211 protein-coding genes, 7 tRNA genes, 4 pseudogenes and 1 riboswitch (2 of these 223 only partly in view) are annotated in these 226,823 nt (G+C 71.6%); of the genes and pseudogenes, 65 read left to right on the top strand and 157 right to left on the bottom strand.

All coding sequences use genetic code 11. From position 1 onward, the window contains the following. Positions 1–1,530: the 3' portion of a hypothetical protein gene (locus P3T34_RS33140; RefSeq protein ID WP_280669734.1), read on the top strand. Its footprint begins 1,749 nt before the window's first position; 1,530 of the gene's 3,279 nt are visible here — the last part of the coding sequence; its start codon lies off the left edge, out of view; its stop codon occupies positions 1,528–1,530. 418 nt (positions 1,531–1,948) lie between these two features. Here P3T34_RS33140 and P3T34_RS33135 read toward each other — a convergent pair. Next, a pseudogene (locus tag P3T34_RS33135) lies at positions 1,949–2,179 on the bottom strand (transposase); the annotation flags it as partial. Positions 2,180–2,632: 453 nt separating this feature from the next. Continuing rightward, positions 2,633–2,797, bottom strand: a pseudogene (locus P3T34_RS33130) (pirin family protein); the annotation flags it as partial. A gap of 95 nt (positions 2,798–2,892) precedes the next feature. Here P3T34_RS33130 and P3T34_RS33125 point away from each other — a divergent pair. Beyond that, positions 2,893–3,285 carry a hypothetical protein gene (locus tag P3T34_RS33125; protein WP_280669732.1) on the top strand — a complete coding sequence of 131 codons (393 nt, stop codon included), beginning with the start codon at positions 2,893–2,895 and terminating at the stop codon, positions 3,283–3,285. Further along, positions 3,266–3,847: a hypothetical protein gene (locus tag P3T34_RS33120; RefSeq protein WP_280669731.1), complete on the top strand. Its 582-nt coding sequence runs from the start codon at positions 3,266–3,268 to the stop codon at positions 3,845–3,847. The genes P3T34_RS33125 and P3T34_RS33120 overlap by 20 nt, the downstream gene beginning before the upstream one ends. A gap of 376 nt (positions 3,848–4,223) precedes the next feature. On the opposite strand, the gene P3T34_RS33115 is transcribed toward P3T34_RS33120, so the two are convergent. From P3T34_RS33115 to P3T34_RS33025, 19 genes are all read right to left on the bottom strand, one after another. Then, positions 4,224–4,901: a hypothetical protein gene (locus P3T34_RS33115; protein WP_280669730.1), complete on the bottom strand. Its 678-nt coding sequence runs from the start codon at positions 4,899–4,901 to the stop codon at positions 4,224–4,226. Between the two features lies 1 nt (position 4,902). Then, positions 4,903–7,155 carry a DUF6571 family protein gene (locus P3T34_RS33110; protein ID WP_280669729.1) on the bottom strand — a complete coding sequence of 751 codons (2,253 nt, stop codon included), beginning with the start codon at positions 7,153–7,155 and terminating at the stop codon, positions 4,903–4,905. A gap of 3 nt (positions 7,156–7,158) precedes the next feature. Continuing rightward, entirely contained in the window at positions 7,159–7,620 is a 462-nt protein-coding gene (locus P3T34_RS33105) for a hypothetical protein (protein ID WP_280669728.1), read from the bottom strand. Between the two features lie 77 nt (positions 7,621–7,697). Further along, positions 7,698–7,952 (bottom strand): hypothetical protein, encoded by a 255-nt coding sequence (locus P3T34_RS33100; RefSeq protein ID WP_280669727.1) that lies wholly within the window; start codon positions 7,950–7,952, stop codon positions 7,698–7,700. A gap of 194 nt (positions 7,953–8,146) precedes the next feature. Next, complete coding sequence (locus P3T34_RS33095) at positions 8,147–8,338, bottom strand: hypothetical protein (protein ID WP_280669726.1); 192 nt, start codon at positions 8,336–8,338, stop codon at positions 8,147–8,149. Next, positions 8,335–9,255 (bottom strand): thiopeptide-type bacteriocin biosynthesis protein, encoded by a 921-nt coding sequence (locus P3T34_RS33090; protein WP_280669725.1) that lies wholly within the window; start codon positions 9,253–9,255, stop codon positions 8,335–8,337. The genes P3T34_RS33095 and P3T34_RS33090 overlap by 4 nt, the downstream gene beginning before the upstream one ends. Then, on the bottom strand, positions 9,252–11,693 hold the full coding sequence (locus P3T34_RS33085) for a hypothetical protein (RefSeq protein ID WP_280669724.1): 2,442 nt from the start codon (positions 11,691–11,693) through the stop codon (positions 9,252–9,254). The genes P3T34_RS33090 and P3T34_RS33085 overlap by 4 nt, the downstream gene beginning before the upstream one ends. Beyond that, positions 11,690–12,091, bottom strand: a complete 402-nt coding sequence (locus P3T34_RS33080) for a hypothetical protein (protein ID WP_280669723.1) — start codon at positions 12,089–12,091, stop codon at positions 11,690–11,692. Before P3T34_RS33080 ends, P3T34_RS33085 begins: the two co-directional genes overlap by 4 nt. Continuing rightward, the gene (locus P3T34_RS33075; protein WP_280669722.1) at positions 12,060–12,851 is read right to left on the bottom strand and encodes a PqqD family protein; all 792 of its coding nucleotides are present in this window, start codon (positions 12,849–12,851) and stop codon (positions 12,060–12,062) included. The genes P3T34_RS33080 and P3T34_RS33075 overlap by 32 nt, the downstream gene beginning before the upstream one ends. Before the next feature lie 153 nt (positions 12,852–13,004). Beyond that, on the bottom strand, positions 13,005–13,190 hold the full coding sequence (locus tag P3T34_RS33070; protein WP_280669721.1) for a thiocillin family RiPP: 186 nt from the start codon (positions 13,188–13,190) through the stop codon (positions 13,005–13,007). Positions 13,191–13,231: 41 nt separating this feature from the next. Next, positions 13,232–13,405, bottom strand: coding sequence for a thiocillin family RiPP (locus P3T34_RS33065; RefSeq protein WP_280669720.1), 174 nt, complete (start codon positions 13,403–13,405; stop codon positions 13,232–13,234). A 28-nt stretch (positions 13,406–13,433) separates the two neighbouring features. Next, complete coding sequence (locus P3T34_RS33060) at positions 13,434–13,613, bottom strand: thiocillin family RiPP (RefSeq protein WP_280669719.1); 180 nt, start codon at positions 13,611–13,613, stop codon at positions 13,434–13,436. A gap of 38 nt (positions 13,614–13,651) precedes the next feature. Beyond that, positions 13,652–13,822, bottom strand: a complete 171-nt coding sequence (locus P3T34_RS33055) for a thiocillin family RiPP (RefSeq protein WP_280669718.1) — start codon at positions 13,820–13,822, stop codon at positions 13,652–13,654. An 87-nt stretch (positions 13,823–13,909) separates the two neighbouring features. Further along, on the bottom strand, positions 13,910–14,695 hold the full coding sequence (locus P3T34_RS33050; protein WP_280669717.1) for a nitroreductase family protein: 786 nt from the start codon (positions 14,693–14,695) through the stop codon (positions 13,910–13,912). 2 nt (positions 14,696–14,697) lie between these two features. Further along, positions 14,698–16,395, bottom strand: coding sequence for a nitroreductase family protein (locus tag P3T34_RS33045; protein ID WP_280669716.1), 1,698 nt, complete (start codon positions 16,393–16,395; stop codon positions 14,698–14,700). Beyond that, positions 16,395–17,042 carry a TOMM precursor leader peptide-binding protein gene (locus tag P3T34_RS33040; RefSeq protein ID WP_280669715.1) on the bottom strand — a complete coding sequence of 216 codons (648 nt, stop codon included), beginning with the start codon at positions 17,040–17,042 and terminating at the stop codon, positions 16,395–16,397. The genes P3T34_RS33045 and P3T34_RS33040 overlap by 1 nt, the downstream gene beginning before the upstream one ends. A 320-nt stretch (positions 17,043–17,362) precedes the next feature. Next, positions 17,363–18,697: a YcaO-like family protein gene (locus P3T34_RS33035; protein ID WP_280669714.1), complete on the bottom strand. Its 1,335-nt coding sequence runs from the start codon at positions 18,695–18,697 to the stop codon at positions 17,363–17,365. Then, positions 18,694–19,734, bottom strand: coding sequence for an ABC transporter permease (locus tag P3T34_RS33030; RefSeq protein ID WP_280669713.1), 1,041 nt, complete (start codon positions 19,732–19,734; stop codon positions 18,694–18,696). The genes P3T34_RS33035 and P3T34_RS33030 overlap by 4 nt, the downstream gene beginning before the upstream one ends. After that, a complete protein-coding gene (locus tag P3T34_RS33025; protein WP_280669712.1) occupies positions 19,721–20,740 on the bottom strand; it encodes an ABC transporter ATP-binding protein in 1,020 nt (339 codons plus the stop codon). The genes P3T34_RS33030 and P3T34_RS33025 overlap by 14 nt, the downstream gene beginning before the upstream one ends. Positions 20,741–21,531: 791 nt before the next feature. Here P3T34_RS33025 and P3T34_RS33020 point away from each other — a divergent pair. The 4 genes from P3T34_RS33020 to P3T34_RS33005 all read left to right on the top strand — a co-directional run bounded on the left by P3T34_RS33020 (position 21,532) and on the right by P3T34_RS33005 (position 25,114). Further along, positions 21,532–21,975, top strand: a complete 444-nt coding sequence (locus P3T34_RS33020) for a helix-turn-helix domain-containing protein (protein ID WP_280669711.1) — start codon at positions 21,532–21,534, stop codon at positions 21,973–21,975. A gap of 214 nt (positions 21,976–22,189) precedes the next feature. After that, a complete protein-coding gene (locus tag P3T34_RS33015) occupies positions 22,190–22,579 on the top strand; it encodes a hypothetical protein (protein WP_280669710.1) in 390 nt (129 codons plus the stop codon). Then, positions 22,576–23,697: an MAB_1171c family putative transporter gene (locus P3T34_RS33010; RefSeq protein WP_280669709.1), complete on the top strand. Its 1,122-nt coding sequence runs from the start codon at positions 22,576–22,578 to the stop codon at positions 23,695–23,697. Before P3T34_RS33015 ends, P3T34_RS33010 begins: the two co-directional genes overlap by 4 nt. A gap of 217 nt (positions 23,698–23,914) precedes the next feature. Beyond that, a complete protein-coding gene (locus P3T34_RS33005) occupies positions 23,915–25,114 on the top strand; it encodes an amidohydrolase family protein (RefSeq protein ID WP_348534717.1) in 1,200 nt (399 codons plus the stop codon). Positions 25,115–25,375: 261 nt separating this feature from the next. Here the strand turns inward: P3T34_RS33005 and P3T34_RS33000 are convergent, their stop codons facing one another. From P3T34_RS33000 to P3T34_RS32985, 4 genes are all read right to left on the bottom strand, one after another. Beyond that, positions 25,376–28,477 carry an SUMF1/EgtB/PvdO family nonheme iron enzyme gene (locus P3T34_RS33000; protein ID WP_280669707.1) on the bottom strand — a complete coding sequence of 1,034 codons (3,102 nt, stop codon included), beginning with the start codon at positions 28,475–28,477 and terminating at the stop codon, positions 25,376–25,378. A 36-nt stretch (positions 28,478–28,513) separates the two neighbouring features. Beyond that, positions 28,514–29,263 (bottom strand): glucose 1-dehydrogenase, encoded by a 750-nt coding sequence (locus tag P3T34_RS32995; protein WP_280669706.1) that lies wholly within the window; start codon positions 29,261–29,263, stop codon positions 28,514–28,516. Between the two features lie 66 nt (positions 29,264–29,329). Next, entirely contained in the window at positions 29,330–30,202 is an 873-nt protein-coding gene (locus tag P3T34_RS32990; protein ID WP_280669705.1) for a DMT family transporter, read from the bottom strand. 20 nt (positions 30,203–30,222) lie between these two features. Further along, the gene (locus tag P3T34_RS32985; RefSeq protein WP_280669704.1) at positions 30,223–31,053 is read right to left on the bottom strand and encodes a hypothetical protein; all 831 of its coding nucleotides are present in this window, start codon (positions 31,051–31,053) and stop codon (positions 30,223–30,225) included. 76 nt (positions 31,054–31,129) lie between these two features. On the opposite strand from P3T34_RS32985, the gene P3T34_RS32980 reads away from it, so the two are divergent. Continuing rightward, the gene (locus tag P3T34_RS32980) at positions 31,130–31,330 is read left to right on the top strand and encodes a hypothetical protein (RefSeq protein ID WP_280669703.1); all 201 of its coding nucleotides are present in this window, start codon (positions 31,130–31,132) and stop codon (positions 31,328–31,330) included. Here the strand turns inward: P3T34_RS32980 and P3T34_RS32975 are convergent, their stop codons facing one another. From P3T34_RS32975 to rpe, 3 genes are all read right to left on the bottom strand, one after another. Beyond that, complete coding sequence (locus tag P3T34_RS32975) at positions 31,331–31,849, bottom strand: pyridoxamine 5'-phosphate oxidase family protein (protein WP_280669702.1); 519 nt, start codon at positions 31,847–31,849, stop codon at positions 31,331–31,333. Positions 31,850–32,640: 791 nt separating this feature from the next. Continuing rightward, complete coding sequence (locus tag P3T34_RS32970) at positions 32,641–33,600, bottom strand: pirin family protein (RefSeq protein ID WP_280669701.1); 960 nt, start codon at positions 33,598–33,600, stop codon at positions 32,641–32,643. Positions 33,601–33,665: 65 nt separating this feature from the next. Continuing rightward, positions 33,666–34,349, bottom strand: a complete 684-nt coding sequence (rpe, locus tag P3T34_RS32965; protein WP_280669700.1) for a ribulose-phosphate 3-epimerase — start codon at positions 34,347–34,349, stop codon at positions 33,666–33,668. A gap of 248 nt (positions 34,350–34,597) precedes the next feature. Here rpe and P3T34_RS32960 point away from each other — a divergent pair, with 248 nt between their 5' ends. Next, the gene (locus P3T34_RS32960) at positions 34,598–35,452 is read left to right on the top strand and encodes a hypothetical protein (protein ID WP_280669699.1); all 855 of its coding nucleotides are present in this window, start codon (positions 34,598–34,600) and stop codon (positions 35,450–35,452) included. Positions 35,453–35,594: 142 nt separating this feature from the next. Here P3T34_RS32960 and P3T34_RS32955 read toward each other — a convergent pair whose 3' ends face one another. The 5 genes from P3T34_RS32955 to P3T34_RS32935 all read right to left on the bottom strand — a co-directional run bounded on the left by P3T34_RS32955 (position 35,595) and on the right by P3T34_RS32935 (position 41,696). Then, positions 35,595–36,881: a beta-ketoacyl-[acyl-carrier-protein] synthase family protein gene (locus P3T34_RS32955; RefSeq protein ID WP_348534716.1), complete on the bottom strand. Its 1,287-nt coding sequence runs from the start codon at positions 36,879–36,881 to the stop codon at positions 35,595–35,597. A gap of 377 nt (positions 36,882–37,258) precedes the next feature. Further along, positions 37,259–38,230, bottom strand: coding sequence for an aldo/keto reductase (locus P3T34_RS32950; protein WP_280669698.1), 972 nt, complete (start codon positions 38,228–38,230; stop codon positions 37,259–37,261). Between the two features lie 44 nt (positions 38,231–38,274). After that, the gene (locus P3T34_RS32945; protein WP_280669697.1) at positions 38,275–39,849 is read right to left on the bottom strand and encodes a phospholipid carrier-dependent glycosyltransferase; all 1,575 of its coding nucleotides are present in this window, start codon (positions 39,847–39,849) and stop codon (positions 38,275–38,277) included. Positions 39,850–39,900: 51 nt separating this feature from the next. Continuing rightward, positions 39,901–40,743 (bottom strand): ABC transporter permease, encoded by an 843-nt coding sequence (locus tag P3T34_RS32940; protein WP_280669696.1) that lies wholly within the window; start codon positions 40,741–40,743, stop codon positions 39,901–39,903. After that, positions 40,743–41,696 (bottom strand): ATP-binding cassette domain-containing protein, encoded by a 954-nt coding sequence (locus P3T34_RS32935; RefSeq protein WP_280669695.1) that lies wholly within the window; start codon positions 41,694–41,696, stop codon positions 40,743–40,745. The genes P3T34_RS32940 and P3T34_RS32935 overlap by 1 nt, the downstream gene beginning before the upstream one ends. Positions 41,697–41,797: 101 nt before the next feature. On the opposite strand from P3T34_RS32935, the gene P3T34_RS32930 reads away from it, so the two are divergent. Continuing rightward, the gene (locus P3T34_RS32930; protein ID WP_280669694.1) at positions 41,798–42,547 is read left to right on the top strand and encodes a TetR/AcrR family transcriptional regulator; all 750 of its coding nucleotides are present in this window, start codon (positions 41,798–41,800) and stop codon (positions 42,545–42,547) included. A 51-nt stretch (positions 42,548–42,598) separates the two neighbouring features. Here the strand turns inward: P3T34_RS32930 and P3T34_RS32925 are convergent, their stop codons facing one another. The 3 genes from P3T34_RS32925 to def all read right to left on the bottom strand — a co-directional run bounded on the left by P3T34_RS32925 (position 42,599) and on the right by def (position 45,634). Next, positions 42,599–44,035 (bottom strand): transcription antitermination factor NusB, encoded by a 1,437-nt coding sequence (locus P3T34_RS32925; RefSeq protein ID WP_280669693.1) that lies wholly within the window; start codon positions 44,033–44,035, stop codon positions 42,599–42,601. Positions 44,036–44,106: 71 nt separating this feature from the next. Next, complete coding sequence (fmt, locus tag P3T34_RS32920; protein ID WP_280669692.1) at positions 44,107–45,042, bottom strand: methionyl-tRNA formyltransferase; 936 nt, start codon at positions 45,040–45,042, stop codon at positions 44,107–44,109. A gap of 46 nt (positions 45,043–45,088) precedes the next feature. After that, positions 45,089–45,634, bottom strand: coding sequence for a peptide deformylase (gene def / locus P3T34_RS32915; RefSeq protein ID WP_280669691.1), 546 nt, complete (start codon positions 45,632–45,634; stop codon positions 45,089–45,091). A 255-nt stretch (positions 45,635–45,889) separates the two neighbouring features. Here def and P3T34_RS32910 point away from each other — a divergent pair, with 255 nt between their 5' ends. Further along, positions 45,890–46,435 carry a hypothetical protein gene (locus P3T34_RS32910; RefSeq protein WP_280669690.1) on the top strand — a complete coding sequence of 182 codons (546 nt, stop codon included), beginning with the start codon at positions 45,890–45,892 and terminating at the stop codon, positions 46,433–46,435. Between the two features lie 93 nt (positions 46,436–46,528). On the opposite strand, the gene P3T34_RS32905 is transcribed toward P3T34_RS32910, so the two are convergent. From P3T34_RS32905 to pyrR, 16 genes are all read right to left on the bottom strand, one after another. After that, entirely contained in the window at positions 46,529–48,607 is a 2,079-nt protein-coding gene (locus tag P3T34_RS32905) for a primosomal protein N' (protein WP_280669689.1), read from the bottom strand. Between the two features lie 107 nt (positions 48,608–48,714). Next, positions 48,715–49,923, bottom strand: a complete 1,209-nt coding sequence (metK, locus tag P3T34_RS32900; RefSeq protein ID WP_280669688.1) for a methionine adenosyltransferase — start codon at positions 49,921–49,923, stop codon at positions 48,715–48,717. Between the two features lie 149 nt (positions 49,924–50,072). Next, positions 50,073–51,275 (bottom strand): bifunctional phosphopantothenoylcysteine decarboxylase/phosphopantothenate--cysteine ligase CoaBC, encoded by a 1,203-nt coding sequence (gene coaBC / locus P3T34_RS32895; RefSeq protein ID WP_280669687.1) that lies wholly within the window; start codon positions 51,273–51,275, stop codon positions 50,073–50,075. Positions 51,276–51,386: 111 nt separating this feature from the next. Further along, positions 51,387–51,653 carry a DNA-directed RNA polymerase subunit omega gene (rpoZ, locus tag P3T34_RS32890; protein WP_035795751.1) on the bottom strand — a complete coding sequence of 89 codons (267 nt, stop codon included), beginning with the start codon at positions 51,651–51,653 and terminating at the stop codon, positions 51,387–51,389. Between the two features lie 88 nt (positions 51,654–51,741). Next, the gene (gene gmk, locus P3T34_RS32885; RefSeq protein ID WP_280669686.1) at positions 51,742–52,299 is read right to left on the bottom strand and encodes a guanylate kinase; all 558 of its coding nucleotides are present in this window, start codon (positions 52,297–52,299) and stop codon (positions 51,742–51,744) included. Between the two features lie 49 nt (positions 52,300–52,348). Beyond that, positions 52,349–52,675, bottom strand: a complete 327-nt coding sequence (gene mihF / locus P3T34_RS32880) for an integration host factor, actinobacterial type (RefSeq protein WP_280669685.1) — start codon at positions 52,673–52,675, stop codon at positions 52,349–52,351. Positions 52,676–52,962: 287 nt separating this feature from the next. Beyond that, positions 52,963–53,790: an orotidine-5'-phosphate decarboxylase gene (pyrF, locus tag P3T34_RS32875; protein ID WP_280669684.1), complete on the bottom strand. Its 828-nt coding sequence runs from the start codon at positions 53,788–53,790 to the stop codon at positions 52,963–52,965. Between the two features lie 16 nt (positions 53,791–53,806). After that, positions 53,807–54,760 carry a dihydroorotate dehydrogenase gene (locus P3T34_RS32870; protein WP_280669683.1) on the bottom strand — a complete coding sequence of 318 codons (954 nt, stop codon included), beginning with the start codon at positions 54,758–54,760 and terminating at the stop codon, positions 53,807–53,809. Further along, positions 54,757–55,611: a dihydroorotate dehydrogenase electron transfer subunit gene (locus tag P3T34_RS32865; RefSeq protein WP_280669682.1), complete on the bottom strand. Its 855-nt coding sequence runs from the start codon at positions 55,609–55,611 to the stop codon at positions 54,757–54,759. Before P3T34_RS32865 ends, P3T34_RS32870 begins: the two co-directional genes overlap by 4 nt. A 92-nt stretch (positions 55,612–55,703) precedes the next feature. After that, entirely contained in the window at positions 55,704–56,798 is a 1,095-nt protein-coding gene (locus P3T34_RS32860; protein WP_280669681.1) for a quinone-dependent dihydroorotate dehydrogenase, read from the bottom strand. A 75-nt stretch (positions 56,799–56,873) separates the two neighbouring features. Further along, the gene (carB, locus tag P3T34_RS32855; protein ID WP_280669680.1) at positions 56,874–60,182 is read right to left on the bottom strand and encodes a carbamoyl-phosphate synthase large subunit; all 3,309 of its coding nucleotides are present in this window, start codon (positions 60,180–60,182) and stop codon (positions 56,874–56,876) included. Between the two features lie 3 nt (positions 60,183–60,185). After that, positions 60,186–61,367, bottom strand: coding sequence for a glutamine-hydrolyzing carbamoyl-phosphate synthase small subunit (carA, locus tag P3T34_RS32850; protein WP_280669679.1), 1,182 nt, complete (start codon positions 61,365–61,367; stop codon positions 60,186–60,188). Continuing rightward, positions 61,364–61,903, bottom strand: a complete 540-nt coding sequence (locus P3T34_RS32845) for a hypothetical protein (protein WP_280672539.1) — start codon at positions 61,901–61,903, stop codon at positions 61,364–61,366. Before P3T34_RS32845 ends, carA begins: the two co-directional genes overlap by 4 nt. Positions 61,904–61,920: 17 nt before the next feature. Further along, entirely contained in the window at positions 61,921–63,225 is a 1,305-nt protein-coding gene (locus P3T34_RS32840; protein WP_280669678.1) for a dihydroorotase, read from the bottom strand. Continuing rightward, positions 63,222–64,199 carry an aspartate carbamoyltransferase catalytic subunit gene (locus tag P3T34_RS32835; protein WP_280669677.1) on the bottom strand — a complete coding sequence of 326 codons (978 nt, stop codon included), beginning with the start codon at positions 64,197–64,199 and terminating at the stop codon, positions 63,222–63,224. The genes P3T34_RS32840 and P3T34_RS32835 overlap by 4 nt, the downstream gene beginning before the upstream one ends. Before the next feature lie 4 nt (positions 64,200–64,203). Next, the gene (gene pyrR, locus P3T34_RS32830) at positions 64,204–64,830 is read right to left on the bottom strand and encodes a bifunctional pyr operon transcriptional regulator/uracil phosphoribosyltransferase PyrR (protein WP_280669676.1); all 627 of its coding nucleotides are present in this window, start codon (positions 64,828–64,830) and stop codon (positions 64,204–64,206) included. A 328-nt stretch (positions 64,831–65,158) separates the two neighbouring features. Between pyrR and P3T34_RS32825 the strand changes: the two genes are divergently transcribed. Further along, on the top strand, positions 65,159–65,662 hold the full coding sequence (locus P3T34_RS32825) for a transcriptional regulator (protein WP_280669675.1): 504 nt from the start codon (positions 65,159–65,161) through the stop codon (positions 65,660–65,662). A gap of 142 nt (positions 65,663–65,804) precedes the next feature. Here P3T34_RS32825 and P3T34_RS32820 read toward each other — a convergent pair whose 3' ends face one another. The 4 genes from P3T34_RS32820 to P3T34_RS32805 form a co-directional block, all read right to left on the bottom strand. Next, on the bottom strand, positions 65,805–66,647 hold the full coding sequence (locus P3T34_RS32820; RefSeq protein WP_280669674.1) for a thioesterase family protein: 843 nt from the start codon (positions 66,645–66,647) through the stop codon (positions 65,805–65,807). Positions 66,648–66,765: 118 nt separating this feature from the next. Continuing rightward, positions 66,766–67,206 (bottom strand): transcription antitermination factor NusB, encoded by a 441-nt coding sequence (nusB, locus tag P3T34_RS32815; RefSeq protein WP_280669673.1) that lies wholly within the window; start codon positions 67,204–67,206, stop codon positions 66,766–66,768. Then, positions 67,207–67,773 carry an elongation factor P gene (efp, locus tag P3T34_RS32810; protein ID WP_280669672.1) on the bottom strand — a complete coding sequence of 189 codons (567 nt, stop codon included), beginning with the start codon at positions 67,771–67,773 and terminating at the stop codon, positions 67,207–67,209. Positions 67,774–67,842: 69 nt separating this feature from the next. Then, the gene (locus P3T34_RS32805; RefSeq protein WP_280669671.1) at positions 67,843–68,949 is read right to left on the bottom strand and encodes an aminopeptidase P family protein; all 1,107 of its coding nucleotides are present in this window, start codon (positions 68,947–68,949) and stop codon (positions 67,843–67,845) included. 137 nt (positions 68,950–69,086) lie between these two features. On the opposite strand from P3T34_RS32805, the gene P3T34_RS32800 reads away from it, so the two are divergent. Together P3T34_RS32800 and P3T34_RS32795 are read left to right on the top strand one after the other, a co-directional pair. Continuing rightward, positions 69,087–69,899 (top strand): SAM-dependent methyltransferase, encoded by an 813-nt coding sequence (locus P3T34_RS32800; RefSeq protein ID WP_280669670.1) that lies wholly within the window; start codon positions 69,087–69,089, stop codon positions 69,897–69,899. 24 nt (positions 69,900–69,923) lie between these two features. Next, positions 69,924–71,324, top strand: coding sequence for a lipase maturation factor family protein (locus P3T34_RS32795; protein WP_280669669.1), 1,401 nt, complete (start codon positions 69,924–69,926; stop codon positions 71,322–71,324). Position 71,325: 1 nt separating this feature from the next. Here the strand turns inward: P3T34_RS32795 and P3T34_RS32790 are convergent, their stop codons facing one another. The 6 genes from P3T34_RS32790 to aroC form a co-directional block, all read right to left on the bottom strand. Further along, entirely contained in the window at positions 71,326–72,132 is an 807-nt protein-coding gene (locus P3T34_RS32790; RefSeq protein WP_280669668.1) for a DNA-formamidopyrimidine glycosylase family protein, read from the bottom strand. Positions 72,133–72,164: 32 nt separating this feature from the next. Next, entirely contained in the window at positions 72,165–72,902 is a 738-nt protein-coding gene (locus P3T34_RS32785; protein ID WP_280669667.1) for an AAA family ATPase, read from the bottom strand. A gap of 89 nt (positions 72,903–72,991) precedes the next feature. After that, positions 72,992–73,432 carry a type II 3-dehydroquinate dehydratase gene (gene aroQ, locus P3T34_RS32780; protein ID WP_280669666.1) on the bottom strand — a complete coding sequence of 147 codons (441 nt, stop codon included), beginning with the start codon at positions 73,430–73,432 and terminating at the stop codon, positions 72,992–72,994. After that, positions 73,429–74,520, bottom strand: a complete 1,092-nt coding sequence (gene aroB, locus P3T34_RS32775) for a 3-dehydroquinate synthase (protein WP_280669665.1) — start codon at positions 74,518–74,520, stop codon at positions 73,429–73,431. Before aroB ends, aroQ begins: the two co-directional genes overlap by 4 nt. Beyond that, complete coding sequence (locus tag P3T34_RS32770) at positions 74,517–75,050, bottom strand: shikimate kinase (RefSeq protein ID WP_280669664.1); 534 nt, start codon at positions 75,048–75,050, stop codon at positions 74,517–74,519. The genes aroB and P3T34_RS32770 overlap by 4 nt, the downstream gene beginning before the upstream one ends. After that, entirely contained in the window at positions 75,047–76,231 is a 1,185-nt protein-coding gene (aroC, locus tag P3T34_RS32765; protein WP_280669663.1) for a chorismate synthase, read from the bottom strand. Before aroC ends, P3T34_RS32770 begins: the two co-directional genes overlap by 4 nt. A 141-nt stretch (positions 76,232–76,372) precedes the next feature. Further along, positions 76,373–76,437, top strand: a riboswitch (guanidine-III (ykkC-III) riboswitch). 21 nt (positions 76,438–76,458) lie between these two features. Here aroC and P3T34_RS32760 point away from each other — a divergent pair. Beyond that, positions 76,459–76,710: a hypothetical protein gene (locus P3T34_RS32760; RefSeq protein WP_280669662.1), complete on the top strand. Its 252-nt coding sequence runs from the start codon at positions 76,459–76,461 to the stop codon at positions 76,708–76,710. A gap of 16 nt (positions 76,711–76,726) precedes the next feature. Here the strand turns inward: P3T34_RS32760 and P3T34_RS32755 are convergent, their stop codons facing one another. The 9 genes from P3T34_RS32755 to P3T34_RS32715 form a co-directional block, all read right to left on the bottom strand. Further along, the gene (locus tag P3T34_RS32755) at positions 76,727–77,557 is read right to left on the bottom strand and encodes a shikimate dehydrogenase (protein ID WP_280669661.1); all 831 of its coding nucleotides are present in this window, start codon (positions 77,555–77,557) and stop codon (positions 76,727–76,729) included. 11 nt (positions 77,558–77,568) lie between these two features. Beyond that, entirely contained in the window at positions 77,569–79,404 is a 1,836-nt protein-coding gene (gene mltG / locus P3T34_RS32750) for an endolytic transglycosylase MltG (RefSeq protein WP_280669660.1), read from the bottom strand. 171 nt (positions 79,405–79,575) lie between these two features. After that, on the bottom strand, positions 79,576–80,754 hold the full coding sequence (gene mltG, locus P3T34_RS32745) for an endolytic transglycosylase MltG (RefSeq protein ID WP_280669659.1): 1,179 nt from the start codon (positions 80,752–80,754) through the stop codon (positions 79,576–79,578). A gap of 93 nt (positions 80,755–80,847) precedes the next feature. Beyond that, a complete protein-coding gene (ruvX, locus tag P3T34_RS32740) occupies positions 80,848–81,333 on the bottom strand; it encodes a Holliday junction resolvase RuvX (protein WP_280672537.1) in 486 nt (161 codons plus the stop codon). Between the two features lie 2 nt (positions 81,334–81,335). Continuing rightward, positions 81,336–84,005: an alanine--tRNA ligase gene (alaS, locus tag P3T34_RS32735; RefSeq protein WP_280669658.1), complete on the bottom strand. Its 2,670-nt coding sequence runs from the start codon at positions 84,003–84,005 to the stop codon at positions 81,336–81,338. Continuing rightward, on the bottom strand, positions 84,005–84,421 hold the full coding sequence (locus P3T34_RS32730; RefSeq protein WP_280669657.1) for a DUF6167 family protein: 417 nt from the start codon (positions 84,419–84,421) through the stop codon (positions 84,005–84,007). Before P3T34_RS32730 ends, alaS begins: the two co-directional genes overlap by 1 nt. A 6-nt stretch (positions 84,422–84,427) precedes the next feature. Beyond that, the gene (locus P3T34_RS32725) at positions 84,428–84,904 is read right to left on the bottom strand and encodes a DUF948 domain-containing protein (protein WP_280669656.1); all 477 of its coding nucleotides are present in this window, start codon (positions 84,902–84,904) and stop codon (positions 84,428–84,430) included. Between the two features lie 154 nt (positions 84,905–85,058). Then, entirely contained in the window at positions 85,059–85,673 is a 615-nt protein-coding gene (gene rpsD / locus P3T34_RS32720; RefSeq protein ID WP_280669655.1) for a 30S ribosomal protein S4, read from the bottom strand. Between the two features lie 312 nt (positions 85,674–85,985). Further along, positions 85,986–87,335, bottom strand: coding sequence for a replication-associated recombination protein A (locus P3T34_RS32715; protein WP_280669654.1), 1,350 nt, complete (start codon positions 87,333–87,335; stop codon positions 85,986–85,988). A gap of 112 nt (positions 87,336–87,447) precedes the next feature. Between P3T34_RS32715 and P3T34_RS32710 the strand changes: the two genes are divergently transcribed. Then, positions 87,448–89,313: a hypothetical protein gene (locus P3T34_RS32710; RefSeq protein ID WP_280669653.1), complete on the top strand. Its 1,866-nt coding sequence runs from the start codon at positions 87,448–87,450 to the stop codon at positions 89,311–89,313. Here P3T34_RS32710 and ppk2 read toward each other — a convergent pair. Together ppk2 and P3T34_RS32700 are read right to left on the bottom strand one after the other, a co-directional pair. Beyond that, positions 89,310–90,131: a polyphosphate kinase 2 gene (ppk2, locus tag P3T34_RS32705; protein WP_280669652.1), complete on the bottom strand. Its 822-nt coding sequence runs from the start codon at positions 90,129–90,131 to the stop codon at positions 89,310–89,312. The two genes, P3T34_RS32710 and ppk2, sit on opposite strands and share 4 nt — an antisense overlap. 173 nt (positions 90,132–90,304) lie before the next feature. Next, positions 90,305–91,054, bottom strand: coding sequence for a hypothetical protein (locus P3T34_RS32700; protein ID WP_280669651.1), 750 nt, complete (start codon positions 91,052–91,054; stop codon positions 90,305–90,307). A 32-nt stretch (positions 91,055–91,086) separates the two neighbouring features. On the opposite strand from P3T34_RS32700, the gene P3T34_RS32695 reads away from it, so the two are divergent. Continuing rightward, positions 91,087–91,626: an AAA family ATPase gene (locus P3T34_RS32695; protein WP_280669650.1), complete on the top strand. Its 540-nt coding sequence runs from the start codon at positions 91,087–91,089 to the stop codon at positions 91,624–91,626. A 52-nt stretch (positions 91,627–91,678) separates the two neighbouring features. Here the strand turns inward: P3T34_RS32695 and aspS are convergent, their stop codons facing one another. Genes aspS through P3T34_RS32680 form a run of 3 tightly spaced genes read right to left on the bottom strand, consistent with a single transcriptional unit; the run spans position 91,679 to position 95,438 of the window. Next, complete coding sequence (aspS, locus tag P3T34_RS32690) at positions 91,679–93,460, bottom strand: aspartate--tRNA ligase (protein WP_280669649.1); 1,782 nt, start codon at positions 93,458–93,460, stop codon at positions 91,679–91,681. Continuing rightward, on the bottom strand, positions 93,457–94,719 hold the full coding sequence (gene hisS, locus P3T34_RS32685) for a histidine--tRNA ligase (protein WP_280669648.1): 1,263 nt from the start codon (positions 94,717–94,719) through the stop codon (positions 93,457–93,459). Before hisS ends, aspS begins: the two co-directional genes overlap by 4 nt. Positions 94,720–94,730: 11 nt before the next feature. After that, complete coding sequence (locus P3T34_RS32680; RefSeq protein WP_280669647.1) at positions 94,731–95,438, bottom strand: MBL fold metallo-hydrolase; 708 nt, start codon at positions 95,436–95,438, stop codon at positions 94,731–94,733. Between the two features lie 281 nt (positions 95,439–95,719). Between P3T34_RS32680 and P3T34_RS32675 the strand changes: the two genes are divergently transcribed. Next, complete coding sequence (locus P3T34_RS32675) at positions 95,720–96,541, top strand: peptidylprolyl isomerase (protein WP_280669646.1); 822 nt, start codon at positions 95,720–95,722, stop codon at positions 96,539–96,541. A gap of 231 nt (positions 96,542–96,772) precedes the next feature. Beyond that, positions 96,773–98,002, top strand: coding sequence for a DUF349 domain-containing protein (locus P3T34_RS32670; protein ID WP_280669645.1), 1,230 nt, complete (start codon positions 96,773–96,775; stop codon positions 98,000–98,002). A gap of 63 nt (positions 98,003–98,065) precedes the next feature. On the opposite strand, the gene P3T34_RS32665 is transcribed toward P3T34_RS32670, so the two are convergent. The 16 genes from P3T34_RS32665 to P3T34_RS32590 all read right to left on the bottom strand — a co-directional run bounded on the left by P3T34_RS32665 (position 98,066) and on the right by P3T34_RS32590 (position 113,809). Next, a complete protein-coding gene (locus tag P3T34_RS32665; RefSeq protein ID WP_280669644.1) occupies positions 98,066–100,516 on the bottom strand; it encodes a bifunctional (p)ppGpp synthetase/guanosine-3',5'-bis(diphosphate) 3'-pyrophosphohydrolase in 2,451 nt (816 codons plus the stop codon). Between the two features lie 131 nt (positions 100,517–100,647). Then, positions 100,648–101,196, bottom strand: a complete 549-nt coding sequence (locus P3T34_RS32660; RefSeq protein WP_280672535.1) for an adenine phosphoribosyltransferase — start codon at positions 101,194–101,196, stop codon at positions 100,648–100,650. A 22-nt stretch (positions 101,197–101,218) separates the two neighbouring features. Next, complete coding sequence (gene secF / locus P3T34_RS32655; protein WP_280669643.1) at positions 101,219–102,331, bottom strand: protein translocase subunit SecF; 1,113 nt, start codon at positions 102,329–102,331, stop codon at positions 101,219–101,221. 4 nt (positions 102,332–102,335) lie between these two features. Further along, positions 102,336–104,153: a protein translocase subunit SecD gene (secD, locus tag P3T34_RS32650; protein WP_280669642.1), complete on the bottom strand. Its 1,818-nt coding sequence runs from the start codon at positions 104,151–104,153 to the stop codon at positions 102,336–102,338. A gap of 108 nt (positions 104,154–104,261) precedes the next feature. Then, positions 104,262–104,648, bottom strand: a complete 387-nt coding sequence (gene yajC / locus P3T34_RS32645; protein ID WP_280669641.1) for a preprotein translocase subunit YajC — start codon at positions 104,646–104,648, stop codon at positions 104,262–104,264. A gap of 161 nt (positions 104,649–104,809) precedes the next feature. After that, entirely contained in the window at positions 104,810–105,928 is a 1,119-nt protein-coding gene (gene ruvB / locus P3T34_RS32640; RefSeq protein ID WP_280669640.1) for a Holliday junction branch migration DNA helicase RuvB, read from the bottom strand. A 69-nt stretch (positions 105,929–105,997) separates the two neighbouring features. Then, complete coding sequence (gene ruvA / locus P3T34_RS32635) at positions 105,998–106,609, bottom strand: Holliday junction branch migration protein RuvA (RefSeq protein WP_280669639.1); 612 nt, start codon at positions 106,607–106,609, stop codon at positions 105,998–106,000. Continuing rightward, entirely contained in the window at positions 106,606–107,178 is a 573-nt protein-coding gene (gene ruvC, locus P3T34_RS32630) for a crossover junction endodeoxyribonuclease RuvC (RefSeq protein WP_280669638.1), read from the bottom strand. Before ruvC ends, ruvA begins: the two co-directional genes overlap by 4 nt. A gap of 120 nt (positions 107,179–107,298) precedes the next feature. Next, on the bottom strand, positions 107,299–108,057 hold the full coding sequence (locus P3T34_RS32625; RefSeq protein ID WP_280669637.1) for a YebC/PmpR family DNA-binding transcriptional regulator: 759 nt from the start codon (positions 108,055–108,057) through the stop codon (positions 107,299–107,301). A 78-nt stretch (positions 108,058–108,135) separates the two neighbouring features. Beyond that, positions 108,136–108,753, bottom strand: a complete 618-nt coding sequence (gene pdxT / locus P3T34_RS32620) for a pyridoxal 5'-phosphate synthase glutaminase subunit PdxT (protein ID WP_280669636.1) — start codon at positions 108,751–108,753, stop codon at positions 108,136–108,138. 97 nt (positions 108,754–108,850) lie between these two features. Further along, positions 108,851–109,765, bottom strand: coding sequence for a pyridoxal 5'-phosphate synthase lyase subunit PdxS (pdxS, locus tag P3T34_RS32615; protein ID WP_280669635.1), 915 nt, complete (start codon positions 109,763–109,765; stop codon positions 108,851–108,853). Between the two features lie 117 nt (positions 109,766–109,882). Continuing rightward, a complete protein-coding gene (locus tag P3T34_RS32610; protein ID WP_280669634.1) occupies positions 109,883–110,428 on the bottom strand; it encodes a hypothetical protein in 546 nt (181 codons plus the stop codon). Positions 110,429–110,476: 48 nt separating this feature from the next. Beyond that, positions 110,477–111,634, bottom strand: a complete 1,158-nt coding sequence (locus P3T34_RS32605; protein ID WP_280669633.1) for a glycosyltransferase family 4 protein — start codon at positions 111,632–111,634, stop codon at positions 110,477–110,479. 30 nt (positions 111,635–111,664) lie between these two features. After that, entirely contained in the window at positions 111,665–112,609 is a 945-nt protein-coding gene (locus P3T34_RS32600) for a phosphatidylinositol mannoside acyltransferase (protein ID WP_280669632.1), read from the bottom strand. A 12-nt stretch (positions 112,610–112,621) separates the two neighbouring features. Next, positions 112,622–113,272 carry a phosphatidylinositol phosphate synthase gene (gene pgsA / locus P3T34_RS32595; RefSeq protein ID WP_280669631.1) on the bottom strand — a complete coding sequence of 217 codons (651 nt, stop codon included), beginning with the start codon at positions 113,270–113,272 and terminating at the stop codon, positions 112,622–112,624. 141 nt (positions 113,273–113,413) lie between these two features. After that, entirely contained in the window at positions 113,414–113,809 is a 396-nt protein-coding gene (locus tag P3T34_RS32590; protein WP_280669630.1) for a DUF393 domain-containing protein, read from the bottom strand. Positions 113,810–113,971: 162 nt separating this feature from the next. Here P3T34_RS32590 and P3T34_RS32585 point away from each other — a divergent pair, with 162 nt between their 5' ends. Continuing rightward, positions 113,972–115,621, top strand: coding sequence for a hypothetical protein (locus P3T34_RS32585; RefSeq protein ID WP_280669629.1), 1,650 nt, complete (start codon positions 113,972–113,974; stop codon positions 115,619–115,621). Between the two features lie 62 nt (positions 115,622–115,683). On the opposite strand, the gene P3T34_RS32580 is transcribed toward P3T34_RS32585, so the two are convergent. Further along, positions 115,684–116,247 carry an HIT domain-containing protein gene (locus tag P3T34_RS32580; protein ID WP_280669628.1) on the bottom strand — a complete coding sequence of 188 codons (564 nt, stop codon included), beginning with the start codon at positions 116,245–116,247 and terminating at the stop codon, positions 115,684–115,686. A gap of 70 nt (positions 116,248–116,317) precedes the next feature. Continuing rightward, complete coding sequence (gene thrS, locus P3T34_RS32575) at positions 116,318–118,294, bottom strand: threonine--tRNA ligase (RefSeq protein ID WP_280669627.1); 1,977 nt, start codon at positions 118,292–118,294, stop codon at positions 116,318–116,320. Between the two features lie 221 nt (positions 118,295–118,515). Here thrS and P3T34_RS32570 point away from each other — a divergent pair, with 221 nt between their 5' ends. Beyond that, positions 118,516–119,289, top strand: a complete 774-nt coding sequence (locus P3T34_RS32570; protein ID WP_280669626.1) for a 3'-5' exonuclease — start codon at positions 118,516–118,518, stop codon at positions 119,287–119,289. Between the two features lie 55 nt (positions 119,290–119,344). On the opposite strand, the gene P3T34_RS32565 is transcribed toward P3T34_RS32570, so the two are convergent. Next, positions 119,345–119,416: transfer RNA gene (locus P3T34_RS32565), tRNA-Val, on the bottom strand. A gap of 192 nt (positions 119,417–119,608) precedes the next feature. Beyond that, positions 119,609–119,680 (bottom strand) — tRNA-Val (locus P3T34_RS32560). Between the two features lie 286 nt (positions 119,681–119,966). Here P3T34_RS32560 and P3T34_RS32555 point away from each other — a divergent pair. From P3T34_RS32555 to P3T34_RS32545, 3 genes are all read left to right on the top strand, one after another. Then, positions 119,967–120,380: an SsgA family sporulation/cell division regulator gene (locus P3T34_RS32555; RefSeq protein WP_030056266.1), complete on the top strand. Its 414-nt coding sequence runs from the start codon at positions 119,967–119,969 to the stop codon at positions 120,378–120,380. 296 nt (positions 120,381–120,676) lie between these two features. Beyond that, entirely contained in the window at positions 120,677–121,258 is a 582-nt protein-coding gene (locus tag P3T34_RS32550; RefSeq protein WP_280669625.1) for a CGNR zinc finger domain-containing protein, read from the top strand. A 42-nt stretch (positions 121,259–121,300) separates the two neighbouring features. Beyond that, on the top strand, positions 121,301–121,789 hold the full coding sequence (locus P3T34_RS32545) for a DsbA family protein (RefSeq protein WP_280669624.1): 489 nt from the start codon (positions 121,301–121,303) through the stop codon (positions 121,787–121,789). A gap of 31 nt (positions 121,790–121,820) precedes the next feature. Here P3T34_RS32545 and P3T34_RS32540 read toward each other — a convergent pair whose 3' ends face one another. From P3T34_RS32540 to P3T34_RS32530, 3 genes are read right to left on the bottom strand one after another with little or no spacing between them, the layout of a single operon-like run. After that, entirely contained in the window at positions 121,821–122,663 is an 843-nt protein-coding gene (locus tag P3T34_RS32540; protein ID WP_280669623.1) for a GNAT family N-acetyltransferase, read from the bottom strand. 49 nt (positions 122,664–122,712) lie between these two features. Next, complete coding sequence (locus P3T34_RS32535) at positions 122,713–123,528, bottom strand: aminodeoxychorismate lyase (protein WP_280669622.1); 816 nt, start codon at positions 123,526–123,528, stop codon at positions 122,713–122,715. 47 nt (positions 123,529–123,575) lie between these two features. Beyond that, the gene (locus P3T34_RS32530) at positions 123,576–124,604 is read right to left on the bottom strand and encodes a chorismate-binding protein (protein WP_280672525.1); all 1,029 of its coding nucleotides are present in this window, start codon (positions 124,602–124,604) and stop codon (positions 123,576–123,578) included. Between the two features lie 222 nt (positions 124,605–124,826). Between P3T34_RS32530 and P3T34_RS32525 the strand changes: the two genes are divergently transcribed. The 5 genes from P3T34_RS32525 to P3T34_RS32505 all read left to right on the top strand — a co-directional run bounded on the left by P3T34_RS32525 (position 124,827) and on the right by P3T34_RS32505 (position 125,429). Further along, positions 124,827–124,899: transfer RNA gene (locus P3T34_RS32525), tRNA-Gly, on the top strand. Between the two features lie 56 nt (positions 124,900–124,955). Then, positions 124,956–125,029: transfer RNA gene (locus tag P3T34_RS32520), tRNA-Cys, on the top strand. A gap of 32 nt (positions 125,030–125,061) precedes the next feature. Continuing rightward, a tRNA-Val gene (locus P3T34_RS32515) sits at positions 125,062–125,133 on the top strand. Between the two features lie 76 nt (positions 125,134–125,209). Further along, positions 125,210–125,281: transfer RNA gene (locus tag P3T34_RS32510), tRNA-Val, on the top strand. Positions 125,282–125,357: 76 nt separating this feature from the next. Further along, positions 125,358–125,429, top strand: a tRNA-Val gene (locus P3T34_RS32505). 228 nt (positions 125,430–125,657) lie between these two features. On the opposite strand, the gene P3T34_RS32500 is transcribed toward P3T34_RS32505, so the two are convergent. After that, on the bottom strand, positions 125,658–125,870 hold the full coding sequence (locus P3T34_RS32500) for a hypothetical protein (protein WP_280669621.1): 213 nt from the start codon (positions 125,868–125,870) through the stop codon (positions 125,658–125,660). Between the two features lie 430 nt (positions 125,871–126,300). Here P3T34_RS32500 and P3T34_RS32495 point away from each other — a divergent pair. Continuing rightward, positions 126,301–127,584: pseudogene (locus P3T34_RS32495) on the top strand (protein kinase); the annotation flags it as partial. Between the two features lie 707 nt (positions 127,585–128,291). Next, positions 128,292–129,248 (top strand): hypothetical protein, encoded by a 957-nt coding sequence (locus tag P3T34_RS32490; RefSeq protein ID WP_280669620.1) that lies wholly within the window; start codon positions 128,292–128,294, stop codon positions 129,246–129,248. A gap of 52 nt (positions 129,249–129,300) precedes the next feature. Here P3T34_RS32490 and P3T34_RS32485 read toward each other — a convergent pair whose 3' ends face one another. The 20 genes from P3T34_RS32485 to argC form a co-directional block, all read right to left on the bottom strand. Beyond that, on the bottom strand, positions 129,301–129,441 hold the full coding sequence (locus P3T34_RS32485) for a SapB/AmfS family lanthipeptide (protein WP_280669619.1): 141 nt from the start codon (positions 129,439–129,441) through the stop codon (positions 129,301–129,303). Between the two features lie 14 nt (positions 129,442–129,455). After that, positions 129,456–132,059 (bottom strand): class III lanthionine synthetase LanKC, encoded by a 2,604-nt coding sequence (gene lanKC, locus P3T34_RS32480; RefSeq protein WP_280669618.1) that lies wholly within the window; start codon positions 132,057–132,059, stop codon positions 129,456–129,458. 462 nt (positions 132,060–132,521) lie between these two features. Continuing rightward, positions 132,522–133,349, bottom strand: coding sequence for an RNA methyltransferase (locus P3T34_RS32475; protein ID WP_280669617.1), 828 nt, complete (start codon positions 133,347–133,349; stop codon positions 132,522–132,524). Next, on the bottom strand, positions 133,349–134,608 hold the full coding sequence (gene cobA / locus P3T34_RS32470) for a uroporphyrinogen-III C-methyltransferase (protein WP_280669616.1): 1,260 nt from the start codon (positions 134,606–134,608) through the stop codon (positions 133,349–133,351). The genes P3T34_RS32475 and cobA overlap by 1 nt, the downstream gene beginning before the upstream one ends. A 98-nt stretch (positions 134,609–134,706) precedes the next feature. After that, complete coding sequence (gene cobT / locus P3T34_RS32465) at positions 134,707–138,057, bottom strand: nicotinate-nucleotide--dimethylbenzimidazole phosphoribosyltransferase (RefSeq protein ID WP_280669615.1); 3,351 nt, start codon at positions 138,055–138,057, stop codon at positions 134,707–134,709. Positions 138,058–138,512: 455 nt separating this feature from the next. Further along, positions 138,513–139,733: a precorrin-6y C5,15-methyltransferase (decarboxylating) subunit CbiE gene (gene cbiE / locus P3T34_RS32460; protein ID WP_280669614.1), complete on the bottom strand. Its 1,221-nt coding sequence runs from the start codon at positions 139,731–139,733 to the stop codon at positions 138,513–138,515. Between the two features lie 206 nt (positions 139,734–139,939). Continuing rightward, on the bottom strand, positions 139,940–140,569 hold the full coding sequence (locus P3T34_RS32455; RefSeq protein WP_280669613.1) for a GNAT family N-acetyltransferase: 630 nt from the start codon (positions 140,567–140,569) through the stop codon (positions 139,940–139,942). A 144-nt stretch (positions 140,570–140,713) separates the two neighbouring features. Further along, a complete protein-coding gene (locus tag P3T34_RS32450) occupies positions 140,714–141,544 on the bottom strand; it encodes a MetQ/NlpA family ABC transporter substrate-binding protein (protein ID WP_280669612.1) in 831 nt (276 codons plus the stop codon). 55 nt (positions 141,545–141,599) lie between these two features. After that, on the bottom strand, positions 141,600–142,301 hold the full coding sequence (locus tag P3T34_RS32445) for a methionine ABC transporter permease (RefSeq protein WP_280669611.1): 702 nt from the start codon (positions 142,299–142,301) through the stop codon (positions 141,600–141,602). Continuing rightward, positions 142,298–143,332 carry an ATP-binding cassette domain-containing protein gene (locus tag P3T34_RS32440; RefSeq protein WP_280669610.1) on the bottom strand — a complete coding sequence of 345 codons (1,035 nt, stop codon included), beginning with the start codon at positions 143,330–143,332 and terminating at the stop codon, positions 142,298–142,300. The genes P3T34_RS32445 and P3T34_RS32440 overlap by 4 nt, the downstream gene beginning before the upstream one ends. A 459-nt stretch (positions 143,333–143,791) precedes the next feature. Continuing rightward, positions 143,792–144,292 (bottom strand): GNAT family N-acetyltransferase, encoded by a 501-nt coding sequence (locus tag P3T34_RS32435; protein WP_280669609.1) that lies wholly within the window; start codon positions 144,290–144,292, stop codon positions 143,792–143,794. A gap of 335 nt (positions 144,293–144,627) precedes the next feature. Further along, on the bottom strand, positions 144,628–146,052 hold the full coding sequence (gene argH / locus P3T34_RS32430; RefSeq protein WP_280669608.1) for an argininosuccinate lyase: 1,425 nt from the start codon (positions 146,050–146,052) through the stop codon (positions 144,628–144,630). An 86-nt stretch (positions 146,053–146,138) separates the two neighbouring features. Then, entirely contained in the window at positions 146,139–147,332 is a 1,194-nt protein-coding gene (locus tag P3T34_RS32425; protein ID WP_280669607.1) for an argininosuccinate synthase, read from the bottom strand. 144 nt (positions 147,333–147,476) lie between these two features. Further along, a complete protein-coding gene (locus P3T34_RS32420) occupies positions 147,477–148,673 on the bottom strand; it encodes a cytochrome P450 (protein ID WP_280669606.1) in 1,197 nt (398 codons plus the stop codon). Then, entirely contained in the window at positions 148,670–148,876 is a 207-nt protein-coding gene (locus P3T34_RS32415) for a ferredoxin (protein ID WP_280669605.1), read from the bottom strand. Before P3T34_RS32415 ends, P3T34_RS32420 begins: the two co-directional genes overlap by 4 nt. A gap of 171 nt (positions 148,877–149,047) precedes the next feature. Beyond that, positions 149,048–149,593 (bottom strand): arginine repressor, encoded by a 546-nt coding sequence (locus P3T34_RS32410; RefSeq protein WP_280669604.1) that lies wholly within the window; start codon positions 149,591–149,593, stop codon positions 149,048–149,050. Positions 149,594–149,611: 18 nt separating this feature from the next. Then, positions 149,612–150,886 (bottom strand): acetylornithine transaminase, encoded by a 1,275-nt coding sequence (locus tag P3T34_RS32405; RefSeq protein WP_280669603.1) that lies wholly within the window; start codon positions 150,884–150,886, stop codon positions 149,612–149,614. Then, positions 150,883–151,815 carry an acetylglutamate kinase gene (gene argB, locus P3T34_RS32400; RefSeq protein WP_280669602.1) on the bottom strand — a complete coding sequence of 311 codons (933 nt, stop codon included), beginning with the start codon at positions 151,813–151,815 and terminating at the stop codon, positions 150,883–150,885. Before argB ends, P3T34_RS32405 begins: the two co-directional genes overlap by 4 nt. Before the next feature lie 22 nt (positions 151,816–151,837). Then, positions 151,838–152,992, bottom strand: a complete 1,155-nt coding sequence (gene argJ / locus P3T34_RS32395) for a bifunctional glutamate N-acetyltransferase/amino-acid acetyltransferase ArgJ (RefSeq protein WP_280672524.1) — start codon at positions 152,990–152,992, stop codon at positions 151,838–151,840. Positions 152,993–153,009: 17 nt separating this feature from the next. Continuing rightward, on the bottom strand, positions 153,010–154,038 hold the full coding sequence (argC, locus tag P3T34_RS32390) for an N-acetyl-gamma-glutamyl-phosphate reductase (protein ID WP_280669601.1): 1,029 nt from the start codon (positions 154,036–154,038) through the stop codon (positions 153,010–153,012). 95 nt (positions 154,039–154,133) lie between these two features. On the opposite strand from argC, the pseudogene P3T34_RS32385 reads away from it, so the two are divergent. From P3T34_RS32385 to P3T34_RS32345, 9 genes and pseudogenes are all read left to right on the top strand, one after another. Then, a pseudogene (locus P3T34_RS32385) lies at positions 154,134–154,232 on the top strand (alpha/beta hydrolase); the annotation flags it as partial. A gap of 115 nt (positions 154,233–154,347) precedes the next feature. After that, entirely contained in the window at positions 154,348–154,908 is a 561-nt protein-coding gene (locus tag P3T34_RS32380; RefSeq protein WP_280669600.1) for an RNA polymerase sigma factor, read from the top strand. Further along, the gene (locus P3T34_RS32375; protein WP_280669599.1) at positions 154,905–155,717 is read left to right on the top strand and encodes a zf-HC2 domain-containing protein; all 813 of its coding nucleotides are present in this window, start codon (positions 154,905–154,907) and stop codon (positions 155,715–155,717) included. Before P3T34_RS32380 ends, P3T34_RS32375 begins: the two co-directional genes overlap by 4 nt. Positions 155,718–155,740: 23 nt before the next feature. Next, a complete protein-coding gene (locus P3T34_RS32370) occupies positions 155,741–156,550 on the top strand; it encodes an ABC transporter ATP-binding protein (protein ID WP_280669598.1) in 810 nt (269 codons plus the stop codon). Next, positions 156,547–157,938, top strand: coding sequence for a hypothetical protein (locus tag P3T34_RS32365; RefSeq protein WP_280669597.1), 1,392 nt, complete (start codon positions 156,547–156,549; stop codon positions 157,936–157,938). Before P3T34_RS32370 ends, P3T34_RS32365 begins: the two co-directional genes overlap by 4 nt. Then, the gene (locus tag P3T34_RS32360) at positions 157,935–158,522 is read left to right on the top strand and encodes a hypothetical protein (RefSeq protein ID WP_280669596.1); all 588 of its coding nucleotides are present in this window, start codon (positions 157,935–157,937) and stop codon (positions 158,520–158,522) included. Before P3T34_RS32365 ends, P3T34_RS32360 begins: the two co-directional genes overlap by 4 nt. Positions 158,523–158,615: 93 nt before the next feature. Beyond that, positions 158,616–159,119 carry a hypothetical protein gene (locus P3T34_RS32355; protein ID WP_280669595.1) on the top strand — a complete coding sequence of 168 codons (504 nt, stop codon included), beginning with the start codon at positions 158,616–158,618 and terminating at the stop codon, positions 159,117–159,119. Positions 159,120–159,274: 155 nt separating this feature from the next. After that, positions 159,275–160,696, top strand: coding sequence for a rifampin monooxygenase (gene rox, locus P3T34_RS32350; RefSeq protein WP_280669594.1), 1,422 nt, complete (start codon positions 159,275–159,277; stop codon positions 160,694–160,696). Positions 160,697–160,755: 59 nt separating this feature from the next. Then, positions 160,756–161,343: an NAD(P)H-dependent oxidoreductase gene (locus P3T34_RS32345; protein ID WP_280669593.1), complete on the top strand. Its 588-nt coding sequence runs from the start codon at positions 160,756–160,758 to the stop codon at positions 161,341–161,343. Positions 161,344–161,353: 10 nt separating this feature from the next. On the opposite strand, the gene P3T34_RS32340 is transcribed toward P3T34_RS32345, so the two are convergent. The 4 genes from P3T34_RS32340 to P3T34_RS32325 all read right to left on the bottom strand — a co-directional run bounded on the left by P3T34_RS32340 (position 161,354) and on the right by P3T34_RS32325 (position 164,915). Continuing rightward, positions 161,354–161,776, bottom strand: coding sequence for a tyrosine protein phosphatase (locus P3T34_RS32340; RefSeq protein ID WP_280669592.1), 423 nt, complete (start codon positions 161,774–161,776; stop codon positions 161,354–161,356). A 94-nt stretch (positions 161,777–161,870) separates the two neighbouring features. After that, a complete protein-coding gene (locus P3T34_RS32335; RefSeq protein WP_280669591.1) occupies positions 161,871–163,010 on the bottom strand; it encodes a methyltransferase in 1,140 nt (379 codons plus the stop codon). A 62-nt stretch (positions 163,011–163,072) separates the two neighbouring features. Beyond that, on the bottom strand, positions 163,073–164,158 hold the full coding sequence (locus tag P3T34_RS32330) for an S-adenosylmethionine:tRNA ribosyltransferase-isomerase (RefSeq protein ID WP_280669590.1): 1,086 nt from the start codon (positions 164,156–164,158) through the stop codon (positions 163,073–163,075). Position 164,159: 1 nt separating this feature from the next. Continuing rightward, complete coding sequence (locus tag P3T34_RS32325) at positions 164,160–164,915, bottom strand: SDR family oxidoreductase (RefSeq protein ID WP_280669589.1); 756 nt, start codon at positions 164,913–164,915, stop codon at positions 164,160–164,162. 161 nt (positions 164,916–165,076) lie between these two features. Here P3T34_RS32325 and P3T34_RS32320 point away from each other — a divergent pair, with 161 nt between their 5' ends. Together P3T34_RS32320 and P3T34_RS32315 are read left to right on the top strand one after the other, a co-directional pair. Further along, positions 165,077–166,609 carry an AMP-binding protein gene (locus P3T34_RS32320; protein ID WP_280669588.1) on the top strand — a complete coding sequence of 511 codons (1,533 nt, stop codon included), beginning with the start codon at positions 165,077–165,079 and terminating at the stop codon, positions 166,607–166,609. Between the two features lie 16 nt (positions 166,610–166,625). Next, positions 166,626–167,411, top strand: coding sequence for a TIGR03084 family metal-binding protein (locus P3T34_RS32315; protein WP_280669587.1), 786 nt, complete (start codon positions 166,626–166,628; stop codon positions 167,409–167,411). A gap of 42 nt (positions 167,412–167,453) precedes the next feature. Here P3T34_RS32315 and P3T34_RS32310 read toward each other — a convergent pair whose 3' ends face one another. The 8 genes from P3T34_RS32310 to P3T34_RS32275 all read right to left on the bottom strand — a co-directional run bounded on the left by P3T34_RS32310 (position 167,454) and on the right by P3T34_RS32275 (position 176,627). Beyond that, the gene (locus P3T34_RS32310) at positions 167,454–168,092 is read right to left on the bottom strand and encodes a TetR/AcrR family transcriptional regulator C-terminal domain-containing protein (protein WP_280669586.1); all 639 of its coding nucleotides are present in this window, start codon (positions 168,090–168,092) and stop codon (positions 167,454–167,456) included. A gap of 323 nt (positions 168,093–168,415) precedes the next feature. Further along, on the bottom strand, positions 168,416–169,162 hold the full coding sequence (locus P3T34_RS32305) for a creatininase family protein (RefSeq protein WP_280669585.1): 747 nt from the start codon (positions 169,160–169,162) through the stop codon (positions 168,416–168,418). Positions 169,163–169,235: 73 nt separating this feature from the next. Further along, positions 169,236–170,192, bottom strand: a complete 957-nt coding sequence (locus tag P3T34_RS32300) for a radical SAM protein (RefSeq protein ID WP_280669584.1) — start codon at positions 170,190–170,192, stop codon at positions 169,236–169,238. Positions 170,193–170,197: 5 nt separating this feature from the next. Further along, positions 170,198–171,415: a radical SAM/SPASM domain-containing protein gene (locus P3T34_RS32295; RefSeq protein ID WP_280669583.1), complete on the bottom strand. Its 1,218-nt coding sequence runs from the start codon at positions 171,413–171,415 to the stop codon at positions 170,198–170,200. A 28-nt stretch (positions 171,416–171,443) separates the two neighbouring features. Further along, entirely contained in the window at positions 171,444–172,676 is a 1,233-nt protein-coding gene (locus tag P3T34_RS32290) for a class I SAM-dependent methyltransferase (protein WP_280669582.1), read from the bottom strand. Further along, complete coding sequence (locus P3T34_RS32285; protein WP_280669581.1) at positions 172,673–173,584, bottom strand: glycosyltransferase family A protein; 912 nt, start codon at positions 173,582–173,584, stop codon at positions 172,673–172,675. Before P3T34_RS32285 ends, P3T34_RS32290 begins: the two co-directional genes overlap by 4 nt. Positions 173,585–173,615: 31 nt before the next feature. Then, positions 173,616–174,827, bottom strand: a complete 1,212-nt coding sequence (locus P3T34_RS32280; RefSeq protein WP_280669580.1) for an arylsulfotransferase family protein — start codon at positions 174,825–174,827, stop codon at positions 173,616–173,618. A 75-nt stretch (positions 174,828–174,902) separates the two neighbouring features. Then, positions 174,903–176,627, bottom strand: coding sequence for an ATP-binding protein (locus P3T34_RS32275; RefSeq protein ID WP_280669579.1), 1,725 nt, complete (start codon positions 176,625–176,627; stop codon positions 174,903–174,905). 235 nt (positions 176,628–176,862) lie between these two features. On the opposite strand from P3T34_RS32275, the gene P3T34_RS32270 reads away from it, so the two are divergent. The 4 genes from P3T34_RS32270 (at position 176,863) to P3T34_RS32255 (ending at position 181,968) form a co-directional block, all read left to right on the top strand. Continuing rightward, the gene (locus P3T34_RS32270; RefSeq protein WP_280669578.1) at positions 176,863–177,774 is read left to right on the top strand and encodes a helix-turn-helix transcriptional regulator; all 912 of its coding nucleotides are present in this window, start codon (positions 176,863–176,865) and stop codon (positions 177,772–177,774) included. Next, the gene (locus P3T34_RS32265) at positions 177,771–178,001 is read left to right on the top strand and encodes a DUF397 domain-containing protein (RefSeq protein ID WP_280669577.1); all 231 of its coding nucleotides are present in this window, start codon (positions 177,771–177,773) and stop codon (positions 177,999–178,001) included. Before P3T34_RS32270 ends, P3T34_RS32265 begins: the two co-directional genes overlap by 4 nt. A 1,031-nt stretch (positions 178,002–179,032) precedes the next feature. Continuing rightward, on the top strand, positions 179,033–180,553 hold the full coding sequence (locus P3T34_RS32260) for an APC family permease (RefSeq protein WP_280669576.1): 1,521 nt from the start codon (positions 179,033–179,035) through the stop codon (positions 180,551–180,553). Between the two features lie 269 nt (positions 180,554–180,822). Continuing rightward, positions 180,823–181,968: a nitric oxide synthase oxygenase gene (locus P3T34_RS32255; protein ID WP_280669575.1), complete on the top strand. Its 1,146-nt coding sequence runs from the start codon at positions 180,823–180,825 to the stop codon at positions 181,966–181,968. On the opposite strand, the gene P3T34_RS32250 is transcribed toward P3T34_RS32255, so the two are convergent. Further along, positions 181,911–182,603 (bottom strand): TetR/AcrR family transcriptional regulator, encoded by a 693-nt coding sequence (locus P3T34_RS32250; RefSeq protein ID WP_280669574.1) that lies wholly within the window; start codon positions 182,601–182,603, stop codon positions 181,911–181,913. The genes P3T34_RS32255 and P3T34_RS32250 overlap by 58 nt on opposite strands. 120 nt (positions 182,604–182,723) lie before the next feature. Here P3T34_RS32250 and P3T34_RS32245 point away from each other — a divergent pair, with 120 nt between their 5' ends. The 3 genes from P3T34_RS32245 to fabG are packed head-to-tail and all read left to right on the top strand — an operon-like array spanning position 182,724 to position 185,859. Further along, positions 182,724–183,872, top strand: a complete 1,149-nt coding sequence (locus tag P3T34_RS32245) for an acyl-CoA dehydrogenase family protein (protein WP_280669573.1) — start codon at positions 182,724–182,726, stop codon at positions 183,870–183,872. A gap of 29 nt (positions 183,873–183,901) precedes the next feature. Further along, positions 183,902–185,089 (top strand): acetyl-CoA C-acyltransferase, encoded by a 1,188-nt coding sequence (locus tag P3T34_RS32240; protein ID WP_280669572.1) that lies wholly within the window; start codon positions 183,902–183,904, stop codon positions 185,087–185,089. Positions 185,090–185,100: 11 nt separating this feature from the next. After that, a complete protein-coding gene (gene fabG, locus P3T34_RS32235) occupies positions 185,101–185,859 on the top strand; it encodes a 3-oxoacyl-ACP reductase FabG (protein ID WP_280669571.1) in 759 nt (252 codons plus the stop codon). Between the two features lie 26 nt (positions 185,860–185,885). Here the strand turns inward: fabG and P3T34_RS32230 are convergent, their stop codons facing one another. Beyond that, positions 185,886–186,917 (bottom strand): NAD-dependent epimerase/dehydratase family protein, encoded by a 1,032-nt coding sequence (locus tag P3T34_RS32230; protein ID WP_280669570.1) that lies wholly within the window; start codon positions 186,915–186,917, stop codon positions 185,886–185,888. A 190-nt stretch (positions 186,918–187,107) separates the two neighbouring features. Here P3T34_RS32230 and P3T34_RS32225 point away from each other — a divergent pair, with 190 nt between their 5' ends. Both P3T34_RS32225 and P3T34_RS32220 read left to right on the top strand, forming a co-directional pair. Beyond that, positions 187,108–187,947, top strand: coding sequence for a patatin-like phospholipase family protein (locus tag P3T34_RS32225; protein WP_280669569.1), 840 nt, complete (start codon positions 187,108–187,110; stop codon positions 187,945–187,947). 211 nt (positions 187,948–188,158) lie between these two features. Next, positions 188,159–189,547 (top strand): S53 family peptidase, encoded by a 1,389-nt coding sequence (locus P3T34_RS32220; protein WP_280669568.1) that lies wholly within the window; start codon positions 188,159–188,161, stop codon positions 189,545–189,547. Positions 189,548–189,655: 108 nt separating this feature from the next. Here P3T34_RS32220 and P3T34_RS32215 read toward each other — a convergent pair whose 3' ends face one another. After that, a complete protein-coding gene (locus P3T34_RS32215) occupies positions 189,656–191,443 on the bottom strand; it encodes a hypothetical protein (RefSeq protein WP_280669567.1) in 1,788 nt (595 codons plus the stop codon). Between the two features lie 267 nt (positions 191,444–191,710). Here P3T34_RS32215 and P3T34_RS32210 point away from each other — a divergent pair, with 267 nt between their 5' ends. Then, the gene (locus P3T34_RS32210; RefSeq protein ID WP_280669566.1) at positions 191,711–192,634 is read left to right on the top strand and encodes a S1 family peptidase; all 924 of its coding nucleotides are present in this window, start codon (positions 191,711–191,713) and stop codon (positions 192,632–192,634) included. A gap of 56 nt (positions 192,635–192,690) precedes the next feature. On the opposite strand, the gene P3T34_RS32205 is transcribed toward P3T34_RS32210, so the two are convergent. The 5 genes from P3T34_RS32205 to P3T34_RS32185 all read right to left on the bottom strand — a co-directional run bounded on the left by P3T34_RS32205 (position 192,691) and on the right by P3T34_RS32185 (position 196,423). Next, a complete protein-coding gene (locus P3T34_RS32205) occupies positions 192,691–193,605 on the bottom strand; it encodes a DUF4190 domain-containing protein (RefSeq protein WP_280669565.1) in 915 nt (304 codons plus the stop codon). Positions 193,606–193,713: 108 nt separating this feature from the next. After that, on the bottom strand, positions 193,714–194,895 hold the full coding sequence (locus P3T34_RS32200) for a DUF6596 domain-containing protein (protein ID WP_280669564.1): 1,182 nt from the start codon (positions 194,893–194,895) through the stop codon (positions 193,714–193,716). Between the two features lie 10 nt (positions 194,896–194,905). Then, on the bottom strand, positions 194,906–195,274 hold the full coding sequence (locus P3T34_RS32195) for a YciI family protein (RefSeq protein ID WP_280669563.1): 369 nt from the start codon (positions 195,272–195,274) through the stop codon (positions 194,906–194,908). Positions 195,275–195,625: 351 nt separating this feature from the next. Further along, a complete protein-coding gene (locus tag P3T34_RS32190) occupies positions 195,626–196,216 on the bottom strand; it encodes a class I SAM-dependent methyltransferase (protein ID WP_280669562.1) in 591 nt (196 codons plus the stop codon). A 36-nt stretch (positions 196,217–196,252) separates the two neighbouring features. Next, positions 196,253–196,423, bottom strand: a complete 171-nt coding sequence (locus P3T34_RS32185) for a hypothetical protein (protein WP_280669561.1) — start codon at positions 196,421–196,423, stop codon at positions 196,253–196,255. A gap of 120 nt (positions 196,424–196,543) precedes the next feature. Between P3T34_RS32185 and P3T34_RS32180 the strand changes: the two genes are divergently transcribed. Next, positions 196,544–196,927 (top strand): helix-turn-helix domain-containing protein, encoded by a 384-nt coding sequence (locus P3T34_RS32180; protein ID WP_280669560.1) that lies wholly within the window; start codon positions 196,544–196,546, stop codon positions 196,925–196,927. Between the two features lie 70 nt (positions 196,928–196,997). Here P3T34_RS32180 and P3T34_RS32175 read toward each other — a convergent pair whose 3' ends face one another. From P3T34_RS32175 to P3T34_RS32115, 13 genes are all read right to left on the bottom strand, one after another. Further along, a complete protein-coding gene (locus P3T34_RS32175) occupies positions 196,998–200,786 on the bottom strand; it encodes a LysM peptidoglycan-binding domain-containing protein (protein WP_280669559.1) in 3,789 nt (1,262 codons plus the stop codon). After that, complete coding sequence (locus tag P3T34_RS32170) at positions 200,786–201,262, bottom strand: hypothetical protein (protein ID WP_280669558.1); 477 nt, start codon at positions 201,260–201,262, stop codon at positions 200,786–200,788. Before P3T34_RS32170 ends, P3T34_RS32175 begins: the two co-directional genes overlap by 1 nt. A gap of 17 nt (positions 201,263–201,279) precedes the next feature. Beyond that, positions 201,280–201,714 (bottom strand): pilus assembly protein, encoded by a 435-nt coding sequence (locus P3T34_RS32165; protein WP_280669557.1) that lies wholly within the window; start codon positions 201,712–201,714, stop codon positions 201,280–201,282. Continuing rightward, complete coding sequence (locus P3T34_RS32160; RefSeq protein ID WP_280669556.1) at positions 201,711–202,106, bottom strand: TadE/TadG family type IV pilus assembly protein; 396 nt, start codon at positions 202,104–202,106, stop codon at positions 201,711–201,713. The genes P3T34_RS32165 and P3T34_RS32160 overlap by 4 nt, the downstream gene beginning before the upstream one ends. Further along, positions 202,103–202,369: a hypothetical protein gene (locus P3T34_RS32155; RefSeq protein WP_280669555.1), complete on the bottom strand. Its 267-nt coding sequence runs from the start codon at positions 202,367–202,369 to the stop codon at positions 202,103–202,105. The genes P3T34_RS32160 and P3T34_RS32155 overlap by 4 nt, the downstream gene beginning before the upstream one ends. A 101-nt stretch (positions 202,370–202,470) precedes the next feature. After that, positions 202,471–203,358 carry a hypothetical protein gene (locus tag P3T34_RS32150; RefSeq protein ID WP_280669554.1) on the bottom strand — a complete coding sequence of 296 codons (888 nt, stop codon included), beginning with the start codon at positions 203,356–203,358 and terminating at the stop codon, positions 202,471–202,473. Beyond that, positions 203,355–204,323, bottom strand: a complete 969-nt coding sequence (locus P3T34_RS32145) for a type II secretion system F family protein (RefSeq protein ID WP_280669553.1) — start codon at positions 204,321–204,323, stop codon at positions 203,355–203,357. Before P3T34_RS32145 ends, P3T34_RS32150 begins: the two co-directional genes overlap by 4 nt. Positions 204,324–204,363: 40 nt before the next feature. Beyond that, positions 204,364–206,025: a CpaF/VirB11 family protein gene (locus P3T34_RS32140; protein WP_280669552.1), complete on the bottom strand. Its 1,662-nt coding sequence runs from the start codon at positions 206,023–206,025 to the stop codon at positions 204,364–204,366. Positions 206,026–206,029: 4 nt separating this feature from the next. Beyond that, positions 206,030–207,238, bottom strand: coding sequence for a hypothetical protein (locus tag P3T34_RS40005; RefSeq protein WP_348534715.1), 1,209 nt, complete (start codon positions 207,236–207,238; stop codon positions 206,030–206,032). Further along, positions 207,238–208,059, bottom strand: a complete 822-nt coding sequence (locus tag P3T34_RS32130) for an SAF domain-containing protein (RefSeq protein WP_280669551.1) — start codon at positions 208,057–208,059, stop codon at positions 207,238–207,240. Before P3T34_RS32130 ends, P3T34_RS40005 begins: the two co-directional genes overlap by 1 nt. Before the next feature lie 156 nt (positions 208,060–208,215). Further along, positions 208,216–209,106 (bottom strand): hypothetical protein, encoded by an 891-nt coding sequence (locus P3T34_RS32125; RefSeq protein ID WP_280669550.1) that lies wholly within the window; start codon positions 209,104–209,106, stop codon positions 208,216–208,218. Positions 209,107–209,213: 107 nt separating this feature from the next. Further along, positions 209,214–209,612, bottom strand: coding sequence for a hypothetical protein (locus P3T34_RS32120; protein WP_280669549.1), 399 nt, complete (start codon positions 209,610–209,612; stop codon positions 209,214–209,216). 353 nt (positions 209,613–209,965) lie between these two features. After that, on the bottom strand, positions 209,966–210,811 hold the full coding sequence (locus P3T34_RS32115; protein ID WP_280669548.1) for a hypothetical protein: 846 nt from the start codon (positions 210,809–210,811) through the stop codon (positions 209,966–209,968). A 207-nt stretch (positions 210,812–211,018) separates the two neighbouring features. Between P3T34_RS32115 and P3T34_RS32110 the strand changes: the two genes are divergently transcribed. The 7 genes from P3T34_RS32110 (at position 211,019) to P3T34_RS32080 (ending at position 216,461) form a co-directional block, all read left to right on the top strand. Then, the gene (locus P3T34_RS32110) at positions 211,019–211,447 is read left to right on the top strand and encodes a pyridoxamine 5'-phosphate oxidase family protein (protein WP_280669547.1); all 429 of its coding nucleotides are present in this window, start codon (positions 211,019–211,021) and stop codon (positions 211,445–211,447) included. Between the two features lie 107 nt (positions 211,448–211,554). Beyond that, a complete protein-coding gene (locus P3T34_RS32105; RefSeq protein ID WP_280669546.1) occupies positions 211,555–212,022 on the top strand; it encodes a MaoC family dehydratase in 468 nt (155 codons plus the stop codon). Between the two features lie 283 nt (positions 212,023–212,305). Further along, positions 212,306–213,496 (top strand): MBL fold metallo-hydrolase, encoded by a 1,191-nt coding sequence (locus tag P3T34_RS32100; protein ID WP_280672522.1) that lies wholly within the window; start codon positions 212,306–212,308, stop codon positions 213,494–213,496. Between the two features lie 45 nt (positions 213,497–213,541). Further along, positions 213,542–214,486 carry an acyl-CoA thioesterase II gene (locus P3T34_RS32095; RefSeq protein ID WP_280669545.1) on the top strand — a complete coding sequence of 315 codons (945 nt, stop codon included), beginning with the start codon at positions 213,542–213,544 and terminating at the stop codon, positions 214,484–214,486. A gap of 51 nt (positions 214,487–214,537) precedes the next feature. Further along, the gene (locus tag P3T34_RS32090; RefSeq protein ID WP_280669544.1) at positions 214,538–215,173 is read left to right on the top strand and encodes a TetR family transcriptional regulator; all 636 of its coding nucleotides are present in this window, start codon (positions 214,538–214,540) and stop codon (positions 215,171–215,173) included. Between the two features lie 232 nt (positions 215,174–215,405). After that, on the top strand, positions 215,406–216,107 hold the full coding sequence (locus P3T34_RS32085; RefSeq protein WP_280669543.1) for a hypothetical protein: 702 nt from the start codon (positions 215,406–215,408) through the stop codon (positions 216,105–216,107). Between the two features lie 108 nt (positions 216,108–216,215). Then, positions 216,216–216,461, top strand: a complete 246-nt coding sequence (locus P3T34_RS32080) for a hypothetical protein (RefSeq protein WP_280669542.1) — start codon at positions 216,216–216,218, stop codon at positions 216,459–216,461. A gap of 34 nt (positions 216,462–216,495) precedes the next feature. Here the strand turns inward: P3T34_RS32080 and P3T34_RS32075 are convergent, their stop codons facing one another. Further along, on the bottom strand, positions 216,496–218,238 hold the full coding sequence (locus P3T34_RS32075) for a DUF2398 family protein (RefSeq protein WP_280669541.1): 1,743 nt from the start codon (positions 218,236–218,238) through the stop codon (positions 216,496–216,498). 429 nt (positions 218,239–218,667) lie between these two features. Between P3T34_RS32075 and P3T34_RS32070 the strand changes: the two genes are divergently transcribed. Next, positions 218,668–219,498 carry a lysoplasmalogenase gene (locus P3T34_RS32070; protein ID WP_280669540.1) on the top strand — a complete coding sequence of 277 codons (831 nt, stop codon included), beginning with the start codon at positions 218,668–218,670 and terminating at the stop codon, positions 219,496–219,498. 23 nt (positions 219,499–219,521) lie between these two features. Here the strand turns inward: P3T34_RS32070 and P3T34_RS32065 are convergent, their stop codons facing one another. Further along, complete coding sequence (locus P3T34_RS32065; protein WP_280669539.1) at positions 219,522–220,325, bottom strand: exodeoxyribonuclease III; 804 nt, start codon at positions 220,323–220,325, stop codon at positions 219,522–219,524. 118 nt (positions 220,326–220,443) lie between these two features. Further along, a complete protein-coding gene (locus P3T34_RS32060) occupies positions 220,444–221,559 on the bottom strand; it encodes an ROK family glucokinase (protein WP_280669538.1) in 1,116 nt (371 codons plus the stop codon). A 322-nt stretch (positions 221,560–221,881) separates the two neighbouring features. On the opposite strand from P3T34_RS32060, the gene P3T34_RS32055 reads away from it, so the two are divergent. Continuing rightward, complete coding sequence (locus P3T34_RS32055) at positions 221,882–223,009, top strand: alpha/beta hydrolase-fold protein (protein WP_280669537.1); 1,128 nt, start codon at positions 221,882–221,884, stop codon at positions 223,007–223,009. A gap of 52 nt (positions 223,010–223,061) precedes the next feature. Here the strand turns inward: P3T34_RS32055 and P3T34_RS32050 are convergent, their stop codons facing one another. Further along, the gene (locus P3T34_RS32050) at positions 223,062–224,654 is read right to left on the bottom strand and encodes a PucR family transcriptional regulator (protein ID WP_280669536.1); all 1,593 of its coding nucleotides are present in this window, start codon (positions 224,652–224,654) and stop codon (positions 223,062–223,064) included. Between the two features lie 451 nt (positions 224,655–225,105). Between P3T34_RS32050 and P3T34_RS32045 the strand changes: the two genes are divergently transcribed. The 3 genes in view from P3T34_RS32045 to pucD are tightly spaced (each overlapping or abutting the next) and all read left to right on the top strand, a layout consistent with a single transcriptional unit that may run on beyond the window. Then, positions 225,106–225,996 (top strand): FAD binding domain-containing protein, encoded by an 891-nt coding sequence (locus P3T34_RS32045; RefSeq protein ID WP_280669535.1) that lies wholly within the window; start codon positions 225,106–225,108, stop codon positions 225,994–225,996. After that, positions 225,993–226,478 (top strand): 2Fe-2S iron-sulfur cluster-binding protein, encoded by a 486-nt coding sequence (locus P3T34_RS32040; RefSeq protein WP_280669534.1) that lies wholly within the window; start codon positions 225,993–225,995, stop codon positions 226,476–226,478. The genes P3T34_RS32045 and P3T34_RS32040 overlap by 4 nt, the downstream gene beginning before the upstream one ends. Beyond that, positions 226,475–226,823 carry the beginning of a xanthine dehydrogenase subunit D gene (gene pucD, locus P3T34_RS32035; RefSeq protein WP_280669533.1) on the top strand. 2,012 nt of this gene lie beyond the right edge of the window, so the window shows 349 of its 2,361 coding nt (coding positions 1–349); it begins with the start codon at positions 226,475–226,477; its stop codon lies beyond the right edge, outside the window. The genes P3T34_RS32040 and pucD overlap by 4 nt, the downstream gene beginning before the upstream one ends.

Raw genomic sequence — 226,823 nt, 5'->3', positions numbered from 1 at the left:
AGCAGGCAGAACACCGGCCTCCCGGACCTGCTCGCCACCATCAACAACCAGCTGGTCCTGTTCTACTCCACCACCGCCAACGGCTACAGCAGCAACGCTCAGTTCGGGATGTGCGCCGGCGGCTGCAACGTCCTGAGCAATCTCACCAGCCCTGACGGAACCCAGGACTGGAACAGCTGGACCATCACCACGGCCCAGCTCGGCTCCGGTACCGCCATGTACCTGTGGAACCCCAGCACCGGAGCCCTCGACCTGTGGACCGGCCTCGCCCTGTCCACCGACGGCACGACCCTGACCACCACCGGCCAGTACACCATCGCTACCAATTGGAACGCCGGCAAGGCGCTCCTGCTGCGCACGGCCGACGTCACCGGCAACGGAATCCCCAGCCTCTGGGGAACCGATGCCTCGACCGGTCTCGTCACCACCTACCAGCCCGCCGCGCTCGCCAACAACCCAGCCGTCAGCACCTCGGTGACGACGCTCAGCGGCCCGCGCACTGCCGCACCCACCGCGCGACCGGTCGTCTACGACCCCGACACCGCAACGGCCGAGGTCTTCGAGATCGGAACCGATGGCGCGATGTACCACTCGTACTCGACCAACGGGGCGCCGTGGAGTACGTGGGCGACGATGGGTGGAAGCTTCTCGGCGAAGCCCGTGGCGATCTACAACCCGGACAGCAGGACCGAAGAGGTGTTCGCGGTCGGCACCGACGGATACGTCTACCACTCGTACTCGACCAACGCGGCGCCGTGGAGTTCTTGGGCCACCATCGGCTCATATAAGTTCAGCCAGTCACCCGCCGTGGTCTACGACCCGGCGACGAAGTCGATCGAGCTCTTCGGCATCGGCACCGACGGACGCATGAACCACGCGTCGTACGTCAACGGAACGTCCTGGAGTGCATGGACCACTCTGGACACGGGGTACATCTTCTCGGGCTCGCCATCAGTCGTGTATGAATCGAACGCGAGTAACATCGATCTGTTTGGCATCGGCGCGGACGGCGTGATGAACCATGCCTACAGCACCAACGGCGGCCCCTGGAGCCCCTGGGCGAGCATCGGTCTGGGCCACCATTCCACAGGCTCGCCAGCCGCGGTCTACAACCCGACGAATTCAACCGCAGAGGTGTTCGCAATCGGCACCGACGGAGTGATGAACCACGCATACAGCACCAAGGCCGGCCCGTGGAGCGCATTCTTCTCACTCGACTCGAGCTACCACTTCAGCGGTTCACCCGACGTCATATTCAACCCGACGGTCGACTCGGTCGAGCTCTTCGGCATCGGGACCAACGGCATCATGAACCACCAGTGGTTCAACAGCGGCTCATGGTCGGGCTGGTTCAGCCTGAGCGACTGGGCATTCTCCGGAACCCCCGCAACCGTGTATGAACCGAACACGAGTACCGACGAGGTCTTCGGAGTCGGCACCGACGGCAGGGTCAACCACGCCTACAGCGCCAACGGCCACTGGTGGAGCCCCTGGTTCACGATCGGCACCAACACGTTCGCGAACAACTGATCTCACGGCCGGGGCACTTCTTCGACATTCCAAGAAGGCGTGACCCGGCCCGTGACAGTCACTCCCACCTCTTTCGGACGGCCCGTCGTCATGCCGACGGGCCGTCCCCCCAGGGCGAGCGGTGGACGACCCGTCGCCGCCCTCCGCAGGCACCGACCTGCGAGGCATGGCCGCGCGAGCGGCGGGACAAGTTGAGCGGCGAGCAGCGGAGGCAGTCCGGCCGCGGCGAGGACGACCAGGCGGTCGTCGATGGGGGAGCTGTTGGCCGGCCTGCTTCAACATCAGGCGCAGCGGAAGCTCATGGGGGTTGATCTGTCTCATCGGCTGGTGCCGGATAATGTGTGGGAGCTGGCGGCGCCGTTGATCCCGTCGTTCGCGTCCCGCCGTCAAGGTGGCGGGACGGCGGGGCTGAAGGACCAGCGAAGTAGTAGTACACCGCGCCATACGGCGGGAGGTCGTGTGGCAGGTATCGCCACTGGCAACCGGTCCGGGCCTGGTACAGGATCGCGTTCACGATCTCCCGCAGGTCGTACTTGCCCTGATGGCCACTGACCGAGGGATGCCCTCCCTTCCATGCCGTCAGAACCGGCCGGATCAGCTCCCACCGCTCATCCGACAGATCACTCAGGTACGGGTCACGCTCGCCCACACCTCCACTTCAGCGCATCGCAGAGAAACGTCAACCCTCTTACGGCGAAAGGAACTTAGACAAGCAGGAACGAGTTGGGGCGCCGACGTGACCACTTCGGCCAGCATTAGCACAGGCCTGTCGCGACCATCGCCACATCAGCCTCACTCGAACAATGACTACCATCAGTCACCTCTGACCGGCCCGCCCACGGCATCCCAACTCAAGCAAGCCGATCGCATTGATCTAGACCAATTTAGCTGACGGCACATCAGAGAAGTCAGCATTGGTCAGCATTGGTCTGACTAAAGCCTGTCACAGAAGGCCAAACTCGCGACTCCCGCGCTACTGGCGGGTCGACGCCCAGAAGGCCGATAGGCCATCGCGGTGGAGGCTCCCGAGGAACCCCCAGCGCACCGAGCGGCACTCCACGAAGCGCACCACAGGCCGCAGCTCCAGGCATATAAGCCTAGGTCAACCAGCCCTTCCCCGTGGCTTCATCGGCACCGAGGGCAACGTAGGCGCCGACAGCCGCTGCCCGTCGTAGCCGTGTACCTCGCCGAACCTGGACCCTTCCATCCAGTCAGATCGTGCCTGTACGATCTCTTCCGTCGAGCGTCCGATGAAGTTCCACCACATATCACGGGAATCCCGTCTTTGTGCAGCTCAGAACCCCAGCGGATGCTCGACGGTCAGCAAAGCGTCAGCATTGGCATCCGGGGGTACGTCAGACCATGGCAACCAAGCAGCTCGCCCACGGCATGGGCGCCTTCTTCAAGGAGTGCGAGCACCACCAGTCACGGTGGTCCAAGTGCCCTCACGAGTACAAGATTCGGTATCGGAGCGTCACCGGACGACAGGTCGAGGAGTCCGGCTTCACCACCCAGGACAGGGCTGTCGCTCGACTCACCGAGGTCTATAACGAGAAGAAGACTGTTCCCCAGAGCCTGCGCAAGGCCGAGCGCATCAAGAAGTACGGGGCGATGCAGTTCGGGGAGTACTGCGCGGAATGGAAGGTCGGCCAGCGGGATCTCGCAGCGGCTTCCATGAGGCATCTCAAACTCACTCCTGGAGCACCACCTGCTCCCAACACTTGGCAGTCGGCGGATGGGTACGTTCGACGATAAGGTCGTGGACGGCTTCCTCCAGACCATGGAACGCAACGGCGTCGGGCTGGCAACGCAGTCCAACGCCTACGACAAGCTCAAGTCAATCCTGCTCGACGCCCATCGACTCGGGCTGTATGACGAGAGCCCACTGGAGGGCGTGAAGCCCCCGCAGTACGACCCGACGCGCGCCGTCATTCCCTCGTCGACTCAACTTCGGGACATACGCACGGCTGGCGACGACACGTTCCTCCTGTTCGCCGACCTCATGAGCGGCTGCGGGATACGCAACGGAGAGGCGGCGGCGGTCAACCTCAAGAACATCGTGGCCGATGACATCTACCGGATCACTGAGCAGGTGAACCAAACCACCAAGACCTACGGCCGGTTGAAGCACCGGAAGGCCGGCGAGTACCGCGACGTTCCCCTTCCCGCGCGTATCAAGGAGACCATCGACTGGTACGCGGAAAAGTACGGCACGGTCGACGGCTACCTTCTGCGGCATCCGCAGGATCTCAGCAAAGCATTTCCCCCTACCATCTCCAGAACCAGTGGCAGCGGATCAAGAAGGCCGAGGTGGTAGAGCTCCCCGAAGGCGTGGTCCGGGTCCAGCAGCCTGCCGCTCGTCGCTGGTGGGGTGGTCGCGGGGCTGGTACTGCTCGGTGGCGTTCTCTTCCTGAGCCTCCGTAACCGCAAGCCCCGGCCGCCCACTCCCGCAGGGGCACCGGGCTATCCGATGCCACCTCAGTCCCCATACGGGCAGCCGGTAAACCCCGGCTATGGCAATCCGCCTCCTCCGGCGTACGGCCCAGGACCCACCAACGGGGCCCAGGCCTACCCGGCGCCGCCTACCGACCCGTACAACCCCTCAGGCTGACCAGGCCCCTGTACTGACACCGTCGCAGCGGCTCCGTTTATTTCGCTACACACCGGACGGGTGCGCCGAGCCCCTCAGGGCGTCAGCTCTCGGTCGTGGGGGGAACGGTAGGCGCCTTGTCGGCGAGGTGGACGGAGTTGGTGCACTGGTACTGCGTCACGGCGGTGCGGGCGAGCTTCAGCGCGATGTCGGCGTAGGCCTGGCGCACCCGGGTCCGTGAGTACTGCGACTCCTTCGGATCCCCGTCGATGGTGATCAACACGTACGGCGTGGCGGGATCGCTGGCCATATCGACCCGGGCCTTGAAGTCGCACCGCAGGTAGAATTCAAGGGTGTCGTACTTGTCGTCGATCCGCCCCTGACCGTCCGGGCCGAAGTCCAGGGCCCGATAGCCCGTCGCGTAGGAACCCGACATCGTGCGGCCGTCCACACTGGGTTTGACGTCCACTTCGAGGACCGGGCCTCCCGCCCACCGCACGCCGCAGGATTCCATCTGGGCGGCGCCGAAAGCGGTCAGCGGGGCACGAACGCTGCTCCCCGACAAGGCGACGGCCGTCCCGTTCGTCCCGACCAGTGGCCTGAGGTCGTCCGGGCCGAGCGCGGACCAGCAGGCCGCCTGCGGCAGCACGACGGACTGCCACGGCTTCCACCAGAAGGCTGTGACGCCGGCTGCGACCAGCACGGCGGCGACGGCCCCGGTCCACAGTCGCCGACGCGTCCCGCGGCTTGTCGAAGGCGTGTCTACTTCGTACTCGGTCATGTCAGTTCTTTACGCCCAGGAGATACTTTGCGGCGCCGTCATCAAAACCATCCCTGGCACCGTTGAACGCGTTGCTGGCCAGGTCGTTGGCATCGGTGGTGTTCATGTTCAGCGACTGAGCTGCTGACAGGACCGCGTTCTGAGCGGCATTACCGGCCCCGGTCTCGGCAGCGCCACTGGCCTGGAGGACCTGATCGGACGCCAGCCCGTTTGTGTCGACCTTGTAGCAGGAGGCCACGCTCTGGATGATTCCAGTGGCCTTCGTGTTGATCGCGCTGCCGCCGGGCAGATCGCCGACCTTGCCGCCGCCCGTCATGTCCCAGACTTTCTGCGCCCAGCCCGAGTCGCGGTCGATCGCCTTGTTGTAGGCCGCGTCGCTCTGCTGGTGCTGCTGGTAGATCGCGTCCGACTTTCCGCCGGTGATAAGCGCTGCCACCGTACCGCCCGGGCGGGCCGCGTTCGACACCGCGTCGTCCAGGTACTTGTGGTCACTGGCGTGGAGCATGATGTCGTGCACATGAGCTGTGCTGTAGGCCTGTTGTGCCTGTGCGATCGTGCCATAGGCGTCGGGGTCGTGGCCGAGCGCCCCGAGGAGCCGAGCGGTGGCCGATGGATCCAGTTGCGGCTGTGGATTACTGGGATCCGCTGGGGTCTCATACAGCGGCAGCTTGTCCGCCGTGCCGTTGAACGCCGTCTGCACCTCACCCATGTAGGCAGCGGTCATGTGGCCGAGGCTGGTGTTCATCGAGTGGAAGACGGCACTGTTCCCAGTGATCAACGTGGGTCCGTCACTGCTGCCGAACTGGTGCACTACCTGGTTCATGACCGAGGTCATGGCAGGAGTGTGCAGCGGGTACGGCACGCCCTCGGCGTTGTAGGGCTGGCCGATGGTCGCCGCTTCGAGCGCGTGACCGAGCGCGGTTGCCTCCAGGTCGCAGGCCTTGCCGCCCTGGGTGGCGTCCTTGGTCGTGATGTCCTGGAGGACGGAGTTGTAGCCGGGATCCGTGAGCTTCGCGAGGTAGTTGTTGCTGTCGCTGGTGACTGCCTTGACCGTCCCGTCCTGGTTGTACAGCGTCGGGTGGTCGGAGAAGAACTTCGTCGCCGCGTCTGGGCTGTGCCCGAGGGCCTCCAGCATTCCCGACATCGGGTTGAGGCCGCCGTCCCCCGGGCCGAGGAACAAGGTCTGCTGCAGGGGGTTGGCCTTGATGACCGCGTCCTCCCACATGCTGGGGTCCTGCTCACTGAGCTGGGTCATGTGCTCGGCGATCGGCTGCAGGAAGTGCGCGTCGTAGTTGCCGGTCCGCAGGATGTTGGACAGGATCTGGTAGCCGTACAGATTGCCGCCCTGCAACTGGTCGGGCAGCAGCTGGTACTGCGTGGCACCCGCCTTGCGCAGACCGGCTTCCCAGGCGTCGGACAGGTGCGGCACGTTCTGGGTGTTGGTCGCGCTGGCCAGCGCCGTGCCGAGGTTGCTCTGGAGCTGGGTGAGGGCGTCCTTGCTGGGCGTGCCGTAGAAGCTGTACTCGCCCATCGCGCCGTACGACTTCAGGAAGCCTTCCGGGCCCAGCGTGTTGTAGAAGTCCGTGTTGAACTGCGGGTCGTTGGCGTGCGCCTTCAGGATCGCGTTCAGTTGGGCGACTTGGGCGTCGGTGGCCTTGCTGCCCAGGCTCAGCAGGTCGGCGGCCTGCTTGACCTCGCCGGCCTCCAGTCCGGCCACCGGCGAGCAGTTGAAGCTCTGGGTGCTGATGCCCGTATCCGCACCGACGGTGTACGCCAGGCCCTGGTCGGCCGTGGTGGCACGGTCCAGCGCCGCCTGGATCTGCTGGTGGATCCCGTCGGCTTTGCCCTGCCAGGTCGGACCGTACTGCGGGTCATTCTTGTCCGCGTCGTTGGTGGCGGGCGGCCAGTGGACGGCACCTGACGAGTCGATCGTCAGGCCCTCCTGGGTGCCCGACTGCACCGCGGTCTGCAGGGCCTTCTGCGCCCCCGCGAACTCGGTGTGCGCGTCGCGCAGGGCCTTGGCGAGGCCGCTGGCCTCCTCGAAGGCCATGTCGATCTGGTTGCGGACGTCGGTCAGCGAACCGGCACAGGCCTCGGCTGCCGGGCCGGTCCAGCCGCAGCCCTGCAACGTGCCGATGACCGTGCTCTGCAGCTGGGTGGACAGGTCCCAGTTGCGGACCAGCGCCTCGAAGTCTGAGGCGGCGCCATCGAGACTGCCGAGGTCGGTGTTCTGGAGTTCGTCGAAGGTCACCATGGGTCAGCTCGCCTGGACGCCGAAGCGGCCTCGGTTGTCGCTCTCGGCGGTGTTGTAGTTCTGAGCGGTGGTGTGCAGGTTCTGCGCGACGGCGTCGAGGCGTGCTGCCAGTGCCTGAACCTGGGACTCCCAGGTCGCCCAGGCGTTGTAGAGGGCCGTGCTGCTCTGCCAGCCCTGCAGCGCCCCGACAGCGGGACCGACGTTCGTCCACGGCTTGTCGCACTCGGTGTGCAGGGTCGTCCGAAGTGTGGTCGCGTTCTGGCCGGCGGTCTCCAGGGCGGTGGTACTCACCGTGACAGTTGTGCTGCCACCACCGTTGCCGCCGCTGCTCGAACTGATCGCTACCGGGCCGGTGTCACCCGCGAGTTCGGGGAACTGCTTCTTCGCTTGCTCGGTAAGATTGCCTGAGCTGTCGAAGAGCCACGGATTGACTTTTCGCTCGAAGTTCAGGTCGACCATTTCCATACCCCCACCATGACGCGCCGCGACCATCACAGGATCAAGCTCAAAGTATAATAACTTTACACCAATACCGTTGCGTTTTACGTCCGTTCGCGGTTCGCGAGTCCGTGTTCGAAGAACGTAACGGCGCTGTGGACGGCGTAGTTCTGGCTGGTCGCGGCGTGGTCATCGACGCGGCGGATCCGGACGCGACCGTGGCCCTGGCTGTCGGCCGGATCACCCTGGAGGGCGCCGCCGTCCTGCTGCTCGGGACCCCGGCCGGCGCCCGGCTGCGGCGGCGTTGGGACGAACTGCTGCGCGACGCGATCGGCTCTGTCGTCCTGGTCGACGTGCACCGCCCCGCGGACGGGCTCGCCGCGCTCTCGGTCGTCGAGACAACGGGATCCCGTGCGTCATCGCGGTCGATGCCTGCCGCGGGCAGCCCGCCGACGAGCGGCAGATCCGCAGCGACCTGTTCCTTGACGGCAAGCAGGACATCGCGTTCCTGGTGCTCGACACCACGCGACGGCGCCGCCTGTACAGGTTCCGCTCAGCGCGCCCTGCCCGTCCTGGCCAGGAGTCGTACGCCTGCGGCAATCAACCCGGCCGCACACACCGTCAGCAGTACCGTGGTCAGGATCTTGTGCAGCACCACTGCGAGCGCGATGGCGCAGAAGGCCAGCGCCAGGAGCGCGAAGGCCAGGAGCAGCGATCCTCCGGTACGTGTGCGCGCATCGTTCATGGGGAGCCACCTTTATAGTTCGCGGCGATGATGCCGAGGAGTGCTTCTTCTCGAGGAAGGATTCCCAATCGGTTGGCCATCATGTGGTTTTGATGGAAGATCAGGTGTCCAGGAGTGCGCGGCACGGCGGTGGTGGCCGCTTGCTCGAGGTACGCAGTCACCGCTGCGGACCAGTCCGCTACCCGGGAGAGTGTCCAGGTGTCCGCGGACAGTCGCTCCAGTCCCTGGAGAATGGCTTGTTCTTCCTTCGCCTGCTGTCGCAGCCCATCACGCAGGCGCTCCGCCTCGGTGCCGGCGTCACACGTCCACCAGTAGAGGTGGCGCTCCCAGTAGTCTGCTGAGCTCGGGCTGCCGGGTCGGATCCCGTGCATCCGCTGGACCACCGCCACGGAAGCGCGCATCAGCAGCACGGTGAGCGCAGCCCGGTCCGATGTCTTCGCCAACGTATTGGCCTTCAGTGCCAGCTCGCTGGACCGCGTGAACAGGAGCTCCGCTGCGTCCACGCCTTGCGGCCCGCCGTATTTGTCGAGTTCGGGCTCGTACAGAGCGGTGTCCAACCCCGTATGCCGGCCCTTGAACAGGCTCGCGTCCAAGGGCACCAGCGAGGCATGGGGCTCGCAAGGCTGTGCGGCGATCTCCGCGCACGACTTCGCCATGCTCGGCAGTTCCCGTTGCAGGTGGTCAAGCAGGGCCCGCTGCCCATGGACGCGCAGGCGCAGATGTGGGCCGTTCCAGTCGGTGTACCGGATGAAGAACCAGCGGTGCGCCCCGCCACCGCTGACTATGGGCAACAGTTCGGGCAGCAGCGTCTGGACGGCGAGGTCCAGGCGGTCGAGTCCTCCCGGATACAGGCGCGCGTACCACCAGCCTGGCTGGTCCGGCCAGGCCCGGAGCGTGGTGTCTTCAGTGATGGTCATGCGTTCCCCTCACCTTGGGCGGAGGCGCGGCCGGGGGTGGGCCGGCCCCAGCAGAGGAGGGAGACGTGCTCGGTAGCGCGGTGGAGCCCTTCCCTGTCCCGCACCCAGTGGCTGTCGCGGGCGGGCACGGCTTCCGAGAGGCGAATCGCCGTGGCGTTCGCCAGCCGGGGGTTGCCCGCGGCGGCGAGGACGGCGTGCGAGCTGCGGAAGGAGAGCCAGGAAGGCTTGCGGCCCGCGTAGTCGCTCATGGGACCGCCGCTTTCCAGGGTGAGGAACACTTCGTCCGGAAGCTGGTGGGCACGGCGCCAGGTATCCATCCGGGCGAAGAACTCGTGTGGCTGTTCGCCCTTTTCTGGGGTTGGCAGCAGATTCGGCGCCAGGCGCCAGGTGCGGCGGCGCAGCATCAGCCGACCGTGAGTTCGGGCCGGCTCTCCTTCGAGCTGCTCGCCGGGTGGCGGCAGGATCTCCAGCGGGCTGTGGCTGCAGTTCAGGTGGATGGCTCCGTTCACCCAGGGGTCCGCCAGACAGAGCAGCAGGCGGACCGGTCCCGACATCAGGTGCGCGGGGACGACCCCGAGATAGACCGGGGCTACGGGGTCTCCCTGGCTGTCGGTCAGCAGCAGGGTGTTCGTGTCCGGCTCGTGGCGCAGCTGCAGCTGCGCGAGTCCCGCCGGCGCTTGGACGTGTGGTGGTTCGCCCGGCCACGCGAACGGGGGCAGGATTCCGACGGTGTCCAGCTGCATGCTGTTGAGGTCTGTGCACAAGGAGATCTCGTGGGGTCGTGCGTCGGGGAAGGCACTCTCGATCCAGTCCCGCAGTCTCCCGGACAGCCCTGGGCCGTCATCAGTCGGGTCCAGTAGGCGGCGGAAGCGGGCGACCAGTCCCCCGAGTCCTGGGTTGAACTGGTTGACGACCATCCGGTAGTCGCCGTCGCTTACGCGGCCGCCGTCAGTCGCGCTCAGCTGGTACAGCACGGTGGTGGCGGGCGGGGCGCTGCTGGCCGAGACCGGCAGCCAGGCTCGCGAGGTGGCCGTGCCGAAGCAGGCTCGGTCGGCCATCAGCGCGGCCCCGAACTGTCGGCCGAAGTCGGGTGCCGACGCCAGCTCCATCAGGAAGGTGTAGGCGTCTGGGCAGTGGCCGCCCGTGCCGTGGCGGGAGACGAATTCGGCCAGCATCCAGTCGTAGAGATGGCTGCGGAAGACATGGGGTCGCGTGAGCTGTGCAAGCTCGCGCAGGTCTTTCTGGACGTGCTCGGTGGGGAAGTCGACGGCGACATCCGCCACTGCGTCCTCGTACACCGAGAGCGGCTCGGCGCCGAGGCTGAGGCCGGCCATTGCTGCCAGCCGAGTCCGTCCGTCCAGGTGGCCCAGTGCCTCAGTGCGTCGCTGAACTTCACGGGCCGTGGCCGCCGCTGCGGCAGCCGCTTCGGTGGCGACCGTGTCCAGGGCTCGGGCCAGGGCGGGCAGAGGCTCGTGGGCGCCGTAGGCCCACGGCAGGACCACTCTGATCAACTGGGTGTCCAGCAGCCGGAGGTAGCAGCCGAACGGGTCGTCGCCGCCCAGTCGGGCAAGGAACTCCTGCACCGGCAGCTGCGGCCAGGAGGCGAGGGCACTGAGAGCATCGGCGTAGAGCGCGGCATCGACCACCGTGTCAGCTCGCCAGGCCAGCGCGGTTCCGGAACGGACGGTGGGGACCAGCAGCCTCGGTCGCCCATTGACTGTGCACGCCGAGCGGTTTGGTTCGACCCGGAAGGCCGCCGCGCACTCCTCGTCCCGCGCCAGCCGGTCGACCCAGGCACGGAGGTGCTGTTGGGCCACGCTGATCCGGCTACTGCCGTCGGCGCGGGCACCGTCCAGGGCGAGGGCTGTGAAGCGGGAGAAGGGACTCGTCTTGGTCGCGGCGCGTGAGGCGTAGGCGAGCACTCCTCTGGCCGCCTTGGTTCCCGGCCGGAGGTCGGACGGCCGGAGGTGGCGCAGCAGATCAGGGCTGGCATGTGCGAGGCCCTGTGCGAAGGCGGGGTGGTCGAGCAGCTCGCGCAGCCGTTCTCCCGCAGCCGCACTCTCCTGCGTGAAGGCGACCGTGACCGCGTTTCGCAGGGACTCTGCTCGGCTGAGGCCGTCCAGCTGGCGGTTGAACAACTCTGCTTCTTCTCCGAGCCGGTGGCCCAACGCGGCGCGGTGCTCGGCGGAGAGCGCGTAGGACTTGCCGCTGTGCAGCGACCGTCGTAGTGCGAGCGCACTGCGCCGCAGCCCGGGGTGGTCGTCCAGTCGTGGGACCAGTTTGTAGAGCGCGTCGCCGAGCGGAGCGGCCGACTCGTCCAGCACGGCCTGGATCTCAGCGAGCTCTGCCAACAGTGCGCAGGTGCGAGGCAGCTCGACGTCCAGTGCCTCGACCGGCAGACCGTTCACTCGGTGGACGGTGAAGGGTGCGACCGTCATGACCCGACCACCGAGGCCAGCAGCCGCCACCAGGAGGCCAGGATGAGGACGGCCATGATCAGGCCGTAGCTGAAGCAGACCAGGCCGAAGGCGAGATAGCCGAATCGGCGACGGCGGTCCAGCGTGCGTAGGTGGCTGGGAAGTTCGCTGCGCGTCACCAGGTGCAGGAGGTAGCCGAATGACCGGCCGCGCAGGTTGACCGCGCCTAGCGCCGACTCCAGTGCGTGGTAGCCGTCGGAGGGCAGCAGGGGATTGAGGTTGACGATCATCAGCAGGACCTGCATCTGCAGCAGGGCTGCGGCTATCTCGGCTGCGGTTCCGTGCGTGGTCAGTAGCACCAGCCCGCTCGCTCCGGCCCAGAAGACGTCACTGAGCGGGCCCGCCAGGGCGATCAGCACCCGCGCGCTCCGGCTCCTGACCCGGTAGGCGTCGGTGCGGTCGACATAGGCGACCGGCATCACGTAGAGCATCAAGGTGATGCCGGCCTCGCGTACCGGCACGCCCAAAGTACTGGCAGACCAGAGCGTGTCCGGTCTCGTGGACCGCGACCTGAACCACCATGATTCCCATGGCAGCCCAGAACCAGGTCGAGTAGTGCATCCCGAAAGGGTGTCGGCTGAGTGCGAGACCTGCACACCCGGCTGCCACCGCAAGGCTGACGAACCACAGTCCGAGCAACAGGCGGATGGGGATGGCGCGGAGCCGTGCGGCCAGCGGCTCGAGCAGGTGGTGCGCCGACCGGGTCAGCGGCCAGCGTGGAGTTCGGCGGCGCAGCGAAAGGTGCCGCAGGCCCTTGCCGCGGTTCGACTGCGGTGGTTCGGCCGAAAGCACGCCTACGTCACGCAGTTCACCGAGGAACCTGGCCACCGCCTCCTCGATCCGAACGGGGTCGCCCGGAGCGACTTCGATGACCCGTTCGATGAGCTTCCGGCCGGTTGCTTCTCCGTCGAGAAGGCTCAGGATGGCGGTTCCGGCCTTGGAGATGGCCACATAGCGTCCGGTCGCAACGTCGAAGAGCATGGGACGGCCGTCAGCGCCCTCCAGCTGCTCGACGGTGTCTCGCAGGGACAGGGGCTCGGTCTCGATCCAGCTCTGATCTTCTGCGGCTGCCGGAACTGCGCCGGCAACGGGGGTCTTTCGTGCGGTTTGGAGCCGCATGCTCACCCTCCTGGAATACTTGGGCTGGTGCCCTGGGCACCGAACGGCTCGCGCCACCGGTTCGGCGATCTTGTCCATCGCCGAACCGGCGGCGCGGCACTGGTCGGTGGGCCTAGGGGGTCAGCCCGCCGACGGTTAGGTGGGCCTCGGGGTTCACGCCGACCCGATGGTGCCGGCGGTGGACGCCGACGAGACCGGGCAGCTCGCGCACGCACCGCACGCGAACGAGCCCGTGGTCCCGAGCAGGGTGGCGGTGTCGAGGCTCTCGACCGTCATGTCCTCCGCGGACAGGTCGATCGCCCAGATGTCGCCCTGTCGCGCGACCAGTTCAGCCTGCATGATCTTTCTCCTTTCGTTCAGTGACTCGGATGAGACGGTCGTCAGCCGATGCTGGAGGCCGACGACGACGAGGAGGCCGTAGAGGCCGGGCAGGACGCGGAACCCACAGTGGTGCTGGAGGTCCAGGTGCCGAGCAGCGTGGAGTCGTCCAGCTGCTCCACCGCGAGTCCCGTGGTGAGGTCCTCGGCGAACAGATCGATGCTTTCCTGGTGCATGGTGATTCCCCTCTCTTCTGTGATGCGCTTAGCCAGCGCTGGATGCGCTGCTGCTGCTCCCGGCGGTGGACGCCGGGCAGGAGGCGCTGGTGAGGCTCCCGAAGGATCCCCAGGTGCCGAGCAGGGATTCGCTCGCCAGCGGCTCGGCGGTGAGGGTCAGGACCTCGCCTTCCTCGGCGAAGAGGTCCAGGACGTCGATGGTGTCCATGCGGTTCTCCTTACGGTTGCGTTGGGCCGTCGGCTGGATCAGCCGGCCGAGCTGACCGTGCCGTTGGACGACGCGGTCGAGACGGGGCAGGTGAGGCAGTCCAGCGAGCTGACGCTGGAGAAGGAGCTGAGGGCGACCTCGCTCGGGAGGGCGTCCACGGGGAGGGCCAGGTCCTCGGCGAAGAGGTCGAGGACGTCGATGGTGTCCATGTGGTTCTCCTTACGGTTGCGGGACGGATGTCGTCCCGTGTGTCCCCGCCCCGGCTGGAGCGGGGAAGTCGAGGGTGGACAGCCAGGTCAGTCCCCGGTGCTGTCCAGCGGATGGCCGACGGCCAATGCCAGCAACTGGCTGGTGTGGTAGCCGTCGACGGGGACCAGCGGGCGCAGTGCCGCGGCGAGGAATCCGGCGAAGATGCTGCCTGCGAGACCGTGGTCCAGAGCGGTCAGCCAGCCGGCGTAGGCCGCAGCCCCCGCTCGGCTGAGCAGCAGTCGGTGGCCGTGCTCACCGTGCCGGTCCAACGAGGCCGCGAGCGGGCCGCAGACCATGAGGATCGCCGGCGCCTGGGCGAACTCGAGCTGCAGGACGAGATCGGCTGCGGCGGCACCGCCCGGCAGTTCCCCGACCGCGGTGAAACGGCCCGAACGCGGATCAGCCAGGTGGATCGCAGGGCGCAGACCGGTTACCGCTCGGGCGGCGACCAGGAACTGCAAGCCGGCCCCGGCCTCACGGTCGGGCCAAGCAGCCTCGTCGAATCCGCCTGCGGCGGCGACCAAGGCAGCGACCACGTCGGCAGCCACGGGACGGTCCGCGTAGAAACGCTCGGACAGCCGGCCGCGCTGCAACTGCTCCAGCGGCGTACGCGGCGAGGGCGCCGCCGCGATCTGCACCCGCTCTGGCGAGTCCAGGCCGGCGTCGAGCGCCTGGTAGAGCCCGGGACTGGGAGTACGGGAGCTTGCCTGGACCGCTTCTGCATCCAGCCGGCTGTGTGTCCTCAGCAGTCCCAGGGCCTGAGCGTGATCGGGAAACCGCAGGGCGTCGTCCACCAGGGCCGGATCGACCGTGTTTCGAGTGGCAGCATGCATGGCTACTCCTCCCCTTGGTTGAGGTCGGCACCGACCAGCAGCACCCCGGTGACGGGCTCGCTGTCCAGATCGAGATCGAGCAGCTCCGCCAGCTGACTGTCGTCCCACCGGTCAAGTGGCCTCGCCGAGAGCCCGAAAGCCTGTGCGGTGTAAACCAGTTGGGCCATGGCGGCACCCGCGTCCAGATGAATCACGCGCCAGCCGAAGCCGTAGTACTTCGAGGCAACCCGCGACAGCGCCGCCGTGAGGACGATCACCGCAGGTGAGACAGCGGCAGACGTGGACGGGTAGCCGATGTCGAGGCCGTCGCCGAGCCTGGCCAGCCGGTGCCCGCCGCTGACATAGCCCCACAGGCCAGGCTGCAAACCCGTCACTCGCCGGGCGACCACATGAAGCTGCACCGAGCCCAGGTTTCCGCCCGTCGGAGCCCACCGCTGGACCTTGCGCTCCGAGTCGCCTCCGGGGCGAAGGCCGGCGCCGCGCTGCAGCAGAGCTGCGAGCTGCCCCAGCGGAACGGACCCGGCCCCAGGTTCGCCACCAAGCGACCCAGGAGCGGCCAGGGGAGCCGGGACGGTGGCGGTGAAGTCCGCCAGCTCCAACTCCCTTGCGCTGGGCCAACGCTTGGACTCGTGCTGGAGGGCCAAGTTGCCCGGCTTGTAGTGAACTTGGTGCGCCCGGGGGTTGAGCAGCCGTCGCGGGGTGAAGGCCACCGAGCTCTCAAAGGCGACCGCCAGGGGTACCCCTGCGGCGGTGGTGGTGACCCGCGGGCCTGGTTGGTCGGGGATCGACGCCACGACGTGGAGGCTCTGCTCCCAGGTGCCGAGGTCCACCCGCATCAGGCCACGCAGCACGGGCGCGGAGCCGACTCGGGCGATCAGGGCAGCGGTCTGTGCGGCAACCAGGACCGCGGCGAGCTGCATCCGAAGCTGGGCGGACAAGCCCGTGGTGTCGTCAGGCACCGGGGCGGCCAGGCGTTGACGCTCCGCGTCGGTGAAGCTCGGGGTGAACTCGGGGTCGATGTAGGGGCCCAGCTCCACCGTTCCGCCGCTGAGGCGGACCGGCAGGAACGGCACACCGGCACGGGCGCAATCCTCGGCCAGTTCGGCCGGCGCAGGGGCGTCCTCCTCGATGGCGGCCACCACGAGGTCGTGTTGCTGGACCGAGGGCGGGGCCACGCCGGTGACCGGCCCGATGGCGGTCATCCCTGCGGAGCCCAGCTCGTTGAGAATCAGCTTCGCGAGCCTGCCGTCCCCGGCGACACCGATCTGGGCGGAAGCCAGCCGCGCCAGGACTTCCGAGGCCCTGCTATTGACTCGGGTGGAGTCCAGACTGCGCGACCAGAAGGCGGCCTCGGGGGTGTTCGGAGCGGCTTCGGAATCCCCCTCGCCTTCTTCCAGCAGCCCGCACGTGTAGAGCAGCGCGATGACCCGCTCCACGTGCGGCCTGGGCAGACCAGTGCGGTCGGCGATGCCCTCGGCGTCCAGCGTTCCGTCGAGCAGCGGCAGGATGGCGGGGACAAGATCGCGGGTGGCGGCGCCGCGCAGAATCTGTCGGCTCGGGGCACCTTCGACCAGGATCCCGTCGGGTAGGTGGAGCCGTACCAGTCCCCGGACCAGGGCAGGCCGCCGTGGGCAGCGGAACTGCGGATCATCCGCGACAGCTCGGCGCATGTCCTCCGCCGAGACAAGTTGACCAGCCATCATTTTCCTTCTTCCAGGACCGGAAGCAGACCCGTCAGGTCATCGGCGAGCTGACTCCAGGTCGATACCGGCTTCGTGTCGCGGCAGCGGTCGCACCCATGCACCGCCACCATCTTGGCGGCCGAGGCCTGGTGCTCCAGCAGGTGGTAGTGGCGCACGGTGCCCGCGCTGTCGGCGAGACTCCCGTTGTCGAAACGCTGCAGCTCCGCTTCGACGAGTGCAGCCGCCATGCCCACGTGGTGGGGCAGGAAGCCGGCGGGGCCGGAGGCCGGAGTCGCGTCGTAGTGGGCGTGCAGGGCGTCGGTGATGGCGCTGTCCTGCTCGTGCTGGGCGCGACGCTCGCGGAAGCAGCGGTAGCAGGGGCCGCTTCCGGGTACTACGACTGGACCGACCCGCAGCCGGGGATGCTCCAGTACCACTGGCAACCAGGGCGTGCCCCAGTCGGCGGAGCGTACGTCGATAGTCTCGGCTAGCTTCGGGGTCTCTCGCCAGGCAAGGAGGACCCTCAATCTGGCCCGCGGCCAGGCGGCCGAAGCGGAGGCGGGCCACGGGCCCTCGCCCTCGACGCTCAGTGCCATGTGTCCACGGGCCTGCATCAGGCGCTCCGCCACGGCGGCGCCGAAGTCGCCCACGGCGATCAGATGCACCGGTTCCATTGGTTCCTCATCTCCTGGACCGTCTCGTCGATCGGTCGGCTGGAAGAGCGGTAGGCAGGGCTGGTCGCCGCGGGCAGCGACCGCAACCAGGCATGACCGGTTGAGGCGCCGGCGTACGGCGCTGCCGGTCGGCCGTTGTGTGCTTACTGGGTGGGTTGCCAAGGGCCGGGGAAGCTCGGGTGCCGAGCGGGATGTCGCTCGTTCGAAGACGGCGTACCTGAGGCAATGCCCTGGCATTCGGAGCCGAGCAGCTGTTTGGTCTGGGGGTAGACACCAGCCAGCGGGGGTCGGCTTCGACGTTGAACGTGCTTCTACGCGAACGGCTGTGGCAGCGGGTTGATCTCTTCGGGCGACAGCACTGGGTAGCCCATCCGGGCCGGTGCCCGGTACAGGCGGGGGTGGGCCAAGTAGCGGGCCCGGTAAGTGAACGAGAGCGGCATCAGTTGCGGGATCAGTACCCGGACCACCCGGAAACCGACGTCCCGCGCCTCGTCGGTGGTGCATTCCACCGCCACCACCTGGCAGCCGGCCATGTGTAGCCACTGCAGCAGCACCTGCAGATCCCTGGCGGGCTCACCACTCGCCAAGTTGGGCAGGTCACTGAACTTGCGTCGGTGCTCGCCCTGCAGCAGGAAGTTGAAGTCACCGAGCCGCTCGGGGCGTCCCATATAGGCCGCACCGTGGTAGACGTTCACATAGTCATCGAAGGACTCCGGCACATCGCGTGGCACCTGCATTGCGATCCTCGACGAGGCCGACTCGCGGATGAGCTTGGCGATGGAGTCTGCGGGATCAAGTCCAGCGTTGCACATCACCAGCTGCCCCAGCACCTGGTTGTCCGGACTGAGGTCGATTGAGTAGACGACCGGAAGACCCAGGTCGGTGGTGGCGTCGAAGAACACCGTCTCCACCTGACTGCGCCGCGAGCGTTCCAGGTAGGGCGCCAACGAGTCAGGTACCTCGTCGAACTCGATTCGTGGCAGCGCGAGCTTCTGGTACCACGTCAGAGAGATCGCGTCGCGCTCCACCACCTCGCAGATGGCGTTGACCAGTGCCTGCGCCAGATCCGTGTGGGTGGCGCAACCGGTGGAGATCGGGTTCCAGTGCCGCTCTCCGCGGGATTGGGCCGAAAGGTGCATCCACACCTGAACTGCCGGGACCCACAGCGGGCGATGCTCCGTCAGCGACCAGCCGCGCGCCCAGCGCATGGGCGCGTCCTCGTCGATATCCACGGCCATGGCTCGGGGATGGGCGAGCTCAGCCGGTGAACAGCGCGGAAGCGACTGCAATGGCATTGCCTCGTCGCCGAGTTCACGCGCGGTCGCCCAGGTCAGCTGGTCTTCAGGAGCCGCACAGGTGGAGTACCGCTCCAGGGCCTCGGCGACGCACAGCCGCGCCGCCCGCTCAGGATCGAGACCACCGCCAGCCCCGTCCATCTGCCCCCGCGCACCACGGCTTCCGACCGCCGCGGCGACGTTGGGGACGACGCGGGCGATGTCCCCCAGGGAGGCGCTGTAGATGGGGAACTGCGGTTCGCCCGGATGGTTCGGCAGGCGTTGGACCCGGTTCACCAGCCCGTAGGGGCTGACCAGTTCATCAACGTTTCGCAGCCCACCGAGTAAGTCCGGAGACGATAAAGCGGTCATTTTTCTTCTCCCTGATCCCAGCTGAAGAGTCGAGCAGCGAGTAGTGCGAGGAGAACGGCCGAGCCTGCCAGCACCAGCCAGTCCACAGCGAGGCCGTGTTGGGAGGGTGCCCCCGTGAAGGCGTGGCTCAGCGCGTCCACCAGATAGGTCGTCGGAAGTGCCTGGGACACCGCGCGAAGCGGGCCCGGCATCAGGTTCATCGGTAGGAACAGCCCACTGAAGAGCATGGCCACCGGCATCAGCACGGCCAGCAGGCCGTTGGCCACCTCGGCGTTGCGCATCCTGGCGGCAACCAGATAGCCGAAGCCGAACAGCATCAGCGCACCCAGCAGTCCGCTGACCAGCACGGGAAGCGCGTCTCCCATAGAGAGGAAGCCGCAGACGGCCGCGATCGTCCCGACCACCACCACCTGTGCCATGACCAGTCCGAGGCGCACCGGGGCCTGGGCCAGGATGAAGGTCCGGCGCTTCAGCGGAGTGGTTCCGAGCATCCGCAGCGTTCCACGCTGGCGCAGGCCGATCAATGGCGTGGCGGTGCCGAAGAAAGCGGCCGACATCAGTGCGATGAATAGAGCAGTGGGCAGAGATGCCTTCACCGGATCGAACGGCACCCCACCATCAGGAGTGCGGAAGACCGAACGAGCGGACGGGCCTTGGCCGTTGTCCAGCGCGTCACGCATTCCGCGGACCACCCCGAACTTCCCCGCATCGACCGTGACCACGGGCCGGCCCTGCTCAGTCTGAACGATCGCGTCGTAGCCACCGAGCGTACGGGGCTGATCCGGCAGCGCCTGATCGAGCTCCTTCACCGTGAGGCCGCTGACGTGATTGAGTTGGTCGACCAGCTGGTGCTGACCGGGCCCTGGTGCCACCGCGACGTGATACGAACCGCCGCTGGTGAGCAGGCCCATTCCGAGAAACATCGCCATAAAGAACAAGGGGAAAATCAGGACGAAGAACGCCGTCTTCCCATCGCGGAAAAGCTCCCTGGAATTTGTCCTCACCAAGTGCGAGAAAGTTGAGTTACGAGGACTCATCCGAGCCACCAGCCTTGTCGTCTCCGCTGTCCTTGGAGGCCGAGGCGACCAGGTTACGGAACACCTCGTCCAATCCCCCGTGGGCGACCGACAGATCCATGGCATTCAGCGTGGGAGTGGAGGCGACATGCTTCAACACGGCATCGCCCTGCTTGGTGCTCACCTGTACCAGGACTCGTCCGCGCGAGGATTCCGTCCGCACGCCAGATACCCCTGGAAGCATCCGGACCGCGGCCAGGGATGCGGGCGCGTCAGTGGTGAAGGAGATGGTGCTGAGACCACCGAGGTCGCGGACGAGTTCCGCCGGGGTACCCGAGGCGACCACTTTCCCCGCCACCAACACCCCCACGCGATCGCAGAGCTGGGCAGCTTCATTCATGTCGTGTGTGGTCAGCAGTGTGGATCCACCCGCTCGGCGGTGTGCTCTGATCACGTTCCACAGGAGCTCGCGCGCCTGCGGGTCGAGGCCGGCAGCCGGCTCGTCCAGCACCAGCAGCTTCGGACGACCGACGATGCTGACCGCGAGCAGCAGCCTGCGTCGCTGCCCGCCGGACAGCGCTTTGACCTTCTGCCCTGCCTGCTCGGCCAGCCCGACCTCGCTCAGCACCTGGTCAACGTCCATGGGCTGGGAGTAGAAGGAAGCCCACATTTCGATGGTCTCCCGCACCCTGAGCTGCGGAAACAGGGTGCCTTCCTGAGGCTGGACTGCCAACTGCCTCCGTAACTCCAAGCTCCGGCCTGCCGGATCGAAGCCGAGGACCCGAATCAGTCCGGCAGTCGGCCGACGTACCCCCACCAGGCATTCCAGCGTGGTTGTCTTGCCGGCACCGTTCGGTCCGATAAGCCCGAAGACCTCGCTGGTGCGGATCTCCAGGGAGACCCCGCGGACGGCCTCCTTGTCGCCGTAGCTCTTCCGCAGCCCGTCGACGCCCACGACTGGCTCAGCCTCGGCTGGCCGGTTGAATGCGACCGCGTGATCGGCGGGCGCCACATCGTTCGGTGGCATCGGTTCCCCCCAGGAATTCCCGAAGATCAAAACAGAATAAGAGTCTGAACCATCCTAAGGCTGACACTCGAAGTCCAGCCCTCACATCTTTAAGTGGAACTTGAACCAACCACTTGCTGTCTGATTTTCAGCGTATCCTGACTGGCTGTGTTCGTATCGATGCTTACACAGAGTCCGAACGGGTCGCAAGTTGTTCGAGTGATTGATCTTCAATCAAACGGCGAATCGCTTGGTTGGCGTGAAGGCTTCGGCAGGGCATTACGCCGCGCCCGGCTAATTGCTATCGCCTAGCGGAATCCAGGGATCCACTTAATGCGATTCAATGGCAGGCATCCTGCCCCACCGTGGGCTGTGGTCGAACACGATGCCTTGATCATTTACCCTCTTCATCCGGCGAGCTGGTTTCGACCAGAGAAGCGTTGAAGGATAAGGGGTAATTGCCGATGGCTAAGCGCTGTTGCCGTGGAGTCCCCCGCTTGCAGGCGCTTCGCCGGCCGGTGCGCGCCCCGATGGGCGATGGCAGGGCGTTCCGCGATCCGGACCTTCGCCCATCCTGGCCGCATGCCACGTAGATCGCCCCCCGGCGCATGGCAATGCCCCCCTCCCCCTTCGGTTCGGCGACCAGCCTCTCCACTCTCGTTTAAGATCGTTTGCGACAATCTCGTACCTGAGTGGAGTCGGTGTGGGCAGTCTACTCACGAGGCGGGGTGGGATTCAACTGTCGTGCATGGATGGGGATTGAGGTACATTGACACGAGTGGAGCCTAGGGTGATGCCGCGAGGGGGTCGCTGTGACCGAGCAGGTAGTCCGTAGCCTGGCGGACAAGCTGAACCACTTGTTCGCGACCTTCAAGCCCCGTGGGGGCCAGGAGTACAGCAACGAGCACGTCGCGGCAGCCATCGGCAAGGCTGGCGTCGCGATCTCGCAGAGCTACATCTGGCAGCTGCGCAAGGGCAAGAAGGAGAACCCGACCCTCAAGCACCTGCAGGCTCTGGCGGGTTTCTTCGGGGTGCCCGCGGCCTACTTCTTCGACGACGAGGTGGCGGACCGAGTCGAAGGGCAGTTGAGTCTCCTGACGGCGGAGCAGGAGCGCCTGGACAAGGCTGTCGGTAGCGGCGACGCGAAGCTGATGGCCATGCGCGCGGGTGAGTTGTCCTCGGAGCGGCGCAAACAGGTGATGGATCTTCTCGACGTCGTCTATCAGTTGGAGCAGGCGGAACGTCGAGGCTTGTGACTGGCCGATACCGGCCAGGCCGCTGGACGCCGGGAGGGGGCCTGGCGATGGCGGCAACCGACAACGAATCTGATCAGGGGTGGGCAGATTGAAGGAGCGGGAGCTGCGGCGTCGCTGTAAGCGTGAGCTGCGGGCCCTGGGTATCCAGCCTCCGTTGCAGGTGGACGTCTTATGCCGGCTCCTCGGGGAGCAACGTCAACGTCCCATCCGGCTCGTGCCCCACTCGTTGCCCGTGCCTGGGCCGTTCGGTGTGTGGCTTGCCACTGCGTCGGCTGATTACATCCTGTACCAGCAGGAGACCAGCAAGATCCACCAGGATCACATCATCCTGCACGAGATCGGCCACATCCTGGCAGATCATCAGAGCGACGACACCGACGACGAGTTCTGGCGCGAGATGATGCCCGATCTCTCGCAGGAGGCCGTCCGACGAGCACTACGCCGGACCTCTTACGACCAGGAGCACGAACGCGAGGCCGAACTGGTGGCCACGATCATCCTGGAGTGGGCCTCCGTACTCGACCGCGTGACTCCGCGCAGATCGAACGACCCCTCCGTACAGCGGGTACAGACGGCCTTGGGTGATCGGCAGGGATGGCTATGACCGTCGTGACAGCACTTGCCGGTGCGGTTTTCGCCGTCGCCCTGATCTGGAAGCTGTACCAACTGGTCAAAGCGCGCCACGATGACCCGCTCCGCGCGGTCACGCTGTGCCTTGCGTGTATTGGCGCGGCATTCCCACTCGGCCTTGCGGCTGGCGCGAGGGCCTTCGACAACGTCGCCGGACATGGCTCAGCCAAGCTCCTGCAGAACGTCCTGCTCCTCGGTGCCTACTACTGGCTGATGTGCTTCTACCTCTACTCGGCGTCAGATCGCCGCCGGGGGCGAATCCGCGCCCGGTGGGAGGCAGTTCCACTCGTCGTTGCCATCGGAGCCATCTCCCTGGCAGCTCTCACTGCTCCCCAGAGCGTCAAGGACCTCCTATTCGCGCCAACGGACATGCGGGTCCCCCAGGTCACCGTCTTCTACCTGGTCGCCGGACTGTACATGATCTACGCAATCGCCTCGGCACTGCGCTGGACCTGGCGCTATGCCCAGGTGTCGACCCGCCCCCTGACCACCGGGCTACGGCTGGCAGCAGCAGGCATGGCGGGCATGGTGGCAGCCAGCTCGGTCCGCGCGGTCCTCGTCATGCTCTGGTGGTCGGGCGGTTCAGCTCCACCGGTGCTACTCCAGAGCGCGAATCTCCTCCTGGTCCTCGCGATCCCACTCTTCATGGTCGGCGTCAGTTACCCCGGCTTCGCCACACGGGTCGCCGCGGTACGAATCTGGCGGCACCATCGTCGCCTCTACCGGCGGCTGCACCCGCTCTGGACGGTGCTGCACGAGGCGTACCCCGAAGACGCCCTGAATCGCGTACCCGTCAGCCGATGGGACCACGTCCTTTCCCTTCGAAGCGTTCACCATCGCTACTACCGGCGCGTCATCGAGTGCCGTGACGGCCTGGTGCGCATCAGTCCGTACCTCGCAGACCTCGGCGCCGGTGTCGGCGAGACCTCGCCGGCGGCTCTGGCCGAGCACCTGCGAACGGCACTCCAAACCTACGCGTCAGGCGGCTCGGCGACTTCGACGGCGGTTCCGATAGCGATGCCGCACAGCGACGACCTTGACGCCGACGTACGACAACTCGCGGCACTGGCAGATGCGGTGAGATCCGCATAGCACGTCGCAGCTGTGCCCGGCGAGCCCCACGCCTGCCCGCAGGCGCACGGCCGATGACGACTCGATCGCGGGCCGGTCCACTGCGATGCCGTTCGGTGCCCCGCCTTGGTGGACTGGCCCCCGGCACATCGCATCCACAGGCCAGAGCCGGATCGTCGGCTTGTGGGCGGCACTCGGGTCGTGACAGACAAACACGATTGGATCAAGGAGACGGATGATGGAGCTGTTGATCTCGGCCGGACGGGTACTCACGGGCCCTGGCGGCGACTGCGTGGACGATGGGGCCGTACTTGTCAGCGGAGGCTCCATCGCTGCGGTCGGGACGCGCGCCGAGGTCGAACAAGTTGCCCCCGACGGCGTGCGGAGGGCGTCCTTCCCGGATGGCACCGTCCTCCCGGGCCTGATCAACTGCCACGTCCATCTCGCCTTCGACGCCGGGCCGGACCCGATTACTTCGTTGCAGGAGGCAGACGACACGAGTCTGCTACTCGGCATGGCCGGCCGGGCGCAGCAGGCCCTGGCCGCGGGTGTGACCACGGTGCGGGACCTGGGTGACCGGGGTGGCCTCGCGGTGCGTCTGCGTGACGCGATCGCGGAGGGAGTTCTGCCCGGTCCGCGGATCCTGGCGGCGACGGCTCCCCTCACCCCACCTGGCGGACACTGCTGGTTCCTCGGTGGCGAGGTGTCCGGCGAGGAGGCTATCCGGGACCGGGTGCGGCGCAACGCCGAGAGCGGCGCCGACGTGATCAAGGTGATGGCCACGGGAGGCAGCCTGACCAAGGGCGGGGCTGCCACCTGGCAGTCCCAGTTCAGCACCGAGGAGCTGCACGCGGTGGTGGCGGAGGCCCGCCGGGCCGGTCTGCCCGTCGCGGCCCACGCCCATGGCGCGGACGGTATCGCCGCCGCGGTCGCCGCCGGAGTGGACACCATCGAGCACTGCACCTGGATGGTCGACGGGGGCTTCGAGATGCGCGCCGACGTGGTCGCCGACATCGTCGCCAAGGGGATCCACGTGTGCCCGGCGGCCAGCCACAACTGGCGGCGCTTCGCCGAGTACTTCGAGACAGAGCGGGCCGAGCAACTCTTTGGCCAGATACGGTGGATGGCCGAGCAAGGGGTCCGTCTGGTGGCTGGAACGGATGCCGGGGTGCCGGGCTCCGTGTTCGACGGCCTCGTGGGCGCTCTCGAGCTCTACGAACACCTGGGCCTCTCCCTGGACCGCGTCATCGACATGGCCACCAGCGATGCCGCCCGCGCGCTCGGAATCGACGCCGACACCGGACGGATCGCCGTCGGCTACCGCGCCGACCTGCTCGTCGTCGACGGTGACCCGCTCCGCGACCTGAGCGCGCTGCGCGCCGCACGCCTCGTCATTGCAGGAGGACGTGCATACGGCAACGGAGCAGCCGACCGTTAGTGAGCATGTCGGATCAGCAGCTCGCTCCCGGGCCGCTGCCAGCACCTGCTGCAACGGCCCGGTCAACCGAGCTCGAACGGGCAGTCCTGCCGCCCGCGCGACAGCATCAGGAACAGCCGCTCGGTGGGGCGGGAGTCCAAGCGGAGCCGAAAGTGCCTCCGGGGCTTGGTCAGTGGAGACCGAGCCCCGGAGGCGTTCACCGCGAGCAGCAGCCTGTCCTCGATGTTGATGCGCCCTTCCGGGAGAGGAGGGACCTTGAGGTCAGCCGCGGGCGAGGCGGAAGCTCAGGTCGTCGTTTCGGACGAAGCACTGGCCGCGGCCGCGGTAGGCGGCGCGGGCCCGGATCTGGTGGTGGCGCCAGGAGCCGCCGCGGCAGATTCGCACGGCTTCGGGGGCGTCGGAGCCGCGCGCGGCCGGGTCGTGTGGGTATGGGGTGGCGGGGCTGGCGGTCCACTCGAAGACGTTGCCGGTCAGATCGTGGCAGCCGTGCGCGGAGACACCGGTGGGGAAGACGCCCACCGGGCTGGTGGTGCGTAGGTGGAGCTCGAAGGTGTTGGCCGCGTACGTGTCGAAGGTGTCGCCGTAGCTGAAGACTCGTCCGTCGGGGGCTGCGACGGCTTCCCACTCGTTCTCGCTGGCCAGGCGGATCCTGCTGCCAGTGACGGCGGTGAGCCACGCACAGTACGCCTCCGCTTCGTAGACCGAGACACCGACGACGGGGTGGCTGGGGTCGGCGAGGCGGCTGTCGTGCCAGTACGCGGGCGCCCCGGGCGCGCCGGTGCCGTAGATCAGGCCGAGGGCATCGCGGATCTCCCGGTCGCTCATTGCGGCGAGTTTGACCATGCTGACGGCGTGGTGCAGGGTCGTGGTCCCGTCGCGCAGCATCCGGACGGGCAGGTGAGGACGGCGGCGCAGGCTGTCGCGCTTCTTGGCCCACTCGCGGGAGATGAGGTCGAGGGTGCCGTGGCCGGCGCGCCAGTTGCGGGCGTGGGTGCTGTGCCACCAGCGGTCGTCCTGGTAGCCGCCGGCGTCGATGAAGTAGGAGTACTCGGCGTTGGTGACGGGCCATCGGGCGAGCTCGAAGCGGGTCAGTTCGACTTCGTGGACGGGCTGTTCCAGCGGGTACGGGCTGTCGTTGGCGCCGACGCGGTAGCGCCCGGCCTCGATGGTGGCGAACTGCGGGAGCAGTGCCTGGCCGTGGCTGCTGGTGAGACGGGTGTAGCGGGGGTCGTCCACGGTGGCGAGGATGCGGCCGAGCTGAAGGCGGGCGCGCAGGTCGACGCCGGGATCCGCGAGGTGGTCCATCAGGCCCTGGGTGACCTGGCGGCGAGTGGAGGTGGTGAGGCGGACGTCGGGGGCAGCCAGGCAGCGTCCGGCCAGCGCCGGGTTGGCGGCGAGCAGTTGGAGTACGTAGCCGTCCGGGTCCGGGGTGAGGGCGGCGGCCATGACTGCGGTCTCCTCCCAGCCGGTGGTGGCCAGGGGAGGTAGGGGCTCGCCCGGGGCGAGGTCGGCCAGGACCTGTTCCAGAGAGGGCTGGACCGCCGAGGCGCGGAATTCGACCGTGATGCGCTGCGGGTCGGGGACGGCGGCCAGCTGGCGGGCGGCGAAGAACTCCTGCAGCAGCTGGTGGAAGAAGCGGATGGCTTCTTCGTCGTCGTCCAGGATGCCGGTGTCCGTGCCAGCCCGCAGGGACGAATCGGCCAGGCGGGCCAGGCCGTTGAGGAGTTCGACGGCGGTGTCGTAGTCGACGACCACTGCGCCCTTCTCCTCGCCACGTTTGGCTTGCTGCATCTGGTAGGCCAGGCGCGTGAGCGCGGGGATGAAGTGGCCGCGGTCGGGCAGCCAGGTCGGGTCGGTGACCCCGTCGCGTAGGAGGCGGCGCTCGCGTTCGGTGAGCAACTCGGGGTCGTGAAGGTGCTGGTTGCCGGAGAGGATCTCACGGCGCAGGAGTTCGCGGACCATGCCGGCGAAGGCTTCGGTACGGCCGATCGGGACGGTGCCGACCGCCTGGACCCTGTTGATCAGCAGGCGCAGCATGTAGGGGTTGCGGTAGAGGGATAAGGCGCGCGGGTCGCGGCTGAGTGCCTGCTGGACCAGGTCGGCCTGCTCGGGCAGGCGCAGCCGCAGGTACTCGAAGACCTGGTCGCGGGTCATCGGCTCCAGGCGGATGTGCGGGACGCCGACGTCCTTGCTACTCAGCATCGCGCCGTAGTCCAGCGTGCGGCAGGTGAACAGGGCCTGATTGCCGGGGATGTCGCGGACGTGCTCGTACAGGAAGGCTCGCCAGGCGTCCACGCGTCGGCGCAGGTCGGACGGGTCGCTGTGGGCGAGTTCGTTCAGGCCGTCCAGGAGCAGCAGGACGCGGCCCTCGGCGAGGAGCTCGGGCAGGCTGGGCAGGGCGGGATGGCGGGTGCTCCAGCGGCGGGAGAGCCAGTGCAGCGGGTCGGGTGGCGGCTCGGTGGCGCTGAGCCCGTACTCGGCCAGCGACACGCTGAACGGGACGACCGGGTTGGCCGGGTTCTCGATGCCGCTGCGGGCGACGTCCATCTCCAGTCGGCGCAGCAGGGTGCTCTTGCCCGAGCCGGGCGCGCCGAGCAGCACGTGTGCGAACGCGCCGGAGGCACGCAGGACTTCGCGCAGGTCGTCGCTGGAGCGAGTCGAGGGGTAGGCGGTCCAGCGGTCGGCGGTGTCGGTGCCTTCGTCGACGACAAGGGTCAGGCGTACGAAGCGGCGGTCGAGCTGGTACTGGGGTGCACACCAGCGCGCGTAGCAGGCGAGCAGGTACTCGCGCAGCTGGCGCGGCTTGTGCGCGCGGATCTCGTGGAGCTGCTCCTCGCTGAGGACGACGGCGCGATCGGGGTCGCGGACGGCGTGTTCGAGCGCAGCCAGGGCGCCGGGCAGGGAGCGGCTGGGGGCGAAGGGACTGGTGACCAGGTGGATCACAGCCGAGTCGCGGTCCGGCCAGGTGAAGGGGGCACGAAGTTCCCGCACGAGCTGGGCGATCCGCTCGTCCCAGGGCCGGGGCGGGGTGGCGTTCCATTCCAGGCGCTGGAAGGGCAGGAGCTGGTAGTGCGGGTCGCAGTCGTCCAGGCGGATCAGGTGGAGCGGCTTGCGGTGCTGGTAGAAGTAGAACCACTCGTTGAAGACTTCGGCGGAGGCCATCGCCGGCTCGGTGAGCAGCACGACCAGGCGGTCCGCGTCTCGCAGGGCGTGGTCGATGGCCAGCGGCCAGCGGGCGGTGTGCCGGATCTGCTCGGTGTCCAGCCAGGTCTCGAACCCGGCCGCGGTCAGGGCGTCCCGCAGCCGCCCCGCGACCTCGGCGGAGTCGCGCTGGTAGGAGATGAAGATGCGCTCGCCAGACATGCCCTGCCCCCGATGTTGCGTAAGTTCCCGGACAGTTCAGCCGTGGCCCAGGGTGAAACCGGCATCGGCGGTCAACAGCGTCCCGGTGACGTAGGGGGCCTCGGCGAGGTAGACGTAGGCGCCCGCGATGTCGTCGGGGGCGATGAAGTCCTTGAGCGGGATGTTCTCCAGCCACGTCTGCTTGAGCTCGTCGGTGACCCGGTCCATGTAGGAGGTGGCGACGAAGCCGGGGGCGACTGCGTTGACCCGCACGGTGGGTGCGAGCTCCTTGGCGAGGGTGCGGGTGAAGTTGTTCACGGCGGCCTTGGCTGCCGAGTAGGCCATGACGCCCTCGCGGCCGTTGGCGTCGAAGCCGCGGATGGAGGAGGTGTTGATGATGGTGCCGCTGCCCTGGGCGGTCATGGTCTTTGCGGCGCGGATGGAGCACAGGACGGTGGACATCAGGTTGATGTTCAGGATCCGCAGCCAGTGCTCCTGGGTGGACTCCAGGAGCGGCATGCCCTCGGTCAGCCCGGCGTTGTTCACCAGGACGTCGACGCGACCGTAGGCGGCCTCAGCGCTGGTGAACAGGCGCTCGACGTCGGCGGGATCGGCCACGTCGCCCTGAACGTACAGGGCCTGGCCACCACGGGCGCAGATCGACGCAGCCAGCTCCTCGCCGCCGGCGGTGTCGCTGTGGGAGTTGACCACGACCTGTGCGCCGCGTTCGGCGAAGGCCAGGGCGACGGCCCGGCCGATCCCCCGCGAGGAACCCGTGATGACCGCGACCTGACCGTCCAGTGCCATGCCCTGTCCTTTTCGGCTCGGAATCGACGCGAGAGTGCGTAACGCACACTGTAGCCGTTTGATCACTCAACTCCCCGGTATCTCAGGCATCTTGCCCGCCTGCGCGGCGGCTGCCCCGGCGGCCAGCACCAGTGCCGCCCCCGCCCAGGTTGCGCCACCCGGCCGCTCGCCCAGCAGCGCCCAGCCGCTGACCAGCGCCGACACCGGTTCCATGAACAGCAGAATGCTGGAAGTGGTCACCGACAGCCGGCGCAGAAAGGTGAGATAGGCCAGCTGGGCGGCGGCGCTGTAGAGCACGCCCAGGGCCACGATCACACCAAGGTCGCGCGCACTGAGGACGCTTGTGCGCCAGATCGCGACGGGAGAGAGCAGCAAGGCGACCACGCCAAGCTGAACGAGCGTCACCTGCGTCGGCGGGACACTGGCGAGTGCATGCTTGCTGGCCAGAATGGATCCTGCATAGGCCAGGGCGGAGAACGCGATCAACCCGATGCCCGACCAGCCGACGCCCGCGCGCGGGTGGAGGATCAGCGAGCATCCGGCGACGGCGAGCGCCAAGGCGCCCCACTGCCGCCCGGACACCCGCTCACCCAGCGCCGGGCGGGCGGCGGCGGCCACCAGCAGAGGGGCCAGGTAGATGCCCAGCAGCACGGTCCCGATCGGAAAGCGCTGCAACGCCATGACGAAGGTCAGCCAGTGCACCGCCAGCAGCGCCCCCGACAGGACAAGCGACCCGGCCGCCCCGCGCGGAACCGCCTGTGCGAGCCGCTCCTGCCGCGCCCTGGGCGTCAACTGCCAGGCGCCGAGCGCCAGCGCCCCGGTCAACGCCCGCCCGCAGGCGATTGCTGCCGCAGGCAGTTGGACCTCGCGCACCAGCACTCCGCTGGTGCCCCACAATGCCGCCACCAGGGCCGTCCCGGCGGCCGGCACCCAGGCCATGAGGGCGGGTGGCATGGTCCTCACGCCGTGGCCTCGGCCGGGGCAAGCAGCTCGGCCGGATGACGCCCGTCGCGGACCACGGCCCGCAGTAGCCGCACGAAGCCGGGGACGTCATGGCGATTGTAGGTCTGCCGCCCGAAGCACACCCCCGCGGCCCCGGCCGAGACGGCGCCGTGCGCGTTCTCCAGCGCCTGCAGGAGCGGGGTGCGCGGGCCGCCCGCGATGACGATCGGCGTCCCCAGGGACGCCGTGACGACCGTGGCGAAGCTTTCCGGATCACCGGTGTACTGCGTCTTGACCACGTCCGCGCCCAACTCCACCGCGATCCGCACCGCGTGCCGCACCAGGTCGGCGTATGCCGCGCGGTCCCGCTCCTTCCAGTCCAGGTAGTTGTCGTCGCCACCCTCGCCCTCCCGGCGCGGGTACATGATGGCCAACAGCGGCAGCTCGTGCTCCTCGCAAGACTCCGCGATCCGCCCGAGCGCTGCCAGCATCTCCGGCTCGTGAATGGAGGACACGTTGACATGCGCCGCCACCCCGTCACAGCCCTGTCGAAGTGCCCGCTCCACCGAGCCGACGACGATCTTGCGCGTATGCGCGCCGAGCACCGTGCTCGCGGTCAGGTTCGCCACGAACGGCAACAGCACTCCGCGCCCCGTGTACGTGGTGTGCAGCTGACGGAAGCCCAGTACAGCGTCCGCGCCTCCGAGTTCAACCTCGCGCAGCTTGGCAACCGTGTCACTCAGTCCGTCGTACGGGCCGTTGATCAGCGCGTCGTCGAAGGGCACCATCACCGTGCGTCCGCCCGGCAGCAGCCGGGACAGCCGGACCATCTTCCCCGTGGATCTCATTAGCGTCCCCTCCCGAGCACTCCGTGGATAGCCTGGATCACGCACCGCCGCCGCCACGATCACCAGGGGTACGCCGATGGCCGAGACCGGACAGCCCGCGCTTCCCGCGGACTGGGTACAGCAGCTTCAGAACGGGCAACTCGCCGCCGACGACGCCCGCGTGCTCGCCGAACTGCGGCGCCTTGCGGACGCCGTCGACCCGGCCGATAGCCTCGCTGTCTTCGCCAACGTCGACGTCCCCGAGATCGACGAACCCGAGCAGCCGACCGCCCCGTGACTACCGGGCGACCGTCGCGCTGATGTAGTTGCGCCGCCCGAAGCGGGGCTCGTCCAGGAGCGTTAGCGACTCCACCCGAAAGCGGTACAGGGCCGACGGAGCCGTACCGGCACGGAAGCGCTCGTGAAGCTCCGGATCCTGGGCGAACTCCGCAAAGCGCCCCTGGTACACCTCCAGCGCGTGGGCGAGGACCGCGCCATCGCACTCCTCCACCCGCCCGAACAGCTGAAGCCCCTGCAACTGCTCGCCGTACAGCGGTGCTTCACAGAACACCGTCGCCGCCGCGCGCGGATCGGTGTCGATGTTGCGACTGTGCAGCGTGGTGCGCTCACTGACGAAGTACAACGACAGCCCGTCGTCCACGGCGAAGAAGGCGGTGTTGGCGTGCGCCCCCGCCGCCGCCCCGACCGTGGCCAGCGCGAACAGGCGACTCTTGCCGAGGATCTCGCCGACGCTGTCGCGGAACTCGTCCGACGGCGCCTCGCTACGCGTGAATTGCACCCCGTACCCCAAGGTCATCTCCCTCAACTCCCAGGTGGCGCACTACTATCTACAGACTCCCAGACAGACAGGCGTGAGCGCACACGGAATACGCGACGACAGGACGAGCAGCGTGTCGGGAGCTCGGAGTCGGTGACCCGGGCGACGGTGAGCAGCAGCTCCTGAGCATCCGCCCCCAGGCCGCTGGCGCCCTGCTCTCCGGGGACTCGGCCGCCCCGCGCTTCGTCCCACGGTCCAGTTTTCGGGCGGCAGCACCCGACGGATGAAGCTGATCGACGTCCGACCGGTCGGCGGCGTCGTCGTGCTGCGCCATGCCCGGAAGGAGGGAAGCAGCGACGCTTGAATCCCCGCGGACGCGGGGGTGGTCCGCCCTTGTCAGCAGATCGGCCGCGGCGAGCTCGTGCTCCCCGCCGACGCGACCCAGACCCTAGAAGCGCCGACGTGACCACTTCGGCCAGCCTTAGCACAGGCCTGTCGCGACCATCGCCACATCAGCCCCACACTCGAACGATGACTACCATCAGTCACCTCTGACCGGCCCGCCCACGACATCCCAACTCAGGCAAGCCGATCGCATTGATCTAGACCAATTTGGCTGACGGCACATCAGAGAAGTCAGCATTGGTCAGCATTAGTCTGACTAAAGCCTGTCACAGAAGGCCACACTCGCGACTCCCGCGCTACTGGCAGGTTGACGCCCAGAAGGCCGATAGGCCATCGCGGTGGAGGCTCCCGAGGAGCCCCCAGCGCACCGAGCGGCACTCCACGAAGCGCACCACAGGCCGAAGCTCCAGGCATATAAGCCCAGGTCAACCAGCCCTTCCCCGTGGCTTCATCGGCACCGAGGGCAACGTAGGCGCCGACAGCCGCTGCCCGTCGTAGCCGTGTACCTCGCCGAACCTGGACCCTTCCATCCAGTCGGATCGTGCCTGTACGATCTCCTCACTGGATCGGCCGATGAAGTTCCACCACATGACGATCTCCTCCGCGAACGGCTCGCCGCCCAGCAGGAGGATGGAGCTGTCGGTGCGGGCCCGTAGGGGGAGTTCGCGGCGGCCGCAGCCGAGGTAGAGGATCGAGCCGGGTTCGACGCGGACGTTGTCCACGTCGACGCTGCCGGTCATCGCCAGGACGGCGTACTCGAATTCGGGCCGCAGCGGGAGTGCGGCCGTGGCGCCCTCGGCGAGGGTGAGGTCGGCGCCGACCAGGGGGGTGAAGGTGGTGCCGGCTGAGGCGGCGCCGTCCAGCTCGCCCAGGATCACGGTGCCGTGCAGGCCGGGCGCCGTCACCACGGGGAGCTGGGCGTGGTGTTCGAAGGTGGGCACGGTGTGCCGGTGGGCGTCCGGCAGGGCGACCCAGAGTTGCGCGCCGTGCAGCAGGCGGGCGTGGTCGCGCGGGGATTCCTCGGAGTGCGAGATCGCCCGGCCCGAGGTCATCAGGCCGAGCTCGCGCGGGCGGATGGTCTGCAGGCTGCCCAGGCTGTCGCGGTGCAGCACCTCGCCGTCGTGCAGCCAACTGACCGTCTGCAGGCCGGCGTGCGGGTGCGGGGCCACCTGCATGCCGGGCTCGTCGGCGATGTCGTCGGGACCGTAGTGGTCGACGAAGCACCAGGCGCCGACCATGCGCCGGGACATGGTCGGCAGCAGTCGGCGGACCTGGGTGCTTTCGCCGAGTTGGACGGTCCGGCCGGTCAGCAGCTCGCGTACCGGTCCGGCGCTCGCGTCGCCGCCGCAGAGGGTGGCGGTGGGCTTGAGATCAAGGTTGCTCACAAGGTCCCACGGTAGCTGACGGCGCTTCAACCGCTGGTCCGTGCAACGGACTCAGTACAGCGCAGTCAGTGCGCGCAGGCCCACGGCGCGCCCGCGGTGGCCGCCTCGGCCTGGGCCCGCAGGCCGCGCACCGCCTGCGCCGGGTCGGCGGCGCCGTACACGGCGGAGCCGGCCACGAAGACGTCCGCGCCGGCCTCGGCGCAGCGCTCGATGGTGGCGGCCGACACGCCGCCGTCCACCTGGAGCCACAGCTCCAGGCCGCGCTTGGAGATCAGCTCACGGGTCCGGCGGATCTTGGGCAGCATGATGTCGAGGAAGGCCTGGCCGCCGAAGCCCGGCTCGACGGTCATGATCAGGATCATGTCCAGCTCGGGCAGCAGGTCCTCGTACGGCTCGATCGGCGTGGCCGGCCGCAGCGCCATCGCCGCGCGGGCGCCCTTGGCGCGGATCTCCCGGGCCAGTCGGACGGGTGCGGCAGCGGCCTCGACGTGGAAGGTGACCGAGCCGGCGCCGGCCTCGACGTACTGCGGGGCCCAGCGGTCCGGCTGGTCGATCATCAGGTGGCAGTCGAGCGGGATGTCGGTGGCCCGGGCCAGCGACTCCACCACCGGCACGCCGAGCGTGAGGTTGGGGACGAAGTGGTTGTCCATCACGTCGACGTGCAGCCAGTCGGCCCCGCGCACGGCCTCGGCCTCCTGGGCGAGCCGTGCGAAGTCCGCGGACAGGATGCTGGGGTTGATCTGGGCCATGACCGAACTACCTTCGCGCGAGGGCTGGGGCGCCGCGGGAGACGGTGCCTCGTCCCATCATCCCGCGCCGCGTCGCCGGTAACCGCACGCCCTGACCCTCGGGTGACCGCCATCACACCCCGGTCGGGGTTACCGAGGCCGCCGCCGTGGTCATCAGCACCTGAGCGGCCGCCAGTTGCCCACCGGGCCGTCCCCGTCCAGCCGAGCTGCCCGTCCAGCCGGCAAGCTCCTCCGAGGAAGGTCTCCCGATGTCCGATCCCGTCCACCCCGCCCGCGCGCTGTGGCGGCTCTTCGAGCCGGTGTACGCCGTCACGTTCCTCCAACCCGAGAGTCGGGCGGTCTTCGAGGCGGCCGGGCTGGACGGCGGCTGGCGCGGCTACTTCGCCGGCCGCTCGGCTCCGCTGGGCGCGGTGGACGCGCCGCCGGTGATCGCCGCGTTCTTCAGTTTCGCCCCGGCGATGGTCGAGCGCGCCCTGCCGGAGGTGTGGACGCGCGCGAGCCCCGAGCAGGCGCTGGCCGCCCGGACCGAGGGCTCGGCGGCGGCGCTGGCCCGAATGCTGGAGCCGGTGAAGTGGGAGCAGGTCGAGTCGGCGGCGACCGCACTGGAGGAGGCGGTGGCCCGGTTGGACTGCGCCGGCCGGGTGCTGGCCGCCGCCAACGCCGCGCTCCCCCGGCCTGCGGACGTGTACGGGCGGCTGTGGCAGGCCGCGACCGTACTGCGCGAGCACCGCGGGGACGGCCATGTGGCCGCGCTGGTCGCGGCCGGGCTGGACGGCTGCGAGGCGCCGGTGCTCCACTGCGCGCTGGCCGCCAGCCGCGAGGTGCTCCAGCCGCTGCGCGGCTGGACGGACACGGAGTGGGAGGGCGCGGCGGCGCGGCTGGTCGAGCGAGGCTGGCTGACGGCGCAGGGGGCGGTCACCGAGCTCGGCCGGATCCGGCACCGGTCCGTCGAGGCCGCCACCGACCTGGCCGCCGGCCGAGTGTGGGAGGGCCTGCCGCACGACGAACTCGAACGCCTGACTGCCGTCTTGACGCCGATCGCGGCGATCTGTCGTGAGCAGATGCCGATCAACCCGCTTGCGATGCCGCCGGTGAATCGGTAGCCGGCCGGACGCCGGGGCGGCCGGGAGCAATCCCAGGGGCTGTGGTTCCGCGGGTCGAAAACCGATGGATATGTTTGATTCCCGGCTGGTTTGATCCCGGCTGGTTTCCGACCGGATTCCTCGTCGGCCGCTCCAGCCCCGTTCAGTCGCTGCGGCGGAACGCGAGAACGGCGTTGTGGCCGCCGAATCCATAGGAGTTGCTGAGCACGAGATCGCCGGTCGTCGCCAGCGTCCGCGGGGTGCCGAGGACGATGTCGAGCCCGATACCGTCGTCGGGATTCTCGCAGCCGACCGTGGGCGGAATGAGTCCGTGGTGCAGGGTCAGCACGCTGGCGATCGCCTCCACCGCGCCGGCGGCTCCCTGCATATGGCCGAGCGCCCCTTTCGACGCGGTGACCGGCACGCCGTCGAGCCCGCTGCCGAAGACGGTGCGCAGGGCCGCCGCCTCCGCCGCGTCGCCGCTGAGGGTCGCGGTGGCGTGCGCGTTCACGTGCACGACGTCGGCCGCCTCGCCGTCGGCGTCGGCCAGCGCCTTGCGTATCGCGTCGATCACGCCCTCGCCGTCCGGCCGGGGCGCGGCCATGTCGTGGGCGTCGACGGACAGGCCCCAGCCGGCCGCCTCGCAGTAGATCCGCGCACCGCGGGCCAGCGCGTGCTCCTCGGCCTCCAGCACCAGCAGCCCGGCGCCCTCACCGAGGACGAAGCCGCTGCGGTCCTTGTCGAACGGCCGCGACGCCGCCCGCAGCCCGTCCGTGCCCGGCGCCAGCGCGCGCATGGCCGCGAACGCGGCCAGCACCTCCGGGGTGATCATCGCCTCGGTACCGCCGGCCAGCACGACGTCCAGCCGGCCGTGCCTGATCCGGTCGATCGCCTCGCCGATCGCCTCGGCGCCCGACGCGCAGCCGGAGACCACGGTGCGCGCCTCGCCGCGGATGCCGAGGTCGATCGCGACCTGCGCCGCCGCGCCGCTGGGGACCGTCATCGGTGCGGTGTGCGGCGAGACGAACCGTGCCCCCCGCGCGGACAGCACCCGATCGGCCGTGACCAGCGCACCGGTTCCGCCGATGATGGTGCCCATCGACACTCCGACCCGCCTGGCGTCCAGCTCGCCGCCGCCGATCGCCACGCGGCCGAAGCCCGCGTCGGCCCAGGCCTCCCGGGCGGCCAGCAGCGCGAACTGCGCATTGCGGCTCACCGTGCGCGCCTGGGTGCGGGTCAGCTGGTCGGCCGGCTCGGCCGCCGCGGTGGCCGCGATGCGCACCGGGAGCCCGGCGAATTCCGGCCCGGTCAGCTGCCGGACCCCGCAACCCCCGGTCAGCAGGCCCCGCCAGGTGGAGGCCGCATCCGCTCCCAGCGGTGAAATCGCCCCCACCCCGGTGACAACCACTCTTCTCGGCTGGCGGTAAGCGAGGTACGACCGATCTTTCATTGTGCGATCCCTTATTTTGCCGTTGGCAGCAGCGCTCGCACGATAACCGAGTCACCTGAATGATGGAACACCGGGGCAGCGGGCATCGCCAGCGGTGTTCTTATTGCATCAGTGGTTGATCATCCATACAAGAGTGGGTTATCACCAAATTCCCGCCGGCTACTCAGGTTCCGATTCAAAAACCGGACCGCCGATACTTATTTAGAACGAGCCCCCACCCGGCCGTTCCAGCACCGCGGGACACGCAGATGGCCCCCGCACGACGTCGACGGCGGGACGGCGTGCGGGGGCCACAGGTGCGGCACGGGGGGCAGGAGGCACGGGCAGAGCAAGCAGCCCGGGCGGGCAGGGGAAGAGGCACGGCAGGCGCGAGGTGCCTACCAGGCGTAGTCCTCCGGGGCCGGGCGGTGGCCCGGGAAGATCTCGTCCAGTCGATCGAGGGTCTTCTGGTCGAGCGTCACGTCCGTCGCCCGCACCGCCGCGTGCAGCTGGTCCAGGGTGCGCGGGCCGATGATCGGGGCGGTGACGGCGGGACGGGTGAGCAGCCAGGCGAGGGCGATGTCGCCGGGCTCGTGGCCGAGTTCGGCGGCGAGGTCCTCGTACTGGGCGATCTGCTCCCGCCGGGCGCCCAGCGTCTCGGCGGCGCGGCCCGACGTCCGTCGGATGCCCTCGCGCTCCTTGCGCAGCACCCCGCCGAGCACTCCCCCGTGCAGCGGCGACCAGGGGATGATCCCGATCCCGTAGTGCTCGGCGGCCGGCAGCACCTCCAGCTCGATGCTGCGCTCCAGCAGGTTGTAGAGCGACTGCTCGCTCGTCAGCCCGAGGAACCCGCGCGCCTTGGCGCTCTCCTGAGCCTGCGCCAGGTGCCAGCCCGCGAAGTTGCTGGAGCCGACGTAGACGATCTTGCCCTGGTTGACCAGGACCTCCATGGCCTGCCAGATCTCCTCCCACGGCGTGGCCCGGTCGACGTGGTGCATCTGGTAGATGTCGATGTAGTCGGTCCGCAGGCGCCGCAGGCTGGCGTCCACGGCGCGGCGGATGTTCAGCGCGGAGAGCTTGCCCTCATTGGGCCAGTCCCCCATGTCGCCGTAGAGCTTGGTGGCGATGACCGTCCGCTCGCGGCGGCCCTCGCCCTGGGCGAACCAGCTGCCGATGATCTCTTCGGTGCGGCCCTTCTTCTCACCCCAGCCGTAGACGTTGGCGGTGTCGAAGAAGTTGATGCCCTGCTCGTGTGCGACGTCCATGATCTGGTGTGCGTCGGCCTCTTCGGTGTGCGGGCCGAAGTTCATGGTGCCCAGGCAGAGGCGCGAGACGCTGAGGCCGGTACGGCCGAGTCGGGTGAACTCCATGGGATCACCCTCTGCCGCACCGGTCCGTTTGTCCAGACTGACAGTCAGATCCAGCTGTCGAACCAGATGCGGCTCTCCCAGGCCGTGGTCGACTCGGCCTGCCCGGTGTAGAGCGGCAGGAACCAGGCGAAGTCGGCGGCCACCGCGAGGACCAGCACGCCCACCGCCACCAGCCGCACCGCCCGCCGCGAACCCAGCGCACCCAGCGCCCCCAACGCACCCGGCGAACCCAGCGCACCCGGCGCACCTACGGCTCGCACCGCCCCCAGGTCCGCCAGCAGCATCGCCACCGCCAGGCACAGGAACGGCACGAACTCGACCGTGTAGAAGGAGAAGAGCGTCCGCCCCTGGTACAGGAGCCACGGCAGATACCCCGCCGCCACCGCCGCCAGCACCGCGCCCGCCCGCCAGTCGCGCCGCAGCAGCAGCCGGTGCAGCAGATATCCGAGCGCGATCAGCGCCGTCCACCACAGCAGCGGCGTGCCGAGCGCGGGGACCTCCCGCGCGCACCCCCGCGCCCCGCACACCGCCGAGAGCGTGACGTGGAAGCCCCACATCTCCTCGTGGTAGTGGATCAGGCTGAGCAGCGGCCCGGGCACCCAGGTGCCCAACAGGCCTGCCCCGGAGAGGTCCTGGCCCGTCGCCCAGTCCCGCCCATAGCCGCCGTGGGCCAGCAGCCAGCCCGTCCAGGAGGCCACATACGTCGCCAGCGCGACCGGGACCAGCGAGGCGAACGCGGGCAGCGCCTCGCGGCGCAGGGCGAACCGCCATGGTCGGCGCAGGCCCGCCGCCCGGAACGTGCCCACGTCCCAGAGCACGGTCAGCAGGCAGAACACGGCCAGCGAGCAGACCCCGCTCCACTTGCTCCCGCAGGCCAGCCCCAGGCAGACGCCGGCGGCCAACCGCCAAGGCCGCCAGGCCTCTTGGTCGCCGCCGGTGGCCAGCCGGGTACGGAAGGCGTCCCGGTCGATCAGCAGGCAGCCGAACGCGGCGAGCACCCAGAACATCAGCACGATGTCCAGCAGCGCGGTGCGGCTCATCACGAAGTGCAGACCGTCCAGGGTCAGCAGCAGTCCGGCCAGGCAGCCCCACGCGGTGGAGCGCAGCAGCCGGCGCCCGATCCGGCAGAGCATCAGCACCGAGAGCGTGCCGAGCAGGGCCGGCACGAAGCGCCAACCGAACGGCGTCAGGCCGAACATCGCCTCGCCGAGCGCGATCATCCACTTGCCGACCGGCGGGTGGGCGATGAACTCCGGCGCCGAGCTGAGGTCGATGTGCTGCGGACTGGCCAGCAGATCGGCGTCGGCGCCCGCGCTCCAGGTCCCCTCGTAGCCGTAACGCAGCAGGGACCAGGCGTCCTTGGCGTAGTACGTCTCGTCGGACACCACGGCGCGCGGACTGCCGAGGTAGCCGAACCGCAGCACCCCCGCGAGCAGGGTGACCAGTGCGGGCCCGACCCACCCGTTGAAAGCGGCGAGCCGGGCGGCCCGGGCGGGTGGGAACCGCAGCAGTTCCCAGGGCCGGGGTGAGGCAGGCGGCAACGGCTCCAGCAGCATCCGCCCATCATCGGGGCCGTGGCCGGCGACGGTGCGGCGACGTGCCGCAGCGAGCCGCGACACGCCTGGCAATCCGCCCGTTCGCCGGACACCAAGCCGGCACAGTCCGACCTGTCAACGCCCGTGCGTCGAGTACTTCCTGACGGCCAGTGGCACGAACACCGCCAGCAGCAGCGCACTCCAGAGCAGCGTGGCCGCCACCGGGTGCTGCAACGGCCAGGCGGACCCGCCCGCCGACGGGTTGCCGAACAGCTGGCGGCAGGCCGCCACCACCGCGCTGACCGGGTTCCAGTCGGCGATCACCCGCAGCCAGGCCGGCATCCCCCCGGTCGGCACGAACACGTCGGTCACCATGGCGAACGGGAAGGTGAGCACCGCCAGTTGACCGGCCATCTCCTCCCGGCCCGCGGCCAGCCCGAGGAAGGTGCCGACCCAGGTCATCACGAAGCGGAAGAGCACCAGCAGCGCGAAGGCGGCCAGCGCGTGCGCGGCTCCGGCGCGGATCCGCCAGCCCGCGGCGAGTCCGACGCCGGCCATCGGGATCAGCACCGCCACTCCGACCACCAGGTCGGCCAGCGCCGCACCGAGCAGCACCCCGAAGCGCGAGAGCGGCATCGAGCGCAGCCGGTCGGTGACGCCGCGGCCGACGTCCCGGGCGGCGCCGATCATCGTCGGCATGATGCCGTTGACGGCCACCATCGCGAAGAGGCCGGGCATCAGGAACTCCCGGTAGTCGCCCCCGCCGGGCACCCGCATCGCGCTGCCGAAGATGTAGCCGAAGAGCACCACCATCAGCACCGGTACGGCGAGCGAGGCCGCCAGCAGGCCGGGTGAGTGCCGGTAGTGCAGCAGCAGCCGGGTGGCGGAGGTGGCACTGTCCAGCCGGGTTCGGCGCAGCCGGCCCGGGGCAGCGCTTCCAACGGCCTTGCCGGGCTGGGAGATTGAGATGGTGGTCATCAGGCGGCCTGCCGATCTGCGGTGAGGGCGAGGAAGGCGTCGTCGAGCGAGGGGCTGCGCAGCGAGACATCGCGGGCGGTGACGCCGGCGGCGTCGAGTTCACGGACGAGCGCGGGCAGCAGCACCTCGCACCCCGGCCGGGATATCACCTCGATCTCCAGCCGGGACGGTACGGCGTGCGGCGTGCCGCCCGTCATCGCGGCCAACACCGCTGCAGCACGGTGGAGTTGACCGGCCTCCTCGACAACCACGTGGACCCGGGTGCCGATCGCGGCCTTCAGCCGGCCTGGCGGGCCATCGGCGATCGCCCGGCCGTGGTCGAGCACCATCACCGTGTCGGCGAGGCGGTCGGCCTCGTCCAGGTACTGGGTGGTGAGCAGGACGGTGCTGCCACTGGCCGCCAACTCCCGTACGGCGTCCCAGATCTCGCCCCGGCTGCGCGGGTCGAGGCCGGTGGTGGGTTCGTCCAGGAAGAGCACCGGGGGCCGGATCACCAGGCAGGCCACCAGGTCGAGGCGCCGGCGCATGCCGCCGGAGTAGTCGCGCACCAGGCGGTCGCCGGCCGCGGTGAGGCCGAAGCGCTCCAGCAGGTCGTCCGCGCGGCGGCGGGCCTCGCGGACGCCGAGGTGGTGGAACCTGCCGACCAGGCGCAGGTTGTCGCGTCCGGTGATTCCCTCGTCCACCGCGGCGTGCTGGCCGGCGAGTCCGATGCTGCGGCGCACCTGTGCCGCCTCCTTGACCACGTCGAAGCCGGCCACCTTCGCCCAGCCGGTGTCGGGCGCCGCCAGTGTCGCGAGTACGCGGACGGCGGTGGTCTTGCCGGCGCCGTTCGGGCCCAGCAGGCCGTGCACGGTGCCGGCCGGGATGGCCAGGTCGAGGCCCTCCAGGGCCCGGGTCCTGCCGAAGCGCTTGCCCAAACCCTGGGCGGCTACTGCGAGTTGTTCTCGGGACATGACTGAGCCCACTTTCTAGGTACGCCGTACGTAAAGGCGTGTTAGGCGTCAGCGTACTACGTACGGTGTACGTTGCTAAGATGGGATCGAGGTGATCTTCCGTGTCGTCCAGCAAGTCCCCGTCCGCCGGCGCCACTCCGGAGCTGATCTGGCTGCGCCCGGAGCGCACCGGACGCGGACCCCGCCCGGCCCACAGCCGCGCGTCCATCGCCGCCGCCGCGGTCGCGCTGGCGGACGCCGAGGGGCTGGACGCCGTTTCGATGCGCCGGATCGCCGCCGTACTCGGCGCCGGGACGATGTCGCTCTACAACTACGTCCCGAAGAAGGAGCACCTCTTCGATCTGATGGTGGACGCGATCAGCGGCGAGTACGAACTGCCCGACGCACCGTCCGGTGACGTCCGGGCCGACCTACGGGGGCTGGCTCACCAGCAACTGGCCATCCTGCGCCGCCATCCATGGGCGGTGACCGTGATCGTCTCCCGCCCCTCGCTGGGGCCCAACGGGCTGCGCTTCGTGGAGTACTTCCTCGCCACCATGGCGAACTCCGAAGTCGGCAGCGAAGGCAGCGGCAGCGGCAGCGGCAGCAAGCTGGAGATGATGTCCCTGCTGAACGGCTTCGTCTGCCAGTTCGCCGAGTGGGAGCGCGGCGGGATGTCACCCGGGCAGGACCGCGAGCAGGCGCAGCGTGAACTGGTCGACTATCTGACCCAGTCCGTGATGACCGGCCAATACCCGCACCTGGCCCAGGCGTTGGCCTCAGCCGGGGCGCCCGGCGACCCTGACAGCCTCTTCGAGCGCTCGCTGGGCCGGGTCCTCACGGCCATGCTCGCCCCACCCGAGCCGCAATGAACCCACAATGAACCGCAGGGGGCCTGGCAGAGCCAGACCCCCCCGGGGCCGTCAGGCCGTACGGCGCAGCAGCGCCAGGTACATCGCGTCCGTGCTGTGCAGGTGCGGCCAGAGCTGGACGTCGGGACCGTTGCCGAGCCCGGGCATGTCCGGAAGCAGCGGGCGCGCGTCGATCCACTCCACGCCCGGCTCGCCGCGCAGCACGTCGTCCACCACCGCGCGGGTCTCCGCCAGGTGCGGCGAGCAGGTCGCGTAACCGACCACACCGCCGACGCGCACCGACTCGATCGCCGAGCGCAGCAGCTCGCGCTGGAGCTGGCCGAAGCCGGCGATGTCCTCGGGGCGGCGCCGCCAGCGCGCCTCGGGGCGGCGGCGCAGCGCGCCCAGGCCCGAGCACGGCACGTCGACGAGCGCCCGGTCGAAGCTGCCGGGGCGCCACGGCGGACGGGTGCCGTCGGCGGCGATCACCGTGTACGGACCGGGGTTGCCGTCCAGCGCCCGGGCCACCAGGCGGGCCCGGTGCGGCTGCTTCTCGGAGGCCACCAGCGCGGCGCCGCGCTGGGCGGCCAGCGCGCCCAGCAGCGCGGCCTTGCCGCCGGGGCCGGCGCAGCCGTCCAGCCAGAGCCGGTCCGGGCCGTCGATCGGCGCGGCCGCCAGCGCGAGGGCGACCAGCTGGCTGCCCTCGTCCTGGACGCCGACCCGGTTCTCCTTGATCACGTCCAGCTCGCCCGGGTCGCCGCCCTCGGCGAGCCGCACGGCGTACGGAGACCAGCGCCCGGGCTCGCTCTCCGGCAGCACCTCGGCGAGCTCGGCGGCACTCGCGCGGCCGGGGCGGGCCACCAGGGTGACCTCCGGGCGCTCGTTGTCGGCGCGCAGCAGTTCCTCGATGTCCGCGCGCCCGCTGGCCTCGGGCTGCCAGCGGCCGAGCGAGTCCCAGAGCGAGGCGACCACCCAGCGCGGGTGCGAGTGGACGACGGCGAGGTGGTCCTCGGCGTCCTTCTCGAAGGGCGGCGCGACCTGGGCGATCCAGGCGTCCAGGTCCTTGGCGCTGATCCTGCGCAGCACGGCGTTGACGAACTTCGCCTTGCCGTCGCCGAGCACGCCGCGGGCCAGCTCGACGGTCGCGGAGACCGCCGCGTGGCTGGGGATACGGGTCGCGAGCAGCTGGTGCGCGCCCAGCGAGAGCACGTCAAGGACCGGCGGGTCGACCTCGCGCAGCGGCCGGTCGATGCAGGCGGCGATGATCGCGTCGTAGCTGCCCTGCAGGCGCAGCGTGCCGTAGACCAGCTCGGTGGCGAGGGCGGCGTCGCGGCGGTCCATGCCCTTCTGCTCGGCGTCGCGCAGCAGCGAGGGCAGGATCAGGTTGGCGTACGCGTCGCGCTCGTCGACGGCCCGCAGGGCCTTGAAGGCGACCAGGCGGGCCGGGTCCTTCTTCGGGCGGCGGTGCGGACGCGGGGGGCGCTTGGCGCTGGGGGCGGGGGTACTCACGGGGAACCTCAAAGTGCTGCGGAGTATCGGGAAAAGCGGTTATCGGGAAACGTGCTGCGTGGAAGCGGGAGTCAGACGCCGAGCGGCTCGCCGCTCTCGATCCGCACCCCACGCGCCCAGTCTGCCGCCCGCATCGGCTTCTTGCCCTGCGGCTGGACCTCGCCCAGCTCGATCTCGTGGCTTCCGGTGCCGACCCGGACGCTGTTCTTGGTCACCGCGAGCTCGCCGGGGGCCAGCTCGCTGCTGTCCGTTACCAGCCGCACCGGGCCGGAGAGCTTGAGCCGCTCGCCGCGGAAGGTGGTCCAGGCGCCGGGGGCGGGGGCGCAGCCGCGCACCAGCCGGTCGATCGCCAGGGCGGGGTGGGTCCAGTCGATCCGGGCGTCCTCGACGGTGATCTTGGGCGCGAGGGTGATGCCCTCGCTGGGCTGCGGGACGGCCTGCAGGGCGCCGTCGGCGATGCCGTCCATGGTCGCGGTGAGCAGCCGGGCGCCGGCGTGCGAGAGCCGGGTGAGCAGCTCGCCGCTGGTGTCGGTGGGCCGGATCTCCTCGGTCAGGATGCCGAAGACCGGGCCGGAGTCCAGGCCGAGTTCGATCCGGAAGGTCGAGGCGCCAGTCACCTCGTCGCCCGAGAGCACCGCGTGCTGGACGGGCGCCGCGCCGCGCCAGGCCGGCAGCAGCGAGAAGTGCAGGTTCACCCAGCCGTGCTGCGGGATCGCCAGCGCCGGCTCGCGCAGCAGCGCGCCGTAGGCGACCACCGGGCAGCAGTCGGGTGCCAGTTCGGCCAGCCTGGCGAGGAACTCCGGCTCGCTCGGCTTGGCCGGCTTGAGGACCTCGATCCCCGCCGCCTCGGCCCGCTGCCCCACCGGGCTGGCCACCAGCTTGCGCCCGCGCCCGGCGGGGGCGTCGGGGCGGGTCACCACGGCGACCACCTCGTGCCGGTCGGAGGCGAGCAGCGCCTCCAGGGCGGGGACGGCGACCTCGGGGGTTCCGGCAAAGACGAGACGCAAGTCAAGGACCTTTCAGGGGCTGGCGGTTGGTAGGTAGCAGGCCGGGTCAGCGGACCGGGCCGAAGGTGCTGTGGGGGGAGATCCGCACCTCGGGGGCCGGGCCGCTGCCCCAGTCGGCCTCGCGGATCGCCCGCATGGCCTCCTTGCGCAGGGCGCGGTCGAGCCGGTCGATGAAGATGATCCCGTCCAGGTGGTCGGTCTCGTGCTGGATGCAGCGCGCCAGCAGCTCGGTGCCCTCGACGGTCACCGGGTCGCCGTACTCGTTGAAGCCGCGCGCCACCACCCCGTACGCGCGCTTGGTGTCGAAGCGCAGCCCGGGCAGCGAGAGGCAGCCCTCGGGGCCGTCCTGCTCCTCGTCGGTGAGCGACAGGTCGGGGTTGATCAGGTGGCCCACCACCCCGCCCACGTTGTAGGTGAAGACCCGCAGCGAGACGCCGAGTTGGGGCGCGGCCAGGCCGGCGCCGGGGGCGTCCAGCATGGTCTCGGTCAAATCCTTGACCAGCGTGCGCAGTTCCTTGTCGAACGTGGTCACCGGCTGGGCGGTGGCGCGCAGGACCGGGTCGCCGAAGATCCGGATCGGCTGGATCGGCACGGTGGCGGCTCCTCGTCGGGGGTCGGTACTGGGAAACTCGGGGCTTCGGTACTGGGAACTCGGGACTGCCGTCGGGGGCAGCACGTCAGTCTATGCGGTGGCCCGACCGGTCCGTTCGGCAGATCTGGCATATCCCGGATCGGCGTGACGCGTGACCCCGGACCCCGCTTCGGCGTTGGTCAAGTGAGATTGACCGTGAGTTCACCGGGCCGGCGCGAGGCCCCATTCACTTGCACGGAAGGTGGCCTGAGCACGATGGCCGAGCAGATCAACCACGACACCCGGGCACGGGCGAGTCTGCACCTGCTGGTGCGCGACATCGAACGCGTCCGCCGCCAGGTCGACGCCCTACGGACCCTCACCGCCCAGCTGGGCAATGTCTACCGGCCGCGGCGCCCCAGCAGCTCCGGCGGCTTCGTGGTGTACGGGCGGGCCCCGGCGCCGACCGTCCGGCTGGCCCAGGAGCTGCGCGAGAGCGTGGAGACGCTGGTCGCCGCGGCGGTCGAGTTCGACCGGGCGCTCGGCTTCTCCTGGGACTCGGTGGGCTCCGCCCTCGGGGTGACCAAGCAGGCGGTGCACCGGCGCTACGGCATGCGCCGCTCGGCGACCGAGCTGCTGGGGGCGGCCGGTGCGCCGCTCGCCTCCGCCGTCCCGGCCCCCGGCGGGCCGCGCGAGGACTGCCACGCGGACGAGCCGGCGGCGCTGCGCGAGGAGTCCGCGCCGCCGGCGCTGACCCGAGCGGTACCGGCGGCCCGGCAGGGCGGTCTCCCCCAGCAACCGGGGGCGCGCGTCGGCCGCTGAGCGCCCCTACCGGCAGCCGACGCACCAACCGCGCCGACCGCTCAGCCGATGCGCACCGGCCGCTCAGCCGATGCGCGTCAGCCGCTCAGCCGCTCAGCCGATGTCGGTCGGGTCGATCCTGATCCGGACCGGATCGGGCGTCCGCAGCGCCACCCGGGCGATCTGCGCCGCCTTCAGCGCCGCCGCCAGCGCGCCGCCCCGACCGGGGCTGACCCGCAGCAGCGCCCGTTCCTGCTCCTCGCCACGGCCTCCCGGGGCGGGGAGCGGGATCGGGCCCAGGATGTCGGTGCCCTCGGGCAGCCGGGTGAGCGCCAGCAGATCGGCGACCGCGCTCGGGGAGCCGACCACCGAGGCCATCCGGGAGACCGGCGGGAAGTGCAACTGGGCCCGCTCCTCCAGCTCCACACCGGCGTGACCGGCCGGGTCCCAACGCACCAGCGCCTGCACCGGCCGCGCGCTCGGCTCCGCCACGACCACCACCACGCCGCCCTCCCCCGCCGGACGCACCAGGCCGGCCGCCGCCAGCCAGAGCCGCAGCGCCTCCTCGCCGGCCCGCAGGTCGGGACGGGAGAGCAGCGCCCAGCCGTCCAGCAGCAGCGCCGCCGCATAGCCGCCCTCGGCGACCGGCTCGGCGCCGGGCGTGGAGATCACCAGGGCGGGCTCCGCGCCGACCCCGGCCAGCACCGCGTCCCGCCCCGAGGTCCGCACGGGCACCTGCGGGAACGCCTTGCCCAGCTCCTCCGCCGTCCGCCGGGCGCCGACCACCTGCGCCCGCAGCCGGAACGAGCCGCACTCGGTGCAGTGCCAGTCCGCCTCCTCCACCCCGCACCAGGAGCAGCGCAGCGCCCGGCCGGCCGCGGTGGCCTCCAACGGTCCGACGCAGTGCGCGCAGCGCGCGGGCGTGCGGCAGCGCTCGCAGGCCAGCCGGGGCACGTACCCGCGGCGCGGCACCTGGACCAGCACCGGCCCGCTGCGCAGCGCCTCGCGCGCCACCTGCCAGGCGACCGAGGGCAGCCGGGCGGACTGCGCGGCGGCGTCCCGCGCCTGGTCGCCGTCCCCGACGGTGCGCACCCGGGGGGCCGCCTCGCGGACCGCCGCCCGGTCCGCGGCCAGCGGCCTGGCCCAGCCGGTGTGCAGCAGCTGGGCGGCCTCGACGGTCATCGACAGGCCGCCGAGCAGCACGGCCGCGCCCTCCTCGGCGGCGCGCAGCAGCGCCACCTCGCGCACATGCGGGTGCGGGGCGCGCGGATCGCTGTGGCTGCTGTCACCGTCCGACCAGACCACCACCAGGCCGAGCTCGCGCACCGGCGCGAACATCGTCGCCCGGGTGCCGATCGCGGCGCGGACCGAGCCGCGGCTGACGCTCAGCCAGCGGCGGTAGCGCTCCTTGGGGCCGAGGTCGGCGGTCAGCGTGGCGTGCCGGTCGGCGCCGATCAGCTCGGTCAGCGCCTGGTCCACCCGGGCCACCGCGCGCCCGTCCGGCAGCACGACCAGCGCGCCGCGCCCGGCGGCCAGCGTGCTGGCGACCGCGATCGCGATCTCGCTCGGCCAGTCGCCGGGCAGCGCCGTCCAGACCGCGCGGGGGGCGCCGCCGGCGGTGAGCGAGGCGAGGTAGTCGGGGCCGTGCGGGTAGCGGGCCCAGCTGCCGGGCGCCGGCGCGGCGGGCGGCGGCAGCGGCGCGGGCGAGGGCTCGGCCTCGGCCTTGGCGTGCCGGGGCGGCACGGCGAGCTGCAGTACGTCGGCCAGGGTGCCGGCGTACCGGTCGGCGACGGTGCGGCTGAGCCTCAGCAGCGCGGGCGTCAGCACGCGCTCCGGCGAGAGCACCTGGGCGAGCGGGGCGAGCGGCCCGGTGTAGTCGCTGGCCGCCAGCCGCTCGACGACGAAGCCGTCGTGCAGCTCACCGCCCTCGCGCCGCCCGGCCACCACCCGGGCCCCGAAGCGGACCCGGACCCGGGTGCCGGGCTGGGCGTCCTCGTCCATCGTGGCCGGCACGGCGTAGTCGAAGAACTGGTCGAGGTGGAGCAGCCCCTTGTCGACCACCACCCGGGCCACCGGCAGCTCGGCGGCCAGCTGCGCGCCGCGCCACGTCCGGGGCTTCGCCTTGCGCACCGTCTCCCGGATGAGGGCGAGCTGCTCGGGCGGACCGCCGGGAGTGGGGTCGTCGGTGCTCATGGGTCCAGTCGTACCAGAGGGCTCGGACAGAAACGCCGCGGGCGGCGGCCACCCCGCTCAGGGGTGACCGCCGCCCGCGGATCAGACGTAACGCGGATCAGACGCGACTACGCGTGTGCGGCGGCCTTCAGCTGCTCGGCGCGGTCGGTGCGCTCCCAGGTGAAGTCCGGCAGCTCACGGCCGAAGTGGCCGTACGCGGCGGTCTGGGCGTAGATCGGCCGCAGCAGGTCCAGGTCGCGGATGATCGCGGCCGGGCGCAGGTCGAAGACCTGGGTGACGGCGGCCTGGATCTTCAGCACCGGAACGGTCTCGGTGCCGAAGGTCTCCACGAAGAGGCCCACCGGCTCGGCCTTGCCGATCGCGTACGCGACCTGCACCTCGGCGCGGGTGGCCAGGCCCGCCGCGACGATGTTCTTGGCGACCCAGCGCATCGCGTAGGCGGCCGAGCGGTCCACCTTGGACGGGTCCTTGCCGGAGAAGGCGCCGCCACCGTGGCGGGCCATGCCGCCGTAGGTGTCGATGATGATCTTGCGGCCGGTCAGGCCGGCGTCGCCCATCGGGCCGCCGATCTCGAAGCGGCCGGTCGGGTTGACCAGCAGCCGGTAGTCGCCGACCTCCAGGTCGATGCCGTCCTCGGCGAGGCGCTTGAGCTCCGGCTCCACGACGAACTCGCGGATGTCGGGCGCGAGCAGCGAGTCCAGGTCGATGTCGCTGGCGTGCTGCGAGGAGACCACCACGGTGTCCAGGCGCACGGCCTTGTCGCCGTCGTACTCGATGGTGACCTGGGTCTTGCCGTCGGGGCGCAGGTACGGGATGGTCCCGTTCTTGCGGACCTCGGAGAGCCGGCGCGCGAGCCGGTGCGCGAGGGTGATCGGAAGCGGCATCAGCTCAGGGGTGTCGGTGCACGCGTAACCGAACATCAGACCCTGGTCGCCGGCGCCCTGCTTGTCGAGATCATCCTCGTCACCCTCGACCCGGGCCTCGTACGCGCTGTCGACGCCCTGGGCGATGTCCGGGGACTGCGCGCCGATGGACACCGAGACGCCGCAGGAGGCGCCGTCGAAGCCCTTCTTCGAGCTGTCGTACCCGATCTCCAGGATCTTGTCGCGCACCAGCTGCGCGATCGGCGCGTAGGCCTTGGTGGTCACCTCACCGGCGATGTGGACCAGGCCGGTGGTGATGAGCGTCTCCACGGCGACCCGGGAGGTCGGGTCGTCCTTGAGGAGAGCGTCGAGAATGGTGTCGCTGATCTGGTCAGCGATCTTGTCGGGGTGTCCCTCGGTGACGGACTCCGACGTGAACAGGCGGCGAGACACAGCGCTCCCTGGGGTTGCAGCGGCTGCTGACTGAACGCTCCCGGCCGGGCCGGGGCATCCGGAAAGACTTGATGCCTGGAGTGTAACGGGCGGGTACCGGCGTTCAACACTGTCTCCGGTGGTTCGGGCACCGCCGTCTCACCCATTGGTCAGCCCAATCGGGGGGCCACCAGGTCCCACAGAATGTCCCCCAGGGCCTCCTTGGGGCCGTGCGGGACGGCCGTCTCGACGCCGTCGGAGGCCAGAATGACGGCTTCGTTCGTATCGGCACCAAAAGCCCGGCCGGCGCCGACCTCATTGACCACCAGAAGGTCGCAGCCCTTTCGGACGAGCTTCGCCCGTCCGTGCTCCAGGGCGTGGTCGGTCTCGGCCGCGAAGCCCACCACGACCTGTCCCGGGTGCGCCCGGTGGGCGGCGAGCTCCGCCAGGATGTCGGGGTTGCGGACCAGTGCCACCGGCGCGGGATCGGCGCCCTCGACCTTCTTGATCTTGACGGCGGCGTACTCCGCGGGGCGGAAGTCGGCCACCGCGGCCGCCATCACCACCACGTCCGCGTCGGCCGCGGCCTTCAGCGCCGCCTCGCGCAGCTGGAGCGCCGTGGAGACCTTCACCACATCGACGCCGGCCGGGTCGGGCAGCTCGGTGTTGGCGGCCAGCAGGGTGACCCGGGCGCCGCGCGCGGCGGCGGTGGCGGCCAGCGCGTAGCCCTGCTTGCCGGAGGAGATGTTGCCCAGGAAGCGCACCGGGTCCAGCGGCTCGCGGGTGCCGCCGCCGGAGACCACCACATGACGGCCCGCCAGGTCGGCCGGCAGCCCGCCGCGGGCCAGCACCAGGCGGCAGGCCTCGAAGATCGCGTCCGGGTCGGGCAGCCGGCCCTTGCCGGTGTCCGCGCCGGTCAGCCGGCCGACCGCGGGCTCCAGCACGATCGCGCCGCGCCGGCGCAGGGTGGCCACGTTCTCCTGGGTGGCGGGGTGCTCCCACATCTCGGTGTGCATCGCCGGGGCGAAGACCACCGGGCAGCGCGCGGTGAGCAGGGTGTTGGTCAGCAGGTCGTCGGCCAGGCCGTGGGCCGCCTTGGCCAGCAGGTCCGCGGTGGCCGGGGCGACCACGACCAGGTCGGCCTGCTGCCCGATCCGCACGTGCGGGACCTCGTGCACCCGCTCCCAGGTCTCGGTGGCCGCCGGACGCCCCGACAGCGCCGCCCAGGTCGCCTCGCCGACGAAGTGCAGCGAGGCGGCGGTGGGCACCACGGTGACCTGGTGGCCGGACTCGGTGAACCGGCGCAGCAGCTCGCAGGCCTTGTACGCGGCGATCCCGCCGCTGACTCCGAGGACGACACGGGGCTGGTTCATGGGCTGGTCCACTCCTCCACTGGGCTCGTGGTCACCCTAAGGCCCCGGTCGAGGGACCCAAGACGAAGGGCCCGCCGGAGGAATCTCCGACGGGCCCTTCGAGCAACGACATCAGGCGACGTCGACGGCCTCGGCCGTGAGCATGCCGGCGTTGATCTCGCGCAGCGCGATCGACAGCGGCTTCTCGTGCACGTGGGTGTCGACCAGCGGGCCGACGTACTCCAGGAGGCCCTCGCCGAGCTGCGAGTAGTACGCGTTGATCTGACGCGCGCGCTTGGCGGCGTAGATGACCAGGCTGTACTTCGAGTCGGTGGCCTCAAGAAGCTCGTCGATCGGCGGGTTGATGATGCCCTCGGGAGCGGTCATGGAAGAGGACATGCGAAAACCTTCCGAAAAGATGAAAAAACAGAAACCTGATCCACTGGTCAGAACATCAGTACAGATGACAACCAGCGATGAGATCAGGTCAGGCTACACCGAGCAAGGCTAGCAGTTCAGTGGCCACCTGCTCGACGGAGGTGTTGACGAGGGTGGTGTCGAACTCCGGCTCCGCCGCCAGTTCGACCTTCGCCGCCGCCAGCCGCTGGTCGATGACGTCCTGCGCCTCGGTGCCGCGACCGGTGAGCCGGCGGACCAGCTCCTCCCAGCTCGGCGGGGCCAGGAAGACCAGCTGCGCCTCCGGCATCGACTCCCGCACCTGGCGGGCGCCCTGCAGGTCGATCTCCAGCAGCACCGGCTCGCCGCGCTCCAGCCGCTCCTGCACCGCCGAGCGCGGGGTGCCGTAGCGGTTGCCCGCGAACACCGCCCACTCCAGCAGCTCACCGTTGGCGATCAGCTTGTCGAACTCGTCGTTGTCGACGAAGTGGTAATGGACCCCGTGCTGCTCGCCGGGCCTCGGGTGGCGGGTTGTCGCCGACACCGAGAGCCAGACCTCGGGGTGCTGCTGCCTCATATGAGCGACGACCGTGCTCTTGCCGACCCCCGAAGGGCCGGAGAGCACGGTCAGCCGCGGACGTTCACTCATGCCCCCGATTATCCCGGATCGCGGACGAACCGGAGACCACCGGGTGGCGTCAGGATGCAGCGCCGCCGAACTCGCGCTCCAGGGAGGCGATCTGGTTGGTCCCGAGACCGCGCACCCGACGGCTCTCGCTGATGCCGAGCCGCTCCATGATCTGCTTGGCGCGGACCTTGCCGACACCCGGAAGGCTCTCCAGCAGTGCGGAGACCTTCATCTTGCCGATGACATCGTTCTCGGACTTACCGGCCTTGATCACCTCGTGCAGGGACGCTCCGGAGTGCTTGAGCCGGTTCTTCACCTCGGCGCGCTCCCGGCGAGCCTCGGCGGCCTTGGCCAGCGCAGCGGTGCGCTGTTCAGGGGTAAGGGGCGGAAGAGCCACGCCGTTCACCTCAGGGTCTGGAAGGAAATGAAGTGCTAGGACAGGGGTGGTGCCAGGGACCTGCCGAAGACGCTGGGGACTCCGGCCATGGACCGACCCAGCCACTCTGACCTGCGAGAGCGACAGGAATCGCACCACCAAGGGCACCTACCGCCGGACATTACCCGCATTGAGAGCCCGCGTCAGGAAAAGAAGCTGAAAAGTCCTGGTCAGCATGGGTAGGCCAGGACTTTTCGGGAGAAATCGGCCGCCTTTGGCCCCTGTTCGTCAAACGACTGTGACGACCCTCACAGCACAGCGGCCGCGTACTCGTCCACAAAGCGCCGCGCGGCCTCGCGCAGCGCGCCGACCGACGGCCCGTGCTTGAGCACGTCCCGGCTCACGCTCGGCACCACATTGCGCACCTGGGCGCCGAAGACCCGCGGCAGGTCGGCCATGGTCGCCCCCTGGGCGCCGATACCGGGGGCGAGCAGCGGCCCGTTGATGGCCAGATCCACGCCGGCGTCGGCCAGCGTCGCGCCGACCACCGCGCCGAAGGAGCCCAGCGGCTCGGCGCCCTTGTTCTCGGCGGCCAGCCGGTTCAGCACGCCCTGCGCCACGCTCACACCGTCCGGGCCCACCGCCCGCTGCACCTCGAAGCCCTCGGGGTTGGAGGTGAGCGCCAGCGCGAAGACCCCGGCGCCGTTGGCCCGGGCCAGGTCCAGGGCCGGCTGCAGCGAACCGAAGCCCAGGTAGGGGCTGACCGTGACGGCGTCCGAGAAGAGCGGGCTGGACGGCGAGAGGAAGGCGTCCGCGTAGGCGGCCATGGTGGAGCCGATGTCGCCGCGCTTGGCGTCCATCAGCACCAGCGCGCCGGCCGCGCGGGCGTCCGCCACGCTGCGCTCCAGCACCGCGACACCCTTGCTGCCGAAGCGCTCGAAGAAGGCGGCCTGCGGCTTGAGCACGGCGACCCGGTCGGCGAGCGCCTCGACCACGGTGCGGCTGAAGGTCTCCAGGCCGGCCAGGTCGTCGCCGAGCCCCCAGGCGGCCAGCAGTGCGGCGTGCGGGTCGATGCCGACACAGAGCTGGCCGCGGGTGTCCATCGCGTGGCGCAGCCGGGTACCGAAGGTGGTCATGAGGGCCTTTCAGGCTCTAGAGCGGACGGTGGGCGAATCCCACCGCGTCGGTGTACTTGGCGAAGCCCCGGGCGGCCAGTTCGGCGCGCAGCTCGTCCAGGATCCGCAGCGGGGCGCCGGGGTCGTTGAAGAGCGCGGTGCCGACGGCCACGCCCGAGGCGCCGGCCAGGGTGAACTCCAGCGCGTCGCGGCCGCTGCGGATGCCGCCCATGCCGAGGATCGGCACCTGCGGGATCCGCTCGGCCAGCATCGCGGCGTGCACCTGGTAGACGCAGCGCAGCGCGATCGGCCGCAGCGCCGGGCCGGAGAGCCCGCCGGTGCCGCCGGCCAGCGCCGGGCGCAGGGTGTCTAGGTCGACGGCCAGGCCGAGCGCGGTGTTGACCATCGACAGGCCGTCCGCGCCGGCCTGCACGCAGGCCGCGGCGATGTCGGTGATCGAGGTGACGTCCGGCGAGAGCTTGGCGTAGACCGGCAGCTCGGGGTCGGTGAGCTTGCGGACGGCGCGCACCACGTCGTACGAGGTGGCCGGGTTGCTGGCGAAGAAGAGGCCGCGGTCGGCCACGTTGGGGCAGGAGATGTTCAGTTCGATGCCGGCCACCCCCGGCTGCCCGTTCAGCCGCTCGACCAGCGCGGCGAACTCCTCCAGGCGCTCCCCCGCGATCGAGACCAGCACCCGGGCGCCGCGCTCGGCCAGCCAGGGCAGCTCGTGCCGGACGAAGGCGTCGATGCCGGAGCCCTGCAGCCCGATCGAGTTGAGCATCCCGGACGGCGTCTCGGCCAGTCGCGGGGTGGCCTGCCCGGAGCGCGGGTACGGCATGATCGTCTTGGTGGTGACGCTGCCCAGCGCGTCCAGCGGCACGAAGCGCGCCAGCTCGCGCCCGTAGCCGGCGCAGCCGGAGGCGGTGCTCAGCGGGTTGGGCAGCACGGTGCTGCCCAGCGGGGCGCTGAGGTCCACGTCGTCGGGGTTCACGGGTTGCCTCCCATCGCGGCGGCGCCTTCGAGATCAGGGGGGACGGTCCCGATGTCGGCCCAGCGGACCCGGGCGCCGTCGAAGACCGGGCCGTCGGTGCAGGTGCGCACAAAGCGGCTGACGCCGTCCTCACCGACCACCGGCAGCACGCAGGTCATGCAGATCCCCACCCCGCAGGCCATCGCCGCCTCCACCGCGGTGTGGCAGCGGACCCCGAGCTCCACGGCGGTCGCGCTGACCGCCGAGAGCATCGGCACCGGACCGGCGGCGTAGAGCACGCTCGCCTCGATGGCGTGCACGGCCTGCGCCAGCGGGTCGGCGACCCGGCCGGTCATGCCGAGCGTGCCGTCCTCGGTGAGCACCAGGACGTCCTGGGTGAGCGCCCTGGCCTGCTCGACGCCGAACAGCCGGTCCGCGCTCGGGGCGCCCAGGATGAAGCCGACCTGGCCGCCGAGCCGCAGGATCCGGGCGGCCAGGTCGAACAGCGGTGCGCCCGCGTAGCCGTCGGCCACCAGCAGGGCGGTGACCGGCCCCTCGGGCAGCGGGAACGGCGTGCCCAGCGGGGCGATCAGGTCCAGCTGCTCGCCGGGGGTGGACTCGGCCAGCTCCCGGGTGCCCGCGCCGTGCGCGGACACCAGCAGCTCGACAGTCCCCGCCTCGGGGTCGCCGCGGTGGATCGAGAAGGCCCGGCGCAGCAGCATCGAGGAGGTCGCACCGCCCACCGCCAGGGTGGCGAAGTGGCCGGGCCTGGCCCGCTCCGGCACCCCGGGGGCGCGCAGCACCAGGCGGCGGTAGGCACCTTCGGGGGTGTTCGCGAGCACCTCGGCCCGCAGGTGCAAGGGATTGGCCATGCGAGGGCACCTTTCGGGGGCGGTGAGCCGGCAGTCGAACTCTGCCAAATCCGACCAGCGGCTGTCACATCCCCCCAAGGTGTGACGAACCATCAGGCCTTGCTGCCGACCGCCTCCGCGATGGTGGCGAATCCGCTGGCCCGCAGCCGGGCGGCGAGGCCCTGGTGCACCCGGCGCATCCAGAACGGGCCTTCGTAGATGAAGGCGCTGTAGCCCTGGACCAGGTCGGCGCCGGCCAGGATGCGCTGCCAGGCGTCCTCGGCGCTCTCGATGCCGCCGACCGAGATCAGCGTGAGGCGGCCCTCGGTGCGCTTGCGCAGGCGCTTGAGCACCTCCAGCGAGCGGCCCTGCAGCGGGGCGCCGGAGAGGCCGCCCATGCCGATCGCCTCGATCTGCGCGGCGGGGGCCCGCAGGCCCTCGCGGCCGATCGTGGTGTTGGTCGCGATGATGCCGTCCAGGCCCATCTCCAGGGCCAGTTCGGCGACCGCGTCGATGTCCTCGTCGGCCAGGTCGGGGGCGATCTTGACCAGCAGCGGCACATGGTGCGCGGTGGCCCGGTCGGCGGCCTCGCGGACGGCGGCGAGCAGCGGGCCCAGGTGCTCGACGGCCTGCAGGTTGCGCAGCCCGGGGGTGTTCGGCGAGCTGACGTTGACCACCAGGTAGTCGGCGTGCGCGGCCAGCCGCTGGGTGCTCTTGACGTAGTCGGCGATCGCGTCGGCCTCCTCGACCACCTTGGTCTTGCCGATGTTGACGCCGATCACCGGGGTCGAGGTGGTGTGCGGACGCGCGGCCAGGCGGGCGGCCACCCGGGCCGAGCCCTGGTTGTTGAAGCCCATCCGGTTGATCAGCGCGCGGTCCTCGACCAGCCGGAAGAGCCGCGGCAGCGGGTTGCCCGGCTGCGGCTCGCCGGTGACGGTGCCGATCTCGACGTAGTCGAAGCCGAGCATCGCCAGGCCGTCGATGCCGATGGCGTTCTTGTCGAAGCCGGCGCCGAGGCCGAACGGGCCGGGCAGGTCGAGCCCGAGCGCCGACGTGCGCAGCGAGCGGTCCTGCGGGGCGAGCACCAGCTTGACCAGCTGGCGCAGGACCGGGACGGAGGCGGCCAGCCGGATCCAGAAGAAGGCAAGGTGATGGGCCTTCTCGGGGTCCATCTTCCGGAAGACGCGATTGAAAAGGATCTTGTACAAGCTACTGGGCCTTCCTCGCACGACACATGGCAGTGGGGGGCACCCGGTGTGCGGTGCCCCCCACTGATGATGGGGCTACTTGCGGGCGGCGTTGATCAGCGCCGCGTGCTCCTGCAGCGACATCACACCGACGTCGCCGCGGGTCAGCGCGTCGATGCCCTGGACGGCCGCACCCATCGCCTGGACGGTGGTCAGGCACGGCACACCGCGCGAGACGGCCGCCGTGCGGATCTCGTAGCCGTCGAGCCGGCCACCGGTGCCGTACGGGGTGTTGATGATCAGATCCACCTCGCCGTCGTGGATCAGCTGGACGATGGTCCGCTCGCCGGTCGGGCCCTCGCCCTCGCTGTGCTTGCGCACCACGGTGGACGGGATGCCGCCGCGCTGCAGCACCTCGGCGGTACCGGAGGTGGCCAGCACCTCGAAGCCCAGCTCGACCAGCGCGCGGGCCGGGAAGACCAGGTTGCGCTTGTCGCGGTTGGCCACCGAGACGAAGACCTTGCCCTTGGTCGGCAGCGCGCCGTACGCGCCGGCCTGGGCCTTGGCGTACGCGGTGCCGAAGACCGTGTCGATGCCCATGACCTCGCCGGTGGAACGCATCTCCGGGCCGAGAACGGTGTCCACGCCGCGGCCGTGGATGTCGCGGAAGCGGCTCCACGGCATCACGGCCTCCTTGACGGAGATCGGGCAGTCGGCGGGCAGTGTGCCGCCGTCGCCCTCGGTCGGCAGCAGGCCCTCGGCGCGCAGCTCGGCGATGGTCGCGCCGAGCGAGATCCGGGCGGCCGCCTTGGCCAGCGGGACGGCCGTCGCCTTGGAGGTGAACGGCACGGTCCGCGAGGCGCGCGGGTTGGCCTCCAGGACGTAGAGGATGTCGCCGGAGAGCGCGAACTGGATGTTGATCAGACCGCGCACCCCGACGCCGCGCGCGATCGCCTCGGTGGAGGTGCGCAGCCGCTTGATGTCGTGGCCGCCCAGCGTGATCGGGGGCAGCGCGCAGGCCGAGTCGCCGGAGTGGATACCGGCCTCCTCGATGTGCTCCATGACGCCGCCGAGGTACAGCTCGGTGCCGTCGTAGAGCGCGTCGACGTCGATCTCCACCGCGTCGTCCAGGAAGCGGTCGATCAGCACCGGGTGCTCGGAGATCAGGCCCGCGTGGCGCTCCAGGTAGGAGGCGAGCGAGGGCTCGTCGTAGACGATCTCCATGCCGCGGCCGCCGAGCACATAGGACGGGCGGGCCAGCACGGGGTAGCCGATCTCGTCGGCGATCGCCTTGGCCTCCTCGAAGGAGAACGCGGTGCCGTGCTTGGGGGCCGGCAGGCCCGCCTCGCGCAGCACCCGGCCGAACGCTCCGCGCTCCTCGGCCAGGTCGATGGCCTCGGGCTGGGTGCCGACGATCGGCACGCCGTTGTCCTTGAGCGCCTGCGCCAGGCCCAGCGGGGTCTGGCCGCCGAGCTGGACGATGACGCCGGCCAGCGGTCCGGCCTGCTGCTCGGCGTGCACGATCTCCAGCACGTCCTCCAGGGTGAGCGGCTCGAAGTAGAGCCGGTCGGAGGTGTCGTAGTCGGTGGAGACGGTCTCGGGGTTGCAGTTGACCATCACGGTCTCGTACCCGGCCTCGGCCAGCGCGAAGGAGGCGTGCACGCAGGAGTAGTCGAACTCGATGCCCTGGCCGATCCGGTTCGGACCCGAGCCGAGGATGATCACCGCGGGCTTGGTGCGCGGCGCGACCTCGTTCTCCTCGTCGTAGGACGAGTAGAAGTACGGGGTCTTGGCGGCGAACTCGGCGGCGCAGGTGTCGACCGTCTTGAAGACCGGGCGGATGCCGAGCGCGTGGCGCACCTCGCGCACCACGTCCGGCTTCAGGCCGCGGATCTCGCCGATCTGCTGGTCGGAGAAGCCGTGCCGCTTGGCGTGCCGCAGCAGCTCGGGGTCGAGCTTGTCGGCCTCGGCCACCTCGGCCGCGATCTCGTCCAGCAGGAAGAGCTGGTCGACGAACCACGGGTCGATCTTGGTGGCCTCGAACACCTCCTGCTGGGTGGCGCCGGCGCGGATGGCCTCCATGACGGTGTTGATCCGGCCGTCGGTGGGCACCTTGGCCTTGGCCAGCAGCTCGTCCTTGTCGCCGATCTCGCCTGCCCAGGAGAACTGCGAGCCCTTCTTCTCCAGCGAGCGCAGCGCCTTGTTGAGCGCCTCGGGGAAGTTGCGGCCCATCGCCATGGCCTCGCCGACCGACTTCATGGTGGTGGTCAGCGTGGCGTCGGCGGAGGGGAACTTCTCGAAGGCGAAGCGCGGGACCTTCACCACGACGTAGTCGAGAGCCGGCTCGAAGGAGGCCGGGGTCTTCTCGGTGATGTCGTTGGGGATCTCGTCCAGCGTGTAGCCGACGGCCAGCTTGGCGGCGATCTTGGCGATCGGGAAGCCGGTCGCCTTGGAGGCCAGCGCGGAGGAGCGGGAGACCCGGGGGTTCATCTCGATCACGATGATCCGGCCGTCGTCCGGGTTGATCGCGAACTGGATGTTGCAGCCGCCGGTGTCGACGCCGACCTCGCGGATGATCGCGATGCCGATGTCGCGCAGCGTCTGGTACTCGCGGTCGGTCAGCGTCAGCGACGGGGCGACGGTGATCGAGTCGCCGGTGTGCACGCCCATCGGGTCGAAGTTCTCGATGGAGCAGACCACCACGACGTTGTCGTTGCGGTCGCGCATCAGCTCCAGCTCGTACTCCTTCCAGCCGAGGATGGACTCCTCCAGGAGCACCTCGGTGGTCGGCGACAGGGCCAGGCCCTGGCCGGCGATCCGGCGCAGGTCCTCCTCGTCGTGCGCGAAGCCGGAGCCGGCGCCGCCCATCGTGAAGGAGGGCCGGACCACGACCGGGTAGCCGCCGAGGGTCTCGACGCCCGCCATGATCTCGTCCATGGTGTGGCAGATCACCGAGCGGGCGGACTCGCCGTGGCCGATCTTGGCGTGCACCGCCTCGACCACGCCCTTGAAGAGCTGGCGGTCCTCGCCCTTGTGGATCGCCTCGACGTTGGCGCCGATCAGCTCGACGCCGTACTTGGCCAGCGTGCCGTTCTCGTGCAGCGAGATCGCGGTGTTGAGCGCGGTCTGCCCGCCGAGGGTCGGCAGGAGCACGTCGGGGCGCTCCTTGGCGATGATCTTCTCGACGAAGTCGGGGGTGATCGGCTCGACGTAGGTCGCGTCGGCGATCTCCGGGTCGGTCATGATCGTCGCGGGGTTGGAGTTCACCAGGATCACCCGCAGGCCCTCGGCCCGCAGCACGCGGCAGGCCTGGGTGCCGGAGTAGTCGAACTCGGCGGCCTGGCCGATCACGATCGGACCGGAGCCGATGACCAGGACGGACTTGATATCAGTGCGCTTCGGCACGGGTCAGCTCCCTGCGTTGGCGTGCGACGCCGTCATGAGGTCGACAAAACGGTCGAAGAGGTAGGCCGCGTCGTGCGGACCGGCCGCCGCCTCGGGGTGGTACTGCACGCTGAAGGCGGGCACGTCCAGGCACTGCAGACCCTCGACCACGTTGTCGTTGAGGCAGACGTGGGAGACCTCGGCCCGCCCGTACGGGGTGTCGCTGACCTTGTCGAGCGGCGCCTCCACGGCGAAGCCGTGGTTGTGCGCGGTGACCTCGACCTTGCCGGTCGAGCGGTCCTGCACCGGCTGGTTGATGCCCCGGTGGCCGTACTTGAGCTTGTAGGTGCCGAACCCGAGGGCCCGGCCGAGGATCTGGTTGCCGAAGCAGATGCCGAACAGCGGGGTGCGGCGCTCCAGCACCGACTGCATCACGGCGACCTGGTGGTCGGCGGTGGCCGGGTCGCCCGGGCCGTTGGAGAAGAACACGCCGTCGGGGTTGACCGCGTAGATGTCCTCGACCGTGGAGTTGGCCGGCAGCACATGCACCTCGATGCCGCGCTCGGCCATCCGCTGCGGGGTCATCGCCTTGATGCCGAGGTCGACGGCGGCGACCGTGAAGCGCTTGGTGCCCACGGCCGGCACGATGTACGGCTCGGTGGTGGCGACCTCGGCGCAGAGGTCGGCGCCCTTCATCTCGGGGGCCTGCAGCACCCGGGCGAGCAGCTCGGTCTCCTCGGCCAGCGCCGGGCCGGAGAAGATGCCGACCCGCATCGCACCGCGCTCGCGCAGGTGGCGGGTGAGGGCGCGGGTGTCGATGCCGCTGATCCCGACGATGCCCTGCGCGACCAGCTCGTCGTCCAGCGAGCGCTGCGAGCGCCAGTTGGAGGGCACCCGGGCGGGGTCGCGGACCACGTAGCCGGCCACCCAGATCTGCTTCGACTCCGGGTCCTCGTCGTTGACGCCGGTGTTGCCGATCTGCGGGGCCGTCATGACCACCACCTGGCGGTGGTAGGAGGGGTCGGTGAGGGTCTCCTGGTAGCCGGACATGCCGGTGTTGAAGACCGCCTCGCCGAAGGTCTCGCCGGTCGCGCCGTACGCCTGACCGCGGAAGGTCCGGCCGTCCTCCAGGACGAGCACGGCGGGCACGCGCTCCCGGCGGGCAGCGCGGGGCTGCCTCGTAGTGGTGGGGGCAGGTGCGGTCATGGGGTTACGCCTTCCGTCTTCGTCGTACGTGTTGCAAGTGTTTCCAGCTCCGCGACCCAGGTCGGGTGCTCGTCCGGGTGGTCGAGCCGGAAGCCCGAGTCCAGCGCGCGGCCCTCCAGCGTCCAGGTGACCACCAGCAGGCCGGCCGGGACGACCTTGCCGGCGATCCCGGAGTCGGTCCGGGCCCCCGTCAGGTGCTCCGCCGGGATCCACAGGTCGCTGTCGCCGGGACGGCGCACCAGCAGGCCGCGCTCGCTCAGGGCCAGCTCGGCCAGGCTGCGGATGCCGAGCCCGTGCGCCACCACCCGGTCGAGCCAGTTCCCGGCGGTGGTGGTGCCGTGGTAGCGGCCGCTGCTCTCCAGGATGGCCGGGCCGTGGTCCGACGGCACGGCGGGCAGGGCCGGAAGGTCGGCCTGATGGGCCCGGCGCCAGTTCCATCCCTGGCGCATCAGCCAGTAGATGACGCCGACCACGATCAGCAGCCCGACCGCCCAGCCGATGTAGTTCGGCCAGTTGTGGACCTTGGCCTGCTCCATGCCGAGCAGGACGGTGCTCACGCCAGCCCGCCCGGCTCGACCAGCTCGCCGGCCAGCACGGTGGGCACCCCGCGCAGGAAGGTGGCGTGCACCCGTCCCGGCAGCTCAAGGGCACGGTAGGGGGTGTTTCGACTGCGGGTGGCGAAGCTCTCGGGGTTCACGGTCCCACGGTACGCGGGATCGAAAAGCACCAGGTTGGCCGGCTCACCGACCGAGACGGGACGCCCGTGGCCGGCCAGTCGGCCGATCCGCGCCGGGCGGTGCGACATCCGGTCGGCGACGCCCTCCCAGTTCAGCAGGTCGGTCTCGACCATCGCCTGCTGGACCACCGAGAGCGCGGTCTCCAGGCCGACCATGCCCATCGCGGCGGCCGCCCACTCGCACTCCTTGTCCTCCATCGGGTGCGGGGCGTGGTCGGTGGCGACGGCATCGATGGTGCCGTCGGCCAGCGCACGGCGCAGCGCGTGCACGTCCTCGGCGGTGCGCAGCGGCGGGTTGACCTTGTAGACCGCGTCGTAGGAGCGGACCAGCTCGTCGGTGAGCAGCAGGTGGTGCGGGGTCACCTCGGCGGTGACGGACCAGCCCTTGGCCTTGGCCCAGCGGATGATCTCCACCGAGCCGGCCGTCGAGACGTGGCAGACGTGCAGGCGCGAGCCGACGTGCGCGGCGAGCAGCACGTCGCGGGCGATGATCGCCTCCTCGGCCACCGCGGGCCAGCCGGCCAGGCCCAGCTCGCCGGAGACCTGGCCCTCGTTCATCTGGGCGCCCTCGGTCAGCCGGGGCTCCTGGGCGTGCTGGGCGACCACGCCGTCGAAGGCCTTCACGTACTCCAGCGCGCGGCGCATGATCACCGCGTCGTCCACGCACTTGCCGTCGTCGGAGAAGACCCGGACGTTCGCGGCGGAGTCGTGCATCGCGCCCAGCTCGGCGAGCTTCTTGCCCTCCAGGCCGACCGTGACGGCGCCGACCGGCTGCACGTCGCAGTAGCCGGAGGCCTGGCCGAGGCGCCAGACCTGCTCGACCACGCCGGCCGTGTCGGCGACCGGGAAGGTGTTGGCCATCGCGTGGACGGCGGTGAAGCCGCCCTTGGCCGCCGCCTGGGTGCCGGTCAGCACGGTCTCGGCGTCCTCCCGGCCGGGCTCGCGCAGGTGGGTGTGCAGGTCGACCAGGCCGGGCAGCGCGACCAGGCCGTGCGCGTCGATGTCGACGTCCGCCTCGACCGCCAGATCGGTGCCGATCTCCCGGATGACGCCGTCGGCGATGAGGATGTCCTGCGCGGCGCCACCGAGGATCTGGGCGTTGCGGATCAGGTAGCTGGTCATGCGGCGGTCTCCGGGGCTTCGGTGCGGGGGGCGTCGGCGAGCGTGGCGCCGCCGAGCAGGAGGTACAGGACGGCCATCCGGATCGAGACGCCGTTGGCGACCTGCTCGACCACGGTGCAGCGCGGGGAGTCGGCCACCTCGGCGGTGATCTCCATGCCGCGGACCATCGGGCCGGGGTGCATCACGATGGCGTGCTCGGGCAGCTTGGCCATCCGGTCGCCGTTCAGGCCGTAGCGGCGCGAGTACTCGCGCTCGGTGGGGAAGAACGCGGCGTTCATCCGCTCGCGCTGGACCCGCAGCATCATCACCGCGTCGCTCTTGGCCAGCGTGCTGTCCAGGTCGTAGCTGACCTCGCAGGGCCAGTTGTCGATGCCGATGGGCAGCAGGGTGGGCGGCGCCACGAAGGTGACGTGGGCGCCCAGGGTGTTCAGCAGCAGCACGTTGGAGCGGGCCACCCGGCTGTGCAGGACGTCGCCGACGATGGTGATCCGGCGCCCGGCCAGGTCGTGGCCCAGGCCCGGGTTGAGGTGGCGGCGCATCGTGAAGGCGTCCAGCAGGGCCTGGGTGGGGTGCTCGTGGGTGCCGTCGCCGGCGTTGATGACGCTGCCGTGCAGCCAGTCGGACTGCGCGAGCCGGGCCGGCGCGCCCGAGGCGTGGTGGCGGATCACGACGGCGTCGGCGCCCATCGCCTGCAGGGTCAGCGCGGTGTCCTTGAGGCTCTCGCCCTTGGAGACCGAGGAGCCCTTGGCGGCGAAGTTGATGACGTCGGCGGAGAGCCGCTTCTCGGCGACCTCGAAGGAGGTCTTGGTGCGGGTGGAGTCCTCGAAGAAGAGGTTGACGACGGTGCGGCCGCGCAGCGTGGGGAGCTTCTTGACGGCCCGGCCGGAGAGCTGGGCGAGCTCCTCGGCGGTGTCCAGGACCAGCAGCGCGTCGTCGCGGCTGAGGTCGGCGGCGGAGACGAGGTGGCGCTTCACGTACTTACTCCGACTGGGTGGGTTCGGCGGCGAGCGCCTGGGACGAGCGGGCGGCGTAGTCGCGGTCGCCGACCAGGACGGCGTCGTGCCCGTCGGAGTCGGAGAGCCGGACCTGCACGGCCTCGCGCAGCGAGGTGGGCAGGTTCTTGCCCACGTAGTCGGCGCGGATCGGCAGCTCGCGGTGGCCGCGGTCGACCAGGACGGCGAGCTGCACGGCGCGCGGGCGGCCGATGTCGCCGAGCGCGTCGAGCGCGGCCCGGATGGTGCGGCCGGAGAAGAGCACGTCGTCGACCAGGATGACGAGCTTGCCGTCGATGCCGCCGGGCGGGATCTCGGTGTGCTCCAGGGCGCGGGCGGGCTTGAGCCGCAGGTCGTCCCGGTACATCGTGATGTCCAGGGTGCCGAGCGGGATCTCGCGGCCGGTGATCTGGGTCAGCCGGGCGTGCAGCCGGCGGCCGAGGTGGACGCCCCGGGTGTGGATACCGAGGAGGACGACATCCTCGGCGCCTTTCGCGCGCTCCACGATCTCGTGGGCGATCCGGGTGATGACCCGGGAGATGTCCGCGCCGTCCAGGACCTGGTGCGGCGGGCGGGGCTGGGTGGAATCGGGTGAATCGTTGCGTGCGGTCATGCCGAAGCCGACCTCCTTCCCCGCCTCACAGGACGGGCCTTAAAGGATGCCTTTGGGTTTGGCTGCCCAGTCGTGAAGGAGCCTCAACCACACTACCAGGGGGATCACGCCGATCGGGATGAGGCTTTATGTCGTGTTCACGCAGAGGTAGCGAACCATTCGCACGACTGCCCCATTCGGCTTGACGCAGCTACCTTACTCTACGTAACCTCACAGTGAGTTACGGAACAGACGTCGAACCCACCGGTAGGACGCTCTGGGTTGTGAGGCACCCCTCACTCCCCCGTGACTGTCATTGAACGCGAAACAAACTCGTCCGGGGAGACCAATGTCCAGCGACTACGCGAAGCAGCTCGGAGGAAAACTCCGAGCGATCCGCACTCAGCAGGGGCTCTCCCTGCATGGCGTCGAGGAGAAGTCCCAGGGGCGCTGGAAGGCCGTCGTCGTCGGCTCTTACGAGCGCGGCGACCGTGCGGTGACCGTGCAGCGCCTGGCTGAGCTGGCCGAGTTCTACGGCGTCCCGGTGCAGGAGCTGCTGCCGGGCGGCACCCCGGGCGGTGCGGCCGAGCCGCCGCCGCGCCTGGTGCTGGACCTGGAGAGACTGACCCAGGTTCCGTCCGAGAAGGCCGGCCCGCTCCAGCGCTACGCCGCCACCATCCAGTCCCAGCGCGGTGACTACAACGGCAAGGTGCTGTCGATCCGCCAGGACGACCTGCGCACGCTGGCCGTGATCTACGACCAGTCGCCGTCGATTCTCACCGAGCAGCTGATCAGCTGGGGTGTGCTCAACTCCGACGCCCGTCGCGCGGTGCGCGACGAGGACGCCGGCTGACCGTCCGTCTGACCAACGGACACCTTGCAGAAACGTCACGGCGCGGCCCCGGGGGGCCGCGCCGTACGCATGTCGTCCACGACCGACCGGGCCGACTTCCTTCGTCCACCCTGTTGTCACGAACATGTAACTCAGAGTGAGATCACCGCGACCGCGGAGCGCTCGCCAGCTGGCGGGACTGGGCGACCAGGCGGCCGGACTCGTCCCAGATCTCCGCGTCCTCCTCGAAGTAACCGCCGGCCAGGTTGCGGGTGCTGTGGCTGACCCGCAGCCAGCCGGGGACCGGCCTGGCCCGCAGGTGCACGGTCAGCTCGACGGTCGGGGCCCAGCCGGGCAGGCCGAGGTCAAAGGTGACCGGCGGCAGCGCGTCGGCGACCAGCAGCAGCGCCAGCGGGTCGGGCTGGCGGCCGTCGGCGAACCGGAACCAGCCCTGGATCCGGCCCTGCCTGGACGGCTGACCCAGCGCCCAGCCCACGGTGGCCGGGTCGAGCCGCAGGTCGAAGCGCTGCAGCAGCTCGGCCTGCTCGATCAGCGAGGGCGGCGCGTGCTCCATCCCGATGCACTGCTCCTGCGGCGGCAGCGCGGGCGGCGTGGCGCTGGTGCGCACCTCGCCCTGCTGCGCGGCCAGGTCGCCGTAGCTGGCCAGCACTCTCAGCCGCTCGACCGGGGTGCCGTCCTCGTCGTCCTGGTAGAGCGAGGCGGTGCCGGTGGAGAGCGAGCGGCCGCGCCGCACGATGTCGGTGCGCACGCTCACCGGGCCGGGGCGGGAGGCGGAGAGGTAGTAGCAGCTGATCGAGACCGGATCCGGGTGCCCGGGCAGCTCCAGCGAGAGCGCCTTGGCGGCGACCGCGAGCAGCAGCCCGCCGTTGATGCCGCCGCCGATCCGCCAGCCCGCGCCGAGCTCGCCGTGGTACCGGCCGTCGGGGTCCGGGCGCAGGTCGATCGCCTGGTCGAACTCGCTGCTGGTGGTGGTCGCAGTCGTCATGGTGGGCACGCCCTTCCGGAAGCTACTGGTCAGTAGCCAAGATACGCCAGGGCCGTGAACGCACCATGGCCGCCGGACCAAAGAGGTCCGGCGGCCATGGGGTTTTGGTGCGAGTGAGTCAGTCCCGACGGATCGTGGGCTTGAGCTCCATGAAGCGGGCCAGCATGCCGTTCACGAAGGCCGGCGAGTCGTTCGTGGAGTACTCCTTGGCGATCTCCACCGCCTCGTCCACGACGACGGCGTCCGGGACACCGTCCTCCCAGATCAGCTCATAGGCACCGATGCGCAGGACGTTGCGGTCCGCGATCGGCATCCGGTCGATCGTCCAGCCCACCGAGTACGTGGAGATCAGCTCGTCGATGCGACGGGCGTGCTTCACATACCCCTCGATCAGCTGCATGGTGTACTCGCCGATCTGCGGAATACCCTCGTCCGGCTTGGGGTCGCGCGCCCGGGCGACCCAGTCGGCGAGCACCGACAGCGGGTCGACGTCCCGGTGGTCGGCCTCGAAGAGGATCTGGAAGGCGCGCGTGCGGGCCTTGGTACGTGCGGCCGACACTTAGTCCTTCACCCGGCCGAGGTAGCTGCCGTCACGGGTGTCGACCTTGATCTTCTCGCCGGTGACGATGAAGAGCGGGACGCCGATCTCGGCGCCGGTCTCCAGGGTGGCGGGCTTGGTGCCACCGGTGGAGCGGTCGCCCTGCAGGCCCGGCTCGGTCTCGGCGACGATCAGCTCGACCGAGGCGGGGAGCTCGATGTACAGCGGCGCACCCTCGTGCACCGCGACGAGGGCCTCGAAGCCCTCCAGCAGGTACTTGGCGTTGTCGCCGACGACGTCCTTGCTGACGAACAGCTGGTCGTAGGTGTCCATGTCCATGAAGACGAACTGCTCGCCGTCCATGTACGAGAACTGCATGCCGCGCTTGTCGACATTGGCGGTCTCGACCTTGGTGCCCGCGTTGAACGTCTTGTCGACGACCTTGCCGCTCAGCACGTGCTTGAGCTTGGTGCGCACGAAGGCGGGACCCTTGCCCGGCTTCACATGCTGGAACTCGACCACGGACCAGAGCTGGTCGTTGTCGAGCTTGAGGACCATGCCGTTCTTGAGATCGTTCGTGGAAGCCACGGGCGCACTTACTCCTGCATCTAGCTGTCAAGGAACCAAGGGGTGCGGCCTGGCCCCACGCTAGTGGGACTACAGGGCGAGGAGCTCCTTGGTCGTGATGGTGAGCAGCTCGGGCCCGCCCTCTTCGAGGGGGCGTACGACGAGCGTGTCCTCGATCCGGACCCCGCCCTTGCCCGGGAGATGGACCCCTGGGCCGACGGTTACCGGCACGCGATTGTCCAGTTTACCCATGTCTGCCGGACCGAGGCGCGGCGCCTCCCTCACCTCAAGGCCGACGCCGTGCCCCAGCGGCCTCGGGGAGCTCTCCAGATGGCCCGCCGCCTGGAGGATGTCGCGGGCCGCGCGGTCGGCGGCGCCGGCCGCGGCACCCGGCACCAACGCCTCGCGACCGGCCCGCTGGGCCTCGAAGACCAGCCGGTGCAGCTCCACCTGCCAGGGCGCCGGGGCCGCACCGATCACGAAGGTGCGGGCGGTGGAGACGGCGTAGCCGCGGTACTGGGCGCCGAGCGAGACGGTCAGGAAGTCGCCCTCCTCGACCCGGCGGTCGGTGGGCGGGTGGCCGGCGCGTCCGGAGTGGTTGCCGGTGCCGACCGAGACCGGGAAGGCGGCCCGGTCAGCGCCGTGGTCGATCATCCGGCGCTCCAGCTCCATCGCCAGATGCCGCTCGGTGCGCCCGACCAGGATCGACTCCAGCAGCTCGCCGAGCGCCTGGTCGGCGATCTCGGCGGCGATCCGCAGATCGGCGATCTCGTACTCGTCCTTGATCACCCGCAGCCGCTCGACGGCGAAGTCCAGGTCGGTCAGCCGGATGTCCGCGGCCAGCGCGGACAGCGCCCGGTGGCGGCTGACGGTCAGGTCGTGCTCCTCGACCACCAGAGCGGTGACGCCGAGGCTGACGGCGGCCGCGGCGGCGGCCTCGGCAGTGTCCTGGTCCGGTGCGGCGACCAGATGGGCCAGCTCATCGGCGTACGGGTGCTCGCCGGTGTCGTCGGGCGGCAGGTCCGCGGGCAGCGCGAGCAGCGCGCGCTCCCGGGTGAGCAGCAGCGTCGCGCCGCACGGGGCGCAGCCGGTGAGGTAGCGGACGTTGGCCGGGCTGGTGACCAGCGCCGCGTCGGCTCCGACCGCGCCGCAGTGCTCTCTGAGTCGCTCCCGGCGGGCCGCGTGCGCATCGGACATGCTTCAAAGCCTACGAAGGGACCCGCCCTGCCGCCTGTTCAGTGGGCCAGGCAGGTGGTGAAGAGAAATGACGACCAGTCATATATGCTGCGCGGCGCGGCCAGGCGGCCGTCCGTCCTCGGGAGGATCTCGTGACCATGTCCGACGCTCCGGGCGGCTGGGCCCCCGTCGAGATCGACACCAGCGTCGCCCACTCCGCACGGGTGTACGACTACTGGCTCGGCGGCAAGGACAACTTCCCCGCCGACCGGGCACTGGCCGAACAGATCATCGCCGCCGTGCCGAACATGCGCGCGATGGCCCGGGCCAACCGGGACTTCCTGGCCAAGGCCGTCACCCATCTGGTGGTCGAGGGCGGGATCCGGCAGTTCCTCGACATCGGCACCGGCATCCCGACCGCCGGCAACACCTACGAGGTGGCGCAGGCGCTGGCCCCCGAGAGCCGGGTGCTGTACGTCGACAACGACCCGATCGTGCTCTCGCACGCGCGGGCGATGATCTCCAGCCACCCGGCCGGCCGGACCTCGTTCGTGCTGGGCGACCTGCGCGAGCCGGCCGAGCTGCTCGGGCAGCCCGCGCTGGCGAAGATCATCGACCTGGACCAGCCGGTCGGTCTGCTGCTGATCGCCGTGCTGATGCTCTTCAGGGACGCCGAGGACCCGTGGGCCATGGTCCGCACCCTGGTCGACGCGCTGCCCTCGGGCAGCTATGTGGCGCTGACCCACCCGACCGGGGACTTCGCCCCCGAGGAGGTGGCCATCGCGGTCCGGGCCGCCGAGCACGCCCACGTCACGCTGACACCGCGCGACCACGGGCAGGTGGCGCGCTTCCTGGACGGTCTCGAGCTGGTCGGGCCCGGGGTCGTGCCGGTGCTGGGCTGGGGCGCGGTCGGCGAGGACGTGGACGTCACCTCCGCCTACTACTACGGCGCGGTGGCCCGCAAGCCGTAGCCGCGCTCTGGTGGGATGGGGCGCGTGCAGTGGTTCACCGCCCCCGAGTACGGCTTGAGCAGGCTGGTCCTGCTGCGGTTGCTGGCCGCCGTCTACCTGGTCGGGTTCCTGGCGGCGGCCCGCCAGTTCCGGCCGCTGATCGGCGAGCACGGGATGCTGCCGGTGCCGCGCTACCTGGCGTACCGGCCGTTTCGCCGGGCCCCGAGCCTCTTCCAGTTCGGCTACAGCGACCGGGGCTTCGCCGCCGTCGCCTGGACGGGCGCGGCGCTGGCGGCGGCGGTGCTGGCGGGTGCGGCGGACGCGGTGCCGCTGTGGGCCTCGATGCTGGGCTGGGCGCTGCTGTGGGCGCTCTACCTGTCGATCGTCAACGTCGGGCAGGTCTGGTACGGCTTCGGCTGGGAGTCGCTGCTGCTGGAGGCGGGGTTCCTGGCGGTCTTCCTGGGCAACGCGACGGTCGCGCCGCCCGCGCCGGTGCTCTGGCTGGTGCGCTGGCTGCTCTTCCGGGTCGAGTTCGGCGCCGGGCTGATCAAGCTGCGCGGCGACAGCTGCTGGCGCGACCTGACCTGCCTGAAGTACCACCACGAGACGCAGCCGATGCCCGGGCCGCTCAGCTGGTTCTTCCACCACCTGCCCGGGCCGCTGCACCGGGTCGAGGCGGCGGCCAACCACGTCGCCCAACTGCTGCTCCCGGTCTGCCTGTTCCTGCCGCAGCCGGTGGCCGGGGTAGCGGGCGCGCTGGTGGTGATCACCCAGCTGTGGCTGGTCGCCTCCGGCAACTTCGCCTGGCTCAACTGGCTGACCATCGCGCTGGCCTTCGCCGCCGTCGAGCTCCCGGACGGCACCCGGTCGAGCGCGACCGGTCCGCTCTGGTACGAGGTCGCGGTGCTGGCGGCCACGGCGCTGGTGGTGGGCCTGAGCTACCAGCCGGCCCGCAACCTGCTCTCCCGCCAGCAGGTGATGAACCGCTCCTTCAACCAGCTGCACCTGGTGAACACCTACGGCGCGTTCGGCAGCATCAGCCGGGTCCGCCTGGAGGTGGTGCTGGAGGGCACCGACGAGCCACGGCTCACTCGGCAGACCCGCTGGCGCGCGTACGAGTTCCACGGCAAGCCCGGGGACGTGCGCCGGCTGCCGCGCCAGTTCGCGCCCTACCACCTGCGTCTTGACTGGATGATGTGGTTCGCCGGGATCTCGTCCGACTATGCCCGGCCGTGGCTGCGGCCGCTGGTGGAGCGGCTGCTGGTGAACGACCGGGCCACCCTGCGGCTGCTGCGCGGCAACCCGTTCCCGGACGCGCCGCCGACATACGTCCGGGCGGTGCTCTACCGCTACCGGTTCACCAGTTGGCGTGAACTGCGCGAGAGCGGCGCATGGTGGCACCGCACCCGCGTGCGCGAGTACCTCGCGCCGGTACGGCGCGGCTAGCTCAGCGCTGCTGGCAGCGCGGGCACCAGAAGAGGTTGCGGGCCGCGTGGGACTCGGTGCGTACCTCGGTGCCGCAGACCAGGCAGGGCATCGCGGCGCGGCGGTAGACGTAGACCTCGCCGCCGTGGTCGTCCACCCGCGGCGGGCGGCCCATCGCCTCGGGGGTGTGCTCGGCGCGCACGGTGTCGATCCGGCCGACCGCCGCGCCCGCGCGCATCAGCTGCACCAGGTCCCGCCAGATCGCCTCCCACTCGGCGCGGGCCAGGTCGCGCCCGGCCCGGTGCGGGCTGATGCCGTGCCGGAAGAGCACCTCGGCGCGGTAGACGTTGCCCACCCCGGCCAGCACCTTCTGGTCCATGAGCAGCGCGGCGACCGTGCTGCGGCTGCGCGAGATGCGCTCCCAGGCGGCCTGCGGGGCGGCGTCGGCGCGCAGCGGGTCCGGGCCGAGCCGGGCGTGCACGGCGTCCTTCTCGGCGGGCGTGAGCAGCTCGCAGGTGGTCGGGCCGCGCAGGTCGGCGTAGTGCTCGTCGTTGACCAGCCGCAGCCGGATCAGGCCGACCGGCGCGGGCACCGGGGCCGGGCCGAAGCTGAAGACGCCGTAGAGGCCCAGGTGGATGTGCAGCCAGGAGTCGGCGAAGCCGAGGAACAGGTGCTTGCCGTCGGCCTCGGCGCTCTCCAGCACCCGGCCGTCCAGCAGCGCGGCACCCTCGGCGAACCGGCCCTGCGGGCTGGCGACCGCGACCGGGCGGCCGCCGAACGCGCGCTGGTGCTCGGCGGCGAGCCGGTGCAGGATGTGGCCTTCGGGCATGGCGGATCAACTCTCGTACGGCGGTGGAGGGTTCAGCGGACCGGCTGACCGGTGAGGCGGGCGGTGACGACCCGGTCCAGGGCCTCGGCGGTGGCGGGCACGTCGAGCTGGGAGTTGTCGATGATCGGCAGCCCGGAGTTGTACCAGCCGGCCATCCGGCCGTGGATCCGGGCCACCTCCTCGTCGCTGAGCCGGCGGTTGCCGCTGCGCCGGGCGTTGCGGGCCAGCACCGAGTCCAGGCCCGGCAGCAGCACGACCGGGATCATGCCGGGGCCGATATGGCGCTTCCAGCCGCCCAGCCCGATGGCCGGCCGGTCAGGAAAGACCGCGTCATCGATGATGCAGGAGATGCCGTTGGCCAGGTAGTTGCGGCAGGCGAAGCCGCAGGTGCGGCGGGCCAGCCGGTACTGCGCCTCGGAGGCGTTGTTCCAGCCCGACTGCGGGTTGGCGAAGCCGGACTGCACCCACTCGCGGACGTCGTCCAGGCTGATGTGCGCGGTGGTGGTGGGGCGGCGCTCGGCCCAGTGCCGGGCGACGGTGGTCTTGCCCGCGCCGGCCGGGCCGATCAGCAGCACCGCGATCGGCCCGTTGTAGGCGCGCGGGACATGGACCGGCAGTTGCACGGGCGCGCCGGTCGGCATCACGAAGTGCCCGGTCGACCCGGGCGGCTCGGCGGCGTTCGGGGCGATGGGCTGCACACTCTGGCGCGGCGCCGGCGGCGGGGCCAGGGGGCGCGGGGGCAGCGGCCCTCCCCCTGCGTACTGCGTCACGACACACCTCCCGGCGGGGACATTACACGGCGGCCCGGCAGGCGGCCCAGTCCGCCTGCCGGGCCGCCGAAGCCATGACCGCGCTGCCGCTACCTGCTGGGGAGCTGCTCGGCGAGCGCGCGCAGGGCCAACTCGTACGAGCCCAGGCCGAAACCGGCGATGGTGCCGGAGGCGACCGCGGCGATCACCGAGGTGTGCCGGAACTCCTCGCGGGCGTACGGATTGGAGATGTGCACCTCGATCAGCGGCGCGGTCCGCTGGGCGGCCGCGTCGCGCATCGCGTACGAGTAGTGCGTGAAGGCGCCCGGGTTGATCACCACGGGCGTCTTCTCGTCGGCCGCCCAGTGCAGCCACTCGATCATCTGCTGCTCGGAGTTGGTCTCCTTGACCTCCACCTCGAAGCCCAGCTCCTTGCCCAGCGCCGTGCAGCGCTCGACAAGACCGGCGTACGAGGTGGCGCCGTAGACGTCCGGCTCGCGGCTGCCGAGCCGGCCCAGGTTGGGCCCGTTCAGCACCAGCACCCGACTCATGCCGACACCTCGGCGTACGCGGCGACCAGCAGCGAGGGGTCCGGGCCCTCCAGGACGGAGGTCTTGGCCAGGCCGTCCAGCAGGATGAAGCGCAGCAGATCGCCGCGCGACTTCTTGTCGACCTTCATGGCGTCCAGCAACTTCGGCCAGGCGTCCGCCCGGTAGCTCAGCGGCAGGCCCACCGAGGCCAGCACCGTACGGTGCCGCTCGACCGTCTCGTCGTCCAACCGCCCGGCGAGGCGGCCGAGTTCGGCGGCGTACATCATGCCGACCGAGACCGCCGCGCCGTGCCGCCACTTGTAGCGCTCGTTACGCTCGATGGCGTGCGCCAGGGTGTGGCCGTAGTTGAGGATCTCGCGGCGGCCGGACTCCTTCAGGTCGCCGGAGACCACGTCGGCCTTGACCTGGATGGCGCGCCGGATCAGCTCGACGGTGTGCTGCCCGCTCGGCGACGTGGCGCCCTGCGGGTCGGCCTCGACCAGGTCGAGGATCACCGGGTCGGCGATGAAGCCGCACTTGATGACCTCGGCCAGCCCGGAGACGTAGTCGTGCTTGGGCACGGTCTCCAGGGTCGCCAGGTCGGCGAGCACCCCGGCCGGCGGGTGGAAGGCGCCGACCAGGTTCTTGCCCTCGGCGATGTTGATGCCGGTCTTGCCGCCGACCGCCGCGTCCACCATGCCCAGCAGCGTGGTGGGCATGGCGATCCAGCGCACGCCGCGCAGCCAGCTGGCGGCGACGAAGCCGGCCAGGTCGGTGGTGGCGCCGCCGCCCAGGCCCACGATCACGTCGCTGCGGGTGAAGCCGGTCTGCCCGAGGACCGACCAGCAGTACGCGGCGACCTCGGCGCTCTTGGCCTCCTCGGCGTTGGGCACCTGCAGGGCGATCGCCTGGTAGCCCTCGCCGGCCAGATCCTCGCGGATCGCCTCGGCGGTGGCCTCCAGCGCCTCCGGGTGGATGATCGCCACCCGTCGGGCCTGCGTGCCGATCAGCGAGCCGAGCTCACCGAGCAGCTGCTGCCCGATCAGCACGTCGTAGGGCTCGTGGCCGGCCGCGCCGCCGACGTGGATGGTGACGGTGCTGCTGCTCATACTTGCTTCAACTCCAGGGATTCCAGTACGGCGTCCGCGACCTGCTCCGGGGTGAGCCCCTCGGTGCCGATCACGGCGGCGGCGACCTCCAGATACAGCGGTCGACGCGCCTCCATCAGCTCGCGCCAGGCCGCGCGCGGGTTGACCGCGAGCAGCGGGCGCGGGGCGTCCAGGCCGACCCGCTTGACGGCGTCGGCCAGGGCCACCTCCAGGTAGACCACCGGGCGGCCGGCCAGCAGCGCGCGGGTGGCGTCCGCCAGCACGGCTCCGCCGCCGAGCGCGAGCACGCCGGGGTGCTCCGCCAGCGCGGCGGCGACGGCCCGCGCCTCCAGGGCGCGGAAGTGCGGTTCGCCCTCGTCGATGAAGATCTCCGGGATCGGCTTGCCCGCCAGCTGCTCGATGTCGGCGTCGGTGTCGCGGAACGACGTGCCGAGCCGCTCGGCGAGCACCCGGCCCACCGTGGTCTTGCCGGAGCCGGGCGGACCGACCAGCACCACCGCGGGGCCGGCCGCCACACTCGCGGCGGTCATCGGATGATCAGGTGGTCGAGGTAACCCTGGACGTTGCGGCGGGTCTCGGTGACGTTGTCGCCGCCGAACTTCTCGCTCACCGCGTCCGCCAGCACCAGCGCGACCATCGCCTCGGCGACGATCCCGGCGGCCGGCACCGCGCAGACGTCGGAGCGCTGGTGGTGCGCCTTGGCCGGCTCACCCGTGCGCACGTCCAGCGTGCGCAGCGCGCGCGGCACGGTGGCGATCGGCTTCATCGCGGCGCGCACCCGCAGCAGCTCACCGGTGGACAGGCCGCCCTCGGTGCCGCCGGAGCGCCCCGAGGTGCGCTTGACGCCCTCGGGGGTCGGCACGATCTCGTCGTGCGCCTGCGAGCCGGGGATCCGGGCCAGCTCGAAGCCGTCGCCGACCTCGACACCCTTGATCGCCTGGATGCCCATCAGCGCCGCGGCCAGCCGGGCGTCCAGCCGGCGGTCCCAGTGCACGTGCGAGCCCAGGCCCACCGGCACCCCGTACGCCAGCACCTCCACTACGCCGCCCAGCGTGTCGCCGTCCTTGTGCGCCTGGTCGATCTCGGCGACCATCCGCTTGGCGGCGTCCGCGTCCAGGCAGCGCACCGGGTCCTCGTCCAGCCGCGCCTCGTCGGAGGGCAGCGGCAGCACGCCGGCCGGGGCCTTGGCGGCGCCCAGCTCCACGACGTGCGAGACCAGCTCGATGCCGCAGGTCTCCTTGAGGTACGAGCGGGCGACGGCGCCGAGCGCGACCCGGGCGGCCGTCTCGCGGGCACTGGCCCGCTCCAGGATCGGGCGGGCCTCGTCGATGCTGTACTTCTGCATGCCCGCCAGGTCGGCGTGGCCCGGACGGGGGCGGGTGAGCGCCTCGTTGCGGGCCAGGCCCGCCAGGATCTCCGGGTCCACCGGGTCGGCGGACATCACCTGGTCCCACTTGGGCCACTCGGTGTTGCCGACCATCACCGCGACCGGGCTGCCCATGGTCAGGCCGTGCCGCACGCCGCCGAGGAAGGTCACCTCGTCCTGCTCGAACTTCATCCGCGCGCCGCGCCCGTAGCCCAGTCGGCGCCGCGCCAGGGCGTCCGCCACCAGCGCGGTCGTCACGGGCACGCCCGCGGGCAGGCCCTCCAGCGTCGCCACCAGTGCGGGGCCGTGCGACTCCCCCGCCGTCAGCCAGCGCAACGTACCCAACGGTGCTCCTTCGTCAGCGGTCCGGTCGCGGCGGGTGAGGCGGCGGTCCGGCCGGGGTTCATCTCTCAACCGAATCCTTTCATGTCCGGCGACGGGATCGGATCACGGTCCGCTGGGCGGACAAAGTCAGGCACAATGGAAGTGGACCGCCATCCTGCGGCCCCCGGACGAGACGCGCCGTACCCGGACTGCCAAGACGACGCGGCTTTGTCATGGAGGGCGCCGTCATGGAGCAGGCTGTTCAGATCTTCGGATCGATTCTCATACTGATCCCCTTCGCGCTGGCCCAGTGGGGTCGTCTCAGCGCCCGGTCCAAGGCCTATCTGGTCTTCAACCTCACCGGCTCGGCCATTCTCGCGGCGCAGGCCGCCGTCACCCGGCAGTGGGGATTCCTGCTGCTCGAGGGCGTCTGGGCGGTGGTCTCGCTGATCGGGCTGGTCGCCGCGCTGCGCGGCCGGGAACCCCGGACGGCACACTGAGACCAACCGGTCTGAGTCAGGCGGACAGGGCCTGCTCGCCGGCCGCGCGCATCGCGGCGAGCGGGCCCGGGGTGATCCCGGTGAAGCGCTCGCACTGCAGCACCGCCTGGTGGACCAGCAGGTCAAGGCCGCCCAGCACCGTCGCGCCGCGCTCGGCGCAGGCGGCCGCCAGGGCGGTCGGCCAGGGGTGGTAGAGCACGTCGAAGAGCGTGCCGGGCGCGGCCGTCAGCCCGTCCGCGAAGGCGTCGGTGGCGCCGACCGGGGTGGTCGAGACGGTCAGCGGCCCGGCCAGTGCCTCGGCGCCGCGCTCCCAGGGCGCCGTACGGACCGCGAGGCCGAGCCGCTCGCCCAGCGCCCGCATCTCGGCCGCCCGCTCGGGGCTGCGGACATAGACGGTCACCTCGCCGGTGCAGACCTCGGCCAGCGCGGCGAGCGTGGAGGAGGCGGTGGCCCCGGCCCCGAGCACGGCCGCCGCCGGCACCGTCGTCACGCCGCGCTCGCGCAGCGCGGCGATCAGGCCGGGCACGTCGGTGTTGTCGCCGGTGCGCCGGCCGTCAGCCTCGAAAACCACGGTGTTCACCGCGTCCACGGCCAGTGCCGTCGCGCTCACCTCGTCCAGCAGCGGGAGCACCGCGCGCTTGAGCGGCATGGTGAGCGACAGGCCCGCCCACAGCTCCGGCTCCAGCCCGGCGAAGAAGCCGGGCAGCCCCGCCTCGTCCACCTCGAAGCGCCCGTACTCCCAGCCCTGAAGGCCGAGCGCACGGTAGGCCGCGTTGTGCAGCACCGGCGAGAGCGAGTGCGCGATCGGCGAGCCGAGCACGGCTGCCCGGCGCTGGGGGATGCTCATGGGGTGTCCCTTTAGCTACAGGTGACGTTCGCGGCGTTGAAGCCCTGGCCGTGGGCGGCACAGTTGGCCTTGACGGCCGCCGCGAACTCGTCGCCCGTGTTGAAGAACAGGGTCTGCGTCGGACTGGTGGCCAGGAAGAAGCCCCAGGCCCCGGGCGTCGGGTTGAGTACCGCCTGGATGGCGTCCTGACCCGGGTTGGCGATCGGGGTCGGCGGCAGGCCCGGGTTGATATAGGTGTTGTACTTGTTCGACCCGTCCTTGATCTGCGCGCTGGTGAGGGTCTTCGAGCCGACCGAGTACTGCAGCGTAGTGTCCATGCCCAGCGTGTGGGGTGGGTGGTTCACGTCGGTGGTCAGCCGGTTGAAGATGACCCGAGCCATCTTGCCGAAGTCCGCGTTGTTGTTGCCCTCGCGCTGCAGGATGCTGGCCTCGGTGATGACGTCGTAGGCGTTCTTGAGGCCGACGGCCGGCGCGCCCGCGTCCAGATTGAGGCCCGCGTACGTGGAGTTGGCGTTGGAGACCATCTCCTTGAGCAGGTCCAGCGGCTGCATGCCCTGGCTGATCGAGTACTTGGTCGGCCAGAGGAAGCCCTCGGGGTTGTTGCCGGCGTAGGCGGGCAGGCCCAGGCTCGCCGCCTGGGTCTTCGCCACATTGGCCGTGGTGCCGGGCGTGAGCTTGAGCTTGTTGTCGATCAACGTGTAGACGGCGCTGGCCGGTTGGCCCTCGGGCACGATCAGCGCGTCACCGCCGGCCGCGGTCAGCAGCAGCTGGACGGCGGCGTCGGCGGACATCTCGTGGTGCATGCTGTAGAAGCCGGGCTGGATGCTGGCCGCCTTCGGGAGGTTCTTGTTGTAGGCGTCGGTGAAGGCCGCGGCGCTCTTCACCACATCGGCGTCCTTGAGGACCAGCGCCATGTCACTGCCGACCGAACCGGCCTTGATCTCGATGTCCACCGTGCCGCTGCCGGCACCGACGTAGTCGGCCGGCGGTCCGAACTGGCTCTTGTAGAAGCCGTAGCCGAAGTAGCCGGCACCGCCCACGCCGCCGAGCATCACCAGGGCGACGACCAGGCAGGCGCCGCGGTTGCGGCGGCCGGACTTCTTGCCCTTCTCCTTGCGCTTGCGCGCGGACTCGCGGCTGGTGTCCTGCACCTCGGGGAGGAAGGAGCCGTGGCTCTCCTCCTCCTCGGCGTACTCGTCCTCGGTGTACTCGCCGTCCTCGGCGTACTCCTCGTGCTCGCCCTCGACGTACTCGTCCTCGGCGTAGTCCTCGGCGTAGTCCTCGTCCTCGTACGCCTCCTCCGCCACCAGGCTCGGGTTGTCCAGCGCGGCGGCCTCGGCCTCCCAGTCGATGCCGTCCGCGCCGGGTCCGGCGGGCCGCGGGATGACCGGGGTGGGCATCGGGGCGGGCGCGGGCTGCTGGTACTGCTGCTGCTGGGGGAAGGCGGCCTGCTGGTACGGCTGCTGCTGTTGTTGTTGCTGCTGCTGCCACTGCTGCTGCGTCGGCTGCTGCTGGTACGGCTGCACGGGTTGCTGCTGACCGTACTGCTGGCCGTACTGCTCCTGCTGCGGGTAGCCCTGCTGCTGGCCGTAGCCCTGGCCCTGGCTCTGACCCTGGCCCTGGCCCTGCGGCACGAACTGGCCCTGGCCGTAGTTGCCCTGCTGCGGGATCTGCTGGAGGTGCTGCTGGTGCTGGTACGGCTGCTGCTGGTACTGCTGCTGCGCGTATGGATCCTGTCCGACGTATCCCTGCCCGTCGGGGGTGGCGACCTGCTGCGCCTGCTCCCCGTACCCGGACTCGGCGGGGTTCCACGGCTGGGAGCCGTAGCCCCGACCCTGATCAGTCATCGAATCCCTTTTGCCGACGGAGACGGGCGGTTGATCGGACCGCCCGTCCGGGACGGCGTCCCGGCAACATCTCGAACCGGCGTGCTAGCGCAGCGCCTGATGGGAGACGTTACCGTACCGCACGTCGAAGCCCCCGGTCCCGTCCTCGCACAGAGTGGCCTCACCGGAGCCTCAGGAGGGGCTCGCGCCGGGCGAGGAGCCGTGCTGGGCCTGGTAGGCGTTGAAGTCGTCGACGTTCTTCCTGTGCTGTTGCTCACTGTCCGTGAAGCGGGTATCGCCCGGCTGGACGGTCACGAAGTAGAGCCAGTCCCCCTGCGCCGGGTTCAGCACCGCGTCCAGCGCGTCGTGTCCGGGGCTGTCGATCGGGGTGGGCGGCAGGCCGGTGTGCTGGTAGGTGTTGAACGGCGAGTCGAGCTTGGTGTCGGTCACCGTGGTGTGCAGCGTGGTGCGGCCGAGCGCGTAGTTGATGGTCGAGTCCAGCTGCAGCGCCATGCCCTTGGCGAGCCGGTTGTAGATCACCCGGGCCACCTTGGCCATGTCGTCCGGGTTGTCGGCCTCGCCCTGGACCAGGCTGGCCATCACCAGCGCCTGGTACGGGCTGATCGCGTTGCTGCTCGCCCCCGCCTCCAACTCGTCGGTGTCGGCCTCCACACCGGCCTGCCTGACCATCTGCCGCAGCAGCGAGATCGGCGTGCTGTCGCTGGTGACGCTGTAGGTGGACGGGTAGTAGAGGCCCTCCGGGTTGCCGCCCGCGTAGTCGGGCAGCCCGAGCTCCTCGCGCTGCTGATCGGCGGCGGCCTGGGCGCTGCCCGCCGTCAGTTTGAGGCGCTGGTCGATCGCGGCGTAGATCTGGCTGGCACGCCAACCCTCGGGTACGGTCAGGCCGTTGGCGTTGGCGGGGTTGCCGAGTACGGAGAGCGCGGCGGCCGCGGACATCTGCCGCTTGAGCGTGTACGTGCCGGGCTGGATCCGCTGCCGGGTGGCCTGGGCGGCGATCGAGGTGAAGGCCCGGGTGCTGGCCACCACCTTGTTCTGCACCAGGATCTGCCCGATCCGGGTCAGACTGGCGCCCTGCGGGACGGAGATCTGGACGGTCCCGCTGCCGCCGCCCGCGAAGTCGGCGGCCGGCTTGGAGCCGGAGCCGCCGAAGAGCTGGAAGCCCGCCAGCACGGCCGTGCCGGTGAGCAGGGCCAGCAGCAGCGCGGTGAGGCCGCAGGCCAGGCCGGTGTGGTCCTGGCGCTGGTCGGACGGGGAGGGGCGGGCGGTGGGGCGGCGCGGCTGCGGGCCGGGCTCCAGCACCGGCGCCCCGAGGTGCCCAGGAGTGAGTCCGGGCGCCGAGTCCTGGTCCATGGGTCGAGAAGCCTCCGGCGCCGATAGCCAACGTCAAGGGGCCCGTCCGGACGCGTCCGGACGGGCCCCCATCAGCAAGCTAGACCAGAGTGATCAGCTGCTCGGCTCGACGCTCTCGCCTGGCGCGCGACCGCTCACCCGTTCGGTCTCAAGGGCGCTCTGCAGGATCACCACGGCGGCCGCCTGGTCGATCGCCGAGCGGCCCTTCTTGGCCTTCACCCCGGACGCGCGCATCCCCTGGGCCGCGGTGACCGTGGTCATCCGCTCGTCGACCAGGCGGACCGGCACGGGAGCCAGCAGCGCGGCCAGCCGGCCCGCGTAGCCCCGCACCTTCTCCGCCGCCGGGCCCTCCTTGCCGCTCAGCGAGCGCGGCAGGCCGACCACCACCTCGATGGCGTCGTACTCCTCGACGATGGCCTTGAGCCGCGCCTGGGAGCGGCCCCCGGCGGGGACCGTCTCCACGGGCGTGGCGATCAGCCCGTCGGGGTCGCAGGACGCGACCCCGATCCGGGCGTCACCGACGTCGACGGCGATCCGCCGGCCCCGGCGCCAGGGCGTGGGCTCCTGACCTTCGTCCATCATCAACTGGCGCGCTCCGCCACCAGCTTGCGGACGGCCTCGACGGCCTGGTCCACGGCGGAGGCGTCGGTGCCGCCGCCCTGGGCGACGTCGTCCTTGCCGCCACCGCCGCCGCCCAGCGTCTTGGCGGCGACCTTGACCAGCTCGCCGGCCTTGACGCCGCGGGCGCGGGCGTCCTCGTTGGTGGCGATGACGGTCAGCGGGCGGTCGTTCGCGACCGTGAAGGCCGCGACCACGGCCGGCTTGGAGCCAAGCCGGGCGCGGACGTCCAGGACCAGCTTGCGCAGGTCGTCGGCGCTGACGCCGTCCGGCACCCGGGCGGCCACCAGGGCCACGCCGTGGATGTCCTGGGCACCGTCGACCAGGCCGCCGGCCGCGGCCAGCACCTTCTCGGCGCGGAAGCGCTCGATCTCCTTCTCGGCGTCCTTGAGCTTGCCGAGCATCGAGGAGATCTTCTCCGGGAGCTCCTCCGGGCGGCCCTTGACCAGCTCGGTCAGCTGGGCGACCACGGTGTGCTCACGGGCCAGGAACTTGTACGCGTCCACGCCGACCAGCGCCTCGACGCGGCGCACGCCGGCGCCGATCGAGGACTCGCCGAGCAGCTTCACCAGGCCCAGCTGGGCGGTGTTGCCGACGTGCGTGCCACCGCAGAGCTCCTTGGAGAAGTCACCGATGGTCACCACCCGGACGGCGTCGCCGTACTTCTCGCCGAACATCGCGATGGCGCCGGCCTTGCGGGCCTGATCCATCGTCATCACCTCGGCGGTGACGTCGAGTTCGCGGGCCAGCACCTCGTTGATCTTCTGCTCGACGTCCACCAGCACCGAGCCGGGGACGGCGGTCGGCGAGCCGAAGTCGAAGCGGAAGCGGCCGGGGGCGTTCTCCGAGCCGGCCTGGGCGGCGGTCGGGCCGAGCGCGTCGCGCAGCGCCTGGTGGGTCAGGTGGGTGGCGCTGTGGGCGCGCGAGACGGCCCGGCGGCGCTCCAGGTCGAGCTGGGTGTAGGCGGAGGCGCCGATCAGCACCTCGCCCACCAGCACCGAGCCCTTGTGCACGATCACACCGGGCACCGGCTGCTGGACGTCGCGGACCTCGACCACGGCGCCGGAGTCCAACCTGATCCGGCCGTGGTCGGCGAGCTGGCCACCGCCCTCGGCGTAGAACGGGGTGCGGTCCAGGACCAGCTCGACGTCGTCGCCCTCGTGCGCGGCCGGGGCCGGCACGCCGTCCACCAGCAGGCCGACCACGGTGGCCTCGCCCTGCGTGTCGCTGTAGCCGATGAAGGCGGTGGCGCCGGAGGCGTCGGCCACCGCGCGGTAGGCGGAGACGTCGGCGTGGCCGTGCTTCTTGGCGCGGGCGTCGGCCTTGGCGCGGTCGCGCTGCTCCTTCATCAGGCGGCGGAAGCCGTCCTCGTCCACCGAGAGGCCCTGCTCGGCGGCCATCTCCAGAGTGAGGTCGATCGGGAAGCCGAAGGTGTCGTGCAGCTGGAAGGCCTTGTCACCGGCGAGCACCGTGGCGCCGCCCGACTTGGTCTCGGCGACGGCGGCGTCCAGGATGGTGGTGCCGCTGCGCAGGGTCTGCAGGAACGACATCTCCTCGGCGACGATCACCGTCTCGATGCGCTTGCGCTCCTCGAAGAGCTCCGGGTACTGCGGGCCCATCGCCTCGATGGTGACCTCGGTCAGCGACCGGGCGACCGGCTCGGTGGCGCCCAGCAGGCGCATATTGCGGATCGCGCGGCGCAGGATGCGGCGCAGCACATAGCCGCGGCCCTCGTTGCCCGGCGTCACACCGTCGGCGACCAGCATCACCGAGGTGCGGATGTGGTCGGCGACCACGCGCAGCGAGACGTCGGTCTTCTCGCCGGCGCCGTAGCGGTGGCCGGTCAGCTCGGCGGCCCGGCCCAGGATCATCCGGGTGGTGTCGATCTCGAAGAGGTTGTCGACGCCCTGCAGGATGGTGGCCAGGCGCTCCAGGCCGAGACCGGTGTCGATGTTCTTGGCGGGCAGGTCACCGAGGATCGGGAAGTCGTCCTTGCCGGTGCCGGCGCCGCGCTCGTACTGCATGAAGACCAGGTTCCAGATCTCCATGTAGCGCTCACCGTTGACGGCCGGGCCGCCCTCCTCGCCGTAGGCGGGGCCGCGGTCGTAGTTGATCTCCGAGCACGGGCCGCACGGGCCGGGGACGCCCATCGACCAGAAGTTGTCGGCCTTGCCCAGGCGCTGGATGCGCTCGGAGGGGACGCCGATCTTCTCCAGCCAGATCTTCTCGGCCTCGTCGTCGTCCTGGTAGACGGTGATCCAGAGCTTCTCCGGGTCCAGGCCGTAGCCGCCGTCCTCCACCGAGGAGGTCAGCAGCTCCCAGGCGTAGGAGATGGCCCCTTCCTTGAAGTAGGCGCCGAAGGAGAAGTTGCCGCACATCTGGAAGAACGTGCCGTGCCGGGTGGTCTTTCCGACCTCTTCGATGTCCGGCGTCCGCACGCACTTCTGCACGCTGGTGGCCGTGCTGAAGGTGGGCTTGACCTCGCCGAGGAAGTACGGCTTGAACGGCACCATGCCGGCGTTGACCAGCAGCAGGGTGGGGTCGTCGGCGACCAGGGACGCCGACGGAACGACGGTGTGGCCGCGCTCCTCGAAGAAGCGCAGCCAGCGGCGGCGGATCTCTGCCGACTCCATTATTGGTCCTTCCGGTTGGGGGTACTGCCCCGGCGCTGTTCGAGCTGGCGGGGCGTTGACGCGATGGCTTGGGGGGTGGTGCGCGACGTCGGCAGGGCGGCGCCCGGGGTGCCCGGGGCCGCCGAGATAGCTCGGTATCCGGCGTCGCGCGGAGCGCTCAGGCGCCGGCGCGGCGGGTCGAGCACGGCGGTGCCGTCCAGGCCGAGGTCGGCGCGCAGCTCCTGCTCGCGCTCGGCCATGCCGGCCTTGACGTCCAGTGCGAAGCGCTTGGCGACGTCGCCCAGGTGCAGGGCGCCGCGCGCGGCGGTGCCCGAGAGGCTGTCAGGGGTGAGCCGGCGGGCGGCCTCGTTGGCCTTGTTCATGGCCCAGACGGCGGTGCCCGCACCGACCGCCATCCAGAAGACGCGTCGAACCACGGTGCATCAGCCCTTCACGGCTCGCCGGACGCGGGACAGCAGGCCGCCGCGGGGCGCGGTGGCGGCGCGGACCTCGGCCCGGATCAGGCGGGTCAGCGCGTCCTGCTCGGCGCCCTGCTGAGGGAGGGTCAGCGTGCCCTGCTGGCGGCTGACGGCCTTGCGCACGCCGTAGCTGAAGGCGGCGACCTTGACCAGCGGGCCGCCCAGCGTGGCGGCGACGGTCGAGGAGAGCGCGTTGGCGTTGGCGGCCGCGTCCTGCACGTTGGCGGTGATCTCGTCCACCCGCTCCAGCTGCTCGTGGGCGCTGCGCACGGCGGCGCCGGCGTCGACCAGCAGCGGCACGGCCTGCTCGGTGACCGAGGAGACCAGCACGGTGGCCTCGCGCAGCACCTTGGAGAGTCGGACCAGGACAACGGCGAGCAGAGTGACCAGGACGGCCCAGCCCACGGCCACGATCAGGCCGGCCAGCTCTCCCACGGACACTTTGCGTGCTCCCTTCGCTCCTCCAGAAGGGAACCCTATCGCGCCCGGCCCCCCGCTCCCGACCGGATATCCGCTGGCGGAGCCGCTGCTCCCGGAAAGCGCCGAACCCCCGCGGCCCGAAGGCAGCGGGGGTTCGGTGTGCCACTCTCGCGGGTCAGCGCGAGTAGTACTCGACGACGAGCTGCTCGTCGCAGATCACGGGGATCTCGCGACGCTGCGGGGCACGGTCCAGACGGAAGGCCAGCGCCTTGAGGTTGACCTCGAGGTACTTCGGGGTCTGGCCCTCGCCCGCGTAGCCACCCTCACGGGCAACCTGGAACGGAACCTTCTCCTTGCTACGGTCACGCACGGTGACGACGTAGCCGGGCTTCAGCTGGAACGAGGGCTTGTTGACCTTGTGGCCGTTGACCTCGATGTGACCGTGCACGACCATCTGGCGGGCCTGGTAGATCGTGCGGGCGATGCCCGAACGCAGGACCAGCGAGTCGAGGCGGACCTCGAGGTCGGCGACGAGCGCGTCACCGGTCTTGCCCTCGGCCTTCTTCGCGCGGTCGAACGCGCGGGCCATCTGGGTCTCGCTCAGGTCGTACTGAGCGCGCAGACGCTGCTTCTCCATCAGACGGACCTTGTAGTCCGAGTTCTGCTTGCGCCCGCGGCCGTGCTGGCCGGGCGGGTACGGGCGGGCCTCGAAGTACTTGACCGACTTCGGGGTCAGCGGAATGCCCAGGGCACGGGCAATCTTGACCTTGGGGCGCTTCTGGTTCGCCATGAACCAAACCTCTCTTGCATGTGAATACGGCTGTCACCAGGTGTTGACGGAGGTCGCCTCTCGCGGTCCGGAGAAAAACCACCCGAGGGTGATCAGCCGCTCTCCGGGGCCGGGCACAGAAGTGCAAGCACACGTACGGCCCACCGCCGTGAGGTGGTGGGCTGCCCGCGACACCGAAACGGTGCGCGACGCTCCAGGTGCAACCCCTCGAAAGGGGCTCTTGGCCAGTTCCCGCTGGTGCGGCCGGTCGGTCGGGCTCGCGCTCGCCGCCGTGCCCGGGACATGGCACTTCGACCGAGTATACCCGCCTGGCTACTCGCCCTTCAGCCGGGCCCTGGTCCACTCGGCGACATCGGCGTAGCGGGCCTCGCTGCCGTGCCGGGTCGGCTGGTAGTAGACCTTGCCGTGCACCGCGTCCGGCGCGTACTGCTGGGCGGCGATGCCGCCGGGCAGATCGTGCGGGTACTGGTAGCCCTGGCCGTGGCCGAGCTTGCCGGCGCCGCCGTAGTGCGCGTCGCGCAGGTGCGGCGGGACGGCGCCCGCCAGGCCCTGGCGGACATCGGCGAGCGCTGCGTCGATCGCCAGGTAGGCCGCGTTGGACTTGGGCGCCAGCGCCAGCGCGATGGCCGCCTGGGAGAGGATGATCCGCGCCTCGGGGAAGCCGATCAGCGCCACCGCCTGGGCCGCCGCGACAGCCGTGGACAACGCGGTCGGGTCGGCCAGGCCGATGTCCTCGCTGGCGGAGATCATCAGCCGGCGGGCGATGAACCGGGCGTCCTCCCCCGCCTCGATCATCCGGGCCAGGTAGTGCAGGGTGGCGTCCACATCGCTGCCGCGGATCGACTTGATCAGCGCGCTGGCCACGTCGTAGTGCTGGTCGCCGTCCTTGTCGTAGCGGACGGCGGCCTGGTTGACGGCGGTCTCGGTGGTGGCGAGGGTGATCACCGCCTCGCCCTTCTCCAGCGCTGCCCCGGCCGCCGCCTCCAGGGTGGTCAGCGCCCGCCGGGCGTCCCCGCCAGCGAGGCGGACCAGGTGGTCCTCGGACTCCTCGCTGAGCGTCAGCTGCCCCTCCAGGCCGCGCTCGTCCACCAGCGCGCGGCGCAGCAGGGCGCGGATGTCCTCGTCCGTCAGCGATTCGAGGGTGAGCAGCAGCGAGCGGGAGAGCAGCGGGGAGATCACCGAGAAGTACGGGTTCTCGGTGGTCGCGGCGATCAGGGTGACCCAGCGGTTCTCCACCGCGGGCAGCAGCGAGTCCTGCTGGGCCTTGGAGAAGCGGTGGATCTCGTCCAGGAAGAGCACGGTCTCGCGGCCGCTCATGCCCACCGCGCGGCGCGCGCCCTCGATCACCGCGCGCACCTCCTTGACGCCCGCGGTGATCGCCGAGAGCTCGACGAAACGGCCCTCCACCGCCTGGCTGATCACATGCGCCAGGGTGGTCTTGCCGGTGCCGGGCGGGCCCCAGAGGATCACCGAGCTGGTCGCGGCCGGACCGCGCGAGCCGGAGACCAGCCGGCGCAGCGGCGAGCCCTCCTTCAGCAGCTGGCGCTGCCCGGCCACCTCGTCCAGGGTGCGCGGGCGCATCCGCACGGCCAGCGGGGCCCGGCCGGGCTCCTTGGCCTGGAAGTCCTCGGCGGCGGCGGTGAAGAGGTCCGGTTCGTCCACCCCCGCAGCCTATGCGAGCGCACCGACAACACCGCCGGGCCCGGTGATCACCCGGCCGGGGCGGCACGCTACGTTCTGCGGTGATCACCGGGGACTTGGGGGAAGAGGCCGTATGACGGACGCGCACGAGCACGGGGACAGCAGAGGGGACAGCAGACTGGAGGCCGAGGGCGAGGTCGCGCTCGCCCGGCTGGCGCTGGACGGCGGTGATCTGGCGCACGCCGCCGGCCACCTGGGCAACGCCATCACGCTCGACCCCCGGCTGCCCGAGGTGCACGAGGCGCTCGCCGAGCTGGCCGCGCGGGCGGGCGGTGCGCAGAGCGCGCTGGGATACTTCACCCCCGCGGAGCCGGTGATCGGCGACCTCGCCTGCCGCGCGCACCTCAGCGCGGCGTGCGGCCAGTGGGGCCAGGCGCTGCGGCTGCTGGCCGGCGTGCTGCGCCACGAGCCGCACCGGCCGTGGGCCGCGGTCGCCTGGCTGGCCCGGGTCGACCTGCCGCAGCTGATCGACCCCGACGACGTCATGCGCGCGATCGCGACGGTGGTCGGCGGCGGGCTGGCGGAGCCGCTGCCGGCCGGCCCGGCCGAGTCGCTGCGCCCGTTCTACCAGGCCGTGCAGCACAGCGCGGCCGCCCACCCCGACCACGCCGGCCTGCTGGTGATGGCCTCCGGCCTGGCCCGCCGCTACGGCGAGCACGCCCGCGCGATCGCCTGGGCCCGGCACGCCCAGCACAGTGCCCCCTCGCACTCCGGCGCGGTGATGCTCGGCTACGCGCTGCGGGCCGACGGCCGTCCCGAGGAGGCGCTGGCGGTCTGGCAGCAGGAGCTGCGCCGCGACCCGACCGACCTCTCGCTGCACACCGACGTCGGCGAGCTCTACGCCCGGATCGGCCGCCCCGCCGAGGGGCTGGCGTGGATCGAGCAGGCGCTGGCGGTGGACCCGCTGCACCCGCAGGCCGCGCCCGCGCTGCACGGCGTGCGCTACGCGCTGGACGGCAGCGGGACCCACCTGGCCGCGCTCGTCGACCACCTGCGCGAGCACCCCGAGCACCGGTACGCGGCGACCGTGCTGGCCCGCTGCAGCGCGGGTCTGCCGTGGCTCGGCCAGGTCGGGCAGGCCACTGAGGCGTCCGTCGCGATGCTGCGCCATGTGCTGGAGCAGCAAGGAACGGTGAGGAAGACCACCATCTCCGCGCTGGAGCCCGCCAGCGCGCTGCGCACGCTGCACGAAGCGCTGCCCGGCTTGCAGCTGACGGTCCTGGCGGCGCACGAGCCGGACCTGCGCAAGCCGCTGCGCGAGGTCGGCGTCCGGCTCTGGCGCTACGAGGGGATGGACGCCTACCCCGCCATCGAGCCGCCGTCCGCCAAGGCCGCGGCGCTGATGCAGTCCGTCGCCGACCTCTCCTGGCCGCACCTGCTGGCCGCTTACGACCACGCGGTCGCGCTCTCCGGCCTGTCGCTGGACGACCTGCTCGGCCTGCTCGCGCACCCGCCCGCACCGGGCGACGACGAGGCCGGGCGCCGGCTGGCCGCGCGCTGGCCCGACATCTGGGTGCGCGCCGTGCAGACCTTCGCCTGCCTGGGCCTGACCCACCACCGGGCCGACCAGTCGTGGGCCGGGTCGGACCGCCGCCGGGTGCTGCTCGACCTGCTGTTCGGCGTCGAGGACTGGGTGACCGAGACGGCCGCGGTGGCTCTGGTGACGGTCGCCTGGACGGACCCGACGGCCCGCCGGGACGCCTCCGAGCAGCTGGCCCACCGGCTGCTGGAAGCCGTCACCGCCAGCCGCACCCGGGCGGTGACCGTGCTGCCCTCGCTCTGCCGGCTCGCCCTGGCGATGCCCGCGCTGGAGCCGTCGGCGGCCGCGCTGGCACGCGAGGTGCTGGCCGGCCTGGAACCGGCAGCGGACCCGGATCCGGAGGAACCGGCGCCGGAGGTGGCGGCGGCGAAGAAGCGCCGCTGGTTCGGCCGCCGCTAGTTCTTCTTCTCCAGCTTCGCCGCGTGGTCCGGCACGTACTTCTGCAGGTCGCGCGGCGGACGCCGGTAGCCGGTGGACGGCGGGCGGGGCGGCAGGACGGGCCGGGGCTTGGCGACGTCGCGGTAGGGAAGGGTGGAGAGCAGGTGGGCGATCATGTTGATCCTGGCCCGGCGCTTGTCCTCGCTCTCCACCACGTTCCACGGCGACTGCGGGATGTCCGTGTGGACGAACATCTCGTCCTTGGCCCGTGAGTAGTCCTCCCAGCGGCTGATCGACTCGGCGTCCATCGGCGACAGCTTCCACTGCCGCACCGGATCGGCCAGCCGGTCCCGGAAGCGCCGTTCCTGCTCCTTGTCGCTGACCGAGAACCAGTACTTGCGCAGCTCGATGCCGGCCTCGATCAGCATCCGCTCGAAGATCGGGCACTGGTTCAGGAACTGCTGGTACTCCTGCGGCGTGCAGAACCCCATCACCCGCTCGACCCCGGCCCGGTTGTACCAACTGCGGTCGAAGAGGACGATCTCGCCCTTGGCGGGCAACTGCTCCACATACCGCTGGAAGTACCACTGCCCGCGCTGGCGCTCCGTCGGGGCGGGCAGCGCCACGATCCGGGCGATTCGCGGGTTGAGGAACTCCGTCACGCGCTTGATGGCACCCCCCTTCCCTGCCGCGTCCCGCCCTTCGAAGACCACCACCAGCCGCACCCCCTCCACCCGCACCCACTCCTGCAGCTTCACCAGCTCTCGCTGCAGGCGCAGCAGCTCGCTCTCGTACGGCTTCTTCGCCAGCCGCGGCTGCTTGAGGGGCTGATCTGTCACGGTGGCGCCTCCGGGGAGCGAAAGGGGGCAAATACTGACGAACCCTCACATTAAGGCCGTCTGCTACTCGCCGCCGCGCGCTACGCGCACTACGCGTGGCACCGCTCATCGCTACTGCGCCCCGAGGCGGTTCGTCACCACGCTCACGGTGTAGGGGCCGGGCCAACTGGCCGCTACACCGGCCAGGGCACCGACGTCTCGGTCGCCCGACCGTAGTCCGTCCCGGGCACCGACCACCCGTACAACTGACCGACCTGCTCGTGGAGCCACCGGGTGTCCGCGCCGTCGGCCAGCGAGGCGGTGGTGATCCCGGCCCAGCGCTCTCGTACGGCGCTCTGCACGTCGGGGTCCAGCTCCCACCCGTCCAGGCGGATGCGCTGCTCGCCGTCGAGGGCGAGCGGGACGGCGCCGGTGAGCTGGCTCCACAGCGCGGTGGCCTGGGCAACGGTCGACTGGAAAGCCGGACCGAGGACCGCGCGCAGGATGCTGGTGTAGAGGGCGACGCTGGGGATCGCGGTGGACGCCTGCGTGACGGCCGCCCCGGCCACGACGGTACGCGCCGAGTCGAGGCGGCGGGCCGTGTCCTCCAGATGCCGCTTGGCCGCGCCAATGGTTCCGGCCCGGTAGATGGGTGCGGTCAGCTCCGAGCCGAGGTAGGACAGGGCCACGGTCTGGAACCCGTCCGCGAGCAGCCCCCGCGCTTCGAGGGCCCGGACCCACAACTCCCAGTCCGCGCCGCCCATGACCTGGACGGTGGCGGCGATTTCGGCTTCGTCGGCGGATGGAACGTCGGCCTGGCCGACTTCCGGGACATCGGCCTCAAAGGTCAGGGTCTTGGCCCGGTACGCCTCACCGATCGAATCCGCTTCGCCGGTGACGTCCAGCGCCAAGGCGCCGTACAGAACGTTGTCGATGTCGCACATGATCATTCAGAAGAACGCATGAGAGGTCCACCGTGAAGCGCTACATCCTGACCGGTACTCCCGGGGCCGGGAAGACCACGATTCTGCGGGAGTTGGAGCAACTCGGGTACGGGGTGGTGGAGGAGGCTGCCACGGAGGTGATCGCGCGGGGGCAGGTGCGCGGGGTGGCTGAGCCGTGGGCGGGGGCGGGGTTCGTCGATGACGTGGTCGCCTTGCAGCGGGAGCGGCAGCTGGCGGCGGCGACCGGGGTGGCGGCGGTGCAGTTCTACGACCGATCGCCGGTCTGCACGCATGCGCTGGCCGGCTACCTGGGCCGTCCCGTCTCGGCGGCGTTGGCCGCCGAGCTCGACCGGATCGCCCGGGAGCGGGTGTACCAGCCGCGGGTGTTCTTCGTCCGCAACCTGGGGTTCTGCGAGCCGACCGCGGCCCGTCGGATCAGCTTCGAGGAGTCGCTGGTGTTCGAGCGGTTGCACGAGGAGAGCTATCGCGCGGCCGGGTACGAGCTGGTCGACGTCGCGGCCGGGGAGTTGGCCGAGCGGGTGGCCGCCGTCGTCGCGGGGCTGGATGCGTGAAGCCCCCCGGTCGACAGGTCGACCGGGGGGCTTCATGGGACCTGACGGTGCGTCAGGACTCCTTCGGGGTCTCCGACTTGTCCGACTTGGGCTTGGCGTCGACGCCGGCCTCGCGGCGCTGGGCCGGGGTGATCGGGGTCGGCGCGCCGGTCAGCGGGTCGCCGCCGGTGGACGTCTTCGGGAAGGCGATGACGTCGCGGATGGTGTCGTAGCCGCCGAGCAGCGTGACGATCCGGTCGAGGCCGAAGGCGACACCGCCGTGCGGCGGCGGGCCGTAGTTGAAGGCGTCCAGCAGGAAGCCGAACTGCGAGGCGGCCTCCTCCTCGGAGAGGCCGATCGCGTCGAACGCCCGCTTCTGCACGTCGCGCTGGTGGATACGGATCGAACCGCCGCCCAGCTCGCTGCCGTTGAGCACCAGGTCGTACGCGTTGGAGAGCGCGCTGCCCGGGTCGGTGTCGAAGGTGTCCAGCGACTCGGCGGTGGGGGCGGTGAACGGGTGGTGCACCGCGTGCCAGCCCTGGAACTCGCCCTTGTCGTCCTCGATCGGCTCGAACATCGGGAAGTCGACGACCCAGAGGAAGGCCCACTGCGACTCGTCGATCAGCTCGCAGCGGCGGCCGATCTCCAGGCGGGCGGCACCGAGCAGCTCCTGCGAGGGGGTCTTCTTGCCGGCCGCGAAGAAGATCGCGTCACCGTTCTTGGCGCCCGCGGCGGCCGCGAGGCCCGCCAGGTGCTCGGCGTTGAGGTTCTTGGCCACCGGGCCGCGCAGCTCGCCGGTCTCGGCGTCGATCACCACGTACGCCAGGCCGCGCGCGCCGCGCGCCTTGGCCCAGTCCTGCCAGGCGTCCAGCTGCTTGCGCGGCTGCGAGGCGCCACCGGGCATCACCACGGCGCCGACGTACGGGGCCTGGAAGACCCGGAACTCGGTTCCCTTGAAGTACTCGGTGAGGTCCGTGAGCTCCTGCCCGAAACGCACGTCCGGCTTGTCGGAGCCGTAGCGGTTCATGGCGTCCGCGTACGTCATCCGGGGCAGCGGGTTGGGCAGCTCGTAGCCGTGCACATCGGACCAGATCCGCGCGACGACCTTCTCGCCGAGCGCCAGGATGTCCTCCTGGTCGACGAAGGAGGCCTCGATGTCCAGCTGGGTGAACTCCGGCTGGCGGTCGGCGCGGAAGTCCTCGTCGCGGAAGCAGCGGGCGATCTGGTAGTAGCGCTCCATGCCGGCGACCATCAGCAGCTGCTTGAAGAGCTGCGGCGACTGCGGCAGGGCGTACCAGTGGCCGGGCTGCAGGCGGACCGGGACGAGGAAGTCGCGGGCGCCCTCGGGGGTGGAGCGGGTGAGGTACGGCGTCTCGATGTCGAGGTAGTCGTTCTCCTCCATCACCGTGCGGATGATGTGGTTGACCTTCGAGCGCAGCCGAAGCGCGCGGGCCGGGCCCTCGCGGCGCAGGTCCAGGTAGCGGTAGCGCAGCCGGACCTCCTCGTTGACGGTGCCCGGCTCGTACTCGGCGACCTGGAACGGCAGCGGCGCGGCCTCGGAGAGCACCTCGATGGCGCTGACCACGACCTCGACCTTGCCGGTCGGGATGTCGGCGTTCTCGTTGCCCTCGGGGCGGACCCGGACGTCGCCGGTGACCTTGACGCAGTACTCGGCGCGCAGGCCGTGCACCGACTCCAGGTCGCGCACCACCACCTGCACGGTGCCGGAGGCATCGCGCAGGTCGATGAAGGCGACGCCGCCGTGGTCGCGGCGGCGGGCGACCCAGCCGGCCAGGGTGACGGTGGTGCCGGCGTGCTCCGCGCGGAGCGTGCCCGCGTCGTGCGTGCGGATCACAGCTGCTTCTCCTTCAGGGTGGTGACGAGTGCGTCGAGGGCGACGGGGATCTGCTCGCCGCTGGTCAGATCCTTCAACTGGACGACGCCGTCGGCGAGGTCGCGGTCGCCGGCGACCAGCGCCCAGCGGGCGCCGGAACGGTCGGCGGACTTCATGGCGTTCTTGATGCCCTTGACGCCGAAGGCCAGGTCGGTGGCGACGCCGGCCCGGCGCAGCTCGACCACCTTGGCGAAGAGCACGTTCTTGGCCTCCTCGCCGAGCGCCACGGCGTAGACCGCGGTGGTGCCGGGCAGGTCGAGGACGATGCCCTCGGCCTCCATCGCGAGGTAGGTGCGGTCCACGCCCAGGCCCCAGCCGACGGACGGCAGCGCGGGGCCGCCGAGCATCTCGGACAGGCCGTCGTAGCGCCCGCCGCCGCCGATCGCGGACTGCGCGCCGAGGCCGTTGTGCACGAACTCGAAGGTGGTGCGGGTGTAGTAGTCGAGACCGCGGACCAGCTTGGGGTCGTCGGTGAAGGCCACCCCGGCCGCCGTGAGCAGCTCGCGGACCTGCTCGTCGTAGACCTTGCAGTCCTCGCACAGGTAGTCGCGCAGCCGCGGCGCGTCGGTCAGCTGGGCCTGCACGGCCTCGCGCTTGTCGTCCAGCACGCGCAGCGGGTTGATCTCGGCCCGGCGGCGGGTGTCCTCGTCCAGGTCCAGGCCGGTCAGGAACTCCTGGAGGGCGGCGCGGTAGACCGGGCGGCACTGCTTGTCGCCGAGGCTGTTGATCAGCAGGGTGTAGTCGCGCAGGCCCAGCGCGCGGAAGCTGTCGTCGGCCAGGATGATCAGCTCGGCGTCCAGCGCCGGGTCCTCGGCGCCGATCGCCTCGGCGCCGACCTGGGAGAACTGGCGGTAGCGGCCGGCCTGCGGACGCTCGTAGCGGTAGAACGAGCCCGAGTACCAGAGCTTGACGGGCAGGTTGCCGAGCTTGTGCAGGTTGGCCTGCAGGGCGGCGCGGACCACCGAGGCGGTGCCCTCGGGGCGCAGCGCGAGGTCCTCCTTGCCGCGCTTGGTGAGCGAGAACATCTCCTTGGTGACGATGTCCGTGGACTCGCCGACGCCGCGGGAGAAGAGCTTGACGTCCTCGAAGACCGGCGTCTCGATGTAGCCGTAACCGGCCCGGCGCAGCGGCGCGGACAGCGCCTCGCGGATCGCCAGGAAGGTCGCCGAGCTCGGCGGGAGCAGGTCGTAGGTGCCCTTGGGGGCGGTGAAGGTACTCAACTTCTCTTCCGTCACATTCCTCGTCGTACCGGCGGGGGGCCGACCGCGACCCCCGCCGCCTGCTTGAGGTAGGGGTTGGTGGCACGCTCTTGGCCGATGGTGGTCTGGGTGCCGTGGCCGGACAGGACCACGGTGGAGTCGTCGAGGGGCAGGCAGACCCGGGCCAGCGACTGCAGGATCGCGTCGAAGCTGCCGTCCGGGCCGTCCGTACGCCCGATGGAGCCGGCGAAGAGCAGGTCGCCCGAGAACAGCACCGGGGGGAGGTCCGGCTGCTGCGGCGTCCTGAAGGTCACCGACCCCCCGGTATGGCCCGGGGCGTGGTCGACGGTGAGGCTCAGACCGGCCAGCTCCAGCACGCTGCCGTCGGTCAGTTCGCGCAGGTCGGAGGGCTCGCCTACGGTGATGTCGCCCATCAGCTGCTTGCCCAGCGAGCGGCCCAGCGCCTTCTCCGGGTCGCTCATCATGTAGCGGTCCGCGGGGTGGATCCAGGCCGGGATGTCGCGGGCGCCGCAGACCGGAACCACCGAGGCGACGTGGTCCACATGCCCGTGGGTGAGGACGACGGCGACCGGCTTCAGCCGGTACTCGCGCACCATGTCCTCCACCCCCTGGGTGGCCTGGTGGCCGGGGTCGACGATCACGCACTCCTCGCCTGCCGCCGGCGCGACGAGGTAGCAGTTGGTGCCCCAGGCTCCGGCGGGAAATCCGGCGATGAACACGGCAGTCCTTCGGAAGGGTCGGGGGCAGAGAAGTCTTCGGTGCAGCCTACCGGCGGTAAGGCACCGGTTGCGAACCCGATTCGAGGCAGGGGGCAACCGAACAATCGTGACGTCGACTACGGGCTGTTCACCCCGCCCTTACAGACGGGGTCCCTACACTTGGCCGCCAGTGGATGCGATGATCCGACCCAGCACCCTGGGAGGCGTATCCCGGGACCAGCAGCACCCAGCACCCAACGTCCAGAGTCCAGAGTCCAGCGCGACAGAGGAGACAACAGCCGGTGGTCAACAGCGAACAGCGGCGGCGCCAGCTCGCCCGCGAGAAGTACGAGCGGCAGCAGCAGAGCCGGGTCGAGGCCCAGGCCAAGGCGCGGCGCCGCAACACCATCATCGGTGCCTCGCTCGCGGTCGTGGTCCTCGCGGCCGGCGGCGCGTGGGCCGGCGGTGCCTTCAAGAGCACCGCCAAGACCGACACCGCCAACGCCGCGCCCAGCCAGCCGGGCTCCCCGGCGGCCGCACCGGTCTCGGTCAAGGGCTGCACGGCCCCGGCCGCGGGCGCGCCGAACGGCAAGCAGTGGAGCGCCGAGCCGGCCATGTCGGTGGACACCAACGCGAAGTACACCGCGACGCTGGACACCAGCTGCGGCACCGTCACGCTCCAGCTCGACCCGTCCACGGCGCCGCACACCGTCAACTCCTTCGTGTACCTGGCGGGTCAGAACTTCTTCGACCACGTGAAGTGCCACCGCCTCACCACCCAGGGCATCTACGTCCTGCAGTGCGGCGACCCGACCGGCTCCGGCAGCGGCGGCCCCGGCTACAAGTTCGCCGACGAGAACCTGACCGACAAGGCCGTGGCCGGCGGCATCTACCCGGCCGGCACCGTCGCGATGGCGAACTCGGGCCCGGGCACCAACGGCAGCCAGTTCTTCCTGGTCTACAAGGACAGCCAGTTGGCGCCGAGCTACACCCCGTTCGGCAAGATCACCGGTGGCATGGACGTGCTCAACAACATCGCGGCCGGCGGTGTGCAGGGCGGTGGCGGCGACGGCGCCCCGAACGCGAACGTGGTGTTCAACAAGGTGACCGCCGTCAAGGGTTGAGCAACCCTGGCAGCGCCGCGTGAATTTGGCCCGGCCCGGATGCGGACAGCACCGGGCCTGGTCCCCTATGTTGCTGTTGTGTAGGGTGCCCTGACCCGCTCGCCGTGCACCCGCGGCAGGATCCAACGGACGGGCAGGAACGGCGGACCCATCGGTCCGCCGCACATTCAACTGTGGACGACGATCCGCACGACAATGGTCGTGAACGGAACGTCATGTGGAGGAGGCGCTGTGAGCAGCGACCCGTGGGGCCGTGTCGACGAGCAGGGGACCGTCTACGTCCGGACCGAGGACGGCGAACGCGTCGTCGGTTCCTGGCAGGCGGGCTCCCCCGAGGAGGCTCTCGCCTACTTCGAGCGCAAGTACCAGGGTCTGGTCGCCGAGATCGGCCTGCTGGAGCACCGGGTCCGCAAGACGGACCTGGCCGCCAAGGACGCCCAGACGGCGCTGGACCACCTGCGCGCGCAGGTGGTCGAGGCGCATGCGGTCGGCGACCTGGCCGCGCTCGGCAAGCGCCTTGAGGTGCTCGCCGGCGAGATCGAGTCCCGTCAGGTCGAGCGCAAGGCGGCTCGCGCCAAGGCGGCCGACGAGACCCGGGTGGCCAAGGAGGCGCTGGTCGCCGAGGCCGAGCAGCTCGCCGAGTCCACCCAGTGGCGGGAGGCCGGCGACCGGCTGCGCGCCCTGGTGGACACCTGGAAGGGCCTGCCCCGGCTGGACCGCAAGAGCGACGACGAGCTGTGGCACCGGTTCTCGCACGCCCGGTCGGTCTTCTCCAAGCACCGCAAGGGGCACTTCGCCTCGCTGGACGCCGAGCGCGACCAGGCCCGGGCGCTGAAGGAGCGGCTGGTGGCCGAGGCCGAGGCGCTGTCCAGCTCCACCGAGTGGGGCGACACAGCCGCGCGCTACCGCGACCTCATGGCGCAGTGGAAGGCGGCGGGCCGCGCGCAGCGGGACGCCGAGGACGAGCTGTGGGCGAAGTTCCGCGGCGCGCAGGACGTCTTCTTCCAGGCCCGTTCGGCGGTCTTCAGCGAGCGCGACGCCGAGCAGGTGGAGAACCAGAAGCTGAAGGAGGCCCTGCTCGTCGAGGCCGAGGCGATCCTGCCGATCAGCGACCTGAAGGCCGCCAAGGCCGCGCTGCGGGAGGTGAACGAGCGCTGGGAGGCGATCGGTCACGTGCCGCGTGACGCCCGGCCGAAGCTGGACGCCCGGCTGAACACCGTCGAGCGGACCATCCGCGAGGCGGAGGAGGCCGAGTGGCAGCGCTCCAACCCGGAGGCCAAGGCCCGTGCGGCCGGCATGACCGGGCTGCTGCAGGCCGCTGTGGACAAGCTGCGCGCCGAGGCCGACAAGGCCAGGGCCGCGGGCAACGAGTCCAAGGCCGTGAAGCTGGAGAAGGAGCTCGCGGGCCGTCAGGAGCTGCTGGACCAGGCTCTCAAGAGCCTGCAGGAGTTCAGCGGCTGATCATCCGCACCGCTTGAGAAGGGGGCCCACCGCCGACGGCGGTGGGCCCCCTTTCGCATGCCGCTACTTCTTGGCGGAGGTCACCCGGTAGACGTCGTAGACGCCCTCCACGCCGCGCACCGCCTTGAGCACGTGGCCCAGGTGCTTGGGGTCGCCCATCTCAAAGGTGAAGCGGCTCATCGCCACCCGGTCGCGCGAGGTCTGCACCGCCGCGGAGAGGATGTTGACGTGCTGGTCGGAGAGCACCCGGGTGACGTCCGACAGCAGCCGCGCCCGGTCCAGCGCCTCGACCTGGATGGCGACCAGGAAGACCGAGGACTGGGTCGGCGCCCACTCGACCTCGATGATCCGCTCGGGCTGCTGGGTCAGCGAGTCCACGTTGACGCAGTCCGCCCGGTGCACCGAGACGCCGTTGCCGCGGGTCACGAAGCCGACGATCGGGTCGCCCGGCACCGGCGTACAGCAGCGCGAGAGCTTGACCCACACGTCGTCGACGCCCTTGACGATGACGCCGGGGTCGCCCTTGGCCCGCCGCCGGCGCGCCGCCCGGCCGTCGCTGGTGGGCGTCGCGGTGTCGGCGAGGTCGTCGTTGGCGCTCTCCTCGCCGCCGAGTGCCTGCACCAGCTTCTGCACGATGTTCTGCGCGGAGACATGCCCCTCGCCGATCGCCGCGTAGAGCGAGGAGATGTCGGGGTAGCGCATCTCGTGCGCCAGCGTCACCAGCGAGTCGCCGGTGAGGATCCGCTGGATCGGCAGGCCCTGCTTGCGCATCGCCCGGGCGATCGACTCCTTGCCCTGCTCGATCGCCTCCTCGCGGCGCTCCTTGGAGAACCAGGCCTTGATCTTGTTGCGGGCCCGCGGCGACTTGACGAAGCCCAGCCAGTCCCGGGACGGTCCGGCGCCCTCCGCCTTGGAGGTGAAGACCTCGACCAGGTCGCCGTTCTCCAGCGTCGACTCCAGCGGCACCAGGCGCCCGTTGACCCGGGCTCCTATGCAGCGGTAGCCGACCTCGGTGTGCACCGCGAAGGCGAAGTCCACCGGGGTGGAGCTGGCCGGCAGCGCTATCACGTCGCCCTTGGGGGTGAAGACGAAGACCTCGTTGTTGGAGAGGTCGAAGCGCAGCGACTCCAGGAACTCGCTCGGGTCCTCGGTCTCCTTCTGCCAGTCGAGCAGCTGGCGCAGCCAGGCCATCTCGTTGACCGCGCCGGCCTTGTCGTCCTTGCGCACCTGCGAGGGCGTGTCGCTGCGGACCTTGGAGTCGCCGGCCACCGCGCGCTGCTTGTACTTCCAGTGCGCGGCGATGCCGTACTCGGCCCGCCGGTGCATGTCGAAGGTACGGATCTGCAGCTCGACGGGCTTGCCGCCGGGGCCGATCACCGTGGTGTGCAGCGACTGGTACATGTTGAACTTGGGCATCGCGATGTAGTCCTTGAACCGGCCGGGGACCGGGTTCCATCGCGCGTGGATGGTGCCGAGCGCCGCGTAGCAGTCGCGGACGGTGTCGACCAGGACCCGGATGCCCACCAGGTCGTAGATCTCCGCGAAGTCGCGGCCTCGGACGATCATCTTCTGGTAGACCGAGTAGTAGTGCTTGGGCCGACCGGTCACCGAGGCCGAGATCCGGGCACCGCGCAGGTCGCCCTGGACCTGGTCGATCACGGTCGCCAGGTACTCGTCCCGCTTGGGGGCGCGCTCGGCGACCAGGCGCACGATCTCGTCGTACATCTTGGGGTAGAGGATGGCGAAGGCCAGGTCCTCCAGCTCCCACTTGATGGTGTTCATGCCCAGCCGGTGCGCCAGCGGGGCGTAGATCTCCAGCGTCTCGCGGGCCTTCTTCTCCTGCTTCTCCCGCTTGAGGTAGCGCATGGTGCGCATGTTGTGCAGGCGGTCGGCGAGCTTGATCACCAGGACCCGCGGGTCCTTGGCCATCGCCACGACCATCTTGCGCACCGTCTCGGCCTGCGCGGCCTCGCCGAACTTGACCTTGTCCAGCTTGGTGACGCCGTCCACCAGCAGGGCGACCGAGTCGCCGAAGTCCTGGCGCAGGGTCTCCAGGCCGTAGTCGGTGTCCTCGACGGTGTCGTGCAGCAGGCCGGCCATCAGGGTCGCCGCGTCCATCCCGAGCTCGGCCAGGATGGTCGCCACGGCCAGCGGGTGGGTGATGTACGGGTCGCCGCTCTTGCGCTTCTGGCCGCGGTGCCACTTCTCGGCGACCGCGTAGGCGCGCTCGATGTCGCGCAGCAGCGCCGGGTCGGCCTTGGGGTCGCCGGCCCGGATGGTGCGGAAGAGCGGTTCCAGGACGGGGTTGAGCAGCGTGCTGCGCTGGCCGCCGAAGCGGGCCAGGCGGGCGCGCATCCCGCCGCCGCCGGAGGAGGTGAACGACCGGACGGCGGGGGCCACCGATCGGGAGGCGCCCGTCGAGGCCGGTACCGGGCGCGCCGGGGTCGCCCCCGTCGGCACAGGCTGGTTGCTGGGGGCGCCGGACTCGGCCGTGGGCACTACCTCGTCGGGCAAGGACACTCCTCGGTACGCACCGGATGAACCTTCATGGTACCGAGCGTGACGCGTCGGTGTTCCGCCGCCCGACCCGTGGACGCGCGAAAGCGGTGACCGAGGGATCGGTCACCGCCTTCGTACGTCGTCGATCAGACCGTGATCAGGGTCTCCAGCGGAGCCCCGCCGAGGTGCTCCGCCAGCCGCTCGCGGCCGTCCAGGAAGCCGAGCTCCATCAGCACGACCACGCCGACCAGCTGCGCGCCGGTGCGCTGGACCAGGTCCAGCGAGGCCGCGATGGTGCCGCCGGTGGCCAGCACGTCGTCGACCACCAGCACCCGCTCACCCGGAGCGAAGGCGTCGCACTGCACCTCCAGGGTGGCCGAGCCGTACTCCAGGTCGTACGACTGCGCGAAGACCTCGCCGGGCAGCTTGCCCTTCTTGCGGATCGGCACGAAGCCGAGCCCGGCCGCGAAGGCCGCCGGAGCCGCCAGCACGAAGCCGCGCGCCTCCAGGCCCACCACCTTGGTCGCCCCCAGCGCCTTCGCCCGGTCCGCCAGCGCCTGGGTGAGGGCCGCGAAGGCCTCGGCGTCGGCGAGCAGCGGCGCGATGTCCTTGAACAGCACGCCGGGCTTCGGGTAGTCGGGGACGTCCCGGATCCTGCTGGTCAGCAGGTCGGCCAGGGCGGTGTCAGGGGTGATCACAGGGTCCTCAGATCGGGTTTCAGTGCTTGCCGGACGGGCGGCCCTTGCCGCGGGTGCGGCTGACCGGCTGGGTGCGCTGGCCGACCACGCCGGCCGCCACACCCTCCTCGTCCTCGTCGTCCGTGCCGAGCAGGTCCTTGGGCGCCTCGGCCGCGGCCTTGGCGTCCGCGGCGCGACGCAGCGCGACCCGCTTGGCGAGCGCCTTCATCTCCGGCTGCTGCTCCTTGAGCTGCGCGAGCAGCGGGGTGGCGACGCAGATGGAGGAGTAGGCACCGGCCGAGAGGCCGATGAACAGGGCGAGCGAGATGTCGTTCAGGGTGCCGGCGCCGAGCAGGCCACCACCGATGAAGAGCAGTGCGGCCACCGGCAGCAGCGCGACCACGGTGGTGTTCACCGAACGCACCAGGGTCTGGTTGAGGCCCGCGTTGGCGGCCTCGCTGTAGGTGACCTTGTTCTGCTTCTCCAGGTTCTTGGTGTTCTCCTTCACGGTGTCGAAGACGACGACCGTGTCGTAGAGCGAGTACCCGAGGATGGTGAGGAAGCCGATCACCGTACCGGGGGTGACCTCGAAGCCCACCAGGGCGTAGACGCCGATGGTGATCAGGAGGTCGTGGATGAGGGCGACCAGGGCGGCCACCGCCATCCGCCACTCGAAGGCGATCGCCAGGTAGATGGTGACCAGCACCATGAAGATCACCAGGCCCAGCAGGGCCTTCTGGGAGATCTCGTGGCCCCAGCTGGGGCCGACCACCTGGGTGTTGATGGTCTTGACCGGGATGTCCAGGTCGCTGGAGAGCTCCTTGACGAAGGTCGCGGAGTCGACCTTCTCGTTGGAGCTGACCTGGATCAGGACCTGGTTGTTGGTGGTGGACTGCACAATCGAGGTGGAGTCACCGGTGATCTTGTTGGCGACGTCCTGCGCCTGCGAGACCGAGAGTCCGGGCTTGGAGACGGTGTAGACCGCGCCGCCCTTGAACTCGATGCCCAGGTGCAGGCCGATCGTGGTCAGGCTGATCAGCGCCACACCCGCGATGAGCGCGGAGAGGCTGTACCAGAGCTTGCGCCGGCCGACGAAGTCGAAGCTGACCTCGCCCTGGTAGAGGCGGTGGCCAAGGTTGCCGAAGCGTGACATGGCGTCAGGCCTCCTTCGCGGCGGACGTGGTGGCGGGCCGACGGCGAGTGCTGCGGACCGGCGGGCGGGCGCCCAGGCGCTTCGGGTCGAGACCGGACCACCTGTGGCCGTCCGCGAAGAACTTCTTGCGGGCCAACACCGTGATCAGCGGCTTGGTGAAGAGGAAGATCACCACGACGTCGAGCAGGGTGGTCAGGCCGAGGGTGAACGCGAAGCCCTGCACCTTGCCGACCGAGACGGTGTAGAGCACACCGGCGCAGAGGAAGGAGACGAAGTCGGAGACCAGGATGGTGCGCCGGGCCCGCGGCCAGGCACGCTGGACGGCCGGACGCAGCGGGGCACCCTCGCGGACCTCGTCGCGGATGCGCTCGAAGTACACGATGAACGAGTCTGCGGTGATACCGATCGCCACGATCGCGCCGCAGACCGCTGGGAGGTTCAGCGCGAAGCCGATTCCCGCGCCGAGCAGGCACATGATCGAGTAGGTCAGGATCGCCGAGACCACCAGGCCGGCGATGGAGACCAGGCCCAGGCCGCGGTAGTAGATCAGCGAGTAGAGCACCACGAGCAGCAGGCCGATGGCACCGGCGATCAGGCCGGCGTGCAGCTGGTCGCCACCGAGCTGCGGGGAGACCGTGGTCACGTCGCTCTGCACGAAGCTGAGCGGCAGCGCGCCGAAGCTCAGGACGTTGGCGAGGCCGTTGGCCTCGTCCTGGGTGAAGCTGCCGGAGATCACGGCGTTGCCGCCGACGATCGACTGGCTGACGTACGGGTGCGAGATGACCTGGCCGTCCAGCACGATGGCGAACTGGTTGGCCGGCGACTGCTGGGTGGCGAGCTGGCCGGTGGTGGCGGCGAACTCCTTGGTGCCGGTGCCGTTGAAGCCCAGCTGGACCTCCCAGCCGGCGCCGTTCTGGGTGTCGAAGCCGGCCTGCGCCTTGGAGACGTCCTTGCCGTTGATGGCGACCGGGCCCAGCGCGAGCTTGGTCCAGGCGCCCTGCTCCTTGTCACGGGTGCAGGCGACGGAGTCCTTGGTCGGGTCCGTCTGGTAGTCCACCGAGCGCTGCTTGACGTCCGAGCAGTCCAGCGCGGCGAACTGCTGCGCGATGTCGGCCGGGGGGGTGCCCTGGGTCATCGCGGCCGAGATCTGGGCGGCGGTCGGCGGGGTGCTGGCGGCGGCCGGGCTCGGCATGCCGGCGGCGGCCGGGGCGCTGGGGGCAGCGGCCGGGGCGCTCGGGGCGGCGGTCGCGGCGTCGGCCTTCAGGCCGTCGGTGATCGCCCGGCCGGCCGTGGACGGGCTGGCGCTGGCACCGGCAGGGGCCGAAGCGGGGGCACTGGCCGCGGCACTGGTGCTCGGCTTGCTGCTCGGGCTCGGGGAGGAGCTGCCGCTGGGGCTGGGGCTGCTGGTCGCGGGAGGAGCGGTCACGCCGGTGGGCGCGGTCGCGATCACCGGGCGGAAGTACAGCTTGGCAGTCGTCCCGATCTGGTTGGCCTCGTCCTGCGAGGCACCGTTCTTCGGGATGTTGACGATGATGTTGTTACTGCCCTGAGTCTGCACCTCCGCTTCGGAGACGCCGTACGCGTTGACGCGCTGCTGGATGATCCCGACCGCGGTGTTCATGTTGGCCGCGTTGATCGCTGCCTTGTCCTTGGAGTCGGCCGTCAGCGTGATGCTGGTGCCGCCTGCGAGGTCGATCCCGAGGCGAGGCGTCTTGTGGCCCGTCCCGAACATGAGGGCGACCAGTCCGACGGTGAACACCAGGATGAGGGCCAGCGCCCGTCCCGGATAACCGTCGCGCGGACGCGACTTGGGTGCTGCCACCTTGCTCGTTTCTCCCTGTCCCATGCCGCCGGCCGCGCGCCACCGGCCCGTTGGGGCAGGAGGCGGCGCTGACCGCGGACAACCGTGAGGTGCTGCAGACCGTCCGTACTACTTGGCGGCGGGCGTGTCGCCGTTGCCCTTGTCGAGGCTGACCGACTCCTCCGCCGGTGCCTCGTTCTCCAGGACCTCGTCCTCGAGATCGGCCAGCTCGTCCTCGATCGGACGGCCGTTGATGATCTCGTCGTACTCCTGCTCGTCGATCACAGCCGCGATGGCGCTCTTGGCGTAGTGGGTGATCACGCCGGGCGCGATCTCCAGCTCCACAGAGGACTCGTTGACAGAGGTGACCAGCGCGTACATCCCACCGATGGTGCGCACGGCCGAGCCGACCTGCATCGCGGACTGCATGGACGCCGCCTGCTGCTGCCGCTTCTTCTGCGACCTGAACATCAGGAAGATCGCGGCAACAGGGAGGATGTAAATGAGGATTTGCACAGCAGACAGCGTCCTTATACGGGCCACCCGGCGGATGGCCAGTGGAGATGGTCGCCCGCCAGACGAGACGGGGCGGTCCGGCGAAGTCTAAGAGACCTGCTCTGATCGGACAACGCCAAGCATCGCATCCTGCCGCCAAAGGTGGCGAGTCCCTGGCAAGGTCACTCTCCGAAAGGAGTTTTACCAGCTCCTGGCCCGCCAGTCGCCCCCTGGTCGAACAGTTCCTGCTGCGCCGGCAGCGAACCACGTCCGACGAGAGGCTGAACGGGCGGGGTCATGCCCAGGTGCTGCCAGGCCGCGGCGGTGGCGATCCGGCCGCGCGGGGTGCGGGCCAGCAGGCCCTCACGGACCAGGAACGGCTCGGCGACCTCCTCGACCGTCTCGGCCTCCTCCCCCACCGCGACGGCCAGCGTGGAGAGGCCCACCGGGCCGCCGCCGAAGAGCCGCAGCAGGGCGCTCAGCACCGCGCGGTCCAGCCGGTCCAGGCCGCGCTCGTCCACCTCATAGACCTTCAGGGCCTGCGCGGCGATCTCCCGGGTGACCACGCCGTCGTGCTTGACCTGGGCGTAGTCGCGCACCCGGCGCAGCAGCCGGTTGGCGATGCGCGGCGTGCCGCGCGAGCGCCCGGCGATCTCGGCGGCGCCGATCGGGTCGATCTCGACGTCCAGCAGGGCCGCCGAGCGGTGCACCACCCGCTGCAGTTCCTCGGGGGCGTAGAACTCCATGTGGCCGGTGAAGCCGAAGCGGTCGCGCAGCGGCGGCGGCAGCAGGCCGGCCCGGGTGGTGGCGCCGACCAGGGTGAACGGCGGCAGCTCCAGCGGGATCGCGGTGGCGCCGGGGCCCTTGCCGACGATCACGTCGACCCGGAAGTCCTCCATCGCCATGTAGAGCATCTCCTCGGCCGGCCGCGACATCCGGTGGATCTCGTCGAGGAAGAGCACCTCGCCCTCGCTCAGCGAGGAGAGGATCGCCGCGAGGTCGCCGGCGTGCTGGATGGCCGGTCCCGAGGTGATCCGGATCGGGGCGTTCAGCTCGGCCGCGATGATCATCGACAGGGTGGTCTTGCCGAGCCCGGGCGGGCCGCTGAGCAGCACGTGGTCCGGGGAGGCGCCGCGCTTGCGGGCCGCCTGCAGGACGAGCGAGAGCTGCTCGCGGACCCGCTCCTGGCCGATGAACTCGTCGAGCAGCTTGGGCCGCAGCGCCGACTCGACCGCCTGGTCCTCACCGTCGGCGGCGGACGCGACCAGCCGGTCGCCGGGGTCGGAGTCGTACGGGCTCATCAGGGCGGGCTCCAAGTCGACATAATGACGAATCGTCAAGGGGACGGGACGTCGGGGGCAACCGCTCGGTCAGCGCTGGCGGTTGAGGGTGCGCAGCGCGGCCTTGAGCAGCGCTCCGACATCGGTGACGGGCTGCGCCTCGGCCTCGGGGGCGACCGCCGCGACGGCGTCGTCCGCCTCGCGGGGAGCGTAGCCGAGACCGACCAGGGCGGAGTGCAGCTGCTCGCTCCACGGCGCCGGACCGGCTGCCAGCGGCTTCTGCGCGGGGACGCTGCCGTGCGGCGCGCCGAGCTTGTCCTTGTACTCCAGGAGCAGCTTGGCAGCCTTGGCCTTGCCGATCCCGGGCACCTGGATCAGCGCCTTCTCGTCGCCACCGGCGATCGCCAGGCGCAGCGCGTCCGGGCTGTGCACGCCGAGCATCGCCTGCGCCAGGCGCGGGCCGACGCCGGGCGCGGCCTGCAGGATCTCGAAGGTGGCGCGCTCGTCGTCGTCGGCGAAACCGAAGAGGGTGAGCGAGTCCTCGCGGACCACCAGCGAGGTGGCAAGCCGGGCGGGCTCGCCCAGCCGCAGCGCGGCCAGCGTGCCGGGGGTGCACTGCAGTGCCAGGCCGACGCCGCCGACCTCGACGACGGCGCTGCCGTGGCCGATGGCCGCCACCGGGCCCTGAACGAACGCGATCACGGGAGGTACTCCTTGCGGGGGGCGAGCCGGGGGGCGAGCTGCTGGGTGGCAGGGCGCGCGGTGGTCCGGGCCAGGGCGGCCGCGATCCGGTCGGTGGCCGCGCCGCGCCAGATATGGCAGATGGCCAGCGCCAGCGCGTCGGCGGCGTCGGCGGGTTTGGGCGGGGCGTCCAGCCGCAGCAGCCGGGTGACCATGGCGGTGACCTGGGCCTTGTCGGCCCGCCCGGAGCCGCTGACGGCCGCCTTGACCTCGCTTGGCGTGTGCAGGAAGACCGGGATGCCGCGCCGGGCGGCGCAGAGCATCGCGACGGCGCTGGCCTGCGCGGTGCCCATCACCGTACGGACGTTGTGCTGCGCGAAGACCCGCTCGATGGCGACCACCTCGGGCCGGTGGGTGTCGATCCACTCCTCCAGGCCCGCCTCGATCGCCAGCAGGCGGCGCGGCACGTCCTCCTCCGCCGGGGTGCGCACCACGCCGACGGCCACCATCTTCAGCGGCCGGCCCGGCGCGCCGTCGACCACGCCGACGCCGCACCTGGTCAGCCCCGGGTCCACGCCCAGTACCCGCACGCTTTCAGCCCTCCGTCGGTGATGCCGGCTCGAAGCGTATCGGCAGGGTCGGACAACGCCGCAGACGACACCGGCCCGGTGGTCCGCAGCGGACCACCGGGCCGGAGAGCGCGCCGGGTACTACTCGGCGTCGAGCTCCGCGCCGACCTCGTCGGAGATGTCGAAGTTGGCGAAGACGTTCTGCACGTCGTCGCTGTCCTCCAGCGCGTCGATCAGCTTGAAGATCTTGCGGGCGCCCTCGGCGTCCAGCTCGACCTGCAGGTTGGGCACGAAGTTGGCGTCGGCCGAGTCGTAGTCGATGCCGGCCTCGACCAGCGCGGTGCGCACGCCGACCATGTCGGTCGGCGCGGAGATCACCTCGAAGGTGTCACCGAGGTCGTTGACCTCCTCGGCGCCCACCTCCAGGACGACCTCGAACAGCCGGTCCTCGTCGACCCCGTCACCCTTGGGGACGATGACGACGCCCTTGCGGTTGAACATGTACGACACCGAGCCCGGGTCGGCCATGTTCCCGCCGTTGCGGGTCATCGCCACGCGCACGTCGGAGGCGGCCCGGTTGCGGTTGTCGGTGAGGCACTCGATCAGCACCGCGACACCGTTGGGACCGTAGCCCTCGTACATGATCGTCGAGTAGTCGGCCCCGCCGGCCTCGGCACCGTCACCGCGCTTGACGGCGCGGTTGATGTTGTCGATCGGGACCGAGCTCTTCTTGGCCTTCTGGATGGCGTCGTAGAGCGTCGGGTTGCCGGACGGGTCACTGCCACCGGTGCGCGCCGCCACCTCGATGTTCTTGATCATCTTGGCGAAGAGCTTGCCGCGCTTGGCGTCGATCACGGCTTTCTTGTGCTTGGTGGTAGCCCACTTAGAGTGGCCGGACATCACCAGCTCCTTTACGTCGCCAAAGGGAAATGAACAGAAGAGATCTTACCGGTGTCGGCCGTGGCGCCGGGCACCGGATCAACGCGCGGCGGCCTCGACCAGCTGGACGAAGTACGCGTGCACCCGGTGGTCGCCGGTGAGCTCGGGGTGGAACGAGGTGGCCAGCAGGTTTCCCTGACGGACCGCCACGATCCGGCTCTCCGCGCCGTCCGCCGCGGGCAGCTCGGCCAGCACCTCGACGCCCGCGCCGACCGACTCCACCCAGGGAGCGCGGATGAAGACGCCGTGCACCGGGTCCTCGCCCAGGCCCTTGAAGTCGATCGCGGACTCGAAGGACTCGTTCTGGCGCCCGAAGGCGTTGCGGCGCACCGTCATGTCGATGCCGCCGACGGTCTGCTGGTCGTCCCGGCCGTCCAGGATCTTCTCCGCCAGCATGATCATGCCGGCGCAGGAGCCGTAGACCGGCATCCCGGCGGCGACCCGCTCGCGCAGCGGCGCCATCATGCCGAAGGCCAGCGCCAGGTTGGACATCGTGGTCGACTCGCCGCCGGGTATCACCAGCGCGTCGACGCCCGCCAGCTCCTCGGGGCGGCGCACCGGGCGGGCGAGGGCGTCCGCCTCGGCGAGCGCGACCAGGTGCTCGCGGACGTCGCCCTGCAGGGCCAGGACGCCGATGACGGGGGTGCTGGTGGACACGGTGGGTACCTTCTTCGGGCTTCGCAGGATCTTCTCGCAGGGGACACACGACGGTCCGCCGCGCCAGGAGCACGCACGGCGGACCGGAAGTGGGTGATTACCAGCCGCGGTTGGAGTAACGCTCCGACTCGGGCAGGGTGTCGCAGTTGATGCCGACCATGGCCTCGCCCAGGCCGCGCGAGACGTCCGCGATGACCTTCGGGTCGTCGAAGAAGGTGGTGGCCTTCACGACGGCGGCGGCGCGCTTGGCCGGGTCGCCGGACTTGAAGATGCCCGAGCCCACGAAGACGCCCTCGGCACCCAGCTGCATCATCAGCGCCGCGTCGGCCGGGGTGGCCACGCCGCCGGCGGAGAACAGCACGACCGGGAGCTTGCCCAGCTGCGCGACCTCCTTGACCAGCTCGTACGGGGCCTGCAGGTTCTTCGCCGCGACGTACAGCTCGTTCTCGTCGAGGGTGGCCAGGCGGCGGATGTCGCCGTTGATCTGGCGCATGTGGCGGACGGCCTCGACCACGTTGCCGGTGCCGGCCTCGCCCTTGGAGCGGATCATGGCCGCGCCCTCGGCGATGCGGCGCAGGGCCTCGCCCAGGTTGGTGGCGCCACAGACGAAGGGGGTGGTGAACGCCCACTTGTCGGAGTGGTTGACCTCGTCGGCCGGGGTCAGCACCTCGGACTCGTCGATGTAGTCGACGCCGAGCGCCTGCAGGACCTGGGCCTCGACGAAGTGGCCGATCCGGGACTTGGCCATCACCGGGATGGAGACCGCGCTGATGATGCCGTCGATCATGTCCGGGTCGGACATCCGGGCCACGCCGCCGTCCTTGCGGATGTCGGCGGGGACCCGCTCGAGCGCCATGACGGCGACCGCACCGGCATCCTCGGCGATCTTGGCCTGCTCGGCGTTGACCACATCCATGATCACACCGCCCTTGAGCTGCTCGGCCATGCCGCGCTTGACCCGGGCGGTACCGATCTGCGGCTGGTCAGCGGTGTTGACAGGGGTGGTTGACACGTAAGACCTCACTCGAAGACGTACCAGTGCTATCGCCCTATGGTAGGCCGTTCGAGGGCCGAATTTCTGCTCCACCAAGTCCAGGCCGCCGGATCGGATACGACAAACAGGCCGGAACTACGCAGGCGAACCCTGCGGATTCAGAGCGGCAGGCGGCTCGTCGTCCATTTCGAAAGCCAGCGGAAACGGTGCCTTCCCGGCCAGCCGGAAGTACCTGACCAGCCGGTGCAGCCGCACCGCGCGGGCCGCCCGGACGGCGTCGTTGTGGAACCGGCGGGCCATCGGCACCCGGCGCACCGCCGAGGTCAGATCGTGCAGGGCCTCCTCGCCGCCGGGCGCGGCGCGCAGCTCCTCGACCTGCTCGGGCGCCGCGAAAACCGCCCGCAGTGCCTGGCTGAGCTCGCTCTCCGCCACCTCACGCTGCTCCTCGTCGGCCTGCCGGGCCGCGTGCGAGGCCTCGTAGAGCAGGAGCGAGGCGGCCGGATCGAGCAGCGAGGAGGTCGCCAGCTCCTGCGCCACCGAGGCGCGGCGCAGCAGCTGGGCGTCCAGCCCGGCCCGGGCGGCGTCGATCCTGGCGTGCAGGCGGTCGAGCCGGCCGGCCGTCCAGCTCAGGTAGACGGCGAACAGCACGACGGCCACGGCGGCCCAGATCCAGGTAGTCACGGGGCGCTACGCTACCGCTCGGCCGACTGTGACAGAGATCACCCGGGATCAGCCCAGGCCGAGCCGCTCGCGCCAGCTGATCCGCTGCTCGTCCTCACGGACCCCGGCCGCGCCGTCCGCGACGGTCTCGTAGACCGCCAGGATGTCCGCGCCCACCGTCTTCCAGTCGAAGCGCTGGACGTGCCGCGAGGCGGCCGCCCGCAGCTGCCCGAGGCGCTGCGGGTCGTTCAGCAGCCGGATCGCCGCCTCGGCCAGCGCCCCGGCGTCCTCCACCGGAAAGAGCTCGCCGGCCCGCCCGCCGTCCAGCACCTGCGCGAACGCGTCCAGGTCGCTGGCCAGCACCGCGGCCGCCGCCGACATCGCCTCCACCAGGATGATCCCGAAGCTCTCGCCGCCGGTGTTGGGCGCCACATAGAGGTCGACGCTGCGCAGCAGCCGGGCCTTCTCCTCGTCGCTGACCATGCCGAGGAACTCGACCCGGGCGCGGACCTCGGGCGCCAGGCCCGCCACCGCCTCCGCCTCGTCGCCCTTGCCCGCCACCAGCAGCCGTACGTCCGGCCGGGCGGCCAGGATCGCGGGCAGCGCGGCGAGCAGCGTGGGCAGGCCCTTGCGCGGCTCGTTGATCCGGCCGATGAAGCCGATCGTCCCGCCGGTCCAGCGCGGATCGGGCGCGGCGTCGGCGAAGAACCCGACGTCCACGCCGTTCGGGATCACCACCGCGTCGCCGCCCAGGTGCTCCACCAGGGTGCGCCGGGCGTACTCGCTGACCGCGATCCGGGCGCGGATCTTCTCCAGGCCCGGCTGCAGGATCGGCGAGGCCGCGATCATCGCCCGCGAGCGCGGGTTGGAGGTGTGGAAGGTCGCCACCATCGGCCCGGTCGCCGACCACGCGGCCAGTATCGACAGGCTCGGCGAGGTGGGCTCGTGCACATGCAGGATGTCGAAGTGCCCGTCGTGCAGCCAGCGCCGCACCCGGGCCGCCGAGAGGATGCCGAAGCTGAGCCGCGCCACCGAGCCGTTGTACGGCACCGCCACCGCCCGGCCGGCCGAGACCACGTACGGCGGCAGCCCCGACTCGTCGTCGGCGGGCGCCAGCACCGAGACCTGGTGCCCCAGCTCGATCAGGTGCTCGGCGAGGTCGCGGATGTGGAACTGCACCCCGCCCGGGACGTCCCAGTCGTACGGGCAGACGATACCGATCTTCACGTGGATCCCCTCCGGATCGCCGAACCGCCCTCAGCCACGGGGAGTCGGCTCGGCCGACTTCAGCGGCGTCTCAGCGGCCGGGCGGGCGGACGGCAGGTCCGCGAGCCAGTAGCGCTGCAGCATGTGCCAGTCCTGCGGATGCCGGCGGATCCCCTCGGCCCAGATGTCCGCCAGGGCCTGCGTCATCGCCTGGGTGACCTGCTGGCGGTCCTCCCCCGGCGGGGGCTCCACCGGCGGGTGGATGGTGGCGCGCATGATCGGACCCTCGAACCAGAGGGTCACCGGCAGCAACGCCGCGCCGGTGCGCTGCGTCAGCGCCGCCGGACCGGCCGGCATCTTCGCGGCCTCACCGAAGAACGTCACCGGCACTCCCGCGTCCGACAGGTCGCGGTCGCCGACCAGGCAGACCAGCTTCCCCGCGCGCAGCCGGCGCGCCAGCGTGCCGGTCACCGAGACCCCGCCGCCGGTCAGCGCCAGCACCTCCATGCCCAGACCCTCGCGGTAGGCCACGAAGCGGTCGAAGAGCGTCTCGGGCTTGAGCCGCTCGGCGACCGTGGTGAACGGGAAGCCCAGGTGGCGCACCACCCACGCCCCCGCCAGGTCCCAGTTGCCCATGTGCGGCAGCGCCACCAGCGCGCCCCGCCCGGACTCCATCGCCGCCACCAGGTGCTCGATGCCGTCGACCTGGATCCGGTCGGCGATCTTGCGGTCGTTCCAGGTCGGCAGCCGGAAGGACTCCATCCAGTACCGCAGATAGGAGCGCATACCGGCCCGCGAGAGCTCGCGCAGCTGGGCCGGCGTGGCCTCGGGACGGACCCGGGCCAGGTTGGCCTGGAGCTGGCGCACCCCCTTGCCCTCCTTGCGCCAGACGGCGTCCGCGACCTGGTTGCCCAGTGCGCGCGCCACCGGCTCGGGCAGCAGCTTCACGGTGGCCCACCCCGCCGCGTACCCGCCGTCGACCAGTCTGTCCCGCATCGTCCCCACCCCTCAGCCCTCCGACGCCGTCGCCGCGGCGGCCTCGAAGGCCTCCCGGCGCACAGTCAGCATGCGCTGCAGCACCGTGACGACGCTACCCACCGCCACCAGCCACAGCGCCACCGGCAGCAGCCACTCCACGTACGGCACCCCGAAGGTGTGCAGCCCCGCGATGCCGGCCGCCACCAGGGTGATCACCAGCCGCTCGGCCCGCTCCACCAGCCCGGAGACGTCGCACGGCAGGCCCAGGCTCTCCGCCCGCGCCTTGGTGTACGAGACCACCTGGCCGCTCGCCAGGCAGAGCACCGCGATCGCGCACAGCAGGTCGTTGTTCCCCTGCCCCGCGTACCAGAGCGCGATGCCGCCGAAGACCGCCGAGTCGGCGACCCGGTCCAGCGTGGAGTCCAGGAAGGCCCCCCACTTGCTGGACCGCCCGGACTGCCGCGCCATGTTGCCGTCGACCAGGTCCGAGAAGATGAACAGGGTGATCGTGATGGTCCCCCAGAAGAACTCGCCCCGGGGGAAGAAGATCAGGGCGCCGGCCACCGAACCGGCCGTACCGACCAGCGTCACGGCGTCCGGGCTCACCCCCCAGCGCAGCAGCAGGGCGGCGAACGGGGTCAGGACACGTGTGAAGAAGGCACGCGCGTATTTGTTGAGCATGGCCTTCCGGACCGCTCCGATCTCACCGGATGTTCACCGGCGGCCGAGGACGGCGCCGGGCGGCCGAGCGGATCAGCCCACCCGGCTCACCCATGGTATCCAGCCGGATCACCCCGATTTGCCGCCCCACACCCTCACGGCCTACCCGCGCGGTGGCAGGGCGCAGGCCGGGGTCCCGCCGGGCAACCGGTGCCGGTTCTTCGCGATCAGCCGGTAGAGCGCCGCAGCGAGTGGACGCACCGGTCCCAGCGCCAGCAGCGCGCCCAGGTACGCCCACGCCCCGCCCGAGCGCATCAGCAGCCGGGCCGCCGCCTGCGCGCCGCCGTACACCGCCCCCGTCGGAGTGACCCAGAGCACCTCGTGCTCGGCCCGCTCCCGGGTGACCCCGAACTCGGCCAGCTCGGTGAACTGGTACGGCTGCGCCGTCCAGCCGCCGGAGGCGAGCGTCTGGCGCAGGTACTTCTCCGCCCACCGGACGCTGGAGGTGCAGAAAGCACAGTCGCCGTCGTAGACGAGCACAGGATCGTTGGTACTCATGACATCGATCCTGCCCCATCGGGATCGAAGCGCCCACATCCGGGGAAGCATGTCGTCACAGACCCGTGAGTCCTGGCTGGTGACAGTTCCTCAGACGATCGGCGCGAGGTGGCAGCGGCGCGATAACCTGCCGCTGACAAAAGGGGAGGAGGGGAGGCCGCCATGACCAAGCTCGACATGACCCCGGGTGCGCAGATACCCCGTACGGACGCCGGCCCACAGACGGCGGTCACCCAGGCTCTCTCGTCGCTCGCCTACCGCGACGGCGACCCGGACGTGTTCGCAGCGGCCGCCCAGCCTGAACTCACACTCAAGCACGGCAAGTTCAAGCTGTTCAGGCCCAACCTCGGCGAGGCCTTCAGCAAAGCCGTGATCGCCCGCACGCTGGCCGCCACGCGCAAGCCGATGGTGCCCTCCTTCGGCACCGACCCCCGCATGGTGGTCGAGCACTGCCTGGCCGCGGAGGAGGTACGGTCCGCCCGCGACCGGAAGTTGACCCTGGTGACGCTGCTCACCGGGCTGCTCTTCCTGCCCGGCACGCTGGTCTGGCTGGTCGCCTTCTGGTTCCGGATGACGCTGGGCAAGAGCAGCCCCGCCAGGGAGAAGACCTACGGCGGCGCGATCCTGCTGCTGCCGCTGGCGGTGGCCGTGCTCTTCGCCCTGCGGCCGCCGTTCACCGGCCTGCTCGCGATCTACGCCCGGGTCGTACTGCTGGTCCCGGCGGTCGGCTGGTACCTGGCGCGCCGGATCTGCCTGGCCACCACCAAGGACCTGCGGGCCCGTTGGGGCGGGCTGAACGACGGCAGCCTGGTGGCGGCCATACTGCCCACCGCCGTCCCCCGCGACGAGAAGGACGCGAAGGCGACGCTGCTGAAGAAGCAGCTCACCCTGCTCTCGATGGAGCAGGAGACCAACGTCCTGCACTACGCCGGGGCCAACGGGATACTCGGCCTCGGCAAGCGCTGGGGCTCCTGGGAGGTGGTCGAGGACCTGCACCCCGCCGAGGGGCACCAGGACTTCCGCACCTTCCACGCCTGGGACCTGGTCAAGAAGATCACCGACCGGCTGAACGGCCTGGGCCGCAGCGACGTCGGCAACGGCGGCATCCCGCACTCCTCCGTCCAGCAGTGGGTGATCCTGGAGGTCGGCGCCGGCGCGGCCGAGATCAGCCGTCCCGAGGGACCGGACATGGACGGCGAGCGGATGCGCGACCACGCCGTGGTCAACATCGCCAACCGCCAGGCCTTCGGCCAGGACGGCCCGCGGCACTACCTCGGCACCCAGTTCGTGCTCAACAAGGGCAAGTTGATCGTCAGCCTGCTGGTCACCGTGACGGTGCTCAGCAACACCCTGCGGGTCTCGGTGAGCGGCCACACGCTGGGACCGGTGCAGGGCACCTTCGGTGACAAGCCCAAGCCCAAGGAGATCACCCGGCCCAAGTCGGGCAGGTTCTGGCTGACGGAGACCGTCCAGCTGCCGCTGATCGACAACGACGAGGTGGTCCGCCAGGCGGTCCGGGCGCCGTTCATGAAGGCTCCCGCCCTGCTCAACTGGCTCGGCGGCACCCTTCCGCTGCCCGAGCCCTTCGGCCTGCGCAGCGCGTGGGCGACGGCGCCCTGGAGCAGCCGCTTCATGACGGACGACTCGCTGCGGATCGCCACCCCCGTGGTGAGTTCGGTGCTCGCGGCCACCGTGGAGTTCCTCCAGGACCACGACGTCAACACCGACCGGTTCACCAACCGCTCGCTGATCCTGAAGTCCGAGCTGCAGGGCGTCCGGCCGTTCAAGGCCGACGTCTACGACGCGGGCTGACGTACCCGAACGCGACAGGGCCCCGCCGGTGATCCGGCGGGGCCCTGCTCGTCCGCCGGGCGTCAGCCCTGCTGCGGCCAGGCTTCGGCGAGCATCTTGCGGGTGTCCGCCAGCAGCTGCGGCAGCACCTTGGTGTGGCCGACCACCGGCATGAAGTTGGTGTCCCCGCCCCAGCGCGGCACCACATGCTGGTGCAGGTGCGCGGCGATGCCGGCGCCGGCGGCCTCGCCCTGGTTCATCCCGATGTTGAAGCCGTGCGCCCCGGAGGCCGCGCGCAGCGCCGTCATCGCCTGCTTGGTGAGGGTCGCGAGCTCGACCGTCTCCAGCTCGGTGAGCTCGGTGTAGTCGGCCACGTGCCGGTACGGGACCAGCATCAGGTGGCCGCCGTTGTACGGGTAGAGGTTGAGCACCGCGAAGACGTGCTCCCCCCGCCGGATCACCAGCCCGTCCTCGTCGCTCAGCGACGGGATCGAGCAGAACGGGCAACCGTCCCCGGGGGCAGGCCCGGTGGGCTTGTTCTCCCCCTGGATATAGGCCATCCGATGGGGCGTCCACAGGCGCCTGAAGCCGTCCGGCTCCCCCACGCCCTGCTGCAGTTCCGGCTCACTCGTCATGGAGATCAGCATATTCGGCGCCGGCCCCCGGGAAACCAGCACGGGGCAGACTCATCGAGCCTGCCCCGTGTCAGCTGCTCACTCAGACCTGGATCCGGCGCTCCACGGCGTCGACGATCTCGGCGATCGCCTCCGCGACGGGGATGCCGTTCTTCTGCTCGCCGTTGCGGTAGCGGAACGACACCGCGCCCGCCTCGACGTCGTCGTTGCCGGCGATCAGCATGAACGGAACCTTGCTCTTCTGAGCGTTGCGGATCTTCTTCTGCATCCGCTCGTCCGAGGCGTCCACCTCGACCCGGATCCCGCGCTTCTTCAGCTCGGCCGCCACCTCCTGGAGGTACGGCACGTGCTCGTCGGTGATCGGGATGCCGACCACCGTCACCGGGGCCAGCCACGGCGGCATCGCGCCCGCGTAGTGCTCGAGCAGCACCGCGAAGAAGCGCTCGATCGAGCCGAACAGCGCACGGTGGATCATCACCGGGCGCTGGCGGTTGCCGTCCGCGCCCTGGAACTCCAGCTCGAAGCGCTGCGGCAGCTGGAAGTCGACCTGGATGGTCGACATCTGCCAGGTGCGCCCGATCGCGTCGCGCGCCTGCACCGAGATCTTCGGACCGTAGAAGGCGGCACCCTCCGGGTCCATGGTGAGCGCCAGGCCCTGCTTCTCGGCCGCGTCGGCCAGCGCCTGGGTGGCCTCGGCCCAGTCCTCGTCCGAGCCGACCGACTTCTTCGGGTCCCGGGTGGAGAGTTCGAGGTAGAAGTCGTTCAGGCCGTAGTCGCGCAGCAGGTCGAGGACGAAGGTGAGCAGCGAGTCCAGCTCGCCGGCCATCTGCTCCTTGGTGCAGTAGATGTGCGCGTCGTCCTGGGTGAAGCCGCGGGCGCGGGTCAGGCCGTGCACCACGCCGGACTTCTCATAGCGGTAGACCGTGCCGAACTCGAAGAGCCGCAGCGGGAGTTCGCGGTAGGAGCGACCCCGGGAGCGGAAGATCAGGTTGTGCATCGGGCAGTTCATCGGCTTGAGGTAGTAGTCGTTCTCGCCGTCGAGCTGCATGGGCGGGTACATCCCGTCGGCGTACCAGTCCAGGTGACCGGAGAGCTCGAACAGGGTGCCCTTGGTGGCGTGCGGGGTGTAGACGAACTCGTAGCCCGACTCCTCGTGCCGCTTGCGCGAGTAGTCCTCCATGGCCCGGCGCATCACGCCGCCCTTGGGGTGGAAGACCGCGAGGCCCGAGCCGATCTCCTCCGGGATGGAGAAGAGGTCCAGCTCGTTGCCGAGCTTGCGGTGGTCGCGCTTGGCGGCCTCGGCGAGGAAGTCCAGGTGCGCCTTGAGCTCGTCCTTGGTCGGCCAGGCGGTCCCGTACAGGCGCTGGAGCTGCGGGTTCTGCTCGCTGCCCCGCCAGTACGCGGCGGCCGAGCGCATGATCTTGAAGGCCGGGATCATCCGGGTGCTCGGCAGGTGCGGGCCGCGGCAGAGGTCGCCCCAGCACAGCTCGCCGGTCTTCGGGTCCAGGTTGTCGTAGATGGTCAGCTCGGCGCCGCCCACCTCGACGTTGGCGCCGTCCTCCGAGGAGGCCGAGCCCTTGAGCCCGATCAGCTCCAGCTTGTACGGCTCGCCGGCCAGCTCGACCCGCGCGGCCTCGTCGGTGACCACCCGGCGGGCGAACTTCTGCCCGCGCTTGATGATCTCCTGCATCTTCTTCTCGACGGCCTTGAGGTCGTCGGGGTGGAACGGCTTCTCGACGTCGAAGTCGTAGTAGAAGCCGTCCTTGATCGGCGGGCCGATGCCGAGCTTGGCCTCGGGGAAGAGCTCCTGGACGGCCTGCGCCATCACGTGCGCGGTGGAGTGCCGCAGGATGTTCAGGCCGTCGGGGCTGCCGAGCTCGACGGGCTCGACCTCGTCGCCGTCCTGCAGCTGGTGGGCCAGGTCCTTGAGGACGCCGCCCACCCGGGCGGCGATGATCGCGCGGTCGTCGGCGAAGAGGTCGGCGGCCGTGGTGCCCGTAGTCACCACGCGCTCTTCCCGATCGGGTTCGCGGCTGATGGTTACCCGGACGTCGGTCACCGGTCTCTCCTGAAAGTCGGGCGCACAGCACTGTGCTGTGACGTGACGATGGTACCGAGCCCGCCGAGTCAACCGCGCACCTATATCCGCCCACTGCCCTGGCCAGGTGGTTGAAGGGGTACCTACCCGGGGTATCACCTGCTCAGAACGGCACCATGAGCCGGTGCACCGCCAGTCCTCGGCGGTGCACCAGGCGGGGCCGGGGGACCTGAGGGGTGGTCATGGAGCAACACCACTACTGGCACGAGGGCCCACTCGCCTCCTTCGACACCGAGACCACCGGCGTGGACGTGGAGAGCGACCGCGTGGTCTCCGCCGCACTGGTCGTCCAGCACGCACCGGACGCCGCCGCCGGGCGGCGGACCTGGCTGGCCGACCCCGGCATAGCGATACCGGACGGCGCCCGCGCCGTGCACGGCATCACCGACGAACACGTCCGCGCCTTCGGCCGGCCGCCGCACACCGTGCTCGCCGAGATCGCCACCGCCCTCGCCGAACAGGCCCGGGCCGGCGTGCCGGTGGTGGTGATGAACGCGCCCTACGACCTGACCCTGCTGGACCGCGAACTGCGCCGGCACCGGGGCAGTTCGCTGGAGCAGTACCTGGACGGCACCGATCTGCTGGTGTTCGACCCGCGGGTGCTGGACAAGCACGTGGACCGCTACCGCAAGGGCCGGCGCACCCTGACCGACCTCTGCGCGCACTACGGCGTCGTCCTGGAGGGCGCCCATGACGCGACGGCCGACGCCACCGCCTCGCTGAACCTGGTCCGCGCCATCGGCGCCCGCCACCACTCGGCGCTCGGCGCCTTCTCCCCCACCGAACTGCATCTGCGTCAGCGGGTGTGGCACGCCGCGCAGGCCCGCGGCCTGCAGGACTGGTTCGACCGGTCCGGCACCCAGGAGCGGGTGGACCGCTCCTGGCCGCTGCGCCCGGCCCGCTGCGCATGCGGCCGGCCCCTGACGACCGGCCACAGCTGCGAGGCCGCGGCCTGACAACGCATCAGGGCCGCTGATCGGAAACCCGATCAGCGGCCCTGATGTTGTCCGGTGGGCGATACTGGGATCGAACCAGTGACCCCTTCGGTGTGAACGAAGTGCTCTCCCGCTGAGCTAATCGCCCGGGCAACGAGATGAACATTAGCACCGCCTGGGGGGTGCCAGGCAAACCGGTTGGCCGGCACCCGCCCGACGGCCCGCCAGCTCGACCCCGGCAAAGGGACCTTGACGCCCACTCAGTTCACCGGAACGCCGAAAAGGCGCAGGACCCCGGTGAATTATCAACCGAGGTCCTACGCCTTACTCTGCAATCCGGTGGGCGATACTGGGATCGAACCAGTGACCCCTTCGGTGTGAACGAAGTGCTCTCCCGCTGAGCTAATCGCCCGGGTGCAGGGAAAACATTACCGCATCCCGGAGGGTGCTCCGCCCACCCCTCCCGCGCTGGCCACCGCGCCGGCCCCGACCAGCCCGGCAGTCCGCATTCGTCACTTTCGGTAACCGCCCGATATCCCGTTCGGGCCGCCTTCCGGCACATTGCGCAATGCGCCGGAAGGGTTACCGGCAGGCCCCGAATCCGGGCAGAGGGGTTTACATCGGCGCCAGTGGTGGGATGGTCCGTTCGCCGACGTGCGATTCCCCGAGCGCACACTGAGCGAAAGGCCATGGCGCTTATGAACACCACGGTCAGCTGCGAGCTGCACCTGCGCCTCATCGTGTCCAGCGAGTCGTCACTGCCCGTCCCCGCGGGCCTGCGCTACGACACTGCCGACCCCTATGCCGTGCACGCCACGTTCCACACCGGTGCCGACGAGACCGTGGAGTGGGTGTTCGCCCGCGACCTCCTCGCGGAGGGGCTGCACCGACCCACCGGTACCGGCGACGTCCGCGTCTGGCCGTCGCGTAGCCACGGACAGGGTGTCGTCTGCATCGCGCTGAGCTCTCCGGAAGGAGAAGCCCTGCTGGAAGCCCCGGCCCGGGCGCTTGAGTCGTTCCTCAAGCGCACCGACGCCGCTGTGCCCCCCGGCACCGAACATCGTCACTTCGACCTGGACCGGGAGCTGTCGCACATCCTTGCCGAGAGCTGAAGCCCCGGGGGTGCACCCCCGGTGGCCCGGTCGAATTTCCTGATGGCTGTCCTACTCGGGGGCACGGCCACAGGCTCAGCCGCGCGCAGCGCGGCCTCGGGGCCGGTAGTACACGGCGTTCGAGTCCAGAATGCCGAAGGCACCTGGTGCCATGCCCGCCCGCTCCGCCACCTCGGCGGACGGGCCCGCGTGGCTCCGGGTGCCTTCGGCATTCCCCGCGCCCGGCCCGGTAGAGTTCGCCGGTGATGACCGACGCGGACGGGCCACCGTCCCCGGCGCACGCGAGGAGCTCCCACGTGCTGATCACCCATGACACCGAGTGCGCCCTGAGCATCCTGGTCGAACTGCTCAACACCTCCCCCGAGGCCGGCGGGTACGAGCAGCTCCCGGACGTCGCCGCGCTCGACGCGCTGGTGGTGCGGCGCGAGCTGGACGAGATCGACTCGGTGACCGCGACCGACCTGGCGGCCGTCCACGCGCTGCGCGACCAGCTGCGGGCGGCCTTCACGGCACCGTCCACCGCCGAGGCCGCCGAGCTGGTGAACGCCCTGGTGGCCGCCGTCAACGCGACGCCGCGGCTGACCGACCACGACGGCCACGGCTGGCACATGCACTACTTCGCCCCGCACGCGACGCTGGCCGACCATCTGGCGGCCGAGCTCGGGATGGCCCTGGGGCTGATCCTGATGGCCGGCGAGCGGGAGCGGTTGCGCCGCTGCGAGGCCCCGGACTGCGCGCGCGTCTTCGTCGACCTCTCGCGCAACCGCTCCCGGCGCTACTGCGACAGCCGGACCTGCGGGAACCGGATGCACGTGGCCGCCTACCGGGCCCGCCAGCGCTCGGCGGCCGACGAGGCACTGCCGGTGAGCGTGAGCTGACCGTCGGCATCGGGCCCGCCACCGGGGTGGAAGACTGGCCGTATGACCGATGCCTCTCTTCCCCGACTGGAGCTCTGGTGCGAGCTGCAGTGTCCGGACTGCCGCACCTCCCTCGACGACGTCCGCGCTCTGCGTGAGCGCTACGGCGACGATCTGACGATCGAGTTCCGGCACTTCCCGCTGGAGCGGCACAAGCACGCCTACGCGGCCGCCGAGGCGGCCGAGGAGGCCTTCGCCCAGGGCAAGGGCTGGCCCTTCGTGGAGGCGGTGCTGGCCCGTACCGAGGAGCTGGCGCAGCGCGGCCAGGAGCTGCTGATCGAGGTGGCCGGCGAGCTCGGCCTGGACACCGAGGAGGTCGAGCTCGCGCTGGTGGACGGCCGGCACACGCTGATCGTGGACGCCGACCAGGCCGAGGGCAAGGCGATCGGCGTGAGCGGCACCCCGACGTATGTGGTGGCCGGGCAGCGACTGGACGGCGGGCAGAGCCAGCAGGGGCTGCGCGAGCGGATCGTGGCGCTGCTGGAGGCGTGAGGGCCTTCCGTCTCAGCTGGGGGGTTTGGCCTCAGATGAGGGGTTTGGCGAGGACCCGGCAGCTGACCCGGTAGCCGAGCGACTCGTACAGGTTGATGGCGACGCGGTTCGCCGAGAAGACGTTGAGACCCAGGTGCCGGACCCCGGCGGCCAGGCATTCCCGTTCGGCCGCGAGCATCAGCTCGCGGCCGTAGCCGTGTCCGCGCTCGGCGGCCTCGACGTCGACGGTCATCACCCAGGCCAGCGGTAGGCCGTCCGGCCGTGAGCCGCTCTGCAGGTCGACCCAGAGGCTGCCCACCGGCCGTCCGTCGCACAGCAGTTGGCGCAGTGCCACGCCGGCTGTGGCCGGGCCGTCGGGGAGCAGATGGGTGTGATCGGCCGCGCATCTGTCCAGCGCCTGACGGGCGGTCAGGCCCGAGCCGATCAGGTGCTCCTGGTAGGTCGCCTGACTGTGTGCCAGCCACTGCGGGAACTCGCGATCGCCGAGCCGACGGATCGTCAATCCCGCTGCGAGGGCGGGTGGATGACCGATCGCCTTGAGGAGCTTGCGGTTGGTCTCGGTGTAGCCGAGCGAGTGGGCCAGGGCGAGCGCCGCGGGGGCCTCGGCCGGCACGGTCAGCTCCACGCGATGGCAGCCCCAGCCGCGCAGCACCTCCTCCGCGGCCAGCACCGCCACGGTGCCCCGCCCGCGGCGGCGCCCCGCGGCGGCGATCTCCAGCTCCGCTATCTGCCCGGACCAGCCGGCGCCCAGTGGGCGGGCGACGGTCGACACCGCGCCCACCGGACGGCCGTTGGCGCAGACCTGCCAGCGGCGCTCACGGCCGCCGTCCGGGAGGGCTCGCTCGGGAGCGGCTGGGCGCAGCGTGGTGGTCATGGCTGCTCTCTTCCCCGGCCGGGTGTGCGGCTAACTGGTGTGCGGCTGACTACGGGTCCAGGTCGTCGGCGGCGCGGGCGGCGAAGTGGGCCATCGCCTTGGCGGTGACCGGGCCGGGGGCGGGGAGTTCGCGGTCGTCGATCCGGTGGACGGCCTGGACGTCGCGCAGCGTGGAGGTGAGGAAGACCTCGTCGGCCTCGCGCAGCACCGCGTACGGCAGCTCGGCCTCCTCGGCGCCGCACCACTGGGCGACCAGCTCGCGGGTGATGCCGGCCAGGCAGCCGGAGGCCAGCGGCGGGGTGAGCAGCCGCCCGTCCAGGACCACGAAGACGTTGGAGCCGGTGCCCTCGCAGAGCTGCCCGGCGCTGTTGGCGAACAGCGTCTCGGTGGCCCCCTGGCGACGCGCGTGGGCGAGCGCGACCACGTTCTCGGCGTAGGAGGTGGTCTTCAGGCCGGCCACCGCGCTGTGCTCGTTGCGGGTCCAGGGGGCGGTGGCGACGGCGGTGCTGTCGGGGCGCTCGGCGGCGCTGCCGAGCGCGATCACCAGGGTGGGCGGGGCGTCGCCGCGCTCCGAGCCGAGCGGGGCGAGGCCGCCGGTGTAGGTGATCCGCAACCGGCCCAGCGGCATCGGGTTGGCGGCGAGCACCGCGGCGACGCCCGCGCGGACCTGGTCGAGGTCGGGGGCCGGCAGGCCGAGGCCGGTGGCCGAGCGGACCAGCCGGTCGAGGTGGCGGGTGAGCGCGAACGGCCGGCCGGCCACGCTCTTGACGGTCTCGAAGACACCGTCCCCGACGGTGAGACCGTGGTCGAGGACGGAGATCTCGGCGCGTGCCTCGTCGACCAGCGATCCGTTCAGCCAGATCATCGGGGTTCTCCTCCAACGGGTGCGGGGCGGCTGCGGAGTGGAAGGCCCTACTCCGGGTGCTCGCCCGACGCTATCGCGACCAGCCGGGCGGCCTTGAGCTCGGTCTCGGCCCACTCGTGGTCGGGGTCGGAGCCCCAGGTGATGCCGGCTCCGGTGCCGAAGTGCAGCACCGGCGCCGCGCCGGCGCTCCGCTCGATCCAGAACGTCCGGATGCCGACGGCGAGTTCGGCCTCCTGGCGGTCGGCGTCGACCCAGCCGACGGCGCCGGTGTACGGGCCGCGCGGGGCGGTCTCCAGCGCGTCGATGACGTGCAGCGCGCTGGACTTCGGGGCGCCGGTGACCGATCCGGGCGGGAAGGTGGCGTCCAGCAGCTCGGGCCAGCCGGCGTCCTCGCGCAGCGTGCCCTGGACCAGCGAGACGAGGTGGACCAGGCCGGGGTGCTTCTCGACCACGCAGAGGTCGGGGACGGTGATGCTGCCGGTGGCGCAGGCACGGCCGAGGTCGTTGCGGACCAGGTCGACGATCATCACGTTCTCGGCGTAGTCCTTCTCCAGCAGGTCGGCCTCGGTGCGGCCGGTGCCCTTGATCGGGCCGGAGGAGACGGTGCGGCCGGCGCGGCGCAGGAAGAGCTCGGGTGAGGCGGTGGCGATCTCGATGCCGTGCTCCGGCAGGCGCAGGGTGCCGGCATAGGGGGCCGGGTTGCCGTGCGCGAGGAGGGCGGTGAGGGCGTCGATGTCGCTGCGGGCCGGGTCGGGGTCGGGCAGCGGCGCGGTCATCACCCGGCAGAGGTTGGCCTGGTAGACCTCGCCGGCGGCGATCCGCTCGCGGATCCGGCGGACGCCCGCGGTGTAGCCGGCGCGGTCCAGCGAGCTGCGCCAGCTGCCCGGGTCGGGGCCGAACCAGCCGCCGGCGGCGCGGGCGGGGGCCGGGTCGGGGCGGACGTCGGCGAACCGGGCGCAGGTGAGGCGGCCCTCGAAGTCGTAGGCGACCGCCCACCAGCCGCCGCTCTCCAGGGCGGCGGGGTCGGAGGTCACCTCGCGCAGGTCCGTCGCCAGCCGGCCGCCGAAGCGGGCCATCGGCTGGTCTGGGGCGGGGGCTGGGCTGGGGCCGGACACGGTTCTCCTGCTGAGTGGGGGGCAGCGGCGCTTCGAAGTCTAGGGATCGTTCCGGCCGTTTCGAGGGGGTGCCGGGGCGGAGCTGCGGATACGGAATTTGAGCTGGCCAGGGTTTCCGCTAAAGTTCAACACGTCGCCGGGAAACGGAGCCGCTGGAAAGCGGGGAAGAGGACCGGAAGACAGGCGGACGTGGCTCAGTTGGTAGAGCATCACCTTGCCAAGGTGAGGGTCGCGAGTTCGAATCTCGTCGTCCGCTCGGTGTCGGTGAAGGACAGCATGATCGTTCTTCCTGGTATGTTTCACATGTTGCCTGGTGGAGTGGCCGAGAGGCGAGGCAACGGCCTGCAAAGCCGTGTACACGGGTTCAAATCCCGTCTCCACCTCCAAGAGGTCCCCCGGTTCGTCCGGGGGTCTTCCCGCGCGATTAGCTCAGCGGGAGAGCACTACCTTGACACGGTAGGGGTCACTGGTTCGATCCCAGTATCGCGCACACAGGTCCCTCGGGTCCTTCGGCGGCACCTCGCGGTGCTTCCACCAGCCAGACCGGCAGTCCTGCTGCCGGACAGGCGCGATTAGCTCAGCGGGAGAGCACTACCTTGACACGGTAGGGGTCACTGGTTCGATCCCAGTATCGCGCACACAGGTCCCTCGGGTCCTTCGGCGGCACTTCACGGTGCTGCCACCAGCCAGACCGGCAGTCCTGCTGCCGGACAGGCGCGATTAGCTCAGCGGGAGAGCACTACCTTGACACGGTAGGGGTCACTGGTTCGATCCCAGTATCGCGCACCGCAGTTGACGCAGTGGAGCCGCAGTCCGATCACGGACTGCGGCTCCACTGCGTTGTGCGTCCCCGAGCGCGCGGACGGTGTGGAGTGCCGTGTGCGGGCGCCCTCACCGGCGTTCCGCACACGGCACTCGTGGTGGCCGGGGCACGCACCCGCTACTCGCCCGTCCCTGGGTGTCCCCGCGGGGTGCGCGTGCTCCGGCCGGCGTCCGACCCCTTGTCCCGAGGGGTCAGCGCCCGATCAGGTTGGCCACCGCCTGGGTCTGGGTGACCATCTGGTCCCAGCCGCCGAAGAGCAGCAGCAGGGCGATCGCACAGGGCAGCGCCATGGCCACGGCGACCACCGGATGGCGCCGGTCAGCCACCGGGCGCCGCGACCGGCCCAGCCGGGTCGCGAGCAGCCGCCTGCGCTGCTGCGAGCTCGCGGAGATCTCCGTTGCCATGGTCCTGCCCCTCCTGGCGCCGCTCCCCCGTTGGTCGCGGTGGACGGATGGTCTCGGGGGACGAGTGCCCCGTCCACCGCTGCCTCCAACCGTAGGCGTCGCGCCACTCTCCGACATCATGCGCGCGTATAGTCCCAAGGCTGTCCGGGAGGATGACTCGACCCCCGGTCGACTACTACCGCAGGGGGAGTTGAGGGTCCTGCGATCCCCGAGGGAACCCTGAGAGCAACCCTGAGACCGCCGTCACACCAAGGCCTCTGCCGGGGCCCGGTGACGGGGAGATCGGACAATCCCACCGGCGGTTCACGTGTTGCGTATCAGCACACCGCAGCCGACAGTCCGTAAGCTGTGCCCGGAAGAATCTGACGCGGCCCCACCTTCCGGGGCGCACCTCACGGGTTGCCCACCTGACGGGCCGACGGGGAACGACATGGCGATGATGCGGCTGAGGCGTGAGGACCCCCGCATCGTCGGCCCCTACCGCCTGCACCGGCGGCTCGGCGCGGGCGGCATGGGCGTGGTGTACCTGGGGTCGGACCGCAAGGGCCAGCGGGTGGCGCTGAAGCTGATCCGCGCCGAGCTGGCCGAGGACGCGGAGTTCCGCACCCGGTTCGCGCGCGAGATCGCGGCCGCCTCGAAGATCCGCGGCGGCTGCACGGCCCGGGTGGTCGCCTCCGACATCGAGGCCGACCGGCCATGGCTGGCGACGGCCTATGTGCCCGGTCCCTCGCTCTACAAGCGGGTCGGCGACGAGGGCCCGCTGGCCTGGCCGGAGGTGGCCAGGATCGGTTCCGCGCTGGCGGACGGCCTGGTGAAGGTGCATGAGGCCGGCGTCGTCCACCGGGACCTGAAGCCGTCCAACATCCTGCTGTCCCCCAAGGGCCCGCGGATCATCGACTTCGGCATCGCCTGGTCGCGCGGTGCCAGCACGCTGACGCATGTCGGCACGGCCGTGGGCTCGCCCGGGTTCCTGGCGCCCGAGCAGGTCCGCGGCGCTGCTGTGACGCCGGCCACCGACGTCTTCGCGTTCGGCGCGACGCTGGCGTACGCGCTGACCGGCGACTCGCCGTTCGGGTCGGGGGCCTCGTCGGAGGTGATGCTCTACCGGGTGGTGCACGAGGAGCCGGACCTCTCGGAGGTGCCGCCGGTGCTGGCCCCGCTGGTGGGGGCCTGCCTGGCGAAGGAGCCGATGGACCGCCCGGGCGCGGCGCATCTGCACGAGCGGCTGAGCGAGCTGGCGGCGCGGGCCGGCGGTGGCCGCGCGCGGGGTGCGGCGGCGCCGGCGGAGCCGCGCGAGCGGGAGCGGGAGGAGCCGGCCGGGCGGTTCGAGCCGTCGACCCGGCCGGACCGCGGCGCGCCGCCCCGCGGGCCGGCGCCGCGCGGTGCGGGTCACCCGCCGCTGCGCCGTCCGCCCGGGCAGCCGCAGACCGCCCCGATGCCCTGGCCCGCCGGGTCGGCCCACGAGGCCACCCCCTCGCGCCCGGGCGCCCCGGGCCAGCAGCCGCCGCACGACCGCGCCGGGCGGGAGCGCGGCGCGGTGCGCGAGCGCCAGCAGACCCCGGCGCCCGGTCGGTCACCGCGCGAGCGCCAGCACACCCCCGCGCCGGGGCGCCCGCTGGACTCGCGGCGCCGGCTGATGCGCCAGCGGGTGGTGGTCTTCGTCACGGTGACGATCGGCGTCGCGCTGGCCATCGCCGCCGCCCAGGGCTGCGAGAACCGCAACTCGCAGGGCCTGCCACCGCCGAGCCCGGTCGCCCTGCAGGGTGCGGTCGGCCCGGCGGTCGGGCTCTCCGCCGACGGCGCGCAGAGTCGGCCACCCACCTCGCCGCCCGCCTCGCCGGCCCCCGCGGCGCGCACCGTGGTCGCTGCCCCGGGCACGGTCGGCTTCGGCCCGGCGGCCGGGGCGGTGCCCGCCGTGGACTGGCCCAACCGCAGCTACAGCGACCCGGCCGGCGGCCAGCCGATCCAGTTGCGGGACGGCCACTCGGGCCCGGACGCCCCGTCACCGTCACCGTCACCGGCCCAGTCCGCCGCGGCGCCGGTCGCGCTGGCGGCCGTACTGCCGGCCCGCTACCGGGGCGCGGCGGCCACCGTGGTGGTGCTGCGCCGCACCGAGGGGTCGGTGCCGGTGGACCTGGTCGAGCTCTTCGGCTTCACCTCCGACACGCCCGTGCTGCTGGCCGCGCGCTCCTCGGCGGCCGACCCGCAGGCGGCGGCGGCCTGGCGGCTGGAGGAGGGCGCGCTGGTCCGTGAGGAGCGGGTCGCGCAGACCGGCGCCAGCTCGTCCACCCGCTACACGCTGCGCCCGGACGGCACCCTGGACGAGTCCTGGCCCGGCGCCGGCATCTCCGGGGGCACCGGCACCAGCTGACGTCCGGGGCACTCTTCTGACTATCAGTCAGGGATGCCAGACTCTGCGGCATGAAACGGATGCCGCCCGATCCCGATCGTCTTGCTCAGTACCAGCAGCTGATGCGGGAACTCGCCACCAACCCGCCCTACCCGGTGTACGGGCTGACCAGGCCGACGGTCGCGCTGGGCCATCTGGCGCGCTGGGAGAGCGAGAACGGGGTGCCGGTCGCCGTCCAACTGGCGTACGGCGACTGGCGGGAGGCCGGCGAGCCGTTCGTCGGGGTGACCACCGGGCCGCCGGGGAGCGCCGAGCAGCGGGTCGACCCGTTGCTCGCCCTGCGGCGGGAGATCCGCAACGAGAAGCTGCCGCGCTCCCCCAGCGCGCCCGTCCGCGCCCAGCTGCCGCAGGGGGAGCTCTGCCGGGTGGGCGAGGCCTGGGCGCTGCGGATGGCCGTGGCCGGGCAGGCGGTGACCGTGATCGGGCGCGGGGTGGCTCCCGAAGACGTGGAAGTCGGCCCGGTCGACGCCCTGCTCCCCTATGTGGAGCGGCGCAACGAGCTGTTCGAGCGCATCACGACCGAGCGGCGCGTCCGGCCTGAACCGGTGCTCGCGCCGGCCTCCGGGGTCGCGGCGGTGCGGGCCTTCCTGGAGACCTTCGTGCCGGGCGGCCCGGATGCCGGGACGGCCTACCGGGCGCTGAGCCGGCGGGCGGTCACCGAGCTGGCCGCGGTGCTCGGCTGCGGGTCGGAGCGCGCCGAGTACCTGGTGTACTCGATGGTCAACCAGATCTCGCAGCTGCGCAGCCAGGTGCCGTGGTTCACCGAGCGGGACGGGCCGCGCGCGGCGGCGGTGGAGGAGCTGGTGCGTTACATCGGGCTGCGCCAGCCGGTGGACAGCGAGGCCGCGCAGGCCTGCTGGGAGCGGTACTGGGCCGCGCAGCAGACCCTGGCGGACAGCCACGCGCAGGATCTGCTGGAGGCCTGGGTCAGCGCCTGGGTGGCGTGGGACGTGGAGCGCGGGCGGTGACCCGGCCGGGCCCCCGTGGTGGGGGCCCGGCCGGCTACGACGTGCTGTCGTGTCAGAGGCAGAGCAGGGTGCTGACGGTGCTTTCAGTGCAGTTGAGGACACTCAGGGAACTGATGTCGTTCGCGAGGGTGCCATCGATCGTGGTGGCCTCGGTGACGGGCAGCTCCATGGTCTGGAGGTCGAGGATCGCCATGATGTTCTCCTTCTCTACGGGGTGAATCGCCCGGCCGGTGGCCGGGAGTCGGTGGGGGCGGCGCCGCTCCAGGGGAGGAAGGGGGTGCCGCCCAGGGCCGTGCCCAACGCCAGCAGCACTCCGGCGGAGCCGGTCGCGAGGTCCGCCGAGAGGCGCAGCAACTGGTCGCCGGGGAAGGCGAGATGGCCCTGGTAGGAGATCTGGTGCAGGGTCAGCAGCGAGCGCTGGCGCGCCAGCAGGGCCGTCCGGCCGGCCGGATCGGCCGCGCGGTGCCGGGTGAGGGCCAGGTAGCCGAGCATCCCCGCCCGTCCGTTGAACAGGCCCGGCTGGATGAACAGCTCCGGCTCGGCCGCCCGGAGCAGCGGCGGCTCGTGGCGGGCCGAGGGGCTGTCGGGCCGGTGCGCGAGCAGGGCGTTCAGCGCGAGGCCGATCCCGGCGCTGCCGGTCTCCAGGTAGGGCATCACCCGGCGGCCGTCGACGACTTGGAGGGTGCCGTCGGCGACGCTGCCGCAGCGGTCGAGGTCCAGCTCCAGCAGGGTCTGGGCCTGGTCGAGCAGGGCGCCGTCTCCGGTGTGCTCGTACAGCCGGACCAGGGCGAGCACGGTACCCGAGGCTCCGGCCAGCAGGCCCGCCTGGCGCTTCGGGTCGCTGCTTCCGGCCTTCTCCAGGGCGTCGGCCGACGCACGGGCGAGGGCCAGCGCCTGGTCCAGCAGCCGGGGTTCGCCGGTGGCGGTGGCGAAGTGCAGCAGGGTGAGGGCGATGCCGGGCGCGCCGGCGGCCAGGCCCGGCTCCGGCTCGTCGTCCGGGGCCTGGGCGAGGCGCCGGATCAGCCCGAGAGCCGCGTCGCGTTCGCCGAGCAGGTCCAGCACGTAGGCCACGCCGTGTCCGCCGTAGTACAGGCCCGGTTCGACGGGGCGGGTGCCGGCGGCGCGGACCAGCCACTGGACGTGCTCGGGGTCGATCCCGGCTCCGGTGGCGTGCAGGGCGTAGAGGACGCCGGCCGCGCCGTAGGCGAGGCCCAGGCCGCCGTGGGTGAACTGGGCGACGTCGCCGGGGAACAGCCGGTCGGCGCGGTCGGGGGTGGCCATCGCCGCGATACCGGCGGCCAGTGAGTCCCTGATCCCGGGCCAGTCGGCCACCGGCGCGGCCAGTAGCGCGGCCGACTCCGCACGGCGCAGGCCCAGTTCGGGGCGGGCGGTGCGGCCGGCCGAGGGGGTGGGGCCGAGCAGGCGGCGGATCTCGTCGGTGTAGCCCTCGGGTACCGGGAAGCCGCTCTCGATCGCGTCGGCGAACTCCAGGGCCTTGCCCGGGTCCAGGGCGGGCAGTTGGGTCAGCGGCAGGAAGAGCCAGAGCCGGATCGCGGCCAGAGCGTAGCGGTCGATCTGCGTCCCGGTGTAGCCCCTCGGTGCGGCGAAGCCGGCGGCTCCCAGCCCCGGGCGGACGAACTTCTCGACGGTGCTGGCGAGTTCGAAGTCGATGAAGCAGATGTCGCCGTCCGGCCGGATGATCACATTGCGCGGATGGAGGTCGCCGAAGACCACCCCGCGGGCGTGGATCGCCGCCAGGGCCTGCTCGATGCGCTCCACGATCCCGACCGCCTCGCGGGTGTACGTGGCGAGCGCGGCCTCGTCGGCGTCCGGATGGATCAGCGGGTAGCGGGTGGCGAGCCACTCGCTCAGCGGCCGGCCCTCGACGAACTCCTCGACCAGGAACTCGTGTTCCCAGGCCGTCAGCAGCCCGTGCTGCGCGGGGACGCCGGGCACACCCGCCAGCCGGACCAGGATCTCGTGCTCATTGCGCAGCCGGGTCACGGCGTCCACCCCGCGCTGGTCAAGCCCGGCGAACGGCCGGGCCTCCTTCAGCACCAGCTGCGGCCCGTTCGCGCCGTCGCGGGCGAGGTACACGCCGCCCGCGTTGGAGAAGTGCAGGACCTGCTGCACGGTGTAGGGCAACCCGGTGTCGCGCTGCGCCGCCCGCTCGGCCAGCGCCGGCGCGACCACGGCCGGTATCGGCGCCCAGTCCGGGAGGGAGAAGCCGGCGCCCCGGACGTCGGGCACCAGGCAACCGTCAGGGTCCTCCAGGGCGAGCACCCGCTCCCCCGCCTCGTTGCGGCAGTGGCGCTCGGCGAAGCCCCCGTACCTGAGGTAGAGCGGGCCCTCGCCCCACCGTAAGTCGCTGAGGATGTACGGCCCCTTGCGGCCGGCCAGTGCGCGGCCGAGCCCGTCGAGACATCGCTCCAACTCCGCGTCGTCCAGCGGGTACAGCGTGCAGAACTTGCCGCTGGAGCCGCGCGGCGCGTACTTGGAGTTCTGCACCTGAAGGATCGGGAGCCCGCGCAGGAACTTGAAGGTGACGCGCTCGCGCAGGCAGAACGTGTAGACCTCCTGCAGCACCTCCTCGGCGTCCTCGGCCCGCGCGGACACGTGGATCTTCCAGCCCTGCCCGGGCAGCGGGACGTCAACCGGCCGGACCACCGCCCAGATCTCCTGCTCGGCCCGCTCCCACCCCGCGGGCAGCGCCCGGCCGACGGCGGCGAACTCCTCGTGCGCACCCCAGCGCCGGGGCGAGTCGTAGAAGAGCGGGTCGGCGAAGGCGTAGGTCTCGTAGCGGTTGTCCAACAGAACCCTCCTCGGGGCGGGGCAACGGCAGGCGCGGCAGCGGTGGGAAGCCGGTCTCCGCCACAGTCCAAGGACGGCAGGAGTCGCCGGAACGTCAGCAACGGCGGCCGGGAAGACCCGGGCTGCGGTGTGACCATCGCATTCTTGGAGTGATCCGACTTTCTGCGCAACGGCGCGCATGCGGATATTCAGCTGGACTATGCGCACCGGCGCGCAAGCGGGCAGGCGGAACGAGCCGGGGCACGGAGGCGTGCGCCACCGCCGCCCGGGCGGCCGGTCGGAGCGGGAGTCGAGCGGGGGGCGCGGTCGTGCGGAAGCGCGGTGATCCAGCCCGAACCGGCTGCTGACCTGCGCGGGAGCGGCAATCGGCGCGGCGCGGCAGAGCGCGGGCGCGGCGCGGAGTGCGCAGCGCGTACACCGGCGCACACGCTGCGGAGTTGACGGTTGCGGGAATCCGCAGGCTCAGGCGGGTCGCGGCCGGGTGGTGTAGAAAGCGACGGCTGAGGCGGCGGCCACATTCAGGGAGTCGACTCCGGCATCCATCGGGATGCGGACGTGCACGTCGACCGCGGCCAGGGTCTGCGGGGTGAGGCCGGCGCCTTCCGTGCCGAACACCAGGGCGAGCTTCTCCTCGTCGCGGGCGGCGAGTTCGTCGAGGGTGATCGCCTGGTCGCTCAGGCAGAGCGCGGCGACCGTGAAGCCCGCGGCTCGCAAGGTCTCGATGTCCTCGGGCCCGGACTGCAGGCGGGTCCACGGCACCTGGAAGACGGCCCCCATCGAGACCTTCACCGACCGCCGGTAGAAGGGGTCGGCGCACCGCGGGGTGAGCAGGACGGCGTCGACCCCGAGCGCGGCGGCGTTCCGGAACGCCGCGCCCAGATTGGCGTGGTCGACGATGTCCTCGAACACGGCGACCCGCCGGGGGGCCGCCCGGCCTGCCCCGGCGAGCAGCTCGGCGGCGGGCGGCAGCGGCTTGCGGGCCATCGAGGCGAGTGCCCCGCGGTGCACGTGGTAGCCCGTCACCTCCTCGGCGAGACGGGCGTCCACCAGGTGGACGGGGGCGTCCGCCTCGGCGATGACGTCCGCCATGACGTCCAGCCACTTGGCCGTCAGCAGCATCGACCGCATCCGGTAGCCGGCGGCCAGCGCGCGCCGGATGACCTTCTCGCCCTCGGCGATGAAGAGGCCCTCGGCGGGCTCCCGGCGGCGGCGCAGCTCGACGTCGGTCAGCCCGGTGTAGTCCGCCAGGCGTGGATCCTCGGGGTCGGTGACGGCAGTCGGCTCGACCATCAAGCGCTCGGCCCCTGTCCCGCTCCCTGCCCCAGCACATGCACGACCTCGCCGATCACGATCACGGCCGGCGGGCGGACGCCCTCGGCGGCGACGGTGGCGGCGACCGTACCGAGGGTGGCGTCGATCCGGCGCTGAGCAGCCGTGGTGCCCTCCTGGACCACGGCGACGGGCGTCGCGGCGTCCCGGCCCGAGGCGATCAGCTTGGCGGCGATGGCGCCGATCCGCTCGACGGCCATCAGCAGCACCAGGGTCCCGCGCATCTGGGCGGCGGCCTCCCAGTTGACCAGCGAGCGCGGGTCCTCGGGGGCGACATGGCCGGAGATCACGGTGAACTCGTGCGTCATCCCGCGGTGGGTGACCGGGATGCCCACGGCGGCCGGGACACTGATCGAGCTGGAGATGCCCGGCACCACGGTGACCGGGATGCCGGCCTCCACGCAGGCCAGCAGCTCCTCGCCGCCGCGCCCGTAGACGTACGGGTCGCCGCCCTTGAGGCGGACCACGAACTTGCCGGCCCTGGCCGCGTCGATCAGCGCCTGGTTGATCGCCTCCTGGGCCATCGCGCGCCCATACGGGATCTTGGAGGCGTCGATCACCTCGACGTGCGGGGCCAGCTCGGCGAGCAGTTCGCGCGGGGCCAGCCGGTCGGCCACCACGACGTCGGCGTCGGCGAGCAGCCGGCGGCCGCGCACGGTGATCAGGTCCGGGTCGCCCGGACCGCCGCCGACCAGGGCCACACCGGCCGCGCGGGTGCGGAACTGGCGCGCGCTCAGGCTGCCGTCCCGCAGCCCCTCGACGATGGTGGTGCGCAGCGCGGCCGAGTGCCGGGGGTCGCCGGTCAGCACGGCGACGGTGGTGCCGTCGTCGTGTCCGGTGGCCGGGGTCCAGGCGCTGGCGGCGGTGGCGTCGTCGCTGCGGGCGCAGAAGATCCGCAGGCCTTCGGCCGCCGCGCTGACGGCCTCGTTGACCGCGCGGTCGTCGGTGGCGACCAGCACGTACCAGGTGTCGGCGAGGTCGCCGTCGGTGTAGCCGCGGCGGTGCCAGCTGATCTCGCCCGCGTCGGCCATCGCCTGGACGGCCGGGGTGGTGGCCGGGGAGACCAGGTGCACCTCGGCGCCGGCGGCTATCAGGGCGGGCAGCCGGCGCTGGGCGACCTGGCCGCCGCCGACCACCAGGACACGGCGGCCGGTGAGCAGCAGACCGACGGGGTACGGCGTGCGGCCCGCGGTGCTGGGGTGGGGGTTGGGCGCGGTCATCGGCGGAGCTCCTGGGGGGACGGAGGGTTTTCGGGTACGGCTGCACTCCTCCGCAGCCGGCGCGCCCTCGGGCCGGCTGCGGAGGAGTGGGGAGGCTTTCAGCCCTTTTCGGTGACCCCGGCGGAGTCGAAGGTGGCTACATCGTGCATCGCGCGGGCCGCACTCTGCACCAGGGGGAGCGCCAGCAGCGCACCGGTGCCCTCGCCGAGGCGCAGGTCGAGGTCGATCAGCGGACGCAGGCCCAGCTTGGCCAGCGCGGCCTGGTGGCCGGGCTCCGCCGAGCGGTGCCCGGCGATACAGGCCGCCAGCACCTCGGGGGCGATGGCCTTGGCGACCAGCGCGGCCGAACCGGCGATGACGCCGTCCAGGATCACCGGCGTGCGCAGCGAGGCGGCGCCGAGCATGAAGCCCGCCAGCGCCGCGTGCTCCAGGCCGCCGACCGCGGCCAGTACGCCGATCGGGTCAGCCGGGTCGGGCTGGTGCAGCTCCAGCGCACGACGCACGACGTCGACCTTGCGGGCGTGCGTGGCGTCGTCGATGCCGGTGCCGCGGCCGGTGACCTCGGCCGGGTCGGCGCCCGCGAAGACGGCGATCAGGGCGGCCGAGGCGGTGGTGTTGGCGATGCCCATGTCACCGGTGATCAGGATCTTGTTGCCGGCCGCGACCAGGTCGCGGGCGGTCTCGATACCGACCTCGATCGCCTTCAGGGCCTCCTCGCGGCTCATCGCCGGGCCCTGCGTCATGTCGTCGGTGCCCGCCTTGACCTTGCGAGGCAGCAGGCCGGTGGTGCGGCCGGACTGGATGGCCTCCGGCAGCTCGCTCGCGACGCCCACGTCGACGACGCAGACCTCGGCGCCGACCTGCGCGGCGAAGGCGTTGACCACCGCGCCGCCGGCCAGGAAGTTGGCCACCATCTGGGCGGTGACCTCCTGCGGCCAGGGGGTGACGCCCTGCGCGTGCACGCCGTGGTCGCCCGCGAAGATCGCGACACACGCGGGCTCGGGGATCGGCGGCGGGCACTTCCGGGAGAGGCCGCTGAGCTGGGCGGAGATGATCTCCAGCATGCCGAGCGAACCGGCCGGCTTGGTCATCCGCTTCTGCCGGTCCCAGGCCTCGCCGAGCGCCTTGGCGTCCAGCGGGCGGATGGTGCGGCGGGTCTCGGCGAGCAGGCTGTGCGGCTGCTCGCCGGGCAGCGCGCGGTTGCCGTACTGCTCCTCGTGGACCACCCAGGAGAGCGGGCGCTTCTTGGCCCAGCCCTGCTGCTGCAGCTCGGGCTCGTCCGGGAAGGCGTCCACATAGCCGACGCAGAGGTAGGCGACGACGTCCAGGTGCTCGGGCAGACCGAGCTCGCGGACCATCTCCTCCTCGTCGAAGAAGCTCACCCAGCCGACGCCCAGGCCCTCGGCGCGGGCGGCCAGCCAGAGGTTCTCGACAGCCAGCGCGGCCGAGTACGGGGCCATCTGCGGCTGGGTGTGCCGGCCGAGGGTGTGCCGGCCGCCGCGGGTGCGGTCGGCGGTGACGACGATGTTGACCGGGGTGTCGAGGATGGCCTCGATCTTGATTTCCTTGAACTGCTTGGCGCGGCCCTTGGGGAGCGAGGCCGCGAACGCCTCGCGCTGGCGGGCGGCCAGGTCGTGCATCTTGCGGCGGGTCTTGGAGGAGCGGATGACCACGAAGTCCCAGGGCTGGGAGTAGCCGACGCTGGGGGCGGTGTGGGCCGCCTCCAGGACGCGCAGCAGCACCTCGTGCGGGACGGGGTCGGGGCGGAAGCCGTTGCGGATGTCGCGGCGCTCGCGCATCACCTGGTGGACGGCGTCGCGCATGGCGTCGTCGTAGCCGGGGGCGGCGGGCGGGCGGGGGGCGGCGTCGGGCTCTTCGAGCGTTTCGGCGGCTTCGGCGTCTTCGAGCACTGCGGCTTCTTCGAGCATCGAGGGCTCTACGGGCGCTGCGGGCTCGGGCGCTTCGAGAGTGGCGGGCTCTTCGATCGCTTCGACCTGGGGCTCGGGTGCGGGCTCGGGCTCGGCTACGGGTTCTTCGTGGACGGCGACGGGCTCGGGCTCCACGGCGGGCTCGGGGGTCGCGGGGATCTCAGGAGCCACGGCTTCGGGCTGCACGGCCTCGGCGGCCACCGTCACGGTGGGCATCACGCCGGTGCCGGCGGCCGTCTCGGGCGCGGGCTCGGGCGCGGGCTCGGACAGGGCCTCGGGCGTCGCTTCGGGCTCGGCGGGCGTTATCGGGGGGACGACGACGGCCTCGGGCTCGGGCTCGGGGACGACCTCCGCGGGGGGCACCACGGGGAAGCCGAGCGGCGCGGGGGCGGCCAGGAACGCGGCGATCCGTCGCGGCTGGGCCACCGGGGCGGCCGGAGCGACCTCGACGACCGGCTGGGGCTCCGGCTCGGCGACCCCGGCTTCGCTGACCGCGGCTTCGGCGACGGGAGCCGCAGGGACGGGAGCCTCCGCGACGGGCGCGGGCTCGGGCTCGGGCTCGGGCTCGACAGCGACGGGCTCGGGCTCGACAGCGACCGGCGCAGGCTCGACGGCCACCGGCACGGGGACCTCGACCGGGGCCGGGAGGACCAGGATCGGGGTACCCCCCGCCGGGGTCGCGGTCTGTCCCGACGGACCGCGGTCGGCCAGCGAGCGGACCGGGACGTGACCGGTCATCAGCGACGGGTCCGGAATCGGCGGCCCGGCGTGCAGCGGACGGCGGGCGGGCTGGGCGACGACCGTCGGCTGCGGCTGCGCGGGCTGAAGGGCCTCCGGCTGCGCGGCCACCGGCTGCGGGGTTTCCATCTGCGGGATCTCCGACTGCGGCAGGGGCTCGGTGACAGGGGCGAGGACCTCGGGCGCCGCGTCGGCGGCGACCAGCGGCGGCGCCACCGGGGGCCAGGACGGCTCGACCGGCGTGCCGCCCGCTCCGAGCAGCTCGGCACCGGGCAACTCGGCACCCGGCAACTCGGCACCGGGCACGGTCAGCAGCGCGATGGTGGGCGCGATGTCAGGCGCGGCGGCGGGCAGAGCGGCGGGCGCGAGAACGGGCTCGGCCGTCGGGACGGCGAGCGGCTGGGCCTCCAGCAGGGGGGCCTCCAGCTGGGGGGCCGGCTGGGCCACCGGCTCCACCGGGTGGAACGCCATCGTGGCGTCGGGCACCGGGACCGGGAGAGGCTGCTGCTGCGGGATCGCGACCTGCGGGGCCGCGTCGCCCCAGGAGCCCTGCGGACCCGGCATCAGCAGCACGTCGTCATCGTCGTCCAGCGGCTCCAGCCGCTGCTCCAGCTGGTCCGGCTGGTCGAGGAAGGTGAAGGCCGGCCGGAGGGGTCCGCCGGGTACGGGCTGGCCGACGAGGTCCACGCCCCACCCGACACCTCCCAGCGCCGGGTCGCTTCCGTGCTCGGGGAGCAGGTGCTCCGGCAGTCCCTCGCTGGGGACGTGACCGCCGTCGGTCATGTCAACACTCCTTCCAGGCCGCTTCCGCGTCCTTGGCGACCCGATCGCCGACCGAGGCGCACCGTTCGCACCGGGTCCAAGCCGTGGGTCGGCCAACCCCTCAACAACTGACGGGCGTCGCACCGTTGTACGACGTCCGTGGTCCCGTCCGGCTGGTCGCGGCAGTCGGTGCCGCGCCTGCCCGCCCCGGTGGGAGCGGATCGGCACTGCGCACCGTCACCTGAACTAACGACAGCCCGGGGCAACCGGCACGACCACCCCGGGCCCGGGCATATTCTCCCGGTCCGGCGAGTCTCAGTCGAATGCCCACGCACCGATCATCGTGTGGGTTGCAACACGTCGGGCGGGCCGCCGCCCCGGGGTACCGGGAAGCGGTCGGACCGTCAGACTACCGGCCCCGACCGACGGCTCATCGAATCGATGTCCGAATCATCCTGGATTGCCGGGACCGGCCGCTACGAGTTCGAGTCGGCCCAGAGCACCAGACTGCTCTCGCCCGCGCCGATCGACAGCGCTCCGTCGCACGAGAGGGGCGCGGACTGCAGCAGTGCGCCGTCCACCTGGTAGCCGGCCGCCACCACCACCTTGCGGATCTCCTCGGCCTCGCCGAAGGTCCCCGCCAGCGCCACCAGCCGGCCCGGACGGCGGGTCAGCGCCGCCGCCACCACGACGGCTCCGCCGTGCTCGACCACCACCGCGTCGGGCTCGGGCAGCCCGCCGAGCACCTCGGGGGCGGTGCCGTGCACGGTCTCGATCTCGACGCCGAAGCGGCGCGCGTTCACCGAGATCCGCGCGCAGGCCGCCGCGTCCGCCTCCACCGCGACCACCGCCGCGCCGAACCGCGCCGTCTCCACCGCGAGGGCGCCGCTGCCCGAGCCCACGCTCCACACCAGGTCGCCCGGACCCGCGCCGAGCCTGGCCAGCATCACGGCCCTGGCCTGTGCCGGGACCGCGTCCGCGGCCTCGCCGTCGTAGGCCTCCCCCGGCAGGGCCCAGCCGCGTTCCCCCGAGCGGTAGCCGACCGGGCGCCCGGCGAGCCAGCCGGACGGCTCGTCGACGCGCTGGGTCTGCGCGTTGCCGCCGATCACCAGCACCACGTTCGGGTCGCGCCAGTCGTGGTCCGGGACCCGGTCGGAGGTCAGCACGGTGACGGCCTCATCGGGTGTGCCGAGCGCCTCGCAGACCACGAAGGTCCGGTGCACCCCACGCAGCATCAGGGCCAGCTCGCTGGGCCCGGCGTCAGCGCTGGTGAGCACCGCGACCTTGCTGTTCGCCCGGCAGACGTTCGCCGCCTTGCGCAGCCGCCCGCCGTGCGTGCTCACCACCTGGGCGTCCTCCCAGGGCATCCCCGCCCGGGCGAAGGCCGCGGCGACCGAGGAGACGGCCGGCAGCACCTCCAGCTCCAGGCCGTACTCGGCCCGGCGCAGGGTGCGCACCACGCCGAAGAAGCCGGGGTCGCCCTCGGCGACCACCACCACCGCGCCGCGGTGCTCGGCGATCCGACGGGCCGCCAGTTCGACACTGCCGAGCGCGATCCGCTCGGCGGCCGCCGGTACCGGCAGGGCGCTGAGCTGGTACGGCGCCCCGGCGACCAGGGTGGCGGCGGCGAGCGCCGCGCCGGCGGCCTCGGTCAGTGGTGTGCCGTCCCAGCCGATGACTGTGATCCGGTCAGCCATCGCGGCTGTTCTCCCTCGGTTCCCACCTCGCGACTCGGCCGCGGCGCGCGTCGATCCGCGCGGTCCGGGCCCTGGGCCGGCCGGAGGGCCGCAGAACGGAGGTGTACCCACCCCCGCCGTGCTGCCGGCCATCCGCCCAGGAGCAGAGGTTACCTGGTGGGATCGTACGAAGCCGGACGCGGGAGGAACTCCGCCCGGGGAGGAACCTAGTCGCGCAGAGCGAAACGGTGGTCGTCCTGGTGGGAGGCCCGGTGGTCGTCCAGGTCCTCGGGGAGCAGGCTCCACAGGATCAGGTCGCTGCGGCTCTCGACGCCCGGCGAGCCGACCTCACCGCTGCGCACTATCCAGGCGCTGCGCAGCACGCCCTCGCTGATGCAGCCGATCTTCTGCGCGACCTGCTGGGCGGCGGTGTTGCCGGCCGCGGTGCGCAGCTCCAGGCGGTGGAAGCCGCGGTCCTCGAAGAGCCACTGCGCCACGCCGAGCAGCGCCTCGACCGCGTACCCCTCGCCGCGGGCCCACGGAGCGGTCACATAGGCCGCCTCGGTGCTGAGCAGCCGCCAGTCGGTGTGGTGCAGTTCGACGGTTCCGACCAGACGGTGGGTCAGGTGCTCGGTCACCGCGAAGGCGATGCCGCGACCGGCCTCGCGCAGCTCGGGGACGTCGCTGAGCACCCAGCCGAGCGCGTGCTCGCGGGTGTAGGGCTGCGGGACGTCCGTCCAGCTCAGGACCAGCTCGTCGGCCATCATGGCGACCAGCCCGGGCGCATCGCCCTCCTCCAGAGGGCGCAGCAGCAGCCGTTCGGTGCTGATCGCGGTCTCGGGGAAGCTCGCTGGCATACCGTCTCTCCTCGCCGGGTCGTGGACCCACGGTACGCCCCGCGCTCCGGGGGCGGTCTCCCGGGGCGACAGAGCGTCAGCTCTTACGCGTACGAGCGGGCCCGCGCGCTGCTGCGCCGGGCCCGCTCGGGGTGCTTGCGAGGGTTAGAAGGCGGGGATGACCGAGCCCTGGAAGGTGTCCTCGATGTACTTCTTGACCTCGGGCGAGTGCAGCAGCTGGGCCAGCTTCTGGACCCGCGGGTCGTTCTCGTGGCCCTTCTTGACCGCGAGCACGTTGGCGTACGGGTTGCCGTCGGCCTTCTCCAGCAGGATCGCGTCGGTGGCGGGCTTGAGGCCGGCGCCGAGCGCGTTGTTGCCGTTGATCACCGAGGCGTCCACGTCGTCCAGGGCGCGCGGCAGCTGGGCGGCGTCCAGCTCCTTGAACTTGAGGTTCTTCGGGTTGCTCGCGATGTCCTGGACAGTGGCGGTGGTGCCGGCGCCGGCCTTGAGGGTGATCACGTTGTTGTCGGCGAGCAGCTTGAGCGCCCGACCCTCGTTGGTGGCGTCGTTGGGGACGGCGACCGAGGCGCCCTGGGCCAGGTCGGTGATCTTCTTGACCTTCTTCGAGTAGACGCCGAGCGGCTCCAGGTGGACGGCCTCGACCGGGACGATGTCCGTCCCGTGGGTCTTGTTGAAGTCGGTCAGGTACGGGACGTGCTGGAAGAAGTTGGCGTCGGCGGAGCCGTCCTGCACGGCGGGGTTCTGCAGGGTGTAGTCCGAGACCTCCTTCACCGTCAGCTTCAGGCCCGCCTTGGCCGCCAGGTTGTCCCGGATGTAGTCCAGGATCTGCGCGTGCGGGGTGGGGCTGGCGATCACGATCAGTGGCTTGTCGGCACTGTCGGAGGAGCCCGAGGAGCTGGAGGAGCAGGCCGTCACGGAGAGCGCGAGGCCGGCGGTGACGAGGGCGGCGGTGGTGTACTTCAGGACGGTACGCACGAAAAGTGCCTTTCTCCGTTGGATGGGTGATTCAGGAGGTACAGGGGGTGCCGGGTCAGCGAGCGGCGGAGCGCAGCAGGCGGGTGAGGCCCGGCGCGGAGCCGCGGTGCGACAGCCGGCGGACGGCGAAGTCGCCGACCAGCTGGATCACGGTGACCAGCAGCACCAGCTCGATCACGATGACGATCATGAAGTTGGTCTCGAAGCGCATATAGCCGTAGGTGATGGCCAGGTTGCCCAGGCCTCCGCCGCCGACCGTGCCGGCCATCGCCGAGTAGCCGATCAGCGCGATCACGGTGGTGGTCAGCGCGGAGACCAGGGCGGGCAGCGCCTCGGGCAGCAGGGCCTTGCGGACCACCGACCAGGTGCTGCCGCCCATCGCGTGGACGGCCTCGACCAGGCCGCGGTCCACCCCGCGCACCGCGCTCTCCACCAGCCGCGCATAGAAGGGGATGGCGCCGACGGCCAGCGGCACGGTGGCCGCCTGCCAGCCGATCGAGGTGCCGACCACCCAGCGGGTGAACGGGATCAGCGCGACCAGCAGGATCACGAAGGGCAGCGAGCGCCCGACGTTGACGACCGCGCCGACCACCTTGTTGACCACCCGGTTGCGCAGCGGCCCACCGTTGTCCGTGAGGACCAGCAGGACGCCGAGCGGCAGACCGAGCAGCAGGGTGACCAGGGTGGCGATGCCCACCATCCGGAACGTCTCCTGCGTCGCCGTCCACAGCAGCGGCTGCATGTCGTCCCAGGTCATGCCACTGCTCCGTTCGTGAGGGCGAGCCCGTTCAGGACGTCCACCTGGAGGCCCTGCTCGCGCAGGTAGCCGATCGGCACCACGTTGTCCTGGTGGCTGCCGGAGAGTTCCACGCGCATCCGGCCGACCATCCGGCCGCCGATGGTCTCCACCGCGGCGCCCAGGATGTTGACGTCGATCTGGTAGGTCCGGGCGAGCTGGGAGACGAACGGCTGTCCCGAGGTGTCGCCCTGGAAGGTGATCTCCAGCACGGTGCCGTCGGGGCGGCCGGTGCCGGACTCGCTGAGGGGGAAGAGCTCGCGGGCCAGCTCGGAGCGCTCGTCGGCGAGCAGGTCGGTGAGCGTGCCGGATTCGACGACCCGTCCGCCGCGCATCAGGGCCGCCGAGTCGCAGACCGACTTGATGACGTCCATCTCATGGGTGATCAGCAGCACGGTCAGGCCGAGTTGCTGGTTGAGGTCGCGCAGCAGGCGCAGGATCGAGCGGGTGGTCTCCGGGTCGAGGGCGGAGGTCGCCTCGTCGGAGAGCAGCACCTTGGGGTCGCCGGCCAGCGCGCGGGCGATGCCGACGCGCTGCTTCTGGCCGCCGGAGAGCTGGCCGGGGTAGCTGCCGGCCTTGTCGGCGAGGCCGACCAGGTCCAGGAGTTCGGCGGCCTTGCGGCGGCGCTGGGTGCGGTCCAGGCCGGTGATCTCCAGCGGCAGTTCGACGTTCTGCTGCACGGTGCGCGAGGAGAGCAGGTTGAAGTGCTGGAAGACCATGCCGATCCGGCGGCGGGCCTCGCGCAGTTCGCGGCCGGCGCGGTGCTCGTTGCCGGGCAGCGCGGTGAGGTCGAGCCCGTCCACGGTGACCGTGCCGGAGCTGGGGCGCTCCAGCATGTTGACGCAGCGGATGAGGGTGCTCTTGCCGGCGCCGCTGGTGCCGACGACGCCGTACACCTCGCCCTCGCGGACGTGCAGGTTGACGCCGTCCAGGGCGGTGACCTGGCGGTCTCCCGAGCGATAGACCTTCGTGAGGTCCTTGGTGGTGATCACAGCTGCTTCCGTGGGTCGGGGGTGGGCGGCACAGACCGGCCGCGGGCACGCGCAAGTGGTGCCAGGTGGCGGGGTGAGGAGTTCGGCCTGCCTTGATCACGGGCGGTCGGCTGCGGGGCAGCCCCGGGTGCGACCGTTCAGGTCAGCGGCGGGGACGACGAGCGGAACCGGGGAGCCGGATCAAGGGGCTGACGGCGGGCAGTGGCCCGCGGGGCGATGCCCGTTCAGCAGGAACACATTCGACAACACATGCCACGCACACCTGCCGGCATGGTGCCGGTGGCGGTGGAGTTCGTCGTCGCAGTCATACGAACTAGTAAAACAGATGAGGCGAGTGAGTCCCAGTGAGCAGGACTCCCTGTCCGCATTGCGGACGCGAGGCAGTCGCCGCAAGGCTTCTGCAGCAGAAAGCCCCGCCGCCGCGAGAACGCGGGGCGGGGCCTGGGCCGTGCGGGAGGTCTAGACCGCAGTGGGCAGAGCGACCAGCGCGGGCTTCTCCAGCGTGACGAAGCTCAGCTCGCGGCTGACCTGGCGGACCTCGGTCTGGCGGTAGCCCTGGCGGGCGTAGAGGCGCAGGTTTCCGAGGTTGCGGTGGCCGGCCAGCAGCCGGAACGAGGCGACCGGGCCCTGCGCCGCCATGCGCTCCTCCACGGCCGTCAACAGCCGACCGCCGAGGCCGTGCCGCTGCATCCGCGGGTGCACCACCAGGCGGCTTATCCGGCCGATACCGTCCGCGTCGACCCAGCCGCGGACCGAGCCGACCACCTCGTCGCCGAGCCGGGCGACCAGGACGTGGCGGTCGGCCAGCTCCGCGCGCAGGCTGTCCAGGCTCTGGGTGAGCGGCTCGATCGACCAGTCGCCGTAGAGTTCGGCCTCGCCCTGGTAGCCGAGGTACTGGAGTTTGAGGATCTGTTCGGCATCGTCCTCGGTCGCCACCGAGATGATCACGCTCATGCCCATATGCGGGGGCCTCCCATCGTTTTTACCCGGCGCGCGCAGTGAGGGTTCCGCACCGGATGCCCAGCCGGAGGTCTGCCCGGACGGGGATCGGCCCTGACCGGGAATAGCGCAAGACCGTATCAGCCGCTCCACGCGAACACCCGTCCGTCACGCCGTGGCGCGCGCCGGGGGCGGCAGACACGTTCGCCAGCGCTCTACCCAGGCTTCAGCTGTTCTCAACCCGTTAGGCCTTGCGGGTGGCGGAAATCACTCAGCCGACGAAGCGCGGACATGCCGGAGGGGCGCGGCAGACCTGCTGCCGCGCCCCTCTCGGTGGGCTCTCCTACCGGCCGACCCTACTGGCCGACCCACTCCTGCTGGAGCGAGAGGTCCGCCTTGAGCTCGGTCAGCTGCGCGGCCACCGCGCTGGGCGCGGTGCCGCCGCGACCGTCCCGCGAGGCGATCGAGCCGTGCACGCTGAGCACCTCGCGGACGGCGGGCGTCAGCTGGGGGGAGATCGCGGCGAACTGCTCGTCCGTCAGGTCGCCCAGCTCGATGCCCAGGCCCTCACAGGTCTTGACGCAGGCGCCGGCCACCTCGTGCGCGACCCGGAACGGGACGCCCTGCTTGACCAGCCACTCGGCCACGTCGGTGGCCAGCGAGAAGCCGGCCGGGGCCAGCTCCTCCAGCCGCTCGCGGTGGACGGTGAGGGTGGCCATCATGCCGGTGAAGGCCGGCAGCAGGACCTCCAGGGTGTCGCAGGCGTCGAAGACCGGCTCCTTGTCCTCCTGGAGGTCCCGGTTGTAGGCCAGCGGGAGCGCCTTGAGGGTGGCCAGCAGGCCGGTCAGGTTGCCGATCAGGCGGCCGGACTTGCCGCGCGCCAGCTCCGCGATGTCCGGGTTCTTCTTCTGCGGCATGATCGAGGAGCCCGTGGAGAAGGCGTCGTGCAGCGTGATGAAGCCGAACTCCTTGGTGTTCCAGAGGATCACCTCCTCGGCGATCCGGGAGAGGTTGATCCCGATCATCGCCGTCACGAAGGCGAACTCGGCGACGAAGTCGCGCGAGGCGGTCCCGTCGATGGAGTTGCCCACCGAGCCGCCCTCGAAGCCGAGTTCGGCGGCCACCGTCTGCGGGTCCAGGCCCAGCGAGGAGCCGGCCAGCGCGCCGGAGCCGTACGGCGAGACCGCGGTACGGGTGTCCCACTGGCGCAGCCGCTCGGCGTCCCGGCCCAGCGCCTGGACGTGCGCGAGGACATGGTGGGCGAAGAGCACCGGCTGCGCGTGCTGCAGGTGGGTGCGGCCGGGCATCGCGGTGTCCGGGTGCGCCTCGGCGAGGCCGACCAGGGCCTGCTGGAGGTCCAGGACCAGGGCGCCGATGGTCCGCGCGTGGTCGCGCAGGTACATCCGGAAGAGCGTGGCGATCTGGTCGTTGCGCGAGCGGCCGGCTCGCAGCTTGCCGCCGAGGTCGGCGCCGAGCCGCTCCAGCAGGCCGCGCTCCAGGGCGGTGTGCACGTCCTCGTCGGCGATCGTGCCGGTGAAGGTGCCGGCCTGCACGTCGGCCAGCAGCTGGTCCAACCCGGCCAGCATGGCGGCGAGTTCGTCGTCCGTCAGCAGGCCCGCCTGGTACAGGGCGCGGGCGTGCGCCTTGGAGCCGGCGATGTCGTACGGGGCGAGCCGCCAGTCGAAGTGGACGGAGGCGGAGAGCCTGGCCAGCGCCTCGGAGGGGCCGTCGGCGAAGCGGGCGCCCCAGAGGCGAACGTCGGCGGTCTGGTCGGACGACATCGGGGGCGCTCCTTGCGATGGTGCGAGAGGGGGAAGGGGTGAGCCCCGGCCGGCGGGGGAACCGGCCGGGGCTCGGGAGGGGTGGCTCAGGCCAGGTCGCGGCGGGCCGCGATCTTCGAGGAGAGCCCGAAGATCTCGATGAAGCCCTTGGACATCGACTGGTCGAAGGTGTCGCCGGTGTCGTAGGTGGCGAGGTTGAAGTCGTACAGCGACTGGTCCGACTTGCGGCCGTTGACGACGGCCCGGCCGCCGTGCAGGACGAGCCGGATGTCGCCGGAGACCGCCTGGTTGGCCTCGTTGACGAAGCCGTCCAGCGCGCGCTTGAGCGGGGAGAACCAGAGCCCGTCGTAGACGAGTTCGGCCCAGCGCTGCTCCACCTGCCGCTTGTAGCGGGCGAGTTCGCGCTCGACGGTGACGTTCTCCAGCGCCTGGTGCGCGGTGATCAGCGCGATCGCACCCGGAGCCTCGTAGATCTCACGGGACTTGATGCCGACCAGCCGGTCCTCGACCATGTCGAGCCGGCCGATGCCCTGGGCGCCGGCCCGCTGGTTGAGCTCCTCGATGGCCTGCAGGACGGTGACCTTGCGGCCGTCGATGGCGACCGGGACACCGGCGTCGAAGGTGATGACCACCTCGTCGGCCTCGCGCGGGGTCGCCGGGTTCTGGGTGTACTCGTAGACGTCCTCGATCGGGGCGTTCCAGATGTCCTCCAGGAAGCCGGTCTCGACGGCGCGCCCGAAGACGTTCTGGTCGATCGAGTACGGGTTCTTCTTGGTGGTGACGATCGGCAGGTTCTTGGCCTCGGCGAAGGCGATCGCCTTGTCCCGGGTCATCGCGTAGTCGCGGACCGGGGCGATGCACTTGAGCGAGGGGGCCAGCGACTGGATGCCGACCTCGAAGCGGACCTGGTCGTTGCCCTTGCCGGTGCAGCCGTGGGCGACCGTGGTGGCGCCGTGCTTCTGGGCTGCGGCCACCAGGTGCTTGACGATGGCCGGCCGGGAGAGCGCGGAGACCAGCGGGTACTGGCCCTGGTAGAGGGCGTTGGCCTTGATCGCCGGGAGGCAGTATTCGTCGGCGAACTCCGAGCGGGCGTCGGCCACTTCGGCCTCCACCGCGCCGCAGTCCAGCGCGCGCTGGCGGATGGCGTCCAGGTCCTCGCCGCCCTGGCCGACGTCGACGGCGACGGCGATGACCTCGGCGCCCGTCTCCTCGGCGATCCAGCCGATGCAGACGGACGTGTCCAGACCGCCCGAGTAGGCGAGTACGACGCGCTCGGTCACGGCTTTCTCCTTCTTCGCAGTACGAGCAGGGGGCGAGCGCCAGAACCGGGGTCCCATGCGCCGATAGGCATAAGTATGCACGACTCTGTATGAAACTCAAAGCCGGGCGCCCACCCACTGCTCATCCACTGCTCATCCGCTTGCTCACCAGGCGACCGGCAGCTCCTTCAGGCCGTACACCAGCGCCTCCTCGCGGAACTTGAGTTCCTCGAACGGCACCGCGAGGCGCAGCTGCGGCAGCCGGCGCAGCAGCGTCTCCAGGACGATCTGCAGCTCCGCGCGGGCCAGCGGCTGGCCCAGGCACTGGTGCACCCCGAAGCCGAAGGCCAGGTGCCGGCGGGCATCCCGCTCGACCCGCAACTCGCTTCCCGCCGGGAAGAGTTCCTCGTCGCGGTTGGCGGTGGCGAGCTGGCACAGCACGCCCTCGCCGGCCAGGATCAGCTGCCCGTCCGCCAACTCGACGTCCTCAAGGGCCACTCGCGGCAGGCCGTTGTGGACGATGGTGAGGTAGCGCAGCAGCTCCTCCACCGCGCCGCGGATCAGCGAGGAATCGGCGCGCAGCCGGTCGGCCTGCGCGGGGTTGCGCAGCAGGGCCAGGGTGGAGAGCGAGGTCATGTTGGCGGTCGTCTCGTGGCCGGCTATCAGCAGCAGCACGCCGTTGGCTGCGATCTCGGCGGAGGTCAGGTCGCCGCGCGCGGCCAGCCGGCCCAGGATGCCCTCGGAGTCGCCGTCGGAGCTCGCGGCGCGGTCGGCCTGCTCGGTCAGGTAGTCCGTCAGCGCGTCGGCGGCCTCTTTGGCGGCCTCGGCCGACGTGGTGTTGTCCAGCAGCAGCTGACTCTGCCGCTGGAAGAACCCGTGGTCCCGGTACGGCACCCCGAGCAGCTCGCAGATCACCAACGACGGCACGGGCAGCGCGAATTCGGCCACCAGGTCGGCCGGCGAGCCGTGCGCCACCATGGCATCGAGGGCCTCGTCGACGATCCGCTGGATGCCGGGCCGCATGGCCTCGACCCGCTTGATCAGGAAGTCGCCGGTGAGCATCCGGCGCAGCCGGGAGTGCTCGGGGTCGTCGAGTCGGATGAAGCTGGGGTTGTTGCCGACCAGCGCGCGGCGGCCGGGGGTGAGGAAGGGGAAGTTCGGGTGGCGGGCGTCGGCGCTGAACCGGTGGTCCGTCAGGGCGGTGCGGACCTCGCGGTAGCCGGTCAGCAGCCAGCAGGAGGTGCCGTCCCACAGGTTCACCCGGCTCGCCCCCACGTCCTGGCGGTAGAGCGCCGGGGGGTCGAACGGGCAGCCACCGCGGCTGACGGGCAGGGTCAGGGTGTCCGGCCGGGTCTCGGTCATGCGCCGGCCGCCTGTCCGATGGAGATGGCGCCGGCCGGACAGAGCACGGCGGCGGTGCGGACCTGCGCGTGCAGGGCTTCGGCGGGCCGGTCCTGGAGCAGCAGGACGAGGCCGTCCTGCTCGCTCTGGTCGAAGACGTCGGGGGCGGTCAGCACACACTGCCCTGAACTGCAGCAGCGATCCTGGTCGACAGTCACGTGCATGGCGAGACCTCGATGGGCGCGAAGGGGGTCGGTTGCCCTGGGCAACCAACTATCCGTTGGCTCAACCTAGCCCGGCGTTGCGGGGCGTACGAAGGGGTCGCACCCGTTCGGGGCAGAATGGCCGATTCGCGCTGCTCGGTCGCCAGTACTTGGGTCGCTAGGACTTGGTCGCTAGGACTTGGTCTGCGCCAACTGCATCAGATGGTCCGCCAGTGCCTGGCCGCCGGCCGGATCGCGGCTGATCAGCAGGACGGTGTCGTCGCCCGCGATGGTGCCGATGATCTCGAAGACCTCGGCCGTGTCGATCGCCGAGGCCAGGAACTGCGCGGCGCCCGGCGGGGTGCGCAGCACCACCAGGTTGCCGGAGGCGGTGGCGGAGACCATCAGTTCGCCGGCCAGCCGGGCCATCCGCCCCTCGGTGGCCGACTCCCCCATCGGCGCCCGCGGCGTGCGGTCGCCGCCCTCGGCCGGGACGGCGTAGATGAGCGCGCCGTCCCGGTTGCGGATCTTGACCGCGCCCAGCTCGTCCAGGTCCCGGGAGAGCGTGGCCTGGGTGACCACCAACCCGTCGTCAGCCAGCAGCTTGGCCAACTGGCTCTGCGAGCGGACGGGCTGACGGGTGAGCAGATCCACGATCCGCCGGTGCCGCGCCGTGCGGGTCTGCGGGACCTGCGGCGTGGGGCCCGCGGCGGGCTGGTCGGGTGGGGGCACGGTCATGAGGACGATTCTCCCGGACTACCCTCGCGCCTGCGCGGCCGGGGCGGGTTCCTGCTGCCCCGGGGCGGGTTCGGCCTCCCGGACGCCGCGCAGGATGCCCGGGAGGGCGGCCAGCAGGAGGTCCACCTGCTGCTCGGTGATCACCAGCGGCGGCACCAGGCGGATCGCGTCCGGGACGGCCGCGTTCACCAGGAATCCGGCCTGCTGGGCCGCCGCCTGGACCTGGCCCGCGACGGGCCGGGTGAGCACGATGCCGAGCAGCAGGCCGGCACCGCGCACATGCGACACGAGCGGGTCGCCGATCGCCTCGATGCCGGTGCGCAGCCGCTCGCCGAGCTGCTGGACGTGGGCCAGCAGGCCCTGCGACTCGATGGTGTCCAGCACCGCCAGCGCCGCCGCCGCGACCACCGGGTTGCCGCCGAAAGTGGTGCCGTGCTGGCCGGGGCGCAGCAGCTCGGCCGCCGGGCCGAAGGCAACCGCGGCACCGATCGGCAGGCCGCCGCCCAGGCCCTTGGCGAGGGTGACCACGTCCGGGTCGACGCCCTCCTCGGCCTGGTGGGCGAACCAGTGACCGGTTCGGCCGACACCCGTCTGGACCTCGTCCAGGATCAGCAGGGTGCCGGTCGCCCGGGTGAACTCGCGCGCCGCCCGCAGGTAGCCGGCCGGCAGCGGGATCGCGCCGTTCTCGCCCTGGATCGGCTCCAGCACGACCGCCGCGGTCTCGGTGGTCACCGCCGCGCGCAGCGCCTCGATGTCGCCGAACGGGACGTGCGTGACGTCGCCCGGCAGCGGCCGGAACGGGTCCTGCTTGGCGGGCTGGCCGGTCAGCGCCAGGGCGCCCATGGTCCGGCCGTGGAAGGCGCCCTGCAGCGCGACCAGGTGGGTGCGGCCGGTCAGCCGGCTGATCTTGAACGCGGCCTCGTTGGCCTCGGCGCCCGAGTTGCAGAAGAAGACCCGGCCGTCCCGACGGCCGAACAGGTCGAGCAGCCGCTCGGCCAGCGCGATAGTCGGTTCGGCCATGAACAGGTTGGAGACGTGGCCGAGTCGGCCGATCTGCTGGGTGACGGCCGCGACCACGGCCGGGTGGGCGGTGCCCAGCGCGTTGACCGCGATGCCGCCCACGAAGTCGGTGTAGCTGCTGCCGTCGGCGTCCCAGAGCGTCGCCCCCTCGCCGCGGACCAGGGCAAGGCGGGGGGTGCCGTAGTTGTCGGCGAGCGCGTGCTGCCAGCGGTCGGCCAGCTCCTTGTTGCTGGTGCTGCCGGTGCTGCCACCGGTCTTGTCGGTGTCGGTCATGCCAGTCCCCCCAGTACGGCTGCTTCGTCGTCCGGCACCACCATGGTGCCGATTCCCTCGTCGGTGAAGATCTCCAGGAGCAGGCTGTGCTGCACCCGGCCGTCCAGCACGCGGGCGGTGCCCACGCCGGAGCGCACGGCGCGCAGGCAGCCCTCCATCTTCGGCACCATCCCGCTGGCGAGCGTGGGCAGTATGGCGTCCAGCTCGGTCGCCGAGAGCTGGCTGATCACGTCGTCGGAGTTCGGCCAGTCGGCGTAGAGGCCCTCGACGTCGGTGAGCACCACCAGCATCTCGGCGCCCAGCGCGACCGCGAGGGCGGCCGCGGCGGTGTCCGCGTTGATGTTGTAGACATGGCCGTCGGTGCTGCGGGCGATGCTGGAGATGACCGGGATCCGGCCGTCGGCGATCAGCGCCTTGACCGCGCCCGCCTCGATGTTGACGATGTCCCCGACCAGGCCGATGTCCACCTGCTCACCGTCCACCAGCGCGTAGCGCTTGACGGCGGTCATCGTGTGGGCGTCCTCGCCGGTCATGCCGACCGCGAACGGGCCGTGCTCGTTGAGCAGCCCCACCAGCTCGCGCTGGACCTGGCCCGCGAGCACCATCCGGACCACGTCCATGGTCTCCGGGGTGGTGACCCGCAGGCCGTTGGTGAAGGAGGACTTCAGGCCGAGCTTGTCCAACTGCGCGCTGATCTGCGGGCCGCCGCCGTGCACCACGACCGGGTGCAGGCCGGCATAGCGCAGGAAGACCACGTCCTGCGCGAAGGCGGCCTTCAGCGACTCGTCGACCATGGCGTTGCCGCCGAACTTGATCACCACGGTCTTGCCGTGGAAGCGCTCCAGCCACGGCAGCGCCTCGATCAGCGTGCGGGCCTTGGGCAACGCGGTGTTGTTGCGGGCCTGTTCGCCCTTGGGTGCGATCTGCACGGTAGTGGTGTCCCTCTGGCTCTCAGCTGGAGTAGGCGCTGTTCTCGTGCACATAGTCGGCGGTGAGGTCGTTGGTCCACACGGTGGCCTCGGCCTGGCCGGCGTTCAGGTCGGCGGTGATGGTGATCTGACGGCCCGTCATGTCCACCAGGTCGCGGTCCTCGCCGACCGAGCCGTTGCGGCAGACCCAGACGCCGTTGATCGCGACGTCAAGACGGTCCGGGTCGAAGGCCGCGTCCGTGGTGCCGATCGCGGCCAACACCCGCCCCCAGTTGGGGTCTTCGCCATGCAGGGCGCACTTGAGCAGGTTGTTGCGGGCGATCACCCGGCCGACCAGCACCGCCTCGTCCTCGCTGGCGGCGCCGGTGACCACGATCTGGATGTCCTTGCTGGCCCCTTCGGCGTCGCCGATCAGCTGGCGGGCCAGGTCCGCGCAGACCTGCTGCACGGCGGCGTTGAACTCCGCTGCGGCGGGCGCCACTTCGGAGGCACCGGAGGCGAGCAGCAGGACCGTGTCATTGGTGGACATGCAGCCGTCGGAGTCCACCCGGTCGAAGGTGGTGCGGGTGGCGGCGCGCAGCGCCTCGTCCAGGCCGGCGCCCGGCACGGCGGCGTCGGTGGTCAGCACCACCAGCATGGTGGCCAGCCCCGGGGCGAGCATGCCCGCGCCCTTGGCCATCCCGCCGACCGTCCAGCCCTGCGGGCTGCTCACCGCGGCCGTCTTGTGCACGGTGTCGGTGGTCTTGATGGCGATCGCCGCCGACTCGCCGCCGTCCGCGGAGAGCGCCTTGACGGCCAGCCCGACGCCCGGCAGCAGCACGTCCATCGGCAGCCGTACGCCGATCAGGCCGGTCGAGGCGACCGCCACCTCGCCCGCGCCGACGCCGAGTTCGGCGGCGACCTGCTCGGCGGTGGCGTGGGTGTCCTGGAAGCCCTCTGGGCCCGTACAGGCGTTGGCGCCACCGGAGTTGAGGATGACTGCGGCCAACTGGCCGGTCTTCAGCACCTGCTGGGACCAGAGCACCGGAGCGGCCTTGACCCGGTTGGAGGTGAAGACGCCGGCCGCGCCGAACTCGGGGCCGTCGTTGACGACCAGCGCGAGGTCAGGGGTGCCGGAGGCCTTGATGCCGGCCGTGATCCCGGCGGCGCGGAAGCCCTTGGCCGCCGTGACGCCGATGCTCTGCTGGTGGGTGGTCACGGTGCGACTCCGTTCACGGGGAGGCCCAGCTCTTCAGGCAGGCCCAGGGCGATGTTCATGCTCTGCACCGCGCCGCCGGCGGTGCCCTTGACGAGGTTGTCGATGGCGCTGATCACGACGATCCGCCCGGCGTGCTCGTCCAGGGCGACCTGGACGAGGGCGGAGTTGGAGCCGTACACCGACTTGGTCTGCGGCCACTGCCCCTCGGGCAGCAGGTGGACGAACGGCTCGGCGGCGAACGCCTCTTCGTACGCGGCACGGAGCGCCGCCGCCGTCACGCCCGGCTTCGCCTTCGCCGAGCAGGTGGCGAGGATGCCCCGGGACATCGGCACCAGGGTCGGCGTGAAGGAGACGGTCACCGGCTCGCCCGCGACCGGGCTCAGGTTCTGCGACATCTCCGGCGTGTGCCGGTGCCCGCCGCCGACGCCGTACGGGCTGACCGAGCCCATCACCTCGCTGCCCAGCAGGTTCGTCTTGGCCGCCTTGCCCGCGCCCGAGGTCCCGCTGGCAGCCACGATCACGGCCTCCGGCTCGGCGAGCCGCGCGGCGTAGGCGGGGAAGAGCGCGAGCGAGACGGCGGTCGGGTAGCAGCCCGGGACGGCGATCCGCTTGGTCCCCTTCAGCAGCTCCCGGTGCCCCGGCAGCTCGGGCAGCCCGTACGGCCACGTCCCGGCGTGCGCCGAACCGTAGAACCGCTCCCAGTCGACCGCGTCCTTGAGCCGGAAGTCGGCCCCGCAGTCCACCACCAGCACATCCTCACCGAGCGCCTGCGCCACCGCCGCCGACTGCCCGTGCGGCAACCCGAGGAACACGATGTCGTGCCCCGCGAGCACCTCCGTGGTGGTCGCCTCCAGCACCCGCCCCGCCAACGGCAGCAGATGCGGCTGCAACTCCCCCAGCCGCGTCCCGGCATTGGACCCGCCGGTCAGCGCCCCGATCTCCACCTCCGGGTGCCCGAGCAGCAGGCGGAGCACCTCACCACCCGCATACCCACTGGCTCCGGCGACTGCGACTCGCAACGGCATGGCATTTCCTCCTAGGACTCAGCATGAATATACGCATCTCGGAACATTCATGCAAGGCTGCCCCGACCAGGCCCGTCGCCGACAGGGAGCCTGCGCGAAAACCTGTTCTGCACGCCAATCTGGGCGGGCACACCGGCGCCCCGTGGTTCGAGAAGGAGGACGGGGACCGGTTCTTCGGCCGGCACCTGAAGTAAGACCGGGCTGGTAAGGCCGGGGCCGCCGGGGGCTGCGCAAACCTTTGCATGCGCTGCTGTGACGCACGTCACGGCGGATGCAGAACCTGCGCGCCCCGGCGGCCGTCTTGCTGGTGTGAGATCACGCAGCAGAGCACCGGACGAGCTGGACGAGGAACGCCTCCTTCGGCTGGTGGCCAGAGGCGACCGCGGGGCGTTCGACGAGTTGTACCGGCGCACGTCGCCATGGCTGGCGGTGCGGCTTCGCCGCCGCTGCGCGGACGAGCAGATCGTCGCCGAAGTCATGCAGGAGACCTATCTGGCGGTGTGGCGCGCGGCCGGCGCGTTCGCCGGGAGCGCGGTCGGTGGGACGGCCGTCGGGTGGCTGTGGACGATCGCGGCGCGCCGCCTCGTCGACGCCTTCCGGCGCCGCGCCCACCACGCCGAACCGCCGGTCGCCGCCGCCGAGCGGGCCGTGGTGCCCGCGGCGGAGGAGGAGGCGCTCGCCGGGAGCGTCGGCGGCGACGTCGGCGACGCCCTGTGCCGACTGGCGCCCGAACTGCGGCAGGTACTGCAGGCCATGGTGCTGGACGGGCTCTCCGTCCGGGAGACCGCCGTCCTGCTCAGACTGCCCGAGGGCACGGTCAAGACCCGCGCCCGCCGGGCCCGGATCGCGATGCGGGAGGCGCTGACATGAGTGCGGAACATGCGTCGAGGCGGTTGATCGACGACTACGCCCGGGGTGACACGGAGTTGGCCGCGGACACGGTATGGGCGCTGGAGGCCCATCTGGAGACGTGCGCGCCGTGTCGCGGCCGCTTGGCGGCCTCCGTGGCCACCGAGGCGCCCGGCCTCGCCGCGCTGGTCGACACCGTCCGGGTGAGCCTGGGACCGCAGCTGGACGCGGCCGTCCCGATGCCCTCGCGGCGATACCGGCCGCAGTGGGTGTCGGCCTGGCTGACACCGGTGATGGCCCCGTGGCTGGCCATGATCGTCGTGGTCGTCCTGCTGGCGCTGCTGCTGGACGCGGGCAGCTCAGCGGCTTTGGGAGCCGCCTCGGCCGAGTTGCTGATCGCGCCGGTGCTGCCGCTCTGCGGTGTCGCCGTGTCGTGGTCGCGCGGCCTGGACCCGGCGTACGAGCTGACGGCCTCGACCGCCCGAGCCGGTCTGCCCCTGCTGCTGCGACGCACCACCTCGGTGCTCGCCGTGGTCCTGCCGGTGCTCCTGGTGGAGGGCTGGCTGACCGGGGCGATGACGGCCGCTCAGTGGCTGCTGCCCTCGCTGGCCTTCACCTCCACCGCCCTGGCGCTGGGCAGCGTGATCGGCGTGACCCGCGCCGCCATCGCACTGGTGGCCGTCTGGGGCGTCGTCGTCGCAGCACCCGCGTGGTTCACCGGCCGCATCCCGATCGCCCTGCGACCGGACCAACTGCCCCTGTGGGGACTGCTTTTCGCGCTCGGCATCGGTGCCGTGACCGCCCGCAGAAACGCCTACTCGGCGCTGTGAACCTTGGAAGGAAACACCACCGCATGCAACCCGCGATGAGCGCGGCTGACACCGCGCCCAAGACCTACGCCTGGGAGATCCAGGCCACCGGCCTGAAAGTACGGGCCGGACGCAAGAAGATGGCCGTCGACGGACTCGACCTCTCCCTGGGCATCGGCGCCCACGGCCTGCTTGGGCCCAACGGAGCGGGAAAGACCACCCTGATCCGGGCACTGGCCACCGTGCTGCGCCCTGCCGAGGGCGAACTCGAGCTGGGCGGCAGGTCGGTGAGCGGGGTGGGTGACCTGCGCGCCCTGCGCCGGCGGATCGGCTACCTGCCGCAGGAGTTCGGCTACTACAAGCGCTTCACGGTCCGTGAGTTCGTCGAGTACATGGCCTGGCTGAAGGAGGTCCCGAAGGCGGACATCCCCGCGGCCGTCCAACGCGCCGTCGAACGGGTGGGCCTGGCCGACCGCGCCGACCACCGGATGAAGACCCTCTCCGGAGGCATGGTGCGCCGGGCCGGCATCGCCCAGGCCATCGTCAACGACCCCACCCTGCTGCTGCTGGACGAGCCGACGGCCGGCCTGGACCCGGCGCAGCGGCTGCGCTTCCGCGAGCTGCTGCAGGAGCTGGGCCGCGAGGCATGCGTGGTCGTCTCCACCCACCTGGTCGAGGACGTCGCGGCCGCCTGCTCCGACGTGGTGCTCTTCGCCGACGGCCGGCTCGTCTTCCAGGGCACGCCGCAGGACCTGGCCGAGGCGGGCGGCTCCGAGCACCCGGGTGACAGCCCCCTGGAGCGCGGCTACTCGGCGCTGCTCCACAACTCCGAGCAGCAGAGGGGGACCTGGTGAACGGGCGTGTCCTGGGTATCGAGCTGAAGCGCTCCGTCGCCCCGTGGGCCGGCCTCGTCGTCCTGGGCGGCAGCCTGGCGATCTTCTTCCTGGTCAACGGGATCTGGTGGCGGGGCACCGCCGGGTGGACGGCCCAGTGGACCACCATGGCCATGTGGACCCGCTACTGGCTGGCCTACTGGTGGCCACTGGCGGTGGGCATGGGGGCGGCGTACGGGCTGCGGGACTCCCGCTCGCGGATGACCGAGCTGCTGACGACCACGCCGCGGCCGGCCTGGCGCCGTGCGGCGCTGCCGGCCGGTGCGATGGCGATCACGCTGGCGTCGGGCTTCGGCCTCCTGGTCCTGGTGGGCGCGGTCCAGGTGGCCCTCGGTACCGCCACCTACCTGTCCTTCGGTTGGCTGCCGATCTCGCTGGTGGCGGCGCTGGCCCTGGTCGCGGGGGCCGTGTTCGGCATGGGCGTCGCGCGGGCCGTGCCCTCCGTGCTCACCCCGCCGGCTCTGGTGGTGCTCTTCCTTATGACGGGCATGCTCCTGCGCCAGAACATGGACGGGGCACTGCCCTCGGGCATCGCAGCGAACCGGCTCTCCCTACTGTCCCCAGCGGTCGTGGAGCCGCGGGCGCTGCTGCTGACCCTGTCCGGTTCCGTGCACCTCGGCCAGACGCTCTGGCTGCTCGGCCTGCTCGCCACCGGCTTTGCGCTGCTGGCGGCCACCACCCGCCGGGCCCGGCTGCTGGCGCTGGCCCCTGTCCTGGCCGGCGCGGCCCTGGCCCTGCTGATCCTGCCGGCCGACCCGCGCGACAGCTACGTCGTCGACAAGGCCGCCGCCACCCTGGTCTGCGACGGCCCGGTGTGCGTGACGCAGGCGAACCGCTCGCACCTGCCCGAACTCGCGCCACGCGGCAAGGAGGCGCTGCGCGTGCTGCACGACGCCTTGGGCGACCAGGCGCCGGCCTCGGTGCGGGAGGACACCGCGGTGCGCGCACTCGGCGACGAACGCCAACTCCCCGCCGACGTGGTGCTGGTCGACTTCGACGACCCGCTGATCGCCCACGCGTCGGGTGAGGACCTGACCCGCCTCCTGGTCGCCCAGGGCCTGGCACCGAACTGCTATGCGCGCACCACGTGGGAGAGCGGCGGGCTGCTGGACGTCCCCGCAGAAAGCATCGCCGCGAGCTGGGCCCTCGGCGATCACCAGCTGCAGCCGCTGCAGAAGCCGGACACCGACGCGTACTCGCAGCAGATCTGGGCGAACGCCGAAGCCGCCTGGGAGAAGCTGACGGCCCTGCCGCCCGCCGAGCAGCGCTCGCGGATCGCCCAGGCGCATGCCGGCGCGCTCTCCTGCAAGGACGAGCTCGCGGCGCCGACGGGGGAGGCATCCCCATGAGATGGCTGATGCTGTACGCGCGTTCACGGCAGATGCCCACCTCAGCCGCCGCGGTCACGCTGGTCGCGCTGGCGGTGTGGGCCCTCACCCGGGCCCTCACCCACGGCGGCGGCAAGGGCCCGGCGAACCTGGGGATCGCGGTCCTGGTTCTCACCGCGAACGTGGCGGCCGGCGCCATCGGGCTCGGCGGGCAGGACGCCGCGCTGGACCGGACGGCCGCGATCCGGTGGGCGCCCCGGCGGGCGGTGCACGTGCTGCTGATCGGCACGGTCGCCGGGGCGGCGCTGCTGGCGGTCCAGGCGGCGGGCGCGCAGCTCGGCCCGGCCGCGTTCGTCGTCCGGGACAGCGCGGGCCTGGTCGGCCTGGTCGCGCTCGGGGCGGTGCTGTGCGGGGCAGCGTACGCCTGGACCCTGCCGACCGGCTGGCTCGCGTACACCGTCCTCGCCCCGCCTCCGGGCGGCACCGCGGGACAGGTGGCCAGCTGGATGATCTTTCCCCCCGGCACGGCGGCGTCCACCGGGACGGCGTGGGCCCTGCTGGTGACCGGCACCGTGCTGTACGCCGTGGCAGGACCACGACGATAACGCCCTTGTGGGAGTACGGAATCTCGTTTGCCCTGGTCGGCGGGTTGCCGCGATGATGTGCCGCCACTACGGAGCACGGAGCTGGGAGCACGCATGGACATTCAGGTCGACTACGAGGCCACCACCGAGGACATCGTCGCCTCGGTGAAAGCGAACGCGGCCATCCGGCTGTGGCTCCGGTGGGCGATCGTCGGTCTGTGGGCGGTGCTGGCGCTGGCCTTCGCGGCCGCGGGCAGCATCGCCTTCGCGATATCGGCGTTCTTCTTCGGCTTCGTACAGGTGGTCAACATCAGCGCGGGCACGGGGAAGATGGCGCTGAAGGTCGCTCAGCGCTACGTCGGGCCGACGCGCGTCAGGCTGACCGACGATGGCCTTCAGCTGAACACCCCGGCCCTGGACCGCAGGATTCCCTGGTCCTCGATCAACAAGGTGGCGCACAACCCCGTGGCGTGGACGGTGTTGTCGCAGAAGCTGGGTAGTGCGCCGCTGTCGGCGACGGTTCTCAAGGCACCGTTCAGCGAGGCGGAGCGCACCGAGTTCGACGCGTTCCTGGCGCGCCTGCCCAAGGCAAGCCACAAGGGCCACAGCGCGAAGTAGCGAGAGGGAGGGGGGAGGGGGGAGGGCCGGCAGGGAGATCACCCATCCCTGCCACTCTCAAGATATAGCGCACCAGGGGGCTTGCGGCAAGGCCCAGGGCGTCCCGCAGAATGGTCGACCAAGGCCATGACCTGCGGAAATGAATGGGCGTATCGATGATTGACGTGATCGTGGTCGGCGGCGGACCCACCGGCCTGATGCTGGCCGGCGAGTTGCGGCTGCACGGCGTGCAGACGCTCGTGTTGGACAAGGAGGCCGAGCCGACCAGGCAGTCCCGCGCGCAGGGCCTGCACGCGCGCAGCGTCGAGGTGATGGCCCAGCGCGGTCTGCTGGAGCGCTTCCTCGCGCTCGGCAAGCAGTACGCGGTCGGCGGTTTCTTCGCCGGCATCTCCACGTCCTGGCCCGAGCAGCTGGACACCGCGCACTCCTACGTCCTCGCCATCCCGCAGGTGGTCACCGAGCGCCTGCTGGCCGAGCACGCCACCGAGCTCGGCGCCGAGCTCCGGCGCGGCTGCGAGCTGGTCGGGCTGAGCCAGGACGAGGACGGGGTGACCGCCGAGCTGGCCGACGGCACGCGGCTGCGCTCGCGCTACCTGGTCGGCTGCGACGGCGGCCGCAGCACGGTGCGCAAGCTGCTCGGCGTCGGCTTCCCCGGCGAGCCCTCCAGGGTCGAGACGCTGCTGGGCGAGATGGAGGTGGCCGTGCCGGCGGAGGAGCTGGCCGCCGTGGTGGCCGAAGTCCGCAAGACCCACTTCCGGTTCGGTGCCATGCCCCTCGCGGACGGGGTGTACCGCGTGATCGTGCCCGCCGAGGGGGTGGCCGAGGAGCGCACGCTCCCGCCGACGCTCGAGGAGTTCAAGCAGCAGCTGCGGGTGTTCGCCGGCACCGACTTCGGCGTGCACTCGCCGCGCTGGCTCTCCCGCTTCGGCGACGCCACCCGGCTGGCCGAGCGCTACCGGAGCGGCCGGGTGCTGCTGGCCGGCGACGCGGCGCACATCCACCCGCCGACCGGCGGGCAGGGGCTCAACCTGGGTGTCCAGGACGCGTTCAACCTCGGCTGGAAGCTGGCCGCCGAGGTCAACGGCTGGGCGCCGCAGGGGCTGCTGGACAGCTACCACGCCGAACGCCACCCGGTGGCCGCCGACGTCCTGGACAACACCCGCGCGCAGATGGTGCTGCTGTCCCCCGAGCCCGGTCCCCGGGCCGTGCGCCGGCTGCTGGCGGAACTGATGGAGTTCGAGGACGTCAACCGGTACCTGATCGAGAAGATCACGGCGATCGCGGTCCGCTACGACTTCGGCGAGGGGCATGAGCTGCTCGGCCGGCGGCTGCGCGACGTGGGGCTGAAGCGGGGTCGCCTCTACGAGTTGATGCACGGCGGCCGCGGGCTGCTGCTCGACCAGACCGGCCGGCTCTCGGTGGCGGGTTGGGCGGACCGGGTCGACCATGTCGTCGACGTCAGCGACGAACTGGACGTGCCGGCGGTGCTGTTGCGGCCGGACGGCCATGTGGCATGGGTGGGTGACGATCAGCAGGAGCTGCTCGGCGAGCTGCCCACATGGTTCGGCGCGGAATAGCGCGGGGCCTGGTCGAAGTTGCAGGCGGTGGACTTGTCGATTCGATCTTGGAGTATGTGATGGCCCGTTCGTTCCTCTTCCTCCTCAGCAGTGCCCGGGCGGACGGAAACAGCGAGTTGCTGGCCCGTTCGGCGGCCGAGCAGCTGCCGGGCGACGTCGACCAGCAGTGGCTGGACCTGACGCGGCTGCGGCTGCCCGACTTCCGCGACCTGCGCCACGCGGAGGACACCTGGCCGCAGGAGGGCGAGGACGACGAGTCGCTGCTGCGCCTGGCGACGCTCGGCGCCACCGACATCGTCATCGTCTCGCCGCTGTACTGGTACTCCCTGTCGTCCTACGCGAAGCGCTACCTCGACTACTGGTCGAAGTGGCTGTCCACCCCGGACCCCGGCTTCAAGGCCGCGATGGCCGGGCGCACCCTGTGGGGCGTGACCGCGCTGGCGCACCGGGAGGAGGAGGTGGCGGCGCCGCTGGTCCTCTCGCTGAACCACTCGGCGGCCTACATGGGCATGCGCTTCGGTGGCGTCCTGCTCGGCAACGGCTCAAAGCCGGGGCAGGTGCTCAGCGATGAACGAGCGGCTGTCCGGGCCAAGACCTTCTTCGCCGAGCAGGCGCCGCTCGCCCGCTTCCCGTACGACGAGCACTGACCCGATCGGTCTAGAGCTGCGAGGTCCAGTCGCGCTGCTCGGCGGTGTCGGGGACGGCGAGGCCGCGGGCGCGTTCGATGCCGGCCCACGCGGTGTCCGGGTCGGTGCCGTTGAGGATGAGCAGGGCGGCGGCCAGCAGGGACGAGCGGCCGATGCCCGCGCGGCAGTGGGTGGTGATGTGGGCGCCCTCGCGCAGCTGCCCGGCGAGGGCGCGCAGGGTGGGCAGGATGGCGGGGAGGTCGGGGATGGTGCGGTCGGGGATGGGTATCGCGACGTAGCGGAGGCCGGCCGCCTCGGCCGCCCGGGGTTCGTCCGCGAGGCCGAGCTCCTCGCGTTCGGGGGCGGTGAGCGCGCAGACCAGGACGTCGACTCCGGCGACTTTCAGTGCGGTCATCTCGTCTTCGAGCCAGTCGTTCCCGCGGGGCCTGGCCATGGTGCTCAGCCGGCCGGGCCCCGGCAGGTCGACAGTGAAAAGGGCAGGGCGCATCGAGGTACCACTCTCGCTGGGGAGTCGGCCAGTCGGCCGGTCAGGTCCTGACGGACCGCAGGATGACGAACTTCGGGTCGCTGGTGACGACCTCGCAGTTGCCGAACAGCCGTCGCAGCTTGACATGGTAGCCAAGGTGGCGGTTGCCGATGACCCAGAGTTCGCCGCCGGGGCGCAGCACCCGGCGGGAGCCGGTGAACATCCGCCAGGCGGTCGCGTCGGTGGTCGCCTGGTGGGTGTGGAACGGCGGGTTGTTGAGCACCAGGTCCACCGAATCGGCCGGCACGTCGGACAGGCCGTCGCCGACCAGGAAGTGCCCGGCGGCGCCGGCCGGGGTGTTCGCCCGGAAGGTCGCCTCGGCCGAGGCCACCGCCTGGTAGGACTCGTCGATGAAGGTCAGCTCGGCACGGGGGTTGGCCAGCGCCGCGGCCGTGCCGACCACGCCGTTGCCGCAGCCCAGGTCGACGATGTGCTGCGGCCCCCGGCCCTGCGGGAGGTGGCGCAGGAAGAACCTGGTGCCGATGTCGAGGCGTTCGGCGCAGAAGGTGCCGGCGTGGTTGGTGACGGTCAGGCCGGCGGCCACGCCGATGTCGGCGGGCAGTTGGTAGGCGTGCGGCCACGGGCTGGCGGCGTGCTCCGGCCGGGCGTCGGGGGTGCAGAAGATCAACCGGGCCTTCTTCTCGGCCAGCGAGGTGCGGGTCGGGCCGAGGATCCGCTCGAAGAGCTTCAGCGTCGAGGTGTGGATCTCGGTGACCATGCCGGTGCCGATCACGACGGTGTCGGCGTGCACGCCCGGCGCGAGGCGGTGCAGCTGGTCCTCCAGCAGCGCCAGGCTCTTGGGCACCCGGATCAGCAGGACGTCGATCCGGGAGGGCGGCGCGTCCTGGGTCGACAGCAGCTGGACGGCGCCGGCGTCGACGCCGTTGCGTGCCAGGTTCGCCCGGGTCGCCTGCTGGGCGAGGAACGAGTCGGTGATCTGCACGGGGGCGTACGCGGCGAGGGCGGTGGTCAGCGCACCCCAGCGGTCGCCGACGACGACCACCGTGCCGGACACGGCGAGGGAGTCGAGGTGCCGCAGCAGGTAGGCGTCGGCGGCATCCCAGGCGCGAAGCGGGTCGCGGGGGTCCGCGGGGAAGCGGGCGAGGTCGAGGTCACCCCGTGACGTGGTCAGACTGTTCATCGTGCTCTCAGGCTAGCCGAGCGGCGACGGGCCGTCGGACCACCACGGTGGGACTCACCTGCTCAGAGCAGCAGGTTGACGTCGCCGAACTCGTGCCAGAGGTAGCGGTGGGCGAGCGCCTCGGTGTAGCAGAGGTCGAGCAGCGGGCGGCCGGCGATCGCCTCCAGCATCAGCAGGTGCGAGGCGCGCGGCTCGTGCCAGCCGGTCAGCAGGCCGTCGACCAGGCGTACCCCGCGCTCGGGGGTGATCACCAGGTCCGTCCAGCCGTCGGCCGCGCGCGGACGGCCGTCCGGGCCGACGGCGGACTCCAGCGCGCGGACGGCGGTGGTGCCCACCGCGATGGTCCGCCCGCCGGTGGCCCGGACGTGTTCGACCAGCCGGGCGGTCGTCTCCGGGACCTTGAACCGCTCCGCGTACGGCGCCTCGTGGGCCTCCGGGGAGGCGACGCCGGTGTGCAGCGTGATCGGCGCGATCAGGATGCCGCGCGCCACCAGGGCGCTGACCAGCCGGGGCGTGAACGGACGGGCCGCGCTGGGCATTTCACTGCTGCCGGGCTCGGCGGCGAAGACCGTCTGGTAGGCGGCGAGCGGCCAGTCGCGGTCGACGTAGCCGTACCGGATGGCCTTGCCGTGCCGGGCCAGATAGGCGGGGAGCGGCGCGGGCAGGGTGAGCCGGGCGTACCAGAGCCGGGCGGTGAACGGTCCGGTCAGCACGGCGCGGCCGCCGGCCGGCAGGGCGAGCGCCAGTTCGGGGCGCGCCGGGCTCTCCTCGGGCGGGAAGTACCCGGCGGCGGCGGACCCCGCGGCGGGCGGGCGGCGCAGTTCGACGAGGTGGGTGCCGCGGGGATCCGGATGCGCGGAGGAGAGGTGCAGCACCACCGCCGTACCGTCGGGCAGCCGGGCGGGCAGTGCGGCGGGCAGCGTCGCGGAGTTGTTGACGACCAGCAGGTCGCCGGGGCGCAGCACGGTCGGCAGTTCGGCGAACGAGCGGTGCTCGGCGCTCTGTTCGCCGCGGTGGCCGACCAGCATCCGCACCTCGTCGCGCGCCGTGCCGCGGGCCTCGGCGGGGGCGTGGGCGGACAGCTCGGACGGGACGGCGAAGTCGAAGCCGGTCACGGTGGTGGTCGTCATCTCGGTGGTGGTCGTCATCTCAACTCCCCGCCGGCGTCCGCAGGTCGGCGGCGCGGTAGCGGCCCGAACCGGGCCGCTCGCGCAGCAGCGCGCGGAAGGCCGGGACGACCGTCGCGGGCAGCGGCCGATCCGAGATGTCCTCGCCGGGGAAGGCCTCCTGGTGCATCCGGGTGCGCAGGTCACCGGGGTCGACCGACCAGACCCGCAGCTGCGGCTCCTCGACCGCGAGGACGGCCGAGGCGTGGTCCAGGGCGGCCTTGCTCGCGCCGTAGCCTCCCCAGCCGGGGTAGGCCTCGACCGCGGCGTCCGAGCTGAGGTTGATCACCGTGCCACCGTGCGAGCGGAGTTGGGGCAGCAGCAGCTGGGTGAGCGCGATCGGGGCGAGGACGTTGACCTCGAAGGTCTCCAGCAGGCCGGGCAGCGGGAACTCGGCGAGGGTGGGCAGCGCGGCGCCGGCGAGGTCGTAACCGGTCAGCGTGGAGGCGTTGTTGATCAGCAGCTCGGCGCCGCCGAGCCGGGCGGCGGCCTCGGCGAGGTCGGCCCGGTGGTCGTCGTCGACCACCGATCCGGGCAGCGCCGTCACGGTGGTCAGCCGGCTCAGCGCGGCTTCGGCGGCGGAGAGTTCGGTTCCGTCGCGGGCCGTGATCACCAGCTGCCAGCCGTCCTCGGCCAGTGACCGGGCGAGTTCGAGGCCGAGGCCGCGCGAGGCACCGGTGACCACGGCGACGGGACGGGCGGAGGCGGCGGGGCGCGGGGTGGGGTCGGTGAGGTCCATGACTGCACTCTCCCTCCGCGGCCGCCGGCGGCGGATCGGCCGACGGTCGGGAGCGGGCGGGGCCCTTGGTCCTAGGGCATCGGAAGGTCCTAGGACCACCGACCAGGGCAACGCGAGGGAGGGGCTGGCGCCCGGGCCGCGAGTGGGGCCAGAGTGGCGGGATGCAGACAGCACTGTCCGTGATGGACTTTTTGAACCGGGCCGAGCAGGTGTACCCGGACCGGCTCGGCATTGTCGACGAACCCGTCCAACCAGCCGAGCCCTGGCACGAGTTGACGTATCGACGGATCGCCGAGCTGGCCCGCGCGCAGGCCGCGGGGTTGGACCGGCTGGGGATCGGCCAGGGCGAGCGGGTCGCGATCGTCTCGCACAACTCGGCCAGGTTGATGACCTCGCTCTTCGGAGTCAGCGGATACGGGCGGGTGCTGGTCCCGATCAACTTCCGACTGAAGGCCGAGGAGGTCGCCTATATCGTCGAGCAGAGCGGCGCCACCCTGCTGCTGGTGGACCCGGAGTTGGACGAGGCGCTGGCCGGGGTGCCCTGCGCCCGCCGCTATGTGCTCGGTGCCGAGAGCGACTCCGAGCTGTACGACTTCGACCATGAGCCGGTCCGCTACGAGATCGACGAGAACGACACCGCCACCATCAACTTCACCAGCGGAACCACCGCCCGCCCCAAGGGCGTTCAGCTCACCCACCGCAACTGCTGGCTGAACGCCACCCTGATGGCCCTGCACTTCGGGGCGAACGATCGCGATGTGTATTTGCATACTTTGCCCATGTTTCACGCGAACGGTTGGGGGATGCCCTACGGCCTGACCGGCCTGGGCGCCCAGCACATCGTGCTGCGCAAGGTGGACGGCGCCGAGATCCTGCGCCGGGTCGAGCGGCACGGGGTGACCTTCCTGTGCGGCGCGCCCGCGGTGTGCACGGCGGTGCTCGACGCGGCGGCCGACTGGGACGGGCCGATCCCCGGCCGCGACCGGGTGCGGATCATCGTGGCCGGCGCGCCCCCGCCGAGCAGCGTGATCCAGCGCATCGAGAGCGAGCTGGGCTGGGAGTTCATGCAGATCTACGGCCTGACCGAGACCTCCCCGATCGTCACGGTGAACCGCACCCGCGCCGAGTGGGACGGGCTGTCGGGCGCCGAGCGGGCCGATCGGCTGGTCCGCGCGGGCGCCCCGGCGATCGGCACCGAGCTGCGGGTGGACGAGCAGGGCGAGGTGCTGGTGCGCTCCAACACCGTGCTCACCGGCTACTGGGACCGCCCGGACGAGACGGCGGCCGCGCTGAAGGACGGCTGGTTCCACACCGGGGACGGCGGCACGCTGGAGGACGGCTACCTGACCATCTCGGACCGGAAGAAGGACGTGATCATCACCGGCGGCGAGAACGTCAGCTCGATCGAGGTGGAGGACGTCCTCTACGACCACCCGGACGTCGCCGAGGTCGCCGTAATCGGTGTGCCGGACACCAAGTGGGGTGAGACGATCAAGGCGCTGGTCGTCCTCAAGCCGGGCCGCAGCGCGGACGAGGCGGCGCTGATCGCGCACTGCAAGGCCCGGATGGCGGGCTACAAGTCCCCCACGTCGGTGGAGTTCCGGGACACCCTGCCGCGCACCACCACCGGCAAGCTGCAGAAGTTCCGGCTGCGCGAACCGTACTGGGCCGGCCGCAGCCGCGGCGTCAACTGAAGGAGCTGCCGAAGACATGCCCGACCTCTCTGAGCTGATCACCGACCTGACCGCCGAGTGCTCCGAACTCGACGCCCTGGTGGCCGACCTGACCACCGAGGGCTGGTCCACCGAGACCTCCGCCCCCGGCTGGACGATCAGCCACCAGATCTCCCACCTGGCCTGGACGGACGCCTGGGCGCTGCGCGCGCTGCGTGAGCCGGTCGGCTTCGAGGCCGCCGCCCGGGACCTCTTCACCGGGCCCGACAACGCCGTCGACGCGGGCGCGGAGGCCGGCGCACGGCGGCCGCACGGCGAGCTGCTGGCCGACTGGCGGGCCGGACGGGCCGAGCTGGCAAAGGAGTTGGCCGCGGCCGACCCGGCCGGCAAGCTGCCCTGGTTCGGCCCGCCGATGAAGCCGCTCTCGATGGCGACCGCACGGATCATGGAGACCTGGGCGCACGGTGAGGACGTCGCCGACGCCCTCGGCGTGCAGCGGGCGCCGACGGCCCGGCTGCGGCATATCGCCCATCTGGGCTTCCGTACCATCCCGTTCGCCTTCGCGGCCAACGGACTCCCGCAGCCCGACGCCGCGCTGCGCGTCGAACTCACAGCCCCCGACGGCGAGTTGTGGGTCTGGGGACCGGCGGACGCGGTGGACCGGATCAGCGGCCCCGCGCTGGACTTCTGCCTGCGGGTGACCCAGCGCCGGCACCCGGACGACCTGGCCCTGACGGCGGTCGGCCCGGTGGCCACCGCCTGGCTGCCGATCGCCCAGGTGTTCGCGGGGCCGCCGGGAGCCGGACGGGCGCCGTCCGCCTGATCCCCTTCGCCACTGACGCCGAGCGGCCGACGCCCACGGGTGTCAGCCGCTCGGCGTCAGCCCGCCCAGCAGCAGGCGCAGCGCGAGCTCGAAGCCGCGCTCGTCCAGCCCGCCCGGACCACCGCCGCGTGCCGTCGAGGCCTCCAGGGCTCCGGCCAGCTCCGGGTAGTGCGGCCGGTAGTCGGCCGCCGCGCGGGTGAATCCCGCGGTGAAGGTCTCCAGCGCCGAGCCCAGCACCAGGTAGTCCAGCGCGGCCGCCGCCTCCGCCGCGTCGGCCGGTGCCAGCCCGGCGGCGGTGAGCGCACCGAGCAGCTTGTCGTACCCCAGCAGCTGGCGAGTCGCCTCGACCCGGCGCCGGGCGAGCAGCGCGATGGTGTTCGGGTGCCGCAGGAAGACCTGCCGGTAACCCCGGGCGTAGCGCGCCACACCCGCCCGCCAGTCCTCGACACCGGTCGCGCCGTCCAACGGCGCGTGGTCGATCTCGGCGTTGACCAGCTCGGCCAGCGCGTCCAGCAGCTCGTCCTTGCCGCTCACATGGTTGTAGAGCGAGGCCGCCTTGACGCCGAGCCGCTCGGCCAGCGCCCGCATGGTGAGCCCGGCAGGGCCGTGCTCATCGACCACGGCCAGGGCCGCTCTGGCGATGATCTCCCTGCTCAGCAGGTTCCTGACCGGTCGCCCCACGCCCCCGCCTCCCGTTGATCCGCCGTCGCAGTGAAGGTTACAGCCCGATGAGTGCGACTTCTTGAGGTACCTGTCACTGCGGCGATGGGCTGACCTGCGCTGGTGCCAGTTGCATCTCGCACCGCGGCATCCGGAATGCTGAGCCTTGTTGGCACTTTGGTACACGATCACGGCAGAGCGAGACGAACATATGTACGCCTGATTTCCGAAACGCCCTTCCCTGCGGGGATCTTCGCCGTAGGTTCGTCCTACGTGATCAGGTCATGACGAAAGGCGAGGGGCCTAGCCTCAACGTTATCTCTGCGGGTCCGACCGAAGGGGGCTTACTCGTCACCCAGTTCGAGGTTCACCGCCTGGACGAGCTGGTCGATGATCTCCGGGAGGAGGCGGTGGCCGATGTCGGCGCTGGCCTTTCCGGCTTGGTAGATGACGCCCGTGCGGGTCTTGAGGGCGTCGGGGACGGGCAGGATCAGGTAGCGGACCCTGCGTTCGCTGGTGTCGTCGGCCAGCAGGTGTTCGCGCACTTGGTGCGGGGCGATGTGCATCATCAGGCTGGTCTCGACCATCGCCGCGTGGTTGTCCTCGCTGCGGGCCACGCCGTTCTCGCGGGCGATGTCGTTACGGGTGTCCTCGGGTGCGAAGTCCCACCAGGCTGCTGCCATGACCTTGGCACCGGGGGCCTGGGCGAGGAAGAGCTCGGCGGCCTCGTGGACGACCGGCAGGTTCGCGATGTGGCCGTGCAGGACCAGGAACCTGCGCGCGCCGTGCCGGTAGGAGGCGGTGAGCACATCCAGGACCAGCTGGGTCATGGTCGAGGCCCGCAGGTTGGTCATGCCGGGGAACTCACCGCCGGCGCGCACGGGGTCGGTCTTGACGCCGAACGGGATCGGCGGCAGGACCAGTGCAGGGATGCGGGCGTCGAGCTGTTCGGCGAGGTAGGTGGCGATGACGGTGTCGGTGGACAGCGGCAGGTGCGGGCCGTGGGCCTCGATGGCGCCGATGGGCAGGACGACGGTGTGGGTCGTGATCCGTTCCTCGTACTGCGGCCACGACAGATCCTGAACACGCATGGGTGATGTCCCCTTCTCGGAAGCGTAGGAGACCGGGCCCGTGGTGGGCCCGGGTGTGCGTACGGTGCCTTTGTCAGTTGCGGGTCCAGCCGAGGCTGGGCACGGTGGGCCGCTGGTGTCTGCCGGCGAGCTTGAGGTTGAGGAAGTCCTCCTTGTTGCAGCAGCCGTTGCCGGCCTTGCAGTTGTTCCAGGGCACCTCGCGTAGCGGGAGGCGGAAGTCGGGGGCGAGGGCGTTGCCGAGGCGGTCCTGCTTGAGGACGTAGTACCGGGAGCAGGGGTACACCTCGCCGTCGATGCCGATGTAGAGGTAGTCGTGGCCGGCCGAGCAGGGCTGGCCCTGAACGTCGTTGAGGGCGAGGAGGTTGACCTTGAGCACGTCGGGGTCGGCACCGAGCGCGATGGCCTGCTGGATGCCGGCGTCGGTTTGGAGGATGGGGGCCATCTGAGTGGCCTGGTGGTGGTCGCCGGTGGCGGTGCCGGGGTCGTAGCCGAGGTCGAGGTTGAACCGCAGTCCCGCGGCCTGAGCGGCGGCCCGCAGGACGGCAATCTGTTCGGCGTTGTCGGGGAAGAGCAGTGCGTTGACGACGGTGAAGCAGCCGTACTTTTCCTGGGCGAAGCGGGCGTTGTCGATGAGGCGGTCGACGGTGATCTCGGTGTGGTGGTGGGTGATCCACAGAGAGAGCTTGGAGAGGTCGGCGTCGGCCGCGAGGCGGGGAAGGCGCCGCTTGAGCAGGGAGCCGTTGGTCAGCACCTCGACGAAGCGGACGGAGGGTTGGCGGGTAAGCCAGGCGGCCTGCGTCATGAAGTCGTTGGAGGTGAAGGGTTCGCCCAGGGTGGCCAGGCGGACGCCGACGTCGAAGGGCTGGGCGGCGATCCAGCGCACGATGCTCTCGAAGTCGCTGCGGTCCCTCGGGCGTTTCCAGTCGTAGGTGTTGCTCTTGGCGTAGTCCTTGACGGACACGCAGTAGGTGCAGTGGAAGTTGCACAGCCGCTGCGAGGAGACGTACCAGATCTTCACCATGGGTCGCATCGCCGTCACCGCCCCTGGTCTGCGGCGGTCGCGGGGAACGCGGCGAGGGGGCGGAACTGCCGTTCGGGAAAGTCGGGCCGCTGATCGTGGCAGGTGCGGCAGAGGAAGTCGGCGGGGGCGTCCTCGGCACCGAAGACGCGCCGCCGCAGCCGGATCGCGGCCGGGCTGGTCATGATCTCGTGGAGGGAGCCGTCGCGGATGTGGCCGAAGACCTCGCGCTGGTGGAAGTCGTTGCAGCAGGCGAACAGGTCGCCGGTCACGGAGAAGTAGGCGTGGTTGAGCGGCCAGCTGCAGCCGCCGAGGCGGCCTGCGGCGTGGACGTCCTGGTGGTACTCGTTGGTCAGGACGCCGGCGCGGTCGCAGGTCTGGGTGGGGTGGACCGTCACGCCGCGCGGCTCGTAGCGCTCGCGCAGACCGTCAGCGCTGCGCTCGAGGTCCTCGTCGGTGCCGTTGACGGCGACGGTGATCGGGAAGCCGGCGTCGATGGCCAGGTCGAGGTGGCGCAGGCTGGCGCGGTAGGTCGTCGCACCCGTGAGCCGCTGGAACTCTGCGGCGTCGAGCGAGGGGATGTTGACGACCAGGTGGTGGAGCACGCCGGTCTGCGCGAGCAGGTCGATCTTGGCCGGGGTGAGAGCGGAGGCGTTGGTGCTGAGCGACAGCTTCAGGTGGTGGTCGGCGAGCAGGTGGACGCGCTGGTCGAAGAAGCGGTCCAGGGTGGGCTCGTTGAAGAAGTGGAAAGTGACGAACTTGATCGTCTCAGCATGGGGCTGGAGCTTGCCGAGGATCTCCTCATACAGGTCCATGGGCATCGTGGCGGCCGGCTTGGGCTCGGTGGACACCGGGCAGTAGCGGCAGCGCCAGTTGCAGTGGGCGGTGATCTCGATCTGCGCGGTCAGCAGCCGGTACTCGGCGCAGATCTCCTCGGGCGGCTGGAGCCAGCCCTTGGCGGTCAGGTGCTCGATGAGGTCCTGGCCGAACTCGGCGGCCAGCTCGCCGGCGGGCAGCGGGTCGCGGGCGGCCCTGTTCAGCGCGGCCAGTCCGGCCGCGTCGTGCTGCCAGTCGACGCGGCGGCCCAGGCCGATCACTCCGTAGGCGGCGCCTGCGGGGTCGGTGATGACGGGGAGGGTGGGGCCGCGGGTGTCGGTCATGTAGATGACCGGGGCGGGCTCGCCGGAGCGGATCACGGTCAGGTACGGGGAGGTCTGGAGCAGGTCGGGGAGCACGGGTCCTCCGAAGGGGATGGCGCGGCGGTCAGGCCGCGGTGCGGGCGGGGCGGGCCGCGCGGATGAGGTGGAAGAGGCAGGAGTAGGGGATGCGCTCGACCTGGCGGATGCGCCAGGCGGGCAGCTCGGCGTGGCCGCGGGAGTTGACGCGCGGCTCGTCGAAGCCGGTCACCGTGAGCCCAGCGGTGGTGAAGGCGTGCCAGTAGGTGCTCAGCGGCCGGTGCACGTACGGGATCGGGGCGAAGCCCTCCCAGGCGGTCAGCAGGTAGGGGCCGGCGCCGAAGTAGTCGTCGACGGCGTAGGAGGCGGCCTCTTCGGGACGTGGGGAGTCCGGGGCCGGGCGGTGCCAGTGGCGCGGGCCGCACGAGAAGCAGGGGTGGCTGAGCGCCACGGCCATCCGGCCGCCGTCGCGCAGGACCCGTCCGGCCTCGGACAGGGCGGCGTCCAGGTCGGGGACGGAGGTGAGCAGGTGGTTGCAGACGATCGCGTCGAAGGAGCGGTCGGCCAGCGCGTTGAGGTCGGTGGCGGAGGCGGCGAGGTAGGTGATCCCGAGCGGCTGGGCCTGCTCGTGCCGCATGGCGGCCTCCAGCATCCGCCGGCTGATCTCGACGCCGGTCACGTCGGCGCCGGCCTGGGCGAGCTTGCGGGCGAGGTAGCCGTTGCCGCAGCCCAGGTCGAGCACCTCGGCTCCGGCGAGGTCGCCGAGCGGGGCGAGCAGGGCGTGGTCGGTGACGTACTTGCGGTGCTCGTCGCCGTCGGCGTCGAAGCCGGCGTCCCACGGCTTGGTGTTCGTGTCCCACAGTGCGGCGATGGCAGTGTCGTCGAGACCCTCGGCGCGGTGCTGGTCGGCCGGCAGGGTGCGGGGTATGAAGGGCTTGGAGCTGATGGCCAGTGCCGGGACGGCGGCTTGGCCGGTGACCGGGTGGCGGTGCTCGAACTCCAGCCGTTCCAGGGAGGGTTGGGCTTTGCCGGTCCACGGGGAGCGGTAGCGGAAGTAGTACTGCCAGGCGGCGAAGGGCTCCTCGACGGTCTCGGTGCCGATCGCGCAGGTGGAGCAGTAGAAGCGGCGGGTGGCCGGGCAGTAGGCGGTGGCCATGAAGTGGCGGGCCTGGCGGCAGAGCGCACAGGTGTAGCGCCAGTGCAGGTGGCAGCGCGGGGCGGGTGAGCCGAGGTCGAAGGCGGCGGTGCGCAGGGGGTAGTCGTCCTGGGCGGTGTTGATGGCCCGGCAGTAGAAGCACGCGGTCCCGGCGGGCTGGGTCACGTCGCCTCCTGGAGGCAGAAGTAGTGGGGTATGCGGGCGTGGTCGGGCGGTCGGCCGGTGGTGAACCAGCGGTGGGTGTCGCCGAGGACCGCGTCGAACATCTGGTGCGGGATCGGCAGTCCCGCGGCGATGCGCTGATTACGGTGCTCTTCGAGGGCGTCCATCCACACGCGGAAGGCCAGCACGTGGGTGTCGCGGGTTGGCCAGGCGGCGTGGATGCGGCGACGGACCACGGTGAAGGGGCTGGGCACACTCCGCTGGGCGTCGGCCACCAGGCCGCTGCCGTGTGGGAGTTGGTGGTAGATCGAGGTGAGCGCGTCGACGAAAGCGGCACGGTAGCCGAGGGTGCGGGTGAGGGACAACCACATGTCCCAGTCCTCGCAGTGCGTGAGGCTCTCGTCGAAGTGCACCGGGCTGTCGCGGAAGGAGCGGGTGACCACGGAGCCGGTGTGGATGTAGTTGGCGACCAGCAGGAAGTCCGCGTCGTACGGGTACGCCTTGGTGGGCATGCCCAAGCGGTCGTCCGGAAGCTGGGCCAGGCGCCGGCCGGCGACGAGCGCGCCGAGGTAGACGAGGTCGTCTCCGCTGGTGTGCAGGTGCTTGACGGCGGTGTCCAGATGACCGGGCAAGACGATGTCGTCGTCGTCCAGGAATGCGAGCAGGTCCCCTTGGGAGCGGGCGATGCCGGCGTTTCGCGCGGCCGAGACGCCGCGGTGTTCGGGCAGTTCGACCAGGATGAGGTCCAGGCCCAACTGCCTGGCCCAGGCGGCCACTGGGCGGGTGAGCGATGGGCCGGCGTCGTTGACGACGAGGACCTCGAAGTCGGTGTACGTCTGGGCCGCCAGGCTGGCCAGGGCCTGGTGCAGCAGCTTCGGCCGCTGGCGGGTGGGCAGGATGACGCTGATCACCGGAAAGCCTCCTCCGATGGGCAGTGCGAGGTCAGGCCCTGGTGTCCTCGGCGGGCGCCGGGCGGCCCTGCAGGAGCCTGGTGGTGGCGCCCGGGACGCCGGACAGGCGGTAGAAGGTGACGCGGCTGGTGTCGGCGGCGCGGGGTTCCTTGCGGGTCTGCCATCGCCAGGCGATGCGTCGGCGCGGGGTGACCTCGAAGGCGCGTCCGGTTTGGGCCTCGCAGACGAGGGTGTTGCCGTTGGGGAGCCGTTCGCAGCCGCCGGCCAGCTCGGTGAAGAACCGCTCGCCCGGCCGGGTGCCGTACTGCCACACGATCTTCCGGGCCGCAGGGTCCACCTCCAGCACACGGGAGCGGCCGACCGCGCGCCCGTTGTCGAAGACCAGCAGGTTCCCACCTGGCAGCATCGAGGGTTGGTGCTGCCCGGACATCTCACCCGGACCCCACCACCACAGCACCCGAGGCGTGTCCGGGTCGACCACCGCGATCAGGTCCAGGTTCCGCATCGACACCAACACGGAGCCGGCGGGCCACAGTCCGGCCGGGTGCTCGGCCAGCACCTCGACGGTGTTGGTGTGCAGGATGTCGCACGGTGAGCCCTGCAGCTGCCGCAGCAGTTGCAGCGCGCGGGTGACCGGGCCGCTGGAGGAGCCGGTGGCGAACAGGTACTCGGCCTCGCCGGTCAGCGTCCCGCCGTCACGGGCGAACGCGGCCTGCTTCACCACGATCAGGCGGCGGATCATGGACGCGAGGGCGGGTTCGGTGGCCAGGACGTCGAGCAGGGACACCTCGCCGACCGGGCGACCGCTGGCGTCGAGTTCGGCGAGCGTGTTGTCCAGCACCGTGGCCGACAGCCCGTCGAAGGTGATGCGGCGCGGTGCTTCGGCCAGCGCCAGCACGCCACCACCGGGCAGCAGGGCCAGGTCGTGGTGGGCGGCGATGTCGGCCTGCCACAGCAGCGTGGAGTCCGGGGCGAGCTTGAGCAGCGCGCGCAGCGGCACCATCGCAAACAGGCAGCCGTCCTGGTCGACTTCGACGTGGTTCCAGCCGCGCAGGAAGCTCGGCGGGTCGTCCGACAGCGGGGGCTGGGCGGCGCGGTGGCTCCAGGTGTGCACCTCGGCGCCCCTGCGGTCGATGAGCCTGGCGTACGGCGTGGGGTAGGAGGAGGCCGGGGAGTAGACGAAGTGGTCGACCCTGTCTCCATGGTCGGGCATGGCCTGGTCGTGCTCGGGTGTCGCGGACAAGAGCGCGCTCCTTGGTGGGCTGAGTGGCCTGGTGGAGGTCGCTTTCAGTGGTGTTCGGCCGGCGGGCCGGTCGGTTCAGTCGCGGGTGATGTCGCGGTTCGCGGCGAGGATCTCCTGCGCCGTCTCCCACAGGGCCGGCAGCGCGGCGACGGTCTCCTTCGCCTTGGCGAGGAGGTCGCTCGGTGAGGTGATGCCGAGGTCGGCGAGGACTTCCTCGAACGCGGGCGCGAGTGCGTGGCCACGGTCCGGGGCGTCGGCGGCGAGGATCTTGTGGCAGCGGGCGAACGTCGCCACGATCCAGAACATGGCTTCACGGTGGTCGCCTCGGCGCGCGAGCTCGTAGCTGGCGTCGATGGCGATCGGCCGCGCGGCCGGGGTGATGTCGGTGCTGAAGAAGAACGGGGTCCTGGCATTCGCCGACGCCGCGTCGAAGGTCCGGGCCAAGGCGTCGACGTGGTACTCGACCCGGTCGGCCGTCAGGTTCTGGCAGCCCGTCATCCGCAGCAGGCCCGGGTATTGGTCGGTGAGGCCGTACTCGGCCAGGACGTCGCGGGCCCGCAGGTAGCGCAGCCGAACGGTGGGGTTGCGCAGGGCTGCGACGAGCAGGAGGTGGGTGGTGACGCCGGTCGGGAACAGCCAGTTCGTCACCTGGTCGTGCCAGGGCGCCGTGGTGTCGAGGGACCTCAGGGAGGTTTCGATCTTCTGGCGGACACTCTCGCAGCGGCGCCGCACCCATGGCTCGTCGGCGAAGGAACGCGCGACCTGGGCCTGCAGCTCGCGCAACTCGCCGGTCGGGTCGTCGATGACGGTGTCGCGGCTTAGGCCCCCGGCGAGGTGGTAGTTCGCCAGCGCCGCCGGGGCCGGCCAGAGCTGCTCCCAGGACAGATGAGTGACTTCCAGCAGCACGCCCTGGTGCTCGAACTTGCCGAGCTTCAGTCCCTCGACGGGCTTGTCGGTGACCAGCATGATGTCCACGTCGGTGCCGACGGGAAGTGCCGCGTCCGGGGCGAGGGCCACCGTCGAACCGCTGAAGTACGCGCCGCGGTACCCCTCGTACCGCTGGCCTTCCCGCTTGACCCAGTCCGCTGCCGCACCACGTGCTGTCTGAATGTCCATGGGCGTCATTGTGCCGCCGCCCGCGGCCGCCGGGCCGCCTACCGAGCCCGCACGAGCGTCCCCAACTCGGCCTATTGACAAGGCGTTCGACCTGTCGAACGAGTCTCGCCCGCCCGCAGCGAGTGGCGCTGCGGCGATGTCGCCGGCGCCGTGGTCCGGCTCAGCACACTCGTTCCTCTCGTAGGGCAGGTGGCACCTGATCTGCTTGCCGATCGGCGTGAGGTCGACCTGCCATCCGGAGGAGAGGAGGTCGACCAGGGGAAGTCCGCGACCGGACTCCGCACGGCCGTCAGTCGGCATCGGGCTGCGGACCGGCAGCCGGTCCCGCTGCGGGTCGTGGACCTTGACCCAGACGCCCTTGGGGTCGGCCTCGACCTCGACGACCAGCGGGACGAAGTCCCCGCAGGCCCGCACCGAGTTCCCGATGAGGTCCGATGCCACCAGCTGGACCGCCTCGGTCGTCGCGGTCGCGACCCCCGCCGCAGTCAGCGTCTTGTCCGCCAGTTCCCGCACGACCCGCAGGTGGTCTCGGGAGGCGCTCATGTGGACGGCGAAGCCGGACGGTCTGATCGTCAGGTAGAAGCCGAGGGCCGCCTGCGCGATCGTCTCGGCAGGGACCTGGCCATGCGGTACGGGATCGCGCACAGTGCGGCGCGGCGCGCAGAGAGCCTGGTCATCGTGCATAGCGTGCTCCCATTCGAAAGAGCGTTCCACCAGGCCCGGTTGAGGGCGCGGTCGCGCGCTGCGGAGTCGGAAAGCACGTCGGTATCCGGACATGGATCAGCGTCCGGCACCCGGCGCACGGCAGCGGCATATGCCACGAAGCGTGGTTGGAGCATCACGCTTTGCTACCGCTCCACAGCATGCCCCCAGACGCGGCATGCGGGCAATATGCCCTCCTGATATTTCTTCAGATCGGTTGCCCACCGCACTCGTCGACCGCCACACTGGGTCCATGGCGCACAGGAGTCCGGCACCCCAGTCCGTGTATCGCCGTCAACTTTCTTCCCAGCTCAAGGCATTGAGAGAGGCGGCGGACCTGACGCTGACAGCGGTCGCTGAAACCGTCGAAGTGAACCAGGGCTCGCTCAGCCGCATCGAGACCGGCAAGCGCGGCACGACGCCAGTGCTGGTAAAAGCCCTGCTCGACTGTTACGGCGTCACCGATCCAGCCGTTCGGGAGGACCTCCTGGACCTGGTGCGTGCCGACCTGGCCCAGCGCAACACCTGGTGGCGCAAGTATTCGGCGCTGATGAACCCCACCCAGTACGTCGGCTACGTGACGCTGGAGTCCAGCGCGAGCACCCTTCGTTCCTACGAGTCGCAGCTGATCCCGGGGCTCCTTCAGAGCGAGGAGTACGCGCGGCGGGTCATCACGGCGATGCGCGTCGACCTGGACGCGAAGGGCATCGAGGCCCTCGTGGACGTCCGCATGCAGCGGCAGATCCTGCTAGACGCCGAGGACGCCCCGAAGCTGTGGGCCGTCATCGACGAAGCCGCCATCCGCCGCATGCGCGGATACCCGGCGGTCATGAAGGGCCAGCTGGAGCACCTGCTGGACGTGGAGCCCCGCACCAACGTCACCCTGCAACTGTTGCCCTTCGACACCGGATTCCATCCGGCCCTGTACGGCTCCTTCATGCTCATGGGCTTCCCCGAACCCAACCCGGACCTGGTATGGGTGGAGAATCTGACCAACTCGGTCTGCTTCGAGGGGGCAGCCGACGTGGAGCGCTACACCGAGGTCTTCGACCACCTGCGAGCCTCAGCCCTCGGACCTCCGGAGACTCGCAGCCGTATCAAGAGCATGATCAAGGAGCTGTGTACGTGAGCACCGCCAAGCCCGACCCCGCCGAGCTCGACTTCTCCGCCGTCAACTGGGAGAAGAGCCCGTTCAGCGGGGGCAACAACAACTGCGTGGAGTTCGGCGCCGTCGGCGGCTTCGTAGCCATGCGCGATTCCCAGCGGCCCGAGCAGACGCCGCTGGTCTACACCCGCGACGAGATCAAGGCCATGATCCTCGGCGCGAAGGCCGGGCACTTCGACCACTTCGCATGACCGGATCGCTGGCGTGATGAGCGGCGGAGGCCGGCCCCAGAGATAGTGGGGCCGCCCTCCGCCGTCATCCTCCCAGACACACCGCCGATCTAAAGGAAACCCACCCGGCCCTCGCCGGCTCCTGGACCGACTCAGCCGGCCGCTCTGATCGAGGCGTTGACCTTGGCGGAGGCAGCCGCGGAACGGACCGCCGCCGCCTCGACGCCAAACAGGCCGTGCGGCGCCTGCGGAGAACCGCGAGCTGCGGCCCGATGCCCACCAATTACCCAGAGCGACCTGGCAGCCAGCGGCCGTGCAGCAGAAGAACGCCCAGAAGATGAACGCGGGAAGCCCGTTGCTGTTGCCGTGCAGCGTGCACACCCCCGCGCCGGAGCGGCTCCAGCAGACGACCGCGGACCGGCGCGCGCAGGGGAAGCCCGGTGGCGGGCAGCACTTCCGGGCGGCTACGGCTCCACGCGCGGACGAGGAGCCGTCGCCCGCAGAACTACAGCTGGCTCGCCCGCCCGGGTGGACCGCCGGCGCATGAGACGCCCGCCGGTCCGATGCTTCGAAGGCCACCTACCGTGGCGGTCGACTCCGCCACCGCAGCTCGCGACCACACTACGCCGAGGCGTCACCCGGCTCGTACCGGTTTCCTGATCCCCGCCAGGCAGGGGCGACGGGGTCCTCGGCGACGTCGCCGCCCTCCGCCAAACTCGGCGATGTCACTGACTCATAGCCGATTCGCTACTGATCGTTCCGACATCCCCGAGGCTCAACCTGGCCACGAAGCGACTGACCGGGACCACTCTCGTAACAGAGCCGACGGCGGGTTCCGACCCTCGTAGCCAAGCGCCGACTGTCGTCTCGCAGCTGATCAGGCAGACCAGCATCTAGTTGATCTTGGTGACAGCTATCGCCGTTGTGTGTCAGCTAAAGATCTCAGTCGCATCAAGGCCCTTCCGCTGCGCCGGGTGGCGGAGCTACCGTTCCCGACTAACTAAGTTAGTTTTCCCCCACGGCACAGCCACGACACAGCGAGGCGGACGCAGATGAGCGAGCAATCCCCCGGCAGACCCACCGACAACGGACCCACCGACGACAGCGAGCGGCTGGCGGCCCTCGGCTACCGCCAGGAGCTGCGCCGCAGCCTCGGCATCCTCGGCAACATCGCGATGGGCTTCGCCGTCGTCTCCCCCGTGGTCGGCCTCTACGCGGTCGCCCAGGTCGGCATGAGCATCGACGGCGGCGCCTGGGTCTGGGCACTGCCGATCTGCCTGCTCGGCCAGGCCCTCGTGGTCTGCGTCTACGCCGAACTCGCCTCGCAGTGGCCGCTGGCCGGCGGCGCCTACCAGTGGACCCGGCGCCTGGCCAACCCGTCCTTCGCCTGGATGAGCGGCTGGCTCTGGCAGTTCGCCGTGATGTTCGCCAACACCACGGTCGCCTACCTCGCCTCACCCTGGGTCTTCGCACTCTTCGGCGCCACCCCGACACCCGCCCAACTCGTGCTGGTCTCAGCCGGATTCACCCTGCTCTGCGCGCTGGTCAACGCCTACGGCATCAACCTGCTGCGCTGGTTCGTCTCGCTGGGGATCGCCGCCGAGGCGGTCGCCTCGGTGCTGGTCGGCGTCTCACTGCTGCTCTTCTTCCGCAAGCACGGCTTCTCGCTGCTCACCGACACGCTGGGCGCCCCCGCCGCCAACCACACCGGCGGCCTGATGGCCTTCCTGGCCGTGATCGCGGTGGGCGGCTGGGCGTTCATCGGCTTCGACGCCTGCGTCTCGACGGCCGAGGAGACCAAGGACGCGGGCCGCCAGGTGCCGCGCGCCATGTGGTACGCGCTGCTCAGCGTCGGCGCGGTGGTCATCCTGAACGCCGTCGCCGTGGCGCTGGCCCACCCGAACCCGGCGGACGTGGTCACGGGCAAGGACCTCGACCCGGTCACCACGGCCGTGACCAGCTCGTTCGGCGACTGGTCGGCCAAGCCGTTCGTCGTCGTGGTGCTGGTCAGCTTCACCGCCTGCCTGATGGCCTCGCAGGGCGGCGCCGCCCGCGGGCTCTACTCGCTGGCCCGGGACGGGGTCTTCCCGTTCTCCGCCAAGGTGCGCAAGGTCAACAAGCACCAGGCGCCGATCGGCGGGCTGGTCGCGGCCACCGTGATCAGCTGCTCGGCGCTGCCGCTGGGCCTGCGCAGCACCGCGATGGGCAGCCTGATCACCTTCGGCAGTGCGGCCACCTTCCTGCCGTTCTTCCTGCTCACGCTGGCCGCGCTGATCGCCCGGCTGCGAGGCACCTGGCGGCCGGCCGGCGAGGTGTCGTACGGCCGGGCCGGGACGGCGCTCAACGCGCTGGCCGTGCTGTGGACCGGCCTTGAGGTGCTGAACATCTGCTGGCCGCGCACCATCCTGGCGCCGCCCGGTGCGCCCTGGTACCAGGTCTGGGCCGCGCTGATCGGCGTGGGCACCGTCACCCTGCTGGGCCTGGGCTACCTGCTGCTGCGCCGGCCGCAGGACAGGATGCGCGAGACCGACGCGGCGGCGCCCGCCGAGGAGTTGGCACCCGCAGCAAGCTGACCCCGCAGCCGCAGCGGGCTCAACCCCGCCGGTGGCCGGGTCCGGTTGGACCCGGCCACCGGCGCATGTGACACTTCGTCATATCATGTCCATTACAAGACCCCCGCATAAACCACCAGATTAGCGCGGGCTGCGGTAACTCTGTGCGAATTTGCTCACCGAGAGCCGTCTGACCGGTTACGTCCGGTATTCCTATGGTCGGAAAGGACGCGCACTTGATCTTCAGTCGGATTCGCACCCACAGGCCGGCCCCCACCACCGGGTGCCCGATGGGCCACGGCGACAGCCCCGCCGAGCCCGCGCAGCCCCCACGCCCAGCGCCCTCCGGCGCGTTCACCGATCCCGACCAGGCGGTCGGCTTCCTGCGGCAGTTCCACGAGGAGCAGCCCGGTGTGCTCGACCCCGCAGGGCGGGTGCGCCGGGTGCTGGACGAGATCGACCGCACCGGCACGTACGAGCACACTCCTGAGGAGCTGGCCTTCGGCGCCCGGGTGGCCTGGCGCAACTCCGCCCGCTGCATCGGCCGGCTGTACTGGCGCAGCCTGGTGGTGCGCGACCTGCGCGCGCTCGGCTCGGCCGACGACATCGCCGAGGAGTGCTTCGAACACCTGCGGCTGGCCACCAACGAGGGCCGAATACGCCCGATGATCACGGTCTTCGCCCCGGACCGCCCCGGCCGGCCCGCCACCCGCGTCCTCAACCAGCAGCTGGTGCGCTACGCGGGCTACCCCCGGCCGGACGGCGGCTGGAAGGGCGATCCGGCCGGCGGCCAACTCGCCGCACGGGCCAAAGAGCTGGGCTGGAAGTCGGGCGAGGGCCGGTTCGACGTCCTGCCGCTGCTGGTCCAGGAGCAGCCCGGCGAGCGCCCGCGCTGGTACGAACTGCCGGACGACACCACCCTGGAGGTGCCGCTCGTCCACCCCGACCACGCATGGTTCGCCGAGCTCGGCCTGCGCTGGTACGCGGTGCCCGCGATCAGCGACATGACGCTGGAGATCGGCGGCATCCGCTACCCCGCCGCGCCGTTCAACGGCTGGTACATGGGCACCGAGATCGGCGCCCGCAACCTCGCCGACGCCGACCGCTACGACCTGCTGGCCGAGGTGGCCGGCCGGCTGGGCCTGGACACCGGCAACCAGCGCACGCTCTGGCGCGACCGGGCATTGGTGGAGCTGAACGTCGCCGTGCTGCACTCCTTCGAGGCGGCCGGGGTGACGATGGCCGACCACCACACCGAGTCCGAGCGCTTCCTCAAGCACATCGCCCAGGAGACCCGGTGCGGGCGCCCCACCCCCGCCGACTGGAGCTGGATCGTGCCCCCGATCTCCGGCGGCGTGACGCCGGTCTTCCACCGCTACTACGACGCGGTGGACCCCTCGCTGCGCCCGGCGTTCGTGGCGCGCGAGCCCTGGTGAGGGGTGACGGTCCGCAGGAAGCGCAGGTCGAGGCCGTCCAGTAGCGCCTCCAGGCCGGTCTCGAAGGCGCCCTCGTCGATCTGCCGACGGTGCTCGGCGATCCGGTGCGCCTCGCCGAGGTGCGGGTACTCGGTCGCGTACAGCTCGGCGTCCTCGGGGAAGCCGGCCGCGAACGAGCCCAGCGCCGAGCCGGTGACGAAGTAGCGCATCAGCGCGCCGATCCGGGTCGCCTGGCTGCGCGGCCAGCCCGCCTGGACCAGGCAGCCGTAGACGGCGTCGGCCAGCCGCAGCGCGTTCGGCCGCCGGCCCGGGCCCTGGGCCAGCACCGGGACGATCCGCGGGTGCGCGGCGAGCGCGGCGCGGTAGGAGCGGGCCCAGTCGCGCAACGCGGGGCGCCAGTCGGCGCCGGCCGCCGGGAACATCGACAAATCCACCTCGCCGATCACGCTGTCCACCACCGCGTCGAGCAACTCGTCCTTGGTCGCGAAGTGGTTGTAGAGCGAGGGGCCGCTGACCGACAGCACGGCGGCCAGCCGCCGGGTGGAGAGCGCGTCCAGGCCGTCGGCGTCCACCAGGGCCAGCGCGGCCGCGACGATCCGCTCGCGGCTGAGCAGCGGAGTACGGGGGCGGGCCATGGCGGTTCCTCCGGTGGAGTGAGTGGAACGGCATTCTCGCAGGCCCCTCTTCCCAGAACGGGCCCGGCGGCGCTAGAGTCCGAAAAAACTTGCACCGCTAGTTTTCCTGAGGGGTCAGCGATGGACCTGGAGCTGTCCGAGGAGCAGGCGGCCGTTCGCGCGCTGGCCGCCGAGTTCACCGATCGCGAGATCGTCCCGCACGCCGCCGCCTGGGACCGCGCCGAGTCCGTGGACCGGGCGATCATCGGCAAGCTCGGCGCGCTCGGCTTCCTCGGCCTGACCATCCCCGAGGAGTACGGCGGCAGCGGCGGCGACCACCTCGCGTACTGCCTGGTGCTCGAGGAGCTCGGCCGCGGCGACTCCGCCGTGCGCGGCATCGTCTCGGTCAGCCTCGGCCTGGTCGCCAAGTCGGTCAGCGGCTACGGCAGCGAGGAGCAGAAGCGGCACTGGCTGCCCCGGCTGACCTCCGGCCGGGCACTCGGCTGCTTCGCCCTCACCGAACCGGGCACCGGCTCGGACGCCGCCAACCTGGCCACCCGGGCCCGGCGCGACGGCGACCACTGGGTGCTCAGCGGGACGAAGATGTTCATCACCAACGGCACCTGGGCGGACGTCGCGCTGGTCTTCGCCCGCACCGGCGAGCCCGGCCACCGGGGCGTCAGCGCCTTCCTGGTACCGACCGACACCGCCGGCCTGACCCGCCGCGAGATCCACGGCAAGCTCGGGCTGCGCGGCCAGGCCACCGCCGAGCTGGTCCTGGACGGCGTCCGGGTGCCCGACAGCGCCCGGCTCGGCCCCGAGGGCAAGGGCTTCACAGTGGCGATGGCGGCGCTGGCCAAGGGGCGGATGTCGGTGGCGGCCGGCTGCGTCGGCATCGCGCAGGCCTGCCTGGACGCCGCGGTCGGCTACGCCAAGGAGCGCGAGCAGTTCGGCAAACCGATCGCCTCCTACCAGCTGGTGCAGGAGCTGATCTCGGACATCTCGGTCGACCTGGCCGCCGCCCGGCTGCTCACCTGGCGGGTCGCCGACCACATCGACCGCGGCCTGCCGTTCGCCACCGAGTCCTCGGTCGCCAAGCTGTTCGCCAGCGAGGCGGCCGTCCGGGCGGCCAACAACGCGCTGCAGGTCTTCGGCGGGTACGGCTACATCGACGAGTACCCGGTCGGCAAACTCCTGCGCGACGCCCGGGTGATGACCCTCTACGAGGGCACCAGCCAGATCCAGAAGCTGCTGATCGGCCGGTCCCTCACCGGCGTCAACGCGTTCTGACCACCTACACCTCCCAGGAGCCCAAAGCCGTGCGCCCTGTCTACTTCGCCGCCGCCCGCCGCACCCCGATCGGGCGGCTGCGCGGCGCTCTCTCCTCCGTGCGCCCCGACGACCTGTCGGCCGCCGTGCTGCGCGGCCTGCTGGCCGACGTCCCCACCCTCGACCCGGCCCGGATCGACGACGTCTACTGGGGCGCCGCCAACCAGGCCGGCGAGGACAACCGCAACGCCGCCCGGATGGCGGTGCTGCTGGCCGGCCTGCCCGACTCGGTGCCCGGCGCCACCGTCAACCGGCTCTGCGCCTCGGGGATGGAGGCGGTCACCACCGCCGCCCGGGCGATCGGCTCCGGCGAGGCCGAGATCGTGGTCGCCGGCGGCTGCGAGTCGATGAGCCGGGCGCCCTTCGTGCTGCCGCGCCCCGACGAGGCCCTGCCGCACCGGATGGAGACCTTCGACACCCGCCTCGGCTGGCGGATCACCAACCCGCGGATGCACGAGCTGCACGGCGTGCTGAGCATGGGCGAGACCGCCGAGGAGGTGGCCGCCCGCTACGGCATCAGCCGCGAGCGCCAGGACGCCTTCGCCCTGCGCAGCCACCAGCGCGCGGCCGCCGCCCGCAAGGACGGCCACTTCGCCGCCGAACTGCTGCCCGTGCTGCGGCCGGACGGCGTGACGGTCAGCCAGGACGAGAGCATCCGGGAGGACAGCAGCCTGGAGCGGCTCGCCCAGCTCAAGCCGGCCTTCAGGGCCGGCGGCACGGTGACCGCGGGCAACGCCTCGCCGATGAACGACGGCGCCGCCGGCCTGCTCCTGGTCAGCGAGGAGGCCCTGCACGAGCTGGAGTTGGAGCCGCTGGGCCGCTATGTCGCGGGTGCCTCGGCCGGGGTGCACCCGGACGTGATGGGCATCGGGCCGGTGCCGGCCACCCGCAAGGTGCTCGGCCGGCTCGGCTGGAGCGTCGAGGACGTCCAGGAGGCCGAGTTCAACGAGGCGTTCGCCGCCCAGGCGCTGGCCTGCGTCGACCAGTTGGGCTTCGACCCGGAGCTGGTCAACCCGTCCGGCGGCGCGATCGCGCTGGGCCACCCGCTGGGCGGCTCCGGCGCCCGCATCCTCACCACCCTGCTGCACCGGATGCGCCGCACCGGCGCCCGGCGGGGCCTGGCCACCATGTGCGTGGGCGTCGGCCAGGGCAGTGCCGTACTCGTCGAGAACAGCTGAGGGAGAGTCATATGTCCAAGTTCACCGGCAAGGTGGCCGTCGTCACGGGCGCAGCGCAGGGCATCGGCGCCGCCACCGCGCAGCTGCTCGCCGAGCAGGGGGCCACCGTCGCGGTGGTCGACCTGACGGCCGAGCGGGCGCAGGGCACGGTCGACGCCATCACCGCCAAGGGCGGCAGCGCACGGGCGTTCGGCTGCGACGTCTCCGACTACGACGCCGTGGAGGCCGTCTTCGCCGCGGTGGCAGCGGAGTTGGGTGGCATCCAGATCCTGGTCAACAACGCCGGGATCACCCGCGACAACCTCTTCTTCAAGATGCCGAAGGCCGACTGGGACACCGTGCTCGCGGTGAACCTCACCAGCGCCTTCAACTGCAGCCAGGCGGCCCAGAAGTACATGGTCGCGCAGAAGTACGGCAAGATCGTCTCGCTCAGCTCGCGCTCGGCGCTCGGCGCCCGCGGCCAGGCCAACTACGCGGCCGCCAAGGCCGGGATCCAGGGCCTGACCGCCACCCTGGCCATCGAGTTGGGCCCGTACAACATCAACGTCAACGCGGTCGCGCCCGGCTACATCGCCACCGCGATGACCGCCGCCACCGCCGAGCGGGTCGGCGCCACCCCCGAGGACCACCAGACGGAGGTGGCCGGCCGCACCCCGCTGCGCCGGGTCGGGCGCCCCGAGGAGATCGCCTCGGTGGTCGCCTTCCTGGCCAGCGAGGAAGCCTCGTACGTCAGCGGCCAGACCCTCTACGTCAACGGCGGTGCCCGCTAAGCCTGTTGGCCCGGGGGTGGCTCCCGCTACCCCCGGGCGTCCCACGCGTCGAGGATGCGCTGCTCCTTCTCCGGGCTCAGGCCGCGCTCCTGGACGCTGCGCTGGGCGAAGCTGCGGTAGGCGCCGAACGCCTCCTGCTGCCCCTGCGGGGTGTCGAGCCAGGCCCAGGTGTCCCGGATGGACTCCGCCACCGGGCGGCAGCGCAGCCCCGCCGCGATCGCCTTCGCGGAGTCCGGCTCCCAGACGGCGGGGCCGCTGTCCACGGGGCTCCACAGCGGCAGCTCGGTCCACATCTCGACCTCGTGCTCGCGGAGCAACGCGTCGTCCACCCAGACGAGTTCGGCGCGCCCACCGGTCAGCGCCACGCACTCGCCCAGGTACTCGCCCCAGGTGGTGTTGGCCCGGACCCCGCTGACCAGGTAGCGGCCGGCGGCGCCGCGCTCCACCTGGTCCAGGCCGAAGGCCGCGATGTCGCGCGCGTCGATCAGCTGCATGGTCCGCCCGGGCGCGCCCGGCGCCACCATCCGGCCGCCGCGGGCCGCCCGGTCCAGCCACCAGGTCAGCCGACGGGCGCGGTCGCCCGGACCCATGATCAGACCGGGCTGCAGGATCAGCGCGCCCGCGGGGAAGCCCTCCTCGACCGCCCGCTCGCAGCCCGACTTGAGCACGCCGTAGTCGCCGTCCTCCCGGCCCGCGTCGGGGGCGCACTCCTGACGGGGGGAGGACTCGTCCACCGGCACCTCGGGCCAGCCCTGCACCGCGTTGATGGAGGAGACGAACACATACGACGTGGTCTGCTCCGCCAGCGCCCGCACCGAGGCACCGACCACCTGGGGGACGTAGCCGCAGACGTCCACCACCGCGTCCCACGGGCCGGCCGCGGCCAGCCGCTCCAGGTCGGCCGGCACCTCGCGGTCGCCGCGGACGACCCGCACGCCCGGCAGGTCGACGGCGGTCTGCCCGCGGTTGAAGGTCGTCACCTCCCAGCCGCGCGCCAGCGCGTCGGCCACGAAGGCCTGCCCGAGGAACACCGAACCGCCGATCACCAGAAGTCTCATGCCGTCGAGTCTCACCCCGGCCGGCGCCGTTCGCGCCGGCTGTCCGCCCATAGCGCAAGTTGTCCGCCACCCGCGAACAGTGGCGGGGTCGGCCAGGTCGGCCGGGCCTTCGGGAATGGATCACGGCTGACGGGTGCTCAGAACAATTGGGGACAGTTGGGGGCAGACGAAGATCTTTGAAGGAGCGCAGATGGCTGTGACACGGGCTCTGGTCCTGGGCGGCGGCGGAGTGGCCGGGATCGCGTGGGAGGTCGGGGTGCTCGCCGGCCTGGCCGAGCAGGGTGTGGACGTCAGCGGGGCCGACTTCCTGTTGGGGACGTCGGCGGGTGCAGCGGTGGCCGGGCAGCTGGGCAGCGGGCTGGCGCTGGAGGAGCTGTTCCGCCGGCAGGTAGAGCCCGCCCTGCAGAACGTCGAGCTGGCGCCGACCGGCACGTCCGTCTCCGAGCTGATGATCCGCCTGACCGAGCTCGCCGCGACCATCCCCGATCCGGTCGAACTGGCCCGCCAGATCGGCATCTTGGCGCTGAGCGCCGATACCGTGACGGAGCCGGAGCGGCGCGCGGTGATCGCCGGGCGGCTGCCGGTGCACGAGTGGGCGCAGCGGCGGATCGCCGTGGTGGCGGTGGACGCCCACACCGGCGTGCCGCGGGTGTTCGACCGGGAGTCCGGCGTCGGGTTGGTGGACGCGGTCGCCGCGAGCTGCGCCGTGCCGGGCATCTGGCCGCCCACCACGATCGACGGCGCCCGCTATCTGGACGGCGGTGTCCGCTCCAACACCAACGTCGACCTCGCGGCCGGCTACCAGCGGGTGCTGATCGTCGCTCCGATGGTCGACCCGATGCTCGACGCGGGCCTGCGCAAGCTCCCCGAGCAGACCCGGGTCCAGCTGATCGCCCCCGACGAGGCGTCGGCCACCTCCTTCGGCGTCAACCCCCTCGACCCCGCCGTACGCACCCCGGCCGCCCGGGCCGGGTTCGCCCAGGGGCGGCAAGCAGCGGCCACCGTACGGGAGTTCTGGCTGGGCGAGTAGAACCAGGGGCGACCAGAAACCTTTACCTCGGTTTGACGCCCGGTGCGTCACGCTGGGCGTCTGGCGGAGCTATCGACCATCCGAGTTACCTGTTGGGATGGCGTGCGGTCATGTCAAGAGTCCGAATTGACTATAGATTCATCGGCTCTTCACACGATGGGATAACCGGACCGACCATGTGTTCGGTCCACCCCTCCATCAAAGGAGTTCCATGGGCACCTCCCCCGTCACCGCGGGCCCCCGACGCTCCATGACCGCGCGCGCGCTGGCGCTGCTCGCCGTCGGGGCCACCGCCCTGACGGCAGGCACGGTTACCGCGCAGACCACGGTTGCCGCTGCCAGCACTCCGGCCGGTGTGACCTTCAAGTTGCAGCCCGCCTCCGCAGGCCACTTCAGCGCCGCCGCCCGGCCGGCCCCGCTGTCGACGTCCGACTGCGTCACGCAGATCGGCATCCACTGCTACTCGCCGCTGCAGTACCGCACCGCGTACAACCTGAACCCGCTCTACAAGCAGGGCATCACCGGCAAGGGTCGGACGATCGTCATCGTCGACTCCTTCGGCTCGCCGACGATCCAGCACGACCTGGAGACGTTCGACAAGCAGTGGGGCCTGCCGGACACCCAGGTCGAGGTGCAGAAGTGGGGCAACGTCCCCGTCTTCGACCCGAAGAACGCGGACATGACCGGTTGGGCCGGCGAGACGACGCTCGACGTCGAGTACGCCCACTCGATCGCACCCGACGCGCACATCCTCCTCGTGGAGACCGCCGTCGCGGAGACCGAGGGCGTGACCGGCCTGCCCGAGATGATGGACGCCGAGCAGGCGATCATCAAGCAGGGTCGCGCCGACGTCATCTCGCAGAGCTTCGGCGCCACGGAGAACACCTTCCCCGGCTTCGACAAGGGCGACTACTCCTCGCTCACCAACCTGCGGTACGCCTTCAAGGCCGCCGCGGCGCACAACGTCACCGTGCTCGGCGCCTCCGGCGACAACGGCGCGACCGACGCCTCGGACGCGGCGGGCGACACCTACGCGTACAAGGTCAACTCCTGGCCGTCCTCGGACCCGCTGGTCACCTCGGTCGGCGGCACCCAGCTGACCCTGGACAACAACGGCAACCGCACCGCGCCCGACAAGGTGTGGCACGACGCCTACGGCGCCGGCGGCGGCGGCGTCTCGGCCGTCTTCAACCGCCCGTGGTACCAGACCGGCGTGGCCAACGTGGTGGGCGACCACCGCGGCACCCCGGACATCAGCATGAGCGCGGCGGTGGACGGCGCGGCCTGGACGTACGACTCGTACGACCCGACCGCTGTCGGCTGGCACCTGACCGGCGGCACCAGCGAGGCCACGCCGATCTTCTCCGGCGTCGTCGCGCTCGCCGACCAGGCCGCCGGCTACCGCCTCGGCCAGCTCAACTGGCGGATGTACGGCCTGTCGCTGCTACCGGCCCAGTGGAGCGGCATCACCGACGTCACCACCGGTGAGAACGGCTGGGCCGGCGTGACCGGCTACACCGCGGGCAAGGGCTACGACCTCGCCTCGGGCCTCGGCACCATCGACGGCGCGCGCTTCGTGCACGCGCTCGCCGGTCGCTGACCGCCTGACCGCCTGACCACCCCTGGGCTGCCCGCTCCCGTCTCGACGGGGGCGGGCAGTCGCCGTTTTGGCGTGTCTACCTGCCTACGTGCCTACCTGCCTACATGTCTACTGGCCCAAGGGGTCGGCGAGTTGGGCGAGATAGCGTTCGGCGGCGCGCAGCTTGCGACCGTCCGGGCCGGGCAACTGGGCGCGCAGCTCCAAGATTCCCGGGGCCGTCCGCAGCGCCTGCTCACGGTCGGCGATCGCCCGCCAGCAGGCCTCGGCGTTGGTCGCGGCGCGCTGGGTCTCGGGGTCGTCCGGCCCCTGGGTGGCCAGCAGGACGAGCGCGACCTCGCGGTAGAGGCCGGCCGCCTGCCCGGACTCCCCCGCCAACCGGGCGATATGGGCCCGGACCTGACGAATCATCAGGACGGGCGGGGAGGCCGCGCCGCTCGCGGCGACCGCACCCTGCTCAAGCTCCAGCGCGAGTTCGGCGGCGGTCAGGTGCTCGCCCGCCTCGGCGCTGCGCACGATCCGGCCGAGCGCCTCGCGGTAGTCGGCGGGCGGCGTCGGCGGAGCGGGCGGGGTCGGCGGAGCCGGCGGCGTGGGCTCAACGGGCATGGCGGGCGGCGTCGGCGTGGGCAAGTCGGGCTCAACGGGCAAGGCGGGCTCAACGGGCATGGCGGGCGGGGCCGGCGTGGGCAGGTCGGGCTCAACGGGCAAGTCGGGCTCAACGGGCATGGCGGGCGGGGCCGGTGGCTCCGGGGCCTGCTGCGGCGCGGCCTTCGCCAGCGTCACCGGCTGGATCGGTCGCGGCGGCGTCGGCGGCACGTACGGCTTGACCAGCAACACCTCACCGCGGTCCGTCACTTGCTCGGGAGGCGCAGGAGGAGCGGGAGGCGCGGGCGGCGCGGGCAGCACCAGCGGCACGGACACCACGGGCGGAGCCGGCGGAGCCGCCGCCTGGACTGTCGCCACCTGCGCGTTCGTCGCCTTGGCTGTCGCCGCCGACGAGCGGGCCGTGTTGCGGAAGATCGGCCGGTCCGGCCCGTGCGAGGCGAAGACCAGCCCGTCCGGCCGCAGCACCGAGTGCACCTGCGAGCGCAGTTGCTCGGGCGCCAGCAGCGGCCCGGCCCCCGGCTGCCCCCCGTGCAGCGCCTCGATCAACGCCCGGGTGAACGTGCCGATCTGCTCGGCGTCCGGGCTGACCACGGCCCACAGCGGGAGCCCGTCCACCAGCGCCGCCGGCGCCGTCTGCAGCAGCGGCCAGGCCGTCGGGTCGGCGCTCAGGTCGGCGATCACCAGGGTGTCCCACCCGGCGGGGCGGCCGCGCAGCTCGGCTGCGATCACCTGCCAGGCCAGCCCGTCCTGGCGAACCGTGCCCGGCTTGGTGTCCCGCAGCGTCAGATGCAACCCACCACCGCGCTTGTCGAGCGCCAGCTGGCCACCGATGTGCACCAGCAGCGGACCGGGATGCCGGGCGGCCGCGCGCAGATGGGCCAGCACGGTCTGCGGATCGCTCGCCGAGGGGAGGTGGACGGCGTCGACCGCGTCGGCCGCGAGCAGCGTCTGCGGCGAGACGGCCGCGAGCATCGCGGAGAGCACCGGCGGCTGGCCCGCGCCACCGCGACCCCAGCCGCGCCGGCCGGCCGCGCCGTAACCGCCCTCCACCGCGAGGAGTCGGCCGCGCAGACCACCGCCGACCACGGCGAGTCCCTCGCCCGCCGCGAGCGACGGAGCGGGCGCGAGCGGCGAGAGGTGCGCGGGCCGGGAGGGCTGCGCGAGCGGGGAGGGATTCGCCGGCGGGGACGAGCGGAACCGCTCCGGAATCGCGTCCTCGATCACCGGCAGCAGCGCCGTCTTCTCAAGTCCCGTGCCGCCCGGCCCGCCCGAGGTCGCTGCACTGTCCGCCAACGCCGGTCACCACCCCGTCCGCCGTTCCTGGCGGTCCTGTTGCCCTGCCCGCGAGTCGCGACGACCCACCGGCGCTCCCCCTTTTCCGCGCCACCTTACGGGGTGTCCGGCCCTTCCCTCCAGGCCGGGGTTCCCGCGCGGGGCAACGTCCCCGCGCCCGACTGATCCGATCGGGTGAAGTGCCGCACGTCCGCAGTCGAACTGCTTTTCCCCGTGCCTAAAGTGACGCCACACTCCCCTGCCCACTCCCCCCGAAGGAACCCCCCGATGAAGCTCACCACCAAGCGAGCCCTGCTCCCCATCACGCTGCTGGCGCTCGGCGCCGCCACCGTCCCCGCGGCGGCGGCGATCCCGCACGCGGCCCACATGCTCTGCCTCCCCGACCAGCTGGGCCAACTGCGCGGGCTGCAGTCCAGACTCGACGGTCTCGCCCGGGCCGGCCAGGCCGGCGGCGGCCAGTACTGGTACGTCGACCAGGCGCAGTGCAGGGTCGCCGTCGCCGTGCTGCGCACCGCGGACACGCGCTCGACGGACAGCTTCCTGGCCGCCGCGACGGAGAGCCCCGAGCTGGTCAACGTCACCGTGGTCGACTCCGCGGTCTCCTCCCGGGTCGCCACCGTGCCGGCCCCGCCGGACGCGGCCGCACCGCAGGCGCAGCTGAGCTTCAGCGGCGGCACCCCGATCTTCAGCGGCACCAGCGGCACGGTCTACGAGTGCACCAGCGGCTTCAACAACTACCACCCCGGCACGACCACCACCGCCGGCCACTGCGGCAAGGCGGCACCCACCTGGTACGACGGGAACAAGAACCAGCTGGGATCGGTCAGTTCGGCGGTGTTCCCCGGGCACGACTGGGCCGTCATCACGCCCACCGGCGACTGGACGCTGAACAACACGGTCATCTACAACGGCGCGCCCAAGAACATCACCAATTTCGCCGCGCCCAAGCTGGGCGAGCAGGTCTGCGGGACGGGCGCGACCAGTGGCACCCAGTGCGGCTATGTCGAGGCCACCAATGTCTCGGTCAACTACTCCGAGGGCGTGGTCACCGGACTCGTCGAGAGCACCCAGAACGGCAACGCGGGCGACTCCGGCGGCCCGGTCTACGACGGCGGCACGGGGCTCGGCCTGATCAGCGGCGGACCCGAGGGCGGCGGCGGACCCACCTTCTTTCAGCCACTGAACTTCTGATCCCCGATCGGCAGCTGCCCCCGCCGGGCCGCGCTCAGGCCGAGCTCAAACCGAGCTCAGGCCGCGGCGGGTGCGGCGCTGTCCTCCGGCTGCGTGCCGATGCCCGGGTCGACCGGCTCGTCGTTGTCGTCGAGCGAGAACGCCTTGCGGGCGGCGGCCAAGGCGGTCGCGGGGTCGTTGGTCCGCAGGGCTGCTTGGAGCGCCCCCACCGGGTCGGTGGTGTTGACGGCGGCCGCCTTCCACACCGTCCCGTCGGCCTGGAGGCTGCTGACCAGCGTGGCGATCTGGCCCTTGACCTCGGTCGGCCACTGCCTCTTGTTGAGCGTCTCCACGGTGTCGATGAGGGCCTGGGCGGTGCTCTGCAAGTCCTCCGCCGCCATCGCCGGGTCGGTCTCCGGGACAGTCAGCTCCTGGTCCCGCATTTCGAGCTCGGCGGTGTCGTCCACGAAGTCCTGCTGAGTCTGGGTCAGCTCGGCGGGGCCACCGGAGTCGCTGGGCAGGGGCGGCAGGGGCTCGGACGGAGCGGTCACAGTGGGGTACCCGTGGAAGTTCACGAGGTCGCCGAACGCGCTTGCCGTCCCCGCGATCAGCCCGAGCGTCCCGAGCACGACCCCCGCGATGGCCAGCCCGAGCCCGCCCTGGCGGCGACGCCGGAGCTGGACCAGCGCGGCGATCCCGAAACCCAGCGCGGCCGGCCAGAGGCAGCAGGTGACACCGGTGACCAGCGAGGTGATGGCCAGCCCGTTGGTCCCCTCGACCACCTGGCGCTCCTCGGACCGGTACCCGTACGGCCCGGCCTGCCCGTACGGATACGGGTGCGCGTACGGGTACGGGTACGGGCCGGCGCCGGGCGGCGGCCACGGGGCACCGGCGGGGCGCGCGTCCTGCGGTGCACCACCCTGCGGCGGCGCCCACGGATCACTCGCACCGGTCTCGTCCGGCGCTGCGTCCGGTCGTGCTGCGTCGGTCATGCTCCCGCTCCCCCAAGCCTGCTGCCGGCTGCCTGCACAGCCGTTCGATCGTCGCCGGACTCTAGCGGATCACGGAGACACCCGACGCGCGCAGTCGGTCCTAGACCGTCAGCGCGAGGCCCGGCGCAGCAGGTACTCCCGCTCCGGCAGGCTCAACGTGAGCCTCGCCGCCCGCCGGTAGTGCTCGCGTGCCTGGTCGTGCTCACCGGCCAGGTCGAGCAGATGCCCGCGCACCGCGTCCAGCCGGTAGTGACCGGCGACCCGCTTGTCGGCGTCGAGCGTGGCGAGCAGGGCCAGCCCCGCTGCCGGGCCGTGCACCATCGCGGTCGCGATCGCGCGGTTCAGGGTGACCATCGGGTTCGGCGCGGTCCGGTCCAGGATCTTGTAGAGGACCAGCACCTCGGCCCAGTCCGTCTCCTCGGTGGACGGCGCCTCGTCGTGGATCGCGGCGATCGTGGCCTGCAACAGGTACGGCCCGGCCGGCCCCCTGGGCAGGGTGGCGGAGACCAGCGCGACGCCCTCCTCGATCTGCTCACGGTCCCAGCGGCTGCGGTCCTGCTCGGCGAGCGGCACCAGCACGCCGTCCACGCTGCGCGTCTCCCGCCGGGCATCGGTGAGCAGCATCAGCGCGAGCAGCCCGGCGACCTCGCCGTCGTCCGGCAACTGCCGGTGCACCTCGCGAGCGAGCCGGATGGCCTCCGCGGCCAGCTCGACCCGCTGGAGGTCGGGCCCGGAACTGGCGGTGTAGCCCTCGTTGAAGATCAGATACAGCACCTGCAGCACCGCAGGCAGCCGCTCGGAGTCGTCCGGGAACCCGGTGCCCTTGATCGTCTGCTTCGCCCGGCTGATCCGCTGCGCCATGGTGGACTCCGGGACCAGGAACGCGCGCGCGATCTGGGCCGTCGTGAGGCCGCCGACGGCCCGGAGCGTCAGCGCCACCTGCGAGGGCGCCGACAGCTTCGGGTGGCAGCACAGGAACAGCAGGCGCAGCGTGTCGTCGACGTGCCGGGACGGGTCGTCGTCAGGCGGCGGCTCCATGGCGACGGCCAGTTCGCGCTCCCGTCGGGCCGCCTCACTGCGCCAGTGGTCGGTCAGCCTGCGGCCGGCGACCGTGACCAGCCAGCCCGCCGGCCTCATCGGCACACCCTGCTCCGGCCACTGCACCGACGCCGCGAGCAGCGCCTCCTGGACGGCGTCCTCGCACGCTTCGAACTGCCCGTGCCGGTGGACGAGCGTGCCGAGGACCTGCGGCGCCAGGCTGCGCAGCAGGTCCTCGATCTCACCGCTCACCGGCGACCGCTCAAAGATCGGCGCCGCAGGAGAACATCACCGGACGAATCTCGACCGACAGGCCCTTGACCCGGGTGTCCGGGATGAGCTTGGCGATCTCGACCGCGCGCTCCTTGCTCTCGCAGTCGACCAGGTAGAAGCCGCCCATGTGTTCCTTGGCCTCGATGAACGGCCCGTCGGTGACGGCAGGCGCGCCGCCGGTGCCCGCGACGACGATCGAGTTCGCCGGGTCGGCGAGCGCCTGGGTGAGGATGAACTCCCCCGAGTCCTGGACGGTCTTCATGAACTCGCCGTGGCCGTCCATGACGAGCTTCCGCTCGTCCTCCGAGAGGGCGTCCAGGACCTCCGGGTTGACCTGCATGATCAGGAGGTACTTCATGTCCTTGCTCCTTGCGTCGGGTTCCGCCCCGGGGGGCGGCTCGACAGGGAGTCGGAGCCGTCCGGCGGCTTTCGACATCCCCTGGTGAGCAAATCTAGACGGGCACCTGGCCGTGCGCCCGGCTGAGCGCGTTCGGGTGCACGCCGACGCCCGCCGACGGACGCCACCCTCCAGCACGCCCTCGCCGCGATCACCCTTGTAGGGTCCGCGATTGCGTGAGCACTGCTTCCCGCAGGAACCCCCGAATCCGGACTCGGTGAGCAGGGGCAGTGTCGGTCGATCATGAGCAATCGGGGAAGGCCCATAGCTGTCTCGGCAGTGTTCGTGGCTTTTGCCCGGATCAACTTCCCCTCAGGTGGGCGCCGATGGTGCGACCTCGGAAGGCGCCAGGGCGTAGCAGTACCAGGTCGATTTGGGTGCTGTGATCGGCCGCCAGCGGTCGGCCAGGAGCGTGGCGACCTCGTCGGCGTTGATACCGCGGGGGCCGATGCTGCGACGTCGGCGTGGCGCGGCGCGTACGAGGAGGAGGGCTCCTGGCGCGGCAAGGGTGTTGACGGTGGCGGCCCAGCCCGGCCGGCGCCGTGCCGGGACTCCATGCAGGCAGCCGTTGTCGAGCAGGAGCGAGGTAGCGCTGGCGAGCCGGCCGTCGGGGTCGACTGTGTGTGGTTCGGTCACGTCGGCGACACGCCAGACGACTCGACCCCGTGGATCCTCGTGGCGGGCGGCGGCGATGGCCTCGGGTGTGTAGTCGATGGCCGTGACCGACCAGCCGTGCTCGGCGAGGTAGCGTGCCTGACGGCCGGTGCCGCAGCCGAGGTCGACGGCTTGGGCGGGTGGCAACGGCGCAGCACCCTCGACGAGGTCGGCCAGCGGGGCCGGTACCCCGGCCAGGTCCCAGGGAACGATGCCGAGACGGTAGAGCGTGCGGTAGGTGCGGCGCATTTCGACTCCTCTGCTGGCGGGTCGGCGGTCGGCTGATCAGCGCTCGGACTGCAGTCTGCGCGGATGGAACCACAGGAGCGCGCCGATGAAGAGTGCCGGAGCGAATGCGGCGGTGCTTACGCTCGCGCCGGGCGCCACCAGGAACAGCGCCCCGAGGGCCAGTTGGAAGACTCCGACGGTGACAAGGGTGACGCGTAGCGCTCGCATGGGTGGTGCTCCGTTCAGCCGGTCGACGATGCCGTGACAGTAGGCGAGCACCGAGGCCGATTGTCAAAGAGTGAACTAGTATCCGTTCTTGAACCATTGGCTCTGACCAGCGGAGACGTCATGAACAGGGAATGTGCCGACGAGACCTGCCCGGTGGCCCTGGCAGTGAGGATCCTCGACGGCAAGTGGACGATGCTCGTGATCCGTGACCTGCTCGGCGGCACCAAGCGCTTCTCCGAGCTGCGCACCTCGCTCGCCGGCATCAGCCCGAAGACCCTCACCGACCGGCTGCGCTCCCTCGAGGAGCACGGGCTCGTGCAGCGTGTCATCCACGCCGAGATCCCCCCGCGAGTGGAGTACACGCTGACCGACACGGGCCTCGGCCTCGAGCCCGCGATCCGCGCGCTGGGCGCCTGGGGCGCCACGATGGCCCCAGCACCGGCAGGCACTCCCGCAGTTGGCGTCAGCAAGGATCACAAGAAGCCGTCAACTGCCCGCCCCTGAGCCCGGACAGTGCTCATGATCGGCCGACACCGCTCACGAAATCGCGGACCCTACAACCCTCTCGGGCAGGTCAGGCTCCGGTGAGGAGGTCGCGTAGGAGGGCTACGGTGTCGGGGGCGAGGCTTCGGCCGGTGCGGCGGCTGAGGGCGTCCAGGCGGTTGACGGCCTTGAGGAGTTGGTCGCGGGCGCCGGCCGAGGCGTAGGCGTAGAACAGGTCGCGGTGCAGGAGTTCGACGTCGGGGGCGACGGCGAGGCCGCGGAAGACGGCGGCCTCGGCACTGCGGTGGTCGCCGTACTGCAAGCGGCGGGCGGCGAGTTCATGGGCAGTGTCGACGACGGCGGCGAGCATGTCCTGGCGGGCCGCCTCGGCCCAGCCGTACGTGGTGGCCGGGGTCTCGGCGAAGGGTGCGCCGCGGACCAGCGCCAGCGCGTGGGCGAGGGCCGCGTCGGCGGTGGTGCTGGTGCTGCGCATACCGCGCCGGTAGAGGCTGCGGAACTCGTCCCAGTCGCAGGTCACGGTGGGGGCGAAGGTGCAGCCGTCGGAGCCGTCGGTGAGCAGGAACGCGCGGCCGTCGGGGGCGGTGCCGAGCCAGCAACCGAGTTCGGCCAGTGAGGCGGGCAGCGCCTGGTCGGGACGGGCGTGGTCGCCGGGGTGCAGGGCGCGGTCCACGGCGGCGGGGTCGGCGCCCGGGTTCAGGGCGAGATAGGCGGCCAGCTCGGTGAGGCCGGCCAGGGCGGCGGGTTCGGCCGGGCCGGTGGCGCCCAGCACGTCGACCGGGCCGAGCAGGCGGATCCGCGGCGCGGTGCGCACGGCGTGCGCCTCCGGGGAGCGGAGGATCGAGAGCAGGTCGTCGGCGTCGGTCCGGACGGTCACCGAGGCCGTGGGGGCGGGCGCGGGTGCGGGTGCGGGTGCGGGTGCGGGTGCGGGCATGGGCGGTTCCGGGCGGACGGCCGCGCGCGGGTCGCCGGGGGCAGGGGGCGGGACGGCGTCGTGGATGGGCGCGGGCTCCGGCTCGGGGGCGATGGCGGGGACGACGGGGGCAGGGACGGGGTCGGGGGTGGGGGTGGGGATCGGGGCCGTCACCGGGGTCACCACCGGGCCGATGCTGGCCTGCAGGCCACGGCCGTTGCCGCTGTAGCGCGGCAGCGGAGAAGGAGCGGGAGCGGGAGCGGGAGCAGGAGCGGGCGAAGGCGAAAGCGAAGGCAGCGCGGGCGCAAGCGCCGGGGCCCGCGAGGCGGCGTAGGGGTCGTTGGCGGAGGCCGACGGGCCGGCCGGGGCCGCCGCCGGATCGACGGTCGCGAACGGGCTGCTGCCCGTCCCGATCAGCCGGGCGATCAGCCGGGGCCCGGCCTCCGGCACGCCGTCGGGCAGCGAGGCCCCGACGAACGGCGCGCTCGCCGCCGCACCCGCCGCGCCGACCCCGGCCAGCACCGGTACCGGCCTGGGCAGATCGGCCGGCTCCAGCTCCTCGCCGTCGAAGGTCCAGGACGGCGCCGGGTGCTGCTCCACCGATCCCGCGGTGTCCAGCAGCTCGCTCCAGTGGCCGAACTGCTCGTCCGTCAGCCGCTGCAGCTGGAGGGACAGGTGCAGTCCCGGCAGGGTCGCCGCGCCGGTGCTCGGCAGGGTCCAGCGGGCCACCGGGCCGGCGCCGCGTTCGGGCGCCCGGGTGACCACGGCGAGGCAGGTCCGCGGGCGCCCGTCGAGCAGCCGGCCCAGCTCGGACGGCACGTTGCCGCCCGGGGGTTGGGCCGACAGCAGGATCTCCGGCACCCAGGCCTCGTCGGCCTGGCCACGGCTGCGGGCATCCCTCGGGTGGGCGGCGCCGGCCGCGACCAGGGAGGCCCTGGCCGTGGAGGTGCGCGGGCTGAGCGCTCCGAGCGCGGACTCCAGGTCGGGGTAGCGGTGCACCCGGTCGACCACGGTGTCGGAGACCGGCAGGTCCTCGGCGAAGCCCACCAGGTGCAGGTTGAGCTTGTCGGCGAGCGGGCTGTGGGCGAGCTCCAGCGCGATGGTGCGCAGCACGCCGCGCGCGTCGTCGGGGTGGCCGGCCAGGTGCAGCAGGCGGACGGTCTCCAGGTCGGCGAGCACGGCGGCGCCGTCGGCGGCGGTGCCCAGGGTGACCAGCGCCGGGTAGGGCGCGGGCACCTTGGCGGCCTGCTGCGCGGAGAGCAGGTCGCCGGAGTCGCCGGCGCACCACCAGACGTTGGCGGCGTGCGCGGCGCGGAACGGTGCGATCGGTACGGCCGGCGCGGCGAGGTGCAGCTCGATGGTGCCGCCCGTGGTCACCCGGACGGCTGCCAGGGCAGGAAGGCGCTTGCCGGTGCGGCTGACGTTGCGGGCCAGGGTGCGCAGCGAGCGGTTCAACTGGTCGAGTCCGGTGCTGCCCTGACGGGTCTTCAGCTCCGACTCGAAGGCTGCGGCGGGCGCCGCCGGCATCGGGATCCGGTGCCGGGGGCGGCGGGCGCGCTGCTGGGCGCCGCGCCGGTTGGCGACGGCGCCGATCATCGCGGCGGCGAGCAGCAGGCCGATGCCGGAGACCGCCAGCGCGCCGTTGTAGTTGTCGCTGGGCGCCTCGGCCTTGGCGCCGGCCGGACGGGCCGCCGAGCGCGGCGCCTGGTCGGTGCCGGGGTGCGACGCCGCGCCCGGGTGGGCCTCGGCAGCCGGGTGGGCCCCGGCGGACGGGTGCGCGTCGGCGGACGGGTGCGGAGCCACGGGATCCGGAGCAGCGGCAGCGGCAGGCGTGGGTGCGGGCGCGGGCGGGGTCGCGGCAGGCGCGCCCGGGATCGTCAGCACCGTCCCGGCCACCACGACGTCCGGGTCGGTCAACCGCTCACCGTCCGGCTCCTGGACCCCCTTGTTCGCCGCGAACAGCTGCGGCCAGGCGTCCGAACTCCCCAGCTCCCGAAGGGCGATGGAGGACAGCGTGTCCCCGTCGCGGACCGTCGTGGTGGCATCGTGCGCGCCCGCGGGCTGCGCGGGCGCATCGGCGGCGGCCGCCGCAGGCGCGGCGTCCGGCCGGGCGCCGACCGGCATCAGCAGCTGCCAACCCGGCTGGATCGGCCGGTCCGCGTCGAAGGTGGTCCCCGAACCGTCCATCACCCGACCGGCGTTGAGTTTGGCGATCTCCTGCCAGCGGTCCCCCGAACCGAGTTGGCGCTCGGCGATCGACCAGAGGCTGTCGGCGGGCCGGCTGTCGCGCACGGTGTAGCTGGGCTGCTGCGGGTCGGCGGCGGGCAGCGCGAGCCTGGGCGTGCTCACCGGGGCCGCCGTGAGCGCGGCGTACTGCGGGGCGGCGGCGAGCTGCGCCGGAGCCGTCACGCCGGTCAACTGCCCTGGCGTGGCGGCGAACGAGGCGCCGGCCACCGGCAGCAGCGCGATCACCGCGCCGACCAGTCCGGCCGCCATCCGCTGGCTCCAGCCGAAGGCCGGCAGCCGCCTGGCCACCCGGCCGCGCAGCTGGGCCGGGATCTCCAGCAGCACCGAGAGCGCGAAGCAGAGCCAGCCGATCCAGCCGATGCCGACCAGTGCCCAGAGGAAGAGCCGCCCGTCGTCGGGCGTGCTGAGCACCTGCCAGAGGTTGTTGCCGCTGGTGGCCGCGCCCATGGCGGCCACCGCCTGCGTCCCGTCGTAGAGCAGCGCGGGCACGCCGACCAGCAGGACGGCCAGCACCAGCAGCGCACCGAGCGCCCCCGGCACCGAGCGCAGCGGGCTGCGCCGGCGCCCCGGCGGGCGGCCCGGGCGGTGACCGCCGGGCCGGGCGGCCGGGCGACCGGGCGACCCGGCGGCGTCAGGGGCCCCGGAACGGCCGCGGGCCGCGGCGCTCGGGCGGGCATGGACCTTGGCTCGTGGCGCGGCCATCAGGCGCCCCCCGTTTTCTCGACGCCGTGCACCAGAGTGGCGGTGCCCTTGCCTTGCACGGTCAGGGTGGGTGTGTTGAACAGCCCCAACAGGGCCGTCTTGTACGTGGTGTCGATGGTGACGCTGAAGCTGGCGGACTCCTTCTGGCCGGCCGGCAGCGGCTCGGCCTGCAGTCCGTACTGGGCGAGGTAGAGGTTGGCCGCCGCCTGGGCGGCGACTGGGTCGATGAGGAAGCCGTTGCCGCCCAGCAGCGCGCCCTGGTCGATCTGCTGCCCACCGACCCGGGCGGCCTCCTGGGCCAGCGCGTCAGTCCGCTCGATGGCGTTCAGGCGGCCGCCGCAGTCCAGCACAATGCCGATGAACAGCAGCATCACCGAGGCGCTGAGCGCCACGAAGATCGAGATGGTGCCCGCATCCCGGGCATCCCGGGCATCCCGGCCGTCCCGGTCGACCCGGGCGTCTCGACGGACCCTCACGTACCCTCCTCCCCGCCTCACTGCGACCGGTAGCGGTCGATGACCGATTCGTAGCTCCCCTGCACCGACACCCCGCCCGGTAGTACCCCCACCGGGAACAGATCACTCACCGGCACCGAGCAGCTGAAGTCAACCTTGACGAGCGTGAGTTGCTCGGTCGGGCTGACGGTGAGCGGCGTCCGCCGGACGTTGACCCGCAGACCCGGGCAGTGCACCCCCTGCCCGGACAGCACGGCGTTGACGCTGTCCGTCGCGACCTTCTCGTCCGTCTCCGTCGAGCGGTTGAGCGACACGCTGCGCGCACCGGCCCGGGCGGCGGCGTCCACCGTGCCGCTGACCGTCTCCAGCCGCCCGACGGCGACCGCGCCGCAGAACAGCAGCACGATGGCCGGCGCCAGGATCGCCGCCTCGATCGCCAGGCTGCCGCCCTGCGGATCGCGCCGCTCCTTCACTGCCCCACCCCCACGGGCCGCTCGATCGGCCCGGAGGCGGTCTGCTTGATCTTCAGACCGTCCAGACCGGGCACCATGATCATCGGGTCGAACTGCACGGTGACGCTCAGCTGGGTCCCGGTCCGGGCCGGTGTGATGAACGGGTTGCCGACCAGGTTGCCGAAGTTGCCCAGGAAACCCGTGGCGCGGTCCCGCGCGTCCTGGTCGGTGGCGTTGTACGAGCGTCCCGCCTCCACCGCCTCACGGGCGGCGCCGAGGGCCACGCTGTTGGAATACCAGAGCAGCGAGGTCTGCACGACGAACAGGACGAGGAAGAGCACCACCGGGAAGACGAGCGCGAAACTGATGCTGAGGACCCCGCTGTCGCGATCCCGGCGGCGCTCCCGGATCAACTGCCCAGTCCGGCGGGGACGCCCGGGGGAATCTTCTTCTCGACCTCTTTGCCGAGGTTGTTGATCAGGAGCAGCACAGCGCCGGCGATCCCGATCACCACGATCACGATCAGTGCCATCTCGATGCTCAGCGCGCCCCGGTCGCCCTCGGCCCGCGCGGCGCGCGCCCGGCCGGTGTGCACACGCAGCAGCATCGCCCCGAGCTGCAGGGGTAGTAGTAGCGGCGCCAGGAGCAGGACTGACAGACTGCGTAGGGTTTTCATCGTTCGCTCTCCCAGATGGACGGAATTCCGATGGGCCGGAATCGAGTTCGGAACGCGCATGGACTTCGGAACGCGCATGCGCTTCGGAGCACGCGTGGACTTCAGAACACATGGAGCATTTGGTACAGGGCGGGGAACACGATCAGCACGGTCATCAGCAGGGTGAGCGCTGCGCCGGGTGCCACCATCTGCTCGCTGTCCGAACCGGCCTTGGCCAGCTCGGCTGCCAGCAGCTCCTCCCGCAGGGCCTTGGAGCGGGCCCGCAGGGTGTCGTACACGGCCGCGCCGTCGGTGCCGGAGAGCCGCATGATGTCCGCGACGTCCTGGAGGGCGTTCAGGCCGAGCTCCTCGGCCAGGCCGTCCAGGCCGTCCCAGGGGGGCAGCCGGTCCGTGGAGGCGCGCTCCAGGGCGTCCCGGATCCGTCGGAAGACGGCGCCGCGGCCGACCGCGGCCGCGCGCAGCATCGCCTCGGCGGGGCCGTGGTCGGCGGCCCGCTCCAGCGCGACGAGTTCGAGGTAGGCCGCGACGCCGTGCAGGTACTCGGTCTTGGCCTCCTTGGCCTCACCCGACACGATGCCGTCCGGCAGCAGGTAGCCGGCCGCCGCCAGCGCCAGGCCGAGGCCGGCCGGAACGGCCACCGACAGGCCGATCCCGCCGAGCGCCGCCAGCGCCGAGAGGTAGCTCGGCAGCATCAGGCCGATCAGGGCGAAGAGCAGCTTGTGCGCCATGAAGCGGGCCGGGGTGCGCCCGATCAGGGCCAGCGACTGAGTCGGCACCCGCGAACCGACGAAGGCCAGCGAGCGGTCACCGAGCCGGTCGTACCACCGTTCCTGCTCCTCGACCAGCTCCACCCGGCGCTCCACCGGCACGCGGTGCAGCCGCTCCAGCGCCCGGCCCAACTCCGGTGGCGACGGCCGCAGTTCGGACACCAGCAGGGCAACTCCGCCGGCCGCGACGGCGCCGGCCAGGACGGCCCACGACGAGATCATCGGAACTCCTTCAGGCGGGCCTGCTCGGGGCCGGCCGCGTCGTCGTCCGGCTCGGTCGACTCGGGCAGCGCGCCCACCTTGCTGCGCGGGTCGGGCTCCAGCAGCCGTGGCAGCGGCGGGTTCGAGGCCAGCGAGCGCATCCAGGCGATCACCGCGACGAAGAGCGCGGCGAGGATGCCGAGCACCATCTGGCCCTGGAAGGTCGTATAGGGCGCCGTGTAGCGGGTGTTGAAGGAGCCGACCACGATCACCAGGAAGATGATGGTCACCAGCCAGCGGATGGTGGTGCGGTGCTTGGAGCGGTCCGCCTCGATCGCGCGGCGCTGGCGGACCTCCTCGCGGACCGAGCCGGCCAGGTCGGCGAGCGCTCGCGCCAGGCCCGGACCGCTGTCCCCGGAGCGCAGCAGCAGCGCGGCCAGCACCTTGTCCGCGGTGGCGTCCGCGAGGCTGTCGGCGAAGGCGCGCAGCGCGTCCTCGGCGCGCCAGCGGGCCTGCAGCCGGGCGGCCAGGTCCTCGATCTCGGTGGCCAGCGCGGCCGGCGCCGTCCGGCGGCTGGTGAGCAGCGCCTGGTTGATCCCGACGCCGAGCAGCAGGACGTCGGAGAGCCGCTGGGTCCACTCCGCCAGCGCCTCAAGGCGGACGATCCGCCGGGTGTCGGACTGGGTGGCCGCGAAGAGCCAGGGCAGACCGAAGACGGCCAGCGGGACCAGGGCCAGGGTCAGCGGGATCCGGGTGAACAGCCAGACCAGCGGGGCCGCGATGAGTGAGAGGGCGACCTGGATCCGGCGCAGTCGGCGCAGCTGCGGGCCGGCCGTCTCGGGGCCGCCGTACCAGAAGCGGTGCACGCGGTCGGCCAGCCGGCCGCGCTCGGCGCGCTCGGCGGAGCGGTTGCCGTTCAGGCCGACCAGCAGGGCGACCAGGCCACCGGTCAGCAGGAGCCCGCACAGGGTGTAGAGCAGCAGCATCAGCGGGGTCCTCCGGTGCGGCGGGCGAGGTGCGGACGGCTCATCGCAGACCACCGATCCGCAACGAGAGCGGTGCACTCCAACTCCCGTACGCGGACTGCAGCAGGCTCGCGTCGAAGCCGGCCCGGCGCAGGTCGTCCAGGCAGTTCGGCGGGGTGTGCGGGACGGCCCGGGGCTCGCCGAGGTCGGGACGCGGCCCGAACACGGTGTTCAGCGCCGGGCGGCCGTGCTCGCCGAGGCCGGTGATCTCCAGGACGTGCGAGACGAACCGGTGGCGCAGGCCGCCGACCGCCGTCTCGTCGACCATCGCCACATGCACGATCAGGTCGACCGCGTTGGCGGTCAGCCGGTAGGCGAGCGAGTCGGTCATGTGCGAGCCGTACTCCAGGCAGAGTTCGGCGATCCGGTCGACCACCATGTGCGGGCCGCGCGCGTGCAGGGTGCACATCGAACCGCCCTCGCCGTTGGTCATCACCCGCAGCATCGGGACCACCTCGCCCGAGCGGACCTCGCCGACGATGATCCGCGAGAGCGTCATCCGCAGCGCGGCGGGGATCAGCTCACCGATCGTCAACTCGCCGGCCGCCTTGCCGTCGATGCGCTCGCCGTTGCCCTCACGGGCCTCCATCGGGACGACCTGGCGCAGGTGGCCCAGGGTGTGCAGCCACAGCTCGAACTCCGACTCCAGCGTGCCGACCCGCTCGTCCGGCGGGATCTCGGCCGCCATCGCGCGCAGCAGGCTGGTCTTGCCGACGCCCTGGGTGCCGGTGATCATCACGTTCTTCCGGGCCCGGATCGCGGCGGCCAGGAAGGCGGCGATGGTCGGGTCGACGGTGCCCAGCGCGACCAGGTCGGAGAGCGTCGCCGAGGCGACCCGGTGGCGCCGGATCGCGACGTACGGGCGCGGGGTGACCTCGGTCATCGCCTGCAGGCGCATGCCGCCCTCCAGGCGCAGCGCCAGGGTCGGGCTCGCGGTGCTCAGGCTGCGCTCGCCGCCGCCGTGCTGGCGGGCCAGGTCCTGGAGCAGCTCGATGAGCTCGGCGTCGCTGTCGGCCACCGGCGGGACCTGCCGCAGCGGCTGGTGGACCCGGGAGATCCAGACGTCGTCGCAGCCGTTGATCAGGATGTTCTCGATCTCCGGGTCGTCCAGGTACGGCTGGAGGCGGCCGGCCCGGAAGAGCAGGTCGTAGACGGCCTCGGCGAGCGCGCGGTCCTGCTCGCGGGTCGGCGGGACGCCGTGGTTCTGCGCGTAGGCGTCCGACCAGCGGGCCACCGCCTCCTCGATCAGCGCTCGGCCGCGCTGGCGCCGGGTGGCGCGGTCGGCGTCCAGGCCCTGGCCGCCGGTCATCCGGGAGAGCTGCTGATGCAGTTCGGAGGCCACCTGGCGCTTGAGCTCGCGGGCGACCTGGCGGTCGACGGGCGGCGCGGTGGCGGCTCCCCAGGGGTCGAGGGCGGGCAGCACCGGGAGGCCGGACGGCGAACTGCCGTGCGGCTGCTGTTGCTGCTGGGGCTGCTGGAGTTGCGGCTGTTGCAACGGCTGCGGCTCGGTGAACTGGCCGACCGGTCGCGCGGTCGGCCGGACCGGGCCGGGGATCACCAGACCGGCCGCCGACTCGACGGCGTCGCCCTGGACGTCACCGCCCGGGTCGCCGAACGGCGTCCACGGCAGCGCGGCCGGGTCGGTGGCGGGACGGTCCCGCATCGGGCTACCGCGCACGGAGCACCGCCCCCTGCGTCTGCGGCTCGTCCTGCGGCGCGCGGAACTGCTCGGGCGCCGCCGGGTGCGGCGCTATCCCGGCCAGCGGCGGGTACGGCTCGGCGGGCTGCGCGGGCGCCGGCTGGGGAGCGCTCGGCGGGACGTACAGCTGCTCGCCGTACGGGGGTTGGGGGTAGGACTGCTGGACGTAGGGCTGGCTGTAGGGCTGGGCGTACGCCTGGCCGTCGTAGCCCGTCGCCTGCTCCGGGCCGGGAGCGTAGAGCTGTCCGGAGGGCGCCGCGTACGGCTGCCCGCCCGGCCAGCTGCCGGGCTGCGGCAGCTCCTGCTGCACCGGCTGCGGCGGCTGTGCGTGATGTGCATGCTGCGGCTCGGCAGCAGGAACGGCGGCGGGCACGGCAGTCGCGCCGGTCGCGGCGATCCGGGCACGCCGGCGCTGCACCAGCTCCTGGATCTGGTCGGCCGCGCTGCGCGCCGTGCGCATCAGCTCCGAGCGGATGAACCGCCGGTCGGTGCTGTCCCCGCCGTCCGACAGCACGTACGCGGTGCGCACCGCGTGCGGCAGCTGACCGAGCACCGGGAGCCCGAGCTCCCTGGTGACGTCCGCCGCCGGGTACGGGCCCTCGGCGATCAGCAGCAGCCCGAGCGCGTCGGCACCGGAGCCGGCCGACTCCAGGTCCTCGCGCAGCGCGGCCAGCCTCGGCCGGGCCGAGCTGAGTCCGCGCAGCGTGGTGCGCACCGTCGCGAGGACGGCGTCGGCCCGCCGGGCCAGCACCGCGCCAGGGCCGAGCGCGCCGGAGCGGCCGAGGTCGAGCAGCACGTCGTAGCCGCGCGGTTCGAGCGCGTGCAGCACCTCGACCAGCGGCTCCCAGGTGTAGGCGAGACCGGCGGCCTGGGCCGGGTCGGTCAGGCCGGGCAGCAGCAGCCGCTCACCGTTCCCGGCGGGCGAGATGTCGACCAGCTGGTCCCAGAGCGTCTCGGCGAGCAGGCCGCGGCGGTCGGCGACGGCCAGGTTGCGCAGCCCGTACACCGCCTCGACCCGGCCCTCCAGGGCGCCCGCGAGGGCGGCTCCGCCGTCCGGGTCGCACTCGACAAGCAGCACCTTGCGGCCCGGCGCGAGCGGCCAGGAGAGCAGCAGGGCCAGGGCCGTGGTGGTGGCCCCGGGCGCACCGGGACCGCCGACGATCGCGATCACCGCCATCAGGCAGTCCCCCCGCCGCTGTTCGCACCGGTGGACGGCGAGGAGGGCGGGGACGAGGAGGGCGAGGGCGAGGCAGCCGCGTCCCGCGGGGCCAGGATCACCTGGAACTTCCCGCTCGCCACCCAGAACGCCAGCACCGGCCCGTCGCTCGGCGGGACGGCGACGTCGACCACCTGGGTGCCGTCACCGCCGGCCTTGCCGACATGGGCCACCACCGCCCCCATCGTCGGCGGCCCCGCCGGGTGCGCGGCCCCGCCGCCGGCCGACCCGGCCGCGACGGACGGGTCGGTCAGCACGATGATCACCCGCTGCCCGGGCTCGAGACCGTCGGCCGGCAGCTGGCCCTGCCGGGCCGACAGGCCGACCACCTGGTCGGTCGGTGCGACCGCCAGGGCACGGGTGACATCGGCGACCAGCAGCAGCGCGCCGCGGTGCAGGTCGGTGGTGGCCCGCTCGCCGACCGCCAGGTTGAGGTCGCCGGCCGCGACCGGGCTCAGCGCCGGGTCGCTGGCGATCCGCGCCACCACCAGGTCGTCGGCGGTCAGCGGCTGCCCGTACGGGACGTCACGCGCCAGTGCCAGCACGGCGATCCGCTGACCGGTGCTGTTGTAGAGGACCGCGCCGCCCAGCCCGCCGGCCGCGATCAGCGCGGCGGCCATCGCGATCACCGCCGGGCGCCGGCGCCGGGCCCGCAGCGAGCGCGACGGGGCGACCGGGGCGGGGCGACCGTCGCCGCCTCTGCCCGGGCCGGCCACCACGGCCGACTGCTCCTGGAACGCGGGCGTGCCGAGGGTCGGGGACGGAAATGTGCGGTTCTCCACCGGACTTCGGCCTTCCTTGCTGGGGGATTGTGCCGACTACGAGGACGGGGACGGGCGGGACAGGGACGGACGGGCGGACGGGAGCGGGCGCGGTGCGGGGAGCCGGGGCAATCGGCCACCGCCCGCCACCACCCGCCACCACCCGCCGCCGTCACGTCAGTTGAGCACTTGCAGTTCACTGACTTTGAGCTTGAGCGGCGGCAGACTGGGCACCGCCAGGTCCAGTTCGGGGTAGGCCGTCTGCCCGGTGGCGTCGTCGACCGAGGTGACGGCCCAGTGCTCGGTCACCGTCAGGTAGTAGCCCTCGTCGCCGGAGGCCTTGCTGAAGGCGTGGGTGCAGGCGTCCGCCGGCGGGGCGGCCTCAAGTCCCGCGGCGTACGGGAGGCCGGCTCCCCCGCCCTTGCCCTTGCAGGAGAGCATCGCCTCCTGCCCGGTGGCGGGGTCCTGGTAGCCGAGGTCCCACTCCACATCGGTCAGCACCGCCGTGGCGGTGACCGCGATGCCGCCCGCCTCGGCGGTCCTGGGCTGCGGCCCCAGCGTCTGCTCGCGGTTGGCCGCCGAGGTTTCGTACCAGAACCAGACCGGCACGCCGACCAGCGCCGTGCCGTTCGCCGTCGTGCTGTCCGGGGCGGTGCGCGGCCTCGGCCGGGCGAACTGGAGCTTCGCGATGGCCATTTGGGCCACCGTGCCGGGATCGGGCGGCGGGGTGGTGCCGCCGGGCTCCTTGGCCAGCCAGACCGGGGGCTCCGGGTTCAGGCCCCCGCTGGTGTCGCGGCACACCTTGTTGTAGACCGCACCGGTGTTGGGGGGATTCCCGCCCCAGGCCGGGTCGCCGGCGGGCGGCTGCGGGTCGGACTTCATGTAGTAGCAGCCGTCGGAGGTGTTGAAGTAGCCCAAGTCGGGATCCCAGCACGGGTACTGCGCATTGTTCCAGGCGCAGGTCACCGTGCCGCCGGAGCCGCCGCTGGAGCCGCCCGACTGCCCGCCGCCACCGGGCGCCCCGCTCTGGCCGGGCGACGTGACCACGATGCAGATCGCCAGCGCCACACAGGGATTGATCCCCCCCGTCGGACCGGCTGCCTCGGCCGGCAGTGTCGATCCGGCCAGCAAGCTGATCAGCAAAAGGAGTTGACCAAGAATTCGGCGCAAGGGCTTCAACATGTCCGACCCGCCTCGCGGTTGAAGTCGACGACCATCCAGGTAGTTCCATTGAGCCGCATCGCGGCGCTCGCGACATAGCGTTGCAGGCGCTGCGGCGGATCCTTGATCGAGCCGTCCGCGGCATCGGCCTGGTGCCAGCCGCTCACATCCACGCAGTCCACGATCGTCGCGTTCTGCGGGTCACTTCCGGGATCGAGCGTGGCCACCTTCGGTGAATTGACGGGGGCCCCGCTCATCACCAACTTGGCCTCGTGCAAACCATGCAGACTCGCCAGCACACCGCTCAGCGCGGCGCCGGTCGAGTAGATCCGCAACTGAGCCCCGGTCGAGTCGCTGCGCGCGTCCGCCTGCACCTGGGCGGCCCACCAGGCCTGATAGGCCCGCAGCACCACCCGTCCGTCGGCCCCCTGCGGACCATCGGTGGGAGCGAGTTCCCCCCCGCCCGGAGTACTCCCCACTGGAGGGACGACAATCCCACCCGCCGCACTGGGCCCGGGAGTTCCCATCCTGGCCGGTACGCCCGCCGGATCGGCGGAACAGCCGGCCGTGAAAAGCGTGAGCAGAGCCACCGCACCGACCCCGACCGCCCTCGGGCGTAAGAAAGCCCTGCGCATAGCCCCACCTTGCCGCGACTGACCGACAGCTGGCCGAAGTTGGCAGAAAAACCCTGCCTGCTGCCGAGTGCGTGTGACGACCGATTCTTCGCCAACAGACCCACCCACGGCAACACCTTGGGCCCCTGACCTTACGCGGAAGGCGGATCCGTTGGGGCACTTTCGCGCCACAGAACAGCCAACAGTTCTTCAGAAACCGACAATCCGGCCAGCGCACCGCGGACGGCGGCCCGATTGCGCATCAACAACCGGCCACCCGAAGGAGGTACCAGCACTCGCGCCTCGATCCCTGACGCCAGCTCGCCCCAGGCCAATTCGGCCGCGACCGCGGGCTGCAGCTCGGCCGGACCGATGGTGGCCGGGGCCCCGGGCACCCCGCGCTCCAGCACCCGGCCGAGCGCCCAGCTGAACGAGCCCTCGCCGCCGGGCAGCACCGCCCCACGGCTGCGCCGACCGCTCGGGTACGGCCCGACCCGGCCCCAGAGCGGCACCCGGGAGTGCGCCAGCAGCTCGGCCACGCCCTGCTCGCCGTCCAGCCCGCCGATCGCCGCCCAGGTCTCCGGCGCCGCCACCGCGTCGACCAGCAGCAGCACCTCGTCCTGCGCGCCGTGCACCATAGTGCTCACCACCCAGTCCCAGGCCAGGCCGCGCCGGTAGGCGTTGTCCGGAGTGCTGCCGGCGGTGACCAGCGCCAGCCGGCGCCCGCGCGGGTCGGCCACCAGCTGGCCGAGCAGGCAGACCACCAAGCACCGCCCCTGCTGCCTGGCCGCCTCCCGCAGCGCGGTCAGCATGGCGTTGGCGTCGGCGTCCGGCGGCACCAGGGTGGCCCGGCAGCCGTGCGAGCCGGTGTCGAAGAGCGCCCCGGGCAGCGCCTCGGCCAGCAGCCCGGCTCCGTCCGCGGCCAGCGCGGAGCCGCCGTAGCTGCGCTCCGGGCCGCCGTTCGCGCCGATCACCACGAGTTCGACCCCACCAGTCATGCCCGCACCCCACTCCGCCCCGTACTGCCGTACCCTGCCCGCCACACTCTGCCGCACGGCGGTCCACTCGTGGTGACTCTCCGGCAGAACAGCCACGATCGGGCACCCCCGGAACCGGAAGCGGAACCGGAACCGGGCCCAGGGACCGACCAGGACCGGGACCATGGGCCCTACCGGCCGCGGCTCCGCGGCCGCACCATCAGGGACATGACCGCCGCCGACCGGATCGAGCAGCTCAGCGACCTCGAGAGCCTGCGCCTGCTCGCCACCGTGCCCATCGGGCGGGTGGTGTACACCGCCCACGCGCTGCCCGGCGTCCTGCCGGTCTCCTTCCTGGTCCGCTCGGACGGACGACTGGTGCTGGCGCTGCTCCCGGGCGGCGCGCTCGCCCGCGCGCTGGACGGCACGGTGGCGGCGTTCCAGGCCGACAGCGTCGACCTGGCGACCAGGAGCGGCTGGAGCGTCACCGTGCACGGGCACGCCGAGGTGGTGCGCGATCCGCTCCGCTACCAGGAGCTGCTGCGCAGCGGCCCCGAGCCCTGGACCACCGCGCCCGAGCCGATGTTCGTCCTGCTGACCCCCGAGCTGGTCGTCGGCGAGCGGCTGCTGCCCAGCGCTCACCCGCACGCGGGGTGACCGGTCGGTAGGGCTACGCTCCCCCGGGACGGGCGGGGAAGGCCGTCCGCCCGTCCGCCCATCCGAAGTCCCCAGCCCCAGCCCCAGCGGCCCTCAGGAGCGCAGCCATGACGACGTTCGCCACCCTCGCCGAGTTGACCGCGGCGGTCGGCACCGAGCTCGGCACCAGCGACTGGCACACCGTGACCCAGCAGCAGGTCGACCTCTTCGCCGAAGCCACCGGTGACCACCAGTGGATCCACATCGACCCGGAGCGCGCCAAGTCCGGACCGTTCGGCGGACCGATCGCGCACGGGTATCTGACGCTCTCGCTGATCCCGCTGCTGGCCAAGGAGTGCTACAGCGTCGGCGGCATCCGGATGGCCGTCAACTACGGCTCGGACAAGGTCCGCTTCCCCGCCCCGGTGCCGGTGGGCAGCGCGGTACGGGCCACCGCCGAGCTGCTCTCGGTGACCGAGGTGAGCGGCGGGGCGCAGGCCGTGGTGCGGTTCACCATCGTCAGCGAGGGCAGCCCCAAGCCGCACTGCGTCGCGGAGACGATCACCCGCTTCTACCCGGAGGACAGCCAGGGCTGACCGCCCGTCGGGGCTGCGCTGCGCGGGCCGTCCGGCGGGCCCGGCAGCAGCAGTGCCGGTAGTCTCCCGATGAGATGCTGATCGTATTGGTGGGCATTCGGCAGCAGCGCCGGCCCACCGATGTCCCTCGGGGGTCCCTCGGTCTCCCGTCCGGTGTTCCGCTCCTGGAGGTGCCGTGCCCGGCCTCGTCCCCTGGTACTCCCGAGTCTCCGGCCTGCTCTCCACCGGCGCCGACCAACCGCGCGGACTCACCGACGACACGGCGGGCGGCCCCGGCGGCGCGCTGCGCGACCTGGGCAGCGCCGGCTGGCGGCAGATCCGGGCGGACTCCTTCGGCGCCGAGCCCACCGGCGAGCGCCTGGAGCGCATCCGGCGCAGCCCGCACTACGTGGACGGCGCCTTCCGCAACCCCGTGCCGACCCGGCGCCTGGTGTACGAGCGCTCGCCGCTGGAGATCACCCGCGCCCAACTCGCCTCCGGTCGCGCCCGCCGGCTGCCCGCCGCACCGATCCCGGTCCACCCGCTGCGCCCCGCCGAGCTGGCGGTGCCGCCCGGCTCCGGACTGCGGCTGAGCTGGCTCGGGCACGCCACCGTACTGGCCGAACTGGACGGCCGGCGGGTGCTCTTCGACCCGGTCTGGGGCGAGCGCTGCTCCCCGTTCCCGGGGATCGGCCCCAAACGGCTGCACCCGATGCCGATCCGGCTGGCCGACCTCGGCCCGATCGACATCGTGGTGATCTCGCACGACCACTACGACCACCTCGACATGACCACCGTGCGCGCCCTGATCGGCAGCGGCGCGCACTTCGCGGCGCCGCTGGGCGTCGGCGCGCACCTGGAGCACTGGGGCGTGGCCGCCGAGCGGATCACCGAGCTGGACTGGTGGGAGTCGGCCGAGCTGGACGGCCTCACGCTCACCGCCGCCCCCGCCCGGCACTACTGCAGCCGCGGCCCGCGCACCGACCCCAACGTGCTCTGGGCCTCCTGGGCGGTGGCCGGCCCCGAGCACCGGGTCTTCCACAGCGGGGACAGCGGCTACTTCCCCGGCTTCGCCGAGATCGGTGGCCGGCTGGGCCCGTTCGACGCGACGATGATGCAGATCGGCGCCTACAGCAAGTTCTGGCCCGAGGTGCACATGACGCCCGAGGAGGGCGTCCGGGCCCATCTGGACGTCGGCGGCGAGCTGCTGCTGCCGATCCACTGGTGCACCTTCAACCTGGCGCCGCACCCGTGGGAGGAGCCGGTCGAGCGGACCGTGGCGGCGGCCCGGGAGTTCGGCGCCACACTGGCGGTGCCGCGCCCGGGGGCGCCCTTCGAACCGGCCGAGCCGCCCGCGCTGGAGCCCTGGTGGCAGGCGGTCGCGGCGCTCCCCGACGGCACCCGGCCCGCGCAGCCGCAGACGCCGCAGTCCGTCCCGGACCACGACCACGACGCGCGGGGCGAACAGGAACCTGTTGCAGAAACGCAGTGGTAACCCAGCTCACAGTGCACCCGTCGATGCTTCTGCCAGTATGAGCAAATGAGCGAAGCACGTGCGCAGGAGCAGCAGGCCGAATCGGCCAGACCAGCCGAACCGGCCATCAGATCCTTCCGGGACCTGCTCCGGATCGAGGAACTGGACAAGAACCTGTTCCGGGGAAGCTGCCATGCCGGCGCACCGCTGCGCGCGTTCGGCGGCCAGGTGGCCGCCCAGGCGCTGACGGCCGGCGGGCGCACCCTCGACGAGGAGCGCGCGGTGCACTCGCTGCACGGCTACTTCCTGCGGCCCGGGGACCCGAGCCGGCCGATCATCTACGAGGTGGAGCGGATCCGCGACGGGCACTCCTACGCCACCCGGCGGGTGACGGCGGTTCAGCAGGGCGAGGTGATCTTCACCCTCTCCGCCTCCTTCAAGCGGCCCGAGGAGGCGGGCGACCGCCGGCCCAGCATGCCGCCGGTGCCCGGTCCCGAGGAGCTGACCAACCCGTTCCTGGCCGCCCGGGAGCACCCGGAGCCGCAGGACGCCGGCGACCCGTCCGAGGGCTTCCACTCGCTGGACATCCGGTTCATCCCGGCCGACGCGCCGGGCGTGCCGCCGGAGGTCCCCGGCATCCCGCAGCAGTACGTCTGGCTGCGCAGCGTCTCGCCGCTGCCGGCCGACGACCAGCTGCTGCAGGTCTGCGCGCTGACCTATCTCTCCGACCTCACGCTCGCCTCCACCACCGCGCTGCACCTGCAGCAGAGCTTCTTCCAGCGCACCGAGCCGCCGGCCATCACGCTGGCCTCGCTCGACCACGCGATGTGGTTCCACCGCCCGTTCCGCGCCGACGAGTGGCTGCTCTTCGCCCAGCGCAGCCCGTCCGCCGCGGACGGCCGGGGGCTGGCGCTGGGCGAGTTCTACGACCGGGAGGGCGTCCTGGTGGCCTCCGCCGTGCAGGAGACCCTGCTGCGCGAGCGCCGGCCCAAGCGGTCCGCCCGGTCCTAGCCCGCACAGGCGTCATACTCACGCCGCGGCACGGCCCGTATCATGGTGCGGGTGACCAGTGTTGACCTGTCACCCCGTCCGATCGAGGCGATGTCGCCTCGCCAGCTCGAACGCCGCCGGAGCCTGATCGCGGCCTCGCTCGCCCTGGTGAACGAGACCGGCGTAGAGAAACTCCAGATGAAACAGGTCTGCGAGCGCTCCGGAGTGGCCCTGGGGACGGCCTACCGCTATTTCTCCTCCAAGGAGCACCTGCTCGCCACCGCCATCGCCGACTGGCACCGGCTGCTGCTCGTCGACCTGGCGTCCGAGCCGCGCGGCCTGCGCGGGTCGCGCGGGCCGCAGCCGGAACCCGGGCCGTCGGACCGGATGCTCCGGTTCGTCCGGCACGGCATGCGGGCCTACCAGCGCCAACCCGAGCTGGCCCGGCTGCGGGTGAGCGTGGCGGCCTCCACCGACCCGTTCGCCAGCGAGGCGCTGCAGGGCATGGCTCGGGCCGACGCGCTGGCGCTGCAGGCGGTGATGGCGCAGGTGCCGCCGACCGAGAGCGCCCTGGTCGGCCAGATCGTGGCGCACGCCTGGCAGGGCGAGCTGACGGCCTGGGTAACCGGCCGCGCCACCCTCGGCGACGCCCGCCGCCGCCTGGAAGACGTGGTCCGCCTGGTCCTGGCCCCGTACGGAACGGCCTGACGGCGCATCGGGCGGGCGGTCTCCCCCGGGCGGGTGAATTCGACGGCCCGTCCGGCAGCGGGCCCGGCGGCGGGGCGGCAGTCAACTCCCTTGGTGTGCGCGGGGCGAGGATGCCAGCAGGGGAGATGACCGAGAGCGACTGAGCATTACAGACAGTCAGATGAGTGGCATGCTGGCAGCCGCGCGGTCATCTTCCGGCCGCGCACTTTCCCGCCCCCGAAGGCCGACCAGCATGTCCGTCCAGACGGTCAGCGCACCCGCCGCCGCCCCTCGTCCGACCCCCGCCCACGGGCGCCGCGGCCAGGCCACCGATCGCGCCCTGCGCGCCCACCTGCTGCCGGTCACGCTGCTGGCCTGCGTGCTCGGGTGCGCCCTGCACACACCGGTGGCGTTCCTGCGGCACTGCCATCCGGTGCCCGGCGTCACCCCGCCGATGCTGATGCTGGTGACGGCGATGTTCATCGGCGGCTTCGAGGTTCAACTGATCCAGCTGGCCCGGGTGTTGCTGCGGCCCGGGCTGCTGCTGGCCGGGCTCGGGGTGGCGCTGCTGCTGCGGATGGTGGTACTGCTGGGCGCCGAGCGGGCCGCGGACTGCTGGCCCGAGCAGCACCAGGCGCTCGGTGAGATCGCGCTGCGGCCGAACCCCGATCTGGTCGGGCTCGCCCTGGTGGCCGGCGGCGCGATCTGCGCGGCGCCGTTCCTGGTCGGCTGGTGCGCCTGGTTCGCCGCCCGGCGGGCGCGTCCGGGGCCGGGCGAGGCGGCCGCGCTGACCCTGGCCACCGGGATGAACAACACCAGCGCGGCGGCGGCACTGGCCGGCAGCCAGTTCGACGGACACCCGGCGGTGCTGCTGCCGATCTTCTTCTACGGGCTGGCGCAACAGCTGCTGGCGGCCGCGGTTCCAGCCGTTCTCCGCCCGCGCTCAAGTCGCTGACCTGCAAATCTGTAGCGCGCGCCGCGCTTCCGTTTCGTCTTGTGGGACAGGTGCGGCGTTCATCCCTGTGTAGTCATCGTTTAACACCCGACTGGAATCCTCATCATCATGGACGACCGACTGTCACCCTCCTACGGGCCGCTGGGGCTCGCCGCCGGCGGCCCCGACGCTCCCACCCCGGACACGCCCGGAGCCCCCGACGGCTCCCCGCGCTTCCCGCTGCCCCAGCGCCACCGCCGCTTCCTGGCCTGCGCCGCGGTGGCCGCCTCCGTCGCGCTCGGCACGCTCGGCGTGGGCGCGACCGTCGAGACGGTGCAGCACAGCACCATCTCGGCCGCCGGCGCCACGCACTGACTGTCCATCAGATCCGTCAGTACGGTCAGCTCCGTCAGTCCTCGGCGAACTCGTCCTCGCGGCGGGAGTGCCGCCCGGTGCCGGGCGCGGGCCGCAGCTCCGCCTGCACGGCGTAGCGGGCGGCCGGGGCGAGCAGCATCCAGCCACCGGCCGCCCGGCCACGCGGGCCCTGCGTCCCCGTGAGCCGGGCGGTGGGCTCCAGCGGAGCGATCAGCCGCATTCGGTGCAGCAGCTCAAGGACCTCCCGACGGAACGCCGCCCGGTCCGCGAGGTGGTCCCGGCACCAGCCCGCCGCGGCGCCGTACTCGTCGGCCACATCGCCGAGCGTGCCGTCTATCAGCGCCTCCGGGATCGGCACCCCGGTCAGCCCGGTCACCCCGGTCACCCCGACGGCCTCCGCCGCCGCAGCCGACTCGGGCAGCGGGCGCAGCTGCTCGACCAGGTGCTCCACCAGCAGCAGCGCCGCGTGCGCCGGGGCGGCGGCCGAGGGCAGCCGCAGGTCGGTCAGCTCGCCGGCCGGGTCGAGCAGGGCGATGCCCTCCCGGCGGATCTCGGCGGTCAGGCCCAGGAACTCCGCGAAGGTCTCGGCCTCGCGCTGCCGGGCGTCCCAGAGCCACTCCCGCTCCAGCGCGGTCAGTTCGGCCAGCAGCACCACCGGCGTCTCGGCCAGTCGGCGCCGGACGGCCACCGGGACGTCGACGACCGCCAGGCCGCCCGGCTCGGACGGCACCGGCCCCAGCGCGGCCGCCAGGGCGTGGTCGACCAGCAGCTCACCGGCCGGTGCCGGTCCCGCGGGCTCGGTCAGCACCTGCCAGCGGGTCAGCAGGGCCAGCGCCGCCGCGACCGCCGCCGGACCGACCAGCTCACCGATCCCCGCCGCACCGGCCGCCGCCGCGATCACCTCGGCGAGCTGCCCGGCCGGCCGGCGTTCGGGTCCGGCCAGCAGGACGGACAGGGCCAGCGCCAGCGCCGCGTAGGTCTCGGGCGGGCAGGGCACGCCGTCCAGGTCGAGCCGGTGCAGCGCGCCGGGCCCGGCTCCCGCCTTGCGCAGCCGGGCGAAGGCGTCGGTGACCGTCAGCGGGTAGCCGAGCAGGCGATCGAAGCGGTCGGCCAGCCAGTGGGCATGACGGCGGATCAGCGCAAAGGCCTCCGCGTTCGGGCCGGTGGCGGTGACCAGCGGGTGCGCGAGCAGCAGCCGGGCGGCGGCCCGGCGTTCGGCGGCGAGCGCCCGGCCGGCGTCGTCCGCGACCGGCGGCTCGGGCTTGCGGTGGCGACCCGGGTTCGAACGGTCGGCGGCGGGGGCTGCCGCAGTGGAAGCGGGGGACACGATGGACGGGGAGGACGCGGAGGACGCGGAGCGGCGGCGGGCACCGCGCGGGCGGGGCAGCAGGGCATCGGCCTGGCCGGCCACCGGTTGACGCACCGTCGGGCCGTGCCACCAGCTGAGCCGGCCCAGGTCCGCCGCGTCCGGCTCCGGCGCGACGCCGAAGTGCCGGGGGCCGTGCAGGCCGAAAGCCGCCGCGAAGAGGTCGTGCGCCTGCTGCTCGTCGGCCCGGGCGAACCGCCGGGCGAGGCGCACCAGGCGGCGCGCCGACTCACGCGCCACGCTGTAGCCGGCCGACGACTGCGGCCGGGGCGCCGGTTCCGGGTCGGGCTGGAGCAGCGTCAGGACATCCCCCACGGCGTCGACTTCGGTGAGCGCGAGGCTCCGCAGCCCGGCCGGCGCGCCCGTACGGCGGGGCAGGTCAGCACTGCCCAGCCCTCCGCCCCCGTTCACGCGCCCCTCCGCCGTGCCGCCGGGCGACCCGCTCACCGCCCGGCATCGTCCGTACCACTCACCATGTCGCCGACAGTTTAGACCGACCGGCAAATGGAGGGCGGCGTCGCGGCCCGATGGCTCTCGCCCAGACGGCTTCTCCTCAGTCGCCAGGGCTCCGCCATGGCTCCTTCGTCGGCACCGCCTGGACTCGGCCCTCGACCCGCTCCTTCTCCCACCCTCCATTTGCCGGGCGGTCTGAGTTGACGGCCCTCGCGCCCTCCCGCCCGTCCCACTGGGCTACGCATGAGTAACCCCCTCTTCCGCAGGCCGGTCGGCGTCGCCTAGGGTGCCGGACGTGCCCGCGCGCGACCGGGGGCGCCACCTCACCAAGGGACCGGGCTGGCAGCCCGCGACCGCTACCGCGACCGGCCCGGAGGGCTCCACCGCATGCTGACCAGCCTGACCACCCGCTCCATGACCCGCTCCATGACCGGCACCTCGACCAGCAGCACGAGCGCCGGACGGCTGCTGGCGGGGCGGGCCCGCGGCCTGCTGGGCGCCTTCGCCGCCACCTCCGCCGCGCACCTGGGCGCGCTGCTGACCGACAGCAAGGCGCTGGAGCTGGTCACCAAGCCCGCCCTGATGCCGCTGCTCGCCGCGCATGTGCTGAGCACGCGCGGACCCGGCGCGCGGACCCGGCGCAGCGGGGTGGACCAGCTCAACACCCCGGCCGGCGCCACCCTGCCCGAGGAGCCGGCGGCGGACGCCCCGCACCCGCGCCGGGCGGCCCGGCTGCTGGTCCCGGCGCTGCTGGCGAGCGCGGCCGGCGACGCGCTGCTGCAGGCCGACAGCGAGGCCGCCTTCCTGGCCGGCATGGGCGCGTTCGCGGCGGCGCACGTCTGCTACGTCACGATGTTCGCCCAGCAGGGCGCACTGACCGACCGCCGGCGCGCCGCGCTGGTGTCGGCGGCGTACGCGACGGCCTGGGTGGTGCTGATCAGTCAGCTCTGGCCGGGCCTGGGGGCCCTGCAGATCCCGGTAGCCGGCTACAGCCTGCTGCTCGCCTCCACCGCCGTGACCTCGGCAGGCCTCGGCCTGCGGGCCGGTCTTGGCGGCGGGCTGTTCCTGCTCTCGGACACCCTGATCGCCACCCGGATCGCGGGCTGGCGGGAGCTGCCGGGCCACGAGTTCTGGATCATGTCCACCTACGTGGCCGCCCAGTACCTGCTGGCCACCGCCGCCCTGAAGGCCGAGGAGCAGGCGGAGGCACAAGCGTAGGCGGGGCTTCAGTAGGCGGGGCTTCAGAGGGCGAGGTCGACGACGACCGGTGCGTGGTCGGAGGTGCCCTTGCCCTTGCGGGCCTCGCGGTCGACGTAACTGTCGGTGACCGCCGCCACAAAGGGGGCGTTGCCGTAGGTGAGGTCGATCCGCATGCCGCGGTTCTTCGGGAAGGCCAGCGCGCGGTAGTCCCAGAAGGTGTAGGCGCGGTCGTACTTGAGGGCGCGCGGCACGACGTCCGCCAGGCCGGCCTCGCGCAGCGCGGCGAGCGCGGCCCGCTCGGTCGGGGTGACGTGGGTGGCGCCCTCGAAGACGGCCGGGTCGTAGACGTCCTCGTCGGTCGGCGCGACGTTGAAGTCGCCGAGCACCGCGAACGGGCGGCTGCCCGCCGCGTCCTCCAGCACGGCCAGCCGCAGCGCCTCCAGCCACTCCAGCTTGTAGCGGTAGTGGGCGTGGCCCACCTCCCGCCCGTTGGGCACATAGACCGACCAGACCCGGACCGGACCGCAGGTGGCGGCCATGGCACGCGGCTCCATCTCGGGCAGCAGCGCGTCGTCGGCCAGGAAGCCGGGCTGGCCGGGGACGTCCCGGACGACGTCCTCGAAGCCGAGCCTGGAGATGATCGCGACGCCGTTCCACCGCCCGGTGCCGTGCGCCTCGGTCTCGTAGCCGAGCTCGCGGACGGCCTCGTACGGGAAGGCCGCCGTTGAGCACTTCAGCTCCTGGAGGCACAGCACGTCGGGCTTGGCGCTCTCCAGCCACTCCAGCAGCTTGGGCAGCCGCGCGGTGACGGAGTTGATGTTCCAGGTGGCGATACGGACGGTCACGGCTGGGGCCTTCCCGGGGTGCAGATGAGGGCGTCCCCGAATCTACCGCCCGCCACCGACAGAGCGCGGCGGGCCCGGACGGGGGGCGTGCGGGCAGCGCGGGGAGCGCGCAGCGCGCTCAGCGCTCCACTCGGCTGCGCTTGACGGTGCGGAACCGGCGGGCGACCGAACGGGCCAGGTCGGCGGCGCCGATCAGGCCCGCCTCGTTGCCGAGGGCCGCGCGGGTCAGCTGGGCCTCGGGGCGGAAACCGCGGCCGGTCAGGGTGCGTTTGAAGGCGTCCTGGGCGGGGGCGAGCAGCAGGTCGCCGGCCGCCGAGACGCCGCCGCCGATCACGAACCGCCCGGGGTCCAGCGCCGCCGCCAGATTGGCCAGGCCGACGCCCAGCCAGGTGCCGATGTCGTGCAGCAGTTCCACGGCCATCGGGTCGCCCTGCTGCGCGGCCTCGGTGACCAGCGGGCCGGTGATCGCCGCGATGTCCCCGCCGGCCATCGCCAGCAGCGGCTGGGCCACCGGCGACTCGGCGGCGGCCAGTTCGCGGGCCTCGCGCACCAGCGCGTTGCCGGAGGAGTACTGCTCCCAGCAGCCCCGGTTGCCGCACGGGCAGCGGTGGCCGGCCGGCACCACCTGCATATGGCCGAACTCCCCCGCCAGCCCGTAGCGGCCGCGGTCGACATAGCCGTGCCGGACGACCGCGCCGCCGATGCCGGTGCCCAGGGTGATCATCACCAGCAGGTCCTCACCGCGGCCGGCGCCGAAGCGCCACTCGGCCCAGGCGGCGGCGTTGGCGTCGTTCTCGACCACCACAGGGAACCGCAGCCGCTCGCTGAGCGCGTCGCGCAGCGGCTCGCCCCGCCAGTTCAGGTGCGGGGCGAAGAGCACCCGGGAGCGGTCGGCGTCCACCCAGCCGGCCGCGCCGACCCCCACCGCGTGCACGTCGTGGCGGTCGGCCAGCAGCAGCACCAGTTCGACGATGACGTCCTCGACGACCCGCGGGCTCTTGCTCTTGTGCGGGGTCTCCGCGCGCAGCTGCTCGACGATCTTCCCCTCGCCGTCCACCACCCCCGCGATCACCTTGGTACCGCCGATGTCGACCCCGATGGTGGGAAGGCGCAGCACGCTGGCGGGCAGCGTGCGCCGGCGCCGGTCGGCGCTGCGCTGGCCGAGGCCGAGGAGGGCGGGCAGAACGGGCTGGGTGCCGCGCCCGCGGGGACTGCGGCCGTTGGGGTTGGTCACGACGGCGAGGGCTCCTTCTCACAGGGATGGGCTCACGGGGACGGGCTCACGGGCACGGACGGGCCGATGCGGCGACTGTAACCGTCCGTGTCCGGCAGGCGGCGCGTACATGAACGTTGACCGGGCCATGCGCGGCAGACGCCCAGGCAGATGACAGACTAGGGGCCGGTGATCTGATGGACTTCCCAGCTCAGCTGATCCGGTTCCCAGCTTTTTCCCAGGTTCTGGCAACCGATCACGCGTTGACGGCCGTCATCACCCTTTGGAAAGCGCGCGGGCACGTCGGGGTCCGGGCGGCCAGCGACCCGGATACGAGAACTTGATGCAACTGACAGGTACGCCCTTTCTGATCCTCACGATCATCCTGGTGCCGGTCTCCATCGCGGTGGCCATGCTGCTCTGGGGACGGGTCGGCGGCCCCAAGCCTGTCCAGGCCCTGGCCAGACTGATCATGCTGCTGTTCTGCCAGGCCACGGCCGTGACGATGGTGTTCGTGATGGTGAACAACGCCAACATCATCTACGGCAGCTGGGACGACCTGCTCGGCGACGGCAGCCACGTCCGGGCGGTGCCGGTGCCACCGGGCGACGCGCTGGGCGGTCAGGGCGGTACCAGCGGCGACGCCAAGGCGGCGAAGGTGCTGCAGCAGTTCAAGAGTGTCGGTGACCCCGTGGTGCCGGCCGACGTGCAGACCACCGAGCTCAAGGGCCGGCTGTCCGGGGTGGACGGCGAGGTGCTGGTCTGGCTGCCGCCGCAGTACAACGACCCGGCGTACAAGGACAAGAACTTCCCGGTCGTCGAGCTGCTGCCGGGCTTCCCCGGATCCTCCAAGACCTGGTTCGGCACGCTGGACGTCTCCGAGCAGCTCAAGCCGCTGATGCAGTCCGGCGAGGTGGCGCCGTTCATCCTGGTCTCGCCGCGCACCCTGCTGCTGGGCAACGACACCGACACCGGCTGCGCGGACGTGCCCGGCAAGGTCAACGCCGACACCTGGCTGTCGCGGGACGTGCCGCAGATGATCCTGGACAACTTCCGGGCCGACCCGTCCTCCGACCGCTGGGCGGTGGCCGGCTACTCGGCCGGCGCGCACTGCGCCGACCGGCTGGCCCTGGAGCACCCGAACCGCTACCGCGCCGCGGTCTCGATGTCCGGCTACAACGACCCGGGTGAGGAGTCCAAGTCGCTGACCGCGAAGGACCCGCAGCTGAAGGAGACGGCCAACCCGCTGTACATCCTGACGCACGCCCAGACCCCGCCGAAGGTCGCGCTCTACCAGACCGGCAACAAGGGCGACGGCTACGAGTCCGGCGAGGCGCTCGCCAAGGCCGCGAAGGCGCCGACCACGGTGACCCTGGTGGAGACCAGTGGGCCGCACTCGGGCTCGGTCTGGAAGCCGCTGGTGCCCGACGTGTTCAAGTGGCTGACGACGATCATTCCGATCCAGCACTGACCGGCACACACAAGAGCCCGGGATGGCCTGCCGTCCCGGGCTCCGCCATGTGTCAGGCCAGTTCCAGGGCCAGGTAGAAGTCCACCCGGTCCTCGAGGCGGGAGAGGTCACGCCCGGTCAACTCCTCGATCCGGCCGATCCGGTAGCGCAGGGTGTTGACGTGTACATGAAGCTGGGCCGCGCAGCGCGTCCAGGAGCCGTCCGAGCGCAGGAACGCCTCCAGGGTGCGCACCAGGTCGGCCTGGTGCTCGATGTCATAGGCGATCACCCGGTCGAGCAGCCGGCTGCGGAAGGCCCGGCGCACCTCGTCGGGGACGGCGGCCAGCAGCAGCACGTGCGAGGCGAGCTCCTCGGGTCCGGCGACGCAGACCCGGCCGACCCGGGCGGCGGCGATCCGGCGAGCGTGCCGAGCCTCCTCCAGCGCGCCGCGCAGACCGCCGGCCTCCAGCGCGGGGGCCGAGACGCCCAGGGTGATCCGGCCCTCCGAGCCGAGCCCGGCCTCAAGCGGCGCGAGCAGCTCGCGCAGCGCGTCGGCGGGCACCGCGGCGTCCGGCGCGGGCAGCACGATCACCGCGCCGGTGGCGGTGCCGGCGATCAGCGCGCGGTCGGAGGTGTCGGTCAGAGCTTCCTCCAGGATGGAGCGGACGGCGCCGTCGGGCAGGCCGGTCCCCTCCGCGCTGAGGACCAGCCAGGAGCCCTCCGGCTCCTCGGGTCTTGGCACCGCGCGCTCGTACCTGGCGGCCATCGCCGAGGAGGCGTAGAGCGTGCGGCTGATCTCGGCGGGGTCGGCGTCGCGCTGAAGCAGCGTCAGCACCTCGTCAGCGAGGCGGCGGCGCAACCGGCGGCTCTCGTCGCGGCGGGTGCGCTCGGCGGCGACCAGTCGGGCCAGGTTCTCGGCGAGCTGCTGGCGCTTGGCGGTCCACTCGGTGACGTCCCCGGCGACCACCAGCACCCAGTCGGAGAGCGGGGCCTCGTGGGCGGGGTCGACGGCGGCGGGCAGCAGCGAGTAGGCGCCGGAGACCAGGCGGGCCCGGTGCGGCGGGCGGCGGCGCTGGCGCTGGGCGGCGAGGTGAGCGCGGACCAGCTGGTCGCGGGCCTCGGCGGAGAGGTGGTCGGCTGGTCCGGCGACCACCCGGGCGGTCGGCGTGAGCACCCAGCAGTCCAGGTCGAGGTCGCCGCCGAGCAGGTCGAGGACGGCGTCCAGACCGCCGCCGCCGGCCGCCGAGACCAGCAGCCGGTGCCGGTCGACCAGGGCAGCCAGGTCGGCGGCCCGGTCGGCGGAGACCTGGCGGCCGATGAACTCGGTGAGCGAGCTGAAGGCGACGTCGTCCGGCACCGCGAGCAGCGGCATCCGGTGGCGTCGGCAGGCCTCGATCAGGTCCTCGGGGATCGGGCCGACCTCGGCCTCGCCGGCCGCCAGCGCGACCGCCCCACCGGCCGCCAGCGTGCGGACGAAGCGCTCGGAGTCCTCCGGCGCGGTGCGCCAGAGCATCCCGGTGAGCACCAGCTCTCCCCCGTGCAGGTAGCGGCCCGGGTCGTGCAGGTCCGTGGTCATGACACCGCTGACCTGTCGGTCGAGCTCGTCCTCGGCGGCCAGCAGCCGCAGTCTCGGGGCTCCAGGGGCGAGCAGGTCACGGACGCGCATCCGCGGACTCCTTTGTCTGAACACTGAACAAGGGGCGGTAGGGGAGGGAGTTGGGGGCTCACAGTGTGCCCGAGTTCGGGCAATGGGTTTTACGTATCAGCACTCCGCCGGGTCACAGCGCCGTAGCTTCGTCGTCACGGCCGGATTACGGTCGTAAGGGGCGGTTGGAAATCCGCTCAGCAGGGGATTCGTCTCCCTTAGAGGAACGTACAGGATGCCGGGCGACCGTGAGGCAAGGGCTTCATGCCATCGGTGACTGCCTCCAGGTGGGCCCGCAGCGGTTCACTGGCCACACGCCGCCGGACACACCCCGGTGACCAGGACTCAACGCCACGGCAACGCTCCGGTGCAGAGTCCGAACACCGAAGGTTTGGAATCTCGCGCTGATGCCCCCGAGTGGGCGACGCCCCGCACGGTTCCGGCGACACCGACGACTTGAGGAGACACCCGCATGGAGTTCCTGCGGCCCGCTACGTGGGACGAGGCGCTCGCGGCGAAGGCTGAGTTCCCGACCGCGCTGCCCATCTCGGGCGGCACGGACGTGATGGTCGAGATGAACTTCGACGTGCACCGGCCATCCGCGATTCTCGACCTGAACCGCATCACCGAGCTGTCCCAGTGGGAGATCGCCGACGGCGTGGTGCAGCTCGGCGCCTCGGTGCCCTACACCCGGATCATCAACGAGCTCTCCGAGCCGCTGCCGGGTCTGGCGCTCGCCTCGCACACCGTCGGCTCCCCGCAGATCCGCAACCGCGGCGGTGTCGGCGGCAACCTGGGCGGGGCCTCCCCCGCCGGCGACGCGCACCCCGCGCTGCTGGCGGCCGGGCGCGACGTCTTCGTCGAGGTCGCCTCGCAGGCCCGCGGCACCCGGCTGATCGCCATCGACGACTTCTACGTCGGCGTGAAGCGCAACTCCATGGAGAAGGACGAGCTGATCCGCCGCGTCCACATCCCGGTGGCCGACGGCCCGCAGCAGTTCTCGAAGATCGGCACCCGCAACGCGATGGTCATCGCGGTCTGCGCCTTCGGCTTCGCGCTGCACCCCAAGAACGGCACCGTCGGCACCGGGATCGGCTCCGCCGCCCCCACGCCGCGCCGGGCCGTGGCCGCCGAGGAGTTCCTGCAGGGCGTGCTCGCCGAGCGCGGTCTGTGGGAGTCCGGCGACCTGCTGGGCGCCGAGGTGATCCAGCAGTTCGGTGAGCTGGTGAAGGCCGCTGCCTCGCCGATCGACGACGTCCGTGGTACCGCCGACTACCGCCGGCACTCGCTGGCCGTGATGGCGCGGCGCACCCTGACCTGGACGTGGAACGACTACAGCAAGCAGATCAGGAGCGCGGCATGAGGGTCACTTTCACCGCCAACGGCAAGCCGGTCGAGGCGGACGACGTCTGGGAGGGCGAGAGCCTCCTGTACGTGCTGCGCGAGCGGGTGGGTCTGCCGGGCTCCAAGAACGCGTGCGAGCAGGGCGAATGCGGCTCCTGCACGGTCTACCTGGACGGCACGCCGGTCTGCTCCTGTCTGGTCGCGGCCGGCCAGGTGCAGGGCCGCGAGGTCCGCACCGTCGAGGGTCTGGCCGACGAGAACGGCCTGGACCCGGTGCAGCAGGCGTTCATCGACGCCGGCGCCGTGCAGTGCGGCTTCTGCACCCCCGGTCTGCTGGTGCAGACCCACGACCTGCTGGAGCGCGAGCCGCAGCCGAGCGACACGGACATCCGTGAGGCGCTCAGCGGCAACCTGTGCCGCTGCACCGGCTACGAGAAGATCATGGACGCGGTGCGGCTCGCCTCCGCCCGCCAGTGCCAGAAGGCAGGTGCCTCCGAATGAGCACTCGTACGATCGCCGGTCAGAAGAACCTGCAGGACATCCGCACCGGCAGCAAGGACGGCATCGGCGGCTCGCCGCTGCGTCCGGACGGCACGCTGAAGGTCAAGGGCGAGTTCGCCTACTCCTCGGACCTGTGGCACGAGGACATGCTCTGGGGCATGGCGCTGCGCTCACCGCACCCGCGCGCCAACATCCTCAGCGTGGACATCTCCGAGGCGCTCAAGCTCCCCGGCGTCTACGCGGTGCTCACCCACGAGGACATCCCGGGCTCCAAGTTCTACGGCCTGGAGATCCAGGACCAGCCGGCGCTGGCCATCGACAAGGTCCGCTACCACGGTGAGGCGA

It is taken from the genome of Kitasatospora sp. MAP12-44, assembly GCF_029892095.1.
Classification (GTDB): Bacteria; Actinomycetota; Actinomycetes; order Streptomycetales; family Streptomycetaceae; genus Kitasatospora.
Note: the sequence above shows the minus strand (reverse complement) of the source record. Positions and strands in the feature narration are given on the sequence as shown.

Bases quoted from the DNA above. Each gene is read 5' to 3' on its own strand.
- P3T34_RS32910 (WP_280669690.1), top strand. From the start codon at position 45,890: ATGGCCGAGCAGATCAACCACGACACCCGGGCACGGGCGAGTCTGCAC.
- P3T34_RS32710 (WP_280669653.1), top strand. From the start codon at position 87,448: ATGACGGACGCGCACGAGCACGGGGACAGCAGAGGGGACAGCAGACTG.
- P3T34_RS40005 (WP_348534715.1), bottom strand. From the start codon at position 207,238: ATGGCGGTGATCGCGATCGTCGGCGGTCCCGGTGCGCCCGGGGCCACC.
- P3T34_RS32155 (WP_280669555.1), bottom strand. From the start codon at position 202,369: ATGAAAACCCTACGCAGTCTGTCAGTCCTGCTCCTGGCGCCGCTACTA.
- P3T34_RS32230 (WP_280669570.1), bottom strand. From the start codon at position 186,917: ATGAGACTTCTGGTGATCGGCGGTTCGGTGTTCCTCGGGCAGGCCTTC.
- P3T34_RS32040 (WP_280669534.1), top strand. From the start codon at position 225,993: ATGAGGGTCACTTTCACCGCCAACGGCAAGCCGGTCGAGGCGGACGAC.
- pyrF (WP_280669684.1), bottom strand. From the start codon at position 53,790: ATGACCACCTTCGGTACCCGGCTGCGCCACGCGATGGACACCCGCGGC.
- P3T34_RS32405 (WP_280669603.1), bottom strand. From the start codon at position 150,886: ATGACCGACACCGACAAGACCGGTGGCAGCACCGGCAGCACCAGCAAC.
- rpoZ (WP_035795751.1), bottom strand. From the start codon at position 51,653: ATGTCCTCTTCCATGACCGCTCCCGAGGGCATCATCAACCCGCCGATC.
- P3T34_RS32375 (WP_280669599.1), top strand. From the start codon at position 154,905: ATGAGTGCGGAACATGCGTCGAGGCGGTTGATCGACGACTACGCCCGG.
- P3T34_RS33010 (WP_280669709.1), top strand. From the start codon at position 22,576: ATGACCGTCGTGACAGCACTTGCCGGTGCGGTTTTCGCCGTCGCCCTG.
- P3T34_RS32420 (WP_280669606.1), bottom strand. From the start codon at position 148,673: ATGACCGAGACCCGGCCGGACACCCTGACCCTGCCCGTCAGCCGCGGT.
- P3T34_RS33035 (WP_280669714.1), bottom strand. From the start codon at position 18,697: ATGACCGCTTTATCGTCTCCGGACTTACTCGGTGGGCTGCGAAACGTT.
- pyrR (WP_280669676.1), bottom strand. From the start codon at position 64,830: ATGACCGCACGCAACGATTCACCCGATTCCACCCAGCCCCGCCCGCCG.
- P3T34_RS32300 (WP_280669584.1), bottom strand. From the start codon at position 170,192: ATGCGACCCATGGTGAAGATCTGGTACGTCTCCTCGCAGCGGCTGTGC.
- P3T34_RS32370 (WP_280669598.1), top strand. From the start codon at position 155,741: ATGCAACCCGCGATGAGCGCGGCTGACACCGCGCCCAAGACCTACGCC.
- P3T34_RS32345 (WP_280669593.1), top strand. From the start codon at position 160,756: ATGGCCCGTTCGTTCCTCTTCCTCCTCAGCAGTGCCCGGGCGGACGGA.
- mltG (WP_280669659.1), bottom strand. From the start codon at position 80,754: ATGGACCAGGACTCGGCGCCCGGACTCACTCCTGGGCACCTCGGGGCG.
- cbiE (WP_280669614.1), bottom strand. From the start codon at position 139,733: ATGGCTGACCGGATCACAGTCATCGGCTGGGACGGCACACCACTGACC.
- P3T34_RS33070 (WP_280669721.1), bottom strand. From the start codon at position 13,190: ATGCAGGCTGAACTGGTCGCGCGACAGGGCGACATCTGGGCGATCGAC.
- P3T34_RS32220 (WP_280669568.1), top strand. From the start codon at position 188,159: ATGGGCACCTCCCCCGTCACCGCGGGCCCCCGACGCTCCATGACCGCG.
- P3T34_RS32185 (WP_280669561.1), bottom strand. From the start codon at position 196,423: ATGCGAGCGCTACGCGTCACCCTTGTCACCGTCGGAGTCTTCCAACTG.
- P3T34_RS32905 (WP_280669689.1), bottom strand. From the start codon at position 48,607: ATGAGCACCGACGACCCCACTCCCGGCGGTCCGCCCGAGCAGCTCGCC.
- argC (WP_280669601.1), bottom strand. From the start codon at position 154,038: ATGCCGTTGCGAGTCGCAGTCGCCGGAGCCAGTGGGTATGCGGGTGGT.
- carA (WP_280669679.1), bottom strand. From the start codon at position 61,367: ATGACCGCACCTGCCCCCACCACTACGAGGCAGCCCCGCGCTGCCCGC.
- P3T34_RS32545 (WP_280669624.1), top strand. From the start codon at position 121,301: ATGACCGATGCCTCTCTTCCCCGACTGGAGCTCTGGTGCGAGCTGCAG.
- P3T34_RS32045 (WP_280669535.1), top strand. From the start codon at position 225,106: ATGGAGTTCCTGCGGCCCGCTACGTGGGACGAGGCGCTCGCGGCGAAG.
- P3T34_RS32990 (WP_280669705.1), bottom strand. From the start codon at position 30,202: ATGGCCTGGGTGCCGGCCGCCGGGACGGCCCTGGTGGCGGCATTGTGG.
- P3T34_RS33090 (WP_280669725.1), bottom strand. From the start codon at position 9,255: ATGACCATCACTGAAGACACCACGCTCCGGGCCTGGCCGGACCAGCCA.
- pgsA (WP_280669631.1), bottom strand. From the start codon at position 113,272: ATGCTCAACAAATACGCGCGTGCCTTCTTCACACGTGTCCTGACCCCG.
- cobA (WP_280669616.1), bottom strand. From the start codon at position 134,608: ATGACCGCGCCCAACCCCCACCCCAGCACCGCGGGCCGCACGCCGTAC.
- P3T34_RS32360 (WP_280669596.1), top strand. From the start codon at position 157,935: ATGAGATGGCTGATGCTGTACGCGCGTTCACGGCAGATGCCCACCTCA.
- P3T34_RS32070 (WP_280669540.1), top strand. From the start codon at position 218,668: ATGCTGACCAGCCTGACCACCCGCTCCATGACCCGCTCCATGACCGGC.
- P3T34_RS33000 (WP_280669707.1), bottom strand. From the start codon at position 28,477: ATGTCTGGCGAGCGCATCTTCATCTCCTACCAGCGCGACTCCGCCGAG.
- P3T34_RS32315 (WP_280669587.1), top strand. From the start codon at position 166,626: ATGCCCGACCTCTCTGAGCTGATCACCGACCTGACCGCCGAGTGCTCC.
- P3T34_RS32985 (WP_280669704.1), bottom strand. From the start codon at position 31,053: ATGAGATCCACGGGGAAGATGGTCCGGCTGTCCCGGCTGCTGCCGGGC.
- rpe (WP_280669700.1), bottom strand. From the start codon at position 34,349: ATGGCCCAGATCAACCCCAGCATCCTGTCCGCGGACTTCGCACGGCTC.
- aroB (WP_280669665.1), bottom strand. From the start codon at position 74,520: ATGAGCAGCAGCACCGTCACCATCCACGTCGGCGGCGCGGCCGGCCAC.
- P3T34_RS32080 (WP_280669542.1), top strand. From the start codon at position 216,216: ATGGACGACCGACTGTCACCCTCCTACGGGCCGCTGGGGCTCGCCGCC.
- P3T34_RS32555 (WP_030056266.1), top strand. From the start codon at position 119,967: ATGAACACCACGGTCAGCTGCGAGCTGCACCTGCGCCTCATCGTGTCC.
- P3T34_RS32700 (WP_280669651.1), bottom strand. From the start codon at position 91,054: ATGTGCGACATCGACAACGTTCTGTACGGCGCCTTGGCGCTGGACGTC.
- P3T34_RS32960 (WP_280669699.1), top strand. From the start codon at position 34,598: ATGTCCGATCCCGTCCACCCCGCCCGCGCGCTGTGGCGGCTCTTCGAG.
- P3T34_RS32140 (WP_280669552.1), bottom strand. From the start codon at position 206,025: ATGCGGGACCGTCCCGCCACCGACCCGGCCGCGCTGCCGTGGACGCCG.
- P3T34_RS33050 (WP_280669717.1), bottom strand. From the start codon at position 14,695: ATGCATGCTGCCACTCGAAACACGGTCGATCCGGCCCTGGTGGACGAC.
- P3T34_RS33065 (WP_280669720.1), bottom strand. From the start codon at position 13,405: ATGCACCAGGAAAGCATCGATCTGTTCGCCGAGGACCTCACCACGGGA.
- P3T34_RS32995 (WP_280669706.1), bottom strand. From the start codon at position 29,263: ATGGCACTGGACGGTCAGGTCGCGGTCATCACGGGTTCCTCGCGGGGG.
- P3T34_RS32940 (WP_280669696.1), bottom strand. From the start codon at position 40,743: ATGACCACCATCTCAATCTCCCAGCCCGGCAAGGCCGTTGGAAGCGCT.
- P3T34_RS32340 (WP_280669592.1), bottom strand. From the start codon at position 161,776: ATGGCCAGGCCCCGCGGGAACGACTGGCTCGAAGACGAGATGACCGCA.
- P3T34_RS32800 (WP_280669670.1), top strand. From the start codon at position 69,087: ATGTCCGACGCTCCGGGCGGCTGGGCCCCCGTCGAGATCGACACCAGC.
- P3T34_RS32190 (WP_280669562.1), bottom strand. From the start codon at position 196,216: ATGCGCCGCACCTACCGCACGCTCTACCGTCTCGGCATCGTTCCCTGG.
- P3T34_RS32845 (WP_280672539.1), bottom strand. From the start codon at position 61,903: ATGGAGCAGGCCAAGGTCCACAACTGGCCGAACTACATCGGCTGGGCG.
- P3T34_RS32455 (WP_280669613.1), bottom strand. From the start codon at position 140,569: ATGCCAGCGAGCTTCCCCGAGACCGCGATCAGCACCGAACGGCTGCTG.
- P3T34_RS32105 (WP_280669546.1), top strand. From the start codon at position 211,555: ATGACGACGTTCGCCACCCTCGCCGAGTTGACCGCGGCGGTCGGCACC.
- P3T34_RS32115 (WP_280669548.1), bottom strand. From the start codon at position 210,811: ATGACTGGTGGGGTCGAACTCGTGGTGATCGGCGCGAACGGCGGCCCG.
- P3T34_RS33120 (WP_280669731.1), top strand. From the start codon at position 3,266: ATGGGTACGTTCGACGATAAGGTCGTGGACGGCTTCCTCCAGACCATG.
- P3T34_RS32110 (WP_280669547.1), top strand. From the start codon at position 211,019: ATGACCGCCGCCGACCGGATCGAGCAGCTCAGCGACCTCGAGAGCCTG.
- P3T34_RS32500 (WP_280669621.1), bottom strand. From the start codon at position 125,870: ATGGCAACGGAGATCTCCGCGAGCTCGCAGCAGCGCAGGCGGCTGCTC.
- P3T34_RS32335 (WP_280669591.1), bottom strand. From the start codon at position 163,010: ATGAACAGTCTGACCACGTCACGGGGTGACCTCGACCTCGCCCGCTTC.
- rox (WP_280669594.1), top strand. From the start codon at position 159,275: ATGATTGACGTGATCGTGGTCGGCGGCGGACCCACCGGCCTGATGCTG.
- ruvB (WP_280669640.1), bottom strand. From the start codon at position 105,928: ATGAGCCCGTACGACTCCGACCCCGGCGACCGGCTGGTCGCGTCCGCC.
- P3T34_RS32180 (WP_280669560.1), top strand. From the start codon at position 196,544: ATGAACAGGGAATGTGCCGACGAGACCTGCCCGGTGGCCCTGGCAGTG.
- P3T34_RS33115 (WP_280669730.1), bottom strand. From the start codon at position 4,901: ATGACCGAGTACGAAGTAGACACGCCTTCGACAAGCCGCGGGACGCGT.
- P3T34_RS33005 (WP_348534717.1), top strand. From the start codon at position 23,915: ATGGAGCTGTTGATCTCGGCCGGACGGGTACTCACGGGCCCTGGCGGC.
- mltG (WP_280669660.1), bottom strand. From the start codon at position 79,404: ATGACTGATCAGGGTCGGGGCTACGGCTCCCAGCCGTGGAACCCCGCC.
- P3T34_RS32585 (WP_280669629.1), top strand. From the start codon at position 113,972: ATGACCAAGCTCGACATGACCCCGGGTGCGCAGATACCCCGTACGGAC.
- P3T34_RS33110 (WP_280669729.1), bottom strand. From the start codon at position 7,155: ATGGTGACCTTCGACGAACTCCAGAACACCGACCTCGGCAGTCTCGAT.
- P3T34_RS32255 (WP_280669575.1), top strand. From the start codon at position 180,823: ATGGGCCACGGCGACAGCCCCGCCGAGCCCGCGCAGCCCCCACGCCCA.
- P3T34_RS33055 (WP_280669718.1), bottom strand. From the start codon at position 13,822: ATGGACACCATCGACGTCCTCGACCTCTTCGCCGAGGACCTGGCCCTC.
- P3T34_RS33105 (WP_280669728.1), bottom strand. From the start codon at position 7,620: ATGGAAATGGTCGACCTGAACTTCGAGCGAAAAGTCAATCCGTGGCTC.
- P3T34_RS32435 (WP_280669609.1), bottom strand. From the start codon at position 144,292: ATGGGCATGAGCGTGATCATCTCGGTGGCGACCGAGGACGATGCCGAA.
- secF (WP_280669643.1), bottom strand. From the start codon at position 102,331: ATGTCACGCTTCGGCAACCTTGGCCACCGCCTCTACCAGGGCGAGGTC.
- P3T34_RS32755 (WP_280669661.1), bottom strand. From the start codon at position 77,557: ATGAGCATCCCCCAGCGCCGGGCAGCCGTGCTCGGCTCGCCGATCGCG.
- cobT (WP_280669615.1), bottom strand. From the start codon at position 138,057: ATGACCGACGGCGGTCACGTCCCCAGCGAGGGACTGCCGGAGCACCTG.
- P3T34_RS32245 (WP_280669573.1), top strand. From the start codon at position 182,724: ATGGACCTGGAGCTGTCCGAGGAGCAGGCGGCCGTTCGCGCGCTGGCC.
- P3T34_RS32825 (WP_280669675.1), top strand. From the start codon at position 65,159: ATGTCCAGCGACTACGCGAAGCAGCTCGGAGGAAAACTCCGAGCGATC.
- P3T34_RS32625 (WP_280669637.1), bottom strand. From the start codon at position 108,057: ATGTCCGGCCACTCTAAGTGGGCTACCACCAAGCACAAGAAAGCCGTG.
- P3T34_RS32955 (WP_348534716.1), bottom strand. From the start codon at position 36,881: ATGAAAGATCGGTCGTACCTCGCTTACCGCCAGCCGAGAAGAGTGGTT.
- P3T34_RS32225 (WP_280669569.1), top strand. From the start codon at position 187,108: ATGGCTGTGACACGGGCTCTGGTCCTGGGCGGCGGCGGAGTGGCCGGG.
- P3T34_RS32770 (WP_280669664.1), bottom strand. From the start codon at position 75,050: ATGACCGCCGCGAGTGTGGCGGCCGGCCCCGCGGTGGTGCTGGTCGGT.
- P3T34_RS32050 (WP_280669536.1), bottom strand. From the start codon at position 224,654: ATGCGCGTCCGTGACCTGCTCGCCCCTGGAGCCCCGAGACTGCGGCTG.
- P3T34_RS32840 (WP_280669678.1), bottom strand. From the start codon at position 63,225: ATGACCAGCTACCTGATCCGCAACGCCCAGATCCTCGGTGGCGCCGCG.
- P3T34_RS32150 (WP_280669554.1), bottom strand. From the start codon at position 203,358: ATGATCTCGTCGTGGGCCGTCCTGGCCGGCGCCGTCGCGGCCGGCGGA.
- P3T34_RS32205 (WP_280669565.1), bottom strand. From the start codon at position 193,605: ATGACCGACGCAGCACGACCGGACGCAGCGCCGGACGAGACCGGTGCG.
- coaBC (WP_280669687.1), bottom strand. From the start codon at position 51,275: ATGAACCAGCCCCGTGTCGTCCTCGGAGTCAGCGGCGGGATCGCCGCG.
- alaS (WP_280669658.1), bottom strand. From the start codon at position 84,005: ATGGAGTCGGCAGAGATCCGCCGCCGCTGGCTGCGCTTCTTCGAGGAG.
- ruvX (WP_280672537.1), bottom strand. From the start codon at position 81,333: ATGGACGAAGGTCAGGAGCCCACGCCCTGGCGCCGGGGCCGGCGGATC.
- P3T34_RS32260 (WP_280669576.1), top strand. From the start codon at position 179,033: ATGAGCGAGCAATCCCCCGGCAGACCCACCGACAACGGACCCACCGAC.
- P3T34_RS33085 (WP_280669724.1), bottom strand. From the start codon at position 11,693: ATGACGGTCGCACCCTTCACCGTCCACCGAGTGAACGGTCTGCCGGTC.
- P3T34_RS32540 (WP_280669623.1), bottom strand. From the start codon at position 122,663: ATGACCACCACGCTGCGCCCAGCCGCTCCCGAGCGAGCCCTCCCGGAC.
- P3T34_RS32590 (WP_280669630.1), bottom strand. From the start codon at position 113,809: ATGAGTACCAACGATCCTGTGCTCGTCTACGACGGCGACTGTGCTTTC.
- P3T34_RS33095 (WP_280669726.1), bottom strand. From the start codon at position 8,338: ATGAACGATGCGCGCACACGTACCGGAGGATCGCTGCTCCTGGCCTTC.
- P3T34_RS32485 (WP_280669619.1), bottom strand. From the start codon at position 129,441: ATGGCGATCCTCGACCTCCAGACCATGGAGCTGCCCGTCACCGAGGCC.
- argH (WP_280669608.1), bottom strand. From the start codon at position 146,052: ATGTCGTCCGACCAGACCGCCGACGTTCGCCTCTGGGGCGCCCGCTTC.
- P3T34_RS32305 (WP_280669585.1), bottom strand. From the start codon at position 169,162: ATGCGTGTTCAGGATCTGTCGTGGCCGCAGTACGAGGAACGGATCACG.
- P3T34_RS32320 (WP_280669588.1), top strand. From the start codon at position 165,077: ATGCAGACAGCACTGTCCGTGATGGACTTTTTGAACCGGGCCGAGCAG.
- P3T34_RS33125 (WP_280669732.1), top strand. From the start codon at position 2,893: ATGGCAACCAAGCAGCTCGCCCACGGCATGGGCGCCTTCTTCAAGGAG.
- gmk (WP_280669686.1), bottom strand. From the start codon at position 52,299: ATGAGTGAACGTCCGCGGCTGACCGTGCTCTCCGGCCCTTCGGGGGTC.
- P3T34_RS32355 (WP_280669595.1), top strand. From the start codon at position 158,616: ATGGACATTCAGGTCGACTACGAGGCCACCACCGAGGACATCGTCGCC.
- P3T34_RS32760 (WP_280669662.1), top strand. From the start codon at position 76,459: ATGGAGCAGGCTGTTCAGATCTTCGGATCGATTCTCATACTGATCCCC.
- P3T34_RS33075 (WP_280669722.1), bottom strand. From the start codon at position 12,851: ATGCGGCTCCAAACCGCACGAAAGACCCCCGTTGCCGGCGCAGTTCCG.
- P3T34_RS32445 (WP_280669611.1), bottom strand. From the start codon at position 142,301: ATGACCTGGGACGACATGCAGCCGCTGCTGTGGACGGCGACGCAGGAG.
- P3T34_RS32980 (WP_280669703.1), top strand. From the start codon at position 31,130: ATGGCCGAGACCGGACAGCCCGCGCTTCCCGCGGACTGGGTACAGCAG.
- P3T34_RS32055 (WP_280669537.1), top strand. From the start codon at position 221,882: ATGCAACTGACAGGTACGCCCTTTCTGATCCTCACGATCATCCTGGTG.
- P3T34_RS32805 (WP_280669671.1), bottom strand. From the start codon at position 68,949: ATGTCCGATGCGCACGCGGCCCGCCGGGAGCGACTCAGAGAGCACTGC.
- P3T34_RS32085 (WP_280669543.1), top strand. From the start codon at position 215,406: ATGTCCGTCCAGACGGTCAGCGCACCCGCCGCCGCCCCTCGTCCGACC.
- P3T34_RS32410 (WP_280669604.1), bottom strand. From the start codon at position 149,593: ATGACCGTGCCCCCACCCGACCAGCCCGCCGCGGGCCCCACGCCGCAG.
- rpsD (WP_280669655.1), bottom strand. From the start codon at position 85,673: ATGGCGAACCAGAAGCGCCCCAAGGTCAAGATTGCCCGTGCCCTGGGC.
- fabG (WP_280669571.1), top strand. From the start codon at position 185,101: ATGTCCAAGTTCACCGGCAAGGTGGCCGTCGTCACGGGCGCAGCGCAG.
- P3T34_RS33030 (WP_280669713.1), bottom strand. From the start codon at position 19,734: ATGAGTCCTCGTAACTCAACTTTCTCGCACTTGGTGAGGACAAATTCC.
- P3T34_RS32975 (WP_280669702.1), bottom strand. From the start codon at position 31,849: ATGACCTTGGGGTACGGGGTGCAATTCACGCGTAGCGAGGCGCCGTCG.
- P3T34_RS32950 (WP_280669698.1), bottom strand. From the start codon at position 38,230: ATGGAGTTCACCCGACTCGGCCGTACCGGCCTCAGCGTCTCGCGCCTC.
- P3T34_RS33045 (WP_280669716.1), bottom strand. From the start codon at position 16,395: ATGGCTGGTCAACTTGTCTCGGCGGAGGACATGCGCCGAGCTGTCGCG.
- P3T34_RS32820 (WP_280669674.1), bottom strand. From the start codon at position 66,647: ATGACGACTGCGACCACCACCAGCAGCGAGTTCGACCAGGCGATCGAC.
- P3T34_RS32475 (WP_280669617.1), bottom strand. From the start codon at position 133,349: ATGGTCGAGCCGACTGCCGTCACCGACCCCGAGGATCCACGCCTGGCG.
- P3T34_RS32580 (WP_280669628.1), bottom strand. From the start codon at position 116,247: ATGCTGATCTCCATGACGAGTGAGCCGGAACTGCAGCAGGGCGTGGGG.
- P3T34_RS32490 (WP_280669620.1), top strand. From the start codon at position 128,292: ATGAAACGGATGCCGCCCGATCCCGATCGTCTTGCTCAGTACCAGCAG.
- P3T34_RS32600 (WP_280669632.1), bottom strand. From the start codon at position 112,609: ATGCGGGACAGACTGGTCGACGGCGGGTACGCGGCGGGGTGGGCCACC.
- P3T34_RS32095 (WP_280669545.1), top strand. From the start codon at position 213,542: ATGAGCGAAGCACGTGCGCAGGAGCAGCAGGCCGAATCGGCCAGACCA.
- P3T34_RS32210 (WP_280669566.1), top strand. From the start codon at position 191,711: ATGAAGCTCACCACCAAGCGAGCCCTGCTCCCCATCACGCTGCTGGCG.
- P3T34_RS32325 (WP_280669589.1), bottom strand. From the start codon at position 164,915: ATGGACCTCACCGACCCCACCCCGCGCCCCGCCGCCTCCGCCCGTCCC.
- aroQ (WP_280669666.1), bottom strand. From the start codon at position 73,432: ATGAGTCGGGTGCTGGTGCTGAACGGGCCCAACCTGGGCCGGCTCGGC.
- P3T34_RS32175 (WP_280669559.1), bottom strand. From the start codon at position 200,786: ATGGCCGCGCCACGAGCCAAGGTCCATGCCCGCCCGAGCGCCGCGGCC.
- P3T34_RS32570 (WP_280669626.1), top strand. From the start codon at position 118,516: ATGGAGCAACACCACTACTGGCACGAGGGCCCACTCGCCTCCTTCGAC.
- P3T34_RS32195 (WP_280669563.1), bottom strand. From the start codon at position 195,274: ATGAAGTACCTCCTGATCATGCAGGTCAACCCGGAGGTCCTGGACGCC.
- P3T34_RS33060 (WP_280669719.1), bottom strand. From the start codon at position 13,613: ATGGACACCATCGACGTCCTGGACCTCTTCGCCGAGGAAGGCGAGGTC.
- P3T34_RS32530 (WP_280672525.1), bottom strand. From the start codon at position 124,604: ATGGCCCGCTTCGGCGGCCGGCTGGCGACGGACCTGCGCGAGGTGACC.
- P3T34_RS32415 (WP_280669605.1), bottom strand. From the start codon at position 148,876: ATGCACGTGACTGTCGACCAGGATCGCTGCTGCAGTTCAGGGCAGTGT.
- P3T34_RS32935 (WP_280669695.1), bottom strand. From the start codon at position 41,696: ATGTCCCGAGAACAACTCGCAGTAGCCGCCCAGGGTTTGGGCAAGCGC.
- P3T34_RS32330 (WP_280669590.1), bottom strand. From the start codon at position 164,158: ATGACGACCACCACCGAGATGACGACCACCACCGTGACCGGCTTCGAC.
- P3T34_RS32790 (WP_280669668.1), bottom strand. From the start codon at position 72,132: ATGCCCGAAGGCCACATCCTGCACCGGCTCGCCGCCGAGCACCAGCGC.
- P3T34_RS32275 (WP_280669579.1), bottom strand. From the start codon at position 176,627: ATGCACGATGACCAGGCTCTCTGCGCGCCGCGCCGCACTGTGCGCGAT.
- P3T34_RS33025 (WP_280669712.1), bottom strand. From the start codon at position 20,740: ATGCCACCGAACGATGTGGCGCCCGCCGATCACGCGGTCGCATTCAAC.
- P3T34_RS32865 (WP_280669682.1), bottom strand. From the start codon at position 55,611: ATGGCCAATCCCTTGCACCTGCGGGCCGAGGTGCTCGCGAACACCCCC.
- P3T34_RS32535 (WP_280669622.1), bottom strand. From the start codon at position 123,528: ATGATCTGGCTGAACGGATCGCTGGTCGACGAGGCACGCGCCGAGATC.
- P3T34_RS32250 (WP_280669574.1), bottom strand. From the start codon at position 182,603: ATGGCCCGCCCCCGTACTCCGCTGCTCAGCCGCGAGCGGATCGTCGCG.
- P3T34_RS32145 (WP_280669553.1), bottom strand. From the start codon at position 204,323: ATGCTGCTGCTCTACACCCTGTGCGGGCTCCTGCTGACCGGTGGCCTG.